The organism is Pseudosulfitobacter sp. DSM 107133 (assembly GCF_022788695.1).
Taxonomy (GTDB): domain Bacteria; phylum Pseudomonadota; class Alphaproteobacteria; order Rhodobacterales; family Rhodobacteraceae; genus Pseudosulfitobacter.
This window is the reverse complement of the sequence record NZ_CP085154.1, coordinates 968,149-1,192,623: the sequence shown is the minus strand read 5'-3', so window position 1 is coordinate 1,192,623 and position 224,475 is coordinate 968,149. Positions and strand designations below refer to the sequence as shown.

At 61.6% G+C, this 224,475-nt stretch carries 224 protein-coding genes, 1 tRNA gene, 1 other RNA gene and 3 pseudogenes (1 of these 229 only partly in view); 117 read left to right on the top strand and 112 right to left on the bottom strand.

The annotated features are described in order from the left end of the window. Both rpiA and DSM107133_RS05940 read right to left on the bottom strand, forming a co-directional pair. Positions 1–542: the 5' portion of a ribose-5-phosphate isomerase RpiA gene (gene rpiA, locus DSM107133_RS05945; RefSeq protein ID WP_114293826.1), read on the bottom strand. 247 nt of this gene lie to the left of the window's left edge; the window shows 542 of its 789 coding nt (coding positions 1–542); the start codon lies at positions 540–542; the stop codon falls past the left edge of the window. Between the two features lie 54 nt (positions 543–596). Next, on the bottom strand, positions 597–1,655 hold the full coding sequence (locus tag DSM107133_RS05940; protein ID WP_114293825.1) for a Hint domain-containing protein: 1,059 nt from the start codon (positions 1,653–1,655) through the stop codon (positions 597–599). A 324-nt stretch (positions 1,656–1,979) separates the two neighbouring features. Between DSM107133_RS05940 and DSM107133_RS05935 the strand changes: the two genes are divergently transcribed. The 3 genes from DSM107133_RS05935 to DSM107133_RS05925 are packed head-to-tail and all read left to right on the top strand — an operon-like array spanning position 1,980 to position 5,012. Continuing rightward, the gene (locus DSM107133_RS05935) at positions 1,980–2,669 is read left to right on the top strand and encodes a glutathione S-transferase family protein (RefSeq protein ID WP_114293900.1); all 690 of its coding nucleotides are present in this window, start codon (positions 1,980–1,982) and stop codon (positions 2,667–2,669) included. Continuing rightward, a complete protein-coding gene (locus DSM107133_RS05930) occupies positions 2,670–4,043 on the top strand; it encodes an L-serine ammonia-lyase (protein WP_114293824.1) in 1,374 nt (457 codons plus the stop codon). Between the two features lie 54 nt (positions 4,044–4,097). Next, positions 4,098–5,012 carry a DMT family transporter gene (locus tag DSM107133_RS05925; RefSeq protein WP_114293823.1) on the top strand — a complete coding sequence of 305 codons (915 nt, stop codon included), beginning with the start codon at positions 4,098–4,100 and terminating at the stop codon, positions 5,010–5,012. A 10-nt stretch (positions 5,013–5,022) separates the two neighbouring features. On the opposite strand, the gene DSM107133_RS05920 is transcribed toward DSM107133_RS05925, so the two are convergent. Continuing rightward, a complete protein-coding gene (locus DSM107133_RS05920; protein WP_114293822.1) occupies positions 5,023–5,679 on the bottom strand; it encodes a thiamine diphosphokinase in 657 nt (218 codons plus the stop codon). Positions 5,680–5,899: 220 nt separating this feature from the next. On the opposite strand from DSM107133_RS05920, the gene DSM107133_RS05915 reads away from it, so the two are divergent. Then, positions 5,900–8,077 (top strand): hypothetical protein, encoded by a 2,178-nt coding sequence (locus tag DSM107133_RS05915; RefSeq protein ID WP_240310546.1) that lies wholly within the window; start codon positions 5,900–5,902, stop codon positions 8,075–8,077. Between the two features lie 63 nt (positions 8,078–8,140). Here the strand turns inward: DSM107133_RS05915 and DSM107133_RS05910 are convergent, their stop codons facing one another. The 3 genes from DSM107133_RS05910 to DSM107133_RS05900 are packed head-to-tail and all read right to left on the bottom strand — an operon-like array spanning position 8,141 to position 10,038. Then, positions 8,141–8,512, bottom strand: coding sequence for a glyoxalase superfamily protein (locus DSM107133_RS05910; RefSeq protein ID WP_114293820.1), 372 nt, complete (start codon positions 8,510–8,512; stop codon positions 8,141–8,143). Continuing rightward, positions 8,512–8,733 carry a DUF2842 domain-containing protein gene (locus DSM107133_RS05905; protein WP_114293819.1) on the bottom strand — a complete coding sequence of 74 codons (222 nt, stop codon included), beginning with the start codon at positions 8,731–8,733 and terminating at the stop codon, positions 8,512–8,514. The genes DSM107133_RS05910 and DSM107133_RS05905 overlap by 1 nt, the downstream gene beginning before the upstream one ends. A 9-nt stretch (positions 8,734–8,742) precedes the next feature. After that, on the bottom strand, positions 8,743–10,038 hold the full coding sequence (locus DSM107133_RS05900) for an adenylosuccinate synthase (RefSeq protein WP_114293818.1): 1,296 nt from the start codon (positions 10,036–10,038) through the stop codon (positions 8,743–8,745). 186 nt (positions 10,039–10,224) lie between these two features. Here DSM107133_RS05900 and DSM107133_RS05895 point away from each other — a divergent pair, with 186 nt between their 5' ends. Continuing rightward, entirely contained in the window at positions 10,225–10,620 is a 396-nt protein-coding gene (locus DSM107133_RS05895) for a DUF6524 family protein (RefSeq protein ID WP_114293817.1), read from the top strand. 1 nt (position 10,621) lies between these two features. Here DSM107133_RS05895 and DSM107133_RS05890 read toward each other — a convergent pair whose 3' ends face one another. Genes DSM107133_RS05890 through nthA form a run of 3 tightly spaced genes read right to left on the bottom strand, consistent with a single transcriptional unit; the run spans position 10,622 to position 12,224 of the window. After that, complete coding sequence (locus DSM107133_RS05890; RefSeq protein ID WP_114293816.1) at positions 10,622–10,936, bottom strand: nitrile hydratase accessory protein; 315 nt, start codon at positions 10,934–10,936, stop codon at positions 10,622–10,624. Then, the gene (gene nthB, locus DSM107133_RS05885; protein WP_114293815.1) at positions 10,933–11,610 is read right to left on the bottom strand and encodes a nitrile hydratase subunit beta; all 678 of its coding nucleotides are present in this window, start codon (positions 11,608–11,610) and stop codon (positions 10,933–10,935) included. Before nthB ends, DSM107133_RS05890 begins: the two co-directional genes overlap by 4 nt. Beyond that, positions 11,607–12,224: a nitrile hydratase subunit alpha gene (gene nthA / locus DSM107133_RS05880; RefSeq protein WP_114293814.1), complete on the bottom strand. Its 618-nt coding sequence runs from the start codon at positions 12,222–12,224 to the stop codon at positions 11,607–11,609. Before nthA ends, nthB begins: the two co-directional genes overlap by 4 nt. A 128-nt stretch (positions 12,225–12,352) precedes the next feature. Here nthA and secG point away from each other — a divergent pair, with 128 nt between their 5' ends. Together secG and DSM107133_RS05870 are read left to right on the top strand one after the other, a co-directional pair. Further along, a complete protein-coding gene (gene secG, locus DSM107133_RS05875; RefSeq protein ID WP_114293813.1) occupies positions 12,353–12,715 on the top strand; it encodes a preprotein translocase subunit SecG in 363 nt (120 codons plus the stop codon). Between the two features lie 182 nt (positions 12,716–12,897). Beyond that, complete coding sequence (locus tag DSM107133_RS05870) at positions 12,898–14,544, top strand: CTP synthase (protein WP_114293812.1); 1,647 nt, start codon at positions 12,898–12,900, stop codon at positions 14,542–14,544. Positions 14,545–14,576: 32 nt separating this feature from the next. Here DSM107133_RS05870 and DSM107133_RS05865 read toward each other — a convergent pair whose 3' ends face one another. The 3 genes from DSM107133_RS05865 to DSM107133_RS05855 form a co-directional block, all read right to left on the bottom strand. Next, the gene (locus DSM107133_RS05865) at positions 14,577–15,533 is read right to left on the bottom strand and encodes a GGDEF domain-containing protein (RefSeq protein WP_162792046.1); all 957 of its coding nucleotides are present in this window, start codon (positions 15,531–15,533) and stop codon (positions 14,577–14,579) included. After that, the gene (locus tag DSM107133_RS05860) at positions 15,517–16,032 is read right to left on the bottom strand and encodes a methanogen output domain 1-containing protein (RefSeq protein ID WP_114293810.1); all 516 of its coding nucleotides are present in this window, start codon (positions 16,030–16,032) and stop codon (positions 15,517–15,519) included. Before DSM107133_RS05860 ends, DSM107133_RS05865 begins: the two co-directional genes overlap by 17 nt. A gap of 102 nt (positions 16,033–16,134) precedes the next feature. Next, a complete protein-coding gene (locus DSM107133_RS05855) occupies positions 16,135–16,650 on the bottom strand; it encodes a methanogen output domain 1-containing protein (protein ID WP_114293809.1) in 516 nt (171 codons plus the stop codon). 144 nt (positions 16,651–16,794) lie between these two features. Between DSM107133_RS05855 and rlmJ the strand changes: the two genes are divergently transcribed. The 15 genes from rlmJ to DSM107133_RS05780 all read left to right on the top strand — a co-directional run bounded on the left by rlmJ (position 16,795) and on the right by DSM107133_RS05780 (position 30,350). Continuing rightward, positions 16,795–17,574, top strand: a complete 780-nt coding sequence (gene rlmJ / locus DSM107133_RS05850) for a 23S rRNA (adenine(2030)-N(6))-methyltransferase RlmJ (protein WP_114293808.1) — start codon at positions 16,795–16,797, stop codon at positions 17,572–17,574. Positions 17,575–17,583: 9 nt separating this feature from the next. Beyond that, a complete protein-coding gene (locus DSM107133_RS05845) occupies positions 17,584–17,880 on the top strand; it encodes a DUF1330 domain-containing protein (RefSeq protein WP_114293807.1) in 297 nt (98 codons plus the stop codon). Further along, positions 17,870–18,547 carry a hypothetical protein gene (locus DSM107133_RS05840; RefSeq protein ID WP_114293806.1) on the top strand — a complete coding sequence of 226 codons (678 nt, stop codon included), beginning with the start codon at positions 17,870–17,872 and terminating at the stop codon, positions 18,545–18,547. The genes DSM107133_RS05845 and DSM107133_RS05840 overlap by 11 nt, the downstream gene beginning before the upstream one ends. Positions 18,548–18,556: 9 nt before the next feature. Further along, positions 18,557–19,003, top strand: a complete 447-nt coding sequence (locus DSM107133_RS05835; protein WP_114293805.1) for a TerB family tellurite resistance protein — start codon at positions 18,557–18,559, stop codon at positions 19,001–19,003. A gap of 145 nt (positions 19,004–19,148) precedes the next feature. Beyond that, positions 19,149–19,586, top strand: a complete 438-nt coding sequence (locus tag DSM107133_RS05830) for a TerB family tellurite resistance protein (protein ID WP_114293804.1) — start codon at positions 19,149–19,151, stop codon at positions 19,584–19,586. Next, positions 19,583–20,317 (top strand): PhnD/SsuA/transferrin family substrate-binding protein, encoded by a 735-nt coding sequence (locus DSM107133_RS05825; protein WP_114293899.1) that lies wholly within the window; start codon positions 19,583–19,585, stop codon positions 20,315–20,317. Before DSM107133_RS05830 ends, DSM107133_RS05825 begins: the two co-directional genes overlap by 4 nt. Before the next feature lie 528 nt (positions 20,318–20,845). Then, the gene (locus DSM107133_RS05820) at positions 20,846–21,622 is read left to right on the top strand and encodes an amino acid ABC transporter ATP-binding protein (protein ID WP_114293776.1); all 777 of its coding nucleotides are present in this window, start codon (positions 20,846–20,848) and stop codon (positions 21,620–21,622) included. Positions 21,623–21,649: 27 nt separating this feature from the next. Further along, a complete protein-coding gene (locus DSM107133_RS05815; protein ID WP_114293775.1) occupies positions 21,650–22,378 on the top strand; it encodes a transporter substrate-binding domain-containing protein in 729 nt (242 codons plus the stop codon). A 39-nt stretch (positions 22,379–22,417) separates the two neighbouring features. Continuing rightward, positions 22,418–23,299 (top strand): ABC transporter permease subunit, encoded by an 882-nt coding sequence (locus tag DSM107133_RS05810; RefSeq protein WP_114293774.1) that lies wholly within the window; start codon positions 22,418–22,420, stop codon positions 23,297–23,299. Beyond that, entirely contained in the window at positions 23,296–24,102 is an 807-nt protein-coding gene (locus tag DSM107133_RS05805; RefSeq protein WP_114293773.1) for an amino acid ABC transporter permease, read from the top strand. Before DSM107133_RS05810 ends, DSM107133_RS05805 begins: the two co-directional genes overlap by 4 nt. A 121-nt stretch (positions 24,103–24,223) precedes the next feature. Further along, positions 24,224–25,558 (top strand): glutamine synthetase family protein, encoded by a 1,335-nt coding sequence (locus tag DSM107133_RS05800; RefSeq protein ID WP_114293772.1) that lies wholly within the window; start codon positions 24,224–24,226, stop codon positions 25,556–25,558. A 64-nt stretch (positions 25,559–25,622) separates the two neighbouring features. Continuing rightward, positions 25,623–26,303 (top strand): type 1 glutamine amidotransferase, encoded by a 681-nt coding sequence (locus DSM107133_RS05795; protein WP_114293771.1) that lies wholly within the window; start codon positions 25,623–25,625, stop codon positions 26,301–26,303. Continuing rightward, positions 26,303–27,667, top strand: coding sequence for a glutamine synthetase family protein (locus DSM107133_RS05790; RefSeq protein WP_114293770.1), 1,365 nt, complete (start codon positions 26,303–26,305; stop codon positions 27,665–27,667). The genes DSM107133_RS05795 and DSM107133_RS05790 overlap by 1 nt, the downstream gene beginning before the upstream one ends. Before the next feature lie 62 nt (positions 27,668–27,729). Beyond that, on the top strand, positions 27,730–29,034 hold the full coding sequence (locus tag DSM107133_RS05785; protein WP_114293769.1) for an FAD-binding oxidoreductase: 1,305 nt from the start codon (positions 27,730–27,732) through the stop codon (positions 29,032–29,034). A 128-nt stretch (positions 29,035–29,162) separates the two neighbouring features. Then, complete coding sequence (locus tag DSM107133_RS05780) at positions 29,163–30,350, top strand: DegT/DnrJ/EryC1/StrS family aminotransferase (protein ID WP_114293768.1); 1,188 nt, start codon at positions 29,163–29,165, stop codon at positions 30,348–30,350. A gap of 40 nt (positions 30,351–30,390) precedes the next feature. Here DSM107133_RS05780 and DSM107133_RS05775 read toward each other — a convergent pair whose 3' ends face one another. From DSM107133_RS05775 to phaC, 5 genes are all read right to left on the bottom strand, one after another. Beyond that, the gene (locus tag DSM107133_RS05775) at positions 30,391–31,083 is read right to left on the bottom strand and encodes a DUF4336 domain-containing protein (RefSeq protein WP_114293767.1); all 693 of its coding nucleotides are present in this window, start codon (positions 31,081–31,083) and stop codon (positions 30,391–30,393) included. A 76-nt stretch (positions 31,084–31,159) separates the two neighbouring features. Then, positions 31,160–31,693 carry an NADPH-dependent FMN reductase gene (locus tag DSM107133_RS05770; RefSeq protein ID WP_114293766.1) on the bottom strand — a complete coding sequence of 178 codons (534 nt, stop codon included), beginning with the start codon at positions 31,691–31,693 and terminating at the stop codon, positions 31,160–31,162. 127 nt (positions 31,694–31,820) lie between these two features. Then, a complete protein-coding gene (phaR, locus tag DSM107133_RS05765; protein WP_114293765.1) occupies positions 31,821–32,396 on the bottom strand; it encodes a polyhydroxyalkanoate synthesis repressor PhaR in 576 nt (191 codons plus the stop codon). 217 nt (positions 32,397–32,613) lie between these two features. Then, positions 32,614–33,057 (bottom strand): phasin family protein, encoded by a 444-nt coding sequence (locus tag DSM107133_RS05760; RefSeq protein ID WP_114293764.1) that lies wholly within the window; start codon positions 33,055–33,057, stop codon positions 32,614–32,616. A 143-nt stretch (positions 33,058–33,200) separates the two neighbouring features. Then, complete coding sequence (gene phaC / locus DSM107133_RS05755) at positions 33,201–35,006, bottom strand: class I poly(R)-hydroxyalkanoic acid synthase (protein ID WP_114293763.1); 1,806 nt, start codon at positions 35,004–35,006, stop codon at positions 33,201–33,203. A gap of 128 nt (positions 35,007–35,134) precedes the next feature. Here phaC and phaZ point away from each other — a divergent pair, with 128 nt between their 5' ends. Next, entirely contained in the window at positions 35,135–36,457 is a 1,323-nt protein-coding gene (gene phaZ / locus DSM107133_RS05750; RefSeq protein WP_114293762.1) for a polyhydroxyalkanoate depolymerase, read from the top strand. 345 nt (positions 36,458–36,802) lie between these two features. Here the strand turns inward: phaZ and DSM107133_RS05745 are convergent, their stop codons facing one another. The 4 genes from DSM107133_RS05745 to DSM107133_RS05730 form a co-directional block, all read right to left on the bottom strand. Beyond that, positions 36,803–37,516 carry an alpha/beta fold hydrolase gene (locus DSM107133_RS05745; protein WP_114293761.1) on the bottom strand — a complete coding sequence of 238 codons (714 nt, stop codon included), beginning with the start codon at positions 37,514–37,516 and terminating at the stop codon, positions 36,803–36,805. Positions 37,517–37,613: 97 nt separating this feature from the next. Beyond that, a complete protein-coding gene (locus DSM107133_RS05740) occupies positions 37,614–38,228 on the bottom strand; it encodes a hypothetical protein (RefSeq protein ID WP_114293895.1) in 615 nt (204 codons plus the stop codon). Between the two features lie 17 nt (positions 38,229–38,245). Next, on the bottom strand, positions 38,246–38,674 hold the full coding sequence (locus DSM107133_RS05735; RefSeq protein ID WP_114293894.1) for a VOC family protein: 429 nt from the start codon (positions 38,672–38,674) through the stop codon (positions 38,246–38,248). Positions 38,675–38,763: 89 nt separating this feature from the next. Beyond that, positions 38,764–39,516: an alpha/beta hydrolase gene (locus DSM107133_RS05730; protein WP_114293760.1), complete on the bottom strand. Its 753-nt coding sequence runs from the start codon at positions 39,514–39,516 to the stop codon at positions 38,764–38,766. 209 nt (positions 39,517–39,725) lie between these two features. Between DSM107133_RS05730 and DSM107133_RS05725 the strand changes: the two genes are divergently transcribed. From DSM107133_RS05725 to DSM107133_RS05700, 6 genes are all read left to right on the top strand, one after another. Continuing rightward, positions 39,726–40,877, top strand: a complete 1,152-nt coding sequence (locus tag DSM107133_RS05725; protein WP_243253587.1) for an MFS transporter — start codon at positions 39,726–39,728, stop codon at positions 40,875–40,877. A gap of 89 nt (positions 40,878–40,966) precedes the next feature. Then, positions 40,967–42,949 carry a threonine--tRNA ligase gene (gene thrS, locus DSM107133_RS05720; protein WP_114293758.1) on the top strand — a complete coding sequence of 661 codons (1,983 nt, stop codon included), beginning with the start codon at positions 40,967–40,969 and terminating at the stop codon, positions 42,947–42,949. Between the two features lie 260 nt (positions 42,950–43,209). Further along, a complete protein-coding gene (locus DSM107133_RS05715; RefSeq protein WP_114293757.1) occupies positions 43,210–43,515 on the top strand; it encodes a DUF2282 domain-containing protein in 306 nt (101 codons plus the stop codon). Positions 43,516–43,582: 67 nt separating this feature from the next. Continuing rightward, positions 43,583–44,434 (top strand): DUF692 domain-containing protein, encoded by an 852-nt coding sequence (locus DSM107133_RS05710; RefSeq protein WP_114293756.1) that lies wholly within the window; start codon positions 43,583–43,585, stop codon positions 44,432–44,434. Beyond that, a complete protein-coding gene (locus DSM107133_RS05705) occupies positions 44,431–45,180 on the top strand; it encodes a DNA-binding domain-containing protein (RefSeq protein WP_114293755.1) in 750 nt (249 codons plus the stop codon). The genes DSM107133_RS05710 and DSM107133_RS05705 overlap by 4 nt, the downstream gene beginning before the upstream one ends. Next, positions 45,177–45,722 carry a DoxX family membrane protein gene (locus DSM107133_RS05700; RefSeq protein WP_114293754.1) on the top strand — a complete coding sequence of 182 codons (546 nt, stop codon included), beginning with the start codon at positions 45,177–45,179 and terminating at the stop codon, positions 45,720–45,722. Before DSM107133_RS05705 ends, DSM107133_RS05700 begins: the two co-directional genes overlap by 4 nt. Here DSM107133_RS05700 and DSM107133_RS05695 read toward each other — a convergent pair. Next, positions 45,711–46,079 carry a hypothetical protein gene (locus DSM107133_RS05695; protein WP_114293753.1) on the bottom strand — a complete coding sequence of 123 codons (369 nt, stop codon included), beginning with the start codon at positions 46,077–46,079 and terminating at the stop codon, positions 45,711–45,713. The two genes, DSM107133_RS05700 and DSM107133_RS05695, sit on opposite strands and share 12 nt — an antisense overlap. A gap of 3 nt (positions 46,080–46,082) precedes the next feature. Next, complete coding sequence (locus DSM107133_RS05690; protein WP_114293752.1) at positions 46,083–46,403, bottom strand: ArsC/Spx/MgsR family protein; 321 nt, start codon at positions 46,401–46,403, stop codon at positions 46,083–46,085. A gap of 189 nt (positions 46,404–46,592) precedes the next feature. Between DSM107133_RS05690 and DSM107133_RS05685 the strand changes: the two genes are divergently transcribed. After that, positions 46,593–46,799 (top strand): cold-shock protein, encoded by a 207-nt coding sequence (locus tag DSM107133_RS05685; protein WP_114293751.1) that lies wholly within the window; start codon positions 46,593–46,595, stop codon positions 46,797–46,799. Between the two features lie 62 nt (positions 46,800–46,861). Here the strand turns inward: DSM107133_RS05685 and DSM107133_RS05680 are convergent, their stop codons facing one another. The 3 genes from DSM107133_RS05680 to DSM107133_RS05670 form a co-directional block, all read right to left on the bottom strand. After that, positions 46,862–47,137, bottom strand: coding sequence for a hypothetical protein (locus DSM107133_RS05680; RefSeq protein ID WP_114293893.1), 276 nt, complete (start codon positions 47,135–47,137; stop codon positions 46,862–46,864). Positions 47,138–47,416: 279 nt separating this feature from the next. Then, the gene (locus DSM107133_RS05675; RefSeq protein WP_114293750.1) at positions 47,417–47,887 is read right to left on the bottom strand and encodes a DNA starvation/stationary phase protection protein; all 471 of its coding nucleotides are present in this window, start codon (positions 47,885–47,887) and stop codon (positions 47,417–47,419) included. A 35-nt stretch (positions 47,888–47,922) separates the two neighbouring features. Beyond that, positions 47,923–48,345 (bottom strand): hypothetical protein, encoded by a 423-nt coding sequence (locus DSM107133_RS05670; RefSeq protein WP_114293749.1) that lies wholly within the window; start codon positions 48,343–48,345, stop codon positions 47,923–47,925. Positions 48,346–48,462: 117 nt separating this feature from the next. Between DSM107133_RS05670 and DSM107133_RS05665 the strand changes: the two genes are divergently transcribed. From DSM107133_RS05665 to DSM107133_RS05650, 4 genes are all read left to right on the top strand, one after another. Beyond that, positions 48,463–49,956: a di-heme oxidoredictase family protein gene (locus DSM107133_RS05665; protein ID WP_240310550.1), complete on the top strand. Its 1,494-nt coding sequence runs from the start codon at positions 48,463–48,465 to the stop codon at positions 49,954–49,956. Then, positions 49,956–50,915, top strand: a complete 960-nt coding sequence (locus DSM107133_RS05660; protein WP_205387832.1) for an imelysin family protein — start codon at positions 49,956–49,958, stop codon at positions 50,913–50,915. Before DSM107133_RS05665 ends, DSM107133_RS05660 begins: the two co-directional genes overlap by 1 nt. 1 nt (position 50,916) lies before the next feature. Further along, the gene (locus tag DSM107133_RS05655) at positions 50,917–51,981 is read left to right on the top strand and encodes a DUF1513 domain-containing protein (protein ID WP_114293746.1); all 1,065 of its coding nucleotides are present in this window, start codon (positions 50,917–50,919) and stop codon (positions 51,979–51,981) included. A gap of 93 nt (positions 51,982–52,074) precedes the next feature. Then, positions 52,075–52,467, top strand: a complete 393-nt coding sequence (locus tag DSM107133_RS05650) for a hypothetical protein (protein WP_205387831.1) — start codon at positions 52,075–52,077, stop codon at positions 52,465–52,467. A 92-nt stretch (positions 52,468–52,559) separates the two neighbouring features. Here DSM107133_RS05650 and DSM107133_RS05645 read toward each other — a convergent pair whose 3' ends face one another. The 4 genes from DSM107133_RS05645 to DSM107133_RS05630 form a co-directional block, all read right to left on the bottom strand. Beyond that, entirely contained in the window at positions 52,560–53,537 is a 978-nt protein-coding gene (locus DSM107133_RS05645) for a putative zinc-binding metallopeptidase (protein ID WP_114293744.1), read from the bottom strand. A gap of 79 nt (positions 53,538–53,616) precedes the next feature. Next, the gene (locus DSM107133_RS05640; protein WP_114293743.1) at positions 53,617–54,495 is read right to left on the bottom strand and encodes a transglutaminase family protein; all 879 of its coding nucleotides are present in this window, start codon (positions 54,493–54,495) and stop codon (positions 53,617–53,619) included. A gap of 2 nt (positions 54,496–54,497) precedes the next feature. After that, a complete protein-coding gene (locus tag DSM107133_RS05635) occupies positions 54,498–56,903 on the bottom strand; it encodes a circularly permuted type 2 ATP-grasp protein (RefSeq protein WP_114293742.1) in 2,406 nt (801 codons plus the stop codon). A 10-nt stretch (positions 56,904–56,913) separates the two neighbouring features. Then, on the bottom strand, positions 56,914–60,237 hold the full coding sequence (locus tag DSM107133_RS05630; protein WP_114293741.1) for a transglutaminase family protein: 3,324 nt from the start codon (positions 60,235–60,237) through the stop codon (positions 56,914–56,916). Positions 60,238–60,541: 304 nt separating this feature from the next. Between DSM107133_RS05630 and DSM107133_RS05625 the strand changes: the two genes are divergently transcribed. Both DSM107133_RS05625 and DSM107133_RS05620 read left to right on the top strand, forming a co-directional pair. Then, positions 60,542–62,617: a methyl-accepting chemotaxis protein gene (locus DSM107133_RS05625; RefSeq protein ID WP_162792042.1), complete on the top strand. Its 2,076-nt coding sequence runs from the start codon at positions 60,542–60,544 to the stop codon at positions 62,615–62,617. Positions 62,618–62,739: 122 nt separating this feature from the next. Then, positions 62,740–64,374 carry an MFS transporter gene (locus tag DSM107133_RS05620; RefSeq protein ID WP_114293739.1) on the top strand — a complete coding sequence of 545 codons (1,635 nt, stop codon included), beginning with the start codon at positions 62,740–62,742 and terminating at the stop codon, positions 64,372–64,374. Positions 64,375–64,935: 561 nt separating this feature from the next. Here the strand turns inward: DSM107133_RS05620 and DSM107133_RS05615 are convergent. Further along, positions 64,936–65,802: a hypothetical protein gene (locus tag DSM107133_RS05615; protein WP_162792041.1), complete on the bottom strand. Its 867-nt coding sequence runs from the start codon at positions 65,800–65,802 to the stop codon at positions 64,936–64,938. Beyond that, a complete protein-coding gene (thyX, locus tag DSM107133_RS05610; RefSeq protein ID WP_114293738.1) occupies positions 65,799–66,704 on the bottom strand; it encodes an FAD-dependent thymidylate synthase in 906 nt (301 codons plus the stop codon). The genes DSM107133_RS05615 and thyX overlap by 4 nt, the downstream gene beginning before the upstream one ends. Before the next feature lie 204 nt (positions 66,705–66,908). Here thyX and DSM107133_RS05605 point away from each other — a divergent pair, with 204 nt between their 5' ends. From DSM107133_RS05605 to DSM107133_RS05585, 5 genes are all read left to right on the top strand, one after another. Beyond that, entirely contained in the window at positions 66,909–67,991 is a 1,083-nt protein-coding gene (locus DSM107133_RS05605; protein WP_114293737.1) for a hypothetical protein, read from the top strand. 2 nt (positions 67,992–67,993) lie between these two features. Further along, complete coding sequence (locus DSM107133_RS05600; protein ID WP_114293736.1) at positions 67,994–69,427, top strand: surface lipoprotein assembly modifier; 1,434 nt, start codon at positions 67,994–67,996, stop codon at positions 69,425–69,427. A 74-nt stretch (positions 69,428–69,501) separates the two neighbouring features. Continuing rightward, entirely contained in the window at positions 69,502–69,930 is a 429-nt protein-coding gene (locus DSM107133_RS05595) for a VOC family protein (RefSeq protein WP_114293735.1), read from the top strand. 40 nt (positions 69,931–69,970) lie between these two features. Further along, entirely contained in the window at positions 69,971–70,645 is a 675-nt protein-coding gene (locus tag DSM107133_RS05590; RefSeq protein ID WP_114293892.1) for a DUF1194 domain-containing protein, read from the top strand. Then, the gene (locus tag DSM107133_RS05585) at positions 70,642–71,376 is read left to right on the top strand and encodes a DUF1194 domain-containing protein (RefSeq protein WP_114293734.1); all 735 of its coding nucleotides are present in this window, start codon (positions 70,642–70,644) and stop codon (positions 71,374–71,376) included. Before DSM107133_RS05590 ends, DSM107133_RS05585 begins: the two co-directional genes overlap by 4 nt. Positions 71,377–71,407: 31 nt before the next feature. Here DSM107133_RS05585 and DSM107133_RS05580 read toward each other — a convergent pair whose 3' ends face one another. The 3 genes from DSM107133_RS05580 to DSM107133_RS05570 form a co-directional block, all read right to left on the bottom strand. After that, positions 71,408–71,920 carry a winged helix DNA-binding protein gene (locus DSM107133_RS05580; protein ID WP_114293733.1) on the bottom strand — a complete coding sequence of 171 codons (513 nt, stop codon included), beginning with the start codon at positions 71,918–71,920 and terminating at the stop codon, positions 71,408–71,410. A gap of 620 nt (positions 71,921–72,540) precedes the next feature. Then, positions 72,541–72,807 (bottom strand): succinate dehydrogenase assembly factor 2, encoded by a 267-nt coding sequence (locus tag DSM107133_RS05575; protein ID WP_114293732.1) that lies wholly within the window; start codon positions 72,805–72,807, stop codon positions 72,541–72,543. Further along, the gene (locus DSM107133_RS05570) at positions 72,791–73,201 is read right to left on the bottom strand and encodes a helix-turn-helix transcriptional regulator (protein WP_114293731.1); all 411 of its coding nucleotides are present in this window, start codon (positions 73,199–73,201) and stop codon (positions 72,791–72,793) included. The genes DSM107133_RS05575 and DSM107133_RS05570 overlap by 17 nt, the downstream gene beginning before the upstream one ends. Before the next feature lie 110 nt (positions 73,202–73,311). Between DSM107133_RS05570 and DSM107133_RS05565 the strand changes: the two genes are divergently transcribed. Together DSM107133_RS05565 and DSM107133_RS05560 are read left to right on the top strand one after the other, a co-directional pair. Beyond that, a complete protein-coding gene (locus tag DSM107133_RS05565) occupies positions 73,312–74,514 on the top strand; it encodes a pyridoxal phosphate-dependent aminotransferase (RefSeq protein ID WP_114293730.1) in 1,203 nt (400 codons plus the stop codon). A 147-nt stretch (positions 74,515–74,661) separates the two neighbouring features. Continuing rightward, positions 74,662–75,549, top strand: coding sequence for a cation diffusion facilitator family transporter (locus DSM107133_RS05560; RefSeq protein WP_114293729.1), 888 nt, complete (start codon positions 74,662–74,664; stop codon positions 75,547–75,549). Between the two features lie 57 nt (positions 75,550–75,606). Here DSM107133_RS05560 and DSM107133_RS05555 read toward each other — a convergent pair whose 3' ends face one another. Further along, on the bottom strand, positions 75,607–75,972 hold the full coding sequence (locus DSM107133_RS05555) for a hypothetical protein (RefSeq protein ID WP_162792040.1): 366 nt from the start codon (positions 75,970–75,972) through the stop codon (positions 75,607–75,609). A 254-nt stretch (positions 75,973–76,226) separates the two neighbouring features. On the opposite strand from DSM107133_RS05555, the gene DSM107133_RS05550 reads away from it, so the two are divergent. After that, positions 76,227–76,628 carry a hypothetical protein gene (locus DSM107133_RS05550; protein ID WP_114293891.1) on the top strand — a complete coding sequence of 134 codons (402 nt, stop codon included), beginning with the start codon at positions 76,227–76,229 and terminating at the stop codon, positions 76,626–76,628. Positions 76,629–77,059: 431 nt separating this feature from the next. Here the strand turns inward: DSM107133_RS05550 and DSM107133_RS05545 are convergent, their stop codons facing one another. Continuing rightward, a complete protein-coding gene (locus DSM107133_RS05545) occupies positions 77,060–78,439 on the bottom strand; it encodes an MATE family efflux transporter (protein ID WP_240310543.1) in 1,380 nt (459 codons plus the stop codon). Between the two features lie 612 nt (positions 78,440–79,051). On the opposite strand from DSM107133_RS05545, the gene DSM107133_RS05540 reads away from it, so the two are divergent. Next, positions 79,052–80,011, top strand: coding sequence for an IS110 family transposase (locus DSM107133_RS05540; RefSeq protein WP_243253540.1), 960 nt, complete (start codon positions 79,052–79,054; stop codon positions 80,009–80,011). Positions 80,012–80,023: 12 nt separating this feature from the next. On the opposite strand, the gene DSM107133_RS05535 is transcribed toward DSM107133_RS05540, so the two are convergent. Beyond that, positions 80,024–80,428, bottom strand: a complete 405-nt coding sequence (locus DSM107133_RS05535; RefSeq protein ID WP_243253586.1) for an STAS/SEC14 domain-containing protein — start codon at positions 80,426–80,428, stop codon at positions 80,024–80,026. A gap of 306 nt (positions 80,429–80,734) precedes the next feature. Between DSM107133_RS05535 and DSM107133_RS05530 the strand changes: the two genes are divergently transcribed. Continuing rightward, positions 80,735–81,187 carry a cell wall hydrolase gene (locus tag DSM107133_RS05530; protein WP_240310503.1) on the top strand — a complete coding sequence of 151 codons (453 nt, stop codon included), beginning with the start codon at positions 80,735–80,737 and terminating at the stop codon, positions 81,185–81,187. A gap of 264 nt (positions 81,188–81,451) precedes the next feature. Next, a complete protein-coding gene (locus tag DSM107133_RS05525; RefSeq protein WP_114293281.1) occupies positions 81,452–82,252 on the top strand; it encodes a GNAT family N-acetyltransferase in 801 nt (266 codons plus the stop codon). 26 nt (positions 82,253–82,278) lie between these two features. Here DSM107133_RS05525 and DSM107133_RS05520 read toward each other — a convergent pair whose 3' ends face one another. Further along, the gene (locus tag DSM107133_RS05520) at positions 82,279–82,830 is read right to left on the bottom strand and encodes a 2OG-Fe(II) oxygenase (RefSeq protein WP_114293282.1); all 552 of its coding nucleotides are present in this window, start codon (positions 82,828–82,830) and stop codon (positions 82,279–82,281) included. Positions 82,831–83,098: 268 nt separating this feature from the next. Between DSM107133_RS05520 and DSM107133_RS05515 the strand changes: the two genes are divergently transcribed. From DSM107133_RS05515 to DSM107133_RS05480, 8 genes are all read left to right on the top strand, one after another. After that, a complete protein-coding gene (locus DSM107133_RS05515; protein ID WP_114293283.1) occupies positions 83,099–84,043 on the top strand; it encodes a Hint domain-containing protein in 945 nt (314 codons plus the stop codon). Beyond that, positions 84,043–84,564, top strand: coding sequence for a toxin-activating lysine-acyltransferase (locus DSM107133_RS05510; RefSeq protein WP_114293284.1), 522 nt, complete (start codon positions 84,043–84,045; stop codon positions 84,562–84,564). The genes DSM107133_RS05515 and DSM107133_RS05510 overlap by 1 nt, the downstream gene beginning before the upstream one ends. A gap of 169 nt (positions 84,565–84,733) precedes the next feature. Continuing rightward, the gene (locus DSM107133_RS05505) at positions 84,734–86,689 is read left to right on the top strand and encodes a DNA topoisomerase IV subunit B (protein WP_114293285.1); all 1,956 of its coding nucleotides are present in this window, start codon (positions 84,734–84,736) and stop codon (positions 86,687–86,689) included. Positions 86,690–86,793: 104 nt separating this feature from the next. Next, entirely contained in the window at positions 86,794–87,402 is a 609-nt protein-coding gene (locus tag DSM107133_RS05500; RefSeq protein WP_114293286.1) for a hypothetical protein, read from the top strand. Positions 87,403–87,771: 369 nt separating this feature from the next. After that, positions 87,772–88,182 (top strand): PaaI family thioesterase, encoded by a 411-nt coding sequence (locus tag DSM107133_RS05495; protein ID WP_114293287.1) that lies wholly within the window; start codon positions 87,772–87,774, stop codon positions 88,180–88,182. A gap of 108 nt (positions 88,183–88,290) precedes the next feature. Then, positions 88,291–88,791: an alkylphosphonate utilization protein gene (locus DSM107133_RS05490; RefSeq protein WP_114293288.1), complete on the top strand. Its 501-nt coding sequence runs from the start codon at positions 88,291–88,293 to the stop codon at positions 88,789–88,791. Between the two features lie 57 nt (positions 88,792–88,848). Beyond that, positions 88,849–89,532 (top strand): hypothetical protein, encoded by a 684-nt coding sequence (locus tag DSM107133_RS05485; RefSeq protein WP_114293289.1) that lies wholly within the window; start codon positions 88,849–88,851, stop codon positions 89,530–89,532. Beyond that, positions 89,532–90,197 carry a DNA-3-methyladenine glycosylase I gene (locus DSM107133_RS05480; protein WP_114293290.1) on the top strand — a complete coding sequence of 222 codons (666 nt, stop codon included), beginning with the start codon at positions 89,532–89,534 and terminating at the stop codon, positions 90,195–90,197. Before DSM107133_RS05485 ends, DSM107133_RS05480 begins: the two co-directional genes overlap by 1 nt. 67 nt (positions 90,198–90,264) lie before the next feature. Here DSM107133_RS05480 and DSM107133_RS05475 read toward each other — a convergent pair whose 3' ends face one another. Together DSM107133_RS05475 and DSM107133_RS05470 are read right to left on the bottom strand one after the other, a co-directional pair. Beyond that, positions 90,265–91,062 (bottom strand): Ldh family oxidoreductase, encoded by a 798-nt coding sequence (locus tag DSM107133_RS05475; protein WP_114293291.1) that lies wholly within the window; start codon positions 91,060–91,062, stop codon positions 90,265–90,267. Positions 91,063–91,156: 94 nt separating this feature from the next. Then, complete coding sequence (locus DSM107133_RS05470; protein WP_162792010.1) at positions 91,157–91,858, bottom strand: hypothetical protein; 702 nt, start codon at positions 91,856–91,858, stop codon at positions 91,157–91,159. Positions 91,859–92,148: 290 nt separating this feature from the next. Between DSM107133_RS05470 and DSM107133_RS05465 the strand changes: the two genes are divergently transcribed. From DSM107133_RS05465 to DSM107133_RS05455, 3 genes are all read left to right on the top strand, one after another. Beyond that, positions 92,149–92,832 carry a pentapeptide repeat-containing protein gene (locus DSM107133_RS05465; protein WP_114293293.1) on the top strand — a complete coding sequence of 228 codons (684 nt, stop codon included), beginning with the start codon at positions 92,149–92,151 and terminating at the stop codon, positions 92,830–92,832. Between the two features lie 190 nt (positions 92,833–93,022). Beyond that, a complete protein-coding gene (locus tag DSM107133_RS05460) occupies positions 93,023–93,499 on the top strand; it encodes a Pycsar system effector family protein (RefSeq protein ID WP_114293294.1) in 477 nt (158 codons plus the stop codon). Positions 93,500–93,511: 12 nt separating this feature from the next. Continuing rightward, positions 93,512–94,234 (top strand): adenylate/guanylate cyclase domain-containing protein, encoded by a 723-nt coding sequence (locus tag DSM107133_RS05455; RefSeq protein ID WP_114293295.1) that lies wholly within the window; start codon positions 93,512–93,514, stop codon positions 94,232–94,234. Between the two features lie 249 nt (positions 94,235–94,483). Here DSM107133_RS05455 and DSM107133_RS25045 read toward each other — a convergent pair whose 3' ends face one another. From DSM107133_RS25045 to DSM107133_RS05445, 3 genes and pseudogenes are all read right to left on the bottom strand, one after another. Continuing rightward, positions 94,484–95,593: an NAD-binding protein gene (locus DSM107133_RS25045; protein WP_347568684.1), complete on the bottom strand. Its 1,110-nt coding sequence runs from the start codon at positions 95,591–95,593 to the stop codon at positions 94,484–94,486. A gap of 121 nt (positions 95,594–95,714) precedes the next feature. Next, positions 95,715–96,302: pseudogene (locus DSM107133_RS25040) on the bottom strand (cation:proton antiporter); the annotation flags it as partial. Between the two features lie 59 nt (positions 96,303–96,361). Then, positions 96,362–97,246: an AraC family transcriptional regulator gene (locus DSM107133_RS05445; RefSeq protein ID WP_114293296.1), complete on the bottom strand. Its 885-nt coding sequence runs from the start codon at positions 97,244–97,246 to the stop codon at positions 96,362–96,364. A gap of 160 nt (positions 97,247–97,406) precedes the next feature. On the opposite strand from DSM107133_RS05445, the gene DSM107133_RS05440 reads away from it, so the two are divergent. Both DSM107133_RS05440 and DSM107133_RS05435 read left to right on the top strand, forming a co-directional pair. After that, positions 97,407–98,315, top strand: coding sequence for an aldo/keto reductase (locus tag DSM107133_RS05440; RefSeq protein WP_114293297.1), 909 nt, complete (start codon positions 97,407–97,409; stop codon positions 98,313–98,315). A 37-nt stretch (positions 98,316–98,352) separates the two neighbouring features. Next, positions 98,353–98,654, top strand: a pseudogene (locus DSM107133_RS05435) (2Fe-2S iron-sulfur cluster-binding protein). Between the two features lie 515 nt (positions 98,655–99,169). Here the strand turns inward: DSM107133_RS05435 and DSM107133_RS05430 are convergent. From DSM107133_RS05430 to DSM107133_RS05410, 5 genes are all read right to left on the bottom strand, one after another. Then, positions 99,170–99,850 (bottom strand): ABC transporter ATP-binding protein, encoded by a 681-nt coding sequence (locus DSM107133_RS05430; protein ID WP_114293298.1) that lies wholly within the window; start codon positions 99,848–99,850, stop codon positions 99,170–99,172. Continuing rightward, positions 99,843–101,129 (bottom strand): lipoprotein-releasing ABC transporter permease subunit, encoded by a 1,287-nt coding sequence (locus DSM107133_RS05425; RefSeq protein ID WP_114293299.1) that lies wholly within the window; start codon positions 101,127–101,129, stop codon positions 99,843–99,845. The genes DSM107133_RS05430 and DSM107133_RS05425 overlap by 8 nt, the downstream gene beginning before the upstream one ends. Before the next feature lie 420 nt (positions 101,130–101,549). Further along, on the bottom strand, positions 101,550–102,038 hold the full coding sequence (locus DSM107133_RS05420) for a DUF2937 family protein (RefSeq protein ID WP_114293300.1): 489 nt from the start codon (positions 102,036–102,038) through the stop codon (positions 101,550–101,552). A 47-nt stretch (positions 102,039–102,085) separates the two neighbouring features. After that, entirely contained in the window at positions 102,086–103,423 is a 1,338-nt protein-coding gene (gene proS / locus DSM107133_RS05415; RefSeq protein WP_114293301.1) for a proline--tRNA ligase, read from the bottom strand. Positions 103,424–103,571: 148 nt separating this feature from the next. Next, a complete protein-coding gene (locus DSM107133_RS05410; RefSeq protein ID WP_114293302.1) occupies positions 103,572–104,006 on the bottom strand; it encodes an ACT domain-containing protein in 435 nt (144 codons plus the stop codon). 229 nt (positions 104,007–104,235) lie between these two features. On the opposite strand from DSM107133_RS05410, the gene DSM107133_RS05405 reads away from it, so the two are divergent. Together DSM107133_RS05405 and DSM107133_RS05400 are read left to right on the top strand one after the other, a co-directional pair. After that, the gene (locus DSM107133_RS05405; protein ID WP_243253585.1) at positions 104,236–104,436 is read left to right on the top strand and encodes a hypothetical protein; all 201 of its coding nucleotides are present in this window, start codon (positions 104,236–104,238) and stop codon (positions 104,434–104,436) included. 462 nt (positions 104,437–104,898) lie between these two features. Beyond that, positions 104,899–105,843 (top strand): IS110 family transposase, encoded by a 945-nt coding sequence (locus DSM107133_RS05400; RefSeq protein ID WP_114291353.1) that lies wholly within the window; start codon positions 104,899–104,901, stop codon positions 105,841–105,843. 179 nt (positions 105,844–106,022) lie between these two features. Here DSM107133_RS05400 and pepT read toward each other — a convergent pair whose 3' ends face one another. Next, on the bottom strand, positions 106,023–107,279 hold the full coding sequence (gene pepT, locus DSM107133_RS05395; RefSeq protein WP_114291991.1) for a peptidase T: 1,257 nt from the start codon (positions 107,277–107,279) through the stop codon (positions 106,023–106,025). A 601-nt stretch (positions 107,280–107,880) separates the two neighbouring features. Here pepT and DSM107133_RS05390 point away from each other — a divergent pair. From DSM107133_RS05390 to DSM107133_RS05365, 6 genes are all read left to right on the top strand, one after another. Further along, on the top strand, positions 107,881–109,173 hold the full coding sequence (locus DSM107133_RS05390) for a dienelactone hydrolase (RefSeq protein WP_114291990.1): 1,293 nt from the start codon (positions 107,881–107,883) through the stop codon (positions 109,171–109,173). Then, positions 109,170–110,051, top strand: coding sequence for an alpha/beta hydrolase (locus tag DSM107133_RS05385; RefSeq protein ID WP_114291989.1), 882 nt, complete (start codon positions 109,170–109,172; stop codon positions 110,049–110,051). The genes DSM107133_RS05390 and DSM107133_RS05385 overlap by 4 nt, the downstream gene beginning before the upstream one ends. A gap of 321 nt (positions 110,052–110,372) precedes the next feature. Beyond that, positions 110,373–111,479, top strand: coding sequence for an AI-2E family transporter (locus DSM107133_RS05380; protein ID WP_114291987.1), 1,107 nt, complete (start codon positions 110,373–110,375; stop codon positions 111,477–111,479). A gap of 3 nt (positions 111,480–111,482) precedes the next feature. Further along, positions 111,483–112,157 (top strand): chromosomal replication initiator DnaA, encoded by a 675-nt coding sequence (locus DSM107133_RS05375; RefSeq protein WP_114291986.1) that lies wholly within the window; start codon positions 111,483–111,485, stop codon positions 112,155–112,157. Positions 112,158–112,280: 123 nt separating this feature from the next. Then, positions 112,281–114,449: an RNA degradosome polyphosphate kinase gene (locus DSM107133_RS05370; protein ID WP_114291985.1), complete on the top strand. Its 2,169-nt coding sequence runs from the start codon at positions 112,281–112,283 to the stop codon at positions 114,447–114,449. A 64-nt stretch (positions 114,450–114,513) separates the two neighbouring features. Then, a complete protein-coding gene (locus DSM107133_RS05365; RefSeq protein ID WP_114291984.1) occupies positions 114,514–116,088 on the top strand; it encodes a Ppx/GppA family phosphatase in 1,575 nt (524 codons plus the stop codon). A 32-nt stretch (positions 116,089–116,120) separates the two neighbouring features. On the opposite strand, the gene DSM107133_RS05360 is transcribed toward DSM107133_RS05365, so the two are convergent. Genes DSM107133_RS05360 through DSM107133_RS05340 form a run of 5 tightly spaced genes read right to left on the bottom strand, consistent with a single transcriptional unit; the run spans position 116,121 to position 119,393 of the window. After that, the gene (locus DSM107133_RS05360; protein ID WP_114291983.1) at positions 116,121–116,480 is read right to left on the bottom strand and encodes a hypothetical protein; all 360 of its coding nucleotides are present in this window, start codon (positions 116,478–116,480) and stop codon (positions 116,121–116,123) included. 54 nt (positions 116,481–116,534) lie between these two features. Then, entirely contained in the window at positions 116,535–117,563 is a 1,029-nt protein-coding gene (locus DSM107133_RS05355; protein WP_114291982.1) for an endonuclease/exonuclease/phosphatase family protein, read from the bottom strand. Next, the gene (locus tag DSM107133_RS05350; protein ID WP_114291994.1) at positions 117,563–118,255 is read right to left on the bottom strand and encodes a molecular chaperone DjiA; all 693 of its coding nucleotides are present in this window, start codon (positions 118,253–118,255) and stop codon (positions 117,563–117,565) included. Before DSM107133_RS05350 ends, DSM107133_RS05355 begins: the two co-directional genes overlap by 1 nt. A 38-nt stretch (positions 118,256–118,293) precedes the next feature. Continuing rightward, the gene (locus DSM107133_RS05345; protein ID WP_114291981.1) at positions 118,294–118,773 is read right to left on the bottom strand and encodes a GNAT family N-acetyltransferase; all 480 of its coding nucleotides are present in this window, start codon (positions 118,771–118,773) and stop codon (positions 118,294–118,296) included. Next, complete coding sequence (locus DSM107133_RS05340) at positions 118,770–119,393, bottom strand: VOC family protein (RefSeq protein ID WP_114291980.1); 624 nt, start codon at positions 119,391–119,393, stop codon at positions 118,770–118,772. The genes DSM107133_RS05345 and DSM107133_RS05340 overlap by 4 nt, the downstream gene beginning before the upstream one ends. A 120-nt stretch (positions 119,394–119,513) precedes the next feature. Between DSM107133_RS05340 and nhaA the strand changes: the two genes are divergently transcribed. After that, a complete protein-coding gene (nhaA, locus tag DSM107133_RS05335; protein WP_114291979.1) occupies positions 119,514–120,701 on the top strand; it encodes a Na+/H+ antiporter NhaA in 1,188 nt (395 codons plus the stop codon). A gap of 63 nt (positions 120,702–120,764) precedes the next feature. Here nhaA and scpA read toward each other — a convergent pair whose 3' ends face one another. Together scpA and DSM107133_RS05325 are read right to left on the bottom strand one after the other, a co-directional pair. Continuing rightward, positions 120,765–122,894, bottom strand: coding sequence for a methylmalonyl-CoA mutase (gene scpA / locus DSM107133_RS05330; RefSeq protein WP_114291978.1), 2,130 nt, complete (start codon positions 122,892–122,894; stop codon positions 120,765–120,767). Next, on the bottom strand, positions 122,857–123,792 hold the full coding sequence (locus DSM107133_RS05325) for a hypothetical protein (RefSeq protein WP_114291977.1): 936 nt from the start codon (positions 123,790–123,792) through the stop codon (positions 122,857–122,859). The genes scpA and DSM107133_RS05325 overlap by 38 nt, the downstream gene beginning before the upstream one ends. 180 nt (positions 123,793–123,972) lie before the next feature. Between DSM107133_RS05325 and DSM107133_RS05320 the strand changes: the two genes are divergently transcribed. Further along, a complete protein-coding gene (locus tag DSM107133_RS05320; RefSeq protein WP_114291976.1) occupies positions 123,973–124,422 on the top strand; it encodes a DUF4174 domain-containing protein in 450 nt (149 codons plus the stop codon). A gap of 62 nt (positions 124,423–124,484) precedes the next feature. Here the strand turns inward: DSM107133_RS05320 and DSM107133_RS05315 are convergent, their stop codons facing one another. The 6 genes from DSM107133_RS05315 to DSM107133_RS05290 all read right to left on the bottom strand — a co-directional run bounded on the left by DSM107133_RS05315 (position 124,485) and on the right by DSM107133_RS05290 (position 129,982). Further along, complete coding sequence (locus DSM107133_RS05315; protein ID WP_114291975.1) at positions 124,485–126,533, bottom strand: acetyl/propionyl/methylcrotonyl-CoA carboxylase subunit alpha; 2,049 nt, start codon at positions 126,531–126,533, stop codon at positions 124,485–124,487. 141 nt (positions 126,534–126,674) lie between these two features. Beyond that, positions 126,675–126,881: a hypothetical protein gene (locus DSM107133_RS05310; protein ID WP_114291974.1), complete on the bottom strand. Its 207-nt coding sequence runs from the start codon at positions 126,879–126,881 to the stop codon at positions 126,675–126,677. 331 nt (positions 126,882–127,212) lie between these two features. Beyond that, on the bottom strand, positions 127,213–127,560 hold the full coding sequence (locus tag DSM107133_RS05305; protein WP_114291973.1) for a hypothetical protein: 348 nt from the start codon (positions 127,558–127,560) through the stop codon (positions 127,213–127,215). Between the two features lie 75 nt (positions 127,561–127,635). Next, on the bottom strand, positions 127,636–127,779 hold the full coding sequence (locus tag DSM107133_RS05300) for a hypothetical protein (RefSeq protein ID WP_205387750.1): 144 nt from the start codon (positions 127,777–127,779) through the stop codon (positions 127,636–127,638). Between the two features lie 214 nt (positions 127,780–127,993). Then, a complete protein-coding gene (locus tag DSM107133_RS05295; RefSeq protein ID WP_240310383.1) occupies positions 127,994–128,437 on the bottom strand; it encodes a DUF6497 family protein in 444 nt (147 codons plus the stop codon). A gap of 12 nt (positions 128,438–128,449) precedes the next feature. Beyond that, positions 128,450–129,982 carry an acyl-CoA carboxylase subunit beta gene (locus DSM107133_RS05290; protein ID WP_114291972.1) on the bottom strand — a complete coding sequence of 511 codons (1,533 nt, stop codon included), beginning with the start codon at positions 129,980–129,982 and terminating at the stop codon, positions 128,450–128,452. Positions 129,983–130,173: 191 nt separating this feature from the next. Between DSM107133_RS05290 and DSM107133_RS05285 the strand changes: the two genes are divergently transcribed. Together DSM107133_RS05285 and DSM107133_RS05280 are read left to right on the top strand one after the other, a co-directional pair. Further along, positions 130,174–131,403 (top strand): multidrug effflux MFS transporter, encoded by a 1,230-nt coding sequence (locus DSM107133_RS05285; protein ID WP_114291971.1) that lies wholly within the window; start codon positions 130,174–130,176, stop codon positions 131,401–131,403. Between the two features lie 49 nt (positions 131,404–131,452). Next, a complete protein-coding gene (locus tag DSM107133_RS05280; protein ID WP_114291970.1) occupies positions 131,453–132,853 on the top strand; it encodes a helix-turn-helix transcriptional regulator in 1,401 nt (466 codons plus the stop codon). Between the two features lie 4 nt (positions 132,854–132,857). Here the strand turns inward: DSM107133_RS05280 and DSM107133_RS05275 are convergent, their stop codons facing one another. The 9 genes from DSM107133_RS05275 to DSM107133_RS05235 form a co-directional block, all read right to left on the bottom strand. Further along, the gene (locus tag DSM107133_RS05275) at positions 132,858–133,466 is read right to left on the bottom strand and encodes a thermonuclease family protein (protein ID WP_345889581.1); all 609 of its coding nucleotides are present in this window, start codon (positions 133,464–133,466) and stop codon (positions 132,858–132,860) included. 99 nt (positions 133,467–133,565) lie between these two features. Next, on the bottom strand, positions 133,566–135,212 hold the full coding sequence (gene betA, locus DSM107133_RS05270) for a choline dehydrogenase (RefSeq protein WP_114291968.1): 1,647 nt from the start codon (positions 135,210–135,212) through the stop codon (positions 133,566–133,568). Continuing rightward, positions 135,212–136,666: a betaine-aldehyde dehydrogenase gene (gene betB, locus DSM107133_RS05265; protein WP_114291967.1), complete on the bottom strand. Its 1,455-nt coding sequence runs from the start codon at positions 136,664–136,666 to the stop codon at positions 135,212–135,214. Before betB ends, betA begins: the two co-directional genes overlap by 1 nt. Before the next feature lie 70 nt (positions 136,667–136,736). Then, positions 136,737–137,918 (bottom strand): BCCT family transporter, encoded by a 1,182-nt coding sequence (locus tag DSM107133_RS05260; protein WP_114291966.1) that lies wholly within the window; start codon positions 137,916–137,918, stop codon positions 136,737–136,739. An 88-nt stretch (positions 137,919–138,006) separates the two neighbouring features. Further along, positions 138,007–139,530, bottom strand: a complete 1,524-nt coding sequence (gene betC, locus DSM107133_RS05255) for a choline-sulfatase (protein WP_114291965.1) — start codon at positions 139,528–139,530, stop codon at positions 138,007–138,009. Beyond that, positions 139,527–140,084 (bottom strand): transcriptional regulator BetI, encoded by a 558-nt coding sequence (gene betI / locus DSM107133_RS05250; protein WP_205387749.1) that lies wholly within the window; start codon positions 140,082–140,084, stop codon positions 139,527–139,529. Before betI ends, betC begins: the two co-directional genes overlap by 4 nt. Before the next feature lie 85 nt (positions 140,085–140,169). Further along, positions 140,170–141,048, bottom strand: a complete 879-nt coding sequence (locus tag DSM107133_RS05245) for a DMT family transporter (RefSeq protein WP_347568682.1) — start codon at positions 141,046–141,048, stop codon at positions 140,170–140,172. 134 nt (positions 141,049–141,182) lie between these two features. Continuing rightward, entirely contained in the window at positions 141,183–141,740 is a 558-nt protein-coding gene (locus tag DSM107133_RS05240; RefSeq protein WP_114291963.1) for an AAA family ATPase, read from the bottom strand. Positions 141,741–141,810: 70 nt separating this feature from the next. Continuing rightward, positions 141,811–142,407, bottom strand: coding sequence for a LysE/ArgO family amino acid transporter (locus DSM107133_RS05235; protein WP_114291962.1), 597 nt, complete (start codon positions 142,405–142,407; stop codon positions 141,811–141,813). 182 nt (positions 142,408–142,589) lie between these two features. Between DSM107133_RS05235 and DSM107133_RS05230 the strand changes: the two genes are divergently transcribed. After that, on the top strand, positions 142,590–142,880 hold the full coding sequence (locus DSM107133_RS05230) for a hypothetical protein (protein WP_162791953.1): 291 nt from the start codon (positions 142,590–142,592) through the stop codon (positions 142,878–142,880). A gap of 10 nt (positions 142,881–142,890) precedes the next feature. Here DSM107133_RS05230 and DSM107133_RS05225 read toward each other — a convergent pair whose 3' ends face one another. Then, a complete protein-coding gene (locus DSM107133_RS05225) occupies positions 142,891–143,640 on the bottom strand; it encodes a YebC/PmpR family DNA-binding transcriptional regulator (RefSeq protein ID WP_114291960.1) in 750 nt (249 codons plus the stop codon). Between the two features lie 238 nt (positions 143,641–143,878). Here DSM107133_RS05225 and DSM107133_RS05220 point away from each other — a divergent pair, with 238 nt between their 5' ends. From DSM107133_RS05220 to DSM107133_RS05195, 6 genes and pseudogenes are all read left to right on the top strand, one after another. Next, complete coding sequence (locus DSM107133_RS05220; protein WP_114291959.1) at positions 143,879–145,651, top strand: SLC13 family permease; 1,773 nt, start codon at positions 143,879–143,881, stop codon at positions 145,649–145,651. Between the two features lie 68 nt (positions 145,652–145,719). After that, positions 145,720–147,375 carry an FAD-binding dehydrogenase gene (locus DSM107133_RS05215; RefSeq protein ID WP_114291958.1) on the top strand — a complete coding sequence of 552 codons (1,656 nt, stop codon included), beginning with the start codon at positions 145,720–145,722 and terminating at the stop codon, positions 147,373–147,375. Positions 147,376–147,585: 210 nt separating this feature from the next. Then, positions 147,586–148,545 carry an IS110 family transposase gene (locus DSM107133_RS05210; RefSeq protein ID WP_243253540.1) on the top strand — a complete coding sequence of 320 codons (960 nt, stop codon included), beginning with the start codon at positions 147,586–147,588 and terminating at the stop codon, positions 148,543–148,545. Between the two features lie 83 nt (positions 148,546–148,628). Further along, positions 148,629–149,404 (top strand): annotated as a pseudogene (locus DSM107133_RS05205) (IS5 family transposase). Positions 149,405–149,532: 128 nt separating this feature from the next. Next, complete coding sequence (locus tag DSM107133_RS05200; RefSeq protein ID WP_114293195.1) at positions 149,533–150,534, top strand: sterol desaturase family protein; 1,002 nt, start codon at positions 149,533–149,535, stop codon at positions 150,532–150,534. Further along, on the top strand, positions 150,531–151,634 hold the full coding sequence (locus DSM107133_RS05195; protein ID WP_114293196.1) for an acyltransferase: 1,104 nt from the start codon (positions 150,531–150,533) through the stop codon (positions 151,632–151,634). Before DSM107133_RS05200 ends, DSM107133_RS05195 begins: the two co-directional genes overlap by 4 nt. A 27-nt stretch (positions 151,635–151,661) precedes the next feature. Here DSM107133_RS05195 and DSM107133_RS05190 read toward each other — a convergent pair whose 3' ends face one another. The 5 genes from DSM107133_RS05190 to mgtE all read right to left on the bottom strand — a co-directional run bounded on the left by DSM107133_RS05190 (position 151,662) and on the right by mgtE (position 157,575). After that, positions 151,662–152,693 (bottom strand): AI-2E family transporter, encoded by a 1,032-nt coding sequence (locus DSM107133_RS05190; RefSeq protein WP_114293197.1) that lies wholly within the window; start codon positions 152,691–152,693, stop codon positions 151,662–151,664. A 63-nt stretch (positions 152,694–152,756) separates the two neighbouring features. Beyond that, on the bottom strand, positions 152,757–154,535 hold the full coding sequence (locus tag DSM107133_RS05185; RefSeq protein WP_114293198.1) for an SLC13 family permease: 1,779 nt from the start codon (positions 154,533–154,535) through the stop codon (positions 152,757–152,759). Positions 154,536–154,675: 140 nt separating this feature from the next. Next, the gene (locus DSM107133_RS05180) at positions 154,676–155,500 is read right to left on the bottom strand and encodes a TIGR00282 family metallophosphoesterase (protein ID WP_114293199.1); all 825 of its coding nucleotides are present in this window, start codon (positions 155,498–155,500) and stop codon (positions 154,676–154,678) included. A gap of 114 nt (positions 155,501–155,614) precedes the next feature. Further along, positions 155,615–156,166: a 5-formyltetrahydrofolate cyclo-ligase gene (locus DSM107133_RS05175; protein ID WP_114293200.1), complete on the bottom strand. Its 552-nt coding sequence runs from the start codon at positions 156,164–156,166 to the stop codon at positions 155,615–155,617. After that, positions 156,166–157,575 (bottom strand): magnesium transporter, encoded by a 1,410-nt coding sequence (gene mgtE, locus DSM107133_RS05170; protein WP_114293201.1) that lies wholly within the window; start codon positions 157,573–157,575, stop codon positions 156,166–156,168. The genes DSM107133_RS05175 and mgtE overlap by 1 nt, the downstream gene beginning before the upstream one ends. A gap of 115 nt (positions 157,576–157,690) precedes the next feature. On the opposite strand from mgtE, the gene guaD reads away from it, so the two are divergent. Then, entirely contained in the window at positions 157,691–158,977 is a 1,287-nt protein-coding gene (guaD, locus tag DSM107133_RS05165; protein WP_114293202.1) for a guanine deaminase, read from the top strand. Between the two features lie 12 nt (positions 158,978–158,989). Here the strand turns inward: guaD and DSM107133_RS05160 are convergent, their stop codons facing one another. The 5 genes from DSM107133_RS05160 to DSM107133_RS05140 all read right to left on the bottom strand — a co-directional run bounded on the left by DSM107133_RS05160 (position 158,990) and on the right by DSM107133_RS05140 (position 163,453). After that, the gene (locus DSM107133_RS05160; RefSeq protein WP_240310499.1) at positions 158,990–159,664 is read right to left on the bottom strand and encodes a hypothetical protein; all 675 of its coding nucleotides are present in this window, start codon (positions 159,662–159,664) and stop codon (positions 158,990–158,992) included. Beyond that, positions 159,618–160,958 carry an 8-oxoguanine deaminase gene (locus DSM107133_RS05155; protein ID WP_114293204.1) on the bottom strand — a complete coding sequence of 447 codons (1,341 nt, stop codon included), beginning with the start codon at positions 160,956–160,958 and terminating at the stop codon, positions 159,618–159,620. The genes DSM107133_RS05160 and DSM107133_RS05155 overlap by 47 nt, the downstream gene beginning before the upstream one ends. Next, on the bottom strand, positions 160,955–161,749 hold the full coding sequence (locus DSM107133_RS05150; RefSeq protein WP_114293205.1) for an inositol monophosphatase family protein: 795 nt from the start codon (positions 161,747–161,749) through the stop codon (positions 160,955–160,957). The genes DSM107133_RS05155 and DSM107133_RS05150 overlap by 4 nt, the downstream gene beginning before the upstream one ends. Before the next feature lie 54 nt (positions 161,750–161,803). Further along, positions 161,804–162,175: a helix-turn-helix transcriptional regulator gene (locus DSM107133_RS05145; RefSeq protein WP_114293206.1), complete on the bottom strand. Its 372-nt coding sequence runs from the start codon at positions 162,173–162,175 to the stop codon at positions 161,804–161,806. Positions 162,176–162,577: 402 nt separating this feature from the next. Then, on the bottom strand, positions 162,578–163,453 hold the full coding sequence (locus DSM107133_RS05140) for a LysR family transcriptional regulator (RefSeq protein ID WP_114293207.1): 876 nt from the start codon (positions 163,451–163,453) through the stop codon (positions 162,578–162,580). 126 nt (positions 163,454–163,579) lie between these two features. Here DSM107133_RS05140 and DSM107133_RS05135 point away from each other — a divergent pair, with 126 nt between their 5' ends. The 3 genes from DSM107133_RS05135 (at position 163,580) to DSM107133_RS05125 (ending at position 165,120) form a co-directional block, all read left to right on the top strand. Then, positions 163,580–163,795 (top strand): DUF1127 domain-containing protein, encoded by a 216-nt coding sequence (locus DSM107133_RS05135; protein ID WP_114293208.1) that lies wholly within the window; start codon positions 163,580–163,582, stop codon positions 163,793–163,795. A gap of 139 nt (positions 163,796–163,934) precedes the next feature. Further along, positions 163,935–164,672 (top strand): Bax inhibitor-1/YccA family protein, encoded by a 738-nt coding sequence (locus tag DSM107133_RS05130; protein WP_114293209.1) that lies wholly within the window; start codon positions 163,935–163,937, stop codon positions 164,670–164,672. Positions 164,673–164,811: 139 nt separating this feature from the next. Beyond that, a complete protein-coding gene (locus DSM107133_RS05125) occupies positions 164,812–165,120 on the top strand; it encodes a DUF1272 domain-containing protein (protein ID WP_114293210.1) in 309 nt (102 codons plus the stop codon). Here the strand turns inward: DSM107133_RS05125 and DSM107133_RS05120 are convergent. The 8 genes from DSM107133_RS05120 to gatC form a co-directional block, all read right to left on the bottom strand. Next, on the bottom strand, positions 165,117–165,599 hold the full coding sequence (locus DSM107133_RS05120; protein ID WP_114293211.1) for a GNAT family N-acetyltransferase: 483 nt from the start codon (positions 165,597–165,599) through the stop codon (positions 165,117–165,119). The two genes, DSM107133_RS05125 and DSM107133_RS05120, sit on opposite strands and share 4 nt — an antisense overlap. Before the next feature lie 134 nt (positions 165,600–165,733). After that, positions 165,734–165,901 carry a 50S ribosomal protein L33 gene (gene rpmG, locus DSM107133_RS05115; protein WP_028958297.1) on the bottom strand — a complete coding sequence of 56 codons (168 nt, stop codon included), beginning with the start codon at positions 165,899–165,901 and terminating at the stop codon, positions 165,734–165,736. A 238-nt stretch (positions 165,902–166,139) separates the two neighbouring features. Then, positions 166,140–167,402, bottom strand: coding sequence for a D-amino acid dehydrogenase (locus DSM107133_RS05110; RefSeq protein ID WP_114293212.1), 1,263 nt, complete (start codon positions 167,400–167,402; stop codon positions 166,140–166,142). A gap of 168 nt (positions 167,403–167,570) precedes the next feature. Further along, an RNA gene (rnpB, locus tag DSM107133_RS05105) (RNase P RNA component class A) lies at positions 167,571–167,978 on the bottom strand. An 83-nt stretch (positions 167,979–168,061) separates the two neighbouring features. Next, complete coding sequence (locus tag DSM107133_RS05100) at positions 168,062–168,718, bottom strand: N-acetylmuramoyl-L-alanine amidase (RefSeq protein ID WP_114293213.1); 657 nt, start codon at positions 168,716–168,718, stop codon at positions 168,062–168,064. A 10-nt stretch (positions 168,719–168,728) separates the two neighbouring features. Next, positions 168,729–169,451 carry a hypothetical protein gene (locus DSM107133_RS05095; protein ID WP_114293345.1) on the bottom strand — a complete coding sequence of 241 codons (723 nt, stop codon included), beginning with the start codon at positions 169,449–169,451 and terminating at the stop codon, positions 168,729–168,731. A gap of 49 nt (positions 169,452–169,500) precedes the next feature. Beyond that, positions 169,501–170,988 carry an Asp-tRNA(Asn)/Glu-tRNA(Gln) amidotransferase subunit GatA gene (gatA, locus tag DSM107133_RS05090; RefSeq protein WP_114293214.1) on the bottom strand — a complete coding sequence of 496 codons (1,488 nt, stop codon included), beginning with the start codon at positions 170,986–170,988 and terminating at the stop codon, positions 169,501–169,503. Then, a complete protein-coding gene (gene gatC, locus DSM107133_RS05085; RefSeq protein ID WP_028958302.1) occupies positions 170,988–171,275 on the bottom strand; it encodes an Asp-tRNA(Asn)/Glu-tRNA(Gln) amidotransferase subunit GatC in 288 nt (95 codons plus the stop codon). Before gatC ends, gatA begins: the two co-directional genes overlap by 1 nt. A gap of 207 nt (positions 171,276–171,482) precedes the next feature. On the opposite strand from gatC, the gene DSM107133_RS05080 reads away from it, so the two are divergent. Further along, positions 171,483–172,175 (top strand): metal-dependent hydrolase, encoded by a 693-nt coding sequence (locus DSM107133_RS05080; RefSeq protein ID WP_114293215.1) that lies wholly within the window; start codon positions 171,483–171,485, stop codon positions 172,173–172,175. Between the two features lie 308 nt (positions 172,176–172,483). Here the strand turns inward: DSM107133_RS05080 and DSM107133_RS05075 are convergent, their stop codons facing one another. After that, the gene (locus DSM107133_RS05075; protein ID WP_114293216.1) at positions 172,484–172,933 is read right to left on the bottom strand and encodes a nucleoside deaminase; all 450 of its coding nucleotides are present in this window, start codon (positions 172,931–172,933) and stop codon (positions 172,484–172,486) included. 63 nt (positions 172,934–172,996) lie between these two features. On the opposite strand from DSM107133_RS05075, the gene DSM107133_RS05070 reads away from it, so the two are divergent. The 18 genes from DSM107133_RS05070 to DSM107133_RS04985 all read left to right on the top strand — a co-directional run bounded on the left by DSM107133_RS05070 (position 172,997) and on the right by DSM107133_RS04985 (position 191,590). Further along, a complete protein-coding gene (locus tag DSM107133_RS05070) occupies positions 172,997–174,139 on the top strand; it encodes a pseudouridine synthase (protein ID WP_205387802.1) in 1,143 nt (380 codons plus the stop codon). A 171-nt stretch (positions 174,140–174,310) separates the two neighbouring features. Further along, positions 174,311–174,508, top strand: coding sequence for a hypothetical protein (locus DSM107133_RS05065; RefSeq protein WP_028958307.1), 198 nt, complete (start codon positions 174,311–174,313; stop codon positions 174,506–174,508). Beyond that, positions 174,508–175,413: a 5-bromo-4-chloroindolyl phosphate hydrolysis family protein gene (locus DSM107133_RS05060; protein WP_114293218.1), complete on the top strand. Its 906-nt coding sequence runs from the start codon at positions 174,508–174,510 to the stop codon at positions 175,411–175,413. Before DSM107133_RS05065 ends, DSM107133_RS05060 begins: the two co-directional genes overlap by 1 nt. 15 nt (positions 175,414–175,428) lie before the next feature. Continuing rightward, a complete protein-coding gene (locus DSM107133_RS05055) occupies positions 175,429–176,625 on the top strand; it encodes a toxic anion resistance protein (protein ID WP_114293219.1) in 1,197 nt (398 codons plus the stop codon). Positions 176,626–176,629: 4 nt separating this feature from the next. Continuing rightward, entirely contained in the window at positions 176,630–177,586 is a 957-nt protein-coding gene (locus tag DSM107133_RS05050; protein ID WP_114293220.1) for a DUF2927 domain-containing protein, read from the top strand. Next, complete coding sequence (locus tag DSM107133_RS05045) at positions 177,587–178,204, top strand: DUF6338 family protein (protein WP_114293221.1); 618 nt, start codon at positions 177,587–177,589, stop codon at positions 178,202–178,204. A 190-nt stretch (positions 178,205–178,394) separates the two neighbouring features. Continuing rightward, positions 178,395–179,525 (top strand): SPFH domain-containing protein, encoded by a 1,131-nt coding sequence (locus DSM107133_RS05040; protein WP_114293222.1) that lies wholly within the window; start codon positions 178,395–178,397, stop codon positions 179,523–179,525. Positions 179,526–179,528: 3 nt separating this feature from the next. Continuing rightward, the gene (locus DSM107133_RS05035; RefSeq protein WP_162792006.1) at positions 179,529–179,843 is read left to right on the top strand and encodes a MobA protein; all 315 of its coding nucleotides are present in this window, start codon (positions 179,529–179,531) and stop codon (positions 179,841–179,843) included. A 33-nt stretch (positions 179,844–179,876) separates the two neighbouring features. Next, a complete protein-coding gene (locus DSM107133_RS05030) occupies positions 179,877–180,449 on the top strand; it encodes a cytochrome b/b6 domain-containing protein (RefSeq protein WP_114293224.1) in 573 nt (190 codons plus the stop codon). 64 nt (positions 180,450–180,513) lie between these two features. After that, positions 180,514–181,632, top strand: coding sequence for a TFIIB-type zinc finger domain-containing protein (locus DSM107133_RS05025; protein WP_114293225.1), 1,119 nt, complete (start codon positions 180,514–180,516; stop codon positions 181,630–181,632). Between the two features lie 8 nt (positions 181,633–181,640). Further along, on the top strand, positions 181,641–182,312 hold the full coding sequence (locus tag DSM107133_RS05020) for a nitroreductase (RefSeq protein WP_114293226.1): 672 nt from the start codon (positions 181,641–181,643) through the stop codon (positions 182,310–182,312). Further along, complete coding sequence (gene dtd, locus DSM107133_RS05015) at positions 182,312–182,755, top strand: D-aminoacyl-tRNA deacylase (RefSeq protein ID WP_114293227.1); 444 nt, start codon at positions 182,312–182,314, stop codon at positions 182,753–182,755. The genes DSM107133_RS05020 and dtd overlap by 1 nt, the downstream gene beginning before the upstream one ends. Positions 182,756–183,217: 462 nt before the next feature. Continuing rightward, positions 183,218–184,309 (top strand): DUF4147 domain-containing protein, encoded by a 1,092-nt coding sequence (locus DSM107133_RS05010; RefSeq protein WP_114293228.1) that lies wholly within the window; start codon positions 183,218–183,220, stop codon positions 184,307–184,309. Between the two features lie 40 nt (positions 184,310–184,349). After that, positions 184,350–186,365, top strand: a complete 2,016-nt coding sequence (locus DSM107133_RS05005; RefSeq protein ID WP_114293229.1) for a CocE/NonD family hydrolase — start codon at positions 184,350–184,352, stop codon at positions 186,363–186,365. Positions 186,366–186,512: 147 nt separating this feature from the next. Next, positions 186,513–188,108, top strand: coding sequence for an ABC transporter substrate-binding protein (locus DSM107133_RS05000; protein WP_114293230.1), 1,596 nt, complete (start codon positions 186,513–186,515; stop codon positions 188,106–188,108). A gap of 14 nt (positions 188,109–188,122) precedes the next feature. Next, entirely contained in the window at positions 188,123–189,079 is a 957-nt protein-coding gene (locus DSM107133_RS04995) for an ABC transporter permease (RefSeq protein WP_114293231.1), read from the top strand. 61 nt (positions 189,080–189,140) lie between these two features. Further along, the gene (locus tag DSM107133_RS04990) at positions 189,141–189,956 is read left to right on the top strand and encodes an ABC transporter permease (RefSeq protein WP_114293232.1); all 816 of its coding nucleotides are present in this window, start codon (positions 189,141–189,143) and stop codon (positions 189,954–189,956) included. Continuing rightward, positions 189,953–191,590 carry an ABC transporter ATP-binding protein gene (locus DSM107133_RS04985; RefSeq protein WP_114293233.1) on the top strand — a complete coding sequence of 546 codons (1,638 nt, stop codon included), beginning with the start codon at positions 189,953–189,955 and terminating at the stop codon, positions 191,588–191,590. The genes DSM107133_RS04990 and DSM107133_RS04985 overlap by 4 nt, the downstream gene beginning before the upstream one ends. Positions 191,591–191,637: 47 nt before the next feature. Here the strand turns inward: DSM107133_RS04985 and DSM107133_RS04980 are convergent, their stop codons facing one another. Then, the gene (locus DSM107133_RS04980; RefSeq protein ID WP_114293234.1) at positions 191,638–191,997 is read right to left on the bottom strand and encodes a DUF1428 domain-containing protein; all 360 of its coding nucleotides are present in this window, start codon (positions 191,995–191,997) and stop codon (positions 191,638–191,640) included. A gap of 73 nt (positions 191,998–192,070) precedes the next feature. On the opposite strand from DSM107133_RS04980, the gene DSM107133_RS04975 reads away from it, so the two are divergent. From DSM107133_RS04975 to DSM107133_RS04960, 4 genes are all read left to right on the top strand, one after another. After that, positions 192,071–192,517, top strand: coding sequence for a MarR family transcriptional regulator (locus DSM107133_RS04975; RefSeq protein WP_240310501.1), 447 nt, complete (start codon positions 192,071–192,073; stop codon positions 192,515–192,517). An 83-nt stretch (positions 192,518–192,600) separates the two neighbouring features. Beyond that, entirely contained in the window at positions 192,601–193,677 is a 1,077-nt protein-coding gene (locus DSM107133_RS04970; protein ID WP_114293236.1) for a trifunctional transcriptional activator/DNA repair protein Ada/methylated-DNA--[protein]-cysteine S-methyltransferase, read from the top strand. Beyond that, on the top strand, positions 193,674–194,432 hold the full coding sequence (locus DSM107133_RS04965; protein WP_114293237.1) for an isocitrate lyase/phosphoenolpyruvate mutase family protein: 759 nt from the start codon (positions 193,674–193,676) through the stop codon (positions 194,430–194,432). The genes DSM107133_RS04970 and DSM107133_RS04965 overlap by 4 nt, the downstream gene beginning before the upstream one ends. 80 nt (positions 194,433–194,512) lie before the next feature. Further along, on the top strand, positions 194,513–195,349 hold the full coding sequence (locus tag DSM107133_RS04960) for an alkaline phosphatase family protein (protein WP_114293238.1): 837 nt from the start codon (positions 194,513–194,515) through the stop codon (positions 195,347–195,349). Between the two features lie 3 nt (positions 195,350–195,352). On the opposite strand, the gene DSM107133_RS04955 is transcribed toward DSM107133_RS04960, so the two are convergent. The 11 genes from DSM107133_RS04955 to urtA form a co-directional block, all read right to left on the bottom strand. Beyond that, positions 195,353–196,294: an alpha/beta hydrolase gene (locus DSM107133_RS04955; RefSeq protein ID WP_205387803.1), complete on the bottom strand. Its 942-nt coding sequence runs from the start codon at positions 196,292–196,294 to the stop codon at positions 195,353–195,355. Beyond that, positions 196,291–198,189 (bottom strand): acyl-CoA synthetase, encoded by a 1,899-nt coding sequence (locus tag DSM107133_RS04950; protein ID WP_114293239.1) that lies wholly within the window; start codon positions 198,187–198,189, stop codon positions 196,291–196,293. The genes DSM107133_RS04955 and DSM107133_RS04950 overlap by 4 nt, the downstream gene beginning before the upstream one ends. A gap of 206 nt (positions 198,190–198,395) precedes the next feature. Next, a complete protein-coding gene (locus DSM107133_RS04945) occupies positions 198,396–200,222 on the bottom strand; it encodes an ABC transporter transmembrane domain-containing protein (RefSeq protein ID WP_114293240.1) in 1,827 nt (608 codons plus the stop codon). A gap of 109 nt (positions 200,223–200,331) precedes the next feature. After that, positions 200,332–200,405: transfer RNA gene (locus DSM107133_RS04940), tRNA-Gly, on the bottom strand. A gap of 201 nt (positions 200,406–200,606) precedes the next feature. Then, positions 200,607–200,984, bottom strand: coding sequence for a hypothetical protein (locus DSM107133_RS04935; RefSeq protein ID WP_162792007.1), 378 nt, complete (start codon positions 200,982–200,984; stop codon positions 200,607–200,609). Positions 200,985–201,247: 263 nt separating this feature from the next. Then, positions 201,248–202,003, bottom strand: a complete 756-nt coding sequence (locus tag DSM107133_RS04930) for a siderophore-interacting protein (protein WP_114293241.1) — start codon at positions 202,001–202,003, stop codon at positions 201,248–201,250. A gap of 93 nt (positions 202,004–202,096) precedes the next feature. Beyond that, the gene (urtE, locus tag DSM107133_RS04925) at positions 202,097–202,792 is read right to left on the bottom strand and encodes an urea ABC transporter ATP-binding subunit UrtE (RefSeq protein ID WP_114293242.1); all 696 of its coding nucleotides are present in this window, start codon (positions 202,790–202,792) and stop codon (positions 202,097–202,099) included. Between the two features lie 2 nt (positions 202,793–202,794). Continuing rightward, positions 202,795–203,535, bottom strand: coding sequence for an urea ABC transporter ATP-binding protein UrtD (urtD, locus tag DSM107133_RS04920; RefSeq protein WP_114293243.1), 741 nt, complete (start codon positions 203,533–203,535; stop codon positions 202,795–202,797). Continuing rightward, positions 203,532–204,761 (bottom strand): urea ABC transporter permease subunit UrtC, encoded by a 1,230-nt coding sequence (gene urtC, locus DSM107133_RS04915; protein WP_114293244.1) that lies wholly within the window; start codon positions 204,759–204,761, stop codon positions 203,532–203,534. Before urtC ends, urtD begins: the two co-directional genes overlap by 4 nt. Before the next feature lie 4 nt (positions 204,762–204,765). Continuing rightward, a complete protein-coding gene (gene urtB / locus DSM107133_RS04910) occupies positions 204,766–206,724 on the bottom strand; it encodes an urea ABC transporter permease subunit UrtB (protein WP_114293347.1) in 1,959 nt (652 codons plus the stop codon). A 59-nt stretch (positions 206,725–206,783) separates the two neighbouring features. Beyond that, positions 206,784–208,067, bottom strand: coding sequence for an urea ABC transporter substrate-binding protein (urtA, locus tag DSM107133_RS04905; protein ID WP_114293348.1), 1,284 nt, complete (start codon positions 208,065–208,067; stop codon positions 206,784–206,786). A 468-nt stretch (positions 208,068–208,535) separates the two neighbouring features. Between urtA and DSM107133_RS04900 the strand changes: the two genes are divergently transcribed. Genes DSM107133_RS04900 through ureG form a run of 9 tightly spaced genes read left to right on the top strand, consistent with a single transcriptional unit; the run spans position 208,536 to position 213,909 of the window. Continuing rightward, positions 208,536–209,303, top strand: a complete 768-nt coding sequence (locus tag DSM107133_RS04900; RefSeq protein ID WP_345889590.1) for an urease accessory protein UreD — start codon at positions 208,536–208,538, stop codon at positions 209,301–209,303. Between the two features lies 1 nt (position 209,304). Further along, positions 209,305–209,607 (top strand): urease subunit gamma, encoded by a 303-nt coding sequence (locus DSM107133_RS04895; protein WP_028958337.1) that lies wholly within the window; start codon positions 209,305–209,307, stop codon positions 209,605–209,607. Positions 209,608–209,622: 15 nt separating this feature from the next. Then, positions 209,623–209,838: a hypothetical protein gene (locus tag DSM107133_RS04890; RefSeq protein ID WP_114293246.1), complete on the top strand. Its 216-nt coding sequence runs from the start codon at positions 209,623–209,625 to the stop codon at positions 209,836–209,838. Further along, entirely contained in the window at positions 209,835–210,140 is a 306-nt protein-coding gene (locus DSM107133_RS04885; RefSeq protein ID WP_114293247.1) for an urease subunit beta, read from the top strand. Before DSM107133_RS04890 ends, DSM107133_RS04885 begins: the two co-directional genes overlap by 4 nt. Continuing rightward, positions 210,140–210,481, top strand: a complete 342-nt coding sequence (locus DSM107133_RS04880) for an antifreeze protein (protein WP_240310500.1) — start codon at positions 210,140–210,142, stop codon at positions 210,479–210,481. Before DSM107133_RS04885 ends, DSM107133_RS04880 begins: the two co-directional genes overlap by 1 nt. A 22-nt stretch (positions 210,482–210,503) precedes the next feature. Continuing rightward, positions 210,504–212,213, top strand: coding sequence for an urease subunit alpha (gene ureC / locus DSM107133_RS04875; RefSeq protein ID WP_114293248.1), 1,710 nt, complete (start codon positions 210,504–210,506; stop codon positions 212,211–212,213). 10 nt (positions 212,214–212,223) lie between these two features. Continuing rightward, positions 212,224–212,670, top strand: coding sequence for an urease accessory protein UreE (locus DSM107133_RS04870; RefSeq protein ID WP_114293249.1), 447 nt, complete (start codon positions 212,224–212,226; stop codon positions 212,668–212,670). Then, complete coding sequence (locus DSM107133_RS04865) at positions 212,660–213,298, top strand: urease accessory UreF family protein (protein ID WP_114293250.1); 639 nt, start codon at positions 212,660–212,662, stop codon at positions 213,296–213,298. The genes DSM107133_RS04870 and DSM107133_RS04865 overlap by 11 nt, the downstream gene beginning before the upstream one ends. Beyond that, positions 213,295–213,909, top strand: coding sequence for an urease accessory protein UreG (gene ureG / locus DSM107133_RS04860; RefSeq protein ID WP_114293251.1), 615 nt, complete (start codon positions 213,295–213,297; stop codon positions 213,907–213,909). Before DSM107133_RS04865 ends, ureG begins: the two co-directional genes overlap by 4 nt. A 268-nt stretch (positions 213,910–214,177) precedes the next feature. On the opposite strand, the gene DSM107133_RS04855 is transcribed toward ureG, so the two are convergent. The 4 genes from DSM107133_RS04855 to DSM107133_RS04840 all read right to left on the bottom strand — a co-directional run bounded on the left by DSM107133_RS04855 (position 214,178) and on the right by DSM107133_RS04840 (position 218,717). Beyond that, positions 214,178–215,737: a class I adenylate-forming enzyme family protein gene (locus DSM107133_RS04855; protein WP_114293252.1), complete on the bottom strand. Its 1,560-nt coding sequence runs from the start codon at positions 215,735–215,737 to the stop codon at positions 214,178–214,180. Positions 215,738–215,832: 95 nt separating this feature from the next. Further along, positions 215,833–216,561 (bottom strand): Asp/Glu racemase, encoded by a 729-nt coding sequence (locus DSM107133_RS04850; RefSeq protein ID WP_114293253.1) that lies wholly within the window; start codon positions 216,559–216,561, stop codon positions 215,833–215,835. Continuing rightward, positions 216,558–217,688, bottom strand: coding sequence for a Xaa-Pro peptidase family protein (locus tag DSM107133_RS04845; protein ID WP_114293254.1), 1,131 nt, complete (start codon positions 217,686–217,688; stop codon positions 216,558–216,560). Before DSM107133_RS04845 ends, DSM107133_RS04850 begins: the two co-directional genes overlap by 4 nt. Positions 217,689–217,691: 3 nt before the next feature. Then, the gene (locus tag DSM107133_RS04840; RefSeq protein ID WP_114293350.1) at positions 217,692–218,717 is read right to left on the bottom strand and encodes a pyridoxal-phosphate dependent enzyme; all 1,026 of its coding nucleotides are present in this window, start codon (positions 218,715–218,717) and stop codon (positions 217,692–217,694) included. A 336-nt stretch (positions 218,718–219,053) separates the two neighbouring features. Here DSM107133_RS04840 and DSM107133_RS04835 point away from each other — a divergent pair, with 336 nt between their 5' ends. Next, positions 219,054–219,926 (top strand): delta-class carbonic anhydrase, encoded by an 873-nt coding sequence (locus DSM107133_RS04835; RefSeq protein WP_114293351.1) that lies wholly within the window; start codon positions 219,054–219,056, stop codon positions 219,924–219,926. Positions 219,927–219,975: 49 nt separating this feature from the next. Here DSM107133_RS04835 and DSM107133_RS04830 read toward each other — a convergent pair whose 3' ends face one another. After that, positions 219,976–220,797, bottom strand: coding sequence for a LysR family transcriptional regulator (locus DSM107133_RS04830; protein WP_114293255.1), 822 nt, complete (start codon positions 220,795–220,797; stop codon positions 219,976–219,978). A 94-nt stretch (positions 220,798–220,891) separates the two neighbouring features. Between DSM107133_RS04830 and DSM107133_RS04825 the strand changes: the two genes are divergently transcribed. Then, positions 220,892–221,299: a hypothetical protein gene (locus DSM107133_RS04825; protein WP_114293256.1), complete on the top strand. Its 408-nt coding sequence runs from the start codon at positions 220,892–220,894 to the stop codon at positions 221,297–221,299. Between the two features lie 25 nt (positions 221,300–221,324). On the opposite strand, the gene DSM107133_RS04820 is transcribed toward DSM107133_RS04825, so the two are convergent. The 3 genes from DSM107133_RS04820 to DSM107133_RS04810 form a co-directional block, all read right to left on the bottom strand. After that, positions 221,325–221,543: a DUF6500 family protein gene (locus DSM107133_RS04820; protein ID WP_114293257.1), complete on the bottom strand. Its 219-nt coding sequence runs from the start codon at positions 221,541–221,543 to the stop codon at positions 221,325–221,327. A gap of 107 nt (positions 221,544–221,650) precedes the next feature. After that, complete coding sequence (locus tag DSM107133_RS04815) at positions 221,651–223,894, bottom strand: molybdopterin cofactor-binding domain-containing protein (protein ID WP_114293258.1); 2,244 nt, start codon at positions 223,892–223,894, stop codon at positions 221,651–221,653. Positions 223,895–223,898: 4 nt separating this feature from the next. Continuing rightward, positions 223,899–224,360, bottom strand: coding sequence for a (2Fe-2S)-binding protein (locus DSM107133_RS04810; protein ID WP_114293259.1), 462 nt, complete (start codon positions 224,358–224,360; stop codon positions 223,899–223,901). Positions 224,361–224,475: the final 115 nt, after the last annotated feature.

Genomic DNA, 224,475 nt, shown 5'->3' with positions numbered 1-224,475 from the left:
GTGATGAAGGGGTGCGTGCCGTTCATGCGCAGCGACGAGGACCGCCCCAGCACGTCCATCGAAATCAGCGTTTCCTCGACCAGCGCCTGGGTGGTCTGCCAGCCAAAGGGGATCACTTCGATGGGCAGCGGGAAGGCGCCCAGCGTTTCCACCTCTTTGCCGATGTCCGCGATCACAATCATCTGGTCGCTGGCCGTGGCCACGATCTTTTCCTGCAACAACGCGCCGCCGCCGCCTTTGATCAGGTTCAGGTTACCGTCAAATTCATCGGCCCCGTCAATGGTCAGATCCAGCCATTTCGCCTCGTCCAGCGACATCACCTCGATGCCCACTTCGCGCGCCAGATGCGCCGTGCGGGACGAGGTCGGAACGCCCTTGATCCGCAGGCCGTCGTTGCGCACCATTTCACCGATGCAGCGCACCAGCCAAGCGGCCGTACTGCCGGTTCCCAATCCCACGCGCATACCGTCTTCGACGAAATCGGCGGCGCGCTTGGCAGCGACGAATTTCGCCTTGTCGATAGGGGAAAGTTCTCCGGACATGGGGCAGCTCCGTTGATGTGTCGTGCTGCTTATAGGAAAGATGCGCCTTGGGTGCTATGGGCAAATGTCGGAACAAAGCGCCGGCGGCACGGCCGCGGGGGCGTGATTTGGTGACGGCTGCCCGAAACTGTGTATCCGGTGCCACTGTCCGACCCGCAGACAGGGACGCACTGTCGGCATAGATACCGCTTGCCCCAGCAACGTGTTGATTTCCGTTCGCGCCACCGGCCCCAATGCGGCAAGCGCCTGCGCGCCGGGCAGCATGGTTTCCGAAATCGCCCCGTTGGCCCGCACCAGATGGTGCGCGGCGCACAGGATGTGATGATAGTGCACAACCCGTCGCGGCGCTGTGGTGATGCCCGGCAAGCCCACAAGTGCCTTCGCCGGAACCAGATGCGCCCGCCCCTGATCCAGCGGCGCAGCCCAGCCCGAGGCAACCAGAATACGGTGCTGGGGCGAAACGAACAGATCACGGTCATTGTCCAGCGTTCCCGCCGCAATGCGAATTGGAGCCAGCCTGCCCCGCCCGCTGACGGTTTGCTGCCCGCGCCAGACCACCCCTTGCGGGCCGGAATCGATGGCGCTGACCAGATCGCCGCATAGAATCTCCTCGACCGCGCGTTCGCCACCTGGAACCGCGATGCCTGTGCCGCGCAAATAGCAGACCGCCATATCGGCATAGGCGACCTCGGGATCGTTCGAGGCAATGGACAAAATCCGGTACTCAACCCCCGGAATCAGGCGGCTGTCCGAAGCGATGCCCTGCGCATCCGCATGAATTTCCAGAACATAGATCGTGATATTGTCTGCCGCGTCGACAGAACCCACGGGCCGGACGACATATGCATATTCGGTCTGGATGTTCTCGCCGGGGTCATAAGCCGTGCCGTTCAGCACCACACCCTGCACCAGATCCTGTCCGCCATCTGCGTCTTCAAAGATGCCTTCGTTGTCGGTCAGAACCATTTCACTTGCCACGGCGTCGGCATCAATCCGAATGGTAGAACCGGACGACACCGCGCTGGCATTTCCGGTGTTGTCAGACGCAAAAGGATCGGGCCCGGTGGTGGAAACCACGTCGAACCCGAAAGCGTGAAAAGAATAGGTTGGCATATGTCAGTCTTTCTTGACGCACTTTCGACCAGCCCTAGTGACAAAAGGTTTAAGCCACCTGAAACGGCACGCCATAGCGTCCCGAAACCGCCTAAAAACAATTGAAAATCTGGCGCATACAGGTCTTGTGATGCCACAAGCCGGGACCATGGCTTTCGCTGGTCTGCGCCCCTGACCCGCGATCCGGTGACCGGATGGGCCTGACTGCACTGCGGGCGGCGTGAAACGCTGTTTCTGGCTTGCTGTGTCGCCGCGTCAGCTTTCGCAGCAGATGCGTCGCAAACAGCGATCCTGCGCCGCGCGACGGGCGCTATGTGTGCGGGCATGACCTATGTGCTGCACTATGCCCCTGACAATGCCTCGCTGATCGTCCGGTTGGCGCTGGACCATGCCGGCCTGCCCTATCAGACGCGTCTGGTGGACCGTGCGACGCGTGCGCAGACGTCAGAGGCGTACCGCGCGCTGAACCCCAACGGGCTGATCCCAACGCTGGAAACACCCCAAGGGGTATTGTTCGAAACCGGCGCGATTGTGCTGTGGCTGGCCGATACCCACGGCGGGCTGGGCCCGGCACCGGAGCACGCGCAACGGGGCAACTGGCTGAAATGGCTGTTCTTTGTCGCCAACACCCTGCACCCAGCCCTGCGGATGACCTTTTATCCGGACAAATACATCGGCGATGACCCCCGCGATCAGGCCCGTCTGCGCCGCCAGCTTCAAGGCCAGCTGACCGGACACTTTCGCAATCTGGACGCCGCGACCCCCGACTGGCAGTGTCAGACCCCGACGGTTCTGGATTTCTACATTGCGGCTTGCCTGCGCTGGTGTGTTCTTTACCCTGAGGGCACGGACCGCAGCTGGTTCGATCTGTCCACCTATCCCGCGCTGCATGCCACATGCCTGCGCGTCGAATCCCTGCCCGCCTGTGCGATGTTGATGCAGGCCGAAGGTCTGGGCAACACGCCCTTCACCGCGCCCCGCGCACCCACCCCGCCCCAAGGAAGTGCCACCTAAATGTTCCTGTCAGTCTTCGAGATGTTCAAAGTGGGCATTGGCCCGTCGTCGTCCCACACCATGGGGCCAATGGTTGCTGCCGCGCGTTTTCTGGACATGATGCGCGCCTCGCCCTTCCATTTTGCGGGCGTGCGCGCGTCTTTGCACGGATCGCTGGCCTTCACCGGCGTCGGTCACGCCACCGACCGTGCCACTATTCTCGGCCTCGCCGGTTTTGTCCCCGACACCTATGACAACGAAAAGGCCGAAGCGGTGCTGGCCGAGCTGGAAACGTCGCACCTGTTGCACCCCGACGGCCTGCCTCCACTGACGTTTGATCCCAAACAGGATCTGGTGTTCGACTATGACACCCACCTGAAAGGCCATGCCAACGGTATGATTCTGATGGCGACCGATGCCCAGGGCGACGTCACATTGCGGCAGGTGTTTTATTCCATCGGCGGCGGTTTCGTGATGACCGAGGAAGAGCTGGCCGCCGGCAAGGACACCGACGAAGGCGATCCTATCCCCTTTCCGTTCAAATCCGCCAAGGAAATGCTGGAGATGGCCAAGGCTTCGGGCAAGACCATCGCGGGCATGAAACGCGCCAACGAAGAATCGCGCGGCGGGGCCGACAATCTGAAACGCGGCACCGCGCGGCTGTGGCAGGTGATGAACGACTGTATCAATCGCGGGCTGACCAATGACGGCATCCTGCCAGGCGGCTTGCAGGTCAAGCGCCGCGCCAAGGCGATTCACGATGCTTTGCAGGCCGAGCGCGGCCTGAACCAGCAGGCGCCGCACACCATCAACGACTGGATGAGCGTCTATGCGATGGCGGTGAACGAGGAAAACGCCGCGGGCGGGCAAGTCGTGACCGCCCCCACCAACGGCGCGGCGGGCGTACTGCCTGCGACCTTGCGCTATTATCTCGACCATGTTCCCGGCGCGTCCGAAAAACATGTGGAAGACTTCCTGCTGACCGCCGCCGCCATCGGCGGGCTGGTCAAATACAACGCCTCGATCTCGGGCGCCGAAGCAGGCTGTCAGGCCGAGGTCGGCAGCGCTGCCGCGATGTCTGCCGCCGCCCTGTGCGCGGTGATGGGCGGCACGCCCGAACAGGTGGAAAACGCCGCAGAAATCGCGCTGGAGCACCATTTGGGCATGACCTGCGACCCCGTCAAAGGACTGGTGCAGGTGCCCTGCATCGAACGCAACGGGCTGGGCGCGATCAAGGCGGTCAGTGCGGCATCGCTGGCCCTGCGCGGCGATGGCACCCATCTGGTGCCGCTGGATGCCTGTATCGAGACCATGCGCCAGACCGGTGCGGACATGTCCGAGAAGTACAAGGAAACCTCGCTGGGCGGGCTGGCGGTCAACGTCCCGAACTGCTGAGTTTTTGCGGCTGCGGGAATTGCCAATCCCCGCAGCCGCACCTAGCGTGCCCTGATGGATCAGGACCGCCCCCTTCTTGGCATCATGATGATGCTCGGCTTTTGCGTCGTCGCGCCGATGGGCGACTCGCTGGCCAAACTTATCGGCCAGTCGCTGTCGTTGGGGCAGCTGCTGTGGTGCCGCTTTATGGTGCAGATGCTGGTGCTGGTGCCGCTGGTCTGGCTGACGGGGCGACACTGGAAGATGCAGGGCCGCGTGCTGCGGCTGACCTTTCTGCGCACCCTGCTGCACATCGCAGGCATTGGCGGCATGTTCACCGCCCTGCGCTATCTGCCGCTGGCCGATGCGGTGGCGATCGCATTTGTCATGCCGTTCATCATGCTGCTCTTGGGCAAATTCGTACTGGGCGAAGAGGTCGGCAGCCGCCGCCTGATCGCCTGTGCTGTGGGCTTTGCCGGTACGCTGCTGGTTGTGCAGCCCAGCTTTGCCGATGTGGGCTGGCCCGCCTTGTGGCCGCTTTTTGTGGCCGTGACCTTTGCGCTGTTCATGCTGGTCACCCGCCAGATCGCCAAGCAGACCGATCCTGTCAGCTTGCAAGCCGTGTCGGGCGCTATGGCGGTTGCGCTTATGACACCGCTGCTTTTGCTGTTCTCCGAGGATGTGGGCGCACTGGCGCTGCGCCTGCCCGACGGGCGCGAGACATTGTTGCTGTTGGGTATCGGCCTGCTGGGAACTCTGGGGCATCTTCTGATGACATGGTCGCTGCGCTTTGCCCCTTCGGCCACGCTGGCGCCCATGCAGTACCTGGAAATCCCCTTTGCCACCGTGATCGGATTTGTCGTGTTCCGCGACCTGCCCAACGGGCTGGCAGCGGTGGGCATCCTGATCACAGTTGGCGCAGGACTGTATGTGGTGCTGCGCGAGCGCACCGTCGCGCGACGCCAGATGCGGGTGCCCCCGACGGCCTAGGCTCTGGACCCTAAAGCAGCGCTTGAACCAGTTCCGGCAAGATTCGCCGCGGCGCAATACACAGCATCCCCGGCCCGTCCATCCACAGCTTTACCGGTCCGGTCGCCCGGTTCGACGTGCCGATTAACTGCATGGGATCAAAGGCCAACCCGTCAATCGGCCAGTGCAATCCGGTCGAACGGCCCGACACTTTACGCATTGGAAACAATGATACGACATCCCCCTCAGCCATTGGCAAAGCCACCTGAGCGGGGCAATGAAAGATCACCTCACCGGCCCCCAGAACGATGCACGGTCGCGCCCGATACGCTGCAATAACGTGCAAGGCCGCCAGCTGGTGATCCACGCGCGCGCCGGTGAAACCGACGGCAATGACCAAAGGCGCGGATATGCTGCGCAAAGCCTTGGCAAAATCCGTGCTATCCTGTTCTTCTATATGATAAAGGTTTTCCGGCGGGATTTGTTGACGTATACTGGCTGAAAGACTGTCAAAATCGCCTATGACGGCATCGGGTATGACACCCGCCTTAAGGGCCAGCGCGGCTCCGCCATCGGCAGCGACGCAGACGGGGGCAAACTTGCGCGCCAGTGTCACGTCCGACACGTCGCCTGCACCACCGCCCACCAGCGTTACTGGGGCCACACTCTCGACAATCACCGTGCTCACGGGGGTATTAATCCTTTGTTTGGAAACAGATCACAATGTCGCCTTAAAATGATACCGTGTTCGGCACAGATTCGGGCCGCTTTGGCCGCGCCATTCAACAATACCAAAGCCTGCAGCACCGCAGAGGACGCCCACCATGATGAGTAACAATAAAATTTTAACGGTCTCCTACGGCACCTTCTCGTGCACGTTGGAAGGGTTTGACGATTCTTTCCATACAATGAAAGCCATTGCGGAATATTTTCGCGATCTGGCCAGCGACGACCGGTATTTTGGCGCAGAACCTCCGCAACCCGATGCCGAAATGCTGGCGCGCATCGCCGAGCGTGAGATTGCCCGAAGGGTCGAGGCACGCACCAATGACGGACGCATCTTCCTAAGCGCAACGGCCCCCGAAGGGGCCGCGCCTGAAGCCGCCGCACCGGCAACACCGTACCAGCAAGAGGCCGCTGCACCTCAAGCTGCCGCGGCTGCACCCGCGCCGGTCGCCCCTGTTGCCAAGGCTGCTGCGCCGGTTGCTGAAACCCCCGCGCCGGTTGCTGCCCCCCACGCGCCTGTGGCCGAGCAGAATACACCCGAACTGGCACCCGAATCCGATGCTGTCCAACTTCAGGACGTCGACAGCGGTACGGATGCGCAAGACTTTGAGACCGAAACGCCTGACGGCATTGACGACGCCTTTGATCATGCCAATGCCGGCGACATGCTTGCGCCTGTGGCGACCGGAGAAATGGATGCAACAGAGGCAACAGCCGAAGCCTTCTTTGCCGAAAGCCACACAGAAACGGCCGAAGACGCGATTGAAGAGGCGGCGGACAACATCGCCCCTGAAATCGCAATCGCTGAAGAGCTTGCAACACCTGCCCGCGACCGCGTGGTGCCCCATGCGGACAGCATTGCGGCCAAACTTGAACGCATCCGCGCCGTGGTTTCGCAAGCTGACGACGAAGATTTGGAAGAGGACTATTCCGAAGACGAGCACGCCGAAGGGCTGGTCGCCGATGCAGCACATGCCGAAGAGGCTTTCGAAGACGAAGCCGACGATGTGATCGCCGCGCAAGACGATGCGCTGATGAAGGCGATGATGGACCAGGCAGAGGACGAAGCCGACGACCCTGTCGGCACAGACTCCGCCGCAGATATCGCAGCCGAAGCTGCCGCCGACGTCTACGCCGCATTGGACGATGACGACTCCATGACGATGATCGAGGACGATGACGACGAAGAGGTCGCGACGATCCTCGCACGTCTGGACCGCGGCGCCTCGGATGAAGACGACGACGCCCTGGCCGAAAGCGATGTGACCGCAGAAGAGGAAACGCCGGACGCCCAAGCCGCAATCCCGCATGCCTTGGCCGACGACAGCGCCGATCTGCCGGACGACAGCGACGACATGAACCTGTTCGACGACGATGACGACGAAGAGATCATGATCGTCGAAGAAGAGGATGACGCGGACGCCACGGCAGCCGCCCCTGCCCCGCGCATCACCCGCATCGTCAAAGTCAAACGCTCCGAGCTTGAGGCGGCCATTGCCCAGGGCAATCTTGAAGAGATGGACGACGACGACGAGGAAGACAAAACCGTCAGATCGTCCCTGTCGGACGAAGACGAAGACGCATTGCTGCGCGAACTTGCTGATGTCGAGGCAGACCTGACCGCCGCTGAAAAGGACGATATCGAACAGGATGAGGACACGCGGGTCGCCGCGGCCATGCTTGACGCTGCCGACGATGGCGACATGGACCGTCTGATGGCCAAAGCCGATGCCGAAATGGGCGAGCCCGAAAGCGCGCGCCGCCGCGATGCCTTTGCCCATCTGCGCGCCGCCGTGGCGGCAAAGAATTCGGACGAGGGGATCGTTGGCGCCAAAATCGCCGAGACTGCGTTGGAAGTGCGCGCCTATCAGACCGATCTGGCTGATGTGGTCAAACCGCGCCGCCCCGAAGTCCGGGGCATCGACGCTGGCCGCCGCCCCGACGTGCAGCGCCCTGCACCGCTGAAGCTTGTGGCGGAACAGCGCGTTAATTCAGTGCCACCCGCCGCAGTGACCCCCGTGACCCCGCGCCGCGTGGCACAACCACCTGCCGCAGTAGAGACCACAAACGGCGCACACAGCTTTGCCGAATTTGCCGACGACATGGGCGCCCACGATCTGCCCGATCTTCTGGAAGCTGCCGCCGCGTTTCTGGCATTTGTGGAAGAGCGGGACCAGTTCTCGCGTCCCCAACTGATGACCAAAGTGCGTCAGGTCGTCGGCGCCGACTTTAGCCGCGAAGACAGCCTGCGTTCCTTTGGCCAACTGCTCCGGGCCGGGAAAATCGAAAAGATCAAGGGCGGGCGCTTTGCAGTCTCGGGCGACATCGGGTTCCGGCCCGACCAGCGCGCCGCGGGCTGACTGCCAGGCCTGAAAGAGACTGAAACGGCGGGCCTACGGGTCCGCCGTTTGGCATTTGAAGGATCAGCTTTCCGGCACCGGGGTGCAAAAGATCAGCCTGTTGCCAAAGGGATCGGCCACGCTCATATCGTCCATGCCATAGGGCTGGCGCTGGACGCCCGGACGGGCAAAACCGTATTCCTTGGCATTTAACTCAGCCGCATAGGCAGCCACATCGCGCACCCCGATACGCAGCGCCGCCCCCGGCGATGCATCGCCGTGATGTTCGGACAGGTGCAGTTCGCAATCGCCCATACGCAGGCCCAGATACAGCGGCAGGTCGGGCTCGAAACGATGCGCGAACACCACTTCGAAGCCCAGAAAGTCCACGTAGAATTCCCGTGCCTTGGCTTCGTCAAAGCTGCGCAGGATCGGGATCGGGGCAGATGCCTGCATCAGTCTTCCGCGTCGGGGTCCGGTTGCCCGACCCCCTTGAACACGGCCTTGAGCGGGAAGGCCCACAAGACGCCAAGCCCCAGATATACCAGCAGTTCGACCCAGATCGCAGGCCGGTCGAACAGCGCCACGAGATTCACCGCAAGGATGATATACAGCGGCAGCCCCACCACCAGAATGATCAGCGACCAACGCCGCCGTGCCTTGTAGCTTAGCGCCATGCGGCCCCCTTAATCAGCGAACGGATCGCGTACCAGAATGGTGTCTTCACGTTCGGGCGAAGTTGACAGCAACGCCACCGGGCATTCGATCAGCTCTTCGACGCGGCGCACATATTTGATCGCCTCGGCAGGCAGATCGGCCCAGCTGCGCGCGCCTTCGGTCGATTCCGACCAGCCCGGCATTTCTTCGTAGATCGGCGTGCAGCGCGCCTGTTGATCGGCGGCGGTGGGCAGGTAGTCCATCCGCTCGCCGTCGAGCTCGTAACCCACGCAGATCTTCAGCGTTTCAAAGCCGTCCAGAACGTCCAGCTTGGTCAGCGAAATGCCGTCGACACCGCTGGTGGCACAGGTCTGGCGCACCAGACAGGCATCGAACCAGCCACAGCGACGCTTGCGGCCTGTGACGGTGCCAAATTCGTGGCCCCGTTCGCCCAACCGCTGACCGTCGTCGTCGTGCAATTCGGTCGGGAACGGGCCTTCGCCCACGCGGGTGGTATAGGCTTTGACGATGCCCAGAACATAGTTGATCGCACCGGGGCCCATGCCAACACCCGTCGCGGCCTGACCTGCAATCACGTTGGACGAGGTCACAAAGGGATAGGTGCCAAAGTCGATGTCCAAAAGCGCACCCTGCGCCCCTTCGAACAGGATACGTTTGCCGGCCTTGCGCTTTTCGTTCAGCACCTTCCATACGGGGGCTGCGAAGGGCAGGATTTCCTTGGCGATGTCTTTCAGCTGCGCAATCAGCGCATCGCGGTCAATGGGGTCGATTCCCAGACCACGGCGCAGCGGATCATGGTGCTGCAACGCGCGATCAACACGCGCCACCAGCGTCGCCTCGTCGGCCAGATCGGCCACACGCACCGACCGGCGGCCCACTTTGTCCTCGTAGGCGGGGCCGATGCCGCGCCCGGTTGTCCCGATCTTGGTGCCTTTGCTGGAGGCTTCTTCGCGCGCGCGATCCAGCTCGCCGTGAATTGGCAGGATCAGCGGCGTGTTCTCGGCGATCATCAAAGTCTCGGGGGTGATCTCGACACCCTGCTCGCGGATCGATGCGATTTCCTTGATCAGGTGCCAGGGATCCAGCACCACACCGTTGCCGATCACGCTGAGCTTGCCGCCACGCACCACACCCGAAGGCAGCGCGTTCAGCTTGTAAACCTTGCCATCAATCACCAGCGTGTGACCCGCATTATGCCCACCCTGAAAGCGCGCAATGACGTCGGCGCGCTCGCTGAGCCAATCAACGATCTTGCCTTTTCCTTCGTCACCCCATTGGGCGCCGACAACGACGACATTGGCCATGATGCAGGTCCTTTATGTTTGCAAACCGGGTGTGGTATAGTCTGCCCGATGCAGGCGCGAAACCACAAACTGTGGACCGCGCCGCATAATTCCAAGAAATCTCGGGGAGCGTTTGTTGACCCTGCACCCTTTACACAAGGGGTGAATTTGGGCAATTCCGGTAAAGACCAGACACCGGAGGCCGCTATGGGCTTTATCACGCGTTGGCTGGCAGCCTTTTTGCTGCTGGCACTGACCTATAATCCGACCGAATTCAACTATGTGCGGTGGGTGCGAGATTATGGTGGCGACAACCTGTCAATAGCCGTTCTGGTGGGGCTGCTTCTGCTGATTGGCTATATCATCTATCTGCGGGCCACCCTGCGCTCTATTGGTGGTTTTGGCATGGCACTGGTGCTGGCCGTCGTGGGCGCGGGCCTGTGGGTGCTGTATGATCTGCACTTGCTCAGTCTTGACAATACCAGCATGAACACCTGGCTGGGGCTTCTGGCGCTCAGCGCGGTTCTGGGCATCGGCCTGTCATGGAGCCTGGTGCGCCGTCGGCTGTCCGGTCAGGCAGACGTGGACGACATCGACGAGTGATTCAGGCGTCCAGCGTCACCCGATCCCCATGTGGCGTGCGCAGGTATGCCGCCCTCCACGCATCCCGCATCTCAGCCACCGCCGCCGCTTCGGCCCAGCCTTTTTCAGCCAACAGGGTTTCAAGCGTTTCCAGCCAGGCTGCAAAATAATCATCACCACCGTTCAGCTCACGGGTCAGCCCGTGCCGCGCCAAAGTGGATGAAAACCGTGCAGCCCAATCAGGCCAGTCGAACCGTCCCGCCTCGTTCAGATAGACCGTCAGCGCGAAAAGCTGCGCGTGCCACGGCGCTTCAAATACGGGTTCAGGGCGGGTCATGTCGCAGGCTCCAGATAGCTTTGCCACAGATCCAGCACCACCTCGTCGCGCGGATGTTCCGGGCGCGCCCACAGTTCCGAAGCCGGAAACGCCACAGCATACAAGGGTTCGGGCCGGTCGCCCAAACCATGTGCGGCAGCGTCGGGCAAAACGTGGTGGCCGTGCAGGCGCACAATGCGCCCCACCGCCCCTGCTGCGTAATCAGGCAGCCGCGTGTGGCCACCGTCAACGAATGCATTGTGCGCGTGCCGCCGTGTGCGCACCGCATCGCCAGCGGCAAAAACTGCTTTGACCTGCGCGGGCCGCTCCGCCGGACCGCCGCGCGCCAAAACGCCGGCGACGGCATCAGCGGTCATTTTGCGGGTCGCCAGGGGCGATGGCCCTGCGGCATGGCCGCTTTCCAGTTCCCCGGGCGTCAGCACGCCCTTGTCCACCAGCATATCAGCCAGCCCTGCCATCCACTTTTCGTAATAGCTGAAGGCGGCGTAATCCTTGGGTGCAAGCCGTTCGCGGGCGTGGCGGCTGGTGTCGATGTTCCACAGGCCCAGCGATCCACAGGCCAGCGTTATCGCCAATGCACGCGGGTGCCAGTCGGCGTGAAAGACCTCGGTTTCGGGCTCGGGTATGACCGCGCCATCACCGAAACGTCCGCCCATGTCGTGGACACGGCTCATGGCTTCAGTGCCAGACCGGTGCCGATCATCGAATCGCGTGTCACCAGATCCATCAGCGCCGCCTCGTCCATGCCATCCGTTCCCGCCGGACGCTGCGGAATCACCAGATACCGCACCTCGGCCGTTGAATCCCAGACCCGCACGGCGGTGTCCTCGGGCAAGGTCACACCGAAATCGGCCAGCACCTTGCGCGGCTCGCGCACTGCGCGGGCGCGGTAGGCGTCGGATTTATACCAGCCCGGCGGAATCCCCAGCAACGGCCACGGATAGCAGCTGCACAGGGTGCAGACGACCATATTGTGCACGTCATCCGTGTTCTCAACCGCAACCATGTGTTCGCCCTGCCGCCCGTAATAGCCCAGCCCGGACACAACCGCGGTTGCATCCTCAAGCAAGGCCGCGCGAAACGCCGGATCAAACCAGGCCCGCGCCACCACATGCGCGCCGTTGCGCGGGCCAATGCGGTTTTCATAGGTATCGATGATTTCATCCAGCGCCGCGGGGTCGATCAACCCCTTTTCGGTCAGGATCGTCTCCAGTGCCTTGACCCGTAACGCAGGGTCAGGTGGCAGCAGCGCATGCGGGTGATCGTGCTCGTGATGGTCATGTGGCATGGCCGCACAATGACGCCGACTCGCAGCATTTGTCCAGTGTGCTCGGCATTACCGGCCACGCGCCCTTGCCCCGCCTGCGAAACTTGCATAGATACCCGCAAAACCGAACGTGAGCATCGTGAGCATCCATGGAAAACGTCGTCCTGATCATCCACCTTATTCTGGCCCTCGGGCTGATTGCAGTAGTGCTGCTTCAGCGCTCGGAAGGCGGTGGTCTGGGCATGGGCGGTGGCGGTGGCGGTGCCATGACCGGCCGCGCAGCTGCGACCGCATTGGGCAAGCTGACATGGATTCTGGCGGCTGGCTTTATCATCACGTCGATCACTCTGACAATTATCGCCGCAGAAAAAGCCGCGGGTTCTTCGGTTATCGACCGGCTGGGTGCCGCACCTGAAACGCAGGAAAGCACGCCGCTGGCACCGCCCGCCGGCGGTTTGACCCCGCCAACCCAAAGCGATGCCGAAGCGCCGCTGGTACCTGCGGGCGACTGACCTAACATAGCTATACCTTGAGGCAAGATGCCGCGCTGCAACATCATGTTGCGGCACGGCTTGCCTTGAACCGAAATCATCTGTTATACTGAGGCCCCGTGGTGCTGTGAAAATCGCAGCCGATTCTGGTGGTTTTGGTCCATCCAAAATTCGCACTTGCAACACGGGGAGCATCCGAACTCATGGCGCGTTATATCTTCATCACTGGCGGTGTGGTCTCTTCACTTGGCAAGGGGCTCGCGTCGGCAGCGCTGGGGGCCTTGTTGCAGGCACGCGGCTTTTCTGTACGGTTGCGCAAACTTGACCCCTATCTGAACGTCGATCCCGGCACGATGTCGCCCTTTGAACACGGCGAAGTTTTTGTCACCGATGACGGCGCCGAAACCGATCTGGATCTTGGCCATTACGAGCGCTTCACCGGCGTGCCCGCGCGCCAAACCGATTCCGTGTCTTCGGGGCGGATCTATTCCACAGTGCTGGAAAAAGAACGTCGCGGCGATTATCTGGGCAAAACCATTCAGGTTGTGCCCCACGTTACCAATGAAATCAAAGACTTCCTGCACATTGGCGCGGACGAGGTCGATTTCATGCTGTGCGAGATCGGCGGCACCGTCGGTGACATCGAAGGCCTGCCCTTCTTTGAGGCAATCCGCCAGTTCAGCCATGACCAACCGCGCGGCCAATGCATTTTCATGCACCTGACCCTTCTGCCCTATCTGGCGGCCTCGGGCGAGTTGAAGACCAAGCCGACGCAACACTCGGTCAAGGAACTGCAATCCATCGGCATCGCGCCCGACATTCTGGTGTGCCGGTCCGAACAACCGATCCCCGAGAAAGAACGCGAGAAAATCGCCCTGTTCTGCAATGTGCGCAAAGAGGCTGTTGTCGCGGCCTATGACCTGCCCACCATCTATGACGCGCCGCTGGCCTATCACGAACAAGGGTTGGATCAGGCGGTTCTGGACGCCTTTCAGATCAGCCCCGCGCCGCGCCCCGAACTGACCACATGGCAGGACGTTTCGGACCGGGTTCACAACCCCGAGGGCGAAGTGAAGGTTGCGATTGTCGGCAAATACACCCAGCTGGAAGACGCCTATAAATCCATCGCCGAGGCGCTGACCCATGGCGGCATGGCCAACCGGGTCAAAGTGCGTATTGAATGGGTCGATGCCGAAGTGTTCGACAAATCCACCGACGTGGCGGCGCTTCTGGCCGGTTTCCACGCCATTCTGGTGCCCGGCGGCTTTGGCGAGCGTGGCACCGAGGGCAAGATCAAGGCAGCCCAATATGCCCGCGAGCACAAGGTTCCCTATCTGGGCATCTGTCTGGGTATGCAGATGGCAGTGATCGAAGCTGCGCGGAATGTGGCCGGGATCGAGACCGCAGGCTCGGAAGAGTTCGACCATGAGGCGGGCAAGAAGCGGTTCGAGCCAGTGGTCTACCACCTGAAAGAATGGGTGCAAGGCAATGCCAAGGTCACCCGCAAGGTGGGCGACGACAAGGGCGGCACCATGCGCCTGGGCAGCTATGATGCGGTTCTAAAGGAAGGCTCGAAAGTGGCGCTGGCCTATGGCACCACCACGATCGACGAACGCCACCGCCACCGGTACGAGGTGGACGTGAAGTACCGCGAGCAGCTGGAAAAAGCGGGCCTGTGCTTTAGCGGCATGTCGCCCGATGGCCGGTTGCCCGAGATTGTGGAATGGCCGGATCATCCGTGGTTCATCGGGGTGCAGTTCCATCCCGAGCTGAAATCAAAACCCTTTGCACCACATCCGCTGTTCAAGGATTTCGTGCGCGCCGCCAAAGAGGTCAGCCGACTGGTATGATATCGGGGGCCTGAGGCCCCTGTTCCTGGCCCCTAGGGTTTGACGTTGTGCGGACGCAAGGCCTTGCGATCACGTTTGTTGGTGTACATCCGCGCATCTGCGACATTGGCCAAAGCGGTATAATCTCCGCCATCCTGGGGAAACTGGGCGATGCCAAACGACGCGCCAACCACCAGATCGGTCACCGCGCCGTCGGAGCCGCGCCATGACACTGGCCGCTCGATCTGACGACGCAGACGGATGGCAATCTTGGCTGCAATCGACGCATCCACGCCAGACACCCAAAACGCGAATTCATCGCCGCCGACGCGCGCCGAGACATCCTCGGGCCGCTTATGTTCCAGCAATCGGCTTCCGACCTGCGCCAGCAGCGCATCTCCGGCACTGTGACCGTAGGTGTCGTTGATCTCTTTAAAGCCGTCAAAATCGGCAAACAAAAGTGCGCCTGAATTGCTATCCGTCTGTACGGCCCTTTCAACCGCTCTGCGCAGTTCGGCAGCAGTGGCCAGCCCTGTCAACTGGTCGGTGGCCACCAGACGGCGCAGGTGTTTTGCCTCTTCCTTCAGTTGCTGCGCGATCCTTATGTCGCGCGCCCGGCTGCTTTCAATAGTGGCAAATTCGGTTTTCAAATTCAGGAAGCTGCTGCGCAGCCTGGCAGAGGAATCGCCAAATAGCATTACCTGCGCCGGGGTTTGCGCTGTTGTCGGCGCGGAAACACGCCATGCTTTGAACCACATGGTGTTGTCTTTGATCTCTATACGCAGTGGCATAGACACCGATGTACGCACGATGCGCGCCAGATGCGGCTTTACCGCGTCCAGAAACCCCGGACCTTCACCCTTGGGGTCGGCAAGCAGCAATTCCTTGGCCGGAACGTTGGCATAGGCGACCTCACCCGATGTTTCCAGAATCAGAACGGGTTCGGGCGCACGCCCGAACACCGCGTCAAGCTGCCCTGTGGTCGATGTCAAATCAGCTGAAAAATTCATGTCCGTCAGCACCATCAACCGGTTTCAAACCCAACGTAACACGGCAACGGTCATGCCCCGCAGCAATCGACTCGGTCACATGCACGCGCGCATATCCGGTTGCATTGGCGGCAACGCGTCCAAACACATTGGTCATCATCATGCACAAGGACGGGCGCCCTTTGACACGGTCACCAAACGGGCAATCACAATTGGTAAACGACATGCCCTCTTCGGAAAAAGTTTCCAGTCGAAAGCTGCCGCTGACCTGATTTTTCATATCCACACAAATGCGCGCAATGTCTTCTGCGGTTTCCAGAAAAAAACCCTCATCGGCATAGCGCTTTGCCATGTCATCGCCCAGACGGTTGCCAACCATAGCAATGAAACTTGATGCATCGACCAGACCGATAACATCTTCAAGAGCGCCAGCCAGTTCGCCGACCATATCGGCAAAATAGTCCTCACGCGACAGATCCAGTTTTGCGGGTGCTGATGGGATAGGTGTAACATCGTTCATAAGATCACCCAGATTCCTCATATTCCAGAACAGAACCGTGGCAGATAAGTCTGAACAAAAGATTAGGTCGTTCAGCAAAGGCGCCGGTTAATGTGAATAAATTCAGCGAAAAAACTCGTGTCCGCCGGCGTTTTCGTCCGGCTTCAAACCAACGGTGACCCGGCAGCGATCATGACCTGCGGCAATCGATTCCGACACATGGACCCTTGCATAACCTGTGGCATTGGCGGCAATGCGACCGAAAACATTGGTTGTCATCATGCACAGCGACGGGCGCCCGTTGACCCGATTTCCGAACGGACAGTCGCAATTGGTAAAGGTCACCTTTTCGTCAGTCGCCTCTTCCACTTCAAAGGTCCCGCTGATCTGGTTCTTGATGTCCACACACATGCGACCGATATCTTCGGCTGTTTCCTGTGGAAAACCGATTTCGCCATAGCGCCGCGACAGATCGTCGCCAATCCGGTTGCCAACCATCGCCACAAACCCTGCGGCATCTTCCAGTCCGATGACATCTTCAAGAGCGCCTGCCAATTCACCGATAATATCGGCAAAAAAGGCGTCACGCGGCAGTTCAAGCCCCTGACCTGCGGGCCGTGTGGGAGAGCTATCTTTCATGAAAGGGTCCAATCTGACTAACATTGCAGTGCAGAACATTGGCAGCTAGGTCTGAACAAAAGGTTATTATCCTCTTACGAAGCCTGGCACAGGCGTACCGCAACAGCGCCTTGCGTGCTGCCCCAGCATACCGCACAAGGACCCATGCTGAGCTATCAACACATTTATCACGCCGGAAATCTGGCAGATGTTCACAAACACGGCCTGCTGGCGTGGATGCTGGACTATCTCACCCGCAAGGACAAACCGCTGTCCTATATCGAAACCCACGCGGGGCGTGCCAGCTATGATCTGGACGCGAACGAGGCGCGTAAAACCGACGAGGCAACCCAGGGTATCGGACGTGCACAGGGTTGGTTCCCACCGGACCATCCCTTTACCCGCGTGCTGGAACAGGTCCGCGCCGAGGATGGCCCCCGAGCCTACCCCGGATCACCGATGATCGCCGCACGCCTGTTGCGCCCCACCGACACCATCCATCTGGCCGAACTGCATCCGCGCGAACACGGCGCGCTGGCCTATGCGATGTCGCCTTATCCGGTCACCTGCCACCAGCGCGACGGGTTCGACACCGCCCACAGCCTGTTGCCGCCCACGCCCCGGCGCGGGGTGCTGCTGATTGATCCGTCATACGAGATCAAGGACGACTACGCCGACATCCCTCAGCACATTGCCAAATACACCCGTGCCTGGAACGTGGGCATCATTGCACTGTGGTATCCGGTGCTGACCGCGGGCTTGCATGTTCCGATGTTGAAAACCCTGGCAAAAACCTATCCCGACGCCCTGCGCGCAGAGGTCCGCTTTCCCCCCGCGCGCCCGGGGCACGGCATGATCGGATCGGGTCTTTTTGTGATAAATCCGCCCTTCGGTCTGGACGCCGAGGCAAAACGTCTGAAAGATCGGTTTGACACGCTGAAATAAGGACACCCCATGGCCGCCAAAGGATACTGGATCGCGCATAACGTGGTGCATGATGCAGAAAGCTACAAAAAGTACCAGGCCGCCAACGCGGCCCCTCTCGCCGCATATGGTGCCCGCTTCGTGGTACGGGGCGGCCAACAGACCAACCCCGAAGGCACATGGAACAGCCGCACCGTGGTCATCGAGTTTCCCAGCTACGCGGACGCGGTCGCCTGCTATGAAAGCGACGCCTACAAGGCCGCATATGAGTTGCGCAAGGACATCTCGGATGGCAACCTCGTGATTGTCGAAGGCTATGATCCCTAAGCGGGCATCCCCGTGGTGCAGCGCCTGCGCTGCGCTGGTTCTTGCAGACGCCGCCGCGGCCTGCGACACGGCTGTCTGCGTTGTGAATCCGGACACGCTGGCGCTGACCCAAACCATCACCTTTGACGACCAGCAGTCAAGCTATGGCCCCGGCCGCCATCTGGACGAGGTGCTGAGCCTGAATGGCGCGCGCTTTGGCGAACGGTTCGCGGGCCAAAGCCTCTCACTTGCCGGAAATCACGACAGCGTCACCGGCGCGGCCCTTGGCCCGCCGCTGGCGCTGGTTGCCGGTGATGCGGGGCAAAATCTGGCGTTGGTACACATGGGCGGCACCGCGCGCACCGTTCTGGTCGGCTATGGCAGCGCTGGCTTTCCCAAACGCGACGCCCAGGGCGAAGGCGCCATTGCCGTGCAGTTCGACCGCGATCAACCCGCGCTGGCCTTTGATCTGCGCGGCGGCGAGGGCGGCAGCGCACAGGTGCAATTCCTGCGCCGCGACGGCTCTGCCATCGTTACCCTGCAACTGGGCCCGTTGGGCGAAGACAGATTCGGATTTTCCCGCAATGATGGCACATCCGACATCGCAGGCTTTGTGCTGACAAATTTCGACGATCAGGGCCTCGCTTTGGACAATTTGCGCTTTGGTCCGCCGCCCGACTTGGGCTAGGGTCCGGTCATGTTTGAACGCCTATTCCCCCGCCGTCCCCGTGACCAGAAACCGCTGCCTGAACCCGACGCGCAGCTGGCGCTGGGGGCCTTGCTGGTGCGCGTCGCACTGGCCGACCGCAGCTACACCGTGGAAGAGGTCAGCCAGATCGACCGCATCCTGCAAGCCACCTTCGGGCTGAAACCGCTTGAGGCCGCAAAACTGCGTGCCTCTTGCGAAGCTTTGGAGCGCCATGCGCCGGGCACCGACGAATTTGCGAAAATCCTGCGGCAGGAAGTCGGCTATGACGACCGTCGCATGCTGGCCGTGGCCATGTGGAAGGTTGTGATGGCCGACGGACGGCGCAAAGCCTCCGAAGAGCTGTCCCTGCACCAGATCGAAGCGGCCCTTGGCATCACCGACGCCGACAGCGCCACGATTCAGGCCGAAGCCACAGGCGCGGCACCCGGTCATTAAAGCGTCCGGCCTTTAACCTGAGGCATCGCACATCACTTTTCGCGCTGAGCCGCAGGCGAAGGCAAAGAACAAGTGTTTCATGTTTAAGGCCGGACACTCTAAACTGTGCATTGGCCTTGGCCTGGTCTGCCCCTATATCTGACGCATGTTTGCTGATTTCCTCAAACGGCTGACCCAGCCGGAGCCCGCCCAACTGCCCGACACCGACGCGCGCATTGCGCTGACCGCCCTGCTGGTGCGAATCGCCCGCTCGGACGGTATTTATGATGCCGGTGAAGCCGCCACCATCGACAGCGTTGTTGCCGCCCGCTACGGGCTGATGCCCGAAGCCGCCGCCGCCCTGCGCCGCGACGCCGAAGGATTGGAAGCCGAAGCGCCCGACACCGTCCGCTTCACCCGTGCCATCAAGGACGCCGTGCCATACGAACACCGTCTTGGCGTGATCGAAGCCATGTGGACCGTGGTTCTGGCCGACGGTGAACGCGCACAGGAAGAAGACGCGGTGTTGCGGCTGGTCGCCAACCTGCTGGGCGTCACCGACCGCGACAGTGCCATCGCCCGCCAGCAGGTCTCGGGCGCATGATTGCAGCCTTGGGCATGTACGACATGCCCCACGCCCGCGCCGCCAACGACAGGCTGTGGGCGGGCGTGCGCGCCGCCCTTGGCTATGGTCCCGCAACGCTGGCCCGTGACACTGACCCCTGGGAAATCTGGCGATCGGGCGCGCTGCTGCTGGCCCAGACCTGCGGCATGCCCTACCGCACCCGCCTGCATGATCGCGTGCAATTGGTCGCCACCCCCGACCACCACCTGCCCGACTGCCCGGTGGGCCACTATTTCAGCTACCTTATCAAACGCCACGACGACCCGCGCGACCTGAAAGCACTTTCCAAAGGCACGATGGCCTATAACGAAGCGCTGTCGCAATCCGGCTGGGCCGCGCCCATACATCACCTTTCCCAACACAAGCTCGCCCCGAGCAAAACATTGCAAACCGGCGCACATCTGGCCTCGATCTCTGCCGTCCTCGACGGCACAGCCGACTTCGCCGCAATCGACGCTGTTACATTGCTGATGTTTGGTGACAATGACCCTGATGCGGCAGCTTTCCTCAACGCCTTTGATCGTACCGCACCCACACCTGCACTGCCATATATCACCGCAAAAAATCGCGATCCGGCCCCGCTGGCAGCAGCCCTGGCCACGGCCATCGCCGCCCTGACACCGCTGGACCGCGCCACCTTGCGCCTGTATGACATCGCCCGCCTGCCAGCCTCCGCCTATCTGGCCATCCCCACACCTCCCGCGCCCTAGGCTCTGGACCCATTAATCTTACATACTCAGCGGCTATTTCACGAAATTGCAAGGGTTTGGGGCGCACAGCCAATAGTGGTTCTATTTGCAAGCGACCCAAACCCTTGAGATGAAGTGAAATAGCCGCCCGTCGCTCCGTAGGAGCGCTTAATAATATTGGCACGCCTTCGGCGTGACGGGTTTGACGGATTTTCCCGCAGCCTTCGTCACATCTGCTTGAAATAGAACCACTATTCTTGCGCAGATGCTCCTAGTCTGCGAAAAAATCTGTCAAACTGAGTATGTAAGATTAATGGGTCCAGAGCCTAACTTTCTTTTGGCCCTAAATATCCCGGGGGAGGCGCAAAGCGCCGGGGGCAGCGCCCCCTTGACTCCCCCTGACCTGCGCCCACTTTCGCAGCAAATACCGGCTGCCCTTGCGTCAACTATGGCGGCCGGATCAAATTGCGTGCGAAACCACATTGCAAAGTGCCCAAATTTTGTCCCTTATACCCGCTAACCCACAAACCGAGCCCAAAAGGCCTGCCCTTGTCTGACACATCACCTGTCATAGAAATCCACAACCTGCACAAAGCCTACGGTGCTCTTGAAGTGCTGAAAGGTGTCGACATCTCTGCGCCGCGCGGCAATGTGATCAGCCTGATCGGTTCGTCCGGGTCCGGCAAATCCACGCTCCTGCGCTGCTGCAACCTGCTGGAAGACAGCCAGCAAGGCGAGGTGCTGTTCAAGGGCGAACCTGTCATCTGGCGCGGCAGCGGCCATGGACGCCGTCCCGGTGATGCAGGGCAGGTTCTGCGCATTCGAACCAACCTGAGCATGGTCTTTCAGCAATTCAACCTTTGGGCCCATATGACGATCCTGCAAAACGTCATGGAAGCGCCGGTCACCGTGCTGAAACGCGACCCAAAAGAGGTCGAGGCCGCCGCGCGCGCCTATCTGGACAAAGTGGGCATCGGCGACAAATGCGACGTCTATCCGGCCCAGTTGTCGGGTGGCCAGCAGCAACGCGCCGCCATCGCACGCGCATTGTGCATGGAACCCGAAGCGCTGCTGTTTGACGAACCCACCAGCGCGCTCGACCCCGAGCTGGAACAGGAAGTTGTCAAGGTTATCAAGGATCTGGCTGCCGAAGGGCGGACAATGATGATCGTGACGCATGATATGAAACTGGCCGCTGATGTCTCGGACCATGTGGTGTTCCTGCATCAGGGCCTGATCGAAGAACAGGGGCCGCCAGACAGATTGTTCGGCGCCCCCGAATCCGAACGACTGCGCGGGTTCCTCTCTGCGACCCACGCCGCGTAAACGAAAAAAACCAAACGGGAGTACATCATGAAAAAGATCATTCTTGCATCCGCCGCATTGGCCGTTAGCGCAACCTTTGCCATTGCCCAGGACAAAACCATCCGCATGGGCACAGAAGGCGCCTACCCTCCGTATAACTTCATCAACGACGCCGGCGAAGTCGACGGCTTTGAACGCGAGCTGGGCGACGAGCTGTGCAAACGCGCCGAGCTGACCTGCGAATGGGTCAAGAACGACTGGGACAGCATCATCCCCAACCTGGTGTCGGGCAACTACGACACCATCATGGCGGGCATGAGCATCACCGACGAGCGTGACGAAGTCATCGACTTTACCCAGGACTACTTTCCGCCCACCGCTTCTGCCTATGTTGCCGCAGCCGAAGGTCTGGATGTGAAAACGGCCATCGTCGCAGCACAAACCGCCACCATTCAGGCGGGCTATATCGCTGAAAGCGGTGCCACACTGGTTGAGTTTGCAACCCCCGAAGAAACCGTCGCTGCCGTGCGCAATGGCGAAGCAGATGCCGTTTTTGCCGACCGCGACTATCTGGTGCCGTTGGTCGAAGCTTCGGGTGGCGAGCTGATGTTCGTTGCCGACGACGTGGCCCTGGGCGGTGGCATCGGCATGGGTCTGCGTGAAAGCGATACAGAACTGAAAGACAAGTTCGACGCGGCTATCACCGACATGAAAGCCGACGGAACGCTGAACACCATGCTGAAAAAGTGGTTCGGCGACGACACCACGACCTATTGATAAGGCATCGGGGCGGGGACACCCCCGCCCTGAACCCCCATGTTTTCATATTGCACTGATCCTTCGACACTGGGCGGACTGACCTGGCTCTCCTGTTTTCTGACAACAGGGGTGCATCTGTCGTTCTACATGTCTTTCCTCAAGGTGCTGGGCCTGCTGGCGGTCACCGCCCCTGTGGCGCTGGCCTTTGGCTTTCTCGGTGCCATGTCTGCGCGCGCCAGCTTTGCGCCTGTATCATGGCTGGGCAAAGGCTATATCGCGGTGGTGCGCGGCGTGCCCGACATCGCGTTTTTCCTGTTTTTCGTCATCGCGCTGGACCAGCTTTTCGAATACACCCGCCACCGCATCCTGTGCCCCGATTGGGACCAGCCGGTGCGTCAGGGCAATGATTTTATCGTGTGTCAGGCGGCCAAGCTGCCCCTGGGCAGCAGCCCCGAGTGGATGCACGAAACCTATGCTTTCGGCCTTGCGGTCATCACCTTTGCCATCGTCTTTGGCGCCTTTGCCGCCAACGTCCTGTTTGGCGCCATGCGCGCCGTGCCCCGCGCCCAGCTGGAAACCGGCGAGGCCTATGGCATGACCCAGCGCCAGACCTTCTGGCGTATTCTTGTGCCCCAGATGTGGGTCTTTGCGCTGCCAGGCCTGTCGAACCTGTGGATGGTGCTGATCAAGGCCACGCCGCTGCTGTTCCTGCTGGGCATCGAAGACATCGTCTATTGGGCGCGCGAACTGGGCGGCACCAAGACCGAGAAATTCACCAGCTACCCCCACGGCGACTGGCGCATGTGGTATTTTCTGGCACTGCTGATCTTCTATCTGCTGATGACCAAAGTGTCTGAAACCCTGCTGGGCCGCCTGATGGCACGGCTGACGCGCGGACAGGCAACCGCCGGCGGCGAAGCCCAAAGGAAAGCGGCATGAGCTGTATCGAGACGATCCAATCCTATGCCTTCCGGTCCTTGGGCTTTGGCGAACGGCTGTTGCCGCGTTCCGACTTTACCCTGTGCGAACAGGTCACGCTGATCGGATCGGGCATGATCTGGAACGTCTACTTTGGCGTCTGCGCCCTGCTGACCGGTTTCTTTCTGGCCACCGCACTGGCCGTGGCCAAGGCATCGCCGCGCAGGGCTCTGCGCAAGCCTGCGGAATGGTTCATCTTCCTGTTCCGCGGCTCGCCATTGTTCATCCAGTTCTTCTTTGCCTACTTCCTGTTCCTGTCGCTCAAAAGCGTCAATCCGTTCTTCACCGACTTCACCGCCGCATGGCTGGGCGCGCTGATCGTTCTGTTTCTGAACACGGCCGCCTATACGGCAGAGATTTTCTTTGGCGCATTGCAATCCATCCCCAAAGGCGACACCGAGGCCGCCGACGCCTATGGCATGTCCGGCTGGCCACGGTTCCGACGGATCATATGGCCCACGATGCTGCGGCTGGCGTGGCCCGCCTATACCAACGAGGCGATCTTTCTGTTTCACGCCACGACATTGGTGTTCTTCAGCGGCTTTCCCGCGTGGCAACAGCGCGGAGACGCGCTGTATTATGCCAGCTATTTTGCGGACAAAACGTTCAACCCCTTTATCCCCTACCCTATTCTGGCCTGTTACTTCATCCTGCTGACGCTGGTGATTGTCACCGTGTTTGGTGCTGTGAACAAACATCTGAACCGCCATCTGCCCGAAAACACGCGGCCACGTCTGAAGCTTCGGATGAATTTGATCAGATAATACTGCCTGAAATCCGATAGGATAATGGGGCTTTTACGGCCTACGGAATATTTTGATCAAATTTCGTAGACTTTGTATCCCTGTCGGGGATATTCAGAGTCTGAACAGAATGAGAGTCGACATGGACAACTGGCTGAAATCCAACCCCGACATCCGCGCGATCCGCGTTGCGGCGTCGGATCTGAACGGACAACCGCGCGGCAAACGTGTTCCCGTACGCTTCGCCGACAAGGTCATCGAAGACGGGACGCGCTTTCCGATGTCGGTGATGAACCTTGATATCTGGGGCGAAGACATTGATGACAGCCCGCTGGTGATGGAAAGCGGTGACCGCGACGGTGTTCTGAAACCGACCGAGCGCGGCTTTGTGCGGATGCCCTGGCTGGACACGCCCACGGGGTTGATGCCGATCTGGATGTTCCACGAAGATGGCCGACCGTTTGAGGGCGACCCGCGTCACGCGCTGGCCGCTGTGCAGCAACGCTATACCGCACTGGGGCTGACGCCCGTTGTTGCGGTCGAGCTTGAGTTTTTCCTGATCGACGATTCCGGTCGTGATCTGCGGGTGCCGGTGTCACCGCGCTCGGGCAAGCGCCGCGTCGCGGGCGAGATTCTGAGCCTGCGGGCGTTGGACCAGTTTGACCAGTTCTTTACCGAGCTCTACGACGCCTGCGATCTGATGGACATTCCCGCCGACACCGCCATTTCCGAGGCCGGTCTGGGGCAGTTCGAAATCAACATGATGCACCAGCCCGACGCGTTGAAAGCAGCGGATGATGCATGGCTGTTCAAGATGCTGGTCAGGGGCATGGCCCGCAAACACGGCTTTGCCGCATCGTTCATGGCCAAACCCTACGAGGATTACGCCGGATCGGGCCTGCACATGCATTTCTCGATTCTGGACAAGGACGGCAAGAACATCTTTGACGATGGCACCGAACGCGGGTCCGACAAACTGCGTCATGCCATCCAGGGCTGCCTTGCCGCGATGCCCGGATCGACACTGATCTTTGCACCGCATCACAACAGCTTTGACCGGCTGGTGCCCGGTGCCCATGCGCCCACCGGTGTGGCATGGGCCTATGAAAACCGCACTGCCGCCATCCGCGTGCCATCGGGCGCTGCGGCAGCACGGCGTATCGAACACCGTCTGGCGGGGGGGGACGTGAACCCCTATCTGTCTGTCGCCGCCGTGCTGGGTGCTGCATTGAACGGGTTGGAAGATCAAATAGATCCGCCCGCGCCGATCACCGGCAACGGCTATAGCCAGGACCTGCCACAAGTGCCCGGAACCTGGACCAAAGCCATTGACGCCTTTGAAGCCAGCACCGAAATTGCGCGGATCTTTGCCCCCGGCCTGATCCGCAATTTCACCATGACCAAACGTCAGGAAGCCAAGTACATGGAAGAGCTGACAGCTGAAGAGCGGGTCGAAGTCTATCTCGATACCGTATAGGATAGGAAACAGCAGGCGGAGCAACGGCCCGCCGTGCGCAAAAATTGAATACATCAGGTGACCCATGAAGATCGGCATTCTGCAAACCGGCCACGCCGCAGCGGAAGTTTCCAAAGACCACGGCGATTATGACGCAATGTTCCACCGACTGTTGGGGGGCCACGATCTGGAATTCGTCACCTACGACGTCGTGGATATGAAGTTCCCGGACAGCATCCGCGACGCCGACGGCTGGCTGATCACCGGATCAAAACACGGCGCTTATGAAGACCTGCCGTTCATCCCCCCGCTCGAAGACCTTATCCGCGAGGTTCGCGCAGCAGGCCAGCCGATGATCGGCGTGTGCTTTGGCCACCAGATCATCGCACAGGCCCTTGGCGGCAAGGTTGTCAAATTCGACGGCGGCTGGTCGGTCGGGCATACCGAATATGCGCTGCACGGTGCCCCGATAACCCTGAACGCCTGGCATCAGGATCAGGTGATCGAGGTGCCCCCCGGTGCGCGCATCGTGGGAGAGAGCGAGTTCTGCGCGATCGCGGCGCTGCTGTACGGCGATACCATCTGGACCGTGCAACCGCACCCTGAATTCGACAGTGGCGTGATCGACGGGCTGATCCGCTATCGCGGCCCCGGCGTGGTGCCCGACGCGCTGCTGCAAAATGCAGCCGAACACCTGAACGAGAGCGACAACAACCGTGACATCGGCACCTTCATGGCCGAATTTTTCAAGAAAGAGAGAGCATAATGGCCGAGAACAGCTGGGTGGAAAACCTTCCCGAAGCGGCACAGGCCTATCTTGAAGGGCGGCGTCTGGACGAGGTGGAATGTATCGTGTCTGACCTGCCCGGCATTGCCCGTGGCAAGGCGGTGCCTGCGTCAAAATTCATGCGCCAGGATTATTTCCACCTGCCCGACAGCATCTTTTTCCAGACCATCACCGGTGACTGGGGCGAAGCGGCAGGTGCCGACGGGTTCATCGAACGCGACATGATCCTGCGCCCCGACATGGACACCGCCACCGCCGCCCCCTGGACCGGCGACTGGACGTTGCAAGTGATCCACGACGCCTATAACCGCGACGGCGTGCCGGTGCCTTTCAGCCCCCGCAACGTGCTGAAACGGGTGGTGCAACTGTACCGTGACAAGGGATGGAAGCCGGTCGTGGCCCCCGAGATGGAATTCTATCTGGTGGCGCGCAACATCGACCCCGCCAAGGAAATCGAACCGATGATGGGCCGCTCGGGCCGTCCGGCCGCGGCGCGTCAGGCCTATTCGATGACTGCCGTGGACGAGTTCGGCCCCGTCATCGACGACATCTATGACTTTGCCGAGGCGCAGGGTTTTGAAATCGACGGCATCACCCAGGAAGGCGGTGCGGGTCAGTTGGAGATCAACCTGCGTCACGGCAACCCGATCAAACTGGCCGACGAAGTGTTCTATTTCAAACGCCTGATCCGCGAGGCCGCGCTGCGCCACGATTGTTTTGCCACCTTCATGGCCAAACCGATTGCGCAAGAGCCCGGTTCGGCCATGCACATCCATCATTCGGTGCTGGACATCGAAACCGGCGAGAACATCTTTTCCGACGCCGACGGTGCCGAGACACCACAATTTTATCACTTTATCGCGGGCCTGCAAAACCACATGCCCGACGCGCTGGCCGTGATGGCGCCCTATGTGAACAGCTACCGTCGCTACGTCAAAGATCACGCCGCACCGATCAATCTGGAATGGGGCCGCGACAACCGCACCACCGGCATCCGCGTGCCGCTGTCGTCCCCCGGTGCACGGCGGGTCGAGAACCGCATCGCCGGCATGGACTGCAACCCCTATCTGGGCATCGCCGCCTCGCTGGCCTGCGGCTATCTGGGCCTGATCGAGGCGACGCAGCCCAAGCCGGAATTCAAGGGCGATGCCTATGAAGGCGAAGGCGACATTCCCCGCGATATGGGTCAGGCGCTGGAAGGCTTCGACGCCGCCGACGCGCTGCAAGAGGTGCTGGGGCCCGACTTTGGCCGCGTCTATTCCATCGTGAAACGCGCGGAATACGACGAGTTCCTGCAAGTCATCAGCCCGTGGGAACGCGAACACCTTTTGCTGAACGCATAGCGTTTTTTTGCCCCCGGCCCTCCGGGGGGGATTTCTTGAACCAGAGAAGAGATGCAGCCCCAGTGAACCTGCTTTACGCCAATGATGCCTTGGGGTCCTACCCTGACAGCTGGTATGCCGCGACCGCGAACGCCCTGCCCGCCTTTGCGCCGCTGAAAGGCGAGACCAGGGCGGATGTCTGTGTGGTTGGTGGTGGCTATACCGGCCTGTCCGCAGCACTGCATCTGGCCGAAGCGGGGCGCGACGTGGTTCTGATCGACGCGCAGCGCGTTGGCTTTGGCGCGTCGGGGCGCAATGGCGGGCAATTGGGATCAGGCCAGCGGGTCGAGCAGCCCAAGCTGGAAAAGATGCTGGGGATCGCGGCCGCGCGCACGCTGTGGGATCTGGGCGAGGATGCAAAACATCTGGTCAAGGACCTGATCGCCAGGCACCGGATCGACTGTCACCTGAAACCCGGCGTGGCGTGGAGCGCCTCGGACAAGGGGGATGTGGCGGGGCTGCATGACTATGCCGAACATATGGACCGGGTTTACGGCTACCAGATCGACACCTTTGATGCGGACAGCTTTGCTGCAGACGTCTGCCCCTCGCCCGACTATTGCGGCGGGATTCTGGACCGCGACGCGGCGCATCTGCATCCGCTGAACCTGGCGCTGGGACTGGCGCGGGCCTGCAAGGCAGCGGGCGTGCGGATATTCGAAGGGTCTGCCGCCCAACACATCGACCACGGGGCCAAGGCAACCGTGCGCACCGACGGCGGTCGTGTCGTTGCCGATCACGTGGTGCTGGCCTGCAACGGTTATCTGGGCGGGCTGGAACGCAAGACAGCCGCACGGGTTATGCCGATCAACAATTTCATCGCCGCGACTGAACCCTTGGGTGCGGCGGCGCGCGAAGTCTTGCGTCAGGACGTGGCCGTGGCTGACAGCCGCTTTGTCGTCAATTACTTCCGTCTCAGCCATGATGGTCGCCTGCTGTTCGGCGGTGGTGAGAGCTATGGCTACAAGTTTCCCGCCGACATCGCCGCCAAAGTGCGCGCGCCGATGTCAGTGGTGTTTCCGCATCTGAAAGATGTGCGGATCGACTACGCCTGGGGCGGGACGCTGGGCATCACCATGAAACGCCTGCCCTATTTGGCACGGGTGGCGCCGAACATCCTGTCGGCCTCGGGTTACTCAGGGCACGGGCTGGGCACCGCCACGCATGCAGGGCAATTGATGGCACTGGCGATCAAGGGACAAAGCGACGGCTTCGACGCGATGGCTGCGATTCCCTCGACGCCTTTTCCCGGCGGACCGGCCATGCGCACGCCGCTGCTGGTACTGGCGATGACATGGTACGCTCTGCGCGACCGTCTGGGCATCTAACACCCTCCATTTTCCACCGTTAACAAACTGCACAACACCGCCGAATAACGGCGTCACGTCACAAAACCGTTTCCTTTTCTTCGTAACTGTTTTACGAAATTGAAAACCGCAGTTAAGGAAACGCAAATATGTCCCTGCCAAACATGCATCACGCCGAGCCGATCCCAGAGGCCGCCAAGGCCGAGATTGACCGGCTTCTGCAATCGGGCGACCTGTTCCGTTACACCGCTGCATCCGACTCGCCCGTCACATTGCTTGAGGCCGAGTTCGCACAGATGCTGGGCAGCAAATACGCGCTGGCCGTATCGTCCTGTTCGGCGGCGCTGTTTTTGTCGCTCAAGGCACTGGACCTGCCCCGCGATGCGCGGGTGCTGATCCCCGGATTTACCTTTGCTGCGGTTCCGTCGGCTGTAATCCATGCCGATTGCCTGCCGGTGCTGTGCGAGGTTGGCGACAACTACCGCATCGACATGGCAGATTTCGCCGCCAGGCTGCCATCCGTCAGCGCCGTAATCGTCAGCCACATGCGCGGGCACACCTCGGATATGGACGCGATCATGGGCCTGTGCGACGCCGCTGGCATTCCGGTGATCGAAGACGCCGCGCATTCGCTGGGCACGCTGTGGCATGGCCGCAAGATCGGCACATTGGGCCGCATCGGGTGTTTCTCGTTCCAGTCCTACAAGATGATCAATGCGGGCGAAGGTGGCATTCTGGTCACTGACGATGCCGACCTTGTGGCGCGCGCCGTCATCATGTCGGGCGCATACGAGCACAACTGGAAAAAACACCCGGTCCTGCAAGATGCCTTTGCCACCCATCAGAACACCTTGCCCCTGTACAACCTGCGCATGGGCAACCTGAGCGCCGCCGTAATCCGCCCGCAACTGCCCGAGCTGGCGCGCCGTGTCACCGACGGGCTGGCAGGACATGACCATGTCGCGGCCCTGCTGAACGGCAGCACATGGATCGACGTTCCCGCCCCGCTGGCCCCCGAAACCCGCGCACCGGATTCCATTCAGTTCAACGTGCAGGGCGTCAGCGACGCGCAGGTGTTGGATTTTGTCGCCACAGCCAAGGCGCAGGGCGTCACCGTACAGGTCTTTGGGTTGAGCGATGACAACGCGCGCGCTTTCTGGAACTGGAAGTTCATCAAGGATCTGCCAGAACTGCCGCAGACCCGCGCTATGCTGATGCGCGCCTGTGACGTGCGTCTGCCCGTTCATCTGACACGCGCCGAACAAGACAGCGTTGCCGACATTCTGCTGGGCGCGGCCGAAACCGCCTTTGGCGAGGCGCGCGCTTACGGCACCTGAAGGTCTGGCGCGCTCGAAGTGCGGCGTGCAACGGCACAAATTAGCGGATCAGCCACCCAAACGCGTTCTGCAACGCGGCATTGCCCCCTGTCCGCATTGGTGTGCCGTGCGCCATGACCAGGCAGTCTGTTGGCCATTCCAGGATGCGCCGCACACTGTTGCGCGCGGCCGTTTTGTCCCGTGTCGCCATGCGAAATTTGCGCGGCACTGACGGCACCGGGGCTGTCATCAGGTCAAGCCGGGCCACCAGGGCCCGCCAACCGCGATACCAGCCTTGCGGAATCTGCTGCACAAGGTCCGTGACCAAGACCGTGGCCGTCTCGCGGTGAAAGAACACCACCTCGGTCGTGATCCGGTTTCCCCGCACGATCACCTGATCAACCGTTCCTGCCCAAGCAGGGGCAGGTTCATCGCCAAGGGTCGCATGAATCACCGTCCCCGCAACTTGTGACGTTAGATCGGGGGCGGCGTGAACCCGTGCATCCGGATAGGCAGCGGCCCATTCACCCAAAAAGGTATAGTGCAGACTGTTTGGAGCGATCAGATGGCGCACCTGTCCAAGGGCATCAACTGCGGCGCGTATCTCTTGCGACAAAGCGACCGGCGACCAGACCCACAATCCGCCCCCATCCGGCAGCCGGATCACCGCCATGCGCGTGGGAAACCGGAAGCCTGCAGCGCCCGTAACTGCGGGTCCGTCAACAAGCCAAAGCCCCGGGCCAAACGGTGTCATGATTGAGCGCACCCTCTCCTGAACATCTGCATCTCAGCTGTACACTTGGGCGGGCGATTTGTCCAAATTAGCTGCCTTATGCGCGGTCGTCGCTTGCCTGTGCAAGACTGTGCAGAAAGCCTCGCACACTGGCCTGCTGAGCTGCCTGCATCATATGGTCTGCGATGTCTTCGGGCGAAAGCTTCATCAACGCGAACCGCACAAACACATCCTGTGCAAATCCCGTGCTGACCGTCGACAGCACAAGCCTGAGCTGTGCCAGCATGTCGTCGCCACGGTGCGAGGCGTGCATCAAAGCGACAGGTTTCGAGATAATCTCGTCGCGCGATACCAGCCAGTCGATCGCGTTTTTCAAACCACCGGGGATGGCGCGGACATATTCCGGGCTGGAAATGATCACGCAATCGCTGTTTGCAATGCTGTCCACAAAACATTGTACCGGTTCGGGCAAAGGACCGGCTTCAAGATCAGGGGAAAACACCGGCAGTCTGGCCACATCGGCAAAAACTGTAACGTCATGGTCCGGCTGCGCAATCACAGCCACAGCGCGCAGCAGCGCCGTGTTGGTCGAGCGTGCGCGCCCGCTGCCGGAGATTGCGAGGATTTTCATGCGTTCGCACTAAAGGATCAAAAGCGCGGGATCAAATGGCGTTGCCCAAAACCACCGCCCGGCAAAAAAGAACGCCTGCAAAATGCCACCCGCGCGGGTCGCATTTGCATGCCAACGATCAACAAGGTTACTTCAGCTTCGACAACTTCGCCTGAAGGTCGGCCAGCTGCTTCTTGATCGCGTCCAGATCCTCGCCGGATTCTTCTTCCGACGTCGTTTCAGGCTCTTCACTCTGCGGCGTTGTCGACCAGCTGGTGGGAATACCGCCAATACCGCCGGTCATGGCTTTGACAAAGGCAGCTTGCTGCGCCTGCATTGCTTCCAGCCCCGGCATTTTGGCAATCGGGTTCATCGCGCCCATATTTTCCAGCATACGGCTTTGACCGCTGCGCAACATCTCGAAAGAGGCTTCCAGGAATTGCGGCACAACGCTGGCGTTACCGCCCATATAGCTGCGCACGAGATCGTTCAGCACATCCACCGGCAAAACGCTTTCGCCCCGGCTTTCGTGTTCGGCAATGATCTGCAACAGATATTGCCGCGTCAGGTCGTCGCCGGATTTCAGATCAACGATCTGAACCTCGCGCCCGTCGCGGATGAAACCGGAAATATCTTCGAGCGTCACATAGTCCGACGTCTCTGTATTATAGAGCCTGCGGCTTGCGTACCGCTTGATCAGCAATGGCTTGTCTTTGGTCGTCACGGAAAATCCTCCCCAGACTAAGTGCTGCAATGCAGCTTAGGGATCGAAACCTGAAATGAAAAGGAAATCATCGCATTGGCGGCAATGCCTTTACGGCAAATACCGACGGTTCGCCGTTGTGCGCACCCCTGACAAAAAAAACGGCGGGTTCCAAAAGGAACCCACCGTGATGTACCGCGAATAACAGGGAGGAAATCGCGCGGTTATCTGTAACGACTTACTTCGCTGTCGCTTTTTTCACAGCCGCTTGCGCGTCTGTCGAAGCTTTCTTGATCGCAGTCTGAGCTTCTTCGCTCATGTCTTTGCCTGCGGCCATCATCAGTTCGACGGTTTCCATCTGAACTTTTTTGGCGATTTCAGCAAAGGCGGCCATGTTTTCGGCAGCAACTTCGGCAGTGGACGATGCGAAATCGGTCATTGCCTTGGCGTAATCTGCGGGCTCGGCTTTTGCTTTCGACATGTCTGCCAGCTTGGCCAGAGTTTCCTTGGTCCATTTGTTGGACACTTCGGTGGATTTCTCGGCAGCCGTCAGCGCAACACCGGACAGTTTTTCGTTCAGTGTGGTTGCGGATTTGAAAGCATCTTCCATCGAAGCTGTGTCGACGGGGAATGCGCCCATCATGTCTTTGAACATTGCGGTCAGATCTTGTGTCTTAGCCATTTTACTTGTCCTTTCAGGTTGCGGTGCGGGGTGTGCCCGCTGTCTATCTTCTGAAAGCAATATAGATGCTGCACCGCAGCATTGCAAGGAAAATGCTGCGGTGCAGCAAAGAAAAGTTCAACCTAAGGTAATTGACAAGAAAATCAGGACTTTGGCTTGTTCGACACATAGGTCCCGGGCGAGTCACACAGGACAGGATGCGTAGAATCACCCGGCTCGCGCGCGGGAATCATCTTGCCTGACCGCTTTTTCAGCCAAGCCCCCCAACGCGGCCACCACGAACCGTCATGGAACTGCGCGCCGTCCAGCCACTGGCTGTGATCGCCAGACATATCGGCATTGGTGTAATGCCCGTATTTCTTCTTGGACGGCGGATTGACGATGCCCGCGATATGGCCCGACTGGGTCATGACAAAGGTCTTTTGCTTTGACCCCATCTGCTGCACGCCGCGATAGCTGTCCTTCCACGGGGCAATGTGATCGGTCTCGCAGGCAATGGCGCAGATGGGCAGATCAAGATCGCCCAGCGACAGCTTGTAACCCAGCAATTCCATCTCGCCCCGCGCCAGCCGGTCCTCCTGACACAGGCCCCGCAGATATTGCATTGCCATCTTGGCCGGCAGGTTGGTGCCGTCGCCATTCCAGAACAGCAGATCGAACGCGGGGGGCGTTTCGCCCATCATGTAACTGCGGATCGCAGGTGCATAGACCAGATCGTTTGACCGCAGAAACGAAAAGGTGCGCGCCATGATCACCGAGGGCAATACGCCCTTGTCTTCGACCTCGGCGGCAATGCCGTCGACAAAATCATCGGTCAGGAATGGCGCAAATTCACCCTGATCGCTGAAATCGGTCAGCGCCGTAAAGAAGGTGGCAGATTTCACCGAGGTGTCTCCGCGCTGTTTCAGGATCGACAGCGTCATCGACAGGGTGGTGCCGGCGATGCAATAGCCGATCGCATTCACCTGCTTCTGACCGGTGATCTTTTTCACCTCGTCGATGGCAGCGACATAGCCCTCTTCAACGTATTCCTCCAAGCCGACATCGCGGTAAGACGCATCGGGGTTCACCCAGGACACGATGAACAGCGTATAGCCCTGATCGACGATCCACTTGACCAGAGAGTTCTGCGCCTTCAGGTCCAGAATATAGAACTTGTTGATCCAGGGCGGGAAAATGATCAGCGGAGTCGCGTGCACTTCATCCGTCGTCGGGGTGTACTGGATCAGTTCCATCATGCGGTTGCGAAACACCACCTTGCCCGGCGTCGAAGCGATGTTGTTGCCCAACTCAAAGGCCTGTTCATCGGCCAGCTTCACCACCAGTTCGCCGTTGTTGTTCTCAAGATCCTTAATCAGGTTCTCCAGCCCGTCGATCAGGCTTTGCCCGTCCGTGGCCACGGCCTTTTCCAGCGCATCGGGATTGGTGGCCAGAAAATTGGTCGGACTCATCAGGTCGACGATCTGGCGGGTGAAATAGCCAAGCCGCCGCTTTTCGCCGGGCTCCATATCCTCGACCGTCTCCACGGCTTCCATCAAGGCCTGCGCATTGATCTGGTACTGTTGTTTGACGTAGTTGAAATAGGGATGCGACTGCCACATCGGGTTGGCAAAACGGCGATCGGTGGGGCCTGCGTCTTCGGGCGCGGCCAAACCCTTTTGCGTCAGCGCCTGCTGCGCCTCGACAAAATGCGCCATTGTTTTCGACCAATAGCCCATTTGTTGTTCGATCAACTTGGCCGGATTGTGGATGGCCTCTTGCCAATAGGCCGTCGCTGCCTTGCCGAACAGCTCTTGATTCGGCCCATCTAACGCAGCGTTATGCGTGCTGCGGTGCGTCATGACCCGCGACAGGCGTTCACGCAATTCGTCAACTCTGGCAAGGTTTTCCGTCAATTTGTCGATGGTTTCGCCCGTAAGTTCACCAGATGCTGTGTCTTTTGTTGTCATAGTGGAACGAACCTCGTACTTTGCAGTTGCAGCATTATGTAGTATTGTAACCTTTACTTAACGTCGCCGACTTCGGGGAGGCATGCGACGAGTGCGCCGGGCACACCCGGCAGAAACAGGAGACCCGAATGCGGTACATGGCCACCTACGATCTGATGGAGACAATCAGAACAACGAATCAATGGCTTGGCGCCTCGGCCCTTGCCATGGGATCATACCCTGCCTTCTCCATGATCCCAAACCCTGCGTTTGAATGGATGCGCGCCTGGGGCGAAGTAACGGAACGTAGTTTCCAGCGCATGGTCGTCAAACCCGACTGGAACATCCCGCATTTCACCGCCAAGGATGGCAAGGACCATATCGTTTCTGTCACCCGCGTTGTGAAAAACGACTTTGGCGACCTGCTGCATTTCGAAGTGCCGGGACGCGATGTTGAAAAACCCACCGTGCTGCTGGTTGCCCCGATGTCGGGCCATTATGCCACGCTGCTGCGCAAAACCGTGATTTCGCTGCTGCCCGACTGTGATGTCTACATCACCGACTGGCACAACGCCCGCGACATTCCGGTCAGCGCCGGCAAGTTCGACATCGAGGATTACACGCTGTACCTCGTGGACTTTATGAAATTCCTCGGGCCCGATACCCATGTCATCGCGGTCTGCCAGCCTGCCCCGCTGACCCTGGCCGCCACCGCCTATCTGGCCGAAGAAGAGCCCGCAGCCCAACCGCGCAGCCTGACCCTGATCGGCGGGCCGATTGACCCGAGTGCGGCCGCGACCGAAGTCACCGACTTTGGCCACAGTGTCACCATGGGCCAGCTGGAAGAATCGATGATCCAGCGCGTCGGGTTCAAATTCGCCGGTGTGGGCCGTCAGGTCTATCCGGGTCTGTTGCAGCTGTCTTCGTTCATTTCGATGAACGCTGAAAAGCACGCCAAGGCGTTCAACAACCAGATCGCGCGCACCGCACGCGGCGAGGCGTCGGACCACGACAAGCACAATGAATTCTACGACGAATATCTGGCCGTGATGGACATGACCGCAGAATTCTACCTGTCGACGGTCGAGCGCATCTTCCAGAACCACGAGATTGCCAAGAACGAATTCGTGGTTGCCGGCCGCAAGGTCGACATTGGTAAGATCACAACCGTTGCTGTCAAAACCGTCGAAGGCGGCGAAGACGACATCACCGCTCCCGGTCAGTGCATCGCCGCGTTGAACCTGTGTACCGGCCTGCCCGAGTCGAAAAAGGCAAGCCATGTCGAGCCGCACGCGGGTCATTATGGCATTTTCGCAGGCAGCAGCTGGCGCAACAACATCCGCCCGATGGTGCTTGAGTTCATCTCAAAGAACAGCAGCACCGAGGCAGCGGCGGGTGCGGCAAACACACCGAAAAAGCCCAATGCGCCCGCAATCACGCGCAAGAACGGTTCGGCCGACGCCACGGCCTGACCTCGGGTCAGGACCCATTAATCCTGCACCGTCAGTTTGACAGATTTTTCCGCTGACAAGCAGCATCTGTGCAGGAATAGTGGTTCTATTTCAAACAGATGCGCCGCAGGCTGCGGGAAAATCCGTCAAACCCGCAGGGCGGCGATTTCACTTCATTTCAGCGGCTTGGGCCGCTTGCAAATAGAACCACTATTGGCTGCACGACCCAAACCACTGAAATTTCGCGAAATTGCCGCTGACGGTGCAGGATTAATGGGTCCTGACCCTAGCTCTGAAAAACCCCGGCGGCTGGCCCCTGAAGAACAATGCGCTCTCCCTTTGCGGGGGGCGCATTTTGCTTTGTGGTCAGCCGCGCAAGACCAACGGCTGTTTCATCCAGGCCTGCAAGGCCGCGTTGGTTTCTTCGGGCTGCTCCAGGGGTGGCAAATGCCCGGCCCCGTCAATCACGACAAGTTCGGCATAAGGGATCAGTTCGGCAATAAAGCTGTGATGCTTCACCGGCGTCAAACTATCCTGTGCACCGCACATCACCAGCGTCGGCACCTTGCATTTGCGCAGCGTGCTTTGCTGGTCACGGCGGCGCTGCATGGCGCGCGACTGGCGCACAAAGACATCCGGCCCCAGCGACTGCGCCATCGCGGCCACCGCAGACAGCACGCCCGCGCGTTCAGCACCAGCGGCCAGATGGTCGGGTTTCAGCTGCGTGCGCATCACTTCGTCCAGCCGCCCGGCCCGCGCGCCGACAATCAGCGGCTCGCGTGCGGCCGCGCTTTGCGGTGTTTCGGCCAGCGCATTGGTCGAGATCAGGGCAATCCGGCTGACGCGGTCGGGCGCGCGGCGCAAAATCTCCATTGCCACCATCGCCCCAAAGCCCAATCCGGCCAGCGCAAAGCGTTTGGGCAGCTGGTCAAGCAGGTTAGAGGCAATCTCCTCGACCCGCTCGCCCTGGGTCACGGGCGCAATGGTCACGCAGATGACATTGGAAAAGGCCGCCAACTGCGCAGCATACAGCCGCGCGTCACACATCATTCCGGGGAGAAGAACCAAAGGTTCGGCCATGCCTGTCTCGCGCTTTTTGCTGCTTCTTTTGCAGCGCAGCATGTCGCAAGCGCGGGTACGCTACAAGTGGTAACCCGTGCGAGGGGCAAGGCCTTGCCTATGGCAACTCCACCCCCTTGAACTTCGGGAAATCCGCATAGCGCGCGCGGCGCGCCTCTGCCCCTTCCGCCGGTGCGTCGCCTGCCCGCAAAAGCATCCCCTTTGGTGCGATATAGCTGGAAATCGTGCGCAGCGGCACGGGCCGCCAGTCCAGATTGAACGCGCACAGCTTGGGAAAGAACCAGATCGCGGAATAGGGCAGATGGTCGTGCAGCCACCATGCCAGATCGCGCCAGTCGCGCCCCTGCGCATAACGGTCGGAAAACCACGGGATCGCCAGCGAGGTGCCCGCAATGGCATCCTCTCCCGCAGCCCAATCCCAGATGTGGCACTCGATCGGATTGTCATTGCGTGCGCAATTCAGCGCGTTTTCGTTGCCAAAGCGGTTGAGGTCGGGCGAGCGATACCCCGAGCGGATCGCAATCCGCCCAAAGGTTTCGGTCAGCGGGTCCAGCAGTTCTGTGCACAGCATCCGCCCGTTGGCGACGGCAAGGTCGGGATCAGCCGGCACGTTGGGAATGCCGTACAGGCTGCCGATCTCGGAATAGAGAAAGTCGCGCATGTAGAAATGTTTCGACAGCCGCACGCGCCCCAGGTCTTCCAGCCCGCGCATACTGCGGGGCGGGCGCATCAGGCGACGCCGTTCCACTGGAATGCGCCATCCGGTCCCAGCGGCGCAAAGGGATTGTGCGCCACCTCCCAGATGTGCCCCTCGGGGTCCGCGAAATATCCGATATGCCCGCCCCAGAACACGTCATGCGCGGGCTTCAGGATGCGCGCGCCTGCCGCTTCGGCACGGGCCAGCAGCGGGGCGACCTCGTCCTTGTCGCGCACGTTATAGGACAGCGTCATCGCCCCGCGCCCCAGCGTGTCTTCGGGCAGGCCAAGGTCACGCGCCAGGTCTGCCAGCGGATACAGGCCCAGCGTCTGACCGATAAGATCAAAGGCCGTAACGCCGTCGGGGCTGTCCACCGCCTGCCAGCCAAGGGCGGTGTAAAACGCGGCCTGTGCTGCCATGTCGCGCACGCCGAGTGTGATCAGACTGATCCGTTGTTCCATCATTCTATCTCCCTCTTCCATCAGCTAATCCCCGAAGCGATCCGGTCGCTCTGCCTCCGCAATCACATGGATCGATTCGCGCAGGCCCATCAGGCCGCCGCAGGGGTCACGTCGCGCACCGCCTGCTCGATCAGCCCCAGGCAGGGACCGTCAGAAAAGCGGTGATCGGCATCCTTGACCAGCAACAGCCGCATATCGGGGCTGTCCGCGTGGTTCAGCAGGCGCACGGCGGTTTCCGTGCTGACGGCGGTGTCGGCGGTGCCTTGCAGGCTGCGCACGGCAAAGGGCAGCGGCAGCCGATCGCGCAGCACCAACTGCGCGCGGCCGTCGTCCACCATGCGCTTGGTGATGACATAGGGTTCCATATAGTCCGAGGGCATCGCGATTTGCCCGTCGCGTTCCAGCGCCGCCTTTTGCGCGTCGGTGAAGTTGGCCCAATATCCGTCTTCTGTGAAATCCGGCGCAGCGGCGATGGTAACAAGGCCCGCAACCCGTTCAGGATACGCGCGGCAGAAAAGCAGCGCCTGCCAGCCTCCCATGGATGACCCGACAGGGATCACTTTGCCCGTCGTCAGCGTGGTGATGGCGGCAGCGGTATCTTCGGCCCAGTCGCCTATGCAGCCTTCCTCGAACGTGCCACTGCTTTGCCCGTGGCCGGAATAGTCGAACCGCAGGAACGCACGCCCCTGAGCGGCGCACCATGCCTCCAGATGCACGGCCTTGGTCCCTTCCATGTCGGATTTCAGCCCGCCCAGAAACACCACACAAGGACCATCGCCCGGCGTCAGGTGATAGGCGATGCGCCGCCCTTGCGGGGTTTCAAGATATTTCGGGTCTGACATGACCGGCTCCCTGGCTTCGGATGTTGGCCGCAGTCTGCGCAGGGAAGCGCGCGCGTTCAACTCGATTGTTGCGCGATGCGCTTCTGCGTGCCGGGGGCTGTTGCCACGCATCCTGTGACGTGACCCAACGTCAAAACCGCGCTCACTTTGCGGGCCTTGCGCTTTGCGCGCGCGCGCACCAAAGCTTTGACATGCAAGCACCCCCGAGAATGCTGATCCCCGTTCTGACCCTGTGGAATTTTCTGATCGGCGTGGGTGCTTTCATCATCGTCGGAATGCTGGAACCCTTGGGTGCCGACCTGAAGATTACGCCTGCCCATGCCGGACAATTGCTGACCGTCTATGCGCTGTCCTATTCGGTACTGTCACCCGTGCTGGTGGCCGTGACCGGGCGGATCGGGCGACGGCGTGTGATGGCGCTGGGGCTGGTGATGTTCGCGCTGGCCGCGCTGATGTCGGCGCTGTCCCCGTCGATGCTGGTGCTGAATGCCGCCCGCGTGCTGGCCGCAGCCGGTGCGGGGTTGTTCACGCCCGTGGCCGCCGCCACCGCTGCGGCGCTGTTTCCGCCCGCGCAACGCGCGCGGGTGCTGGCGATGGTGTTCTTCGGGTTCAGCGTGGCACAGGTGCTGGGCGTGCCTGCGGGCAGCTACATCGCCTATACATTCGGGTGGCGCTGGGGGTTCTGGTGCGTTGTGGCACTGGCCCTGCCCTGTATCGTGATGATCTGGCGGCACGTGCCAGCGGGCCTGAAATTCCAGCCGATCACGCTGGGCGATCTGGGTGAAGTGCTGCGCAATCTGCGGATGATCTTTGCGGTTCTGTTCACCAGCACATTCCTTGGCGCGACCTATATCCTTTACACCTATATGGCACCGCTGCTGAGCGAGACGATGGGCTATGGCCGCGATGGTGTGACCCTGGTGCTGGCGGTGTCGGGCGTGGGGGCTGTGATCGGCAATCTGGCCAGCGGTCTGCTGACCGACCGGCTGGGCTGGAAGCGCACGCTGGTGGCGCTGTGCCTGTGTCAGATCGTGCTGTTGCCGGTCTATTCGCTGCTGCCACTGTCGGACATCATCCTGATGGGCCTGACGACCGTGTGGGCGATGAGCGGTTGGGCGTTCATGGCGGCACAGCAAACCCGGCTGATCGGGCTGGCCGGGTCGCAGGCCACGGTGGTTCTGGCGCTGAATGCGGCCGCGATCTATGTGGGAGCCGCTGTCGGTTCGGCCATCGGCGGCTGGGTGCTGCTGCACGCAGGCCTGTCGGCCCTGGGCTTTGCCGCCACCATCGGCATGACCGTCGCCCTTGCGCATCTGCTGCTGTCGGCACGAATGTCACCATCGGCTGCCCCAACCACTTGACGCAGCCGCGCAGCCCCGCCAAAAGGCTGGCACACATATAACCCGCAACCGGGCGTTCCGTGGGCGCCAAACTGACGAGGAGTGCCAAGATGGCCCAAGTCTCCCTTACTTTCCCCGATGGCAATGCACGCGACTATGATGCCGGCATCACTGCCGCCGAAGTCGCCGAAAGCATCTCGAAATCACTGGCCAAAAAGGCCATCAGCGCGACCGTCGACGGCCAGCACTGGGATTTGCAGTGGCCGATCAACGCCGACGCGCAGATCGCCATTCACACCATGCAGGACGAAGAGCAGGCCAACGAACTGGTCCGTCACGATCTGGCGCACATCATGGCCCGCGCCGTTCAGGAAATCTGGCCCGACACCAAGGTCACCATCGGTCCCGTCATCAAGGACGGCTGGTACTATGACTTTGACCGCGCCGAGCCATTCACCCCCGAAGATCTGGGCGAGATCGAAAAGAAGATGAAAGAGATCATCAACAAACGCGATCCCGTCCGCACCGAGGTCTGGGAGCGTGATGTTGCGATCAAATACTACGAAGACCGGGGCGAGCCCTACAAGGTCGAGCTGATCGAAAGCATTCCGGGCGACGAGCCGCTGCGCATGTACTGGCATGGCGACTGGCAGGACCTGTGCCGTGGTCCGCACCTGCAACACACCGGACAGGTGCCCGGCGACGCGTTCAAGCTGATGTCGATCGCCGGTGCCTACTGGCGCGGTGACAGCAGCCGCCAGATGCTGCAACGCATCTACGGCGTGGCCTTCACCGGCAAGGAAAAGCTGCGCGCGCACCTGAACATGCTGGAAGAAGCCGCCAAACGCGACCACCGCAAGCTGGGCCGCGAGATGGACCTGTTCCACATGCAGGAAGAGGCCCCCGGTCAGGTGTTCTGGCACCCCAACGGCTGGACCATCTACACCGAGTTGCAGGACTATGTGCGCCGCAAGCAGCGCGCGGGCGACTACCGCGAGATCAACACACCGCAGGTCGTGGACCGCAAGCTGTGGGAGGCCTCGGGCCACTGGGACAAGTACCAGCACCACATGTTCATCGTCGAAGTGGACGAAAGCCGCGATGGCGAAAACGACGACGCTGCGGTCAAGAACAAGGCCCAGACCCGCATCAACGCGCTGAAGCCGATGAACTGCCCCTGCCACGTGCAGGTGTTCAATCAGGGCCTGAAATCCTACCGCGACCTGCCGCTGCGGCTGGCCGAATTCGGATCCTGTGCACGGTTCGAACCCTCGGGTGCCCTGCACGGCATCATGCGGGTGCGCGGCTTTACGCAGGATGACGGGCATATCTTCTGCACCGAGGATCAGATCGAAACCGAATGCGCCCGGTTCATCGAATTCCTGGCCGACATCTACGCCGAGCTGGGCTTTCCCACCTTCGAGATCAAATTCGCCACCCGCCCCGAAAAGCGCGTGGGCACCGAGGAATCGTGGGATTACGTCGAAAACGCGCTGGAAGAAGCCATCCGCAAGACCGGCCGCACCTACACGCTGGAACCCGGCGACGGCGCGTTCTATGGCCCCAAGCTGGACTTTTACCTGACCGACGCCATCGGGCGGGTCTGGCAGTGTGGCACATTCCAGGTCGACCCCAACCTGCCCGAACGGCTGGATGCGACCTATATCGCGCAGGACGGTGCCAAGGTGCGCCCCTATATGCTGCACCGCGCGACCTTGGGCAGTTTTGAACGCTTCATCGGCATCCTGATCGAAGAGCACGCAGGCAAGCTGCCGTTCTGGCTGGCCCCGCGTCAGGTTGTCGTGGCCTCGATCATTTCCGATGCCGATGACTATGTGCGCGAGGTTGTCGCCGCACTTCAGGCCAAGGGCGTGCGCGCCGAGGCGGATCTGCGCAACGAAAAGATCAACTACAAGGTCCGCGAACATTCTGTTGGCAAGGTGCCTGTCATCCTGGCCGTGGGTGCGCGCGAGGTCGAGGAACGCACCCTGTCGGTGCGCCGTCTGGGCGAAAAGCAGACCAGCGTGCAATCGCTGGACGACGTGCTGCAAGCGCTGAGCGATGAAGCCACCCCGCCCGACATGCGCGGCTGACACATTTGGCACGGCACCGGACGAAACACCGGTGCCGTGCCGCTCAGCATGTTACAAAGCGGCCTTTCCGGGCCGTGGCGGCAGGGATGATCTGCAACAAACACCGTGAATCCTGAAAGATTTCGCGCTTTGTGCTGACATCCTCTAACGTAGATGTGATTCACAGGCTCGTGAGTGGCACGCTATAAGCGTAAACCGCTAGGCTGACGTCAGGGGCCGTGAATGCCCACAGCAAGCTATTCGTTTTAGGGAGACTGAAGATGTCCAATACACTCAAGACCGCCGCTCTGATGGGCGCTGTGGCCGCAGCGATGGCCGCGCAAACCAGTGGTGTCAGCGCTGCGTCCAAAGAAAAATGCTATGGCGTTTCGCTGGCCGGTGAAAACTCGTGCAAGGCGGGCGAAGGCACCACCTGTGCCGGCACGTCGACTGTCGATTACCAAGGCAACGCATGGACGCTGGTCAATTCAGGCACCTGCGTTGACATGGAACTGCCTGCGATGGCCGATGGCACCCCGCGCACCGGCTCGCTGGAAGCGCTGGACCGCGACCTGCCCTCTGCCTGAGGCAGGCAAGCTTTGGCATCATCGGGCCACCTGTGGCCCGATGAACCCTGCGTGAAAGGCCACCAACATGCTGGACGCACGCCACATCACCAACACCTTGCCCTGTGCCCCCGGCGTCGGCTTCAAGCCCGCGCATTTTCAGGGGCTGAGCGATGATCCCGGCCCGGTACGCTGGATCGAGGTCCATGCCGAGAACTACATGGGCGACGGTGGCCGCCAGATCGCGCAATTGCGTGCACTGTCCGAGCAATTCGCCACATCGGTGCACGGTGTGGGCCTGAGCATTGGCGGCGCGCAGGATCTGGACACCGCGCATCTGGCGCGGGTGAAACACCTGTGCGACTGGCTGCAACCCGCCAGTTTTTCGGAACATCTGGCATGGTCGACCCACGGGGCCGAATACCTGAACGATCTGCTGCCGCTGCCCTATACCGATGCAACGCTGGACCATGTGGCCGCCCACATCAATCAGGTGCAGGACACGTTGGGCCGTCAGATGTTGCTGGAAAACCCGTCCAGCTATCTGGCCTTTGAAGACAGCACATGGTCCGAGACTGCCTTTCTGGCCGAACTGGTGCGGCGTACCGGCTGCGGGCTGCTGCTGGATGTGAACAACGTGTTCATCTCGGCCACCAACCTTGGCACCAGCGCAGAAAACTACATCGACGCCTACCCGCTGGACGCCGTGGGCGAAATGCATGTGGGCGGCCACGCCGAAGACACTGACGAACACGGCGCAACGCTGTTGATCGACAGCCATGGCACCGCGGTTGTCGATCCGGTCTGGACTTTGCTGGACTATGTGCTGAAACGGACGGGGCCAAAGCCCGTGCTGGTGGAATGGGACAACGACGTGCCGGACTGGCCAACGTTGCGCAGCGAAGCCTGCCGCGCCGCAGATGCGCTGGCGACCGTATGAAACCGTTTGTCACCGCCTTGCTGGACCCGGCACAAACCGCCCCTGACGGGTTGCACGACGGGCACGGGGCGGAAGCGGGCAAACGCTTTGACGTTTACCGCAACAATGTCATGCAATCGCTGACCGATGTGATGCGCGCGGGTTTTCCGGTGGTGCGCAAACTGATCGGGCCGCAGAATTTCGACATTGTCGCCGGGGCCTTCATCCGCGCTCAGCCGCCGACCCTGCCGATCATGCAACGCTATGGCGCGGGCTTTGACGCCTTTCTGGCCGAGGTGCCACAGCTGGCGCATCTGGGCTATCTGGGCGATGTGGCCCGGCTGGAACAGGCGCTGCGTCTGTCCTATCACGCCGCCGACAGCACAGCGGTGGACGCCGCACGGCTGGGTGATCTGACGCCCGAACAGCTTGGCGCAACGCAGCTTGGCTTTGCGCCCACGGTGCATCTGATCCCTTCGGTCTGGCCGCTGCATGACATCTGGCGTTTCAACACCGAAGAGGCCGCCCCCAAGCCACAGCCCGTCGCCCAGCACGTTCTGGTCACCCGCGCCGAATATGATCCCTCACCCCACCCGCTGTCGCCTGCTCAGGGCGCCTGGGTCGCGGCCCTGATGGAGGGCGCCAGGCTGGACACCGCGCAGGATGCGGCCCTTGCGGCGGACCCTGACTGTGACATCGCCGCGCCGATGGCGCTGTTGTTTGCACAAAACGCCGTAAGCAGGCTGACCACGAAAGACACCCTATGATTCAGCAATACTCCCGTCTGACCGCACTGCTGGAACGCGCTGACTGGCTGCTGCCAACACTGGCCCGTGTGGTCTTTGCCGGTGTGTTGCTGTTCTACTTCTGGGTGTCGGCGATGACCAAGTTCGGCGACGGAATTGGCGGTCTGATCTGGCTGTCAGACACCGCCTATGTGCAGATATTCCCCAAGGCTGTCGAGGCTCTGGACTATGACGCCTCGCAACTGGGCGTGGGGCATAAACTGATTGCGGTAATGGGCACCTGGGCCGAGTTTCTGTTGCCGCTGCTGATCACGCTGGGCCTGCTGACCCGGCTAAGCGCGCTTGGCATGATCGGCTTTGTTCTGATCCAAAGCTTTGTGGATATTACTGGCCATGTGGTTGGCGCGAAAACCACTGGCATGTGGTTCGACCATATCTCGGATGCGGCCATTGTCGATCAGCGCGCCCTGTGGCTGCTGTTGCTGATGATACTGGTAGTCAAGGGCGCAGGGCCGGTGAGCGCTGATGCGGCTCTTTTGTCCCTGCGCCGTTCAAAAATGTGACACCGGACGGTCGGGCTTGCCTGCGGCCAGCGCCAGAACGCCGCCCAGCCCGGCCATGGTGATCGGGAACATGGTAAACACGCCCCAACCGAAACCCAGCATCATGCACAGCGCCGATGCCAGCATCAGCACCCCGCCCCACAGCGCGCGCGCCCGCGCCATCGCACCGCCGGCGAGGGCCAGAAGCGGTGCCAGAACCGCCATCGTGCGCACAAGTCCGATGTTGCGCACCTGCTCGGCCAGACCTTCAATCTCGCCATAGCGGGTCACGGCCTCGGTATAGCCATAGCTGAAAAACCCGACAAACAAACCGATGATACCCGCGATGATCCCAAGGGTTAAGGCTGCGTTGCGCATGATCTACCCCTCAATACCAAGTGCATCGCGCGTGGCCGCGTCCCAGCCCAGATACATGTGGGTGCCTGTCACGATCAGCGGGCGCTTCATCAGCGATGGATGCGCGGTCAGAACTTCAAGCTGCGGCAAAGCCCGCGCTGTTGCATCCAGTCCGCGCCATGTGGTGCTGCGGGTGTTGGTCAATGCATCTCCAAAGGTCGCCTGTGCCTGCGCCATCACATCCGCTGGCACGCCATCCTTGCGCACGTCAACAAACTCTGCCTGCGGCAACGCCTTGAGTGCCTTGCGACAGGTATCGCATGTTTTCAGACCGTAAATTTTCATCATCGTCCTCCTTAGATGCATCAAATAGGAAATCTGTTCCCGGATTGCATGGCTTTTCCTTGATTTTCTCCGCGATTGGTCAATCTTTATAGATGTAGCGGCGGCAACGGGTTCGGCCCCGTTGTGGTGTTACAGCAATGTCCCGTGGGGCCACGGGAGTGAATGTAAGGAAGAAGGAGGCACGGGATTATGCCAACTGGCACCGTGAAGTGGTTCAACACCACAAAAGGATATGGCTTTATCGCACCGGATGAAGGCGGAAACGACGTTTTTGTACATATTTCAGCTGTGGAACGGTCGGGGCTGACGGGTTTGGCTGACAACCAGAAGGTCAGCTACGAACTGTCAGAGGGGCGCGACGGGCGTCAAATGGCGGGCGATCTGGCGCTGCTCTGAATTTCCACAAGACATAGAAAAAGGCCCGGCGGCATGTCGGGCCCTTTGATCTGCGCACGGGCTTAATCGTAAGTGCAGCCCTTGGTGCCGATGGGGCAATCGTAGCTGGCCTTGCGTGCTTTGCGGCGTGTGACGGGATGCGTCATCACTTCGCTGTACGACATCGACTGGTTCGGAACGCCACAGCAAATAACACCACTGATTGTAATGGGTTGCAGGCCTGCGGGGCAGTAATTTGCGCTGCTCGGGTAGGCGTAGATTTTCGGGCTGTCAGAAGCCATTGCGGGCAAGGCGCCCAGCAGGGTCAGACCCAATGCGCCGGTCAAAATGGATTTCATATGCATGTCGGTCCTCGTTCGGATGCCAATTTCAATGTGCCACAGTTTGGCCACAGAGCCTGCACCTGTCCAGTTTTTTCTATAGTTTCACACAGTTGCGCCATGGCCGATGCCACAACGGCGGATGCGACAGGCCGCAACCCCGCATGGCACAGAGTTTCCGGCATCAAGGGCAGCCTGCAAATGAAAAACCAGCGCCCACCGAAAGTGCGACGCTGGCCTGTTAACACCCGATCCCCAGGGCCCCAGGGTCTGGACCCCAGGGTCTGTACCCATTCATCACGCCAGATGCGAGCGCAGCATCCAGGCGAATTTTTCGTGTACGCGACCCCGCTCGATGGCCAGATCCTCGGTCAGCGTATCACCGTTTTCAGACGAGACATGCTCAAGCCCCGACAGGGTCGCGGACAGCTGTTCCTGCGCGTCCAGCAGCAACTTGATCATTTCCTTATCCGATTGGTGACCGTCCTGCTCGGCAATTTTCGAGCGTTTCAACATGCCTGCCAGCTGCCCTTCGGCGTGGCAATCCAGCGCGCGGATGCGTTCGGCCAGATCGTCTTGCGCCACGAAATGATCTTCGTACATGGTCTGAAACAGCGCGTGCAGCGGACCGAAAGCCATGCCTTTGACATTCCAGTGAAAGTTCTGCGCCAGCATGGTGGCCACGGCGGTTTCGGCCACGGCCTGATTCAGCGCTTCGGCAATGGCTTCGCGGGCGCTTGTGCTGATTTCTGATACGGGTTGTCCCATCGGGGTGCTCCTTTGGTCATTCTGAAGTTTGGCGTTCAGCTGTCCGTTGCAAACGCATTGCAAGGAACAATGGTTGCAACGCGCCGCACCAAAAATGCGACCCACCGGCGCAAACAAGCTGGAACACGGCGCGCAATCAGGAAGTACAGGCTGTCATCGTCCGAGCGTCTTGCCGCATCAACCGCCGCGAGCACCCAACGTTCGTCAAAGCTCAGTTCGGCTTCGCCCGGCCGATAGAACCGCGTCGGGCGGCCAAAGGCCTCGGGCAACGCGCCCAGCAAGGTGTGCAGCGCCTTTTCGGGGGATGCGTCGATCAGCGCACAGGCTTGCTCGACCCCCAGACGTGCCGAGGCGCGGCAGCCACATGCGGCAATACGCAGCGCCGCCAATGTGGCCCGGTCGGGTTCCACTTGATCCGGTTCAAGGGCATACAAGGGCTGAATATGTGAGGCTTTCATGCTCAAATCCATGTGTTACCGTCATAAGAGACTGGACGACTCGAATTTCTGACAATATTGCTCAGGTTTATGAAAAAGACAAGCTCCCTCGTTCTCGCCGCCTGTGTCGGCGTCACCATGATCTCGCAGGTGGGCGCACATCCCGATCCATATGCAGCCATCACCGCCGATCCGCACCTTGATGCGATCCCGCGCACCGACGCCGAAGCCGCGCGCATCGCAAAAGTGCTTGCGCCGCCGCGTGATTTCAACGCTCCGCAAAAATTCGAAGACCTGCCAGGCGGCGCGGCCACCGTGCGCGTCAAACCCAACGCCGATGCGTTCTCTCAGCCCTCAGCAAACCTCGGCTTCGAGGAAGAGCTGGATTTCAAGGTTGGCAACGGGCTGTTCCGCAAGATCTGGGTGTCGGCACCATCGTCGACACTGGCATCCGACGGGCTGGGGCCGCTTTACAACGCGCGTTCGTGCCAGCGCTGCCATCTGAAAGACGGGCGTGGACACCCGCCGGGGCCGGATGCCGAAAACGCGGTGTCGATGTTCCTGCGCATCTCGATCCCGGACGATTCGGCAAAAATCGCGGACATTCAGGATTATCTGGGCACCGCCCCCGACCCGACCTATGGCACGCAGTTGCAGGACTTTGCCCTGCCCGGCATAGCTGCCGAATACCGTTTGCAGATCGCGTATGCCGACCTGCCGGTGACCTTTGCAGATGGCACCACCGTGATGCTGCGCGATCCGACCTATACCGCCGCCGATCTGGGCTATGGCCCGCTGCATCCGCAGGCGATGCTGTCGCCGCGCGTGGCACCGCAGATGATCGGTCTGGGCCTGCTTGAAGCGATCCCAGCGGCTGACATTCTTGCACATGCCGATCCTGACGACGCCGACGGTGACGGCATTTCGGGCCGTCCCAACATTGTGTGGTCCGCCGAATTCGACCGCCCGATGCTGGGCCGCTTTGGCCTGAAGGCCGGCGCGCCCACGATCATGCAGCAAAGCGCAGGGGCCTTTGCCGGTGACATCGGCATTTCCAACCCGCTGTTCACCGATCCCTTTGGCGAATGTTCCACCATTCAAGATGCCTGTCGCAAGGCCCCCCATGGCGACAAAGACGTGCGCGGCTACGAGATCGACCAGGAGGGGCTGGACCTTGTGGTGTTCTATTCGCGCAATCTGGGTGTGCCTGCGCGGCGCAATGTGGACGACCCGCAGGTGTTGCATGGCAAGCAGGTGTTTTACGACGCGGGCTGTGCCAGCTGTCACCAGCCGTCATTCGTCACCAGCCGTCTGAACGACCGCCCAGAGCAAAGCTTTCAACTGATCTGGCCCCATACCGATATGTTGCTGCACGACATGGGCCCCGGTCTGGCCGACAACCGCCCCGAAGCGGTGGCCAGCGGCACCGAATGGCGCACAGCGCCGCTGTGGGGGATCGGTTTGACGCAACAGGTGTCGGGGCATACGCAGTTCCTGCATGACGGGCGCGCACGCTCGCTGATGGAAGCGATCCTGTGGCACGGCGGCGAAGCCGGACCTGCGCGTGAACGCGTGCTGGCCATGCCCAAACCCGACCGCGATGCCCTTGTGTCCTATCTGGAGAGCCTGTGATGCGTCTTGCCATCCTCTTTGCCCTGCTGCCACTTTCGGCGATGGCCGATGCGCGGGTCGATGCCGCGCTTGACCACAGCATTCTGCCGGGGTTTGCGCGTCTCAGCGCGGCCACGGCGGCCCTTGCGGCTGCCGAAGATTGCGCCCCTGTCGAGGCCTGGGCGCAGGCTTCGGATGCCTGGCAGGCGGTGGCGCATCTGCGCTTTGGTCCGACCGAGGTGGACAATCGCGGTTTCGCGCTGGCCTATTGGCCCGACCCCCGCGGAGCCACGCCCAAGGCGCTGAACACATTGCTGTCAGACAAGGCCCCTGCTGTGGCGGATGCCTCTGTTGCGGGGCGCGGGTTTTATGCGATGGAATTCCTGCTGTTCGATCCCGCCTATCCGCCAAGCGATGCGCGCTGTGCGCTGGTGCATGCGCTGGCACAGGATGCGAACGCCACAGCCATCGCCATCACACAGGACTGGAACGACCGTTACGCCCCCCTGCTACGCGATCCCACCAACGCAACCTATCAATCCAACGCCGAAGCCTTGCAAGAGCTGTACAAAGCCCTGCAAACGGGGCTGGAATTCGATTCAGACACCCGCATCGGCCGCCCGCTTGGCACATATGATCGCCCCCGCGCCACCCGCGCCGAAATGCGCCGCTCGGGCCGGTCGCTGAACAATGTGGTGGTGTCGCTGACCAGCCTGCAACAGCTGGCCCGCGCGCTGTCATCGGAGGATGCCGCGCTGACAGCCGAGATTGACGCGGCCTTTGACGTGGCCTTTGCCCGTGCGGAAGAGATTGCGCAGATCGACGGGGGCGCTGATTTCAGCCTTGTGGAGCAGCCGCAAAGCCGTCTGAAACTGGAAGTGCTGCAACAAAACATCGACAGCATCCGCGACCTGCTGGCAATGAAGCTGGGGCCGCAGCTGGGCGTCAGCGCGGGTTTCAACTCGTTGGACGGAGACTGATATGGCCAACCGCCGCCAGTTCCTTGCAGGGCTTCTGGCCTCGGGCCTTGCCCCCGTGCCCACATGGGCCGACGCGGGCAGTCCGGCCTACCTGTCGGCGGCGCGTCTGCCCGATGACAGCTATGTGCTGACCGGTCTGGACCGAAAGGGTGCCGAACGCTTCCGCATTCCGCTGCCCGCCCGTGGCCATGCCGCTGCCGCGCACCCGTCCCGCCCCGTCGCCGTGGCCTTTGCCCGCAGACCGGGGCGTTTTGCGCTGGTGCTTGATTGCCGCGATGGTACGGTGCTGGCGCGACTGGACAGCCCCGAGGGGCGGCATTTCTATGGCCACGGCAGCTTTGACGCCAGCGGTCAGTATCTGTTCACCACCGAAAACGACTATGACGCAGGCGAAGGGCGCATTGGCGTCTGGGACGTGGCCGCGGGATATACCCGCATTGGCGAGTTTGCCTCGGGCGGGATCGGCCCGCATGACATGAAACTGCTGCCACAGGGCGGTTTTGTCGTGGCCAACGGCGGCATCGACACCCATCCCGACAGCGGACGGCTGAAGCTGAACCTGCCCACGATGCAGCCCAATCTGGCCTATCTGTCCGAAGACGGCGACCTGCTGGACATGGTTGAATCGCCCCACCACCACGCCTCGACCCGCCATCTGGCGGTGCGGGCGGACGGGCTGGTGGCCGTGGGGATGCAATGGCAGGGCGACGTGGCGCGGTCGCCTGCGCTGGTGGGCCTGCACCGGCGTGGCGAGGCTTTGCGCCTGCTGGGCGATGCCTCGGCGCTTGAGGGCTACGTTGGCAGCATCGCCTTTTCGGGCAATGGCGCGCAGGTGGCGATCACCTCGCCACGGGGCGGCACGCTTGAGGTTTTTGACGCAGGCAGCGGCGCAATGGTGCAGCGGCTGGCCGAACAGGACGTCTGTGGCGTGGTCGCGGCCAGGGACGGGTTGCTGGCAACGACCGGGCTGGGCCGTGTGATCCATGCCGACAGCACCACGCAACTGCTGCGAACGGCGCAGCTGGCCTATGACAACCACCTGATCGAGATTGCCCCGATAGGATAGAGTCCGGCCGTGTTAGCCCGAACGTCGGGCATTTCTGATCTGGGCCGGAGCGGACCTTGACCAAACAGATCATTCCCTCAACTGTTGCTAGCATTGGAACTTGGCAAGGACTGCTTTGAATTGAAAGATTTGCTGCCGGCAATCACCGCATTTGCAGTACACATATCGCCAGCGATAGCCGCATTGGCTTGGGCGCACTTCTCAACTGTTTCTCGTGTGAAGGTCGTCATGAAGCTCACTGCTAAACTTGTCACTTTGGTGGTAATCTCGTTGTTTATATATCTGTACTTAGCGGAAACGCTTTGTGACGGCAGCGCAGTGAAGGGCTTTGTCCGGTGCTCATTTTTTCCGGCCAGCATCGCAAATCTGTCGGTACCAATCTACCTGCTATCGGTGACGGCGCTTGGAGTGTGGTGTCTTGTCGTCACAGCCATATGCGGTTGGGCGGAGATTGCCGCATTGAGAGAACGAAGCGATAGGCAATAAGAGCTCAAACCGGACATTAACCGCGATCTAAACGAATGACTGCCCCGCTCAGCGATGCGACATAACGACCGCAGCCCCCTGACCTTTCGACGCTAAGCACCTGCCCCGCACAGCCAGCCATGCGCCTTGACCATCTTGTCCAGCACCACAGGGCTGTGGACAAAGGGATAGATGTCATGGTGCCCGATCGAGCGGTTCACATGGTTCAGCGCCAGACCATAGGCCGCCGCCGTTTTGATCAGGGCGCGGGCATCGGTTTCGGCATAGGCGTCGTATTTCAGATTGTTCAGCATTGGCAGCGTCAGCCCCGCCTCGACAGCGCTGTCCAGCATATCGGTCAGGTGCATCACATGCGCCGAGGTTTCCGCCCAATCCTCATGCGCGTGGGCCGAGGCATAAGGGCTGATAAAACGGCTGTTCCAGTCCGCTGGTGCCCCGTTGGCATAATGGCGTTTCAACGCGGCACCGTAATCGGCTTGCGGATCGCCAAAGACCTGCGTGAACTGCGAGAGAAAACCGGGGCGGCTGGCGGCCAGACGTTCAAACAGGAAATGGGCAATCTCGTGGCGGAAATGCCCTGTCATGGTGCGCAGCCGTTCGCTCAGCGCCTCGCGACGGCGAATTTCCTCGATCGGGTCGGCTTCGGCAAGGTTGATGGTGACCAGACCGTTCTGATGGCCCATCACCACATTGGCGCGCCCTTTGGCGGTGACTTCGGAAAGCAGGTGAAAGCGCGGGGGCGACCCTGTGTCGGCATCCGTAAACCAGCCCCAGCGGCCCAGCGTTGCCAGCACCCAGCGATTTGAAGCCTCGGCGCGCGTCCATAGGGTCAGATTGGCCCCCTGCTTGATGTCCGGCACCACTTCGGTCATGGCGCAGGACCGGCACAGGCCGGTGTCGGGACTTTCAACCCGCCAGTTGCAGCCAATCCGCGCACGGTTGGCGCAGCCTTGCGCGCCCGCGACAAAGCGGTCCTGCTCAGGATCATAGACCAGCGGGCTGCCGCAGGTACATTGGCGGTTCGCAAAATACGCCGTGGCGTTGCAGGTCGGGCAGGCATAAATCCGCATGGCATCCGTTCCGTTCAAAAGAGGTTTCGTGGGGCGATCCTGTCCTTCGAACGGACCAGGGAGCGCGAGACGAAGCGCCCTAGCCCGCCACTTTGACATCAACCGCCTGCGCGGTGGTCTGGTTCCCCGCCGAGCGCAGATGGCCGATATCCGGGCTGACGTCCGCATAATCGCGCCCGTAGCCCACAACGATATGATCGGTGCCCACAACGCAGCGGTTGGTGGGGTCGTATTCGACCCAGCCCGGCGCGGCACCGCACCACGCCTTGACCCAGGCGTGCATGGCGTCGGCCCCTTCCAGACGGGTGCCCCCCTTGGGTGGCAAGGTGCGCAGATAGCCGCTGACATAGCCTGCGGGAATGTTCAGCGCGCGCAGGGCCAGGATCATGATGTGGCTATAGTCCTGACAGACCCCGCGTTTGAGCTGGAACGCATCGACCGGATTGCTGTCCACGGTGGTGGCGGTGGCGTCAAAGGTCATGATCCCGTGCAGCGCCTCGCCCAGCCGCATGACCGTTGCGGCCACGCTGTCGCCGTCGCGCCGGATGCTGCGGGCGAACGCCGCGATTTCGGGATCGGACACCAGACGCGGAGACGGCCCCAGAAAATGCATCGGTGACAACGGCCCCAGATCGCGCAGATCTGCCAGTTCGCCAGCCAGTTGCGCCGCGTTTACAGCCGCGTCTGGTAAGGGCTCCGGTTGGCCAACCGCGACACGGCAGGCCATGGAAATCACCATTTTGCTGTGCGCATCCGCGTGGACAAAGGTGGTGGTCTGGTTGCCAAAGAAATCGACACTGTCGAATTGCTCGGACGGAGGCGGGTCGATGGTCAGCATCGACAGCTTCAACCGCTGGCGCTGGCCCAGCGCGCGCGGCACCACGCGCACCACATGCCGCCCGTTGCCCGCAGGCAGATGATAGCTGTGGGTCAATGTCAGGCGGATGTCATATTCCATCGTCACACCAGATAGGCTTCGGTCAGCGCGTCTGACAGCGCCCAAAGCGCGCGTTCCAGGTCATCAAAGACCTCGGGTGTCAGCCGGTCGGCGGTGATCGTCGCCAGTTGTGTTTCCATCAACAGAATACGTTGCGCCACATCGCCCAGTGCCGCGCCGCCGGTCTGTCCCGGAAGTTCCGTGATGTGCTGGTGGGCCCGGCTGACGTGAAAACGCACCGAGCGCGGGTTGTTGCCGTCCAGCGCCAGCATGTGAAACACCGAGGCCGCATCTGCCACAACCGAGAATCGCGCGCGGTGTGAAACGATGCTGTCGCCAAGTTCCAGCGCAAGGTTCAGCGCACCGTCCGGCGCATCCGCCAGCCCCAGATAGCGCAGCAGGCGCACCATGCCCGCAGCCCGCTCAAGCGAGGTGCCGATGCTGAGAAATCGCCAGCCGTGCGAGCGGTACATGTTTTCGTGTACCAGACCGGAAAAACCGGTGATCTTGCGCAGCAACAGGCTGCTTTCAGACAGGATGTCGTCGGGGTCGACCCTGGTGGCGCGCAGGCGGTCCACATCGTGTACGATGTCCTTCAACGCCCTCATGCCATCGGGCGAAAAACGGTCACCGATTTTGGTCGCCGCGTGCAGCGCCTGACACAGCGGTGTTTCATAGCGGTCTGCCATGGCCGCCACGTCCGGGGCGACGCCATGCATCAGATGTTTGCGAATATAGCGCAGGATCGGCGCATCAGGGGGCACGCCATCGCTGATGCGGGCGAAATAGGCCCGGAACAGGCGCACGCTGATCTCGGCGCGTTCGACATTCCGGCCCACCCAGAACAGGTTGTCCGCCGCCCGCGCGGGCAAGGCCGCTTCGGAAAAGCCCCGCGCCGGCGCGCTGGCGGAGTGTGTCAGCAGGCTGGTTTGTGCCACTGGCGCATCCGAAACGATCCAGACATCGGCCACCTGCCCGCCACGCTGCATGGCAAAGGCCTTGGGGTCGTCTCCGGCGCTGACGCGGGCATAGCCGCCCGGCATCATCTGCCAGCCGGTCGCAGTGCGCACCAGAAACACGCGCAGGCACATGGGGCGGGCAACCAACCGGCCTTCTTCGTAAACCGGTGTGGTCGACAGGGTCACGGTTTCCTGCCCCACCAGCGCACGCCCCGAGGATTGCAACAGGTCCATCACATGCGCAGGGAATGCCCCCTGTTTGTCCGCATCGAACACGAACGTGCCCGGATCGGCCATCAACGGCACGGTGGAAAAGGCCGACCCGACCATCATCTGTTCGCAATGTTTGATGACATGATCACGCTCGGCGGCATGGCCACACCACCATGTCGCAATATTGGGCATCATCAGCGGCTGGCCCAGATGTTTGCGCGCGATCTTGGGCAGGAACGCCATCAGCGCACGGGTTTCCAGCACCCCCGCCCCTTCGGCGTTCAGGGTGCGCAAAGTGCGCCGACGCAGCGCGTCCAGCAGCCCCGGCGTGCCGATCAGCGAGCTTGAGTCCAGCTCAAGCGGGTCGATCATTGCCGCAGGCACGCGGTTCCACAACAGGCTGAGCGGTTGCGGCCCCGAAACCGTGCGCACCATCGCCTGCCCGTTTGACACAATCAGGTCTTCGCCCTCGACCAGCAACAGGCCCAGATAGCGCGCCAGATAGGTGTGTTCGGCATAGTTCTGGTTCATCGGTCCGGGGCTGAGCATTGCGATCTGCCCTGCCCCGTCGCCCTTGAGGTCGAACAGGCGCTGCTGGATCGTCTGGAAGAAACCGGCAATGCGGTGCACGTTGGAATTGCTGAAAAAGTTCGGGAACACCCGCGACAGGGCCACGCGGTTTTCGATGGCAAAGCCGGTGGTGGTGGGCGATTCCACCATATCGCTGATGACCCACCATTTGCCATCGGGTCCGCGCCCGATTTCAAAGGACAGGAAATTCAGGAAAGGTTCGGATTCGGGCTGCACCCCCATCATCGGGCGCAGCCACGCCGGGTTTTGCCCCAGCAAGGTTGCCGGTATCTGCCCCGAGCGCACAAGCTCATTGGCGCCATAGAAATCCTGCACCACATATTCCAGCAGGTCGGCACGCTGCACCAGCCCCGCCCCGATCTCGGCCCATTCGCTTTCGCCCAGCACCAGCGGGATGTGGCTGAGCGGCCATTCGCGTTCTGAGGACACCGTGTCGTCATATTGGCGATAGAACACGCCTGCCTCGCGCAGATACTGGTCACCACGGGCAAAGCGGTGCGCCAGACCTTCGGGGGTCAGCCCGCCAAGGTGCTCCATCAGATCACGCCACGCCGGTTTCACCGCACCGTCCGCGCCGATCATTTCGTCGTGGACGCCCGGATGCGTGGTGTAATTGGCCAGCAGGTCGTTCAGAGCTGCTGGCTGATGGGTTTGTGCGCTGGCCATATGCCGATGACTACAACCCTGCGCGTCTCCGCAGGTCAAGCGTCAAAGGAAATTCGGGGTGCGGTATTTCCGATGGCGGTGTGAACGCCCCCGTGGTGTGGCCCAGCGGTTCGAACCGCGACAACCGCCGCGCTTCGGCCTCGTTTCCGTTCACGGGGAAGGTGTCAAAGTTGCGCCCGCCCGGATGTGCGACGTGATAACGGCAACCACCCAGCGACCGGCCCGTCCACGTGTCGTAGATGTCAAAAGTCAGCGGCGCGTCGACCTCAAGCACCGGATGCATCGACTGCGCGGGCTTCCATGCCTTGTAGCGTACAGCGGCGACACGCGATTGCGGCGCGCGGGTCTGGGCCAGCGGCACGACACGCTGGTTGGCCGTCACCTGATAGCGGTCGGGATTGGCCCCTGTCAGCTTGACCTGCAAGCGTTCAACCGAACTGTCGGTATAGCGCACTGTGCCGCCAATCGCGCCGGTTTCGCCCAGCACATGCCAGGGTTCCAGCGCCTGACGCAGCTCCAGCGTGATCCCTTCGTAGGTGACCTCGCCACAGAACGGAAAGCGGAACTCGGCCTGTGCTTCGAACCACAAGGGGTCCAGTGGCATATCATGCGCGCGCAGATCATCCAGTACCTCGACAAAATCGTCCCAGATGAATTCGGGCAACATGAACCGGTCGTGCAACTGCGTGCCCCAACGGGTCAGGTTGCCGCTGATCGGATCATCCCAACAACGCGCGATGATGGCGCGGATCAGCACCTGTTGCGCAAGGCTCATCCGCGGGTTGGGCGGCATTTCAAAGCCACGGAATTCCACCAGCCCCAGACGCCCTGTGGGTCCGTCGGGGGAATAGAGTTTGTCGATGCAAATCTCGGTCCGGTGTGTGTTGCCCGTCACATCGATCAGGCCGTTGCGCAACAGACGGTCGGTCAGCCACGGCGGCGGCACGTCGCCCTGCTCGGGCGGCCAAATCTGGTCGAGCGCGATTTCCAGTTCATACAATTGGTCATGGCGCGCCTCGTCGATGCGCGGAGCCTGAGAGGTGGGACCGACAAAGGTGCCCGAGAACAGATAGGACAGGCTGGGATGACGCTGCCAGAAATGGATCAGGCTTTTCAGCAGATCAGGACGGCGCAGGAACGGGCTGTCGGCGGGTTTGACCCCGCCCACAACCACATGGTTGCCGCCGCCGGTGCCGGTGTGGCGTCCGTCGATCATGAACTTGTCCGCCCCCAGACGACACTGGCGCGCCTGTTCATAGACGATCTCGGTGGTGTTGACGCATTCGGCCCAGTTGGCCGCGGGGTGAATGTTCACCTCAAGCACGCCGGGGTCGGGGGCCACGCGGATCACCTCGATACGCGGATCGCTGGGCGGGCTGTAGCCTTCGATCAGCACCTTGTGGCCGGTTGCACTGGCCGCAGCTTCGGTGGCTGCGATCAGTTCAAGGTAATCCTCCAGCGTTTCGACGGGGGGCAGGAACACGCACAAACGTCCGTCGCGCGGTTCAACAGAAATGGCGGTGCGCACGGCCCCGCTGAGGTCGCCGTCGCGGGCCATGGTCTGTTCAACAACTTCCTGCCCTGCGGTGGCGTCAACACGGTGGGCGACGGCCTGCGGGCGCGCCTCAAGGTCTTCGGGATCGGCCAGCGGCGCGCGGTCGTCCATCGGGTCCTGCGGGTTGATAAAGGGAAAGCTGGCCTCGGGGATATGCGGCAGCGTGCCCAGCGGCAGACGGTAGCCCACGGGGCTGTCGCCGGCGACGAGGAACACCTTGCCGCGCCGCATGTTCCACACTTCGGACATCCAGCGGCTTGCGGCGCGCGCCTGCCAGCGTTGCACTGGCAGCACATAGCCCGCAGGCGTGGTCAGCCCGCGTTCGAACACCCGCGCGATGCGGGCGCGTTCCTCGGGGTCTTTCAGTTTGTTGTTCTCAGGGGTGACGTTCTCCGGCAGGCTGGCTTCCTTTATGATCCAGTCGGCAGGGTCCTCGAAGGCCGGCAATACGTTTTCACGCGGCACCGCCAGATGTTGGGCAATGCTGTCCAACAGCGCCTTGGCATCCTCGGGGCCGACATCCTCTTGGGTGTCCTCGCGGGCCAGCAGATCGGCATTCTTCCAGATCGGTTTGCCGTCCTTGCGCCAGTACAGCGAGAACGTCCAGCGCGGCAGCGTCTCGCCAGGATACCACTTGCCCTGCCCATAGTGCAGCAGCCCGCCGTTCGAGAACTTGTCCTGCAAACGGCGGATCAGCTTGTCCGCCAGCACCCGTTTGGTGGGCCCGACGGCATCGGAATTCCACTCGGGGCTTTCAAAGTCGTCGATGGACACGAACGTCGGCTCGCCGCCCATCGTCAGCCTAACGTCACCTGCCTCAAGCCGTTTGTCGATCTTCTGACCCAGCGCGTTCAGCGCATCCCACGAATCGTCCGAGAACGGTTTGGTGATGCGCGGGTGTTCGGCAGTGCGCTTGACCTGCATGTCGAAGGAGAATTCGACCTCGGCAAAGCTGGCCACACCGGTGATCGGGGCCGCGTTGGCGTAATGCGGCGTCGCGGCCAGCGGAATGTGACTTTCGCCCGCCAGCAGGCCCGACGTGGGGTCCAGCCCGATCCAGCCCGCACCTGGCAGGTAGACCTCGACCCAGGCGTGCAGGTCGGTGAAGTCGTGATCGGTGCCCGCAGGCCCGTCCAGCGCGATCAGGTCGGGTTTCAACTGGATCAGATAGCCCGAGACAAAGCGCGCGGCGATGCCCAGGTTGCGCAGGATCTGCACCAGCAGCCAGCTGCTGTCACGGCACGAACCCGACGCGCGGTCCAGCGTGACCTCGGGCGTCTGCACGCCCGGTTCCATGCGGATCTCATAGTTGATTTCACTGGCCAGACGCATGTTCAGCCCGACCAGAAAGTCGATGGTGACCATCTTGTCGCGCGACACGGTTTTCAGAAACGCGTCCAGCTTGGGCGTCAGCGGTTCGGTTTTCAGGTAGATCGACAGGTCGTCTGCAATCTCCGGGCCATAGGCGAATGGAAAATCCTTGGCGCTGTCTTCGACGAAAAAGTCGAAAGGGTTATAGACGGACATATCCGCGACAAGATCGACCTCGATCTTGAACTCGCGCACAGGCTCGGGAAAGACCAGCCGCGCCATCCAGTTGCCATAGGGGTCTTGTTGATGGTTCACGAAATGATCCACCGGCGACACCGACAACGCGTGCGATATCACCCGTGTGCGCGAATGCGGCGCGGGGCGCAGGCGTATGATCTGCGGCCCCAGCGTGACGGGGCGGTCGTATTTATAGTGGGTCAGATGGTAAATGCTGGCAGTGATCGACATGGGCATCTCCTTTCGCACACCATCGCGCGGCGGCTGCGGCGCAGCAACGTCAAAGGTGCGGTTTGATGGCCAACCTAGCGGCACCCTGCCGGAATTGCGAACAATCGCTTGGAAACAAGGCAAAACGCCGACCCCGAAAACACAGGTACCGGCGGATTCACACGGCTTTGCACGTCCCGGACCGGCACACAGGCGGGTATTATTCAAATGCCCTTGTTCTTTCCGGCTGTTTTAACGGTTTTGAAGCCTTTGAACGCCAATGTGGCCCGTAGAATTTCATTCTTCTAACAGCACGGATGCACACATGGCATGGTTCAAGGACAAAAATCCCGAGTTGGATATTCTCAAACGGGAAATGCGCGCGTTTGAGGCGTCTCATGCCATTGCGCGCATATCGTCCGAGCGCAAAATACTGTCGGTCAACGACAATTTTTGCAAATATCTGGACCTGGACGAGGGTGACATCATCGGCAAGGACTACGAACAGATTGTCCGAAAAAAAGACCTGCAAAGCCCCGAATATGCAGAAATCTGGCAGCATATGGCGAAAGGGATGCCCTATAACCGGATCATGCCCCGGCTGAACAAGCAAGGAGATGAAATCTGGTTCGACGCGACCTATACCCCGATTGCCAAAGCCGACGGCACCCATGATTACACCATACTGGCCACACGCGAAATCACCGCAATGCACATGCGGCGGCGTGACAATCGCAGCCAGGTCGACGCGCTGAAACGGTCGATGGCAGTGATTGAATTCGATTTGTCCGGCAATATTCTGACTGCGAACAAGCTGTTTCGGGACACCATGGGCTATTCGGCAGATGAGCTTGTGGGCAAGCATCACCGCATTTTCATGCCACCTGACGAGGTTGGAACCAAAGCCTACGAAGCGTTTTGGAAACGGCTGGAAAAGGGCACCTCAGAGTCGGGACAGGTCAAACGGATTGGCAAAAACGGCAAGGTTTGCTGGCTACAGGCGACCTATGAAACGCTTCTGGATCCCGAAGGGCGGCCTTTTAAAGTGGTCAAATATGCCTTTGACATCACCGCGGCGCGCGACCTGGAGGCCGACGCAAACGCCAAGGTTGAGGCGATCCAGAAGGTGCAGGCGGTCATTGAATTCGACCCGACCGGCAAAATATTGAATGCAAACGATATTTTTTGCGACACCATGGGTTACGAGCGAAGCGAATTGATTGGCAGAATGCACAGCATATTCATGGAGTCCGACAGTGCAAACAGCCCCGATTATGCTGCGTTCTGGGAAAGCCTGCGCCGAGGCGAAGCCCAGGAAGGCGCCTTTGAACGGATCGGCAAGAATGGGCGGACCGTCTATATTCGCGCCAGCTATAACCCGATCAAAAACGCCGCCGGCGAGGTGGTCAAGATCATAAAATTCGCTGTAAACACAACACCTTACATTCGTACAGCCGATGCCATGCAGGCAGGGCTGAGCAGTCTGGCAGCTGGGGATTTGACGATCCGCCTGACCGAGGACCTTGGAGAATTCGACGATATTCGCGTGCAGTTCAACAACGCGGTTGAACGGCTCGACAGTGTATTGGCAGGTGTGCTGCGACAGGCGCTTGAAGTGACGCAGGAAGTGGCGTCGATTTCGACGGGCATGAACGACCTGTCCAACCGGTCGGAGCGACAGGCCGCCACGTTGGAAGAAAGTGCGGCGGCGCTGGAAGAACTGACCTTTTCCGTGAAAAGCGCAACAGACATGACCCATGACACCAGCAAACAGGTTCAAGAAGCCAAAGAACAGTCAGAGCGGTCAAGTGTGGTGGTCGGGGATGCCATCAGCGCCATGAATGTCATCGCCGAAAGCTCTCAGTCCATCTCGCGGATTACCAGTGTGATTGACGATATCGCCTTTCAAACCAACCTTTTGGCGCTGAATGCCGGCGTTGAAGCAGCCCGGGCGGGCGAGGCAGGACGCGGCTTTGCCGTCGTGGCATCCGAGGTGCGCGAACTTGCCCAACGCTCGTCAGAAGCCGCGCGTGAAATTGCGAAACTGATCGAAGATTCCAAGCGGCAGGTCGGACGCGGTGTTGATTTGGTTGGTCAGGCCGGCGAATCCCTGCGTTCGATCGACGCGACCGTCACAGACATTCGAGACAGCATTCTGCACATCGCGTCGGCTGCTGTAGAGCAAAGCAGCGGCCTGCATGAAATGAACAGCGCGGTCAGCGATCTGGACCGCGCAGTGCAACAGAACGCCGCAATGGCCGGTGAAAGTTCAAGCGCTGTACAGGTATTGCAGGCAGGGGTTGATTCGATGACCCGCGATGTCGGCTATTTCCGGTGCACCGACGCCACATCGAATATCAGTCCGTCGCACATCTCGCAGGACAAGCGCCTGGCAAGCTAGCAGACCTGTCTTGGCGCTTGCATTTCAGGCGCCAAAGTCGATCCACTTTGACCCGGGAAAGATTGGCTATATGTCCTTTGTTATTAATGCCAGAAACGGCATGTTCACAAAAGGCGCGACTCTTGCCAGATCAGGTTTCACCTCTATTGCTGTTTCGCAACCAGACCTTCCGGTCATTGTGGATTGCGGCATTGGCCTCCAACTTTGGCGGTCTGGTACAGGCTGTCGGCGCGGCATGGATGATGACGTCGCTGTCGGATTCGCAAAACATGGTTGCGCTCGTCCAGGGCTCTGTGGCGTTGCCGATCATGATTTTCTCGCTTCTGGCGGGCGTGTTCGCCGACAATTTTGACCGGCGACGCGTCATGTTGATGGCGCAAGCGTTCATGTTCGTGGTTTCGGTCATCCTGACCTTTATGGCCTTTGAGGGCTGGCTGTCCCCCTGGTTGTTGCTGGCTTTTACCTTTCTGATCGGATGCGGCACCGCGCTGCACAATCCATCCTGGCAGGCCACTATGGGTGATATCGTCTCGCGAGAAGAACTGCCATCAGCAGTGTCGCTGAACAGCATGGGATTCAACCTGATGCGCAGCGTTGGCCCTGCGGCGGGCGGAGCGATTGTGGCGATTGCGGGGGCTGCTGCGGCCTTTGCCGTAAACGCGTTGAGCTACGTGGCCATTATCCTGGCCTTGTTGCGGTGGCAGGCCCCGGCGCGCGACACCCACCTGCCGCGCGAACCGATGGGCAACGCCTTTGCTGCGGGGCTGCGCTATGTGGCGATGTCGCCAAACCTTTTACGGGTGATCCTGCGCGGATTCTGGTTCGGGCTGTCGGCAATTGCCCTGCTGGCCCTGTTGCCGGTGGTGGTACGCGAAACCCTGAATGCGACGGCGTTCGTTTACGGCGTGATGCTGGGATGTTTCGGGATGGGCGCGGTCGCAGGCGCACTGACCAACGCGCGCCTACGGGCCCGCTTTGCCAACGAGATCATCGCGCGCGGCGGCTTTACCGGCTTTGGTGTCAGCTGTGTTTTGCTGGCATTTAGCGGACAAACGGTTCTGTCCGGGGCTGCATTGATGCTGGCGGGGGCCTGTTGGGTGCTGGCCCTGTCCATGTTCAACGTGACGATCCAGCTGTCGACGCCGCGCTGGGTCGTGGGGCGGGTGATCGCGCTGTACCAGACAGGCACTTTTGGCGGCATGGCGGCAGGCAGTTTGATCTGGGGCGCGATTGCGGAACAGTCGGGGTCGGCAGAGATTGCGTTGCTGGGGGCTGCGGGGCTGCTTGGGATCGGCGCGTTGATCGGGGTGCCGTTGCCCTTGCCCGAATTCAGCGGCCTTGATCTGGACCCGCTGAACCGTTTCAAGGAACCGATAACGCGCTTTGATATGAACTATCGCAGTGGTCCGGTTCTGGTGATGGTCGACTATGAAATTGCGCAGGAAGACGTGCCCGAATTTCTGGCCGCGATGAGCCTGCGGCGGCGTGTGCGCATTCGCGACGGGGCGCAGCAATGGGCGCTTTTGCGGGATTTACACCAGCCTGACCACTGGAGCGAAAGCTATCATGTGCCGACCTGGGGCGAGTATGTGCGGCACAACGAACGGCGCACCAATGCGGATGCCGCGCTGTCGGATCGTTTGCAGAAATTGCATCGGGGGGACGGCGGGCCGACGGTGCACCGGATGATCGAGCGCCAGACCGTGCCGTTGCGCGATGACATGCTGCAACGGGACCGTGAGGGCGAGTCGGGTTGACGCGGAATTTACGGAACGGTCGGGAGATTAACGCCGGTTTTTCACGGGTTTGCGCGGTGTTCAAACGGGCGGTTTGGTACGGATAGCACGCAATCTTGTACAAGATTGCGGTGGGAATTTGGGTGCAAATTCCCGTGTTTTTCCGCTGTTGTACATATTCTGGCGGGATGTGTACGGGATTTGGAGCGGGTTAAGGATGGGTTAACGGAAATGGTTAATCTGGGCCAGAAATAGTGCCTTTAAAAATGTCGCGTGGCGCACCCTCCCCGTGTGGGGGGAGAGCGCCGTCCTGGAAAACGTCCAGTGGACGTTTTCAGGCGCGAACGGGCGGAGCCCCGGGTGGCGCGGTCCGGCGCAGCCGGATTGAACAGTCCGGGGGACTGTTCAAAGTGCCGAACGCACAATCCGCAAGGATTGGGCCGGGGATGCAGGCGAATTGGGTTGTGTGGTTTGGAGAGGGCCGCGCCCGGACCGAGGGGTGGGCGTGGAGCGCCCGCCCCGTGGGGGCGGTTCGGGCGCTGCCAAATCGGAGATTTGGCATGGAAGAGGCCTCACGAACACCTAAACAGAAACCATAGCTAACAACCAGCGAGCGTGAGAATACCCCTGAGATACGATTGCTAGAGTTGTTTCTTCGGACGGTTGACTCGGTTCAGGTCGACCAGCTTCATGCCGATAAAAATGTACTGAATCTACCCAATTGCAAAAACCGGAGAACATTTTTTCAGCGACTTGCGATTCCAATTTATCATCGCAATATTTATTGCCCACAATAGGCTTCAGATTATTAGCAAGCGATCGCGCATTTATATGTGTTTCCTTTTGGAAGGCTTGCTTATAGATATTCTCGACTACGTCGAATACACTCCTAATGGCTTGTCGGCCATCGGTCGGATTTCGCAATAGGGCTCGATCGACATCATCCAAGTAATTGCGTGCCGCAGCGTATTTGTCATCTTTTAATCCATCAATTAGAGACCGCCGCGCCCCCTCGAAAGCTTCATCAACTCGCGGGTGAACTATTCCTTCCTCGTCAAGAAAATAACCCACCATCTCCTCGTCAAGGATTTGCGAAAACTCCTTCCTAATCGCCTCTCTGCGACCCACAGCCTTAAAACGTGGCTCCGTTTTCTCATCCGGCATTTCTCGAAAAGCCAAAGTCAGCGTATCGAATATATCACGCAACTCTCCATCGCGAAAAAGCTTGTCCCAGTTTGCGTGAAAAGAGCTGCCTCCAAGTACAACAATATCAATTCCACATCTTCGCTCGATCAGTCTAGCTAAACTTATCGCCGGTTCCGTATATCCATGACAATAACTTTCCAGAGTTTTGAGAAGGCGTAGTCGCATCCTTGCACTATCGCGAACCAGGTTTTCCCCTTTTTCATACAATTGGGAGTATCGTTTTGGTTCTGACGGAAAACTCACCCAATCACTCCCTCAAACTCCCGCCACTCCCCTTTAGACATCCCGCTATTCTCCTGCGTCACCTCTTCCCCCTTCAACATACGCCGCACACACTCCAGCCCCTTGGCCGACAGTTGCGCGCCGCCCATGCGGTAGTCTTCGAACGCCCCGAACGCTGCGGGCACCCAGTCGGCCACCACTTTGGCAATCGCATCGGCATAGACGCGGATTTCGTATTGGGCGTGGGCGTCGGCGCGCAGGCGCAGGAAGTGGAAGAGGTTGTGCAGGTCCACCTTCCAGTACCATTGGGTGTAGATGTTGGCGGGCAGGTTCATGCGGGCCAGCTCTCGGGCGAGGCCGGATTGGCCGTCCTCGGAAATCATCTGTTCGTAGTGGTCATAGGCGCGGTTGCTGTCGGCCTTGAGGATGTCGAGGACGCGGGCGGCTTCTTCGCCTTCGAGCAGGGCGCCGCGGCCCTGGTTGTTGACCACGGATTGCGCGTTCAGGTGGTCGGGGGCGGGAATGTAGAATTCGCGGTCGAGGATCGAATAGCGGGCCGAGTATTCGTTGACGTTGGCGGTGCGGTGGCGGATCCACTGGCGGGCGACAAAGACGGGCAGTTTGACGTGCAGCTTGATCTCGCACATCTCGAAGGGGGTCGAGTGCCAGTGGCGCATCAGGTAGCGGATCAGCCCTTCGTCGTTTTGCACCGATTTGGTGCCCTTGCCATAGGACACGCGGGCGGCCTGACAGATGGCTGAATCATCGCCCATATAGTCGATGACGCGGATAAAGCCGTGGTCGAGCACGTCGTGCGCGCGGTAGAGGTGTTGTTCGATGCCGGGCACGGTGGCGCGCAGGGTGGACTGGGGTGCGTCACGCAGGGCGTCGACTTCGGCTTGTTGGTCGGGGGTGAGCGGCATCGCTATGTCCTTGTGACAGAAATTAGGTGGATTCGCATGTAACTATATCTGGCAGAAGCCCGGTTCGGAACTGCCATATACGGTATTGTTTTTTGGCCATGGTACACAGGTTTATTCGCCCCTGCCCTGCGTCAGCGTTGACAAGAGGCGGCAAAGGTCCCGATAAATTCCGTAATCATAAAAAAGCTTTTTGAGGGCAGAACAGTGAAAATCAACATTATCGGCCTCGCGCTGATCGCGAGCCTGTCTGCGTGCAGCGGCGGGAATCCTTTTGACGACAACGCAGGCAACAGCGGCGACGGCACAACCGGCGGCGGCACCACCGGTGACGGCACCGATGTAGGTGGCGGCACCACTGGCGGCATCAGCGGCACAGAGGTGCCGCCGGGCACCGCGTCGCCCACCCCCAGCGACAAGATCGTGCGTTACGAAGCGCTTGGCACCGGTGACGAAGAGGGCAACGGATATGCCCGCGATGTGCGCTATGACGGTGCCACCGACACGTTTGTGGTCGACAATCTGGCCTTTGATGCGGCCAACGTGTACCAGCGCGGCACCGCTGTCAGCAGCTTGGGGGCCGGGCAATATGCGGTCTATGAATCCACCACGCCGCTGTCCGACCCTGTTACCGGCGATCCGATCGACCAGTTGGGCTATCGTGCGATCTATGGCGTCAGCAAAAACGGCACACCGGCCACGCAATTCGCGATTGTGCGCACCGGCAGCTATATTCCCTATGGCTTTGGCGGCTTCCTGTACCAACGCAACGGCTCGGTCACGCTGCCTGACACCGGACAGGCGACATTTACCGGCAAGACCGCAGGCATTCGTGATTTCAACGGTGCGGGCGGGCTGGAATATACCACTGGCCAGTTGACGATCGACATCGACTTTGAAGACTTCAACAACACCACTGGAACGCGCGGTGACGGCATCAAGGGTGTCTTGTCCAACCGGCGCGTGTTTGACGCGGTCGGCAATGACATCACCAGCACCATCGCCCAGCGGATTGACCCCACATTGACTGAGATTCCGACGGCATTGTTCAAAATCGGCCCCGGCGTGTTGAAAGACAGTGGCGATGCCGCAGGCGAGGTGTTCAGCACATTCACGGACTCTACCGGCAAGTTGAAAGAGTTCGAAACCGGCAACTATTACGCCGTGGTTTCGGGCGACGACCCGAGTGAAATCGCCGGGGTAATCGTTGTCACCAACGATGAGGAATTCGACGACATCACCGTGCGCGAGACCGCAGGCTTTATCGTGTACCGGGGCGCCAACAACTGATCATGGCACGCTTTCCCCGCAAGGCATTGCTGTGCGCTGTGGGACTGGCGGTGTGCGCTGTTGCGCAAGCGCCGCTGGCCGAAACACGGATCAGCCCCGCCGAAATGGAAAAGGCGGCCAAGCTGAGCCTGGCCGCCGGCGCCGATGCGCAGGCCGTGACGCTGGCCGATGCGCTGCTGGCGCGTGACGGGGCGGATGCGACGGCGCATATGATCCGGTCGCGGGCGCTGCGCAATCTGGGGGATTTTGCCGCCGCCGAAACCGCGGCCCGTGCGGGGTGGCAACATGCAAGAACCGATGAAGAGAAGTTTTCGGCGGCACTGCTGACCGCACAGGCGCTGTCGTCGGCAGGCAAGCGGACGCGGGCGCAGCTGTGGTTGCGCCGTGCCCATCAGGTGGCCCCGACCCCGCAACATGCGGCGCGCGCCACGCAGGATTTCAAATATGTGCAGCGGCGCAATCCGTGGAGCACGCATTTGTCGTTCACGCTTGCGCCCAACAGCAACATCAACAACGGGTCGGCGCGCGACTCTTCCATGCTGTTTTACAAGGATCTTGCGCTGGTCTACGCAGCGGGTTTGATACCTGAGCTTGGCGCCGAACTAAAGGCGCTGTCGGGGCTTGAGCTGGGGGCGGATGTGCAATCGCGCTATCGGTTCAAACAGACCGAACGCACCGCGCATGATCTGCGTCTGGGCCTGTCCTATCGCAGCTATGTCCTGTCGAAAAACTCTCGGGACGATCTGGACGCCGAGAATGCCGCACGGGTGGCGGCAGGCAACGATCCGCTGGATATTTCCGGCAGCGATTATGCCTATGGCACGCTGCGTCTGGGCTATGGGTTCAAACAGTTGCGTGCAGACCGGCGCGGCGAATTTTCCCTGACGGCGGATCTGGGCCAGACCTTTCTGGCCGGTGCGCGTTACAACAGCTTTTTGCGCGGCAATGTCGGGCAAAGCTATTACGTCGACCAGACCACCAAGCTGCGTTTTGATCTGGGCGCGGACCTGCGGCAGGCGCAGCGCGGCGCGGACACAGAAACCTATAGCCTGTCGACCGGCATCAGCAAGCAACTGGGCGGTGGCAACGGGCTGTATCTGGGGGCGACGGTTGCCGCACAAAGCTCGGAAAGTGCGCGGCTGGAGTATCAGGAAGTGCAATTGCGCGGTGGCTATGTGATCGGCAAGCCGGTTCTGGGCACCGCCATCCAGATTGGCGTTGGCACCAGCTATCGTGATTACGACGTGTCGCCGCACGACCCGACGGGGCGCCGCGATTTCGAGATTTCGGCAGATGTGACAGCGACCTTTCGCCAGATCGACTATTACGGGTTCAACCCCACGATGCGGCTGAGTGCGTCGACCACCAACAGCAATATCGGCCTGTATGATGTGAACCGCGTCGGCCTGAGCATCGGCATTGCCTCGGCGTTTTGACGCGACACGTCTCGACACTGCGGCCCTGCGCACTAGGATGAGAGGCAATCGCATCTCAAGACTGGAGCACAGGCATGCCACTTAAATATTTGCACACGATGGTACGGGTAAAGGATCTGGAGACATCCATGGCCTTTTACGAAATGCTGGGGCTGAAACAGACCCGCCGCATGGACAGCGAACAGGGCCGGTTTTCGCTGATTTTCATGGCCGCCGAAGGGCAGGAAGACTGCCCGATCGAGCTGACCTATAACTGGGATGGCGATGATGCGCTGCCCGACGACAGCCGCCATTTTGGCCATCTGGCCTATGAGGTCGATGACATTTACGCAATGTGCCAGACATTGCAGGACAACGGTGTGACGATCAACCGCCCGCCGCGCGACGGGCATATGGCGTTCGTGCGCTCGCCCGACAACATCTCGATCGAGCTGTTGCAGGCCGGTGACCGGCTGGCCCCGCAAGAGCCCTGGGCCAGCATGGAAAACACCGGTCACTGGTGATGGGGTGAAACACGCCCTGATCGCCTTGTGGTGGGGCCTGATGGCCCTGCCCGCCAGCGCCGAACAGTGCCGGTTGGCATTGCTTCTGGCGCTGGACGTGTCTTCGTCGGTCGATGCGGCAGAGGACACGTTGCAGCGGCAGGGTCTGGTGGCGGCGCTGACCGCGCCCGAGGTTCGGGCGGCGTTTTTTGCCACCGACGACCCTGTGGCGCTGGCGGTTTATGAATGGTCGGGGCGTTACAATCAGGAAATCGTGCTGGACTGGCTGGTGGTGCGCGGCCCTGCCGAATTGTTGACGGCGGCCGAGATCGTGGCCGCGTCGCGCCGCTCGCACAATGATTTTCCCACCGCGATGGGCTATGCGCTGGGGTTCGGCGCGGGGCTGTTCGACCGTGCGCCCAGCTGTCTGCATCAAACGCTGGACATGGCGGGGGACGGGCAGAACAACGAAGGGTTTGGCCCGCAGGCGGCCTATCGCGAGTTCGGTTTTGACACGATCACGGTGAACGGGCTGGTGGTGAATGCCGCCGATTTCGAGGCCGAGGTCGGGCTGATCGCCTTTTATCAGCGGCAGGTGTTGCACGGGCCCGGTGCCTTTCTGGAGGTGGCGCAGGGGTTCGAGGATTACGAGCGCGCGATGCGGCGCAAGCTGGAGCGCGAGCTGGCGCCGCCGGTGCTGGGGGCGCTGCCTGTGGACGGGCGGGAACGCGGATGAGGCTGCTGGTGCTGCTTTTCTGCGTTGTGGTCGGCGCGGGGTCGGCGCAGGCGGCGTGCCGTCAGGCACTGGCGCTGGCGCTGGATGTGTCGGGGTCGGTGGATGCGCGCGAATACCGGCTGCAACTGGACGGGCTGGCGCAGGCGCTGGATGCGGGCAGCGTGCGCGGGGCGGTGTTGCAACAGCCGCAGACCCCGGTGCTGCTGGCGGTCTATGAGTGGAGCAACCCTGATGACCACACGTTGCTGATTCCGTGGACGCCGGTGACCTCGGAACAGGGGCTGGATGACATCATTGCGCGGCTGCGCAGTACCGGACGCGTGCCACGTTCGCCCGGCACCGGTCTGGGATCGGCGATGCAATTCGGTGTGGCCCTGCTGGAGCAGACCGATTGCGCGCGCCATACGCTGGACATTTCGGGGGATGGCAAATCCAACCTTGGCCCGCGTCCGCGCGATGTGAAACGGCAATTGGCGGGTCGCGATGTGACGATCAACGCGCTGGTGATCGGGGCCGACGCCCCCGCCACGGGCGACCGCAGACAGGCCGAGATTTCCGAGCTGAGTTCCTATTTCCGCGCCGAGGTGATTTTCGGCAGGGATGCTTTTGTCGAAACCGCACTGGGGTTCGAAGGATATGCAGAGGCGATGCAACGCAAGCTGGAGCGCGAATTGCAGGTTCTGATACTGGGACAACTGGCCGCGCCGTCGGGCGTGATCCCGCCAGAATAGAACGCCCCGAGGGGGCGGCTCCGCTGCCGGATCAATAGATATAGCGGATCTGGTCGGCCCAGTAGCGTTCGACCCGTTTGAGCGTGCCGGTGATGGTGTCGATGCCATCGACACTGAGCACATCGCCCGATTGCAGCCCGTCGGCGTGGCGCTCGAACAGATCGCTGACGGTGTCGCGGATCATGCGCCCGTTTTCGGTCAGACGTACCCGCACCGAGCGGCGGTCGATCTCGCAACGCTGGTGGTGCATATAGCCCATTTCGACCAGCTTTTTCAGGTTATAGCTGACGTTGCTGCCCTGATAATAGCCGCGGCTTTTCAATTCGCCGGCCGTCACCTCGTTGTCACCGATGTTGAACAGAAGCAGCGCCTGCACCGCGTTGATTTCCAGAATGCCGACGCGTTCGAATTCATCCTTGATCACGTCCAGCAGCAGGCGGTGCAGGCGTTCGACCAATGACAGGGCTTCGAGATAGCTGCCGATATACCCTTTGCCCGCGGCAGCGTCTGCGGGCACCTTCAGGCCAGATTCCTGAATGCTCATTTTTCAACTCCGACTCGTTCAATCTGGGGAGGAGAATGGGGAGAATTTGACAATAAACCGTTAAGTTGGGTTGTGGGGTGTTTGTTGGAGGGTGGGTGGATTCCGGGCTTTCGCTGTGCATGCGAAGGTTCCGTGCCAGAGTTGCAAAAGCGGCCATTCAAGCCCTAGCAACCCGAAGCCCCATGCTGCGCTGCACTCCAAGGTCGGCTGTGCGCAGGGAGGGGGCTTTGCAAAGTTTGGCCCATTTCCCGACCGGGGCCTTTCGTTTAGACTGCGGCGAACGGCGGTAGAGAGCCCTTGCCGTTTGTCACCTGCGCGGATTCAAGGCCGCAGGCCGCCGCGCATCGCCGGGCCGCCCCCCGGCACGGCGATTTGGCTTCTGTAGTGTCTGACAGATAGTTAGGATGTGTTTGGCTGCCATAAACTGCCAGTCACTGAGGTCGGATCGCCGCACCACGGCCCGACGATGCGCGGCTTTGCGAACCGCAGCAAAGTCCCGCACTGCCGACCTTTGGCAAACAAGAATGCTGCAAAATCTATCGAACGTCTGCTACGGGTAAGCTGCATCGCAGCGATTGGGCATCTGTGCCAATGGCACCTCCGGACCGGAAGCCCCGACCTTAGAGGTCAGGGCTTTGGAATTGCACGGAAATCCGTGCGATCAGGTCGGCGAAGCGCGGCGGCGCGGCCACCTGCCCCGTCACCCATTGGTACAGGTCCTGATCGTTCTCGTTCAGCATGTCGTCGTAGAGCGTCAGCGCCGCGTCGTCCATCTGGTGCAGGGTGTCGTCGGCATAGGCCGACAGGATGATGTCCATTTCCTTGATCCCGCGCCGCATGGAGCGCATTTTCAGGCGTTTGAGGCGGTGTTCATGCTGCTCCGGCATCGGCGTTCTCCTGCACGAGCTTGCGCAGGGCTTTTTCCATCCGCGCCACTTTTTCAGCCTTGGCCACCAGATCGGCGCGCAAGGAGCGCAGGTCGGCCAGCAGAATGCGCATGTCGCGCGGCAGCGGGTCTTCCTCGGGCGAGGCCAGACCTTCGCCTTCGCCGTTGATCAGCCACATCATCGACACGTTCATCAACCCGGCCATCATCGACAGGCGGTTGGCGCGCGGCTCGTTGCGGTCTTCTTCCCAACCGCGCACGGTGGACAGGCGCACGCCCAGGCGGCGGGCCAGATCTTTCTGGCTGAGTCCGGCGGCTTCGCGTGCGGCTGCCACCCGGTCGCCAAAGGTTGCGGCGTCCTGGCTGTACCAGTCGTTGCTGTCGTCGTCAGTCATTTATATGTCCTCTTTCAATCTTCGGTTAAGTGCGTGATCGCGCTTGTGCTTGATCGCGCGTCGGGCCCCGCCTATGAGTCGCATGGTAATGCTAGACCTGCGAGGCTCAGATGAAACTGCTTTCCACGACACTCGAACGTGTCAAACCGTCTCCGACCATTGCAGTAACAAACAAGGCGGCGGAATTGAAGGCTGCGGGCAAGGATATCATCGGATTGGGCGCCGGAGAGCCGGATTTCGACACCCCCCAGCACATCAAGGACGCCGCTGTGGTGGCGATTGCGCTGGGCAAGACGAAATACACGGCCGTGGATGGCATTGCAGAGCTGAAGCAGGCGATTTGTGCCAAGTTCAAGCGCGACAACGGGCTGGACTATGTGCCGGCGCAGGTCAGCGTATCGTCGGGTGGCAAGCAGGTGTTGTACAACGCGCTGATGGCGACGCTGAACGAAGGGGACGAGGTGGTGATTCCCGCGCCCTATTGGGTCAGCTACCCCGATATGGTGCTGCTGGCCGGTGGCACGCCGGTGATTGCCGAGGCGTCGTTGCAGACGGGGTTCAAGCTGACCGCCGACCAGCTGGAGGCGGCGATTACGCCCAACACCAAATGGTTTATCTTCAACTCGCCGTCGAACCCGACGGGGGCGGGGTACAGCCGCGACGAGCTGAAGGCGCTGACCGATGTGCTGATGCGCCATCCGCATGTCTGGGTGATGTCGGATGATATGTACGAGCATCTGGCCTATGACGATTTCGAGTTCTGCACCCCGGCACAGGTCGAGCCGCGTCTGTACGACCGCACGCTGACGGTGAATGGCGTGTCCAAGGCCTATGCGATGACCGGCTGGCGGATCGGCTATGCGGCGGGGCCGCAGGAATTGATCGGGGCGATGCGCAAGGTACAGTCGCAATCCACCTCGAACCCCTGCACGATCAGCCAGTGGGCCGCTGTCGAGGCGCTGAACGGGCCGCATGATTTCATCGCCGAGAACAACGCGGCATTCGTGCGGCGGCGCAATCTGGTGGTCGAGATGCTGAACGCGGCCGAGGGGATTTCCTGCCCGGTGCCGGAGGGGGCGTTTTACGTCTATCCGTCGATTGCCGGGTTGATCGGCAAGACCAGCCCTGCGGGGGTCGAGATTGTCGATGACGAGGCGTTCGCCACGGCGCTGCTGGAGGAAACCGGCGTTGCGGTGGTGTTTGGGGCGGCCTTCGGGTTGAGCCCGAATTTCCGGGTCAGCTATGCGACCTCGGACGCGGCGCTGAAAGAGGCGTGCACGCGGATACAGGGGTTTTGTGCAGGGCTGACGTGAGGGGGGCGGATGTGAAGGCATCCTGACGGCGCCACACAGGGCAGCGCCCCCACCTGCAAATGAACCTGATATTCATTCGCAAAAACAGCGGGTTGCGAAGCTGTTCCTGCCCGTCTATCTGACGGGCACGCCGCAAAGGACCGCCCGATGACCACGATCAAGCTTGCGATTGGCAGTATTCTTGTGGGCTTTGCGGTTCTGGGGCTGAAAACGCTGGCCTATTGGATGACCGGTTCGGTGGCGCTGTTGTCGGATGCGCTGGAAAGCACGGTCAATGTGGCCACGGCCTTTGCCGCGCTGATCGCCATTCGGGTCGCGGCCAAGCCTGCGGATGCCGACCACCCCTGGGGTCACCACAAGGCCGAATTTTTCAGCGCGGTGCTGGAGGGGGTGATGATTATCGTCGCCGCCCTGCTGATCCTGCACGAAGCCTTTGGCGGGGTCATGGCCCCTGCCCCGCTGGACGCGCCGCTGGAAGGGCTGCTGGTGAACATGGGGGCCACCGTCATCAACGGGGTCTGGGCCTGGGTGCTGATCACACGCGGGCGGGCGCGCAAATCGCCGGCACTTGTGGCCGATGGCAGGCATCTGGTCAGCGACGTGCTGACCTCGGTCGGGGTGGCGCTTGGGGTGTTGCTGGCGGTGGCGACGGGCTGGTGGATACTGGACCCGCTGCTGGCCGCGCTGGTGGCGGTCAACATCCTGTGGTCAGGCTGGAAGATCGTGAAGGAGTCGCTGAGCGGGTTGATGGACGAAGCGGTGTCGGACAGGACGCTGGCACGCATCCGCGAGATTATCGCGGTTCAGGCTGACGGGGCGATGGAGGCGCACGATCTGCGCACGCGCCATGCGGGGCCGGCAGTTTTCATTGATTTCCATCTGGTTGTGCCCGGCGAAACCACGGTCTTCGAGGCGCATGAAATCTGCGACCGGATCGAGAACGCGCTGAAAGAGGCGCTGGATGTGACCCATATCACCATTCATGTCGAGCCCGAGCACAAGTCGAAACAGACCGGTATTATCGTTCTGGATTGAACGCTGCGCGCGTTGATCCTGCGCATCTGCCTTGCAGGCGCGCAGGTTTTTCAGACGTCAGCCTGTAGCAGCTGTTCCGGCTGTGCCGGTTCCTCCACCGCCGCCCGGGACGCAATCTGCTTGGGTTGAACCGTCGGCACAGGTTGGCGGCGGACCGCAGGGCACGGTGGCTCCGGTGGTGTCGAAACAACCATCCGGGTATATGGGGTCACCGTATTTCCCGGAAAAAATGGGACCGACGGTGATGGGCACGGGCGGTTCCTTGGCGGCACAGGCCGCAAGCGACAAAGCAAGCAACGCGACGAGAAAACTCTTCTTGATAATCATGGCAGTAATTTCTCCCTGAAAATTCGGACCTTTCACCGAGAGAGCGAAACCAACCTGGTTCTCGGTCCCAACGGCAACGATTCCGAAAGCGGACATTCCAAAAGCGGGATGTCATGGTCGACAAATACCCTATCCTGCCGGAATTAAGCAAGATTTTTAACGTTTGCGTGATCCGTCGGGCCAATGTCGGGGCTTTCCGCCTGCCTGATCTGCGGTGGCCTGTCGGGAATGTCGTTGGGACTGTCACGCGGAATGGCGCGCGGAACGAGGCGGGATAAAAATCTTTGCCTGACAAGCTGGTGCTGGTAGACCCGAAGACAGGCAGGCAGTTTACGTTCAGGGATGACATGATGGCAGGCGAATTGCCCGACTATTACTTCAGGGTACGCGAAAACGGCGCAGCGGTGTTTCGCATCGACACCGAGAACCGGCAGCGCCGGATCGAGATGGACCAGATTGCCGTGGTCAACATCCGCAATGGCGAGGTCAAGCCGCAGGGCGACCGCACACTCAGCGCGGCGGACATGGCCGAGATCAAGGCATGGATGGCGGCGCGCCAGGCGCTGCTGGCGGCGCGCGATATGGATGATATTCACCGCGCCATCGACTATCTGAACCTGACAACCCAATGGGTTCAGTCCAAGGCCAGCGACGACCAGCTGGAAGATGTGACCGATGCGCTGCTGCTGGCGATGCACGATCTGCGCAGCGTGCTGGTGCGCAAGAAGGCCGACCGGCTGATGCAGGGCTAGTGCCGAATTTTTGGCTCGCGCCAGGGTGCCATGCCAAGCCATTTCGATCCAAATGCGAAGTCCTGCTGGCTCAAACCTGACCTTGGACGTCGCATGGAGCAAGGTCAGCTTCGCGGACTTTGCTGCCGTTCACCAAAGCCCGGAATCAAGGCACGAAGTGCCGCCGGGCAGCGCCCGACCGCCCCATGGGCGGGCGCTTTCTCACCGTGTTTCACTTCTTTTCCCGCACGCCAAAGACGATAAATAAAGTGGTATCCACTGGCCTTCCGATGCCCACCCGCGGTCAGGCACTGCCCTGTGTGGGTAGATCATTCAGGACTCAAACCGGACTCTCGCTGCATTTTTCACGAATGACCGCTTACCTCCTGCCCTGTCGTTCAGACGTGCCGCCGCGCTCTGGTTAAATGTCGCCTTTGCCTGGTATCTGACAGTCAGGCGCGCTCCACCTTGGGAAAGCTGACCCGCCAGAACCGCCAGGCCAGCGACAGGGCCGCAGCGCCCAGGCCGACCACAAGGCCGAACCACACGCCGACACCGCCAAGATCAAGGACAAAGCCCAGCAGATAGGCCGTGGGCAGGCCGACGACCCAGTAGCTGACCGCTGCCAGCACCATCGGCACCGAAGTGTCCTGCACCCCGCGCAACAGGCCCAGCGCGATCACCTGCACCCCGTCGACCAGCTGGAACAGCGCCGCCACGGCCAGCAGGCCGACGCCGATGGCCATGATCTGGTCGCGCGCGGGTTCGCCGCTTTGGACAAAGGCCGAGATCAACGCCTCGGGGAACAGCAGAAAGACCGTGCTGGTCAGCACCGACATGCCCAGCGACAGCGCAAAGGCGGTACGGGCGCCACGCGCCATATGCGCCGCGTCGCGCCGCCCCAGCGCATTGCCTGCGCGGATGGTGGCGACGTTGGACAGGCCCAGATGCACCATGAACGCCAGCCCCGCCAGTTGCACCGCGATGCCATGGGCGGCCAGCGGCACGGTGCCCAGCCAGCCCATCATCACGGCGGATGCCGAGAACAGGCCAACCTCGGACAGGCTGGTGATGCCGATGGGCAGCCCCATACGGAACACCCGCGCCAGCATGTGCCAGTCGGGCCGCCACAGGCGCACAAATATCTGGTGTTCGGGCAGCACGCGCAGCGCATAGAGGATCACGCCCGCAAGGCTGAACACCTGTGTCGCAACCGATGCAATCGCGGCCCCGCGCACGCCCAGTTCGGGCGCGCCCCAGTTGCCGAAGATCAGCGCATAGTTGGCCAGACCGTTCACCAGCGCCGCCCCCAGCGTGATCCACAGCACGATCTGGGTGCGCCCCAGCGCGGCAAGATAGGATTTCATCACCATGACAAGCAGCGCCGGTATCATGCCCCAGCCCGCAACCCCCAGATACAGCGCCCCGTCGCGCGCCACCTGTTCGGTTTGCCCCAGCATCCGCAGCACCGGTTCGGCCCAGATCATCACCGGCAGCACCAGAATGCCAAAGCCGGTCGACAGCCACAGCCCCATGCGCGTGACGCGGCGCAACGAGGTTTCGTCGCCCTCGGCATCAAAGGAGGCCACAAGCGGCATCACCGCCCAGGCAAAGCCGCTGCCCATCAGGAACAGCAGGAAGAAATAGGTCGACGCCAGCGTCACGGCGGCCAGCGCCTCGATGCCGTACCAGCCCAGCATCACGGTATCGGTGACGGCAATCGCCATCTGCGCGATATGGCCGCCGATCAGCGGCAGGCCCAGCGTCAGCATGGTTCGGGCGTGGCCCGGATAGGTCATCCGCGGCGTCGGGGTTTGCGTCATGGCTGTCATGCCCAAACCTGTAGCCGCAGAGCACTGCCAATAAAAGAGGCGTTTTCAAAACACGTTCAGGTGGGTGTCTTCAGGGTCAGACCCGTGGGTCACGCAGGGCGCTTTTGGGGGCCTTTTGGATGGGCCACGAGGGTCTGGGGTCTGGACCCTAGGCACTGGAACCATTAATCTTACATACTCAGCGGCTATTTCACGAAATTGCAAGGGTTTGGGGCGCACAGCCAATAGTGGTTCTATTTGCAAGCGACCCAAACCCTTGAGATGAAGTGAAATCGCCGCCCTTCGGGTTTGACGGATTTTCCCGCAGCCTTCGTCACATCTGCTTGAAATAGAACCACTATTCTTGCGCAGATGCTCCTAGTCTGCGAAAAAATCTGTCAAACTGAGTATGTAAGATTAATGGGTCCAGAGCCTTCTGTATCTCCGATCTGTTATTGTTCCCCCGTCAGCGACCTTGGCCGAGGTCACTGACGGGACGGTGTATGGCGTCAGAGCCTTGTGGCCCAAGTTGAACTGGGACCACGTTTGCTAGCGAGCCAGCACTGTCTCTCTTCATCCATCTCGAACAGTTGCTTGTGGCCAGCTTGGACCACGGATCAGAAGGAAGAGAACATGAACAGGATAACACGAGACGCAATCCTTGGCATAGATGTCAGCCGCGATTGGCTGGACATTCATTGCCTGCCAAGCAATCAGAGACTTCGATTGCCCAATTCCGAGGACGGGCATGCGCGCGTGGGCGCCCTGGCAAAGTCAGCCTGTGCGCTGGTTTGTTTTGAGGCCACAGGGGGGCAGGAATGGCGTCTGTGGTCGGCCCTCGACGTTGCAGGGGTCGCGACCAGGCAACTGCCGCCCGCGCAAATCAAAGCCTTTGCCGCCAGCCGGGGCACGCGGGCGAAAACGGATAGGATCGACGCGGAGCTTATCGCGCGGTTCATGGCCTTTCGGCCTGATGCAGGGCGGACCTTGCCGCATGAAAAGATACGTCTTCTCAGGGCTTTGGTGTCCAAGCGTGGTCAGCTCGTCGAAACACGCAAACGGCTTTTGGCGCAAATCAAGGCGCATGCGAAACTGGGTTCGGATGATCTGTTCGACGTCATGGATGGTGACCTGAAAGACCTACTGGATCGCCAGATTGCAGGACTTGAGGTCCGGATCGAACAGATCATCGCCTCAGAGGAAGGCCTTGCCACGACTGCTGCCATCTTGCGTTCAGTTCCCGGCATTGGCCCGGTCGCCAGCACGATGTTGATCGCTGAAATGCCGGAACTCGGCCAGATCACGGGCGAACAAGCCGCCGCGCTGACAGGCCTTGCGCCCATTGCCCATGACAGCGGCGCGATGCGGGGCAAGCGCGCTATCGGAGGCGGCCGGCGCCCGCTGCGACACGTTATGTTCCAGGCGGCGCTCGTCGCCAGTCACCACAATCCCGTCCTGAAGCCGTTCGCAGACCGCCTTCGCGAAGCCGGAAAACCACACAAAGTGATAATCACCGCCGTCGCAAGAAAGCTTGTGACAATCGTGAACGCCCTTTGCAAAAGTCGGCAGAAATGGACTACTCAACTCGCTTGAGAAATACAGTTGCTAGACAGGATAGTTTTCATCCTCTTTATCCCCGTTGCCGTCCCCCGCGAGCCAACGCTCGGCGGCATCGCCCTGCGCCAGTTCGAAGCTTTTTATGTCAAGTGAGGGGATCACCTTTCCCTCGATCTCGGCGGTGGTGCGCAGCCAGGCCACATCGGACAGCACGGCACATCTGTCGAACCGCAGGATCGCCGCCATCAGCCTGGGCAAGCGGATCAGCTCGGCGCCCCAGGCGCCCATCGTCGGCATTTCGAAGTTCTGGATCGCAAACAACATCTTCCCGTGGCTGACGCCTTGGGAGGCTGCAATCATCCGGTCCAGCGCGTCACCCATCATTTCGGAATCCAGCGGGCCGGACAGCACAACGTCAACACGGTTGGCCGAGGGTTTGGTCACAGTCATCATGGTGATCGTCCTTTTCTGTTTGAAGAAGGATAGCTCCTTTGTGAACCAGCCGTGTTGATTCAGGTCAAGTGGCAGGCTGCGCCGGCATCTGTTTGCCGGCAAGCGAACAGCTGCCGACCGGGGGCTGTCCTGCACGCTGCGCGCATTCGCGGGGCGAAAAAGCGGTGCGGTGCTCTTGCCTGTGTCGGGAAATTGCTGAAAGACTGCGGCGCAATCCATACCGGTGACACCAAGGTCCGAAGGCTTGTGAATTTGCAGCGTCTGAACACCAAACGACAGATCATTGCAGGGCTGGCCGGCCTGACCGTGCTGGCGGGATGCGGCGGGTCTGCCTCGCGCCATCCCCTTTCGGCGGCCGAGGTCGATTGCATGGCGCGGGCGATGTACTTTGAATCGCACCGTTCCAGCCGCGACGGGATGGTTGCCGTCGGCACGGTGGTGATGAACCGCGTTCACTCGGACGCCTTTCCCGACACCGTCTGCGGCGTCGTGGGCCAGAAGAACCAGTTCGCGCCCGGAGTCATGAGCAAGCCAATGAGCGGTGCATCCGCCACGCTTGCCAGAGAGACCGCGCAGGCGGTTATCGCCGGCGAAAGGCACCCGAAGATCGCGCGGGCAAAGTTCTTTCATGCGGCCTGGTATCAGGCGTCTTACAACAACATGCACTATGTGGTGACGACCGGTGGCAACGCTTTTTATGAAAAGCGCCGGCCCGAGCTGGTGACATCCCCCTACCCGCTGCCGGCGTTCAAGGGCTGAGCGGGCTTGCGCCTGCGCGCCAGTACAGGCGGATCGCGGCAGTGATATCCGTCACCGCGCGCTGCGGATAGCAATGTGATGCTGTTCCTGATAGTGACGAGCTGTCGCAGACGGTAACGGAGTGCACATGCGCGGGCCAACCGGCGCTGCCGGGCGGGTCAACCGGCGCTGCCGGGCGGGGCGACGGATTTGTCGGAAACGACGCAGGCCCGCATCTGTGCCAGAGCTGACTGCGCGCAGGCAATGAAAGGAAGGTGCTTCAGCATGACCGCTGGCTTTTCTCCCTATTTCGGCGCGCCGGACTTACAGGCGCTGCAAGCGGCCCGCGACGCGCAGGTGGCAGAGCTGACTGACATGCCCGGCGCCGTTGTCCATGCCCGCACGTTTTCAAGCGATGATCCGGCAAGGCTGGGCTGGGACCGGTTGCGAAAACATATGGCCGACGAAGGCGTTGCCACCCTGCGTGGCGTCGATGCCGCGACGGTCGAGGTCGCGCGTCAGGAACTGTGCCGCTATGATCCCAACTTGCACCTTTGGGATCTGTTCATGGCCGATGCACAGACCATCCACGACGTTTGCGGGGGGATCGTGTCCAATGGCCTGCCCGATGGTGTGACGCCTGTGCCGGATCAGGAGATCACACCGCAGAACGCGCAGGAGGTTCAGGCCTTTTTGACGGATCAGGGGGTGTCGCCGTTTTCAACAGATGCCTTGCTGGGCAAACTGTTCCCGGCGCGGCTTGTCGTCTTGCAGGATCGGGGCGGCAAAATCGTCGCCGCCGGGTTTGCCGCAATGACCCACAACCGTCACAGCCCGTTTTTCAAATCCGCATGGGTCGGTCTGATTGCCGTTGATCCGGCACAACGTGGTCTGGGGCTTGGCAAATTGGTGGACGCGATGTGCAACCTTGTGGCCGTGACCGAGCTTGGGGCGATTTCAACGATGGAATTCGTCGCGCAGGACAACGCGCCCTCGCGGGCGATGCTGGAAAGTTGCGGGCTGCGGCAGGTCAAGGGGAAGTCGGTGGTGATGTTCTCGACCTCTGCCGAGCGTATGACACGGTAGTTTCGGGGCCTGCCTGCCCTGCCGCCTTATCGAAACGCAGGCCCGTGCGCCCAGACAGTCAGCGAGTGACGCACGCCGCTGCGCACCGGTGTCACCTGGTGCAGGGTAAAGCTGGGGAAGATGCTGACGCTGCCCTGCGCGCGGCTGGCTTCCAGCACCTGCGCGCCCGGCATCACTTCGAGCGTGCCGCCCTCGTAATCCTCTGGCGGCGACAGTTGCAGCACCAGCGTCAGCTTGCGCTTGGCCGAGACCGGCCCGCCGCCGATGTCCGAATGCCAGACAAAATGCCCCGCAGCGGTGGCGCGGTAGATCGCCACCTGCGGGCTTTCCTCGAAAGCGGTCAGATCAAAACCGAAGTGGTCACGGTTGGCGCGGCGCACCAGATCAATCAGCCGGTCCATGACCCAGCCCAGACCGTCCACCTCGTCGGTCCAGACCAGATCGGCCCTGCGCATGTTGTGGTCGCGGTTGCGCCCGACCAGCAGGGCCGGATCGGTGGGGGCCTGGGCGATGGCGGCAATGATCGCATCGCATGCGCCCACGCTGAAGGCTTCGGGTATCGTATGCATAGACAGCATTGTTCGGGTCTTTCGGACAGGGGGTATCGTGGTTTCGGTGCCCGTAATGCGGGACCAGCAACCGGTCACACAGCATAGCGCCGCGCCGCCGTCTTGTCCTGCGATTTAGGGTCTGGACCCATTAATCTGTCCGATGGCGGGCAGCAGGCGGATTCCTGCGGGGGGTCGGGGGAAGAAACTGGACGGAAGTTGCAACCTATGAGATAGTATCTCTGCACTGCACAACCATAAGAAAACCCAATCAGGCAGGCACCGAGGCAGGTAGGTTATGTCCTATAATATCAGTGAAACATCCGGGAATTCTTCGGGTGGCGCGTCAGCCGGTTTTGATGTCTGGACGTTCAACGTGGCCTTTTCCGATGCCACCGTCCGCGGCGATTTCGACGAGGACACCAATCAGGACGGCATCGGCGAAAGGGAAGCCACGAGCTATCAGTTCTCGGCCCTGAGCACGACGCAATTCGGCACGCTCAGCGTCAACACCAGCACCGGCCGGTTCACCTTTACCATCAACCAGGCGGCGGTCATCGCCTCGGGGTCGAACCAGACTGTCGAATTCACCGTCACCGGCTCACGCGGCTTTAACTCGGACGCGGACCGGGTGGTGATCAATATCGCGGTCTGTGTGCTGCGCGGCACCCGCATCGACACCGCGCGTGGCCGTGTCGCGGTTGAAGCGCTGGAGGTGGGGGATCGGGTGCAGACGCTTGATTCGGGCTATCAGCCGGTCCGCTGGCTGGGGTCGCGGCGGTTGGGGCGGCGTGATCTGGAAAACGCGCCCGAATTGCGTCCGATCCGGCTGGCCAGGGGGGCCTTGGGCGCGCAATGCCCCGATCAGGCGCTGGTGGTGTCGCCGCAGCACCGCGTGCTGGTGTCGGGGTGGAAAGCCGAGCTGCACTTTGGCCAGTCCGAGGTTCTGGTGCCCGCCAAATGTCTGGTCAACGATCTGGACATCACGATTGCGCATGATCTGGAGGATGTGGAATATTTCCACATCCTGTTCGACCGCCACGAGATCATGGTGACCAATGGCGCGCTGACCGAAAGCTTTTTCCCCGGCGACTATGTGCTGGATGCGCTGGACCAGCCGGTGCGCGACGAGCTGGCCGCACTGTTCCCCGCGCTGCTGGCCGACCCCGACGGTTTTGGCCCTGCGGCGCGCGCGTCGGTCAAGGTGACCGAGGCGGCTGTCTTGCGCAGCGGGCTGCATTGATGGCCCCCCTGACCGACACCATGGGCGTGGTGATGCCCGAAAGCGAAGCGCCAACGGAGGCACGGTTGCGGGCCTATGGCGACTTCCTGTTTCTGGCCTTTCGCAGCGACTGGCACCAGCGCATGACCATGGCGAACCTGCGCTCGGCCTTTGAGGCGCCGATCGCGCTGGACCAGTACCGGATTTTCCGTTTTGACGGGGTGCCGCGCGGGTTGATCACATGGGCGCGGATGAGCGCCGAGGCCGAGCGCAAATATGTGGCGGGTGAGTTGCTGGACCCCGAGGACTGGCAGTCGGGCGACCGGCTGTGGCTGATCGACATGATCGCGCCCTACAAGGGGCTGGCGGCCAGCATCACCCGTTGGGTGATGGTGCCGGGGCAGTTCACCGATGCGACGTTCAGCTTCCGCCGCGTAAGCGCGGATCATGCGACGCGGCGGATCGTGACGATTGATCTGACCCGACCGGATGACAAGGCGCGGGTGTTGTCAGAGGCGGATTTTCTTGGGGGTGGCCGGTAGGCTCTGGCCCCAAAGGGCAGCGTCCGACCGGGGTTCGGCGCCTTGAGCCCCGGATGCGGTAAAATCTTGCGGGTCGCAAGAACCTGGAAAAGCCGCGCCTCTTCCCCCTTTCGTCATCTTCCCTGCTCTGCCATTATACCCGCCAAGTATAAAAAAGTGAGCAGCCCTTATGAGCGACCTTCTGTCCGGGTCCGAACCCGCTTCGGATTATGATGCCTCCTCGATCCAGGTGCTGGAGGACATGGAACACGTCCGCCTGCGCCCCGGCATGTATATCGGCGGCAAGGACGACCGCGCGCTGCATCATATGGTTGCCGAAATCATCGACAACTCGATGGACGAGGCGGTGGCGGGACATGCCACATGGATCGAAGTCGAGCTGCACGAGAACGGCCATGTGTCGGTGCGCGACAACGGGCGGGGGATTCCCACTGGCCCCCACCCCAAGGACCCGACGAAATCGGCGCTTGAGATCATCTTTTGCACGTTGAACGCGGGCGGCAAGTTTTCCGGCGACAGTTACGAGACCTCGGGCGGTCTGCACGGGGTTGGCTCGTCGGTGGTCAACGCGCTGTCGGATCATCTGCGGGTCGAGGTGGCGCGCAACAAGGAACTCTATGCGATGGAGTTCTCGCGCGGTGTGCCGCAGGGCAAGCTGGAGCGGATCGGCGCCGCCCCCAACCGGCGCGGCACTGCCGTCACATTCCACCCCGATGCGGATATTTTCGGGTCGCTGAAGCTGAAACCCGCGCGGCTGTTCAAGATGGCGCGGTCCAAGGCCTATTTGTTCTCGGGCGTTGAAATCCGCTGGAAAACCGCGATCAACGACGGCGAGACGCCGCAAGAGGCCAAGTTCCACTTTCCCGGCGGTCTGGCGGATTACCTGAAAGAAGCGATGGGCGGGGCCAGCACCTATTCCGAGTCTCCCTTTGCCGGATCGGTGTCGTTTGAAAAGTTCAAGGTGCCCGGCAAGGTCGAATGGGCGATCAACTGGACCCCTGCCCGCGACGGGTTCATCCAGTCCTATTGCAACACCGTGCCCACGCCCGAGGGCGGCACCCACGAGGCCGGTTTCTGGGCGGCGATCCTGAAGGGTATCAAGGCCTATGGGGAGTTGGTGAACAACCGCAAGGCCGCGACGATCACCCGCGAGGATCTGGTGGCCGGTGCCGGTGCGCTGGTGTCCTGTTTCATCCGCGAGCCGGAATTCGTCGGCCAGACCAAGGACCGGCTGGCCACGGTCGAGGCGCAGCGGATGGTGGAAAACGCCGTGCGCGACCATTTCGACAACTGGCTGGCGGCGGATACGAAATCGGCGGGGGCGATCCTGGATTTCCTGGTGCTGCGCGCCGAGGAACGGTTGCGGCGGCGGCAGGAGAAGGAAACCTCGCGCAAGACGGCGACGCAAAAGCTGCGCCTGCCCGGCAAGCTGACGGATTGTTCGTCGAAATCGCGCGAGGGGACCGAGCTGTTCATCGTCGAGGGCGACAGTGCGGGCGGGTCGGCCAAGATGGCGCGGGACCGGCGCACGCAGGCGCTGCTGCCCTTGCGGGGCAAGATCCTGAACGTGCTGGGCGCGGCGTCATCCAAGCTGGGATCGAACGCGGAGATTTCCGATCTGTCACAGGCACTTGGGGTGTCTTTGGGGGCGAAGTTCAACGTCGATGACCTGCGCTATGACAAGGTCATCATCATGACCGATGCGGACGTGGATGGCGCGCATATTGCGGCGCTGCTGATGACGTTCTTTTTCACCCAGATGCGCCCGATGATTGATGCGGGGCATCTGTATCTGGCCTGTCCGCCCTTGTACCGGCTGACGCAGGGGTCCAAGCGTGTGTACTGTCTGGACGAGGCCGAGCGGGACATCTGGCTGGAGAAGGGTCTGGGCGGGTCGGGCAAGATCGACGTGTCGCGGTTCAAGGGTCTGGGCGAGATGGACGCGAAGGACCTGAAGGACACCACGATGAACCCCGCCACGCGCAAGCTGATCCGGGTGACGATCGACGAGGACGAGCCGGGGCAGACCGGCGATCTGGTCGAGCGGTTGATGGGGAAAAAGCCGGAGTTGCGGTTCGAGTATATCCAGGACAATGCGCGGTTTGTTGAGGAGCTGGATGTTTGAGTGGGCGGGCAAAGTCTGACATCAATGCAATCGACACAATACTCGCTCGAATTGGTCACGAACACTATTTGGTAGAATGCCAAATAGGATGGTCAAGATCAATTATGCAGAATTGGGATGTTTTTACAGATAAGATTGATGGTTCCTATTCTGGCCGCGCACTATCAGTCGCAGATATTTCTATAACTCAAGGGCTAATATTCTTCATTACGCGCAGCTTGGAAGATAACTCATTTTCCCATGTAAGATTATTGAAGCTACTTCAGCAGAACAAATCGACGATCATCGAAAGATGGGCAGAACGTGAGGGCTTCCAATCCAACGAAGTTAATGAAGAGGGCATGCTTAGTTTACTCAGGGCATTGCAAGTTAGCCTGGACGACATAGAGCAAAGCCCCATTTGCCGCAGTTTATCAGCCATGAGAGACTCGTATTTGGGACATCGCTTAACCAAAGAGATATTTGATAGAAAAGTTCAAAAGAAAAATGGCTCTACCGAGAAATTTGGAACCGCAGAAGTTATTGAAACGGCAGAAAAAATCATCCAGATAGGGCATCAAGCCTCTATTATTTGGGACGGGGGCGTCTGGCATTCAAAAGGATCATCCGAAATTTGTTCTAGACAGTTTGCTGCGCTCTGGAACGCACTTCCACATCTAAAGGAATATGAAGAGAAGTTCTTTGATGGCGACATTCCGAAACTGAAACAATAGACTTCGACTGAAGTTCGTATTTACATTCGACTTGTGCCAACATTGAGCGCCAATACAAGCGCCTGACCGCGGGTCTGTAGCCGTCTTGCAAAAGGTCCTGTGGACCTTTTGAGGCGAAAGAAGGCGCAAGCCTCGGGGGCGTCGCAGACGCGCCCGCCCATGGGGGCGGTCGGGCGCGGCGAAAACGCGGGGCGTTTCCGCTGGTGCGATACACATAGGTTGCAATTCGCGGTCGACCTCTCGCACGATGCTGCGCATCATGCTGCCGGTTTACGCGCAGCCCAGCGGGCTGCGCTGAGGCGCTTGTGTGGTTCTCTTCGGGCAATCCTTGTGTAAGCTGCCCCGAAACCCCACCACAGGACACCGCCCATGACCCCCACCGCCGCCCAAGACATCCTTGATACCATGTTCGCCCCCTGGGTGCTGGCCTTGCAGCCGCGTGTGGCCTCGATTGATGCGGCGCATTGCACGCTGAACATCCCCATCACCGCTGACATTGCGCGGGCGGGCGGGATCGTCTCGGGGCAGGTCATGGCGACGCTGGCGGATACGGCGATGGTGCTGGCGTGCATGGGGCATGCGGGCCAGATGATACCGGTGTCGACCGTCACGCTGGACACGCAATTCCTGCGCCCCGGCAGCGGCGACAGCATCACCGCGCGGGCCGAGGTCACGCGGGCGGGCAAGGGCACCATATTCACCCGCTGCACGTTGACCGCGCATCCCTCGGGCAAGGACATTGCGCTGGCCACGGCCACTTTCGCGAAGCCTGCGGGCTGACAGGGACACCACAGATGCTTGATGGATCATCTTTTTGCGCCAGGGGCGGCTAATTCCCTGTCCTTGCGCGGCAAACCATGGCAGAGCAGGGACAAAGAGGAGACCGCCATGCCCTGCCCCCTGTGTGACACCGACGCCCCGCTGATCGACACCCCCGTATCCGGCGGCCCCAAGGGCAGCGTTGCCATCTGCGCCACCTGTGCCGAACAGCTGGACGCGCCGCAGGCCGATCATTTCCGCGCGCTGTCCTCGACCATGTGGTCGGAAGACCCCGCCGTGCAGGTGCTGGCCTATCGCATCCTGAAAAAGCTGGACACCGACTGGGCGCGCGACGCGCTGGACATGCTGTATCTGGACGAGGACACGCTGGCCTGGGCGCAGGATGTGCCTGCCGACACCGGCCACCGCGATGCCAACGGCGTGCCGCTGGCCGTGGGGGACAATGTGGTGCTGATCAAGGACCTGCCGGTGAAGGGCGCGAATTTCACCGCCAAGCGCGGCACGCCGGTGCGTGGCATTTCGCTGGTCATGGACAACCCCGAACATATCGAGGGCCGTGTCGAGGGGCAGCGAATCGTGATCCTGACCCAGTTCGTCAAGAAAAAGTAAGGCAGCGGGCGGTTTACCCCCTTGCCTGAGGCGGCGATTGCCGCCTTAGTTGGGTCTATGCTGATACGCCCGATGATCGCCCTTTTGTTGCTGCTGTGCGCCTGCGGGCGGCCAATGACACCGGCCGAGGTGGCGTTTTCGAACACCATTCACGGCACCGGTCTGGACACGTCCAAAGTGCGGCTGGTGGACGGCGCCCCGACGCGGTCGGTCACCTTCCAGCGCAAGGCGCGGCCCCGCACCACCTGTCGCGAGCGTATCCTGCCGCCGCCGACCACGGCGATGGTCACGGCCAAGCCTGCGGCTGTCACCCTGTTCAACCATGTGCTGTTCGACGAGGATTGGTATCTGGACGATTACCTGCCCGATTACCCCGACAAGATCGGGCTGATCGCCGCGATGCTGCTGAGCCACGAGCTGACCCATGTGTGGCAATGGCAGAACCGCAAGACCACGGGCTATTCGCCGCTAAAAGCCGCGTCGGAGCATGAGCGCGGGGCCGATCCCTATCTGTTCGATCTGGAGCGCAATCCGAAGTTTGGCGACTACGGCTATGAACAACAGGGGTCGATTGTCGAGGAATTCGTCTGTTGTCGCGCACTGGCCCCCACCGCGCCGCGCACGCAGCGGCTGCATGCGCTGATCGCGCAGGTGATGCCGGTGGCTCCGTTGCCCGAACGGCGGCAAAGTGATGTGCGGATGCCCTGGGACGGGGTCGAGCTGAAAGGGATTTGCGACTGATGCGGGATTTTCAGGAGATTTTCGACATTGCCGCCGAGCGCAAGGGCGGCGCTGCGGCGCTGGAGGAGTTGCTGGGCAGCGGGCCGTTGTCTGCGGACGCATTGGCCGCGATCCCCGAGGACCGCTGGCTGTCGCAGATGACGCGCTGTGTGTTTCAGGCCGGGTTCAACTGGAAGGTCATCGAGGCCAAGTGGGACGGCTTCGAGGCGGCCTTCAAGGGCTTTGACGTGGGCGCCTGTGCGATGATGGACGACGACTGGTTTGACCGGCTGATGGCGGACAAGGGTGTGGTGCGCAACGGGCCCAAGCTGGCCACGGTGCGCGAGAATGCGGTGTTCCTGCTGGAGTTGCGCGCCGAGGGCGGCGTGGGTGCGGTGCTGGGCGGCTGGCCGTCCAGCGATTACATCGGGTTGCTGGAGATGCTCAAGACGCGCGGGGCGCGGCTGGGGGGCATGACGGGGCAATATGCCATGCGCTTCATGGGGCGCGACAGCTTTGTTCTGTCGCGCGACGTGGTGGCGCGGCTGGTGGCCGAGGGGGTGGTGGACAAGGCCCCGACCTCGAAGGGGGCGATGCGGGCGGTGCAGGGGGCCTTTGATACCTGGATGGACCAGTCGGGGCGCGGGCTGACCCATATCAGCCGGGTGCTGGCGATGAGTGTGTGAGGGGGATCTTTGCCCCTGCGCGGGAACAGGGCCGAAGTCCGCCTTAGGGTCCCCTAGGGTCCAGACCCTAGGCCAGGGCTTTTGCGGCCAGATCCTGCACCTGTGCCCACAGCGTGTCGGGCAACTCCAGGCTGTCCTGGGTGGCGGGCAAGGACTGTGGCAGCGATTCGGTGGAGCTGAGGGCGGCAAGGCGGCTGGCGAAGCCGGCCGTGCCTGTGGGGTCGATGATGATGTAATACTGGCCGCGCGCCTGTGGCGAGGTATCGGGAGGCGACAGTTCGCCATTGGTATTTGCGGCCAGCAGGTCGGCCATCAGGCACAGTTGCCGACCCATGTCATTGTCCTGTGCTGTGCCCTGCCCCATAATCGCCGGATCGACATGCATGGCCAGACCGCCTCGTCCGTCGGGCACGGACAGGGCGGCGGCCCGGCTGCCGTCGGGCCAGTGGGTCGCGCCGATGGCGATAAAACCGGCCAGTGCGATCTGTTCGGTGAAATAGCCCAGCGTGATGCCGCCAAACACCTGCCCCACGGCCAGCGTTGCCACGCCGTGACGGCGCGCCGCGTCCAGCGCCGGCGCCAGCCCGTAGGCAAAGGCCGGCGGGGCAAAGCCCATCTGCGCATCGACATGCACCACAGCCGGGCGCAGGGTGCTGACAACAGGTGTGACATCGCCCAGCACGCGCCCTGCATCCAGTTCGTCACATAAAACCGGCAGTTGCGCCAGCCCGCCGACATGGTCGCCCGTGGCCTGGGCACGGCACAGGGCGCGGGCCATTTCGGCACCGGCAAAGGGCGCGGCACCGTGACGTATCAGGGCCGCCTGGGCGGTACGTTCAAGCTGGTCCAGGGAAACTGTGGCCATTTGCTGCGTCCTGTCCTGTCCATCCGTGAGTGGGATGGTTCAGACAGTCAGGCGAAATTTTGCGAAACGGTCAAGCGTCAAGATGCAACATAACCTATTCAGGCAAGGCTGTGCCTGTGGCGACAAAGACGATATCGGCCTGTTCAACGGGGGTATCCACCCCCGGCAATGTCAGGGTGACTCCGTTGGACAGGGTGATGCGCAGACCCTGTGCGGTGATCTTTTGCCTGCGCATGGACAGCGCTTCGGGCGTGTCGGAGACGATGGCGATGCAATCGGTGCCGGGGGTGAAGCCGTGCAAGGTCACGTTGCCGGTAACGGGGGCGCCGGCCGGTGGGTCGGCGGGGATATCCCGCGTGCCCATATAGCTGCGGGGCTGGCCGTCCCGCGTGGTGTAGCTGCCGTAATAAAGGACGCCGCTGGTGTCTGCCGCTGTTTCGGGCCTGGTCTCGGGGGCCGTATCGGGCGCGCTGGCCGTCGTGCTGTCAGGATCTGAGTCCGGCGTCTCCTCCTCTTCCTCCACAAAGGTCACCGCCGCTTCATCAACCGGCGTGTCCAGCCCTTCGAGCAATACGGATGCCCCCGTCGAGAACGTGACAACCAGCCCGGCGCGGGTGCGTTTCTGGCCGGTGATCGCCGCATCCTGCCCCGCAGGGACGGCGATCAGCAGCACGTCTTCGGCGGGATCGAACCCGCTGATGGTGGTGCGGTTGTTGGCATCGGGCGCGCTGCCGCTCCTGGCGAGTCTGGCCAGCACATCCGCGTCGAGGCTGTCGTGTGACAGATGATCTTTCATGCCGCCCTTTTCCATGTCTGCCCGTCGTGCTGTCGCGGGGCGCGCTGCACCCGTGCGACAAGGATAGCATAGCCCATGCCGCCGCGTGAAGCGCCAGCCGATCCACGGAAACAACGCGTTTCCATATTCAAGGGGATGGCTGAAGGTCGCGGGTGGACAGTGGAACGCTGGAAGGAGCCGCCTGAACCCATCCTTTTGGATTGGGGTGCCTGAAACGCGATACGGTTAGCTCTGGACCCAGCCCCGACACTTTTCTTGCTTATCCCGCAGGCTTTTGCGAGGTATCCGGGATGGATGACACCCGCACGCTTGCCGACCAGTCCCCCAGCCGTTCCGATCTGGAAAAGATCCTTGTGGCAGGCGACGGCGCGATTCTTGAAAACTGCGATCTAAGCGGGCAGGATCTGTCTGATCTTGACCTGTCGGGCTGGCATTTCACGGGCTGCAAGCTGGCGCGCACCTCGTTTCACAGCGCGCGGCTTGACGCGGCGCGGCTTGCCAATTGTCGCGCGGCGGGGGCCAGTTTTGTCGGGGCCAATCTGCAAGAGGCCACCATTGAAGGCGGCGACTTCAGCAACACCAGCTTTCGGGCGGCGACGCTGAATGAGACCAGAATTCTGAACTGCAAGATGACCGGGTCTGATTTCACCGATGCAAGAACGCTGGGCGTTTCCATCGAGGGCGTTCTGCTGGTTCTTGCGGTTCTTCCGCGCATGTCCTTTCGCAAGGCGACGCTGCGGGAGGTGGATTTTACCGATGCCGACCTGCGGTCCTGCGATTTCCGGGACGCTGTATTCGAGAATTGTTCGTTGCGGGATGCGCACCTGCCCGCGTGCCGGTTCGAGGGTGCGGATTTGCGGGGCGCGGATCTGGGCGGCGTAAGGCTGACCGATGCCCGGCTGTTCAAGGGCGCGATCATTTCCAAGCATCAGGCGGGCGAGCTGCTGGGGCATCTTGGTTTGAAGGTTTTTTAGGGTCTGGACCCGGACCGGACCTTGGCCACGGTCTGGGTGAATGTCGGCAGAGCGGGACGAAGCTGCCGTTGAAGGAGCTTATGCCACTGGCCGCAATCGAGTAACATTTCGACAACGTAGCTCTACGAACACCCTAGCTTGCACGGTAAGAATTGAGCTAATATCTTGAAAGAAACTTAGAGGTATTTCTTTGGATTATTTAACCATTTCTGAACTGGAAAAGCTTCTCGATAGGCAATTGGAGTGGGTGAGAGCGGCAGAAAGCCGTATACAGCTTATTGTGCCGCTCGGGTCAGCACTTTTTGCTTCTGTTGCGATAAAGTATTCTGAGCTAGAAAAGGCAACCAATGGCGTTCAAGTAGCGGCTTGGTTCTGCCTCGTTTTCCTCGCCGCATCGATAGCTTTTTGCACCTTTGCAATGTTCCCACGAACAAGCGGACCGGCCCGATCTTTGATCTTCTTCGGGCCGATCGCAACTTTCTCGGCCGACGAGTATCAGCAACAGTTGAAATCCTTATCTGAAGAAGATTATTTCGCTGACCTCGCTTCGCAAATTCACGTGAACGCGCGGATTGCGAACCAAAAATATACATGGATTGGCCGCTCAATGGCTTTTTTGATGATTGCATTTGCCCCTTGGGCTTTTGCCGTAATGAACATTTATTGAGTAACCGACACAATGGACATCAACGACTTAGTCGAAAATGACATCGAAACTATCAAAAACGCCACTTGGAACACTCGGAAAGGGACTGTGGTTCCCAGCACCGAGACAATCGCGCTTAATGGTGGTGCGGTTGAGTTGGACGCAGCTTATCTGTTTGCGGACATGGCAAATTCATCCAAGATGGCGCAAAATTTTGACCGTCGGGTCACCGCAAAAATTTTGAAGTCGTTTCTTGCCTCTAGCGTGAGGATAATCCGCTATCACAACGGCAAAGTAATGAGCTTTGACGGCGACAGAGTCATGGCGGCTTTTATGGGTGAATCTCCGGCAACAACTGCAACAAGGTGTGCTTTCTCAATATCTTGGATGGTCAACGAAGTTCTCCGCCCAAAGTTCGAGGCGAAGTACGAGTCTGTTCGCAATGCGCCGTTTAAAATAAGACACGCCACGGGTGTTGCATATGGGACTGTTTTTATTGTTCGCGCCGGAGCTCGGGGGGATAATGACCTAATTTCCATCGGTGCAGTGCCAAATCTCGCAGCAAAATTCAGTGACATTCGCGAAAACGGTTACGATACCTACATCTCTCGCACTGTTTACAATCGCCTATTAGAATCGGCGAAAATAAAGCTTGATGGCAACAACATATCTTGGGAAACGCGATCTTGGGAATTTGCTGGATCGACAGTCCTGTTGAATAGAACCAACTATTGGCGAAAACCAAAGCCCAAATGATCATACCAATGCCCCGGGCAATGTTCGCGATACCGTCAAAGGGGACAAATTTTCTCTGTCTGTCAGGCAAGATCAAACTTTGCAGAGTCTGCTTTCTTGCGCATCGCTGACATTCACGCAGACCGCAGCATCGGTGACTATGGGCTCCAAGCCGACATTCGTCGCATAGTGCATCGAAGTCCGGTGAGTGGACGTTGCTGCCCTTCGTATCCGCGGAACCAACTACCGCTAAACGAACATAACAGCCGTTTACCCAGCTCCACGCGCATCTCGCATTCTTTCCCGCAGTTCAGCCTCCCATTGCTCCAGATTCTCACGGATCAGTTGGGAATATGCACTCTCGTCGCTATGTGGATCTTCGCTTTGAATAAATGCCTCTGCCGTTTCCACCATCGTGTGGCGGTCGAACTCTTCAAATACCAGGGTCAAACGCTCTGCGATCTCGTGGTCGAGCCCGAGCGCCTCGAAAGCGGAGCGCGCAGCCCTGATTGAACTGTCATAGGTTTCCCGAATGATATCGCGGCATCCGGCGGCCCAAAGATCATAGACATGCCAGCGGTCAATCGCGCGGGCAACAACATGTACGTTCGGATGGTGTTCGCGCATGTAGCGCGCGAGTTCTGTTGCGGCGTCCTTGTTGTCTATGGCGATCACCAAAACCTTGGCCTCGTCGATGCCGGCGGCGTGCAACAGGTCGGGGCGTGTGGCATCACCGAAAAAGGCGCTAAGACCGAACCTGCGCAACATGGCCAGTTGTTCGTTGCTGTAGTCGATCACCGTGGTCTCATAGTCGGCTGCTTGCAACGCACGGTTCACGATACCACCAAAACGACCGTGTCCGGCGATAATGATATTGGCATCGGATTTAATCTCATCTGCATCCTGCGCCTGTTGACGAGAGTAACGCGGCGCGATGAGCTTGTCGTAGCAGATAAACAAAGCCGGTGTGAGCAGCATGGACAGTGCAACGACCAGCAAAAGAAGATCAGCAACCGGGGCGGGGACCACAGCGTTGGCTACAGTGAACGACACCAGTACAAAGCCGAACTCGCCTGCCTGGGCAAGGCCAAGCGCGAAAAGCCACTTGTCTCCGCCCCTGAGTTTGAAGACATGCCCAAGCGCAAACAGGACGCCTGCCTTTAACACGATCAGGCCAAGGGTTAGCCCGACAATCAACGCGAGGTTTTCGCCGAACAGGGCGAAATCAATGCTGGCCCCCACCGTAATAAAGAACACACCAAGGAAAATGCCCTTGAATGGCGCAATATCGCTTTCCAGTTCGTGCCGGTATTCGCTGTTGGCCATCACGACACCGGCCAGGAATGTCCCCAACGCGGGCGACAGCCCCACCATGGTCATCAACAGAGCGATGCCAACCACCATCATCAGCGCTGTGCTGACGAACAACTCGCGCAGCCGCAACATAGCGAAACACCGGCCCCGTCAGATAGCGGCCGGCGACAATGACCAACCCCACGGCTGCCAGCGTCACCAAAGCGGTTTGCCAGCCTGACAAGCCTTCAACAAGGCTCAGAGTCAGCCCCGCCTCACCATGTCCGCCACCGTGATCATCGCCGTGATGCAAGGCCCCGGTCAGTTCGGGCAGCGCCAAGAGCGGGATCAGAGCCAGCATGGGGATCACGGCAATATCCTGAAACAACAGGACTGAGAAACTGGCCTGTCCGCCGTCGCTGCGCATCAGGCCCTTTTCATTCAGCGTTTGCGTCACAATCGCGGTCAAGGACAGCGCAAAGATCAGACCAATGGCCAGCGACACCGTCCACGGCTGCCCAAGGAGCATCGCCACCGCCATCACACCAATTGTTGTCACACCGACCTGTAGCCAACCCATCACAAAGATTCGCGCCCGCATGGCCCACAGGACTTTAGGTTGCATCTCCAACCCGATCAGGAACAGCATCATCACGACACCAAATTCGGTGAAATGCTGCAACCCAATCACGTCGACGCCTGCCCAGTGCAACACTGGCCCGATCGCGATACCGGCGATCAGATACCCCAGCACCGACCCAAGCCCGAAGCGCGAGGCCAGCGGAACGGCGACCATCCCTGCCAGAAACAGGGTGAAGGTTATAAACAGAAACTCTGCGGTCATGTGATTATCCTTTACAGGGAGCGCGCATAAGCTTGCGTGAGGTGATGCTTTGGTGAGCAACCGAATTTGCGGGAGTAGTCGCGGCTGAAATGCGTGGGGCTTTCGTAGCCAACTTCAAAACCTGCGGCGGAAACGGAGCCCGCGCCGCCCTCCAAAAGGCGCCGCGCTTCTATCATCCGTAGATCTTTTTGGTATTGCAAAGGGGTGGTGCCGGTCACCGATTTGAAGTGTTCGTGAAAAGAGGACTGGCTCATACTAACCAGTTGGGCGAGGTCCGCCACGATCAGCGGATCACGAAAATCTGTCCTGATACGCCGGATGGCTTTGGCAATCCGGCTGGCGTGGCTGTCCACGGAAAGCAGGTTTCTGAGCATACCGCCTATGGGGGACATCAACAGTTGAAAGTGGATTTCCTTCAAGATCAACGGCCCAAGAACCTGCGCTTCCAGCGGATTGTTCACCAGCCTCAGATATCGCGCCAGGGGCTCAAGCCAAATCGGATCCGCGACACCGGCACAAAGAGACCGGGCATCCGTGACATCTTTCACCGCTTCACCCACCTGTTCATAAAGTCCGCGAATAATGCCAAGATCCAGCGAAAGGATAAGCGCGAGATAGGGCATATCCGGGCTCGCTTCGGTGATCGTCGATGTGACAGGTAAGTCGTGACTGACCAACAAAGCGTCTCCGCGCGCAAGAGTTACGGATTGCGAGCCTATGTGAATTTCTTTGCCTCCCTGTAGGATCAGACAAATCACAGGGTTGTAGACCATAACTTCGAAATTGCTCGTCTTTTCCCGGCGAAAAACATGAAGGGAAGGCAAGCTACCCTCTGATTTATCAACACCTTTGGTAAAAATGCGCTCTGCCAGGCTTTGTAGGTAGTCAAGTGACATGGAGATCTCCTTGGGTTCCGGCTTATCAAAGTCAATCCATGAAATCACGCAAAAAACTTTCCATTTGGAGGAATTGATACGTTTAATGGAAGAATAGGCAGGACGGCGATCGCCCAACACCCTAGCTTGATTTCAGCAAACCATTGATCAGAGAAGTCGCATGTCAGCAATCCAACCGTCCTTTCCCCTGAACGCCACCACAGCGATCCCCGCTGTCGGTTTCGGAACCTACCTCATCTCAAATGACGATGCTCCAGCGGCCGTCTGTGCCGCCATTGCCAACGGCTACCGGCACATTGATGCGGCCTCGGGCTACCAGAACGAAACCGCAGTCGGCGAAGGCATCCGTCTGGGCCTGGCCAAGGCTGGAATCCCAAGAGACGCGCTGTTTGTGACCACCAAGTTGTGGCCCGGCAATCCGGCATGGGGCGATGCACCCAAGACAGGCGCGCAAACCATAGCGGAATGCGCGGCAAGCCTCGAAAGGCTGGGTCTGGACTATGTCGATCTCTACCTGATCCATGCCCCATATGGCGGCGACATGCGGCTGGAACAGTGGCGGGCGTTACTTGAGTTGCAGAAAAGCGGAAGGGCGCGGTCGGTCGGGGTGAGCAACTTTAACATAGATCATCTGGAAGAGATCAGATCGACAGGTCTTCCCATGCCTGACGTCAATCAGATCGAGCTTCATCCCTGGTCTCAGAAGCCTGAACTTCTGGCCTATATGGCCGCGAACGGCATCGCACCGATTGCCTACAGCAGTCTTGTGCCACTTTCGACCTGGCGGACAGAGCCGGGACAGGACAGTGCGAAAACCGACGAGATGAAAGCCGACGGCAGTGTCTTTGCCGAAATGGCGAAGAAGTACGGCGTGACCGAAGCTCAGTTGCTGCTTCGGTGGGGGGTGCAGAACGGCTATGCGGTGCTGCCCAAGAGCCTGAACCCCGACCGGATGCGCCAGAATATCGATCTGTTTTCCTTTGCGATCGACGACCCGGATATGACGCAAATGGCAGCGATGGACAGGGGCGACGGGGTTGCGTGGGCATCGGGTGATCCAAGCAAATGAATTCGCGGCAACAGGATAGAAGATCGCAGGCCGCCCCATGGCAATATCACTGAACCTGAATGGTCAAACGCACAGCATTACCGCAGACCCGGAAACTCCGCTTTTGTGGTTATCCGCGATGAATTGAAGCTGACCGGCACAAAGTACGGCTGAGGCATCGCCCAATGCGGGTTTTGCCAATCCGGTCAGATCATGCAGGCGAATGACCTGTTGGCGCTCGACGCGTCCCCGACAGATGAACTTATTGGCACGGTCATGGGCGGCAATGCCTGTCGGTGCGCCACCTACACACGCATTCGGGCCGCGATCCAACGTGCCGCAACCATCCTGGAGGGTTAGGGTCTGGACCCTAAGAGGTGCTTTTGTCGAATGCCGTGCAAGTCCGGCTCGATGTGACGGATTTTCCGAAACTTCCCAGCGATCCGTACCAACCAAAACCGACCCCAATGCCAAGCAGGTCTGACCCGGACCGGACCCTGGGCACGGTCTGGGTGAATGTCGGAAGAGCGGGACTTTGCTGCCGCCCACCAAAGCCCGGAATCAAGGTGCGTAGCACCGCCGGGCAGCGCCCGACCGCCCCATGGGCGGGCGCTTTCTCACCGTATTGCGCTTCTTCTGCCGCACACCAAAGATTAGAAATAAAGTGGCGGCCACTGGCGTTCCGATGCCCACCCGCGGTCAGGCACTGCCCTATGTTGCACGGTAACTCTCGGGCTCCAAGCTGACCTTCACCGCATTTTTCGCGAATGGCCGCTTGGCCCTTTCCCCGTCCTTCGGACGTAGCGCCGCACTATGGGCCAGTGATGTGACACAAAAGTCGGTCTTGCTTGGCAACTGACAGCTTCAGGCTCCCCTCAGGCCGTCAGCTGTCCCGCATTCAGCCGCAGGACGCGGTCCATGCGGGCGGCCAGCTCCATGTTGTGTGTGGCGATCAGCGCCGACAGGCCGGTGCCGCGTACAAGGTCCATCAGCGCGCCGAACACCTGATCCGAGGTGGCCGGGTCAAGGTTTCCGGTGGGTTCGTCCGCCAGCAGCAGGCGCGGTTTGTTGGCCAGTGCGCGGCAGAAGGCGACGCGCTGTTGTTCGCCGCCCGACAGGGCTGCGGGGCGGTGGTTGGCGCGCGGGGCGATGCCGACGGTGTCCAGCAGCGCGCGGGCATGGGCTTCGGCGGCCTTGCGGGCGGTGCCTGCGGCCAGTTGCGGCAGCACGATGTTTTCCAGCGCCGAGAACTCGGGCAGCAGGTGGTGGAACTGGTAGATGAACCCGATGTCAGAGCGCCGCGCGGCGGTGCGTTTGCGATCTGACAGGCCGGTCATGTCCTGCCCTGCAAGGCTGACAGTGCCGCTGTCGGGCACGTCCAGCAGCCCCGCGATGTGCAGCATGGTGGATTTGCCCGCCCCCGAGGGGGCCACCAGTGCCACGACTTCGCCTGCGTTCAGCGTCAGGTCGATGCCGCGCAGCACCTGCACCTCGCCCGGCAGGCCCGCGTTATAGGTCTTTTGCAGCCCTTGCAGGTGCAGAACAGGATCACTCATAACGCAGCGCCTCGACAGGGTTCATCCGCGCCGCACGGCGGGCCGGAAAGATGGTGACGATAAAGGACAGGCCCAGCGACAGGCTGACCGCCTTGAGCACATCCGACAGGTTCAACTGGGCCGGCAACGCATAGATACCGCGAATGGACGGATCCCAGACGCCGCCGCCCATCACCACATTCACAAAGGAAAAGATCGGGTCGATATAAAGGGCGAACAGGCAGCCAAGAATGACGCCCAGCGCCGTGCCGATCAGGCCGGTGAAGGCACCGCAGATAAAGAACACACGCAGGATCGAGCCTTCGGACAGGCCGATGGTGCGCAGGATGCCGATGTCGCGACCCTTGTTCTTGACCAGCATGATCAGCCCCGACACGATGTTCATCGCGGCAATCAACACGAGGATCGACAGGATGATGAACATCACGTTGTCCTCGACCTCAAGCGCGCGCAGGAAGCTGCCCGAAGCATCGCGCCATGTCCATGTCTGGGCGCGTTCGCCTGCGGCCTGTTGCAGGGCCTGCGTCATCTGGTCGACGGTATCGGGGTTCTGCACCATCACCTCGATCTCGGTGGCGACGCCTTCGCGGTTGAAGAAACTTTGCGCTTCGGCCAGCGGCAGGTAGACCCGGGTGCGGTCGATGTCATAGCGGCCTGCGGAAAAGACATAGACGACCTCGTAGGCGTTCACGCGCGGGCTGGTGCCAAAGGCGGTTTTGACGCCATTGGGCGAGATCAGCTTGATCCTGTCGCCCACGGTCGCGCCCAGTTCGCGCGCCACGCCCGAGCCGATCGCAATGCCCTTGTCAAAGTTGTTGATGTCGCCAAGGCTGGTGGTGGGGTCAGCGATGCGCGGCAGGCCCTTGAGGTCGGCCAGTTCGATCCCGAACACCTCGACGCCCGCGTTGGCCTGACGCATGTTGGCCATGACCTGTCCGCGCACCAGCGGGGCCGCGCGGATGACACCCGGCACGGCGGCCAGACGTTGGGCCATTGCGGTATAGTCGGGGATGGTGCGGTCGATCTGGCCGGTGGCGGTGGTTTCGCCCAGATTATAGACGGTCACATGGGCGTTGGCCCCCAGGATCGTGTCCACAAATTCGGCGCGAAAGCCCGAGCGCACGGCCAGCGTGGCGATCAGGGCGAACACCGCGAGGGTGATGCCGATCAGGCTGATCCATGTCATGACACTGACGCCGCCCTCGGCGCGCCGCGCACGCAGGTAGCGCCAGGCGATCATCCATTCAAAGGGGGCAAAGGGGGCTGTGGAATTGGCCATTTACGGCTCCTGCTCGGGGTCGCGCGCACGTTGGTTTGTTTGTCGGGTGGGGTCAAGCCGTGGTGCGGTGGGAGGTGGGTTTGGTCACGCAGTTTTGCGTGTGGGGGGGGGCAGACAGTTGTGGGAATAAGTGACATCGCCACAGAGGGCAGCGCCAGACCGCGGGTGGGCAGCGGAACGTTGGTCTGTGCCACTTTATTTATCCGCTTTGGCGTGAGGGGGAAGAGGTGCAAGACGGTGAGAAAGCGCCCGCCCATGGGGCGGCCGGGCGCTGCCCGGCGGTGCTACGCACCTTGATTCCGGGCTTTGGTGGATTACAGCAATGTCCCGCATTACGGCCTTCACGGCCAGCGCTGCGGATGGAAAGTTTCAGGTCGCTAGAATGTCGCAGAGACAACTCCTGAGGCCACAACAGCAGACCTATACCGTGCTTCTCCGGCGTCTGGGCGACAGCAGCCGCAATATGCCGATCAGCAGCAGCATGGCGACAAAGCCCGCAGCGGCGAAAATACCCCCTGCGAAGGTCAGCGGCACGGCGGGCTGGAAGGCGGCCCAAGCGGCGCGGGCGACGTCACGGTCGGTCATGCGGGTGGCGTTATAGGCGCGCATGAAGGGGCCGGCGCTGTCGAGGGCGGCCAGATCGGCGCGCAGTTTGTCGTAACGGGCAAAGGTGCGGATCATGTCGGCGCGACGACGGTCGATAAAGGGGGTGCCTTGCATCTGCTGCAACGCTTGGGTGCGGGTCAGCCCCTCGGCCTGTGCGGAGGCGTCGAAATCCGCCGCGACCTCGGCCAGCGCATCGACTGCCCCGCCCAGACGTTGCGCATATTGCTGAGAGAATTCGGGAAATTGCGAGGTGGCGGCCCCTGCGGTCAGGGCCGCCACCAGTGTGAGGGTGCGCACGATCATGGTCCGGTGCCAATGCTATGGATGAGAAGCGTGCGCATGGTGCCCCTTTAAATGCCTGCGTAAATCTCCGCGATGCGGGCGACGGCGGCCTCGGCGGTCATCTCTTCGCTTTCCCCGCTGCGGCGCGATGTCAGTTCGACCACACCGTTTTTCAGCCCGCGGGGCCCGACGGTGATGCGCCATGGCAGGCCGATCAGGTCCATCGCTGCGAATTTGCCACCTGCCCGCTCGTCGCGGTCGTCATAGAGCGGATCCAAGCCCTTGGCCTTCAACGCTTTGTACAGGGCTTCGCAGGCCCCGTCAGTGGCTTCGTCGCCCTGACGCAGGTTGACGATGCCGACGTGGAAGGGGGTCACGCCCTCGGGCCAGATGATGCCGTTGTCGTCGTGGTTGGCCTCGATAATCGCGCCCAACAGGCGGCTGACGCCGATGCCGTGGCTGCCCATGTGTACCGGCACCTGTTTGCCATCCGGTCCCTGCACCACCGCGCCCAAAGGCTCGGAATATTTGGTGCCGAAATAGAAGATCTGGCCCACTTCGATGCCACGCGCCACGCGGCGGCGGTCCTCGGGGACCTGTTCGAACAGGGCCGGATCGTGGGTTTCGTCGGTGCGGGCGTATTTGGTGGTGAATTCTTCCATCACGGCGGCGCAATCGGCAACGCTGTCATAGTCGATCTCGCGGTCGCCAAAGCTGAGGTCTGTCACGGCGCTGTCATAGAACACCTCGCTCTCGCCGGTTTCCGCCAGCACGAGGAATTCGTGGGTGTCGTCGCCCCCGATGGGGCCACTGTCGGCGCGCATCGGGATCGCTTGCAGGCCCATGCGTTCATAGGTGCGCAGGTAGGAGACCAGGTGACGGTTGTAGGCGTGCAGCGCGTCCTCTTTGGTGAGGTCGAAGTTGTAGCCGTCCTTCATCAGGAATTCGCGGCCCCGCATCACGCCGAAACGCGGGCGGATCTCGTCGCGGAATTTCCACTGGATCTGGTACATGGTCAGCGGCAGGTCCTTGTAGCTGCTGACGTTGGCGCGGAAGATGTCGGTGATCAGCTCCTCGGCGGTGGGCGTGAACAGCATGTCGCGGTCGTGCCGGTCCTTGAAGCGCAGCATTTCCGCGCCGTAGGCGTCGTAACGCCCGCTTTCGCGCCACAGGTCGGCGGACTGGATGGTGGGCATCAGCATCGGCATGTGACCGGCGCGCGCCTGTTCCTCGTGCACGATGTTTTCGATCTTGCGCAGGACCTTGAAGCCCAGCGGCAGCCACGAATAGATGCCCGCGCTGGCTTGTTTGATCATACCCGCCCGCAGCATCAGGCGGTGGCTGACGATCTGTGCCTCGCTGGGGGTTTCCTTGAGAACGGGCAGAAAATAACGGCTCAGGCGCATCATGGCCTCCTTGGAACGGTGTTTGGGCCTGATTAGGGCATTGCTGGCGCTGTCGCAATTGGGAAAGCGGGGGGCGGGGGATGCTGTTGTTGTCAAATTGGACCCACAGGGACCGGTGGATCATGACCCTGGCGATCCAATACGCGCGTCAGTCGCCGGTGGCCTTCATGTTCTCAGCCGCAGTGTTCTGCAAAGCTGTCAAAATCCGCATCGCCCTGTCGCACATGTCTGCGGGCAAAAAAACGTGATCGTGATGGAAGCCGGCAACCATGTTGCAGGGGATGCCGTTTTCACCAAGCGCCGATGAAACGGCGGCGGTCAGTCCGACACCTTGCAGCGAAGAGAAGACGTTGAGCGTAATGCAGCGCATCGGATGGTCCACATTCAGCCCTGTTTCCTGCGCCGATTCCACAGGGATCAGCATCGACATGCCCTCTGCTTCCCTGACGGTCGAAACGGCGTGTGCGAACAGTGCGGCGACACGTGCAGGGTCTTGGGTTGTGATGAAGACAAACGTCCCGGGCTGTAACACCGGTGTCATTCCCGAGATCATTTCGGCCGCTGTGGTAGCGATTTCTGGCATGTTGCGGTTCCATCATTGCGGCATGTCAGAAGCTCGCAGCATTCAGGGGTAACTGCAATACAGACAGCCCACGACCTCTTGATCCGGCAAAGCCGGCAATTGAGGTGCGGACGTTCGCATAGGATGCAGCGAGGGTCCGGTTTGAGCCCAAAGTCCCCGATACTGCAATATGCGCGAAGGTCTGCTAAGCTAAAGAGATCAGACCTAACATCCTGCATAGGAAATCGTTTTGACTGCTAACCAAATAACCTTTCTGCTTGTGCCATTGGTTGCCTGCATGCTCGTTGTCTACACCGTTCTGCATGTTCGAAAGCTCAAGAAAAATCAGCCGCCAAAAGTCCACGGGCCACATACTCCGGGTGCCGGCTATGATGCCAAAGAAATCGCTCGCGGCAAAGGCAATGGCATGGCAGACGGCGGCGTCGGCTGAGCCAACCTGCAGACCTTCGCGCAACTACAGTGAAAGCTCACTTTGTCCCGCTCACCGGACTTCGATGCACTATGCGACGAATGTCGGCTTGGAGTCCAAAGTGACTTACCCACACAGGGCGGCGCCCGACCGCGGGTGGGCATCGCGACGTCAGTGGCCGCCACTTTATTTCTCGTCTTTGGCGTGGGGATGAAGAGGTGAAACACGGTGAGGAAGCGCCCGCCCATGGGGCGGTCGGGCGCTGCCCGGCGGCACTTCGTGCCTTGTCTCAGACTTTCCGTGGCTCTTCTGCGAAGGTGGAGCCGGTGCCAGCCACCTTTTGGATCGCAGGCACCGGCGACGGGTGGATCGTCTGCGGCCAGGTCTTCGAGGACCGTAATCAAGTGAGATCGCCCGTCGTCTTCGCATGAGGCCTGAACGGATACGCAGCAGCTCACAGGCTCTGCACGACAAGCAAAGGACATGACGAAGATGATCAACGATACCATCGGCATCGACATCTCGAAAGCGCATCTTGACGCGCACCGGCTCAGCACCGCAACCCACGCCCGGTTCGACAATACCGCGACAGGCCTGCGCGCCTTCGAGCGCTGGTTGGGGCAGACAACGCCGGAGCGCGTGGTCTTCGAGCCCACCGGCCCCTACCACCGACGCCTCGAGAGCCATTTCTCAGGCCGCCTGCCGCTCGTCAAGGTGAACCCGCTGCAGGCCCGCCGCTTCGCGCAGGCCCACGGCACACGCGCTAAGACCGACGCGGTCGATGCCCGCATGCTCGCGCTCATGGGGCGCGCGCTGGAGCTGGTTCCGGACCAGCCAACCGACCCCAAACAGCGTGAAATCAAGGAGTTGCATGTCGCCCGCACCGGGCTGGTGCGGGATCGTACCGCGCTGATGAACCGCCTTGGCACGCAACAGCTCGACGTGACCCGCCGCCTGACCCGGGCACGCCTGCGTCAGGTCAACCACCAGATCGACAGGCTTAACGCCGAAATCGAACGGCGAAACCGCGATTGCCCGGAACGCGCCAGGGCAATCGGCATTCTCACCTCGATCCCCGGGATCGGTGCCATCACCGCACGGGCGCTGCTCAGCGAATGCCCCGAGATCGGCACTCTGGGGTCAAAGCAGATCGCGGCGCTCGCAGGTCTCGCGCCGATCACGTGTCAGTCCGGTCAGTGGAGCGGAAAGGCCCACATCCAGGGCGGGCGCAGGCTCCTGCGCGAGAGCCTGTTCATGCCCGCCCTCGTCGCCATGAAGCGAAACCCCGATCTGAGCCAGAAATACGATGCCCTCAGAGCCGCCGGAAAACCCCACAAGGTCGCGCTCGCCGTCCTCATGCGAAAACTCCTGATCCTCGCAAACACTCTCATAAGCGAAAACAGAGAATGGACACCAAAACACCCTTGACCAAGACGGATACTTGATTCCGGGCTTTGGTGGACGGCAGCAAAGTCCCGCACACCAGACTTTGGACCATACAGCGCCCAAGGTCCGGTTTGGACCGACATTGTATCGCCCCCCCACTGACAGGAATCAGAAAACCTGCCCCATCGTGCCAGAGATGCGCGAAGGTTCCACACTGTCGCTTACGCAGGCGCGTCCAGCTCGGCCACACCCGTCGCGAGGTTCAGCGCCACCAGTGTCGCCTTGGCCATGTCCTGCACCGACACCCATTCCAGCGGGCCGTGGACGTTCTGCATGCCGCAAAAGATGTTGGGGCACGGGGTGCCGAACTCGGTCAGGCGTGACCCGTCGGTGCCGCCGCGGATCGCGCCCGACACCGGCTCCATCCCCGCCTTGCGCACGGCGGCGGTGGCCATATCCACCGGCGTCATGTCTTTTTCCAGCCAGTAGCGCATGTTGCGGTACTGGTGGCTGATCTCGCAGGAAATCTGCGCGCGGGGTTCTGTCGCGGCGACGGTTTCACAGACCTGACGCAAAAGCGCGCCCTTGGCCTCAAGCCCCTCCATTTCAAAGTCGCGCAGGATGAAATACATCTCGACCTCGGCGGCGCTGCCGGTCATCGACACCGCATGGATGAACCCGTCGCGGCCTTCGGTGGTTTCGGGGGTCATGGTGACATGGGGCAGCGTCATCAGCACCTTGGCGCCCAGATGCAGGGCGTTGACCAGCTCGTCCTTGGCCCAACCGGGGTGGATCGACACGCCGGTGATCTTCACCACGCCCGCGTCCGCCGAAAAGCTTTCGTATTCCACTTCGCCAGGCATAGAGCCGTCAAAAGTATAGGCGAAATCCGCCGCCAGATCGGCGGGCAGATTGGGCGTGACACCGCGCCCGATTTCCTCGTCGGGCACAAAGGCCAGACGGATTTTGCCATGCGCGATGTCGGGGTTTTCCAGCAGGTGGCGCGCGGCGGTCATGACCACGGCGACGCCGGCCTTGTCATCGGCCCCCAGCAGGGTGGTGCCGCTGGCGGTGATGATATCCTCGCCCACCTTTTCGGACAGAAAGGGGTAGTCTTCGGGCGACAGGCGCAGGTCGGGGGCATCGGCAAAGCTGATATCGCCACCGTTGTAGCCGCGATGCACCACGGGTTTCACACCGGATGCATTGAACTGGGGGGCGGTGTCGACGTGGGCGAGCCAGCCCATGACGGGGGCGTTTACGCCTTGGGTTGCGGGGATGGTGGCCAGCACGACGCTGTCCTGGCTGAGCGTCACATCCTGCGCGCCCATCGCTTTCAGCTCGTCCATCAGCAGGCGCGACATATCCAGCTGGATTTGCGTGCTGGGGACCGATGCGCTGTGTCCGTCGCTTTGGCTGTCGATCCTGGCATAGCGGACAAGACGGTCTTCCAGTTCGGTGTCGAAATCGGTGCGCATGGCGGCTCTCCTGCATCCGGGGGTTGGGCCGCATCTGGGAGCGTGGGTGCCGGAGTGTCAAGGGATTGACGACGCACAGCGCGGGCGCATTGTAACGGGTCGGGAACGGGAGCCTGTCCCGCGACCACGCTCCTTGAACCTGCCTGCGAAACGCCGGCGGTCCGTGACACCAAGGTCCTGGTGGCCGGCGCGTGCTACCAGTTGCGCAGCAGATCGAGCCATCCGGACGACAGCATCATCTTGCAATCCTTACGCCCCTGCCCTGCCCGACATGGATCGGCATCCGGTCGCGATCGTGTCGAAGACGCGCCGTCGGCGCGATCGTGTCGAAGACGCGCCGCTGGCGCGATGTCCCCGCTCACGCCATCAGCCAAGAGCGCCAATGCCACCAAAAAGCCCCCGCTGTTGCCGCGCTGTTACAAGGGCACATTATCCGAGCGACGACGCAAACTGTTCGCGCCCTTTACGCCGTAAGGTCACGGGTTGATCGCTTGGGAGGCTGTGTCACAGTGGCCCGGCGTTCACCACAGGCGGGCGCAACAGGCCTGCACGCAGCCAAACGATGCCGGCGGGCGCGGAACAGACAGAAAGGGAGACTGTCATGACCACCACACTGAAATCCGTTACACTCGGCCTTGCGGGCATCAGCGCCGCCGGAATGCTTTACGCCAACCCCATCGACCAGATCCGCCCCGACGCGCCCGAGCTTGCGCCTTATGGCGACCATGTCATCGGGGTGCAGACGCTGGAATTCAGCCATGCCGGCCAGATCGATATCGTCAACACCACCGCCGACAGCGCCCCCACCTATGACCGCCCCCTGACGGTCGAGGTCTGGTATCCCGCCGCGGCGGGCACCGAGCCGGGCGGCGAATACACCACCACACTGCGCGACGGGCACAGGCAGGCCCGGCTGACAGGCCGCGCCGCGCGCGATGCGGCCCCTGCCACCGACGCGCAATACCCGTTGATCGTGATCAGCCACGGCTATCCCGGCAACCGCTTCCTGATGAGCCATCTGGGCGAAAACCTCGCCTCCAAGGGCTATGTCACCGTGTCCATAGACCACACCGACAGCACCTATTCCGACAAGGGCGCCTTTGGCTCGACCCTGCTGAACCGCCCGATTGACCAGCGTTTTGTGATCGACCAGATGGCCGCGCTGGACGGCCCGCTGGGGGCCATCATCGACGGCGACACCGTGGGCGTGATCGGCTATTCGATGGGCGGCTACGGCGCGATGATCTTTGGCGGTGCGGGGGTGACGCAGGCGTCGACCGAATACAGCTGGGGCACGCCCAACGGGCTGCTGGCGGCGAACATGGCAGGCACCGAAACCCACGAGGCGCTGATTGACGACCGGGTCAAGGCGATCATCGCCATCGGCCCCTGGGGCAACAACGCAGGTTTCTGGGATGCCGAGGGGCTGGCGGGCTTTCGCAAGCCGCTGATGCTGATGGCGGGCAGCGTGGACGACACCTCGATCTATGACGCAATCCGTGGCATTTTCGACGGCACCACGGGCACCGACCGCCACCTGCTGACCTTTGACAATGCCGGCCACAATGCCGCCGCGCCGATGCCTGCGCCCCTCGAAAGCTGGGCCATGGACGAAGGGCTGGGCTATGCTCCGTTCGAGCATTACGCGGATGCGGTCTGGGACACCAACCGCATGAACAACATCGCCCAGCACTTTGCCACCGCCTTTATGGATGTGCACCTGAAGGACAAGGTCGAGGAAGCGCGCTTTTTCGACCTTGTCCCGGTCTCGGGCGATGGGGTCGTGGCGATGGATGATGCGGGCAAACCCACCGCCGATCACACCTATTGGAACGGCTTCAAGGCTGGCACCGCCGCCGGTCTGCGGTTCGAAACCAAAGCCAAAGGGGAATGACCATGCAGGCAGGGATGCGCAATCTGGACGGACAACAGTTCTATGTCCGCACCTGGGGCGATGCCTCCCTGCCGCGCCTGTTGCTGTTGCACGGGTTTCCAGAATTCGGCGGCGCATGGGACGACTTTGCGCCGCTGCTGGCCCACCGGTTCCACGTCATCGCCCCCGACCAGCGCGGCTATGGGCGCAGCTGGGCGCCTGCGGATGTGGGGGACTACACCGCGTCGAAACTGGTGTCGGACATGGTGGCGCTGATCGGGGACGAAGGGCCGGTGACGGTGCTGGGGCATGACTGGGGGGCCGGGGTGGCCTATGCGCTGGCCTTCATGCACCCCGAACTGGTGTCGCGGCTGATTATCGCCAACGGGGTGCATCCCGGTCCCTTCCAGCGCGAGATGGCCAGGGGCGGCCGCCAGTCCGAAGCCTCGCAATATATCAACTACCTGCGCGCCGAAGGGTCCGAGGACAGGCTGGCCGCCAACGATTTCGAAAAGCTGCTGGCGCTGTTTTCGGCCAAGATGGATATGTCATGGCTGCAAGGCGCGGTTCTGGCGCAGTATAAAGAGGCCTGGGGCCGTCCGGGGCGGCTGCGCGGCATGATCAACTGGTATCGCGCCTCGCCGCTGGTGGTGGCCGATCCGGGCAAGCCGGTGACGGATCTGCGCGAACTGCCCGTCGCGCGGCTGCAAGTGCGCTGTCCGCACCTGCTGATCTGGGCGGCGGGCGATGTTGCGTTGATGCCCGAGGCGACCGAGGGGCTGGAGGATTACGCCCCCGATCTGACGCGGGTGGAGATTGCAGATGCCGATCACTGGCTGTTCCACCAGAAACCGCAGGAAATTGCAGATGTGGTGCTGGACTGGCTGGAGCGGCATTAGGGTCTGGACCCTTCTGTATCTCTGTTTTGCTATTCTGATCCCGTCACCGCCCTCGGCCCGGGTCGGTGACGGGACGGTGTTTGGCGTTTGACCCTTGTGGTTTTGACGACCTTTGCGCGCGCGAGCACCGTCTCTCTTCATCATCCCGAACAGTGTGAGGCCGGTCCCGGAAACCGTCCGGTGGACGGTTTCAGCGCTGAACGGGCGGAGCACCGGAATGTCGCCAGCAAGGACCTCGAAGAGACCCATGCCCCCACCCTGCCCCTTGAAACCGAACGCCCCATGGGCGATGTGTAAAGCAGGATTTTGCAGGAGCATCACATGGGTTTGCCCGTCCGCGATCAGCTGAGATACTGGGGCTTGGCCGCAGTGGTGTTTTTTGTCCTGCTTTGGGCGCTGGGTGACGTGCTGGTGCCGTTTCTGCTGGGCGGGGCGATTGCCTATTTCCTGGATCCGGTGGCCGACAGGCTGGAGCGTATGGGCGCCAGCCGTGTGCTGGCCACGGCGATCATCACACTGGTGGCGCTGTTGCTGTTTGTGCTGATGGCGCTGCTGGTGGTGCCGACGCTGGTCAGCCAGTCGGTGCAGCTGTTCAACACCGCGCCCGATCTGGCCAGGAATTTCGGCACCTTCCTGACCGAACGCTTTCCGTCACTGCTGGATGCCGACAGCACCCTGCGCCAGTCGCTCGACAGCATTGCGGCCACGGTGCAGGAACGTGGCGGCGAACTGGTGACCACGGCGCTGAGCAGTGCCGCGTCTCTGATCAACATCGCCCTGCTGTTCGTGATCGTGCCGGTGGTGTCGGTCTATCTGTTGCTGGACTGGGACAATATGGTGGCGCGGGTGGACGAGCTGCTGCCGCGCGACCATGCGCCGACGATCCGCAAGCTGGCCGGACAGATCGACAAGACGCTGGCGTCGTTCATTCGCGGCATGGGCACGGTCTGTCTGATTTTGGGCACCTATTACGCGATTGCGCTGATGCTGGTAGGGCTGCAATTCGGGCTGGTCGTAGGGTTTGTCGCAGGGCTGATTACCTTCATTCCCTATCTGGGCGCGCTGATCGGCGGGGCGCTGGCGATCGGGCTGGGGCTGTTCCAGTTCTGGGGCGACTGGGTCTCGCTGGGTCTGGTGGCCGGTATCTTTGTCATCGGTCAGGTGATCGAGGGCAATTTCCTGACGCCCAAGCTGGTGGGCAATTCGGTGGGGCTGCACCCTGTGTGGCTGATTTTGGCGCTGTCGGTCTTTGGCACCTTGTTCGGCTTTGTCGGCATGTTGGTGGCCGTGCCGGTGGCGGCGGCGCTGGGCGTGGTGACGCGGTTTGCGGTGCAACAGTACCAGCACAGCCTGCTGTATCGCGGGCTGTCAGACCATCATATTACAGACGACGGCGATGTTGTCCCCGACCAGCGCGACGCGGACTGAGCCATGCCCAAGCAATTGCACTTTGACCTGCCGGTGCGCACCGCACTGGGGCGTGACGATTTCATGGTATCGCCCGGCAATGCGGTGGCGGTCAGCCTGATTGAGAGCTGGGCCAACTGGCCCGGCGGCAAGCTGGTGCTGACCGGCCCGCCGGGCGCGGGCAAGACGCATCTGACCCATGTCTGGGCAAAGCTGACCGGCGCGCGTATCGTATCGGCGGGCGATCTGGCGGGGGCGGATATTCCCGATCTGGCCAGCGCTGCGATTGCGGTCGAGGACGTGCCGCAAATTGCGGACGACACCGAGGCGATGACCGCGCTGTTTCATCTGCACAATCTGGCGCTGGCCAATGGCCATGCGCTGCTGATGACGGGGCGCGGCGCACCGACCCATTGGGGGCTTGGCCTGCCCGATCTGCAAAGCCGCGTGGGCGGCACCCCCGCGGCGATCCTGGAACTGCCCGACGACGCCTTGCTGGCGGCGGTTCTGGCCAAACTGTTTGCCGACCGACAGCTGAAACCGCGTATGGATGTGATCCCCTATCTGGCCCTGCATATGGAACGCTCGTTTGATGCGGCACGGCGCATGGTGGCGGCGCTGGACGCAGAATCGCTGAGCGCGCAAAAGCCGCTGACGCGGGTGATGGCAGCCAAGGTTCTGGGCCGCGCGGCAGAGTGATCCGACGCCTGCGCGCCGATCCGCCAACTTTTAGTGCTTTCAATGGCTTAAATCTGGACATTTCATGTAAAATCGCGCGAGGATTGTTATTATTCCGTTACAATCCGGGTTTAACAGCACGCCATGTCACAGGCAGATTTTCTCACACATCCCTTCCCCGAGCCTCAGGCGCTGGATGATCTCGATTTTTCGGGACCCGGCCGATTTGTAAACCGCGAGCTGAGCTGGCTTGCCTTTAACTGGCGCGTGCTGGAAGAGGCGGAAAACACCCGTGTTCCGCTGCTGGAGCGGCTGCGGTTCCTGTCGATCAGCGCCACCAATCTGGACGAGTTTTACACCGTGCGCGTCGCGGGCCTGCGCGAACTGGCGATTGCAGGCAACACCACGCCCGCCGCCGACGGGCTGACGCCTGCCGAGCAACTGGTGCTGATCAACGAAGACGCCCGCGCCCTGATGCTGTCGCAACAACGGGTGCTGTCAGACCTGCTGGCCGAGATGGAAGCCGAAGGCATCGACGTGCTGAAACGCGCCGAGCTGACGCCCGGCGACAAGACATTTCTGGCCGATTATTTCCTGAACCACGTTTTTGCGGTTCTGTCGCCGCTGGCGATTGATCCGGCACACCCCTTCCCGTTCATTCCCAACACCGGCTATGCGCTGGCGCTGCAACTGGAACGCAAATCGGACAAACGCCCGTTGCAGGCGCTGCTGCCGATCCCCGGCCAGATCGACCGCTTTGTCGCCCTGCCCGGTCAGGGCACGCGGTTCCTGCCGCTGGAGGAACTGCTGGTCGAACAGATCGGCACGCTGTTCCCCGGCTATCGGCTGACGGCGCATTTCGAATTTCAGGTGCTGCGCGACAGCGATCTTGAGGTCGAGGACGAGGCCGAAGATCTGGTGCGCGAATTCGAGGTGGCGCTGAAACGCCGTCGGCGGGGCGAAGTGGTGCGGATGCTGCATTCGGCCGGCGCGCCCGAGCGGTTGAAATCGGTGATCATGCGTGAGTTGAACGTCATGCACTCCGAAGTGATCGAGATTGACGGCATGATCGGTCTTGCCGATCTGGGCAAGCTGGTGCTGGACAGCCGCCCCGAACTTTTGTGGCCCACATTCACTCCGCGCGTGCCCGAACGTGTGTCGGATTTCGAAGGCGATATGTTTGCCGCGATCCGGCAAAAGGACATGTTGCTGCACCATCCCTATGAAACCTTTGAAATGGTGATCCGTTTCCTGCAACAGGCGGCGCGCGATCCCAATGTGGTGGCGATCAAGCAGACGCTGTATCGCACCTCGAAACGCTCGCCCATTGTCGAGGCGCTGTGCGAGGCGGCGGAAGACGGCAAATCGGTCACCGCACTGGTCGAGCTGAAGGCGCGCTTTGACGAGGCGGCGAATATCCACCAGTCGCGCCGTCTGGAACGTGCGGGCGCGCATGTGGTGTACGGGTTTATCGACCTGAAAACCCATGCCAAGATCAGCACCGTTGTGCGCCGCGAGGGTGATGAACTGGTGACCTATACCCATTACGGCACCGGCAACTATCACCCGATCACCGCCAAGATTTACACCGACCTGTCGCTGTTCACCTGTGACCCCAAGCTGGGCCGCGATGCCACCAAGGTCTTTAACTTCCTGTCCGGCTATGCCGAGCCGGAAGAACTGGACAATCTGGCGATTTCACCCACCACGCTAAAGCCGCGCCTGCTGGAAATGATCGCCAACGAGGCCGAACATGCCGCCGCCGGGCGGCCTGCCGAAATCTGGGCCAAGATGAACGCGCTGATCGATTCCGAAGTGATCGATGCGCTGTATGCGGCGTCGCAGGCCGGTGTGAAGATCAGCCTTGTGATCCGTGGCATCTGTGGCCTGCGCCCCGGTGTCGTGGGGCTGAGCGAGAACATCCGCGTCAAATCCATCATCGGGCGGTTTCTGGAACATTCGCGGATCGTCTGCTTTGGCAACGGCAAGGGGCTGCCCCACAAAAAGGCGCGGGTGTTTATTTCATCTGCCGACTGGATGGGCCGCAACCTGAATCGCCGTGTGGAAACACTGGTAGAGATCGAAAACCCGACGGTAAAATCGCAGATCACCAGCCAGGTGATGGCGGCAAACCTGGCGGATGTGGCGCAAAGCTGGGTGATGGCTCCGGACGGAAAATTCGTGCGCCCCGAAGTGCCCGAAGGCGATTTTGCCTTTAACTGCCACCGTTTCTTCATGGAAAACCCGTCCTTGTCGGGCCGTGGATCGGCGGGCGCGTCGGATGTGCCGCAGCTGACCCATACCGAGGACTGATTGACCGCGCGGCCCCCGTGGGCCATGTTCGGAAACGACACTGCGGCGGGCCATAGGGAAGCTGATGACCGAACAGAGCGAACAGGCAACCGACGCTGTGGGCAAACACGACTGGGGGCCTTTTGGGCGGCCTCTGTTTCAGGATCCCGGCGCACGGGCGCTGTCCCGTGTGGGGGTGGTCGACATCGGGTCGAACTCGGTCCGGTTGGTGGTTTTTGACGGCGCGGCACGCAGTCCTGCCTATTTCTACAATGAAAAGATCATGTGCGCACTGGGCGCGGGCCTGAGCGAAAGCGGCACGCTGAACCCTTCGGGACGCAAGCGCGCACTGGCGGCGTTGATCCGGTTCAAACATCTGGCCGACGGCATGGACCTGCCCGAACTGACGCTGGTGGCCACGGCGGCGGTGCGCGATGCATCCGATGGTGCCGATTTCTGCGCCGATGTGCTGCGCGAGACGGGGCTGCGCATCTGGGTGATCGACGGGCGCGAAGAGGCGCGGCTGTCGGCGCAGGGTGTGCTGCTGGGCTGGCCCGGCGCCTATGGTCTGGTTTGTGACATTGGCGGGTCATCCATGGAGCTGGCCGAGATTTCCGGCGGGCGCGTGGGCCGGCGCGAGACATCGCAACTGGGGCCGCTCAAGCTGGTGGATGTGAAGGGCGGCAAAAAGGGCCGTCGCGAACATATCGCCGCCGTGATGGAACAGTTGCAAGAGGCGATGGGCATCCAACGCGACCGGCTGTTTCTGGTGGGCGGATCGTGGCGGGCGATTGCGCGCATCGACATGTACCGGCGCAATTATCCGCTGCATGTGCTGCACGAATACCGCATGACGCCGACCGGCGTGGCCAAGACCGTGGCCTTTATCGCGGACAGCGACCCCGAAGAGCTGCGCAACCACTGTGGCATCTCGGCGCAACGCATGGGGCTGGTGCCACTGGCCGCCGAAGTGCTGTCTCGGCTGGTGCGCACCTTCAAACCCAAGGACATTGCGGTGTCGTCCTATGGTATCCGCGAGGGGCTGTTGTACGAACAGATGCCCCAGCGCCTGCGCGACCGTGATCCGCTGGTTGAATCCTGCCGCTTTGTCGAAGCCAAGGACGCCCGCCTGCCCGGCTTTGGCCGCACGCTGTATGATTTCATCATGCCGCTGTTCAAATCCGCACCGGTTCACCGCAAGCGGCTGATCAAGGCGGCATGTTTGCTGCATGACGTCAGCTGGCGCGCGCATCCCGATTACCGCGCCGAGGTCTGTTTCGACAATGCGACCCGTGCCAATCTGGGCGGGCTGAAACATTCGGAACGGATTTTTCTGGGGCTGGCGCTGTTGCACCGCTATTCGAACAAGCGCGAGGGCACGCCGTTCGAAAATCTCTATGACGTGCTGGACGAAAAGACCCAGCGCGACGCCGAAATTCTGGGCAAGGCGATGCGGTTCGGGGCGATGTTCTGGATGCAGAAGGATGCGGATCGGGGCGAATTCCGCTGGTATCCGAAGAAAAAGCAGCTGGAGCTGCATCTGTCGCCTGCGGTGATGCCGCTGTACGGCGAAGTGGCCGAAGCGCGGCTGGTGTCGCTGGCCAGCAGCATGGGTGCCGAACTGACGGTCAAGACACGGCGGCGCGCTCCGAAGGCTTAGGCTCTGGACCCATTAATCCTGAGAGCGAAGCATCAAATCTCGATTTCACCCTCTTTCGGCACATAGTCCGGCGCGTCGGGTTTGCGCCGTATGATGATGTCGCCGTTGGGCAGGATTTCGGGCGCGTCATAAGCGCTCCAGTCTTCGACCTGTTCCATCAGGTCACGCAGCGCGGGGCCCATCTGTTGCGCGAAGCTGCGCATGGCGGGCCCGAATTCTTCTGCAAGCGCGCCCAGGTCGTCGATGGCAGGCTCCATTTCTTTCAGGATACCTTCCATGAACATCCTGGCCCCGCGCTCCATCAGCGACAGGCTGTCGCCGTCGTCGTCCTGTGCAAAGGACGGTGTGGCCAGCGCGGCCACAAGCGTTACGGGGATAAACAGGCGTTTCATGTCCCCAATATGGGGGCAAAGCGTGACAATTCAAAGTGGGCTGTGAAGCGGCTGCTAAATCTCGATGTCCAGTGTCACCGGAAAATGGTCTGATGCGGTCACCAGTGCGTCGCGCAGTTCGGGCACATGCCAGCAATCAGGGTCGTCCAGCGGGTGCCAGATACGCCAGCTTGGCGCAGGGTCGCGCAGGTCTGGCGACACCATGATATAGTCAAGCAACGCTTGCAAATAGCGCTTTTCGGGGCGAATCCAGAATCGGGCGGTTGTCGGCATTGCCCCCAGACGCCGCCCCAGCGCAAGCCGTGCGTGGGGATCGTACATCTGGGGCTCGCCCTCAGCCCCCAACAGGATTTCCACCGAAGATCGGCCAAAAAGATGTTCGTATTCGTCCAGCCCCGGACCGTCGTTCATGTCGCCCATGACGATCAGCGGCGTGCCTTCGGCCAGATGGCCCGCGATGCGGGCGCGCAGCCAGATCGCCTGAGCCAGTTGCTTGCGCCGGTTGGCAATCGACTGGCGCATGACCTCGTCGCGGGTGATGGCACCGTGCGGGGCCTTGGATTTCAGATGCGCGCCGATCATGCGGAATTCAAAACCGGTGGCGCGGCTGCGCATCGCCAGTTCCAGCGGCGGCTTGGAGAATTGCACCAGATCCTGCGTGTCGTCCACATCCAGATCAATGCGGAATGTGCCGTCAAAACGCGGGGCGTCGGTGGCCCCTTTTTTGCCGGTCTCGTGGCCGACAGGATCGTGGGTGGCGCGAAGCACATCGGGATCATACAGCAGCGCGATTTCCTGCTGGGTGTCGTTCTCGAACCCGATGATCGCACGGCGCGCACGCAGATCGAACAGTTGCGCAAAGCTTTCCAGCGCGCGCACCGTGTCGCGATGGCGGTTCTGGTCCGGGGCTTCAATAATCATCACCGCGTCGGCGTTCAGCGCGGTGAAAACGATGCCAAGCGCCTCGAGCTGGTGGGCGCGGGTGATGTTGTAGCGTGCCGACCAGCCGTCATCGGCCAGAGGCCTGCCTGCATCATCAAACAACGCGTTGAACCATTCGACGTTGTAGGTGGCCAACCGCATCAGGCGGCGCCGGAGGTGGTGGTTTCCTGTATCTCTTCCCAGGCGCGGTTGATCTCGATCAGCCGTTTCTGCGCCATGCCGATGGCCTCTTCGGGCAGGCCGCGTGCCATCAGGACATCGGGGTGATTCTCGCGCACCAGTTTGCGCCAGGCCGCGCGCGTGGTGGCCAGATCGGCACCGCATTCAACGCCCAGCACGGTGTAGGGGTCGCATTTCTGGTTCGGCACCGCGCGGGCACGCAGGGCGGCAAAACGTGCGGGCGGCAGTTCGAAAATCTCTGCGACCTGCTCCAGAAACGCGGCCTCGGCCTCGTGGTAGTGGCCGTCGGCCATGGCGATGTGAAACAGCCCCTCTGTCAGATCCAGCAGTGTGTCGGGCTGGTCGCGAAACATCGAATGGATGCGCCGCGCATAGACGTCAAAGCCCGCGACGTCCTGCCGCGCAAGGTTGAACACCCGCGCCGCCCCTGCTTCGTCTTCGGGGGCGATGTGAAAGACCTCTCGAAAGGCCATGACTTCGTCGCGGGTCACCTGCCCGTCGGCCTTGGCCATCTTGGCCGACAGCGCGATCACGGCAATGGCAAAGCCCACAGACCGTTCGGGCGGGGTGCGCAGATGTTCAAACACCGATGACAGGCTTTCGCCTGCGGCAAGGGCGCTGAGCGCTTCGGTTATGCGGGTCCAGATCGACATGGGACGCACCATAGAGAGGTCAGAAGAAAGTGTCAGGATCAGATTAGCACTTTGTGCATCAAGATCAGGTCATACCATCGGTCAAATTTGTAACCCGCTTGCGGAATTGACCCAGATTGCGCAAATCCAAGGCGTTTGTGAAAGGCGACAGCGTCGGGATTGCCGCCGCTGATACCGGCCACCAGCACATGAATGTCGCGGGCTTTTGCCTCGGCTTCCAATGCCGCCATCAACGCCCGCCCAAGGCCGTTCGCCCGGGCATCAGGGGCCAGCATCACCGAATGTTCGGCCGTGTGGCGATACCCCGGACCGCTGCGAAACGCGCCAAAGGTGGCAAAGCCCGCGACCTGTCCCGCCACTTCGGCCACCCAGAATGCACCATCACGCGCGTCAATCATGGCTGCCACTTCGTCGGGGCTTTTGCGGTCGGTGGTAAAGGTGATGTGCGGCAGTGCGATCACCCCGTTCCAGATGGCCGCAATGGTGGCGGCATCGGCACAGGTGGCCGCGCGGATCATAGGCTGCGCGTGCCGTGAGGCGTGTCAAACCGGGCGTGCAGGGCCGCAGGGCCGGTGTCGAATACCACGCGAGAATCGTTCAGACAGGGGCCAAGGGCGCTGCGCAGATCATCGGCCCGCGGATGGCTGACGATCAGACGCGACAGGCTGACACCGCTGGGCGTCAGGCGGGCCGCGGGGTGCTGCGTGGTTTGCCACTGGATCAACGCAGGCCAGCAATTGTCATAGGGCAGCACGCCGCCCGCAGGCACCGCCATGCGCCAGCGCAGATCACCGCGCTGCAGATCAACCGGCTGCCCAGCGCCTTGGGGTGGCAGATCGGGCAATTGCGCCAGCAGCGCATCCATATCGTCGCAGCGGCAGATCCAGTTGGTCAGACGCGCGGGGCCGGTGAACCGGTCCAGATCGAACCAGCGCGCGCGGTCGGGCTGCGGCGCGTCGGGATTGATCGTAATCGCTTCGAGGTAGAGGCCGTCGGCAAGGCCCAACAGGGTGTTGTGGGTGTGAAATACCGCATGTTCGCCACCGGGCTGCAAAGACACCCCCAGGGCCGTTTCAACATGGGCAGTGGCCTCGGCCAAAGTGGCCCCTGCCACTGCGATGTGGTCGAACTGCATCATATCGGAAATCCTATGTCAAAAAATGCATTGCTGCGCCCGTTTAACGCAGCATGTTGCATTGATTTTAGCGCCAAAGAAGCCATCTGTAAGCCAATCAATTACAACTTAGAGGGATATCCTATGCTGCTTCGCGCGCTAGACAAATTTTTCAGCCACGAAGCTGCGGGGGGCATATTGCTGATGCTGTCCGCTGTCGCCGCCATGATGGTGGCAAACTCGGGCTTGCAGGATGCTTATCAGTCCTTTCTGACGGCCAAATTTTCGGTGACATTGAACGGCGAAGGCCTGTCCAAGCCCTTGATCCTGTGGATCAACGACGGGTTGATGGCGGTTTTCTTCTTTCTGATCGGGCTTGAGCTGAAGCGCGAGATGATGGAGGGCAAGCTGAAGAACCCCCGCGATGTGGTGCTGCCCGGTGTTGCGGCAATCCTTGGCATGGCGCTGCCTGCGGTGGTGTTTCTGGCGATCAACTGGCAGATTCCCGAAAACATCAACGGCTGGGCCATTCCGGCGGCAACTGACATCGCCTTTGCCCTGGGTATTCTGGCGCTGGTGGGCAGCCGCGCGCCCGTGTCGTTGAAAGTGTTCCTGCTGACGCTGGCCATTCTGGACGATTTGGGTGCGATCATCATCATCGCGCTGTTCTACACGGCGAACCTGAACCTGGATTACCTGTTTCTGGCGATGATCCCGCTTGCGGCGCTGATCTATCTGAACATCAAGGGCACCCATGTGGTCGGCCCCGCCCTGCTGCTGGGCACGATCATGTGGTATTTCGTACTGAAATCAGGCGTGCACGCGACGCTGGCCGGTGTGGTCACCGCCTTCTGTATTCCGCTGAAAGACCGCTGGGGCAAGTCGCCGCTGCATTCGCTGGAACATGCGCTGACGCCTTACGTCTTCTACCTTATCATCCCGATCTTTGCCTTTGCCAACGCCGGTGTGGTGCTGAAAGGCATGACGTTCGCCGACATGATCAGCCCGCTGCCCATGGGCATTGCGCTGGGTCTGATCGTGGGCAAACAGGTGGGGGTGTTCGGTGTGGTGATGCTGATGGTCAAGACCGGCCTTGCACGGATGCCGGCGGGGGCCACAATGCTGCACATCTATGGTGTGGCCTGTCTGGCCGGTGTCGGCTTTACCATGTCGCTGTTTATCGGCGGTCTGAGCTATGACAACCCGTTGCTGATGAACGAAGTGCGTCTGGGCGTGTTGTCGGGGTCGATCGTGTCGGGGCTGATGGGCTATTGCGCGCTGATGCTGGCGGCACAGCGCACGCCGGTCGATGCTGAGGCCGAGGCGGCCTGACGGCGCAGTAATTGTATTGGAACAGAAGCGGGCCGCCCCATCACAGGGCGGCCCGCTTTCGTTTCAGCCGCGGGTTTCGCGGATCAGGCGCAGGATATCCTGTGCGGCGGCGGGGATGTTGGTGCCGGGGCCAAAGATCGCCTTGACGCCCGCGTCATAGAGGAACTGGTAATCCTGCTGCGGGATCACGCCGCCGCAGATCACCAGAATATCCCCCGCACCTGCGTCTTTCAGCGCCTGCACCAATTGCGGGGCCAGTGTTTTGTGCCCTGCCGCCTGGCTGCTGATGCCGATGACGTGCACATCGTTGTCCACCGCATCCTGCGCGGCTTCGGCGGGGGTCTGGAACAGCGGGCCCACGTCCACGTCAAAGCCGATGTCGGCAAAGGCGGTGGCAATCACCTTGGCCCCACGGTCGTGGCCGTCCTGCCCCATCTTGACCACCAGCATACGCGGGCGGCGGCCTTCTTCCCCGGCAAAATCCTCGACCGATTTCTGGATCGCGGCAAAGCCTTCGTCGCCCTCGTAGGCGGCGCCGTAAACCCCTGCCAATGTCTTCACTTCGGCGCGGTGGCGGCCGAATACTTTTTCCATCGCCATGCTGATTTCTCCGACTGAGGCGCGGGCGCGGGCGGCTTCGACCGCTGCGTCCAACAGGTTGCCACCCTCGCGGGCGCGGCGGCTGAGTTCATCCAGCGCGGCGGTGCAGGCCGCATCGTCGCGGGTGGCGCGGATTTTTTCCAGACGCGCGATCTGGCTGAGGCGCACCGCCACGTTGTCGACGTCCAGAATGTCGATCGGCTCTTCCTTGTCGCGGCGGTACTTGTTGACGCCCACGATCACCTCGTCGCCACGGTCGATATTGGCCTGACGGGTCGCGGCCGCCTCTTCGATGCGCAGTTTGGGCATACCGGATGCAACCGCCTTGGTCATGCCGCCCAGTTCCTCGACCTCTTCGATCAGGGTCCATGCGGCCTCGGCCAGATCGTGTGTCAGCTTTTCAACATAGTAGGACCCGGCCAGCGGATCGACCACGTTCGTCACGCCGGTTTCCTCTTGCAGGATCAACTGCGTATTCCGCGCGATGCGGGCGGAATGTTCGGTGGGCAGGCCGATCGCCTCGTCCAGCGAGTTGGTGTGCAGCGACTGGGTGCCGCCCAGCACCGCGCTCATCGCCTCGTAGGCGGTGCGCACCACGTTGTTGTAAGGGTCCTGTTCCGCAAGGCTGACACCGGATGTCTGGCAGTGGGTGCGCAGCATCGAGGATTTCGCGTCCTTGGGGTCAAACTCTTCCATGATCCGCGACCACAGCAGACGCGCGGCGCGCAGTTTGGCGGCCTCCATGAAAAAGTTCATGCCGATGGCAAAGAAGAACGACAGGCGCGGGGCGAAACGGTCCACGTCCATGCCTGCGGCGATGGCGGTGCGCACGTATTCGCGCCCGTCGGCCAGCGTGAACGCCAGCTCTTGAACAAGGTTCGCACCCGCCTCTTGCATGTGATAGCCCGAGATCGAGATCGAGTTGAACTTCGGCATGAAATCCGAAGTGTATTCGATGATGTCCCCGATGATGCGCATCGACGGCTCGGGCGGGTAGATATAGGTGTTGCGCACCATGAACTCTTTGAGAATGTCGTTCTGGATGGTCCCCGCCAGCACCTTGCGGTCGTGGCCCTGCTCTTCGCCCGCGACGATAAAGCTGGCCAAAATCGGGATCACCGCGCCGTTCATCGTCATCGACACAGAGACCTTGTCCAGCGGGATGCCGTCGAAGAGGATTTTCATGTCCTCGACTGAATCAATGGCAACCCCGGCCTTGCCCACGTCACCGACAACACGCTCGTGATCGCTGTCATAGCCACGGTGGGTGGCCAGATCAAAGGCCACAGACACGCCCTGTTGACCGGCAGCCAGGTTGCGCCGGTAAAAGGCGTTGGATTCTTCGGCCGTTGAGAAACCGGCATACTGGCGGATGGTCCAGGGGCGGCCTGCATACATCGTCGCCTTGACCCCACGGGTATAGGGCGCGACGCCGGGGATGGTGCCCAGATGGCTGACGTCTTTCAGGTCGTCCTGGGTATAGAGCGGCTGGACGTCGATGCCTTCCAGCGTTTTCCACGTCAGGTCGTCCACGGGTCGGCCCCGCAATTCGCCCTCAGCCAGAGTGCGCCAGTCTGCCTTTTGGTCGGTCATGTCTATGTCCTTTTGGTTGTGGGGCGAACGGCAGGGTTTGTCCCGCTCTTGTGCGTCCCGGATCCTGTGTCAGTGTTGCAAGCCCGTCCGCGCCCGCCGCCAGCCATGCCAGATCATCGGCATAGGCGGCGCGCAGCTGCGTGGATTGTTCGGGGGTAAATGGGGTCCAGCGGCCATGGCCGGTGATCGTGTGCGTGGGTCCGCCGCGTTCACTCACAAGAGCGCGCAGGGCGGCGGCATCGGGGGCGCGGTTCAGCCAGTCGCCCTGTGTGGGCAAAGCGACATCGCAACCGACGCCTGCAGCAAGAATGGCGTTGGCACGCCCTGCGAAACGTTCAAACGGCAGAATGCGCAGGTCGGCGTCGGGGACGGCGCAGGCCAGATCGGAGATGACATCGCGCCAGTTGCGGCGTGATTGGGAAATCAGGTTGAGCGCCTGATAGTCGGGCACCGGCGCGCCGCGCCCGATGCCATAGGCGATGGCCGAGGACCACCACAGGTCCTGGGCGCGTAAGGACAGCACAATGCGCGTGACCCGACCGTCAAAAAGCTGCGCATAGCGGGCCATGCGCTGCCCGATGTCAGGGTACAGTCCGTGCGCGCGCATGTTGGCGCGCACCGAGCCGATCATGTTCTCGTCGCTGATCAACAGGGTTCTGACACCGCTGGCCGCCGTCTTGTTCAGATGCAGCTGCACCCGCCCCCGCGCACGACGGGCCGCGCGCACCGGATCGCTGCCCGGTTGCGGCAATGTCCCCGCAAACAGGCCGGACCGGGTGCGCCGTGGCCCCCAAAAGCCGATGCCGGCCCCTTTGAGGCTGTCGGCATTGCGCCGCAGCGCATCCTGAAAGCTGGTCGAACCGGTGCGGTGCGCACCCAAATGCAGGATAACGTCCATGGGGCTTGTGTCCTTTCGCAAGACATGCGCCCCGTGTGCAAGAGAATGGTATGACAGTCTGGATCGGAGCCTGCGGATCATGCGCCCGCGCCCGTTACAGAGGATTTAATCGCGCCTTGATGCCGTTTCAGTATCGAAATTGCAGCGCGACCCCTTATCTTAAGGGGGACAGGAGAGACAATGAAAAGACTATTCGCCCTTGTTTTCATGGCCATGACAGCACTTCCGGCCCTGGCTGACGACACGACCCCCACCGCTGCCGAACAGCTTTTTGCCACGGCAGATGTCACTGATTTGGCGCAATTTGTCTGGATAAAGCGGCCCATCATCGTATTTTCCGACAGCCCCGCCGACCCGCGATATGTCGAACAGGTTGCGCTGCTGCGCGCGCGCGCCGAAGATTTGCTCGAGCGCGACGTGGTGGTGATGCTGGACACCGATCCGGCCGGCGCGTCGCCCCTGCGCAAAAAGCTGCGCCCACGGGGGTACATGATGGCCATTATCGACAAAAACGGCGAAGTGCTGTTGCGCAAGCCGCTGCCCTGGCATGTGCGCGAAATCACCCGCAGCATCGACAAGACGCCATTGCGCCAGCAAGAGCTGCGCGGCGCGGTCAAACCCGAGGGCTGAACCAAAGCCCCGGTCATCGCCCGTGTGCGGGCGTTATGCGACGCAACACGGGCCATGACGGCTTATTCGAACTCCATGATGATATCATCCACCGCAAGGCTGTCGCCTGCGCTGGCGTTGACCTTGGACACGGTGCCTGCCTTTTCGGCGCGCAGGATGTTTTCCATCTTCATCGCTTCGATGGTGCACAGGGCCTGGCCCTCTTGCACCTGGTCGCCTTCGGCCACGTCCAGTTTCACCACCAGACCCGGCATCGGGCACAGCAGCAGTTTGGAGGTGTCCGCCGCGACTTTCTCGGGCATCAGGCGGGCCAGTTCGGCCTGACGCGGGGTACGCACATGCACCTTGAGGTCGGCGCCACGGGTGCGGATGCGGAAACCGCCGCTGATCTTGCCGACCTTCAGCACCAACGGCGCATCGCCCACGGTCATCTTGGCCAGCTGGTCACCGGGGGTCCAGTCGCCCTGCACCCGTAGGCTTTCACCGCTGTCGAATGTCACCGTGGCCCCCGTGCTGTCGGCGGCGCTGATGGTGACGTCAAAGGAGACCCCTTGCAGCGCCACGTTCCAGTCTGTGCCGACCTTGCGTTCATGATTGTCCATGCGGCCCGACACGCGGGCGCGGCGGATTTCTCCGATACGGTTCATCGCGGCGGTGGCGGCGGCGATACGTTTCAGGTCCGCCTCGGGCAGGTTCACACCCTCGAAGCCTTCGGGATATTCCTCGGCGATAAAGGCGGTTGTCATCTCGCCCTTGATAAAGATCGGGTGATCCATCACGGCAGAAAGGAACGGCAGGTTGTGCCCGATGCCTTCGACCTCGAAGCTGTCGAGTGCCACACGCATGGCCTCGATCGCCTCGGCGCGGGTGGGTGCCCATGTGCAAAGCTTGGCGATCATCGGGTCGTAATACATGCTGATCTCGCCGCCCTCGAACACGCCGGTGTCATTGCGCACGGCGACGGGGCCAGCGGCGGCATCGCCCTGCCATTTGTCGTTGTCCAGCAGCGGACCTGCGGCCACCTCGGCGGGGGGACGGTAGCGGGTCAGACGGCCAATCGACGGCAGGAAGCCGCGATAGGGATCTTCGGCATAAAGGCGGTTTTCGATGGCCCAGCCGTTCAGCTTTACGTCGTCTTGCGTGATGCTCAGCGCTTCGCCATTGGCGACGCGGATCATCTGTTCGACCAGATCGACACCGGTGATCAGCTCGGTTACAGGGTGTTCCACCTGCAAGCGGGTGTTCATTTCCAGAAAATAGAAATTCTTGTCGCCATCGACGATGAATTCCACGGTGCCCGCACTTGCGTAATTCACGGCTTGGGCCAATGCCACGGCCTGTTCGCCCATCGCGCGGCGGGTTTTCTCGTCAAGGAAGGGGCTGGGTGCCTCTTCGACAACCTTCTGGTTGCGGCGCTGGATCGAACATTCGCGTTCGCCCAGATAGATGCCGTTGCCGTGGCTGTCGCACAGAACCTGAATTTCGATGTGACGCGGCTGGGTCACGAATTTCTCGATGAAAATCCGGTCGTCGCCAAAGCTGTTGGCCGCCTCGTTCTTGGACGATTGGAACCCCTCGCGGGCCTCGTCGTCGTTCCACGCGATCCGCATCCCCTTGCCGCCGCCACCGGCGCTGGCCTTGATCATTACCGGATAGCCGACCTCGGCAGCGATCTTGACCGCATGTTCGGCATCATCAATCAGCCCCATGTAACCGGGCACGGTGCTGACGCCGGCCTCCTGGGCGATCTTCTTCGAGGTGATCTTGTCACCCATCTTTTCAATCGCACCCACGGGCGGGCCGACAAAGGCGACCCCGGCGGCATCCAGCGCCTCGGCGAATTTCGAGTTTTCCGACAGGAAACCATAGCCGGGGTGGACCGCTTCGGCGCCCGAAGACTTCACAGCCTCCATCACCTTGTCGATGACGATATAGGACTGGTTGGCAGGCGGCGGGCCGATGTGCACGGCTTCGTCAGCCATTTCGACGTGCAGTGCCTTGCGGTCGGCGTCGGAATAGATGGCAACCGTCTGGATACCCATTTTGCGCGCGGTCTTGATGACACGGCAGGCGATTTCACCACGGTTGGCGATCAGGATCTTTTTGAACATATCGGGTCCCTTGAGTTGAATGGTGCCGAACGCGAAAAGCCGCCCTGCGAAAGCAGGGCGGTTGCGGCATTGTTGCGAATTTCGGAAGAGATCGGCGGAAACGGCAAAGACGCGCTGTGGCCCCCTGCCCGCGTCCGGCGATCAGTTACATTTGTGCGGGTATGCCTGACAGTAGGCAACGTTGCCGGCAACACCGACGGCCGCACCCGTGAGGATGCTGCCCGATGCGACCGCTGCCGCGCCTGCGCCGACGGCGCCGCCGACCAGAGCCTGTTCGCCGATGGTGTCACCGCAGGCGGCCAGCCCTGCGCAAGCGATGGCTGCGATGATGAAGGATTTGAGGGGCATGATTTTTGTCCTTGTACTGCCTGATATGCCTGCTCAACGCATGACAGATCGAACGGTTCCGACAATGTAAAAAGACATAGCCCCTCAAGATGCGCCAAATTCCGCCAAATCGCAGCGCGCATCGGCGAAAAGACGGGCGGGACCTGAAGGGCTTCAGGCCACCGCCCGTAAGGGGAAGGGGTATGGAGATGGTGTTCGGGGGCTGCAATGATTGAGAGCACAGCACCCTGAAGTTGAAACTGGCACGACAGTTGCTGCCCTGCCAAGCCACGGAAACCCACGTCGGCCAATGCCCGCCTGAAACTGGAATCTGCAAGCAAATTCATGCCGATCACGCGTCAAATGCTTCGGGAAAGGACGCCCGTGCAACCTTGACGTCGATCACCAGAAGCGACTCGTAGGATTCCGGGTCGAATTCATCCATAGCGGGAATCACTTCTCGACCAAACAGCCAGGACAAACGCCCCGCGTCCAGATTGCCGCGTTCGAACGGTTCTTCTCCGAACTGCTCCCACAGGGCTTTCATAAAGCCCAGATCGGCGCGCCGGTCAGCCGGCTTGCGGTCGCGCTTGCGCTCGCGGCGGGTCAGCGGCGTTGCGCCCTTTGGGTTGGCGCGGCGCAGGGTAAATTGGAAATCGGTGCTGGCCAGACGACCGGGAAAACCACGGTGTTTCAGCATGGGACACCCCCACGCACGGAACTCAGGGCCAGTTTTGGGGCCAGAGCAGGCCCGAAGGCCTGCGCTGAAGTGGGATTATTTATATTTCCCGGTATATGTTGGCTCGACCGAGATGGGCTCGGGATCGACCACGAGAAATTCTTCCTGCTGCTCGCGCGCACAGGCGGCAACGACGGCTGTAAAACCGAACAATGCCAAAAGTATGATGTTCTTCGACATCTGTATCTCCTGTTTAGATGCACAAGGCGTTGCCCGCACGGCTGTGCGGACCCTGCCTCAATTGAGGTAAGGGACCCAACGGGTTTCCTTGGCGCAAACATAGCGGATTCCAAATGCGAAAGATATCTGCGCTGCGTCATCGCGCCGCGCTGTGACTCCAAAGACGCAATTTCCCGCTTACATGAGGGTCGCGCCGCAAGATGTTGTGCAGGCATCAAAAAGCCTCCCAAATACAGGTATCGTTTTCGATGCGAAAAGCATCAAAGAATTGGGTCGCGTCGGGGTCCGGCTGGCCAAATTCGACCGCGCGGTCGGCCAGAGAGATCACCACGACTTCGGGTGTCAGCGCATATTCAGCGATGTAGGGAACCACAGTATTTGCGCACAGAGATTCGATATCGGGGGCGCTGTCCACATAGGACATGGTGCCGCCGTCGCGGGCAATTTCGGGGGCCAGAAAGCGGAACCGCAGGATGCTCGTGCCGCTGGTGTCGTCGATCAACACCTCTTGCAGATCAATCACCTGCCCCGAAGGCACGTCAAAGGCCCACAGCGGGGCGGCCGTCGCCATCAGCGTGGTCAGGACCGCCGCGCGCAGCGGTACGCAGCGGTTGATCCTGTCCAGAGGCTTTTGGGATCTATGTGGTTTCGCGTTCATCACCAGAGCCGATCACAGCGGAATATTATCGTGTTTCTTCCACGGGTTCGTCAGCTTTTTCGTGCGCAGTGACGCGAACGCCTTGCTGATCCGGCGGCGGGTCGAATGGGGCATGATCACCTCGTCGATGAACCCGCGCTCGGCGGCGACAAAGGGATTGGCAAACCGCTCTTCGTAGTCGGCGGCGTGTTTGGCGATCTTGTCTGCATCGCCCAGATCGGCGCGGTGGATGATCTCGGTGGCCCCCTTGGCCCCCATCACCGCAATCTCGGCTGTGGGCCAGGCATAGTTGAAATCGCCGCGCAGGTGCTTGGAGGCCATCACGTCATAGGCCCCGCCGTAAGCCTTGCGGGTGATCACGGTGACCTTGGGCACGGTCGCCTCGCCGTAGGCGAACAGCAGTTTCGCGCCGTGTTTGATGACGCCACCGTATTCCTGACCGGTGCCGGGCAAAAAGCCGGGTACGTCGACCAGCGTCAGGATCGGAATTTCGAACGCATCGCAGAACCGCACAAAGCGCGCGGCCTTGCGGCTGCTGTCGATGTCCAGACAGCCCGCCAGCACCATCGGCTGGTTGGCGACAACACCCACGGACTGCCCTTCAAGACGGATAAAGCCGGTGATGATGTTCTTGGCAAAATCTTCCTGAATCTCAAAGAAATCCCCCTCGTCCGCGACTTTGTGGATCAGCTCTTTCATGTCGTAGGGGGTGTTGGCGTTTTCGGGGATCAGTGTATCAAGGCTGGCCTCGACGCGGCCCGGTTCGTCAAAGAACGGGCGCACGGGCGGCTTTTCGCGGTTGTTCAGCGGCAGGAAATCGACCAGGCGGCGCACTTCGGCCAGCGCCTCGACGTCGTTTTCAAAGGCGCCGTCGGCCACGCTGGATTTCTTGGTATGGGTCGAGGCACCGCCCAACTCTTCGGCGGTGACCTGTTCGTTGGTCACGGTTTTGACCACGTCGGGGCCGGTCACGAACATATAGGAGGTGTCGCGCACCATGAAGATAAAGTCGGTCATCGCGGGGGAATAGACAGCACCGCCTGCACAGGGGCCCATGATCAGGCTGATCTGCGGCACAACACCCGAGGCCATGATGTTGCGCTGGAACACTTCGGCATAGCCGGCCAGCGAGGCGACACCTTCCTGAATACGCGCACCGCCCGAGTCGTTGATACCGATGACGGGGGCGCCGTTCTGGATCGCCATATCCTGAATTTTACAGATCTTCTGGGCGTGGGTTTCGGACAGCGAGCCGCCAAACACGGTAAAGTCCTGACTGAACACATAGACCATACGACCGTTGATCGTGCCCCAGCCGGTGATCACACCGTCGCCTGCGGGCTTTTGCTGCTCCATGCCAAAGTCGGTGCAGCGGTGGGCCACGAACATGTCGAATTCTTCAAAGCTGCCTTCGTCCAGCAACAGCTCGATCCGTTCGCGCGCGGTCAGCTTGCCACGGCCGTGCTGTGCGTCGATGCGCTTTTGCCCGCCGCCCAGCCGCGCCTGTGCGCGACGGTCTTCCAGTTCGGTCAGAATGTCTTTCATGTCAGGCCCCTGTTTCGATTTGGCACAGGGTATCAGGCCAAAGACGCGCGCAAAAGCATCTTGTGGAATATTTGCAAATCCTTTGCGAGACATGTTTTGCTAATTGCAAAGTTGCAAAACATACGAAAGCGCATGGCTGCTATGCATCCAGCGCAATGGACACTGGCCAGACTGCAATCTACCTTCCACCAATGCAACATAAACCAACTGTGCGTTTTCTCGACAAATCCACCCCGCCCCACCTGATGACCCTGATTATGCTTGCGGGCATGTCGGCGATGGTGATGAACATGTTCCTGCCCTCGCTGCCGAACATGACCGAGTATTTCCACACCGAATACAGGCTGATGCAGCTTTCGGTAGCGCTGTTTCTGGGGGTCAGCGCCGTGTTGCAGATCCTGATCGGGCCGATCTCGGACAGCATCGGGCGCAGGCCCGTTTTGCTGGGCGGGCTAGCGCTGTTCCTGCTGGCCACACTGGGCTGCATCTTTGCGCCCTCGGCCGAGGTGTTCCTGTTCTTTCGCATGTGTCAGGCCGTGGTCGCCGTCGCCATGGTGCTGAGCCGCGCGGTGATCCGCGACCTGTATGACCAGAACCAAAGCGCGTCGATGATCGGCATCGTCACGATGTTCATGTCTGTCGTGCCAATGATCAGCCCCGCCATCGGCGGCCTGCTGGATGAATGGTTTGGCTGGAAAGCGAATTTCTGGGCGTTCTTCGTGATCGGCGCGATCACCCTGTGGGTGGTCTGGTCTGATCTGGGCGAAACCGCAACCAGCACCGGCAAATCGCTGGGGGCACAGTTCCGCGAATATCCCGAACTGCTGCGCAGCCCGCGGTTCTGGGGCTATTCGCTGGCGTCGGGGCTATGCTCGGGGTCGTTCTTTGCCTATCTGGGCGGCGCGCCCTTTGTCGGATCGGTGCTGTTTCATATGTCGCCCTCCATGTTGGGGCTGGTGTTCGGTGCGCCCGCCATCGGCTATATGGCCGGCAACGCGCTGACCGGTGTTTTTGCGACGCGGCTGGGGGTAAACCGGCTGGTGCTGGCGGGCTGTCTCTCCAATTTCTTTGGCGTATTCGGGTCATTGCTGTTGTTCCTGATGGGCTATGGCAGCCCTTGGTCGTTCTTTGGCATGATGACGTTTGTGGGCTTGGGCAATGGGCTGACCATTCCAAATGCCACCGCAGGTATGCTGTCGGTGCGCCCGCGCCTTGCAGGCACGGCATCGGGGCTGGGCGGTTCGATCCAGATTGGCGGAGGCGCGATTTTGTCGGGGCTGGTTGGCACGATGCTGACGCCGGAATCGGGGGCCTTTCCGCTGCTGTACATGATGACCATCACCGCAGTCCTGGCCCTTGCCTCTATCGGATCGGTCTATTGGCGCGAGCGCCAGATTGCACCAGCCGTCTTGCCCGACTGACTTTGCAAAGCTAACGTGCATCAATGCAAACTTGCAAAGGTGCACGCTGATGGCCCAACAAAAACTGTATGCCGGCGCAAAGCTGCGCGAGGTGCGCACCCGCATCGGCATGACCCAAAAGCATTTCGCGGCCAAGCTGGGCGTGTCCCTGCCCTATCTCAACCAGATGGAAAACAACAACCGGCCCGTCAGCACCACCGTGGTGCTGGCACTGGCGCAGGAATTCGGTCTGGACGTCACCGAGCTGAGCACCGGCGACAGTGAACGGCTGGTATCGGACATGCACGAAGCGCTGGCCGATCCGGTGTTTTCAGGGGATATGCCCCCGATGGCCGACCTGCGGCTGGCCGCGTCGAACGCACCGGCGCTGGCCCATGCCTTTATTGCCCTGCACCGCAGCTATCGGCAGACCCACGAGCGGCTGGCCTCGCTTGACGAGGCATTGGGCCGCGAAGACGCCCGCGCCCGCCCCAGCCCCTGGGAAGAGGTGCGCGATTTCTTTCACTATTGCGACAATTACATTGATGCGGTCGACCGCGCTGCCGAACATTTTGCCACCGCAAAGGGGCGATCCGGCAATATCCGGGTCTCGGTCGTGGCCGAGCTGGGGAATGCGGGCGTGACGGTGGAGTTCACCGACATGGACCTGATCCGGTCCTATGACGCCAAGGCAAAGACACTGCGCATTTCATCGCGGCTTTCACCGGAAACCCAGACCTTCCAGATGCTGCTGCAACTGGCGCTGGTGCGACAGGATGCGCTGCTGGAAGCAACTCTGGATCTGGCGCGTTTCCAGTCGCTTGAGGCGCGCGCCATCGCCAAGATCGGCTTGGCAAACTATTTTGCCGGGGCCACATTGCTGCCCTATGGCCCGTTCTTGCAGGCCGCGCAGGACTGTCGCCACGACATCGAAATTCTGGCCAGCCGGTTCGGGGCGTCGATCGAACAGGTGGTGCACCGTCTGTCGACCATGCAACGCCCCGGCGCCAAGGGGATTCCGTTCTTTTTCGTGCGCGTCGATCAGGCCGGCACGATCACCAAGCGCCATTCGGCCACGCGGCTGCAATTCGCGCGCTTTGGCGGGGCCTGTCCCTTGTGGAACGTGCACCGCGCGTTTGAACAGCCCGGACAGTTCCTGCGCCAGCTGGCCGAAACGCCGGACGGGGTACGTTACATCAATCTGGCGCGCGATGTGTCGAAACCTGCGGGCCGGTTCGGCGCGCCGGTGCGCCGCTTTGCCATCGCTTTGGGCTGCGAGGTCAGCCACGCCAGCGCACTGGTCTATGCCGACGGGCTGGACCTGACGCGCGCCGACACGTTTGAGCCTATCGGCATTTCCTGCCGGATCTGCGAGCGCAAACAGTGCCACCAACGGTCAATCCCGCCGCTGGAACGGCAGTTGCAGGTCGATCCCGATGTGCGTGACGTGCTGCCCTATCAGGTCGGATAACGGCCTATCTGCGCGCGGGCCGCCAGCCTGCGGCGCGGGCCTGTGCCGCCGAGCAGAACCAGCGTTCGCCGCGCGTGGTGTCGATGCCGGTGCCATCGTAGAACTCTTGCCCCGGCACATGAAAGATACGTCCGTTCTTCGAAATGTTACCCTTGATCACGCAGGCCGGATCGGGGGCGGTGCGCCCTTTGGTACGCAAGGCGCGGAATTGGGCGGGCGATTGCACACGCATCGCATGCAGACCGCGGTTGTTCACCGCCGCCCCTTTTTCATCCAGCACATAGGCGTCGGAATAACGGGTATAGGCAAAGGCCAGTCCAAGGCTGACGATTTCCTGCCCCATGTCCACATCACCGACAACGCAGCGCGCGACGGTGCGGTTGTAGCGGTCGATGTCCACCGCAACACAGCGCGCCAGACGGTTCTGGAACAGGTCACGCACCTGATCGGTGGCCCAACGCCCGCATTCATAGGCGACGCCCTGCGCGGTCAGACATTCCTGATCCATTTCGGGCGCGTCGATCCCGTGCAGGCGCACGCGGGTGGTGCCCACGTCGATGGTATCGGCGTCGATCACCCGCACGGGGCCGGAAAATTCCCCTGCCCCGGCCATGACAGGCAGGGACAGGAGAACAATAAGGGACCAAATTCTTAACATTCGGTTAATTAGTCGGGGCGCACGCCCCGCTTCAACCGAATTCGACCGTAAAAGTTAACGCTGCTGCGTTTCCCAATCGGGGTGTATCCAGGGTTCGTCATTCACCGCAGGCAGGCTGCGCCCCAGGATGTGATCGGCCATCTTTTCGCCGGTCATGATCGAGGGCCCATTCAGGTTGCCGTTGGTGATGCGCGGGAAAATGCTGCTGTCCACCACGCGCAGGGCATCGACCCCGATCACACGGCCTTGGGCATCGACCACGGCCATTGGATCGTCGGCACTGCCCATCTTGCAGGTGCCGCAGGGGTGATAGGCGCTTTCGACCTCGTCGCGGATGAAATCGTCCAGCTCGTCGTCGGTTTGCACGTCGGCGCCGGGCTGGATTTCGTGTTTGAAGTAGGGCTTGAACGCCTCTTGCGCGAAAATCTCGCGGGTCAGGCGGATACAGGTGCGGAAGTCCTCCCAATCCTGCGGGTCGGACATGTAGTTGAACAGGATGTTGGGTGCATCTGCCGGATTGGCCGAGGCCAGCGTGACCGCCCCGCGCGACGCCGAGCGCATGGGACCAACGTGGGCCTGATAGCCGTGGCCTTCGGCGGCAGCCTTGCCGTCATAGCGCACGGCCATGGGCAAAAAGTGGTATTGAATGTCAGGGTATGGCACACCCGCCGCGCTGCGGATGAAGGCGGCGCTCTCAAACTGGTTCGACGTGCCAAGACCGGTTTTTGAAAACAGCCATTGCGCCCCTATCCGGGCCTTGGAGAACAGGTTCCAATAGCGGTAAAGCGTGATCTTCTGGAGCGATGCGACTTGCAGATACAGTTCCAGATGGTCTTGCAGGTTCTGGCCCACGCCCGCGCGATCGGCGACCACGTCGATGCCATGTTCCGCCAGATGGGCGGCGGGGCCGATGCCCGACAGCATCAGGATCTTGGGCGAGTTGATGGACGACGCGGCGATGATCACCTCGCGGCCTGCGCGCACGATCTCGCCGCCTGCCAGTTGCACGCCGACGGCGCGGCCCTCTTCCATCACCACCTTTTCGACCAGCCCGCGCATCAGCGTGCAGTGCTCGTGTTTCAGCGCAGGCCGCAGATAGGCGTTGGCGGCGGACCAGCGGCGGCCCTTCCACACGGTCTGCTCCATCGGGCCAAAGCCCTCTTGTTTCTCGCCGTTATAGTCGTCGGTGACCTCGTATCCCGCTTGCTGTCCCGCATCGACAAAGGCCTGAAACAGCGGGTTCTTGCGGGGGCCGCGTGTGACATGCAGCGGACCGTCATTGCCCCGCCATTCGGGGTCGCCACCATGCCCGTTGGCATGCCAGTTTTCCATACGTTTGAAATAGGGCAACACATCGGCATAGCCCCAGCCCTCGGCCCCGCTGTCGCGCCAGTGGTCATAGTCCATCGCGTGACCACGCACATAGACCATGCCGTTGATGCTGGACGACCCGCCAATGACCTTGCCGCGCGGCGTCGCCAGACGGCGGCCGTTCAGGTGCGGTTCGGGCTGGGTTTGAAAGCCCCAGTCGTACATCGACATGTTCATCGGATAGCTGAGCGCCGCAGGCATCTGGATGAAGGGCCCCGCATCGGTGCCGCCGTGTTCGATCACCAGCACGGATTTGCCCGCCTCGGCCAGACGGTAGGCCACGGCGCAACCCGCGCTGCCGGCCCCCACGATAATGTAATCGGCAGTCATCAGAAGGGGGCCTCCATATCGTCCATGCGCACAAAGACGGATTTCACCTGGCTGTAGTGTTCGATTGCAGCCTTTGAGTTTTCGCGGCCCACACCCGACGCCTTGACCCCGCCAAAGGGCGCTTCGACCGGTGCGTCGTTGTAGGTGTTGATGAAACAGGTGCCCGCCTCGAACCCTGCGGCGACGCGGTGGGCGCGGGTCAGGTCGTTGGTGAACACACCGGCGGCCAGGCCGAATTCGGTGTCATTGGCGCGCGCCATCACCTCGGCCTCGTCGTCGAAATCCAGCACGGCCATGACGGGGCCAAAGATTTCCTCGCGGGCGATGGCCATGTCATCGGTGACGTCGGCAAAGACCGTGGGCTGGATCCAGAAACCGGGCTGGTCGATGCGGTCGCCGCCATAGGCCAGACGCGCGCCCTCGGCTTTGCCCTTGGCGATATAGCCGTCGACGATGTCGATCTGGCGCTGGCTGACCATCGGGCCAAAGCTGGTGGCGGGGTCCATCGGGTCACCAATGACCGCATTGTCCAGCCGTTCGGCCAGACGTTTCAGGAAGGCATCCTTGATGCCCTTCTGGACGAACACGCGGGTGCCGTTGGAACAGACCTGACCGGTGGAATAGAAGTTGGCCATGATCGCGCCGCTGACGGCGTTTTCAAGGTTGGCGTCGTCAAAGATAACCAAGGGCGACTTGCCGCCCAGTTCCATCGTGACGTGCTTCATGCCAGCGGCGGCGGCGGCATAGACCTTGCGGCCCGTGGGCACCGATCCGGTCAGCGACACCTTGTCGACGCGCGGGTCGACCACCAGTGCGGCACCCACATCGCCCAGGCCTTGAACGACGTTGTACAGGCCCGCAGGCAGGCCCGCCTCGTGCAGGATCTCGGCCACTTTCAGCGCCGACAGGGGGGTGGTTTCGGATGGTTTGAACACCATCGCATTGCCGCAGGCCAGCGCCGGTGCGCCCTTCCAGCAGGCGATTTGCGTCGGATAGTTCCACGCACCGATGCCCACGCAGACGCCCAGCGCCTCGCGGATGGTATAGACCCAGTTGCCCCCGCCCAATGCGATATGCTCGCCCGTCAGGCTGGCGGCCAGACCGCCGAAATACTCCAGCGCGTCAGCGCCGCTGGTGGCGTCGGCGACGGATGTTTCCTGATAGGGTTTGCCGGTGTCGTAGGTTTCCAGAATGCTCAGGTCGTGGTTGCGTTCGCGGATCATGTCGGCAGCGCGGCGCAGGATGCGGCCGCGTTCGGTGCCGGACATGGCGGCCCATGCGGGTTGCGCAGCGGCGGCGGCGTCCAGCGCCTGATTGATAATGTCGGGGGTCGCCGAATGCATTTTGGCGATCACCTCGCCGGTGGCCGGATAGATCACGTCAAAAGCTTCACCACCGGTGTCTTCGACATATTGACCGTTGATGAAATGGCTGGCGGCGGGTTGGGTTTGCATTCGAAGCCTCTTGGATAAAAAGGGGGGTCCGGTCCGCATCATGCGCACCGGACCACCGCAGGGGTTTGGGTTATTCGGCCGGAAGCGGCCGCGTTTCGGTCATGTCGGCAATCGCTTCACGCTTGCCGATCACATAGGCAATGCAGGCGATGTACAGACAGATCACCACGGTTCCGACCCACTGGATTTGCAGCCACTGGCTTTGGAACGCCAATGTCAGCACGAACAGCAGGGCCGCGTTGCCCAGCACATATTGCACTTTGCCATAGCGGTCTGTGGTCAGGTTCAGGTTGTCGGTATAAAGCCGGATCAGCGAGTCAAACGAGTTGATCACAAACAGGATGCCCACAACGGTCATCGACCAGTTGACCAGTCCGGTCATGTCGATGGCGTTCTGGTGGTAGTAATAGGCAACCGAGAACCAGATCGCGAGCGGGATCGAGGGGAACACCAGCAGGGACGCCAGCAGTTGCCATGTCTTCAGCCCGCCGACAAAGCGCGAGGTGAACTGTCCGATCATGATCGACCATGCGAACCACCAGAACAGGTAGAATTCGTGGTATTCTGTCAACGGGACCACGAATTTGTGGATGTTGCCAAAGTAGCCGCCGACAAGGCTGATGGTGTCGACAAACTCGCCGCCCGACATGCCTGCGTTGATCCACATGCCGACGATCAGCAAGAAGAAGACCAGCGTTGAGCCAACCGACAGGACCTTGACGTATTTGATGTCGGTGGACGAATAGGACGCCGCCAGGATCACCAGGAAACAGATCACATAGAACGCCGGGATCACCGTTTCGCCATCGCCCATTTCGGGGATGTAGTACGGCATGTAGATCAGGAACAGCGCGCCGGTGAAGGCACATGTGGTGATGATGACAAGGTTGTTGATCAGCTTGACGATGCCGTGGTCAAAGAATTTGACCCGTGGTTCGATGGCGCAGAAATAAAAGGCGGTCAGAAAGTAGAACGCCCAGATCAGAAAGCCCCAGAACCCGAACTCAAGCGCCAGCGGGTTGGTGAACCCGTAGGCCGGTTCGGTCGCCACGTCCGCATACAGCGGAAAGTCGAAGGCGATGGGGAACATGATCAGGCCCACGTCCAGACCGGATGTGAACAGGATCGCGATAAAGGTGAACAGGCCGACGGGATCAGGCCCCACCAGACGCAGGTTCCACCATTTGATGGTGCAGAAGATCACCAGCGCGAACGCCAGCAGAACTCCGAATGAGATGATTGTTGTTAACATTGGTCCCTCCGAGTTGGCCTGTTTGGCCTTGGTTTACGTGCCGCCAGTTTATTCTGTTTCAGCGTTTCACGTAACCCGCGCTGCGATCTCACTCGCCGCGCGGATATCTTGCGTTTTCTTCCACCACATTCAGGTCCATGTGGTTGCGCATGTAGCGTTCCGATGCCTTTTGCAGCGGTTGGTAATCCCACGGGTAATAGCCGCCCTTGCGCAACGCCTCGTAGACCACCCAGCGGCGGGCCTGGCTTATCCGTACATCGGCATCGTATCGGTCCAGATCCCAGCGGGAGTCGGCCATCGCGCGAAAGTCGTTCAGCGTGGCGGTATGCGCGGGATCGGCGGCCAGATTGTTCAGCTCTTGCGGGTCGGCGTCCAGATCGAACAGCTGGTCGGGGTCCAGTGCGCAACGGTTGTATTTCCATTTGCTCATCCGCAGCGACACCATCGGTGCATAGGACGCCTCGGCGGCATATTCCATCGCCACGGGTTCACTGCGTTTCACCCCCTGCCCTTGCGGCACAAGGCTGCTGCCGGTGGTCCATGGGGCGACTTCGGACATGCTGACACCCGCCAGATCGCATAAGGTCGGGCAGACGTCGATGTTGCTGACGGGATCGGTCACAAGGCCCGGTTCCATCTGCGGCGCGCTGATCATCAGCGGCACGCGCGACGATCCTTCGTAGAAGGACATCTTGAACCACAGGCCACGGTCGCCCAGCATATCGCCGTGATCGGACACGAACAGGATGATCGCCTCTTGGCGGGTGCCTTCCAGCGCCTCCATCACTTCGCCGATCTTGTCGTCCAGATAGCTGATGTTGGCAAAATAGGCGCGGCGCGAGCGGCGCACGTCGTCGTCCGAGATGTCAAAGCTGCGCCAGTCGTTCGCGTCAAAGATGCGCTTGGAATGGGGGTCTTGTTCGTCATAGGGGATCGGTGCGACCTCGGGCATCAGGTGGTCGCAATCCTCGTAGAGATCCCAGTATTTCTTGCGCGCGACGTAGGGGTCGTGCGGGTGTGTAAAGCTGACCGTCAGACACCACGGGCGCGCATCGTGGCGGCGCCCCAGATCATAGACCTTGCGGGTGGCGTGATAGGCGACCTCGTCGTCATATTCCATCTGGTTGGTGATCTCGGCCACGCCCGACCCCGTGACCGAGCCCATGTTGTGATACCACCATTCGATCCGCTCGCCCGGCTTGCGATAATCGGGGGTCCAGCCGAAATCGGGCGGGTAGACATCGGTGGTCAGACGCTCCTCGAAGCCGTGCAGCTGGTCGGGGCCGACAAAATGCATCTTGCCTGACAGGCAGGTGTGATAGCCTGCGCGGCGCAGGTGGTGGGCATAGGTGGGAATGGACGAGGCAAACTCGGCCGCGTTGTCATAGACGCCCGTGGCACTGGGCAACTGCCCCGACATGAACGCCGCCCGCCCCGGCGCGCACAGAGGCGAGGCGGTATAGGCGTTGCGGAACCGTGTGCTGCGGGCGGCCAGTTTCTTGATGTTGGGCGCGTGCAGCCAGTCGGCGGGGCCGTCAGGGAACAGCGTGCCGTTCAGCTGGTCGACCATGAAGATCAGGATGTTGGGCTGTTTGGCCGGAGCGTCAGTCATGATTGCCTCTCGATCAAAGTGTTCAGCGTGCGCAGTGCCGCATCGCAAGCGCCGTGATCGTCACGGCCCGACAGGGCTGCGCGCAGGTACAGACCGTCGATCAGGGCGGCCATGGTTTCGGCGTCGTTCACCGGATCGGCGCTGACTCCGCGCAGGGCATGGGTCAGGTTCGACCGCAACCGCCGCTGGTACAGGTGCAGCAATCGCAGGGTGTCAGGGCTCGACGCGGCACGGCCATAAAAGGTCATCCACGCGCTGATCGTTGCGGGGGCAAAGCATGATTGGGCAAAGCTGCCGCGCACAATGGCGGCGGCGCGGTCGGCGTGGCAGGAGGTATTGGCCAGTGCTGCGCGCACCTCGGTTGCATATTCGGTCAGGATGTGGCGCATCGCGGCCAGAAATATCTGGTCCTTGCCACCGAAATAGTGGTGCGCCAGCGCTGTCGACATGCCGGCACGGCGCGCGATTTGCCCCACCGTGACATCCAGCGATCCCGCAGCCCCGATTTCCGCGATGGTGGCCTGCACCAGTGCGGATCGTCTGATCGGTTCCATTCCCACTTTGGGCACGGCCTATCCCTCCATTGCTTGGCGCAAAGGATTGGGGATTTTTACTGACTAGTCAATCAATAAAAAATTGTCACATCTTGGTGGCATTGATCGGCGGGGTGATCGGACGGCGGTTCAGCTGCGCTTCGCGCCATGTGATAAAGGTGACCGCGCCCAGGATCAGCACGCCCCCCAGCACCACCCAAATGTCTATCGGTTCATTGAACACCAGCAGGCCCAAGAGCGTGGCCCAGACCAGTTGCAGAAAGGTAATCGGCTGCGTCACCGTCACAGGTGCCGAGGCAAAGGCCAGCGTCATGGTATAATGCCCCGCCTGCGCAAACAGCGCGACAAGTGCCAGAATACCGATCTGCCCCCATGTGGGCGTGACCCAGTCCAGCGCCGCCAGCGGCGCAAGGCCAAGCGACACAAAGATGGTTAGCATGAAGACCACGACGGTGGGCTTGACCTCGTCCGTCATGATCTTGGCCAGCAGGTACGACCCCGAAAACACCGCCGCCGCCGCCAGCATGGCGATATGGCCGTTGGACACTTCACGAAAACCCGGCCGCAGGATCACTGCCGTGCCGACCAGCGCCACGATCACCGCAACGATACGGCGGGCCGCCAGCCGTTCGCCCAGAAAAAGCGCCGCCCCGATCGACACAAAGACCGGCGCAAGGTAGTTGATCGCCGTCAGCTCAGCGATGGGAATGCGGGTCATGGCATAGAACCACAGCGACACGCCAATCGCATGGAACAGCCCGCGAAAGGTGAACAGTTTCCACTGGCGCGGTGTCAGGTTGGCACGGCGCACGTCGCCCAGCATCGGGATCAGAAACACCATCCCCAACACATAGCGCAAGAACGCCGACTGCGCGGGCGGCATCGTCGGCCCCATTGATTTGACCAGCGCGGTCACGGCTACAAAACACAGCCCCGTCACCAGCATCCACAAAATGCCCGTCATGGGGCGCGGTTCTTGTCCATTTATCATGGGCGTATCAATGGGCAAGCCCGCAACGAGGTGCAAGAGCCTGCGCGCAACGTTCTGCCTGACAGCAGCCTATGACATTGAACCAGCTTGTTTTCACGCAACGGGGTTCAGGCCCGAACGCCGGACAGCTCTCGGACGACCGCATCCAACAGCGCCGCCTGGTCCTGCGCCCCGTCCAGCCGCAGCACGGGCACGCTCAGGGAGTCCAGCCAACCCTCGTGCTGCGCCCGGTTGCGGCCGGAAAAAGCAGGATCATCATAATGAGAGGCCCAGTCGCGAAACGCCAGATGGGCCAGATGCATGTCTCCGCCCGGCAGGATACGCGCACCGTGGCGCTGCGCCTCTCTGGCGTCCAGCCGCTGCATCCGCACCTCGGTGGGGGTGTATACATAGATGATCATGTCGACATCCTCGACCAGCGCCTCGCCCCAGCCGATGAAAGAGCCGGACAAGATCCAGCCATCCGTCCGTGCCTGTTCGGCCTGGATCATGTGGACGCGATCTTCGGGCGGACGTTTGGTGGTAAAGGGCGGGTCGGTCGGCAACCAGTAAAAGTTGTCCACATCCAGCTGTGGCACCCGCAGGTGCGCCGACAGGCTCTGCCCCAGCGTTGACACGCCGGAACAGGACGCGCCGAGTATATACAGTCTTGAAGATCGGGTCATGGGATCACCGTGCGCTACGCTGCCCGGTTATCATGCAGCGCACCCCCGATCAACGGCGCGTGTCTTGGTGTCACATCCAGATCAGTTTGAGTGCAATCGCCCACATGACCAGCGCGATCAGCACGTCCAGCACCTGCCAGCTGCGCGAATTGGCAAACAGCGGCCGCAAGCGCCGCGCGCCATAACCCAGGGCAAAGAAGAACACGAAACTGGCCGTCACCGCCCCCGCGCCAAACGCCAGCTTGCCAGGGTATTGCGCCGACACCGATCCCAGCAGCACCAACGTGTCCAGATAGACATGCGGGTTCAACCAGGTCAGCGCCAGCGCCACCAGCACCGTGGCCCGCAACGATCCGCCCCGCGCCGCCGCCGCGTCCAGCGACTGTCCGCCGCGCCACGCGCTTGCTGCATGGCGCCAGCCGTACCACAGCAGGAACGCCGCGCCAAACCAGCGCATCACGTTTTCCAGCCAGGGCACCGCCGCGGCCAATGTGCCAAACCCTGCCACCCCCGCTGAGATCAACAGCGCATCGGACAGGGCACAGGCCAGACAGACCCAGAATACATGGGCCTGTATCAACCCCTGACGCAGCACAAAGGCATTCTGGGCGCCAATGGCCAGAATCAACGAAAGCCCCAGATAAAACCCTGGCAAGAATGATGTCATCCGTGATGTCCCTACAGCGCGTCGCACCTGTTTACGGCGGCACAGCAGTCTGCGCAAATCTGCACATGAATTCACTGCTGCGTGATACGCGTTACTTTTTTGTCATATTTCTCAAATCAGAGGTTGGCGTGGCGTCAATCCTGCACCATATGCACAAGACTGATCACTTAAGGAACGCCAAGATGTCCGCCCTGCCCCACAGCCTTGTTCTCTCCGCTACCGATTTCGACATGATCGAAAGCGCTTTGGAAACGCAGGAAAAGATTCTGGCTGTACAGGTCCGTGCCGGTGGCGAAACCGCCGAAGCCCGCCTGACCGCATTGCGTTCGGTGCTGCGCCGCTTGCGCCGCCAGCGCCCGCAGATCGAAGCCCCCCAGGGCTGGGGCAGCATTGCGCGCGGCCTGTTCTGCAACAAAAACGCCGCTCCGGTGACAGAGCAGCGTTCTGATCTTGTAAACGGTGGGCCGGCTTAGGCTCAGGCCCCTACTCTTCGCCCAGCTGATCCATCACCTCGTCCGAGGCTTCAAAGTTGGCGGTGACGCGCTGCACGTCGTCATCGTCTTCCAGCGCGTCAATCAGCTTCATCAGCTTTTGCATGCTTTCCAGATCCATCTCGGTGGTGACGGTGGGTTTCCACACCAGCCGCGTGGCGTCGCTTTCGCCCAGCGCGGCTTCCAGTGCGGTGGACACCTCGTTCAGGTCGGTGTCGGCGCACCAGATCACATGCCCGTCCTCGGTGCTTTCCACGTCTTCGGCGCCCGCTTCGATTGCGGCCATCATCACCGTATCGGCGTCACCGATGGCGGCGGGATAGACGACCTCGCCCTTGCGGTCGAACATGAAACCGACGCTGCCGGTCTCACCCAGGTTGCCGCCGTTCTTGGTGAACGTCGAGCGCACCACAGATGCGGTGCGGTTGCGGTTGTCGGTCATCGCCTCGACGATCACCGCGACACCGTTGGGGCCGTACCCCTCGTAACGGATTTCTTCGTAATCCTCGCTGTCGCCGCCTTGCGATTTCTTGATCGCGCGGTCGATCACGTCCTTGGGCACCGAAACCGACTTGGCCTCCTTGATCGCCAGACGCAAACGCGGGTTCTTGTCGGGATCCGGGTCGCCCATCTTGGCAGCCACGGTAATTTCCTTGGACATCTTGGAAAACACCTTGGCGCGCAACTTGTCCTGACGCCCCTTGCGGTGCTGGATGTTCGCCCATTTTGAGTGGCCTGCCATAACGCCTCCGATTTGCAACTGACATGCGCCGCCGCGCGGCTTTGTCGGCTGCTATAGTGCACCATGCGGGGGGGCCGCAAGCCCGTCCAGATATGCACGCCCGCGCCTCTTCTCTGGTTCAGAAAATCCTGGGGGAGGCGCGCAAGCGCCGGGGGCAAAGCCCCCATCCTGTTCCCGCGCGCCAAAAAGCATCAAATTGCACTGGCCGCTCCCGTGCCTGCGTTCTACGTTGCCGCGCATGACAACAGATCAAATCATCCTCTTCACCCTGTTCGGCGCCGTCTTTGGATTGCTGCTGTGGGGCCGCTTCCGTTACGATCTTGTGGCCTTTGCCGCGCTGATGACCGGCGTGGTGCTGGGCGTGGTGCCGGAAAAAGACGCTTTTTCCGGGTTCGGGCATCCTGCCACGCTGATCGTGGCGCTGGTGCTGGTGGTGTCGGCGGGGCTGGTGCGCTCGGGGGCTGTGTTGCTGATCACCCGCACGCTGATTGATGCCAGCCGCAGCCTGGGCGCGCATATCACCATCATGGGCGCGGTGGGCGGCGTTTTGTCGGCCTTCATGAACAACGTGGCCGCGCTGGCCCTTTTGATGCCCGTCGACATCCAGACCGCCCGCAAGGCGGGCCGCCAGCCGGGGCTGAGCCTGATGCCGCTGAGCTTTGCCACCATTCTGGGCGGCATGGCCACGCTGATCGGCACACCACCCAACATCATCATCGCCTCGATCCGGCAGGAAGCACTGGGTGAACCGTTCCGCATGTTCGACTTTGCTCCCGTCGGCGGCATTGCGGCGATTGCGGGTCTGGCCTTTGTCGCGCTGATCGGCTGGCGACTGATCCCCAGCCGCGAAGACGCCACGCTGAACCGCGAAGACATCTCGCAGTATATTGCCGAGCTGATCATTCCCGAAGACAGCAAACTGATCGGCCAGCGCATTGCCGAACTGCAAGAGATTGCGGACGGGGCAGACGTTGCCGTCCTTGGCCTGATCCGCGATGGCAAGCGGCGCTATGGCTCGGCCCGAAACGTGGCCTTGCTGGCGGGGGATGCGCTGGTGATCGAGGCAGCGCCCGACGCACTGGACGAATTCCGCTCGACCCTGAAGCTGAGCGTGGCGGACGCCGAGCGCGAAGAGCGGCTGAACGCCGACGGCGAAGGTGTCGAGATTATCGAGGTCGTGATCCCCGAAGGGTCGCGTCTGGACGGGCGGACGGCACAGACCGTGGGGCTGGCATGGCGTCAGCGCACGGTGCTGCTGGGCATTTCCCGGCAGGGGCGCAAGATCACCTCGCAGCTGCGCAAGACCCAGTTGCAGGCGGGCGACATCCTGTTGCTGCTGGTGCCCCGCGACACTGCCGCACACGTCACCGACTGGCTGGGCGTTCTGCCGTTGGCCGATCGCGGGCTGGCGGTCACCGAGAATTCCAAGGTCTGGCTGGCCATCGGCCTGTTCGCCGGTGCCGTTGCTGCCGCCAGTTTCGGCCTGATCTACCTGCCCATCGCGCTTGGCCTTGTGGTCATCGCCTATGTGCTGGCCCGCATCGTGCCCCTGTCCGAGCTTTACACACATATCGAATGGCCCGTGGTCGTCCTGCTGGGGTCGATGATCCCGCTGGGGGCTGCTTTGGAGACATCGGGCGGCACCGAACTGATCTCGGGTGCGCTGGTCAACCTGACCGACGGGATGCCGGCCTGGGTGGTGCTGAGCGTGCTGATGGTGGTCACCATGACCCTGTCGGACGTGTTGAACAACACCGCCACCACGATCGTCGCCGCCCCCGTGGGCATCCAGATGGCACAAAGCCTGAACGTCTCGCCCGATCCGTTCCTGATGGCGGTGGCGGTGGCGGCGTCCTCGGCGTTCCTGACGCCCATCGGCCACAAGAACAACACCCTTATCCTCGGCCCCGGTGGCTATCGCTTTGGCGATTACTGGCGGATGGGGCTGCCGTTGGAGATCATCGTGGTCTGCGTGTCGATCCCGGCCATCCTGTTTTTCTGGCCGTTGTAAGGCGCTCCAAAAAAAATCTAGCCCCCTGCCCCCCTGCGCGTTTACGCTTCCCGTTAGGGGAGAGCATCATGGAACAGGCAGACGCCATCATCGTGGGCGCGGGGCTGGCCGGACTGGCCGCCGCGGCCGAGTTGGGGGACCGGGGCAAGCGGGTGATTGTCGTCGATCAGGAGCCGCGCAGCGGGCTGGGGGGGCAGGCGTTCTGGTCCCTTGGCGGGCTGTTCATGATCGACACCCCCGAACAGCGGCGCATGGGCATTCGCGACAGCCGCGATCTGGCCCTGTCCGACTGGATGGGCAGCGCACAATTCGACCGTTCCGAGGACGCATGGCCGCGCAAATGGGCCGAGGCGTATATCGACTTTGCTGCGGGCGAGATGCGCCCGTGGCTGCACCAGATGGGCCTGCGCTGGTTTCCGGTGGTGGGCTGGGCCGAGCGGGGCGGCGGCTTTGCCGACGGGCATGGCAATTCGGTGCCGCGCTTTCACATCACCTGGGGCACCGGCCCCGGCACAATGGAACATTTTGCCCGCCGCTGTATCGAGCACGAGGGCGCGGGGTTGGTCTCGTTCCAGTTCCGCCACCGCGTTGACCGCATCGACATGACCAACGGGGCCGCCGCAGGCGTGTCCGGCACGGTACTGGCCGATGACACGGCACCGCGCGGGGCGTCGACCAACCGTGATGCGGTGGGGGATTTTGCGTTCAAGGCCGCCTCGGTCATTGTCACTTCAGGCGGCATCGGCGGCAATTTCGAAATGGTGCGCAAGGCGTGGCCAACCGCGCGGCTTGGCCCCGCACCGAAAGAGATGGTCGCGGGCGTGCCCGCCCATGTGGATGGCCGCATGATCGCCATTTCCGAACAGGCCGGCGGACATGTGATCAACGGCGACCGCATGTGGCACTATACCGAAGGCGTGAAGAACTGGGACCCGATCTGGCCCGCCCACGGCATCCGCATCCTGCCCGGCCCCTCGTCCATGTGGTTCGACGCCACCGGCAAACGCTTTGCCCCGCCCGTCCTGCCCGGTTTCGACAGCATGGGCACGCTGCGGGCGATTTTGGCCACGGGGTATGATTATAGCTGGTTCATCCTGACCCAGAAGATCATCAAAAAGGAGTTTGCCCTGTCGGGGTCGGAGCAGAACCCCGATTTCACCTCGGCCAGGTGGTCCGAGGTGATCCGCCAGCGCATCCTGTCGGGCAAGCGCGCCACGGGTCCGGTCGAAGCGTTCAAGGAACATGGCGCGGATTTTGTGGTGGCCGACGATCTGGACAGGCTGGTGGCGGGCATGAACCGGATCGGGGATGTGCCGCTGGACACCCAAGCCTTGCGCGCGCAGATCGTGGCGCGCGATTTGCAGGTGGACAACCCTTTCAGCAAGGACGCGCAGATGATGGCGATACATGCCGCCCGCCACTATCGTGGCGACAGGCTGATCCGCACCGCCAAGCCGCACAGGTTCCTTGATCCGGCGAACGGCCCGCTGATCGCGGTCAAGCTGCATATCCTCACGCGTAAAACGCTGGGCGGGCTGCAAACCAATCTGGACAGCCAGATGATCGGCGCAGATGGTGCCCCCGTTCCGGGGCTGTTCGCCGCCGGAGAGGTCGCAGGTTTTGGCGGTGGCGGCTATCACGGGTACAATGCGCTGGAAGGCACGTTTCTGGGCGGATGCATCTTTTCGGGGCGCAATGCGGGGCGGTCTCGGGCGATTGGCTAGGATCCAGACCCTTCTGTATCTCCGATCTGTTATTGTTCCCCCGTCAGCGACCTTGGCCGAGGTCACTGACGGGACGGTGTATGGCGTCAGAGCCTTGTGGCCCAAGTTGAATTGGGACCACGTTTGCTAGCGAGCCAGCACTGTCTCTCTTCATCCATCTCGAACAGTTGCTTGTGGCCAGCTTGGACCACGGATCAGAAGGAAGAGAACATGAACAGGATAACACGAGACGCAATCCTTGGCATAGATGTCAGCCGCGATTGGCTGGACATTCATTGCCTGCCAAGCAATCAGAGACTTCGATTGCCCAATTCCGAGGACGGGCATGCGCGCGTGGGCGCCCTGGCAAAGTCAGCCTGTGCGCTGGTTTGTTTTGAGGCCACAGGGGGGCAGGAATGGCGTCTGTGGTCGGCCCTCGACGTTGCAGGGGTCGCGACCAGGCAACTGCCGCCCGCGCAAATCAAAGCCTTTGCCGCCAGCCGGGGCACGCGGGCGAAAACGGATAGGATCGACGCGGAGCTTATCGCGCGGTTCATGGCCTTTCGGCCTGATGCAGGGCGGACCTTGCCGCATGAAAAGATACGTCTTCTCAGGGCTTTGGTGTCCAAGCGTGGTCAGCTCGTCGAAACACGCAAACGGCTTTTGGCGCAAATCAAGGCGCATGCGAAACTGGGTTCGGATGATCTGTTCGACGTCATGGATGGTGACCTGAAAGACCTACTGGATCGCCAGATTGCAGGACTTGAGGTCCGGATCGAACAGATCATCGCCTCAGAGGAAGGCCTTGCCACGACTGCTGCCATCTTGCGTTCAGTTCCCGGCATTGGCCCGGTCGCCAGCACGATGTTGATCGCTGAAATGCCGGAACTCGGCCAGATCACGGGCGAACAAGCCGCCGCGCTGACAGGCCTTGCGCCCATTGCCCATGACAGCGGCGCGATGCGGGGCAAGCGCGCTATCGGAGGCGGCCGGCGCCCGCTGCGACACGTTATGTTCCAGGCGGCGCTCGTCGCCAGTCACCACAATCCCGTCCTGAAGCCGTTCGCAGACCGCCTTCGCGAAGCCGGAAAACCACACAAAGTGATAATCACCGCCGTCGCAAGAAAGCTTGTGACAATCGTGAACGCCCTTTGCAAAAGTCGACAGAAATGGACTACTCAACTCGCTTGAGAAATACAGTTGCTAGGTCACATACCCATAAAAGGGATTCACAGACTTTAGAAAACGTGATTCACTTTCCGGCAAATGTGGAGGTGAGAATGGCACGTTTTGATTTGACAGATTTTGAATGGTCGGTGATCCAGCCGTTGCTGCCGACGAAGGTGCGCGGCAAGCCGCGTGTGGATGACCGGCGGGTTTTGAACGGCATCTTCTGGCGCTTGCGGACTGGTGCGCCCTGGGCAGACATTCCTGCCCGATACGGGCCGCATACGACCTGTGTGAACCGCTTCAACCGCTGGCGGCGTGCGGGCCACTGGGCGCGTATTCTTGAAGCAATATCAGAGGCATATGAGGGTGAGGTGCAAATGATTGACAGCTCCTCCATCCGGGTACACCAACAGGGCGCAAATGGCCCTAAAAAAGGGGGCGATCCGATTGCCTGGGTCGCTCAAGGGGCGGGCTGACAACGAAAATCCACGCTTTGGTGGACGCGCTTGGCCGCCCGATCCGGCTCATGCTGACGGCTGGGCAGGCCTATGATGGACACGCGGCAGAGCAGATGCTGGATCGACTGAAAGAAGGCTGCAGCGTGCTGGCGGATCGCGCCTATGACAGCAACGCGATCCGTGATTTGATCGCCAAACAGAAGGCGCAAGCCGTGATCCCTTCGATGCCGCAACGCAATCCTGTCATCGCGCATGATCGCGAGCGTTACAAAGCACGCAACGCAGTGGAGCGTTTCTTCAACAAACTCAAAAACTTCCGCGCGGTAGCAACAAGATATGACAAACGCGATGATAATTTCCTCGCATCCATACAACTCGCGTCAATCAGGATCTGGTTGCGAACTTATGAGTCGGTGACCTAAGCTCCAAGGCCCGTGCTGGCCCGGACAAAACGCGAAAAAGCTAAGCATTGTATGATTTTTGGCATCAATCAGCCATTTTAACGCCATATTCCGGCGCAAGATTGTACGCATAGCAATCCGGGGCCGTTATGGACTTTCTTTACATCTTCCTTTCGAGCGTGGTTTCGAAATTCACCGATATGGGGTCGCGGCTGGCGCTTCTGTATTTGTGCATCACTGTGCTGATCGTCTATGGTCTGTGGCTGTGGCGCGGACGGCCCAGCAGCTTTATTGCCTATTTGCTGCCAAAAGAGGTCTATCTGCACAAATCCAACATCGTCGATATCAAGATTTTCCTGTTCAACATTCTTTTGTCGGCCTCTGGTCTGTTTGCCGCAGTGACCATGACGCCGCTGGTCACCAATGGCGTGCTGAACAGTCTGCTGAGCTTTACCGGCAAATCCACAGCGCCACCTGATCTGTCCCTGTTCAAGATGGCGCTGGCAACGGCGATCATGATCCTGACGCTGGATTTCTGCAAATACTGGGCGCACCGGCTGCATCACGAAGCCACGATCCTGTGGCCGTTTCACGCCCTGCATCATTCCGCCGAGGTCATGACACCGCTGACCGCCAACCGGAACCACCCGGTGTTTCTGCTGTTGCGCACGCTGTTCACCTCGATGATTTTTGGTGCGGTACAGGCGCTGGTGCTGTTCCTGCTGATGGGCAAGATCGAGCTGTTGACCATCGGAACAGTCAACGCCGGATACTTTCTGTTCAACATGCTTGGGTCGAACCTGCGTCACAGCCATGTCTGGCTGAGCTATGGGCCGGTGATGGAACATGTGTTCATTTCGCCCGCCCAGCACCACATTCACCATTCGATTGATCTGAAACATTACAACAAGAATTACGGCGAGGTTTTTGCCATCTGGGATCTGATGTTCGGCACGCTTTATGTACTGCGCAGCCACGAACAGATTTCCTATGGCTTGTCAGACGCCACCGGCGCGCGCATCGAACAGCCCTATCCGGATCTGACAACGGCGCTGTTGCATCCCTTTGCCGACAGCTGGCGCGCCCTTTGGAAAGGCACGTCGCGCGATCCGCAGGCGACTGCGGCCTCAGAAGAGCGGCCCCAAACATGACCCGCGGCCTGTCCATCTGGCTGGATGCCCTGCGTGTGCTGGCCACGATTGTGGTTGTGCTGTCGCATGTCGCCTATCCCAGATTCACCCGTGGGGATTACATTGTTATCCGCGAACTGAACCTTGGCAGCGACAGCGTTATCCTGTTCTTCGTAATTTCGGGGCTGGTCATCGCCTATGCCGCGCAACGCGATGCGTCGCTACCGCGCTTTGCGTTCAACCGCATCACGCGTCTGTTGTCGGTGCTGGCCCCTGCGCTGCTGCTGACATTTGCGCTGGACCAGATCGGCCGGCACCTTGGCCCCGAGGCCTATACCAGCTTTTACAATCCCGCCTCGCTGGGCGAAATGCTGGGGCGCGGTTTGTCGATGTCGAATGAATGGGGCCCGTTCGAACGCATCCGGCTGGGGTCGAACGGGCCGCTGTGGTCGCTGAGCTATGAAGCGGGCTATTACGCGCTGTTCGCCGCCGCGTTTTTTCTGGGCGGCGCGCGCAGATTGGCTGTGCTGACCCTGTTGGTGCTGATCATCGGGCCGCGTGTGCTGTTGCTGATGCCGGCCTGGCTGATGGGGGTCTGGCTGTGGCATTGGGTGGCCGCAGGCAAGGCAGACCGCCTGTCGCCGGGATCTGCACGGGTGTTGGCCTGCGCGGGGCCGGTTCTGTATGTGCTGTGCCAATGGGCCGACGTGCCCGATACGCTGGCGGCGATGACGGCAGAGGCGGTCGCGCCGCTGAACTATCGCGCGCTTCTGGCCTTTTCCGACGAATTTATCTGGAACGCATTGCTGGGTGGCATGGCTGTCGTGCACATCATGGGCATGGCTCGCTTGCTGCAAGGCTACCAACGCGCCCACCCCCGCGTGCGCTGGTGGGCCGGTGCCAGCTTTTCAATCTATGTGACGCATTATCCGATGCTGCACCTGATCGACGCGGCCTTTCCTGCCGAGACACTGGCCCGCGACGGGTTGCTGGTTGTCGGATCAATCACGGTCGGGCTGGTCTTTGCGCAGGTCTTTGAACGCCATATCACGGATCAGCGCCGGTTGATCCTGTCGCTGGCTGCGCGACTGCCAAGGCGGCGGCCTGTGCGCGCGCTCTGACGTCTGGTCAAAGGACGCCCCGCGTTTTCAGACCTTGCCGTTGGCCGACAGCAAAACGGCAATGGGGCGCGCCGACTGGATTTCCGCCAGAACGATCACCAGACTTGCCGTCAGCGGCACCGCCAGCAAGGCGCCGGCCAGCCCCCACAGCGTGCTCCAGAACGCCAGCGCCAGCAGCACGACAAAGGGGCTGAGGTTGAACGCCCGCCCCATCATGCGCGGTTCAAGATAGGCCCCCACCACCAGCTGCGCCGTCGTCAATGCCACCAGGACCGCCCCCGCCATGCTGAGCGTGCCGAATTGCGCAAGGCTCAGCAGGACAGGAAAGATCACGCCGATCAGCGAGCCAATGTAGGGGATGTAGTTCAGGAACGCGATCAGCACCGCCCAGAACAGGGCAAATTCGATGCCCAGCAGCAGCATGATGACATAGCAGATGGCCCCCAGGATCACATTCAGCGTGGTCTTGACGAACAGATATTGCCCGATCCGGTCATTCACCCGTGACAACAGCGAAATCGCGCGGCTGCCCGCCTCTTCGCCGCCCATGGCCATCACCACCTTGCCCGCCATGGCACCGCGCTCCGCGATGAAAAAGCTGGCGTAAAGAACCACAAGGAACAGCGTCGTGCCAAAGCCGCGCAGGGACAACAGCGCAGGCGCGATCCACGAGCGGAAATCGACCTGATCCAGCGTGACACTGCGCACATTGGCCCAGGTCGGTTCGTCCTCGATGCCCAGCAGGCTGGCATTGCGGGTGATCAGGTTTTCAAGGTTGGTCTCGTAGCTGGGCAAGGCGGCGGCCACCTGCCCCAGATTGTTGAGGACCAGAATGAACAACAGGATCACGAACAGGGTAAAGGCGATCAGGATCACCGCACGCCGCGCCCAGTCCGGCAGACGGCCCACGACGGGCAGCTGTCGCATGCTTTGGGCTGCGGCCAGAAGGATATAGACCGAAATCAGCGCCGCCAGCACCGGCAGCAACACCGGCTTGCCGATCCACAGCAGCCAGCCGATCATCAGGGTCAGTGCAATTCCATAGGTCGCATTGCGCATAGTGTTCCTGTCTTCCCTGCGATGAATGTGCAGTGGCCCCCCAACACGCCGCTTAAAGGCCCCTTACAACGGCCACAAAAACGGAATGATCGCCGAGGCCAGCAAACCGACGCTCAGATTCAGCGGAATGCCCACACGCATGAAATCGGTGAATTTGTAGCCGCCGGGGCCATAGACCAGCATGTTGGTCTGATAGCCGATGGGCGTGGCAAAAGACGCGCTGGCCGCCACCATCACCGCCACCACCAACGCGCGCGGATCAATGCCCAGTGCGCTGCCCAGACCGATGGCAATCGGCGTCATCACCACCGCCACGGCATTGTTGCTGACCAGTTCGGTCAGCACACTGGTCAGCAGGTAGATCGCCCAGATGATAAAGAACGGTGGCAGGTCCGAAATCAGGGGCGCAATGCCATTGGCAATCAGCGCCACCGCCCCCGACGCTTCCAGTGCCGCCCCGATGGCCAGCATCGCAAAGATCAGCGCCAGCAGACTGCCGTCGATAAATTCAAACGCCTCGTCCGCGTCGATACAGCCGGTGATCAGCACCAGCGCCACCGCCAGCACACTCAGCAGCAGGATCGGGGCCACGCCAAAGGCAGCCAGCGCCACGATGCCAATCAGCGCGCCGACAGCAATCGGCGCATGCCCGCGCCGGAACGCGCGGCTTGAGGGGTGCGAGACGTCGACCATATCCATGTCGGCGGCCAGCCGCGCGATGTCTTCCTGCGCACCTTCCAGCAGCAACGTGTCGCCCACGCGCACCACCAGATCGTCCAGCTGCTGCCCGATGTTCTGATTCCGCCGGTGCACCGCCAGCGTATAGACCCCGTACCGCCGCCGCAGCCGCATTGACCCCAGCGAGCGGCCGATCATCTTGCAACCGGGCGTAATCAGCACCTCGACGGTCTGGGTTTCCACCGCAGACACCTGATCGACCCGTTTGAGTTCCTTGTTGCTTTGCAGGCTCAGCAGTTCGGTCATCTGGGTGCGCAGAACCACGCGGTCGCCCACCTGCAATTTGACCCCCGCCAGATTGCGCCGCAGCGACAGGTCGCCGCGCACCACGTCGATCAGCCGCACGCCTTCACGTTTGAACAGTTGCACGCCGGACACCTCGCGCCCGATCAGGTTGCTGTCGGGGGGGATCACCGCCTCGGTGAAAAACTTCATCTTGCGCTTGTCGCTCAACAGATTGGCCATGCTGTCACGTTCGGGCAGCAGCCACGGGGCGATAAAGCGCAGATAGATCATACCCCAGACCACCAGAATGGCCCCCAGCGGCGTCACCTCGAAAATCGAAAAAGCCGCCATGCCGTTGGCCCGCGCCGCACCATCCACCAGCAGGTTGGTCGAAGTTCCGATCAGCGTCAGCGTGCCGCCCAGGATCGCGGCATAACTAAGTGGAATCAGCAGCTTGGACGGGGCCAGACCCATCGTCTTGGAGATCTGCATGAACACGGGAATCATCACCACAACCACCGGCGTGTTGCTGACGATGGCACTGGACCCGACCACAAAGGCCATCAGCAAACCGATTGCCAGCGCCGGATTGGTGCGGGCATGGCGGCTGGCCAGCCCGGTGAACGCATCCAGCGCGCCGGTGCGCACAAGCGCCCCCATGATGATGAACATCGCCGCGATGGTCCAGGGCGCCGGGTTGGCCAGCACCAGCCGCGCCGCATCATAGGGCAGCACGCCGGTGGCCAGCATCACCGCCGCCCCCGCAATCGCCACAACCTCGGTCGGGAAGGTCTCGCGCAGGAACAGGATGAACATGATCCCGACGATGCCCAGTGTTAATACCGCACTGCCGGTCTGCGAAAGCTGGAGAAGGCCCATATGTGGCGGCTCTACCTTGTGAAAATGTCCGTTGGACACTTTTGCCGATCAGGCGCGGCGCTGCAAGCACCTGTGCGTCCGGTTACGCTTGTCAGATCAACAATTCGGCAGATCGCGCCTGTTTTCGGACCAACGCGCGCTCAGACCACCGGCGCCGGACCGGCTGGCGCCAGCCGCCCGCCATGGCGCACCATCTCGATACGCGTGGCCTTGCCGGTCTTGTCGTCGGTCTCGATGTAAACGCCCGACAGGGTCACCTCGCCCAGCGCGGGTGTGAACCGCTCTTTGGGCATGCCGGTGATGAACCGGCGCAACGGCTCGTCGCGCTGCATCCCGATCACGCTGTCATAGTCACCGCACATGCCCGCATCGCTCAGATAGGCGGTGCCCTTGCGCAAGATCATCGCATCTGCCGTCGGCACATGGGTGTGCGTGCCCACCACCAATGACGCGCGCCCGTCGCACCAATGACCCATGGCCATCTTCTCGCTGGTCGCCTCGCAGTGAAAATCGACAATCACCGCCGACGCCTGTCCGCCCAGTGGATGGGTGCGAAACACCTGTTCCGTGGCCGAGAACGGATCGTCAAAGGGGCGTTTCATGAACACCTGCCCCAGCGCCTGGCAGACCAGAACCTTGCGTCCGCCGCGCGCCTCGAACAGACGCGCGCCCTTGCCGGGGGCGGATTTCGAAAAATTCAGCGGCCGGATGATGCGCGGCTCGGCCTCGCAAAACTGCAACATGTCCTTCTGGTCAAAGGCATGATCCCCCAGCGTCACACAATCCGCGCCCGCCTCAAGAATGCCGCGCGCGTGCGCCGCCGACAGCCCCATACCCGAGGTCGCGTTCTCGCCGTTGACCACGACAAAATCCAGTTTCCACGCCGCACGCAGCTTGGGCAGTTCGGAAGTCACCGCCTGCCGGCCCGCGCGGCCCATCACATCACCTAAGAACAATATTTTCATACGGCCCTCTTATGCGCCCCGACAGGTCCCGAACAAGCCCCCCGACTTCTTTTGGCCCAAAATATCCTGGGGGAGCGCCGCAAGGCGCGGGGGCAAAGCCCCCAACCAGCGCGCTCAAAACGAGAACACATCCGTTTCAGTCACAATCATATCCAGCCGCTGGTCGGTTTCTTCCATCGGCAGCGCCTCGGCCTCTTGCGCGGCAAAGGCAAAGCCCACCGCCAGCACCGGCCCCCGTGCGCGCAACCCTTCCAGCGTGCGGTCATAAAATCCGCCGCCATAGCCCAGCCGCCCGCCGTGCCGGTCAAAGGCCACCAAGGGCACGATCAGGATTTCGGGCACCATCCATACATCATCCATCGGGACACGCGCCCCGAACGGACCTTCGCGCAGGGGCGCGTCCGGCTCCCACTGCGAAAACAGCAAAGGCAGCCCGGCGCCCTGAATCACCGGCACGCCCACAGGGCCATAGGCCGATGCCTCGGCCATCGCGGGCAGCGGATCAATCTCGGTGCGGATCGGAAGGAAACCGGCCAGCGGCACGCCGCGATGCCCCGCCAGCACTTCGGACAACAGGCCGCTGGCGGCGGGCCCTGCGATTTCATACGCCGCCTTGCGCCGGACAAAAGCAGCCTTGCGCGCCGCGGCCTTCTCTGCCGCCAGCATCACAGCAGCACCGCCGCCGCCAGGCCAAGAAAGGCAAAAAAGCCGACCACATCCGTGACCGTCGTCACAAAGGCGCCCGAGGCCAGCGCAGGATCGACACCCACGCGGTCAAGGATCACCGGAATAACCGTGCCGGCAAAGCCTGCCACCACCATGTTCACCACCATCGCGGCGGCAATCACATAGCCCAGTTCGGCTGAACCGAACCACGCCAGTCCAACCAGCCCCATGACCACCGCGAACAAAAGCCCGTTGACCAGCCCCACCAACACCTCGCGCCGGATCACCCGCCAGACGTTGCTGCCGGTCAAATCCTTGGTCGCAATCGCGCGCACCGCCACGGTCAGCGACTGGGTGCCCGCATTGCCGCCCATGGACGCCACAATCGGCATCAGCACTGCCAGCGCGACGATCTGCGCGATGGCCATTTCGAACTGTGCAATCACCAGCGACGCCGCAATCGAAGTCAGCAGGTTGACCGCAAGCCAGGGCATCCGCTGCTTGGTTGTTTCGATCACGCGGTCCGACAGCGAGCCTTCGCCAACACCGGCCAGACGCATGATATCCTCTTCGTGTTCTTCGTCCAGAACGGCCATCGCATCATCGATGGTGATCAGACCGATCAGGCGGCCTTCGTCATCGACCACGGGGGCCGAAATCAGGTGGTACTGGTTGAACGCATAGGCCACGTCGCTTTCGGCCTGCGTGGCCGGGATCACCTGAAAGGTGTCCTCGACAATATTCATCAGCGGCACATCGCGGCGCGAGCGCATCAGCTTGCCCAGTGTCACATTTCCCACCGGATGCAGGCGCGGATCGACCACGACGATGTGATAGAACTGGTCGGGCAAGTCCTCTTCGGGCGTGCTGCGCAGGTGGTCGATGGCGTCGCCCACGGTCCAGTGTTCGGGGGCCATCACCACTTCGCGCTGCATCAGACGGCCGGCCGAGAATTCGGGGTAGGACAACGCTTGCTGCACCGCCACGCGGTCGGCATCCTCAAGAGCATCCAGAATCGCCCCCTGCTGGGTGTCGTCCATGTCCTCGACCAGATCGACAACGTCATCACTGTCGAGGTCGCGCACCGCCTGTGTCAGCACTTGCGGCGTCAGCACCGCGATCACTTCGTCGCGAATACTTTCATCCAGTTCCGACAGGATATCGCCGTCGAATTCGCGATCATACAGGCGGATCAGCCGCGAGCGATCAAAGGAATTCACCTGTTCCAGAAGGTCGGCGATGTCAGCCGGGTGCAGCGGCTCCATCAGTTCGATCAGCTTGGCCTGATCTTCGATGTCTACCGCATAAAGGATTGCACTGACCGCTTTGCGGTCCAGCTCATAGGCTTCGTCACTGCGGTCTTCCTCAACCTTGGCCTCTTCTTCGATCGTTTTGTTGTCGTCTGACATGGCCCGGCCCCCGCATTGCGCCCGCGACCATAGGCGCGGGCCTTTCGCTACACAATGGTGCGACCCTAGCAAAGGTCAATTTACCTTTTGTGATCGCCCGCTTATCGTGCAGCACATGAGCAATCAAACCCTTTTAACTGGCCATGTGCTGACCACCACAGGTGATCCCTTCGCCGACCCCGAGGCTGTGCAGATCAATGCCGACCATGGCGTGCTGATCGAGGGCAGCACGATTGTCGCCACCGGCCCTGCCGGCCAACTGCGCGCGCAAGCGCCGCAGGCTGCCGTGCATGACCATGCGGACCGGCTGATCCTGCCCGGCTTTGTCGATGCGCACGTGCATTATCCGCAAACGGCAATCATCGCGAGCTGGGGCAAGCGGCTGATCGACTGGCTGAACACCTATACCTTTCCCGAAGAATCGCGCTTTGGCGATGCGGACTATGCAGCACAGGTGTCGAACAGCTATCTGGATCTGGCGCTGGCCCATGGCACCACGTCGATGTGTTCCTTTGCCACCATCCACCCCGCGTCGGTCGATGCGTTCTTTCAGGCGGCAGCGGACCGTGACATGCGTGTGGTGGCGGGCAAGACCTGCATGGACCGCAACGCCCCCGACACACTGCGCGACACCGCGCAAAGCGCCTATGACGACAGCAAGGCGCTGCTGACCCGCTGGCACGGCACGGGGCGCGCGCATTATGCCATCACGCCGCGTTTCTCGCCCACCTCGACCCCGGAACAGCTTGAGGCACTTGGCGCGCTTTGGGCCGAACATCCCGATTGCCTGATGCAGACCCATCTGTCGGAACAGGTCGACGAAATTGCATGGGTCCGTGATCTTTACCCGAACGCGCGCGACTATCTGGACACCTACGAGGCGCACGGGCTGCTGGGCGCGCGCGGGGTCTATGGCCATGCCATCCACATGGAGCCGCGCGAGGTGGATCGTTTGGCCGAAGTAGGCGCCGCAGTGGTGCATTGCCCCACGTCGAACACCTTTATCGGGTCGGGGTTGATGGATCTGGCAGGACTGGCCGCGCGCGGGATATCCGTGGGGCTGGCCACGGACACCGGTGGCGGCTCGTCCTTTTCGATGCTGCGCACCATGGCGGCCGCCTATGAAATCGGCCAGTTGCGCGGCACCCCGCTGCACGCGCGCCATTTGCTGTGGCTGGCCACTGCCGGATCGGCGCGCAGTCTGCATCTGCACGACCGGGTCGGAACGCTGGCGGCGGGTTATGAGGCAGACATCTGTGTACTTGACCTCGCCTCGACGCCCGCGATTGCACAGCGGGCGGCCAATGTGTCGGACATCTGGGAGGCAGTCTTTGCCACGATCATGATGGGTGATGACCGTGCCGTGGCGCAGGTCTGGGTGAACGGGCGGAAGGCGGGTTAGCCCCGCGCACCATCACGCAAGTTTCTTGAGCGTTTGAAGATCGCAAACCGTGGCATAGCCCATCGCTCTTTTGATACCTGGCAAAAGCGCCGCGCCGTTCATCGCGAAACTGAGTTCGATCAAACCGGCCTCGCCATATGCGTTCACGATTTCGGCCCGTGCGTCAGGATCATCCATCCGCGTGGACACAACCGCATCGGCAAGCCGTGCAACGGCGGCCAATTCGCCGGGCAAGGCCCCGTAATCGGATTGAAGTGTCGCTGAAATAATGTCGGGAGCGACATTTGCCGTTTTCGCCAAGTTTATTTCGGCTTCGACACAGGTTCCGCAATCGGCAGCAGCAGCCCCCCGCAGGCGCGCGACGTGATAGGCTGCGGCGGGTACTTTCTTGTTCGGGTCGAGAAAACCAAAAACCTTGCCATACCGCAGCATCAGCCCAAAATCTGTCGCGGCGATCTTGTGGGCATAGTCCAATTCGACGCCAATTCGTTTCTCGGCAGCTGAAATCAACCTGCCCGCCATTTTTTTCAACATACCAATACGCCGATTCTGATAAATACCTGCAAAATGGACAGTAATCGCGGCACGAAAAGGGTGTAAACAGGAGCGTGCAGCGGGCTTTTGCCGCAGCCAATTGTCCCTACAGCGCGTCCTGCAACCGCCGCGCAAGCACATTCTGCCGCGCAATCGTTGCCCCCATGTCCAGTGTGGTGACGTGTCCGTCACGCACGATCTGGCGGCCTTCGACAAACAGGTCACGCACCGCTGTAGGCCCCGCCAGCAACAGTGCCGCCGGATCCCAGCTGCCGGCGCTTGCGATACCGCTGACATCCCAGATTGCCAGATCGGCGCGTTTGCCCACCGCGATGCGGCCACAGTCGGGGCGGCCCAGAATGTCGGCACCACCACGGGTGGCAATCTCCAACGCCTCGCGCGCGCTCATGGCGTCGGCCCCGTTGGCAACCCGTTGCAACAGCATGGCCTGACGCGCCTCGGCCACCAGATTGCCCGCGTCATTGCTGGCTGATCCGTCGACGCCAAGGCCCACGGGCACGCCTGCATCCCGCATGGCACGCACCGGTGCGATGCCGCTGCCCAGACGGCAGTTCGAGCAGGGGCAATGGGCCACGCCGGTGCGGGTGCGGGCGAACAGGTCGATCTCGGCGGCGTCCAGCTTGACGCAATGGGCGTGCCAGACATCCGGTCCGACCCAGCCCAGATCCTGCACATATGCGCCGGGACGTTTGCCATAGGCCGCAAGGCTATAGGCGATGTCCTCTTCGTTTTCGGCCAGATGGGTGTGCATCATCACGCCCTTGTCGCGCGCCAGCAGCGCCGCATCGCGCATCAGTTCCGTGCTGACCGAGAACGGCGAACAGGGGGCGACGCCGACGCGGCACATCGCTCCGTCGGATGCATCGTGAAAGGCGTCGATCACGCGGATGCAATCGTCGAGGATCGCGGCCTCGTCCTCGACCAGCGTGTCGGGGGGCAGGCCGCCCTTGCTTTCGCCGATGCTCATCGCGCCGCGCGTGGGGTGAAAGCGCAGGCCCAGTTCGGCGGCGGCGTGGATCGTATCCTCGAGCCGTGCGCCGTTGGGGTAGAGGTACAGGTGATCCGACGACAGCGTGCAACCCGACAGCGCCAGTTCCGCCAGCCCGACCTGCGCCGAGGTAAACATATGGTCGGGTGTGAACCGCGCCCAGATCGGATAGAGCGTTTTCAGCCAGCCGAACAGCAGCGCATCCTGCCCACCGGGCACGGCGCGGGTCAGCGTCTGATACAGGTGGTGGTGCGTGTTCACGAGGCCGGGGGTCACGACGCAGCCCCGGGCCTGCACTGTTTCGCCCGTGGTGGTCAGCCCCTGCCCCACGGCGGCAATCTGGCCGTCGCGCAGCAGGATGTCGGCACCGGCCAGTTCGCGGCGGTCGTCGTCCATGGTCAGGATGTGGTCGGCACCCTGTATCAGCACCTCGGTCATGGGTGTTTTGCCAGAATGGCCAGCGCCTCGGCGTGGATCTGGGCATTGGCGGCGGCCAGCACGCGCCCGCCGTTGTGGGCAGGGCCACCCTGCCAGTCGGTGACAATGCCGCCCGCAGCCTGGATTACGGCGATGGGGCCCTGAACGTCATAGGCGTTCAATCCCGCTTCGATCACCAGATCGACCTGTCCGGCAGCCACCAGCGCATAGGCGTAACAATCCATGCCGTAACGGGTCAGGCGCGCACGCCCTGCCACATCCGCAAATGCGGCAGCTTCGGCGGGGGTGCCGACCTCGGGGAAAGTGGTAAAGACAGTGGCCTGCGACAGCGGGCGAAACGCGCGCGTCTTCAAGGGCACGCGACCACGCGGGCCGTCGACCCATGCGCCCTCGGGCGTGCCGATGAAACGCTCGCCGATATAGGGCTGGTCGATGATGCCAATTTCCGGCCCGGCGACCCCGCCAACGGCAATCAGCACGCCCCATGTGGGCGTACCAGAGACGAACCCGCGGGTGCCGTCGATCGGGTCCAGCACCCATGTCAGGCCGCTGGTGCCCTCGGTTGCGCCGAATTCTTCGCCCAGAATGGCATCATCGGGGCGAAGATCGGCCAGAATCTCGCGCATCGCCTGCTCAGAGGCACGGTCTGCGACCGTCACAGGGTCGTAACCGCCATCCAGCTTGTTGTCGGCAGTCAGCGCAGTGCTGCGGAAATGTGGAAGGATCGCGGTTCTGGCAGCATCGGCCAGTAACTGCGCAACGTCCAGCAGGGCATCATGTGTTTGTGTCATGCCATTCAAGTGCCAGTGTGGCGGACGCTGTTCAAGTGAAACCGTCAGCGCTTCCTAGGCAACGTCGCTTAGAACACGGGCCAGTTCGAACAGACGACGACGCTGGTTTTGAGGGATCGCATAATACGACCGCACCAGTTCCATGGCCTCTTTGTCTTCCAGAAGATCTCCGGGAACAATGGCACTGGAAGGTTGCGTGCCTTTTGCGGCATCAAGTCCCTCGAAAAAGAACCCGACACTTACCCCCATCGCTTCCCCGATATCCCAAAGCCGCGAGGCGCTGACGCGGTTTGCACCGGTTTCGTAATTCTGGATCTGCTGGAATTTGATACCAACCATCTCGGCCAGTTTTTGTTGGGTCATGCCAATCAGCCAACGCCGCTGGCGAATGCGTTTCCCGACATGCTCGTCAACTTTGTGAGCCACTTTAACACCTCGTTCGTTATTTCCATGCTGTAGAAGTTGAGGCGTATTGGTGCGTTCAATTTCAGGCTTGGACCAGAGTACACTAGAATGTTTAGGAACATAACTGTTTGGACGTCAAAAGCAACTGTCCTGTAACTCAACTTAAGGGATTGTCCATTTCTTCCACAGCATTGTTAAACATGACAAGTATCAACCTGCCCCTACAGGAGGAAAGCTTACGTTACGGCAAGCTTGCGCAACATTCGCAATTGTCGGGGCGCAAAGGAATGTTGGGTTCCCATAGGCTTGGGCGTCAGCACCGCGTGGTCAAATGCCTGACGCCGACATTTTTGGCATCTGCAAGATTGCGTGGTCGCAGAGAAATTGCGCGGGCCGCCAATTCTACCCAAGGTAGAAATCCAACTAGCCCGCGCGCAGGCGCGCATGGTCTTCGGCCCCGAATGAGCGCCGCAAAAGATCGGCCAAAGCGTCATGTACCGTGTTCTTTGATGTCGCTGCCCCATAGAGGTTTATCATCTGCGCCGGCAGGTCGGGCAAGTGGCCACCGTGGTCGATCCGTTCCAGATGTGGTGGCTCGGTGCCTTCCAGCATCGTGTGAACTGCCAGATCAGCGCTAACCGTTGCTTCGATGGTGCGGTCGCTGTCGGTTTCCACGATCACGTCCCACTCGATGCCCGCCTTATCCAGCCGCTCGATGACGCGCGGGCGAAACGTGCAGTGGCGGCCGAATGCCAGTTTCAGCGGGCGTTGTCGCCATGCCGATCCGTTTGGCGCACCCAGCCAGCAAAGCGGTTTCTGACAGAGGGTTTCACCACCTGCATCAACAAAGGTTTCGGTGGTCAGGATCAGATCGCATTCGCCTTTGCCAAAGTCCTCTTTCAGCGCTTTGGTGTAGCAAGAGATCAGCTGCACCTGCACCCGTGGAAATTCTGCATTGAACTGTTTCAGCACACGCGGGATCGCCGGATAGACGATGTCATGGGGCACGCCCAAGCGGATGGTGCCAACAAAGGCCTGGTCCGTCAGACGCACGATCACCTCGTCGTTCAGGGCCACCATACGTTTTGCATAGACCAGCAACTGTTCGCCCGCCGAGGTCAGCGCGATGGTGCGCCCCGAGCGGTCCAGCAAGTCAAGACCCAACGTTTCTTCCAGTCGTTTGAGCTGCATCGACACCGCAGATTGGGTCAAATGCAAAAACCCGGCTGCGCGGGTGACGCCGCCGGTTTCAGCCACCGCAGCAAATGACCTTAGCGTGGTGATGTCCAGATTTCTCATTCATCAATCTCCTTGATGCATTACCGCACAAACATTCGTTTTCAATATGTGACACGAATAGGCATATACATCAACAGAATTGATGCAAACCCGATGAACCATACGACTTCAAGAAGGAGAGACACCATGTCCATGACCGATATCATCGCCCGCTCGACCCTGTTCGCCCGTAGCAATCGCAACCGCCCCAGCCGCGGCAGCCTTTTGGGATTGTGGCGTTCACGCCGCGCACTTGCGCAGCTTGACCAGACCGCACTGGACGACATTGGCGTCAGTGCCGAAGAGGCCCACCGCGAAGCGACACGCCCGATCTGGGATGTGCCCGCGATATGGAAAGACTGAACTGCGATGTCGCCCGTGAAAAAGCTGGCGGCATTGCTCCTAAAACACTTGAAACCAAGCCCTTGCGCACCGATATTTAACGCATGTAACGCCGCAGGCTGAAATCTGCGGATCACCAGTGTTAATAACGGAGGCTTAAATGGCTGATATCAACACGATCCGGACAGCTGCTGGCACACGCGCTGCCGAGATTGACGCGGGCCTGCGCGCCCACATGAACAAAGTTTACGGCACAATGTCCGTGGGCATGTTGCTGACGTTCCTTGTGGCATGGGCTGTAGGGTCGAACCCCGACTTGCTGGGCATCTTCCGCAACCCTGAAACGCTGCAACCCAACATTCTGGGCTGGATCGTAATGTTTGCACCACTGGGCATGGTCTTTGCCTTTGGTGCCGCGATCAACCGCCTGTCTGCTGCGGGCGCACAGCTGTTCTTTTACACTTTCGCGTCGGTCATGGGCCTGTCGCTGAGCTGGATCTTTGTCGCCTATACCGGCATGTCCATCGCACAGGTGTTCCTGATCACCTCGATCGCCTTCGCGGGTCTGTCGCTGTGGGGCTATACCACCAAGAAAGACATCTCGGGTTGGGGTTCGTTCCTGATCATGGGTGTGATCGGTATCCTGGTGGCCTCGATCGTCAACATCTTCCTGCAATCACCGGCGATCATGTTCGCCGTGTCGATCCTGGGCGTGCTGATCTTTGCCGGTCTGACCGCCTATGACACGCAGAAGATCAAGAACGACTATATCCAGCACGCGGCCCAGATGGACAGCGAATGGCTGGGCAAGGCGGCGATCATGGGTGCGTTGAACCTGTATCTGGACTTTATCAACATGTTCATGTTCCTGCTGCAACTGTTCGGCAACCGCGAATAACGCGCTTTCCAACAGAACCTCTTTTGAAAGGGCTGGTCGCAGGACCGGCCCTTTTTCTTTGTCCGCGCCGATGGTCGCAGGCAAAACTTGACCCGGTTCCAATCATTGATGACGGTGCGGCATAGACAGGAGAACGACAATGCTGGAACTGCGCCCCAACTGCGAGATGTGTGATGTGGACCTGCCGCCCGAGGCGGAAAACGCGCGCATCTGTAGCTATGAATGCACTTTTTGCGCCGATTGCGTCGAGACGCATCTGCACAACGTCTGCCCCAACTGCGGCGGAGGCTTCGTGCCGCGTCCGATCCGGCCAAAGGGCGCGCTTCGCGCTGGCACGGGACTGGGCAACCATCCGGCAGGCACCAAGCGACGGACCATGAACCATCCGCCTGACGCAGTGACGTCCCTGTCGGCCAAGCTGCGCGATGTGCCGCCAGCCGAACGCTAGGCCTCCAGCGCCCGTTCCATGCGGATGGCGGGAAAGCTGACCTGATCGCCCATGCGCACATCCAGCGGCCCCAAAGTGCGGAAGCCCACAGCCTGATAAAACCGCTCGGCGGTGCGGGTCGACCAGCATTCCATGCGCCGCACCCCCGCAGCACGGGCGGCGTCAAAGCTGTGGTGCATCAGCCATGTGGCCACGCCTGCGCGCAACTCGCGCGGGTCGGTCACCAGATGGCGGATGTGGCCCAGCGTCGGGTCGGTGGCGTCGCGCGTCCAGCCCCCCGCCCCGATCACGGCATCGCAATGCTCGACGACATAATATGTGCCACAGGCCAGCAATTCGGGCCGTGCGCGGGTCATCATCGGCAAGGCCGGGGCAAGCTCGTCTGGCGCGTAGTCGCGGGCCAGCAGAAGCGGGTAGCTGCGCGCCAGAAGCGCACTTACAGCGTCGCTGTCTGCGGCTGTGGCGGGACGTATGAACATGGTCGGTCTCCTTTCGGGCGCGTGGGAACGCCTGCGGGGGGATGGGGACCGTGCCTGTGATGCAAGGGGGGGTAGAAACGCAAAAGGCCGCGTCCTTGCGGCGCGGCCCAGCGTATTGAAATCTGAAAGCGATCTTACTTGATCTTGCCTTCTTTGTATTCAACGTGCTTGCGCGCAACGGGGTCGTATTTACGGACCGACATTTTTTCGGTCATCGTGCGTGCGTTTTTCTTTGTCACGTAGAAGTGGCCTGTGCCCGCGGACGAGTTCAGACGGATCTTGATCGTGGTTGGCTTCGCCATGTCTCTTCTCCTGCTGCGCCGGTGGCCTCGGTAGGCGGGCGCGTAAATCCTGAACCCCGCCTTCTAAGCAGATCGCGGGGTGAGTCAACCGCAAAAGAGGCACGCAGGCCGGAATTGCAGCAAGTTCTGCGCGCGAGGCCGGTACCGTAGATTTGCAGGCCGCGTGCGCTCGCGTCATCTATCCTGTCACATCGGGCGACACAACGGGAATACGGTGCTGAGACCACAAGATTGCGACCTAGTTTCCGGCAAATCTGGCGGCTGTCAGACCGTCAAAGGAAATCTCGGGTGTCTTGCCCATGACCACGTCGGCCACCGCCCTGCCCGAGCCGCAGGCCATGGTCCAGCCCAGCGTGCCGTGACCGGTGTTCACGAAGAGGTTTTCGTATTTGGTCGGCCCCAGCACGGGCGTGCCGTCGGGGGTCATGGGGCGCAGGCCGGTCCAGCCCTCGGCGCGGGAAATATCGCCGCCCTTGGGGAAGAGATCCCCAATGACGTGTTTCACCGTATCCGTGGCATGTGGCCCCAAGCGGTTGGAATAGCCTGCAATTTCGGCAGTCCCTGCCACGCGGATGCGGTCGCCCAGACGGGTGATGGCGACCTTGTGCGTTTCGTCCATGATCGTCGACTGCGGGGCAAAGGCATCGTCGGTGACCGGCACGGTGACCGAATACCCCTTGACCGGATAGACGGGCAACCGCACCCCGATGGGGTTCAGGACGTTCACCGCATAGCTGCCCATGGCGCAGACGTAAGCATCAGCGGTGATACGGCCCGCGATCTCTGTGTCGACGCCTGCGATCTTGCCGTCCTCGACGGCGATGGATTTGATCGCCTGGCCGTATTGGAACTCGACCCCCATCTCCGCGCATTTTTCGGCCAGGGCGATGGTGAACATGCGGCAATCGCCCGTGCGGTCCGCGGTCAGGCGCAAGCCGCCCACGAATTTATTGCGCACCTCGGCCAGCGCCGGTTCGACGGCGATACAGGCGTCGCGGCCCAGAACCTCGTAGGGGGAATCATATTCGGCCAGAATCTCCTGATCGGCCTTTGATCCCTTCATCTGCTTGGCGGTGCGGAACAGCTGCAAGGTGCCCTGCTCGCGGCCATCGTAAGCGATGCCTGTCTCGGCAATCAGCTCGGGCATCACGTCGCGCGAATAGTTCGACACCCGCACCATGCGCCCCTTGTTGATGCGATAGCTTTCGTCGTTGCAATTGCGCACCATGTCGATGCACCATTTCCACATGGTCGGGCTGATCAGCGGCCAGATGAACAGCGGGCGGCGCTTCATGAACATCCATTTGACCGCTTTCATGGGGATGCCCGGAGCAGCCCAGGGCGAGGTCATGCCATAGCTCAGCTCGCCCGCGTTGGCATAGCTGGTTTCCAGCCCGGGCCCGATCTGGCGGTCGATGACCACCACCTCGGCGCCTTGCTTGGCCAGATAATACGCGGTGGTGACGCCAATGACGCCCGCACCCATTACGACAACTTTCATTTAGGCAGCCTTTCGTTTCCCCAGAGAAAACAGAGTGATTCAAGAGGATGCTAACACGGCTTTCGGCGCGTGGGCTTTTATTCGGGCAGCACGGCGCATGGCGATCGGGCGGGATGCTTATTTCAAGCGGCTTGCCGCATAAAGATGCAGATGCGTGGGAAGGGCCAATTGCGCGGAAGGCCTGTAAGCCGGATTTTGTCCAGGGGGTTGCCCCCCGTGGATGGCCATTCATCTTGGCACAGAGTTACCCCTGCGCCTCTAGCTGCCAACCCGGACCTGCTCGGGCCAAAGCAGCCCTGCGGCTTGCGCCACACGCGGTCCCTATTTGGCATTGCTCCCGGTGGGGCTTGCCGTGCCGGTCCGGTTGCCCGTCCCGCGGTGGTCTCTTACTCCACCGTTTCACCCTTACCCCTATGTGATGTCGGTTGCCCGATCCGCATAAAGGCGGTCTGTTCTCTGTGGCGCTTTCCCTGAGGTTGCCCCCGCCGGGCGTTACCCGGCACCGTGTCTTTGTGGAGTCCGGACTTTCCTCGGACGCAAGGTTGCCCCTGCCCCCGCGGCCATCCAGCCTTCCGCGCAGGTGCGGCTTAGACGGATGCGCAGGGGCGCGTCAATGGGGGCTTGGGCGATTGGCGGCAGATCGGCCCTCCGGGGGGAGTTTATTTGGCAAGATGAAGGGGGGCGTAGTCTTCCGCTGACAACGGGCCAGTGGCATGGGGGCGGTAGCGCAGGCGCACGGCGTTCAGCAGTGCGGCGTCGGTGACATCAGCGGTGTAACCTGCGGCGCGGGCGGCGGCACGAAAGCTGTCGGGGTGTGGTTCGTTTGGGCCTGTGCCAGTGCCGCGCGGGGCGGCAAGGCCTGCGGCCTCGAGCCGGGGCCAGTCGAAATGCGGGCCGGGGTCGAATTTGCGATCGGGGGCCATGTCAGAGTGGCCGATGACGCCCTTGGGCGGAATTGACCAGCGCGTGAGAATGCCACGCAACAGGATCTCAAGGCTTTGCATCTGCGCCTCGGCAAAGGGGCGCTGGCCGTCGTTGTCCAGTTCGATCCCGATCGAGCGCGAATTGACGTCGTCGCGCCCCGCCCAATGACCTGCCCCTGCATGCCATGCGCGCATTTCTTCGGGCACCAGTTGGATCACGCTGCCATCGTCAGCGATCAGGTAGTGGGCGGACACCTCGTATTGCGGATCGCACAGGCGTTCCAGCGCCGCATCGGCGCTGTGCATCGCGGTAAAGTGGATCACCACCAGCTCGGGCACCAGCCCGTCCCTGCGGGGACCGCAATTGGGGGACGGGCGGCTGCGGATCTGCATGCGTTACGCGTCAGCCCTGAACGGCGCGCCGGAAGGGGGTGGGATCCCAGTCGCAGGCATAGCCGTCACCATCGGGGTCAAGGCCCATGCGGTCACGATTCGGGCCGCCACGTTCCAGAAAGTCAGCCTGCGCTTCGTCGCTATTGGGGTATTTCGCACAATTGCGGGCCATTTTCGCCTGACCACCAAGGCCAAGGCGCGTGTACACCTTGAACCCGCGTTCGTGATTGGTTTGCAGGGCGTATTCGACCACGTTGGGGCCGCCCGAGCCATCACGCGCAGCCAGCGCCGTGGGTTGCACGACCTCGTATTGCGCGCGGTTCTGGGCGATGCGCGCCTTGTCGCTGGCAATGGTTTGGCGCGACGCAACGGCGTCAAAGTCGTTCTCGTCCGAGATACCGGGATTGCTGACCGGCGCGGGTGCGGGGTTTGACGGGCTGGCGTTCACCACCGGACGGCCCGAATTCGCAGCTGCCGCAGCTTCATCGGCGTCAAGCGAGGCGGCGAGCAGGTCAGGGTCAAAGCTGCCGGTTGCCGCGGCAGAAGTGGCGGCTGGCACAGATGTACCGTCTAATGACTGACTGGAGACGGCGGGCGCCGCCGGCACGGGCGTTGCATAGGTGTCAAACCCCACGCCCCGTCCGGGATTGCCCACGCCAGCGGCGCTATCGGGAACTGCCGGTTGGCACGCTGCCAAAGCACCGAGTGCTGCGGCCATCAGGAAATATTTCATGCGCTTCTCTGCCCAATTGCGTGGGTCTGCGCCCACTGTTTGAGGACTTTTACCACCATTTGCCCGGTTTTGCCACAAATCCGGCGGCCTGTTCGAGCACATAGGCGGAAGACAGCAAATCGGCCTCTTCCCACGGCCGCCCGATCAGTTGCAGACCCAGCGGCAAACCTTGCTTGTCCAGACCCGTGGGCACGGCAACACCCGGCAGGCCGGCCATGTTGACGGTGACGGTAAAGACGTCGTTCAGGTACATTTGCACCGGATCGGCATCCGACATCTCGCCCAGTCCGAAAGCTGCCGAGGGCGTGGCCGGTGTCAGGATCGCATCAACCCCTTGGGCGAACACGTCCTCAAAGTCCTTCTTGATCAGCGTGCGCACCCGACGGGCACGGTTGTAATAGGCGTCGTAGAATCCGGCGGACAGCACATAGGTGCCCACCATCACACGGCGCTGCACCTCGGCACCGAACCCTTCGGCGCGGGTCTTTTCGTACATTTCGGTGATGCCGTCGCCCGGGGCCATTTTGGCGCGGTGGCCAAAGCGCACGCCGTCATAGCGCGCCAGGTTCGACGAGGCCTCGGCGGGGGCGATCACATAATAGGCGGGCAGCGCGTATTTGGTGTGCGGCAGCGAGATGTCGACAATCTCGGCACCCGCATCGCGCAGCATGGCCGCGCCATCATCCCACAGCTTTTCGATATCCTCGGGCATGCCGTCCATGCGGTATTCGCGCGGGATGCCGATTTTCTTGCCGCGAATGTCGCCGGTCAGCGCCGCCTCGAAATCCGGCACGGGCAGCTTGGCGCTGGTGCTGTCCTTGGGGTCGTGGCCGCACATCGCGCCCAGCATGATGGCGCTGTCGCGCACGGTCTTGGTCATCGGTCCCGCCTGATCCAGCGAGGAGGCAAAGGCCACGACGCCCCAGCGCGAGCAACGCCCGTAGGTCGGCTTGATCCCCACGATGCCGGTAAAGGCCGCAGGCTGGCGGATCGACCCGCCGGTGTCGGTGCCGGTTGCGGCAAGGCACAGGTCCGCCGCCACGGCAGCCGCCGAGCCGCCGGACGAGCCACCCGGTGTCAGCTGCGCGTCGTCATTGCCGCGCCGCCACGGGTTCACCGCGTTGCCATAGGCGGATGTTTCATTGGACGAGCCCATGGCGAATTCGTCCATGTTCAGCTTGCCCAGCATCACCGCTCCGGCGGATTTCAATTGCGCGGTGATGGTGGATTCGTATTGCGGCAGGAACCCTTCGAGAATGCGGCTGGCGGCCTGCGAGGGCACGCCTTCGGTGCAGAACAGATCCTTGATGCCGATGGGCAACCCGCACATGTCAGGTGCGTCGCCTGCGGCGATGCGCTTGTCCGCTTCGGCGGCACGCTCCAGCGCGATCTCGGGCGTGTGGTGGACAAAGGCGTTCAGCGCCGCTGCCCCGTCGATGGCCTTCAGGCAGGCCTCGGTCAGTTCCTTGGACGTGGTGTCGCCGCGGCGCAGGGCATCGCGGGCATCGGCCAGCGTCAATGTGTTCAGATCGGTCATTATTCCACCACCTTCGGCACGGCAAAAAATCCTTCGCGGGCATCGGGGGCATTGGCCAGAACCTTGCCCTGCACGTCGCCATCGGTCACCACGTCCGCGCGGCGCGTCAGGCGCTGCGGGGTCACCGAGGTCATCGGCTCGACGCCGTCTACATCCACTTCGTTCAGCTGTTCGATGAAGCCGAGAATGGTGTTGAATTCTGCCGCCAGCGCGGGCAACGCGTCTTCTTCCACCTTGATCCGGGCCAGCTTGGCCACGCGGGCGGCCGTGCTTGTATCAATCGACATCGGAACTCTCCTTCATCTGCTTGGCAAGGGCTTTACCGCCCTGCCCGCCACGCTGCAAGGGCCACGCCGCAACGGGATGCGCCCAACGCACATGGTGGCTGCAAAAATACGCGGGCGCTCCCTTCTCTGGTTCAAAAAAATCCCCGCCGGAGGCTCCCCAATCCGGCCACATGCGCTACCATCGGCGGGAACAAAAGGAGACGTAACATGAATATTATCTGGATGGGCCACGGATCATTCCGCATCGAAATCGAGGATCAGGTGCTGCTGATCGACCCGTGGCTGACCGGCAACCCGATGCTGGACGCAGACAAGGCACGCGCCGCCTGCGAAGGGGCCACGCAGATTCTGGTAACCCACGGGCATTTCGACCACACGCAGGACGTGGCAACGTACAGCAAGGACAGTGGCGTGCCGATTTCGGGCATTGTCGAGCTGGTCGGCTATCTGGTGTCCAGAGGTGCCGTTGAAGGCAGTGCATTCAACCGCGGCGGCACGATCCAGTTGGGCAAGGTCTCGGTCACGCTGGTGCCTGCGTCACATTCCTCGTCGATCATGGACGGCGACGTGCCGCTATATATGGGGCAGGAATGCGGGTTCATGATCCGGGGCGAAGGCAAATGCGTCTATGTCTCGGGCGACACCGATATCATGGCCGACATGGAATGGATGGGCGATTATTACAAACCCGACGTGGGCATTCTGTCGGCGGGCGGGCACTTCACCATGGACATGAAGGCGGCGGCCTATGCGGCCAAGCGGTATTTCAACTTCTCGACCGTGATTCCCGCGCATTACCGCACCTTCCCGCTGCTGGCGCAGGACGCCAAGCCGCTGGTGGACGGGTTGCCAAACGCCAATGTGATCGAACCTCAGGTGCTGGAGCCGATCACGATCTAGGCGACTATTTGCTGCATGTCCAAGCGGGCTATCCCCGTCCGTATCGTTGCTCCACACAGGGCAGCGCACGCGAGCCTCAACCACCAAAGCCCGGATTCAAGGCACACAGTGCCGCCGGGCAGCGCCCGACCGCCCCATGGGCGGGCGCTTCTTCACCGGATTGCGATTCTGCATTCACACGCCAAAGCATAGACATTAAGTGGCACCCACTTTCGTCATGATGCCCACCCGCGGTCGGGCGCTGCCCTGTGTTTCGAAAACACCTCTGGCTTTGCCAAAGCCAGCTAACGTCGGCAGACATTCAAAACCTAGCGCCGCGCGGCAAAGAACGCCTTGAGCATCGCCTCGGCTTCGGTCGCGGCGATGCCGTCGTAAACTTCTGGGGCGTGGTGGCTTTGCGGATGGCTGAACACCCGCGCCCCTTGGGCCACCCCGCCCGACTTGGGGTCGGATGCGCCATAATACAGCCGCCCGATGCGCGCGGCGGCGATGGCGGCGGCGCACATGGCGCAGGGCTCCAGCGTGACATAGAGGTCATGGCCCACCAGCCGTTCCGAACCGGCCGCAGCGCAGGCTTCGCGGATCGCCAGAATTTCGGCGTGCCCCGTTGGGTCGCACATTTCGCGGGTGCGGTTGCCTGCCACGGCCACCACCTGCCCCGCGGGGTCCACGATCACAGCGCCCACAGGCACCTCGCCCCGCGCGGCGGCGGCGGTGGCGGCATCCAGGGCCTGATCCATGAAGCTGCGAAAACTCATGACCTCACATGGCCCGATAAGGGACGCTTTCGCAAGGTCGCGAATTGCTCTATGCCGCGTGACATGAGCACAGACACACCCCAGGGCGACCGCATCGCCAAAGTCCTCAGCCGCGCAGGCGTCGCCAGCCGCCGCGAGGCAGAACGCATGATCGAAGCCGGACGGGTCACCGTCAACGGCGTCAAGATCGACAGCCCCGCGCTGAACGTCACCCCCGGCGACATGATCGTGGTGGACGGCAAGCCGGTGGCCGAGCCGGAACACGAACGGCTGTGGCTGTATCACAAGCCCGTGGGGCTGGTGGCGACGGATGCCGACGAAAAGGGCCGCAAGACCATTTTCGAGGACCTGCCAGAGGATATGCCCCGCGTGATGAGTGTCGGGCGGCTGGACATCAACTCGGAAGGGTTGCTGTTGCTGACCAATGACGGCGGGATCAAGCGTAAGCTGGAATTGCCGTCGACCGGCTGGCTGCGGCGCTACCGCGTGCGGGTCAACGGTCGGCCCACCGAAGACACATTTGCCCCGCTGCGCGACGGCATCACCGCCGATGGCGAGCGATTCCAGCCGATGCAGGTGACACTGGACCGCCAGCAAGGCGCGAACGCCTGGCTGACCGTGGGTCTGCGCGAGGGCAAGAACCGCGAGATCAGGCGTGCGATGGAAGAAGTCGGGCTGAGCGTGAACCGTCTGATCCGCGTCAGCTATGGCCCCTTCCAGTTGGGCGATCTGAAACCGGGTGCGGTGGAAGAAGTGCGCCGCAAGATCCTGCGCGACCAGTTGGGGCTTGAGGCGCTGGAGGTGGCACCCACCGGCACCGCCGTGAAAAAACCCACCGTCAAACGCCCCAGCGGGCCGAAAACATCCGGCCAGCGCCCCGGTGCACCGGCAGGTGCGCGGTCGGGTGGTGGCAAATTCGCGGGCGGCAAGCCTGCGGGCAGAACCTTTAGCGCGGGCGGCAAGCCCGGCGCGGGCAAAGCCGGTGCCGACAGGTCGGAGCGGTCCGAGACCGGGCGCACGGGCGGGGCCAAACCTGCGGGCAGTGGCCGGAGCTTTGGCGCTGGCAAGCCTGCGGGCAGCGGCAAGACATTCAGCAGCGGCAAACCTGCGGCTGGCAAGCCGGGTGGTACGCGCCCCGCACGCGGTGGCCCCGCAGGTGCGCGCCCCGCGCGTGATCCGAAATCAGGCAAGCCGCCACGGCGCTAGGCAGTCCACTGCTGCTGCGGTGGCTGTGCGAAGTTTCCCCCTTGCACCGGGGTCCGATTGTCACAATCCTGCTGTAGCCCAAGGGCCAGACGACGAGACCACCACGCTGCCCACTGGAAATATCTGCTGGTGCGCGTATGTATAAAGCACTGTTGAACAAAGGCCCTGCGGATGTCTCGACTGATCCTGTTTGTGATATTGATCCTTGCCGTGGTGGTGGCGGCCAGTGCCGTGGCATCGGTATTTCGCCAGTCGCCCAAACCGGCAACGCCCACCGGCGCGCCCTCGGGTGCGATCCCCAAGGTGGCCTTTGGGCTGCTGATGGTGGTGATGCTGGGCGTAGGCTCCGGCTGGTTGGGGGCTGACTGATGGCGCAGCGGTATGGCGGCAAGTTCAGCACGCAGGGCGACACGTCCAAGGACACCGGCAAGAGCCGCGGTTTCGTGCAGGCACCGGCACAAGTAGATGCTGCGGGGTTGCGGTCGAACCTGATGTTCCTGCCGCCGCTGGCGCTGGCGCTGACGTCATTCGGGGGTGGTCCTGTCTATCTGGCCACGGGTCTGGTCGGGGCTGCTGTCTGGGCGCTGGCCGCCGTGCTGACCCGCGAAGGCCTGCGGGCCGAGGCGGCCTATCACGATCGCAAGGTTGCACGCCGCCCTGCCCTGCCGCGCAAGATGCTGGCCAGTGTGGCTGTCGCCGCCGGTGCGGTTCTGGCGGGGGTGACCCACCAGTCCGATGTGATTTCATCTGTCATATACGGGGTGATCGCAGGCGGCCTGCATGTGGCCGCATTCGGCATCGACCCGCTGCGGTCCAAGGGCATGGAAGGTGTCGACACGTTCCAACAGGACCGCGTGGCCCGCGTCGTCGACGAGGCTGAAAAATACCTGCGCGAGATGTCCGACGCCCTGCTGCGCGCGAATGATCGCAAGATGGAAACCCGTCTGGCCCAGTTTCAGGCCAAGGCCCGCACGCTGATCCGCACGGTCGAGGAAGACCCGCGCGACCTGACCGCCGCGCGCCGCTATCTGGGGGTTTACCTGATGGGCGCACGCGACGCGACGGTCAAATTCGCCGACATCTATGCCCGCACCCGCGACGCACAGGCGCGTGCTGATTACGCGGCCTTGCTGGACGATCTGGAACAGAACTTCGACGCGCGGACCCGGTCGCTACTGTTGGATGACCGCAGCGACCTGAACATTGAAATCGACGTATTGCGCGAACGCTTGCAGCGCGAAGGCGTGCATATCGACTCACAGAAACACGAGTAAGGTAAGGAACAATTCATGTCCGAGAATGTGCGCCAACAGGCGGAAAAATCACTGGCCGACGTTGAACAGATCAACGCCGTGATCCTGCCCGAACCCAAAGAGGCAACCGCGGTTGTGTCCCTGAAAGACGCCGACGCCCCCGTCAGCGCCGAGATCCGAAAGCGCATGGACGAGATTGACATGGCCGACACCCAGTCGATTGTCTCCTTCGGATCGGCGGCACAGGCCGAGTTGCAGACCATCTCGCAGGCGATGCTGACCGATGTGCGCAACAAGGATGTGGGGCCTGCGGGTGACAGTCTGCGCAGCATTGTCACAGCAATCCGTGGTTTCAGCGTGTCCGAACTGGACGTGCGCCGCGAACGCTCGTGGTGGGAAAAGCTGCTGGGCCGCGCCGCGCCCTTTGCCAAGTTCACCGCCAAATTCGAAACCGTGCAGGCGCAGATCGACAAGATCACCGACAACCTGCTGACCCACGAGCACACGCTGCTGAAAGACATCAAATCGCTGGATGTCCTGTACGAAAAGACCCTGGATTTCTATGATGAGCTGGCGCTGTACATCGCGGCGGGCGAGGCCAAGATCGAAGAGATGGACACCGACGTGATCCCCGCCAAGGAGGCCGAGGTGAACGCCGCGCCCGAGGACGAACAGGTGATGAAAGCGCAGGAACTGCGCGACCTGCGTGCCGCGCGTGACGATCTGGAACGGCGGGTGCACGATCTGAAACTGACGCGTCAGGTGACCATGCAGTCGCTGCCCTCGATCCGTCTGGTGCAGGAAAACGACAAGTCGCTGGTGACCAAGATCAACTCGACCCTCGTGAACACCGTGCCGCTGTGGGAAACCCAGCTGGCGCAGGCCGTGACCATGCAGCGCAGCGCCGAAGCCGCCGTTGCGGTGCGTGATGCCAACGACCTGACCAACGAATTGCTGACCGCCAACGCCAAGAACCTGCGCGAGAGCAACACGATGATCCGCACCGAGATGGAACGCGGCGTGTTCGACATCGAAGCGGTGAAACAGGCCAACGCGGACCTGATCGGCACCATTCAGGAAAGCCTGCAAATCGCCGACGAAGGCAAGGCCAAGCGCGCCGCCGCCGAAGAAGAGCTCAAGAAAATGGAAGCCGACCTGCGCGACACGCTGGCTTCGGCCAAGGCGCGCAAGGATGACACCGGCGACACGGCCGGCACCGCTGTGCCGGGCTAGGACAATGGCGGCGGTTACATCACGAGGGACAGGTCTGATTGCAGCGCTGGCGCTGTCCGTCTTGCTGCCCGCCTGTGATGTCTTTGCACCGGTCGAACCAACCCTGACACCGCGCGCGCGCCCCGCACGTCCGGCGGCGCCCGTACAGGTGGCCCAGCCGACCTCCGAAAAAAGTGCCGCCAAACGCAGCTATCTGGCGCAGGTGCAGTCGGCGCAGCTGACGCAAGGATTGCTGCGTCAGGACGGCGGCGGACCTGACACGCCGTTCAGTGCCGACATGCTGGCCCGCAACTTTAACCAGATCGTGTTTTTCAACGAATATGGCGCGGGCAATGCCGCATCCGGCGTGCCGGGCAGCCTGCGCCGCTGGGCCGGGCCTGTGCGCATGGGTGTATCCTTTGGCCCTTCGGTGCCCGCATCGCAGCAACGTCAGGATCGCAGCGACGTCACCCGCTATGCGGCCCGCCTCGGCCGCGCGACGGGGCATACAGTGACCATGAGCAGCGCGCCGAACTTCATGGTCTTTTTCGTCTCCGAAGACGACCGCAGCGCGGTGCTGACCCGCGAAGCCACCCGTATTCCCGGCATCACCAGGGCCTCGCTGGCACCGCTGGTGAACCTGGGCGATGACATCTATTGCGCCGTGGCCGCCTATGCCACCGGCCCCGATCCGCACACCTATACCGCCGCCGTTGCGGTGGTGCGCGCCGAAAACCCCGATCTGTTGCGTCTGTCGTGCATTCACGAAGAGCTGGCGCAGGGTTTGGGGCTGGCCAACGACAGCCCGCAGGCGCGCCCGTCAATCTTCAACGACGACGACGAATTCGCGCTTCTGACCGGCCACGATGAAATGCTGCTGGGCATGCTTTATGATCCGCGCCTGAAGATCGGCATGACCATGTCCGAAGCCGCCCCCATCGTGCGGATCATCGCGCGCGAGAAGCTTGGCGGGCCGGGTTAGATGTCCAACCTTCTCAACCCCGCAACCTTTGAGTTTTTCGCAACCTACTTGCTTGCCGGTTACGTCATAATAATCGTGCGTTCGCGGTTCGTGTCGACCCAGCGCCCCGCCACAAGCGATGTGCTGGTTGAAGCGGTCATATTTTCGCTCATCAATCAATTGCTCTTCAGGTTTCTCTTGTGGCTTGCGCCCGCCCGTTGGGAAGAGGTTTTAGGAACCCAAACCTTATTCTTTACGCAAGTTTTGCTTTTGCCCGGGATATTAGGCGCATTGTTCGGGTACAACTTGTCAAAAGGGTGGAACGAAGCTTTCTGGCGGCGCCTATCATTGCCAATAGCAAGACCAAGCCAACGTGCCTATGACTTTGCTTTCTCGGAGGATCGCGAGGTTGGTTTTGTCATAGTCACATTTGGGGATGGATCTCAGGTTTTCGGATTGTTCGGGGAACATTCCCTGGCCGCTTCTGATGCAGAACATGGCGACATTTACCTGGAACGCATATATGATGTTTCTGAAGACGGGCAGTGGCAAGAAACCACCCCTCCGAGAAGTGCCTTGATGTCTTTGAAAGACATGAAATCAATCGAGTTTCTGACCAATGAGGACAGCAATGACTAAAAGCTCAAGAAAAGTGTTGGTCGAAGGCTACAGCGCCAAGCCGGCACGCGAATCTGGGGAGTCGAGAGCGCGTGACGACGCGTCCGGTAAAGTCATGCATACAACGAGCATCAACAAAAAGCTGCCTAAAACCGGGTCAGCCATAGTCACTCAAATTCATTCACGACGCAGTAAATAAACAGGCATTCACATGGGCATTTTCGATTTCCTCTCCGGCGAATTCATCGACGTTATCCACTGGACCGACGACACCCGCGACACGATGGTCTGGCGGTTCGAGCGGCAGGGTCACGAGATCAAATACGGTGCCAAGCTAACGGTGCGCGAAGGTCAGGCGGCTGTGTTCGTGCACGAAGGCCAGCTGGCCGATGTGTTCACCCCCGGTCTCTATATGCTTGAGACCAACAACATGCCGATCATGACGACGCTTCAGCACTGGGACCACGGGTTTAAATCGCCATTCAAATCCGAGATCTATTTCGTCAACACCACCCGTTTCAACGATCTGAAATGGGGCACCAAGAACCCGATTATCGCCCGCGACCCCGAGTTCGGCCCCGTGCGTCTGCGCGCATTTGGCACCTATTCTGTCAAAGTCTCGGACCCGGCCAAGTTCCTGCTGGAAATCGTCGGCACCGACGGCGAATTCACCATGGACGAGATCAGCTTTCAGATCCGCAACATCATCGTTCAGGAATTTTCGCGCACATTGGCCAGCGCGGGCATACCGGTGCTGGACATGGCGGCCAATACCCGCGAGCTGGGCGCGCTGGTGTCCAAACAGATCGCACCGGTGATTGGCGAATACGGGCTGATGCTGCCCGAGCTTTACATCGAAAATATCTCGCTTCCTCCGGCGGTCGAGGCGGTGATGGACAAACGCTCGTCGATGGGAGTGATCGGCAACCTTAACGAATACATGCAGTTCCAGGCTGCCGAGGCCATGGGCCGCGACGGTGCCGGGGCTGCGGCCATGCAGACAGGATTGGGCGCCGGGCTGGGGATGCAGATTGGCCAGTCGGTTGCCGGCGGTGCCGGCCCCTGGGGCGCACGCCCGCAAGCGGCAGCCCCTGCGCGCGCCAGCGTCGCGCCGCCACCGCCACCGGTCGAACACGTCTGGCACATTGCCGAGGGTGGCAAGACAACCGGCCCCTTCTCCAAGGCGTCGCTGGGCCGCATGGCCGCCGATGGCGCGCTGACCCGCGACAGCTTTGTCTGGACGGCCGGGCAGGACGGGTGGATGCGCGCCGAGGATGTGGCCGAGCTGGCGCAGCTTTTCACCATCCTGCCCCCGCCCCCACCGCCGCCTCCGGCGGGCTGAACCATGACCGGGATGGAGGCGCTGTTTGCCCCGCCACCCGGACACTGGGGCCTGCGCGGCGATCCGCTGTTGTGGGACGCGTTGCGCAGGCTGTTTGACGGCATGGCAATGCCGGATGATCTGGTCACGCTGAACCACGCGCTGGACATCGGCTTTGCCGAACTGACCGGCGCGGCACTGGCCGGTGCGCCCGACCATTTGCGCGTGTCCTGGACCAGGCGCACCCAGGGCGGCATGTCCAACGGCCTCGTCTCGCCAGCGTTCTGGCGCGACACGGGCTTTCCGCTGATCCGCTCCCGTTGGGCGGCCCTGCAATGAAACTATTGCCGCCCGCCCCGCGTGTCATGTGACATGGTCACAGCCCCCCATATCGCCGCCCGCCTGCGCAGCCGACTGCCCGAACGTCGCGTAGCGCTGAAATGGCTGCACTGGATCATGGTGCCGCTTTTCATCTGGTTCCTGCTGGTCAAACCCAAGGATGTCGTCCCCTTTGGACCCCGCGCCTTTCAGGTCCATTCCACGCTGGCACTGGTCTTTGTGTCGCTGTCGCTGGCGTGGACCGCCGATCTGATGCGGCGCGGGCTGGCCAGCCGTCCGGGGCCGAAACTGCGCGGCTGGTTGCGCCCGGCGCATCGCTGGCTGCATCTGACCCTGATCTGGGGACTGTTCTTTGTCGCCTTCACCGGTTTCCTGTTGGGGCTGACCTCGACCGTGCTGCTGAAGGCGGGCGGCTTTCTGCCCATCGCACCGCCTTTGGGCCTGCGCACTGCCAACCAGATCGTCGGCACAGTACATATTGTGCAGTTTTACGCGCTGGGCGTGGTGGTCGGCGCCCATGCGCTGTTCCACATCTGGCGGCATTACCGGTTGCACGACAACGCCTTGCGGATCATGGTGCCGCGACGGTTTCACCGCTATTTGTAACGGCCCCCGCGACGGACAAACACACCAGATGACACCCCTGACAATCAATGGCATGGTCTGAAACATGAGCTTTGAAGACGATCAACCGCCCCCCACCCCCGCCGCCGAATTCCGCTTTCCCTGTGACGCCTGTGGGGCAGACATGCGGTTCGCCCCCGGTCAGGGACAGCTTAAGTGCGACCACTGCGGCCATGTTCAGGCGCTGGACCAGGGGGCCCCCAAACGTCAGGCCATCCGCGAACTGGACTTTCGCGCCGCGATGGATGCCCGCCTGCCCGAGGCCGAGATCGAAGAAACCCGCATTTCAAAATGCCCCAACTGCGCCGCCGAGGTCGCATTCGACCCCAAGGTACACGCGACCGAATGCCCGTTCTGCGCCACGCCCGTGGTCGCCGACACCGGCCTGAGCCGCCATATCAAACCGCGCGGTGTCCTGCCATTCGGTCTGACCGAAACCGCGGCGCGCGGGGCGATGACCGAATGGCTGGGCAGCCTGTGGTTTGCCCCGAACGGCTTGCAGGAATACGCCCGCAAGGGGCGCGCGATGCAGGGCATCTATGTGCCCTACTGGACCTTCGACGCGGATACCAAGACCTCCTATACCGGCGAGCGCGGCACGGTCTATTACGTCACCCGCACCGTCATGCGCGACGGCAAACCGACGATGGTGCAAGAGGCCAAGATACGCTGGAACCGCGCCGCGGGCCGTGTGGCACGGTTCTTCGATGATGTACTGGTGCTGGCCTCGACCAGCCTGCCCAAACGCTATACCGATGCGCTGGAGCCGTGGGACCTGGCAGCCCTTGAACCCTATACCCCCGAGTATCTGGCAGGCTTTCGCGCCGAGGCCTATTCGGTCGAACTGAAGGACGGCTATGCCGAGGCCCGCGCCCATATGGACCGCGTGATCGAACGCGATGTGCGGTTCGACATCGGTGGCGACCGCCAGCGCATTCACAACATGGACACCACGCTGGGCGCGGTGACGTTCAAGCACATCCTGCTGCCGGTCTGGCTGGCGGCGTATAAATATCGTGGCAAGACCTATCGTTTTGTCGTCAACGGCCGCACCGGCCGCGTGCAGGGCGAGCGCCCCTATTCCGCGATCAAGATCACCATCGCCGTGATCCTTGGCCTGATTGCCGCCGCGGCCATCGGCTTTGTCGTGGCACAAAACCAATGAAGGCTGACATGACCCAGATCGACACGCTGAACGCGATTATGGACGCGCGTTATTCCTGCCGCGCCTTTCGTCCCGATCCGGTGGACCGCGCGACGATTGAAACCATCGTGGCCACGGCGCAAAAGGTGCCCAGCTGGTGCAACGCGCAGCCCTGGCAGGTGACCATCACCAGCGGTGCGGCCACGGACAGCTTTCGCGAGGCGCTTTATGCACATGCGATGTCAGCCACCCCGGCCCCCGATCTGGACTGGCCCGAGAAATATCAGGGCGTCTATCTGGACCGCCGCCGCGCCTGCGGGTTTCAGTTGTACAACGCCGTGGGCATCGAAAAGGGCGACCGGCCTGCCGGTGCCAAGCAGATGATGGAAAACTATCGCCTGTTTGGCGCGCCGCACGTGGCATTGGTCACCGCCCCCAAAGAGCTGGGACCATATGGCGCGATGGATTCGGGCGGCTTTGTCGCGACCTTTACGCTGGCAGCGGCCGCTTTGGGCGTGGCCACGGTGCCGCAAGCGGCCATTGCCGCCTATGCGCCGATGGTGCGCGACCACTTCCGCCTGCCGGACGACCGCAATCTGCTGTGCGCTATCTCGTTTGGCTATGCCGACGATGACCATCCCGCCAACAGTTTCCGCACCGAACGGGCGACGCCCGCCGACGTCATCGACTGGAAAGACTGATGCGCGCGCTGTTGCAAAGGGTCACCGAGGCTTCGGTGAAGGTAGACGGGACGCAAGTCGGTGCTACCGGCCCCGGCCTGCTGATCCTGGTCTGTGCCATGCCAGAGGACACAACGGACACCGCCCGCGCGCTGGCGCTCAAGATCTCGAAGATGCGGCTGTTCAAGGATGAGGCCGGCAAGATGAACCTGTCGGTCCTGCAAACCGGCGGCTCGGCCCTCGTGGTCAGCCAGTTCACGCTGGCCGCCGACACGTCACGCGGCAACCGCCCCGGCTTTTCCGGTGCTGCCAAACCCGATCAGGCCGAAACCCTGTATCTTCAGTTCGCCCAGGCGCTGCGCGATCTGGGCATAGCGACGCAAACCGGCCAATTCGGTGCGGATATGGCGGTGAGCCTGACCAATGACGGCCCCGTCACCCTGTGGCTGGACACTGCGGACTGAGTGCGCGGGCCCTATTTCTCTGGTTCAAAAAATCCCCGCCGGAGGCACCCTCAGAAGCCACGGGCACAAACGCCAGAATGGATCACAAACGCGCCGCGGGGGCGGTTGGGCCCCATGCCCTCCACCCCTCGCGTGCCTGCCAATCTGATCTGCCGCGCGCCCCTTGGGACGCCACCGTCTATGCCTGTATCGGATTGAATAATATGATACTTTTCATCACACCTGCATGAATACAGGCGGCACAAAAGCACCAATTTACACCATCCGGGGCCCTTCACGCGCCCCGTCTTTTGCGGGTTGTGTCGTGATTTGCAGGACCTGAGGTGATTCTAACCGAATCATGATTCGGCGGATAGAGTCTTTTTGACTTTTTTTGCCTTTCGTTGGTGGCTTGCTGCGCGACGTCACGCTAGGCTTGCCACAGGCTCCTGCCTGCTCCCTGCCATCACTATCGAGGACACTATGACAGCGCTCGCAGATCTCTGGAACATTGGTGTTGATGCCGTGGGCGGCGAGGCCAGTGTGCGGCAATCTTTGCAGGCGCATCCCATTGCCAAGCCCGATCAGATCATCGCGGTGGGTAAGGCAGCCACAGCCATGGCCCGCGCCGCTGCCGCGCTGTTCCCGAACGCACCTGTGCTGATCGTCACCAAGGACGGCCACGGCGCCGGCGCCCCCGACCGCGCGCATGTAATCGAAGCCGCGCATCCGGTGCCCAATGCGGCCAGCCTGACCGCCGGCGCCGCGATGCTGGACGTGGTTGAAAAGTGCGGCGCATCCTCACATCTGTTGATGCTGGTTTCGGGCGGGGCGTCGGCGCTGGCCGAGGTTTTGGAGGGCGACCTGACGCTGGACGATCTGGCACAGCAGACGCAGGCCAAGCTGGCCTCGGGGGCCGATATTCACGAGATCAACACCATGCGGCGCGGTTTGTCGCGGATCAAAGGGGGCAAGCTGCTGGGGGCGTTTCCGGGCCGCCATGTAACGACGCTGGCGATTTCGGATGTGGAAGGCGACAGTCTGGGCGTCATTGGCTCGGGCATCGGCGATGCCCCTGAAAATCCGGCGTTTGCCCATGATGCACGCATTGTCGCCTCGAATGCCATCGCGCGCGCTGCCATCGCACAGACTGCACAGGCAGATGTGCGCAGCAACGCCGAAACGCTTTATGACGATGTCGCCGCCCTTGCGCCGCGCATCGCGGCGCATCTGAAAGCCGCCGGAAAAGGTCTGCATATCCTTGGGGGTGAACCCACGGTGATCCTGCCTGACAGGCCCGGCCTGGGCGGGCGCAACATGATGCTGGCCTTGCGTCTGGCCCGTGAAATTGCGGGGCGCGACGACCTGCGCATTCTGGTCGCAGGCACCGACGGCTCGGATGGCCCCACCGATGCGGCAGGGGCCCTGGTGGACGGACAGACCTGGGCGGCAAGCGGGCAGACCGCCATCGACACAGCCGCCCCATACGACTGGCTGGCAGCGCGGGGTGCCCTGCTAAGGTCAGGCCCCACCGGCACAAATGTGATGGACCTTTTGATCGCATACAAACGCTGATCGTCTTGACATCTGGCCCCAGACAGGAAAGTCAAAGCTCATGAGCGACGCAACCAACGCCCCCCGCGACATCACCGAAGATCCTGATTACGCCATCGTCATGTCTGACGGCACACGTTTGTCCGCCCGCCTGTGGCGCCCCTCAGACAACAGCGAACAAGTCCCCGCCATTCTGGAATTCCTGCCCTACCGCAAACGCGACGGCACCTGTGCGCGAGACGCGCTGACCCATCCCTATTTTGCCCGCCACGGCTATGCCTGTGCGCGCGTGGACATGCGCGGCAATGGTGACAGCGAAGGGATCATGGAAGACGAATACAGCCAGCAAGAGCTGGACGACGCCGTCGAGGTGATCCGCCATCTGGCCGCGCAACCGTGGTGCAACGGCAATGTCGGCATGATGGGTATCAGCTGGGGTGGCTTCAATTCGCTTCAGGTTGCGGCCATGACGCCGCCCGAGCTCAAGGCGATCATCACCCTATGTTCGACCGTCGACCGCTTTGCCGATGACATCCACTACAAGGGTGGCAACCTGCTGAACGAAAATCTGGGCTGGGGGGCGACGATGTGGTCCTATTCCAGCCGCGCGCCGGACCCTGCCCTGCGCGAGGACTGGCGCGAGATGTGGTTGCAGCGGCTTGAGGCCGAACCCTTCCTGCCCTCGCTGTGGCTGCGGCACCAGCGGCGTGACAGCTATTGGGAGCACGGCAGCGTCTGCGAAAGCTATGACACCATCAAGGCCAAGGTTCTGGCCGTCGGCGGCTGGGGGGACAGTTACAAGAACACCGTCCCGCAGATCGTGAAGAACATTCCCGGGTCCAAGGGCATTGTCGGTCCGTGGGTGCACAAATATCCGCACTTTGCCGTGCCCGAACCGCGAATCGGCTTTCTGCAAGAGGCCCTGCGCTGGTGGGGCCGCTGGTTGAAGGGCATCGACACCGGCGTCGAGGATGACCCCGATTACCGCGCCTATGTGATGGACGGCGTGCGCCCGGCCACATGGTACACCGACCGCCCTGGCCGCTGGGTCACGCAGGACGGTGCGGTCGCGGGCCGCGAGACGATGCATGAAGAGCCGGTGATGAACCGCAACTTCTGGCTGGGCGACGGCGTGCTGAGCACCGACATCGATGTGGCCGACACCACTGTGCAATCACCTGCGCACACCGGTGCGGATGCGGGGGAATACTGCGCCATCTGGCTGGGCCCGGAAATGCCCGGCGACCAGCGCCGCGACGACGGGCTGTCGGCCACCTGGACCTCTGCCCCACTGGACAGCGACATGGACATTCTGGGTGCGCCAGCCATCGAGATGATGCTGCGCAGTGACGCCCCGCAGGCGCAGATCGCCGTGCGGCTGTGCCATGTGCACCCGGACGGGGCGTCAACGCGGATCACCTATGGCGTGCTGAACCTCAGCCACCGCGACAGCGCGTCGGACCCAAGCGCAATGCCCGTGGGCGAAGACCAGTTCGTGACGCTGGCGCTGGATCATGTGGGCTATTGCGTGCCCAAGGGGCACCGGCTGCGGGTGTCGATCTCGACCGCATATTGGCCACTGATGTGGCCCACGCCCACCGCCGCCGCGGTGCACATCCACCGCGCGCAACTGGGCGTGCCGCTGCACGAGCCGCGCACCGAGGACAAGAGCGTCGTATTCCCGCCCTCTGCTGCCGCCGAGCCGTGGGAGACCGAGGAACTGCGCCCCGAAAACCACATCCGCCGTCAGGACACCGACATGGTGACCGGCACGACGACGCTGACCATCGAGGATGACTTCGGCAAGGTGCGCGACAGCGATCACGGACTGATCAACGGATCGGCTGCCCGCGAAACATGGTCGATCCATCCCGACGACCCGCTGAGTGCGCGGGGCACCTGCCACTGGACCGACGAGATCGAGCGCGGCGACATCCGCCTGCGCACCGAAACTTACAGCCAGATGTGGAGTGATGCGACGACCTTCTACCTGACCGCGAAAGTTGAGGCATACGAAAACGACATATTGATATTCGACAAAAGCGTAGAGGACAGCATCCCGCGCGATCACCTCTGATCACAGACCGGCACGGCGCGGGAATAATCCTTGCGACAACGCCACAAATGCGTAACGTTGACTCAGTAGTCAATAAAACGCGCGCGACAGTCGGGCGAACGACTTGGTTGCGTGAAAGCGTAAAAACAATCAACGGGAGACCTAAACATGAATGAACAACTGCAACAGATGAGCCGCGACGTGGCCAAGGGCCGCATGACGCGCCGCGAATTCGTTGGCCGCGCTGCGGCTTTGGGTGTGACGGCTGTTGCTGCAAACGCCATGCTGGCCAGCAGCGCCCGCGCAGCAGGTCCCGTCCGCGGCGGTACGCTCAAGCTTGGTTCGTCGGGCGGTGAATCCACCAACACCATGGACCCGGCCCTGACCGCGTCGGAAGTGCCGCTCAGCAACATCCGTCACTGGGGCGAGACGCTGACCGAGGTGAACCCCGACGGGACGCTGGAACACTGGCTGGCCGAAAGCGTCGAGCCATCGGCCGATGCGAAAACATGGGCGTTCAAGATCCGCAAGGGTGTGGAATTCTCGAACGGCAAGACAATGACCCCCGAAGACGTGCTGAAAACCATGCAGCGCCATTCGAACGATGAAAGCAAATCGGGTGCCCTGGGCATCATGAAGGGCATCGCCGACATGAAAGTCGACGGCGACAACTTTATCGTCGAGCTTGAAACGGCCAACGCCGACCTTCCCTATCTGATGGCCGACTATCACCTGATGATCCAGCCCGATGGCGGCATGGACAACCCCGCCGCCGGCATCGGCACAGGCGCCTATACGATCGAATTCGACGAACCCGGCGTGCGCCACGGTTTCAAACGCCGTGACAACTATTGGAACCCCGACAAACGCGGTTTTACCGAGTTTTCCGAAGTGCTGGTACTGAACGACGCGACCGCACGCACCGCGGCCCTGCAATCGGGTCAGGTTCATATGATCAACCGCGTTGAGCCGAAGGTTGCCAGCCTGCTGGACCGCGCGCCCAATCTGAGCGTGAAATCGGTTTCGGGTCGTGGCCACTATGTGTTCATCGCCCACATCGACACCGCGCCCTTTGACAACAACGACCTGCGTCTGGCGCTGAAATATGCGATCAACCGCGTTGAACTGGTTGACAAAATCCTGCGCGGCTATGGTTCGGTTGGCAACGACATGCCCATCAACAAATCCTACCCCCTGTTCGACAACACCATCGAACAGCGCACCTATGATGTTGCTAAAGCCAAAGAGCACTACGCAGCATCCGGTCACGATGGCAGCCCGATCATCCTGCGTGTGTCCGACGGTGCCTTCCCGGGTGCGGTTGATGCTGCATCGCTGTTCCAGCAGTCGGCACAGGCGGCAGGCATCCCGCTGGAAATCAAACGCGAGCCGAACGACGGTTACTGGTCGGAAGTCTGGAACGTGCAACCCTTCTGCGCCTCCTACTGGGGTGGCCGTCCGGTGCAGGACCAGATGTACACGACTGCCTATCTGTCGACCGCAGACTGGAACGACACACGCTGGAAACGTCCCGAATTCGACGAGATGCTGCTGGCGGCACGGGCCGAGCTGGACAACGCCAAGCGCAAGGAAATCTACTCGAAAATGGGCCAGATGCTGCGCAACGAAGGTGGTTTGATCCTGCCCATGTTCAATGACTTTATCAGTGGCGTCGCCAATAATGTCGGCGGCTGGGAAGACGATCCGAACGGTGAAGTGATGAACAACAAATCCAGCATCAAGTGCTGGGTCATGGACACCTAAGGGCGCTTGAGCACATGCACCCGATCCTGAAACTGTTAGCCCAGCGCCTAGCGCTGGGCATCGTTTTGCTGTTTGCCGCCTCGGTCCTGATCTTTGTTGGCACCACGATCCTGCCGGGCGACGTTGCACAGTCCATCCTTGGCCAGTCGGCAACGCCGCAGGCCCTGGCCAATCTTCGCACCGAACTGGGTCTGAACGATCCTCCTGTTGCCCGCTATTTCGCCTGGCTGGGCGGCGTGTTGCAGGGTGATCTGGGCACCGCGCTGACCAACGGGCGCGACATTTCCGAAAGTCTGGGCGGGCGGTTCAGGAACACCATGTTCCTTGCCTTTTGGGCCGCGCTTGTGTCGGTCCCGCTGGCGATCCTGCTGGGTCTGATTGCGGTGCGTTTCCGCGACCGCTGGCCGGACAAGCTGATTTCCGGCATCACCCTGACATCCATTTCCATCCCTGAATTCCTGATCGGCTATGTGCTGATGTTTTTTGTCGCGGTCAAACTGGGCTGGGCGCCTTCGGTCGCTATGATCAACGACTCGATGACGCTGGGCCAGAAGCTGAACGCCATATCGCTGCCTGTTGCAGTGCTGACGCTGGTGGTTCTGGCGCATATGATGCGCATGACCCGCGCCGCGATTCTGAACGTGATGCAATCGGCCTATATCGAAACCGCCGAGTTGAAGGGCCTGAGCACCTTCGAGGTGATCCGCAAGCACGCCTTCCCCAATGCAATCGCCCCGATCGTCAACGTGGTGATGCTGAACCTTGCCTATCTGGTGGTCGGCGTGGTGGTGATCGAAGTGGTCTTTGTCTATCCGGGCATGGGGCAGTATCTGGTTGACCATGTGTCCAAACGTGACGTGCCTGTTGTGCAGGCCTGCGGTCTAATCTTTGCCGCCGTCTATATTGTCCTGAATATGGTTGCTGACATCGTCTCGATTCTGGCCAACCCAAGACTGAGGCATCCGAAATGAACCATGCTGTTTTCACAACCGCACATGTCATCGGAACCGCTCTGGTCGCAGGAGGGCTGATCTGATGCGTATCCCACTCTCTGCCCTTATCGGGCTGTTCTTTACCGCGACCTATTTCCTGATGGCTGTCTTTGCCCCATGGATCGCCCCCTATGGCATGGCCGAAGTCGTGGGCGATGTCTGGGAACCGTCATCGGCCGAGCATCTGCTGGGCACCGACACCATCGGGCGCGACCTGCTGAGCCGGATGATTTACGGCGGACGCACAACAATCTTTATCGCCACCATGGCCACGGCATTGTCGTTTATCACCGGATCGGTGCTGGGCTTTGCCGCTGCGGTGCTGGGGGGCTGGGCCGATCAGGTGCTGTCGCGCTTTGTCGATCTGATCATGTCGATCCCGTCGCTGATCTTTGCGCTGGTGGTGCTGTCGGTCATGCCGGTCACCGTGCCGGTTCTGATCCTGGTCATGGGGCTGCTGGACAGCACCCGCGTGTACCGGCTGGCCCGTGCTGTGGCGGTGGACATCACAGTAATGGATTACGTCGAAGCGGCGCGCCTGCGCGGCGAAAAACTGGCGTGGATCATCTTTCGCGAGGTTCTGCCCAACGCGCTGTCCCCACTGGTGGCCGAGATGGGCTTGCGGTTCATCTTTGCGGTTCTTTTCGTATCGACCCTATCGTTCCTTGGTCTTGGCGTGCAACCGCCGCAGGCTGACTGGGGCGGCATCGTGAAAGAGAACAAGGAAGGCATCGTTTACGGGATCGGGGCCGCACTTTATCCGGCGGTGGCAATCGCCACGCTGGCGATCAGCGTCAACCTTGTGGCCGACTGGGTTCTGAACCGAACCACTTCACTGAAAGGGGGCCGGGGATGAGCGATCCACTGGTAAAAGTGCGCGGCTTGAAAATTGGCGCGACGGTCTATCCGCCCGGCGAAAAGCCGCATGACATCGAAATCGTCCACGGTGTCGATTTCGATTTGCAGGCAGGCGAGGTTCTGGGGCTGATCGGGGAATCCGGTGCGGGCAAGTCGACCATCGGCCTGGCCACCCTGGCCTATGGCCGGGGCGGCGTCGAGCTGACCGGCGGCGAGGTCTGGGTGAACGGGCGCGACCTGTTACAGGCCAAGCACCGCGACATCCGCCATTTGCGCGGAGCCGAGGTCACCTATGTCTCGCAATCGGCAGCGGCGTCCTTCAACCCGGCCAAGAAGATCATGGAACAGGTGACCGAGGCCGCGATCAGCCAGGGCAAATTCGGCAAGAAAGACGCCGAATCCCGCGCGGTGGAGCTGTTCAAGGCGCTGGGACTGCCCGACCCCGAAAATATCGGCAACCGCTATCCGCACCAGGTGTCGGGCGGCCAGCTGCAACGTTGCATGACCGCGCTTGCACTGTGCCCCGAACCTGATCTTGTGGTGTTTGACGAACCCACCACGGCGCTGGATGTGACCACGCAAATCGACGTGCTGAAGGCAATCAAGGATGCGATTGCCGTCACCGGCGTTGCGGCGCTGTATATCACGCACGATCTGGCCGTGGTGGCACAGGTCGCGGATCACATCATGGTGCTGCGTCAGGGCGATATGGTCGAATACGGCACCACGGACCAGATCATCAACAACCCTCAGGAAGAATACACTCAGGCGCTGGTGTCGGTCCGCTCGATCAAACACATCGAGAAAGAGCCAACCGACGAAGCCGTGCTGCGGGTCGAGAATATCACCGCCCGTTACAAGGGCACCAATTTCGACGTGCTCAAGGACATCAACGTAGAACTGCATCCCGGCCAGACGCTGGCCGTGGTGGGGGAAAGCGGTTCAGGCAAATCGACACTGGCACGGGTGATCACCGGTTTGCTGCCGCCTTCCAACGGCAACATCCACTTTGCCGGCCGCGACCTGTCCCCGGACCTGCCCTCACGCTCGCGCGAGGACCTGCGCGAATTGCAGATGATCTATCAGATGGCAGACACCGCGATGAACCCGCGCCAGACTGTTGGCACCATCATCGGGCGTCCGCTTGAGTTCTACTTCGGCCTGAAGGGGCGCGAAAAGCAGGCCCGCATTCAGGAACTGCTGGACGAGATCGAACTGGGCGAAGGCTTTCAGGACCGCTATCCGGCGGAACTGTCGGGGGGGCAGAAACAACGTGTCTGCATCGCGCGCGCACTGGCGGCAAAGCCCAAGCTGATCATCTGCGACGAGGTGACCTCGGCGCTGGACCCGCTGGTAGCGGACGGCATCCTGAAGCTGCTGCTGAAACTGCAAAAGGTCGAGGACGTGGCCTATTTGTTCATTACCCACGATCTGGCCACGGTGCGTGCCATCGCGGACAGCATTGCGGTGATGTATCAGGGTCAGGTCGTGCGTTACGGATCAAAATCCACGGTACTGTCGCCGCCCTTTGACGCCTATACAGACCTGCTGCTCAGCTCGGTCCCCGAGATGAAACTGGGTTGGCTGGAAGAGGTCATCGAACACCGCCGCATGGAAAGTGCAGGCAACTAGAACACAGGCGGGGCGCAGTGCTGCCCCGCCGCTTATCCATTGCCCGATCAGTCTGCGGTCAACGTGACCAGCGGCTCGAACCCGCCCCACATCATGCGCATCCCGTCAAAGGGCATCTCCATCATCTCTTGCATACGCGGGTCGCTCATCATCTTCTCGAACCCCTTGTCCGCGGTCGCCTTGTCGGGCCAGATCATCCACGAGAACACAACCACTTCGCCCTCTTCGCGTTTGACCGCCATCGGGAAGGACGTGACCTTGCCATCCGGCGTATCGACGCCCCAGTTTTCCTGAACCGACAAACAGCCGTATTCCTTGAAAAGCGGCCATGCCTTTTCGGCCATGTCCTTGTAGGCGGCCCTGTTCGCTTCGGGCACGGCCAGCAGAAATCCAGATACATATGACATTGTGTCACCTCCTATTCCTAGATTCGCCTTTCAGATTGACATTTATATACGTTGATATCAACATATATAAATGATGGACCCATTGCTGCCCCTTTCAGTCACTATCGAAGTACGCGACCGCTGCCTGTGTTTGCACGTTCAACGGGCCGCGCGGGTGCTGGCGCGTCGCTTTGATGATGCCTTGCGCCCATTTGGCGTGACCAACGGGCAGTTTTCCCTGCTGATGTCGCTGAACCGTCCCGACGGGCCACGGATCAGTGATCTGGTGGACCTTCTGGGCATGGACCGCACCACGCTGACAGCAGCGCTGAAGCCGCTGGAACGGCAGGGATTCGTCGCCTCGGCCCCCGATAAAAACGACCGCCGCGCACGGCGTCTGCGCCTGACGGATGCGGGGCGTGCGGTGCTGGCACAGGCGCTGCCCACCTGGCGGGCCACCCATGACGCCGTTGATGCAGCGCTGGCCCCGATTGACCCGCAAGATTTGCGCGACGGGCTGATGGCGGTGGCGCAGGCATAGGCGCAACACCCCGACGCTGTGAAAATCCAATAGACGCCCGAAAACAGGCGGCACGACGGATTGAACCTGCATAAGGTGTGTACATGCTGTTTGACCTGCCAGACCACGACACATTGTACCGCGCCCTGCTTGCACGCGATGACCGCTATGACGGGCATGCCTTTGTCTGCGTTTCCTCCACCGGGGTGTTTTGCCGCCTCACCTGCCCCGCCCGCAAACCCAAACGCGAGAATTGCACGTTTCACGACACGGTCGGCGCCTGTATCGAAGCGGGGTTTCGCCCCTGCAAGCGCTGCCATCCCTTGCAGCCGATGGCCTCGGGCGACCCTGCGATTGCCGCCTTGCTTGCGGCGCTGGATGAACGGCCCGCGTTTCGCTGGTCAGAGACAGATGTCGTACGGATGGGGTTTGATCCCTCGACAATCCGGCGCAGTTTCAAGCGTCAGTTCGGCATGACATTTCTGGAAATGGCCCGACAACGGCGGCTGCGCGACGGGTTTGAAACCATGTCATCAGGCGGCAAGGTGATCGAGGCGCAGATTGACGCGCAATTTGACTCGGCCAGCGCGTTCAGTGCCGCCTTTGCCAGATTGCTGGGGCGTGCCCCCGGACGGCTGGATCGCGCGCCATTGCTGTTTGCCGATTGGGTCAGCACCCCGCTGGGCGATATGATTTCTGTTACCAGCAGGACCGAACTGCACTTGCTGGAGTTCACCGACCGCAAGGCGTTGAAAACCGAGCTGGGCAAGCTGGACGCACAGTGCAAGGGCCGGCTTGGCATCGGGCAGACCGCACCGGGGCAACAGATCAAGGCCGAGCTTGCAGCCTTCTTTGCGGGAACCTCTGCCGTTTTCGCGACTCCGCTGGCCTATCACGGTGCGCCCTTTGCGCAGCTGGTGTGGGACGAACTGCGGCGCATCCCGCCCGGCGTAACCCGCAGCTATTCCCAAATTGCTGTGCAGATCGGGCGCCCCGAGGCCACCCGTGCCGTGGGACGCGCCAACGGAGCCAACCAGATTGCGCTGGTGGTGCCCTGCCACCGGGTGATCGGTGCCGAAGGGGCGCTGACCGGATACGGTGGTGGCCTGTGGCGCAAGCAGAAACTGCTTGAAATCGAACGTCAATATTTGCCCGCACCACAAGAAAGAGCCCAACCATGACCCAGTCGGAAAAAGCAGCCTTGTTCAAATCCCTTCACCAGAAGGGCAACCCGCTGGTGTTGTACAACATCTGGGATGCAGGCGGGGCGCAGGCCCTTGCCGATGCGGGTGCCAAGGCCGTGGCCACCGGCAGTTGGTCGGTTGCAGCGGCCCACGGGTTTGACGACGGCGAGGCAATGCCGCTGGATTTCGTCCTGCAAATTGTCGAACGCATTACCCAATCGGTCGCCCTGCCCGTTTCGGTAGACTTCGAGGGCGGATATGCCACCGCGCCCGCCGACATCACCACGAATGTCCGTCGCGTGATCCGCGCAGGTGCAATCGGGATCAATATTGAGGACAGAGTTGTGCAAGGCAGTGGCCTGTTTCCCGTCGACGCGCAGGTCGCGCGGCTGAAAGCTGTCAGAGCGGCCGCACGCCTTGAAGGCATCCCCCTGTTCATCAACGCGCGTACCGACCTGTTTCTGGGGTCAGACCCGGCCACCCACGGAGACCTGCTGGGCCAGGCGCTTGCGCGGGCAGATGCCTATGCAGGGGCCGGTGCCGACGGATTCTTTATTCCCGGTCTGACGGCGCACTGCCATATCACCCATATCGCAAACAACACCGACCTGCCCGTCAATGTCATGATGATGGGCAACCTGAACGCGCTGCATGATGCGGCGCACATGGGCGTATCGCGTGCAAGCTATGGGCCCGGCGCCTATCGGACCGCAACCACCGATCTGGCGCAAAGGTTTGCCGCTTTGGCGTGACGTCGGGAAAAATCACACAGCCCCCATTGCCCCCGCGCACCACCTGCGGTCAGATGCAGGCGCACAGACAGGGGGCGCATATGGACAAGAAACTGTTGCTGATCATTCTGGACGGCGTTCCATGGCGCAACTGGCGGCGGCTGTTCGGCAATCTGGAGGGCTGGGTGGATTCAGGTGACGCCCGCGTGTGGAAACTGCGCGCGGTGCTGCCGTCGATTTCGGCCTCGTGCTATGCGTCGATCCATACCGGCGTGGCCCCTGCCGAACACGGCTGCACCGGCAATGGCAACGTGTTCCGCCTGTCGCATCCCGACGTCTTCTCGGCCACCCGTGCGGCGGGTGGGGTCACGGGGGCGGTGGCGCACAGCTTTTGGTCCGAATTCTTCAACCGCCATCCCTTCGACTATGTGCGTGACATCGAATATGATGAACCGGACAGCGACACCATCAACCATGGCCGGTTCCACACCATGACCGGCTATGGGCACAACAACCAGATGACCCCCTCAGACGTGGACCTGTTTGGCACGCTGACCAATCTCTGCCTGCGCTTCGGGCTGAACTATGGCATGTTGCACACCTGCACCTTGGACAGCATGGGGCACCGTTTTTTCCACGAGGGTCAGGAAATGGACCATGCCTGTTTCGTCATGGACGAAATGCTGGCCCCCTTCATCCCGCGCTGGCGCGAAATGGGGTACGAGGTGATCGTGACCGCCGATCACGGGCAGGACGAGCGCGGCCACCATGGTGGACGCGGAGCCCTGCAACAAGAAGCGGCGTTGTATTACTTCGGGGATGCCGAGGGCCCGCACGCGGATACGGTGATCGACCAGCTGCAACTGGCCCCCACCATCCTGTCGCGGCTGGGTGCGCCAATTCCTGACACGATGAAGGCGAAGACGTTCCTGACCTGAAGATCAGTCCAGATCGGTGATCTGCCCCGCGCGCAACAGCGTCAGCGCCTGGATCATCCGCGCAAAGCTTGTGGCGGCACGTTGCGACATGTGCCGCGCCCGCAAATGGGCGTGCACCAGCCCCGCCTCCTCGATCCAGACAGCTCGGCCTCCTGCGGCCTGAATGGCATCACGATACGCCTCGCCATCGCTGGACAGCGGATCGCATTGTGCCGTCAGGATCACCGTGGGCGGGAGGTTGGAAAAATCGGTATCTTGCAGCGGCGCAAAGCGCGGATCGCCGGTGCGGTCCTGCCCGCCGGATCGCAGGGTCTGATAGAACGCCATGTCCCGCACGCTTAGTCCCGGCGCATCGGCATGGGTGACATAGCTGCCCCGCGTGCGATCGCCGCCAAGCCCGGGATAGATCAGCAGGCAGCCCATTATGCGCCCGTCAATCCTGCCGCGTGCATAATGGGCAATTGCCGCCACCAGATTGCCCCCCGCGCTGTCACCGCACAGCACGATGGACGCTTCTGTCTCGGCACAGACCGCTTCGAACGCGGCCCATGCATCTTCGAAATCTTGCGGAAAGGGATGCTCGGGCGACAGGCCATAATCAACCGCGACCACCTGCATGCCCGTGCTTGCGCAGAATTCGGCGCAAATGCTGTCGTGGCTCTCCAACCCGCCCACGACAAAACCACCGCCGTGGCAGAAGAACACCGTGCCCGCCACAGGCTCGGAACAACTGTAGACGCGGCACGAAACCCCGCCAAAGGCACGGTCCTGCGCGGTCACGCTGTCAGGATACCCAACGTCAAAGTCAGCACACATGGCGTTATACACCCGGCGCTGGTCCTCCACGCTCAGGTCCACTGCATCGGGCGGATAATGCAGTTCGGTCCGCGCCAGAAAGGCACGGACCTCGTCATCCAGCAACAGGTCGTAATCTGCCAAGATCACTCTGCCGCGACCGGCTGCGCGGCCAGTTCCCAGCCCTGAATGAACGGCCCCAGCACTTTGGCAATCTCGGCCTCGGAGTCACCATTGGCCACCACCTGCGCCGTCAGACCGCGTTTCTTGTCATCAATCACCGAGGTGACCTGCGCCCTGAGGCCCGCATCGGACAGGGCGGCGTTATAGACCCGCGTGATCGCGTCCTTGCGCAGATCGGGTTTGAACACCTTGCCCACGGCCGTCTTGGGCAGTTCGTCCATGATGGTCATATGCTTGGGATGCGCCGCGCGTTCGTGTACATGTTTCGTGCAATAGGCCATCAGCTCGTCTTCGGTGACAGTGGCCCCATCGACCAGTTCGACATAGGCGCAGGGCACCTCGCCCGAATGCGCGTCCGGCTGGCCGATGGCACCGGCAAAGGCGACGGCTTTGTGGCCCTGCAACGCGTCCTCGATTTCCGCAGGATCGATGTTATGGCCACCGCGAATGATCAGATCCTTGGCACGGCCGGTGATCCACAGATACCCATCGGCATCCATACGTCCCAGGTCGCCCGTCCGCAGGTGGGTGTCGCTGTAGAACAGATCCTTGTTCTTCGCCACTTCGGTGTAGGTGTGCCCGGTGTAGACACCGGGGTTCGAAACACAAATCTCGCCTATCTCGTCAACCGCACATTCCAGCGGCCCGTCGTTGGTCTGCTTGACAATCTTGACATCCGTATACGGGAAAGGAATGCCGATACTGCCGATTTTCTTCAGCCCGTCCACGGGGTTGCCCGACACAAGACAGGTCGCTTCGGTCATGCCATACCCTTCAACGATGGTGACGCCAGTGGCCTCCTCGAAGCGTTTGAACAGCTCTTTGGGCAGCGGAGCCGAGCCGGAGAAGGCGGTTTTCACCGTGCTGACATCGGCATCAATCGGGCGCTGCATCATCGCAGCCAGGGCCGTGGGCACCGAAACGATAAAGGTGATCTTCCACCGTTCCGTCAGCTTCCAGATGTTGTCGAACACGCCTTCGCCGCGATAGCCCTGCGGCGTCGGGAACACCACATGTGCGCCGCTGAACACGGCGCCCATCAGGATCACATGCACTGCCATGACATGGAACAGCGGCAGCGGACACAGCAGCACGTCGTTCTCGTTCAACAGCAGCTCGCCGCCGACCCAGCCGTTATAGACCAGACCGGAATACAGATGCTGCGCGACTTTCGGCATGCCAGTGGTGCCACCTGTATGGAAATAACAGGCGACACGATCTTCCTGCACATCCTCGAAATCGAGGCTCGTGTTCTGTTTTTTCAGCTCGGCGGCAAAACTCAGATAGTGCGCATGAGAGGCTTGCGCGGCCTTCGGACGGATCAAGGGAATGATCCAGGATTTCGGCGGCGTCACATAGCGCAGCAGGTCGACCTCAAGCACGGTCTTGACGTTCGGCGCGTGTTCCACGGCTTCGGCCACTTTTTGCGCCACATCGGTCTTGGGAAAGGCGCGCAGGGTGACCACAACCTTGGCCCCAGTCTCGCGCAGGATCGATGCGATCTGCTCGGGGTCCAGCAACGGGTTGATCGGGTTGACGATGCCCGCGGTCGCCCCGCCCAGCATGGTCAGGATGGCTTCGTTACAGTTGGGCAGGACATAGGCCACCACGTCCTTGGGACCGATCCCCAAACCACGCAGCATATTGGCCGCTTGCGCCGTCTTCGCCTTCAATTCACTCCAGGTCAGCGTCTCGGCCTTGTCTTTCGGTCCTGAAAAGATCTGATAGCTGACGGCGTTGTGGTTGGGAAATTTCGCGGTGGTGTCGCTCAGCATTCCAAACAACGTTACCGGCAGATCGCGGCTCGCCCAGGGGCCTTCGGCCTCGATGCGTTTGCGGTCTTCAAGCCCTGCATAGGTCATAGTCTCTATCTCCCTGTCACCACCGTGTTTCGGTGGGTGTCTCCCTTAGCGGAACAGGATGCTGTGCTTTGGCTAAATACGCAAGTATATCAGGGGCAAACACCCCCTATGCAGACGCAGCGTCAGCCACGTCTACAACTTCATCTTGCCCGGAAAACTCCGGGGGAGACGCGCCAGCGTCGGGGGCCGGCCCCCTGCCCGCCCTGCTATTGCGCGGCCACGTCTGCGGTAAACTGCAACCTGGCCAGCCGCGCATACAGCCCGCCTTGGGCGACCAGTTCGTCGTGGGTGCCGATGGCAGCAATACGACCCTGATCCATCACCACGATCCGGTCGGCTTTTTTCACAGTGGCCAGCCTGTGCGCCACGATCAGCGTGGTCCGCCCATGGCTCAGCGTTTCAAAGGCTGCCTGCACCGCCCGTTCGCTTTCGGCGTCCAGCGCGCTTGTGGCCTCGTCCAGCAGCAGCACCGGCGCGTCGCGCAGGATGGCGCGGGCAATGGCGATGCGCTGTTTCTGCCCGCCCGACAGCATCACTCCGCGTTCGCCCAGATAGGCGTCATACCCATCCGGCAGCGCCATGATGAATTCATGCGCAGCGGCAGCACGCGCGGCGGCCTCGATCTCGGCCTCGGTTGCGCCGGGGCGACCAAAGCCGATGTTGTCGCGGGCCGAAGCGGCGAAGATCACCGGATCTTGCGGCACCAGCGCGATATGGCGGCGGAACGTATCGCGGGCCAGCGTGCCCAGATCCACGCCATCAATCATCACCCGACCTGTGCGCGGCTCGTAGAACCGCAACAACATCTGGATGATTGTCGTCTTGCCCGCGCCCGACGGGCCGACAAAGGCCACGGTTTCGCCGGATGCAATCTCAAGGCTGACATGATCCAGCGCCGAGATGTCAGGCCGCGACGGATAGCTGAACGACACGTCATCAAAGGTGATGCGCCCCTGCACCGGCGTCGGCAATGCGACGGGAGAGGCGACATCCTGCACGCTGTCCTCGACCGTCAGCAGCTCGACCAGCCGTTCGGTGGCCCCGGCGGCGCGCTGCAGCTCTCCCCAGATCTCCGACAGCGCCGCGACCCCGCCGGCGACCATCACCGCATAGATCACGAACTGGATCAGTGCGCCCGACGACATCGCTCCGGCGCGCACATCATTGGCCCCGATCCACAGCACTCCCACGACCCCCGAGAAGACCAGGAAGATCACGATCATCGTCATCAGCGCCCGCGTACGAATACGCCGCCCCGCCGCATCAAAGCTGCGCTCGGTCACTTCGCTGAACTGGGCCCGCGTTGTTGCCTCCTGGGTAAAGGCCTGAACTGTTTGCACGGCCCCCAACGCTTCCGAGGCGCTGCCGGACGATGCCGCGATCCAGTCCTGGTTCTCGCGGCTGATGACCCGCAGGCGCCGCCCCAGCACCAGAATCGGAATGACCACGGCGGGCACGATCAACAGCACCAGCCCCGTCAGCTTGGCCGAGGTCAGAAGCATCAGCACCAGACCGCCCGCAAAGATCAGCATATTGCGCAGCGCAATCGACGCGCTCGACCCGATCACGGACAGGATCAGCGTGGTGTCGGTGGTGATCCGGCTGAGGACTTCGCCGGTCATGATCTTTTCGTAGAAAGCGGGGCTCATCCCGATCACGCGGTCGAACACCGCCTTGCGGATGTCCGCGACCACCCGCTCGCCCAGCCGTGTGACCAGCGCATAGCGCAGCGCGGTCCCCACGGCGAGCAAACCGGCAATGCCGATAGCGGCCATGAAATACTGGTTCAGCAGCGCGCCGTCCTGCGTGCGGAAATTGTCGACCACACGGCGCACCGCCAGCGGCAGGGTCAGCGACACCACAGCCGTCAACACCAACGCCGTGACCGCTGCAACCATCAGCATCCGATAGGGCATCACAAAGGGCCACAGCGCGCCAAGGGCACCAATACGCTTGGACGCCGCACGCTGGTCGTCACCCTTGCCGGGGACAACGGGTTGCGGGGGGATGATCTGTGGGGCTTGGTCGGCCATGACGGCTCCTGAATTCACTTCGCGCCGACTTGTGGCGGCTGCACGCCACGGGGTCAATGCGACAAAGGCCCCACATTCGGGGATCAGATCGGTCTGAATGGGGAAAGATTGGAGCGGGCGGCGGGAATCGAACCCGCGTCATTAGCTTGGAAGGCTAAGGTCTTACCACTACACAACGCCCGCGTAGCACCGGTTAGTTATGACATGGGCCAGCAGAGGTCAAGAACGCCTGCGCGGGGTGGGTGCACAAAATCCGGCTGATTTTGCGGAATCCTCTCAGTGGGTCGGGTCAGGCATTTCTGCCAAGAACCGGACCTTCGATACCATGTGTCCGAAGGTCCGCTGTGCGGGACTTTGCTGCCGTTCGCTGCGGTTGTGCGAAGGTCAGCTTTCGGGTGTTGAATCTACTTCGTTAGGTAGTTTTGGATCTACGAACCGAAGATATAGAAGCGATCCGCCAAAGAAAGTGCCCGCTAGACCTAACCCGAAAATGGTATTTGGCGGCACGCCTTGTTGATCCAACCAAACCATTCCCAACGACCAAACCAAAAATATTCCATACAACAACAACGCCCCCGAAAACCGCGCTCGTTTTCTTGTCAGCCATTTAGCTATGAAAAACGCTACCAAGAACGGAACCCATGTTTCGGCGACATGGTTTAAGTAATGCATTTCGATTGGAGCGCCGCCGGGAAAGCCAATACCCATGAACAATGCCAAAACCGGGTATTCCCACGGCAAGAAGGGGTTGATTGCTTTCACCAACGCGAGACCTATCCACACTGTGAAAGCGCCAACGAAGGCAGCAAAAAAAGTTGCTAGTTGCCGTATCATTTGAATGGCATCCTAAGCTAAATCCTACTGTTGAAGAAGCCGACGTTAATGGCACGCGCAGCATAGGAGACTTTGGGCTCAAACCTGCCGCTCGCTGCGGTCTTCACGAACGTCCGGTTCCCTATCTTGGGCCGGGCAAAGATGCAAAGGCCCTATTCACCTGACGTTCACCCCTTTCAATCTATCTGACTTCAGTCCTCGATGCCCTTGTCCGACGCATCGGCCTGCCCCGCCACCCAATAGCCCGAGGCTTTGATCCACTGTTTGTCGTGCCCCTTGTCCAGCAGATGTGTGCGGATGGCACGTGCCACCATGGCTTCGGCTGCAATCCAGACAAAGGTGCGCGGTGGCAGGGTCATGCCGCCGAGTGCCGCGAGATAGGGCGCGGGATCGGTGGCCTGATCCAGCGGGCGGTGCAGCCAGTGCGCCGTCCAATCGGCGGCGGTGTCCAGCGACTGTTCGTCCGCCGCATCAGGCACACCGACGATGCTGGTCACGCGCGTCGCGGCGGGCATCTCTTCGATCCAGCGGCCAATGGCGGGCAGTGCGGTTTCGTCACCGATCAACAGCCACTGGTCGATAGCGCCCTCGATCCGCTGGCTGCCACGCGGGCCGCCAATGGTGATGGCATCGCCCACGGCAGCGGCACGCGCCCAGTCGGCGGCAGGTCCGCCGGGGTGATCCACCACATCCACCACCAGTTCCGACGTGCTGAACCGACGGGGCGTATAGTCGCGCATTTGCGGGCTGTCGCTCTCTGCGTTCAGGATCAGCTTCATGTGATCGTCCGGCGCACCGCTGTTGAAATCATGCATGTCCGCGCCTTGCAGGGTCAGGCGGATCATATGCGGGCTCAGCCGTTCTGACGCGGCAACCCTCAGATTGCGGCGGCGCAATTCATGGCGCATGCGGATGATTTGCGGGGCGTCAGCGATTTGATCTGTCATGGCAAGGTCCTTGCGAGTGCGTCGCGGCTATACCTGCCTATTTTCGTCAAGTATTACAAGTGCGCCACCGCACAGACCACCCCGCGCAGATGCTCAGACGGAAACGCCGCGCAGCACCTCGGCCTTGGGCACGTCGGCCTTGGCCCCTTCCAGCACCACCGCCCCGCGTCGCAGCACGACAAAACGGTCGGCCAGATCATAGGCGAATTCGAAATACTGCTCGACCAGCACGATCGCCATGTCACCCTGATCGCGCAACAGGCGGATCACGTTGCCGATCTGCTGGATGATGTTGGGCTGGATGCCCTCGGTGGGTTCGTCCAGCAGCAAAAGCTTGGGCTTGGTGATCAGCGCCCGCGCAATAGCCAGTTGCTGTTGCTGCCCGCCCGACAGATCGCCGCCGCGCCGCGATGTCATGTCCTTGAGCACGGGAAACAGATCGTAAATATGATCCGGGATGAAATGTTCCTCCGGCGGCAGGCAGACAAAGCCGGTTTCAAGGTTCTCTTTCACCGTCATCAGCGGGAAAATCTCGCGCCCCTGCGGCACGTAAGCCACGCCCAGATGCGCCAGCTTGTGTGCAGGCAGCACCGGCAGGTCCTGCCCGTCCAGCGACAACGTGCCCGCCGTGCGCGGGTGGGTGCCGGATATCGCCTTGATCAGGCTGGTTTTGCCCACGCCATTGGTGCCCATCACGCAGGTGACTTCGCCCTGTGCCGCCTGCATCGAAATCCCGTTCAGGATCTGGCTGTGGCCATAGTGCAGCGTCAGGTCATTCAAACTCAGCATATTCAGCGCCCCAGATAGACGTCGATGACGTCCTGATTTGATGTGACATGGTCCAGCGATCCTTCGGCCAGAACCGACCCTTCGTGCAGCACGGTGACCTTGCAGTTCAGGCGGCGCACGAACTCCATATCGTGTTCCACAACGACCACGGCGCGGGTCTTGGCGGCCTCGACCAGAATGTCGGTGGTTTTCTCGCGTTCTTCCGGCGTCATACCGGCGGCCGGTTCGTCCACCAGCAGCAGGCGCGGCTCCTGTGCCAGCAGAATACCGATCTCCAGCCATTGCTTTTGCCCGTGGCTCAACTCGCCCGACTTGCGCAGCAGCGCGTCGCCCAAGCCGATGTCGCCTGCCAGCGTGGCGACTTTGGCCAGATCTTCGTCCGAGGGCCGATAGGACAACACCGGCAACCAGCCGCGCGGCTTTTTCAGCGCCATCAGCAGGTTCTCCTGCACGCTTTGATCCTCGAACACCGTGGGCTTTTGAAACTTGCGCCCCACGCCCGCCTGCGCGATCTTCGCTTCGGACATTTTCAGCAAGGACACCGATTTTTCACCCCACAGAACGCGGCCTTCGTCGGGCTTGGTCTTGCCGGTGACGATGTCCATGAACGTGGTCTTGCCCGCGCCGTTCGGCCCGATCACCGCGCGCATTTCGGCATCCGCGATGCGGAAGGACAGGTTGTTGATGGCGCGAAAGCCGTCAAAGCTGACCGAAACGCCGGAGACTTCCAAAAGCGTGCTCATTGCTGGGCCTCCTTCTCGCGCAGCGATCCCTGATCGGGACCAAGGTCGGCCCCGTGGCGATCCGGGCGCAGCCGGTCGCTGATCAGGTCGAACAGCCCGCCGATGCCTTGGGGGGCGAACAGGGTGACGCCGACAAAGGACAGCCCCAGCAGCACCAGCCACCAGTCGACCCATTTGATCGTGTAAAAGCCCAGCGGCACGTCCGGTGCCTGCCCGCCGGTGAACCATGTGGACAGCAGGCTGACCACCGCCGCACCAATCACGGCACCATACAGCCGCCCGCGCCCGCCGATGGCCACCCAGACCGCCAGATAGATCGACGCGATGGGAGCGATTTCAGCCGGGTTGATGATGCCCGCCTGCGGGTAATACAGCGCCCCGGCAATGGCGGCGATACAGGCGGTCAGCGTGAACATCGCCAGCTTGTACGCCTCGACCGAATAGCCCAGGAACCGCACGCGCGCCTCGTTGTCGCGGATGCCGCGGATGACCGAGCCGAACTTGCCCGACACCACCCATGCCGCCAGCAGATAGCCCAACCCCAGCGCCAGCGCCGAGCCCCAGAAGAACCACATCGACACCACGTCCTGCGATACGCTCACGCCCGGCAGGTTTTGCAGGCCCGACAGGCCGTTGTTGCCGCGCAGGCCGCTGTCGTTCTGGAACAGGTACAGCGCCAGCGCCAAGGTCATCGCCTGTGTCAGGATCGACAGGTACACGCCCGTCACACGGCTGCGGAAGGCCAGCCAGCCAAAGACCAGCGCCAGCAGGCCCGGCACCAGCACGACCATGGCCAGTTGCAGCGTCAGACTGTCGGCAAAGGACCAGATGACAGGGAAATCACTGCTGCCGACCACGCCGAAAATCTGGTTGCCGATGCCGTCCACGATCTCTTGGGGCGTCGGTGGTATCTGGCCTTGGGCCAGCGCATCGACCACGATCAGACGGGTGCGTTCATACATCAGCCACATGCCGATCATGTAGCCACCCAGCCCGAAAAACGCGAAATGTCCCAGGCTGAGGATACCGGCATAGCCCCAGATCAGGTCCATCGCGACGGCCACCAGACACAGGCACAGCGTCTTGCCCAAGGTCTTGACGAAGCTGGTGGACACCATGCCCACGCCAAAGCCTTCGGACAGGATGGTGACCCCCAGCGTGAACAGCGCCAGCAAGGCAAGGAAGATCAGGACCGACGGGTTTCGTGCAACGAATGAACGGTTCATGGCCTCAATCCCCCGCCGCGCGGCCTTTGAGGGCGATGATGCCCCTTGGCCGGAACTGGATGAAAATGATGATAAAAACGATCATGTAAGTCTGTGCCGCCAGCGTGTTGCTGGGGTTGCCCCATTCGATGCCCTTCTGCAGGAACCCGATCATCGCAGCCCCCGCCAGCGTGCCCCAGATGTTGCCGACGCCGCCGACAACCACGGTCATGAAGCTTTGCACGATGTAGTCTGATCCAAGTTCCGAGGTCACCTTGGCGAACAGGCCAATCGCCACGCCGGCAACACCCGCGATGCCGGACCCAAGGCCAAAGGTCAGCATGTTCACCCGCCCCGGATTGATCCCCATCGACGCCGCCATGCGCGGGTTCTGGGTCACCGCGCGGGTTTCCAGCCCCAGCCGCGTGCGCTTCATGATGAACAGGAACACCGCGAGGAAGAACAGCGCCAGAAAGAAGATCGCGATGCGGATATAGCTGATCGACACCACGTCGTTCAGCGTCAGCGCCCCGTCCAGCCACGCGGGCGAGGTCAGCGGGCGGGCTTGGGTGCCGAAGATGTTCTTGGCCAGCTGTTGCAGCGCAATCGAGATGCCGAACGTTGCCAGCAACGTCTCAAGCGGCCGGTTGTACAGCCAGCGGATCACCAGCCGCTCCATCGCCACGCCGGCGGCGAATGTCACGGCAAAGGCCAGCGGGATCGCCACGATGATCGACACCGTGTGGTTGGGAATGATCTGCTGGACCACATAGCCGGTATAGGCGCCCATCATGATGAACTCGCCATGCGCCATGTTGATCACACCCATCACGCCAAAGGTGATGGCAAGGCCGATAGCCGCCAGAAAATAGATCGACGCCAGCGACAGCGCGTCCAGCGTCAGGTCGGCGGCCTGGTTCATCCCCACCTTCAGCTTGATCGCGTTCAACGCATCATTGGCCGCGTCGGTCACCTGCGAAGAGGGATCGAAATAGGCGTCGTAGAAGGTAAAGCCGTCCAGCGTCTCCTGAACCTCGTCCTCGGAAATGAAGGGCGGCACGGTGCCTGCCTCGGCCAGCGTGATATAGGCCGCGCGGCGCGCCGCCTCGCTGTCCAGTTGCTGCACGGCCACGCCGCCCACACGCCCGTCCTCGATGTTGGCCTCGAGCGCGGCGCGGATGGCCGCATCTGTCACACGCGGCGGGGCCAGATCGGCGGCGACCAGCATGTCATAGGCCGCAACCTTGCTCAGCGCGTCCGAGCCGGGTGTCAGGATTGCCGCCACATTGGTGCCCTCGGGCACATCGCCCTGCACCACATCGCGGCGGGTGGCGACCAGCGGGTTCAGCGTGGCACGCACGTCGACGCCCAGATCGCCCGACATATCGGCCATCGCCTGTACCCGCGCGTCGGGGTCGGCGTCATAACCAATGGTCAACAGGCGCTCCAGCCGCAGCTTTTGCGCCTTCAGGGTCGCGTCGGTCTCCATCTCGATGGAATTGCGCAGCGGTTTCAGCAGCGCTTGGTCAGGATCGCGGGAAATCGAGGTCAGCGCGTCCTGACGGCGCTTGGGATCGGGGTCTTTCAGTTGGAACTGCACCAGCGCCGTGCCGATCAGGGCGCGGATGCCGCTGTTGGGCTTGATCTGGTCCAGCGCGTCCTTGTCGACCACGCCAACCACTTCGCCGCTGTCGAAATCGGTCAGCGCATAGCCGCCCTCGGCTTTCTCGGCGCGAAAAAACAGACCGTCGGCCTCGCGCAGCCACATATCCTTGTCCGACCATGCCTCGAGCACCGCCTGCGCCTGCGGCAGACCGCTGTCGGCCACTGCGTCAATCGCCGGACCAATGGTCGTGCGCGAGCTTTTGAGGATCGTGTCGCGGTGCGCTTGCAGCACCTGCTGGATCGGTCCGGGCGTGTCCTGCGCATAGGTGCTGACACAGGTCAGCAACAGGGCCAGCGCGGCGGCAATAAGTCTGGTCATGTGAATGAAGTCCGCAATGGGGCCAAGAGGGCGCAAAGGCGCGCCCTCTCAAGTGTGGTTCAGTAGTTCGACAGGGTCTGCACGCAGGTCTTGGTTTCGGTGTTGTACATACCGCAACCCAGATCCTTCCAATCCGATTCCAGCACGGCGGATTCGGGCAGGAAGTCGGTCCATGCGTCACCCGGCACCGGATCGGTTTCCGAGATGATGTCAAACTGGCCATCGGCCTGAATTTCACCGATCAGCACGGGTTTGGACAGGTGGTGGTTCACGCCCATCACGGCGGTGCCGCCGGTCAGGTTGGGGAATTCCTGCCCGTACATTTCGGCGCGCACAGCATCCACATCGGTGGTGCCTGCCGCCTCGACCGCTGCAACCCACATGTTGAAGCCGATATAGTGGGCCTCCATCGGGTCGTTGGTCACACGTTTGTCGTCACCGATAAAGGCGTGCCAAGTCTTGATGAATTCTGCGTTTTCCGGCGTATCGGCGGACATGAAATAGTTCCACGCGGCCAGGTGACCGACAAGGTTCGAGGTATCCAGACCCGACAGCTCTTCCTCACCGACCGAGAAGGCCACGACCGGAATGTCATCCGCCGAGATACCCGCCGCCGCCAGTTCCTTGTAGAAACCGATGTTCGCGTCGCCGTTGATGGTCGAGATCACGCCAACCTTCTTGCCGTCCGCGCCCAATGCCACAACATCGGCCACGATCTTGGACCAGTCCGAGTGACCGAAGGGCGTGTAGTTCACAAAAATATCCGCGTCGGCAATGCCTTTGCCCTTGAGATAGCTTTCAAGGATGTTGTTGGTTGTGCGCGGATAGACATAGTCGGTGCCCAGCAGCGCGAATTTCTCGATGCCCAGTTCGTCCAGAAAGTAATCTGTGGCAGGGATCGCCTGTTGGTTCGGTGCCGCGCCAGTGTAGAACACGTTCCTGGAAGATTCTTCGCCTTCATATTGCACCGGATAGAACAGCAGACCGTTCAGCTCTTCGATCACCGGCAGCACCGACTTGCGGCTTACGGACGTCCAGTTGCCATAGATCACATCAACATTGTGTACGGTCAGCAGCTCGCGTGCTTTTTCCGCGAACAGCGGCCAGTCGGATGCCGGATCGACCACCACCGCTTCAAGTTGCTTGCCCAGCAGACCGCCCTTGGCATTTTGCTGTTCAATCAGCATCAGCATGGTGTCTTTCAGCGTGGTTTCCGAGATTGCCATCGTGCCGGACAGCGAATGCAGCACGCCGACCTTGATGGTATCATCAGCCGCCAGTGCCGCCGAGCCAAGCGACGCGGCCACAAGTGTGCCCGTAAGCGCGGATTTCAGAAAAGTCATATAAATCTCCAAAGCGGGCCCGCCTGACAACTACGGCTTGCACCGCACACACAGTCGCCTAAGCTGGTCCCGCAACTATGTGTTGCAATTTCGTGTGGCGGCCCCTCGAGATCCAATTCGCAAGGTCGCCACACACCCCCCCGTTGGCACTTGTTTCGCCCAATCAGGTGGTCACAGCGTCAGTTCAAGTCATTGTGAATGGCAAATGCAGATGCGGGCGCAGCAGGGCGCCCCACTGGATTCTGCCTAAATATTAAGCTCAATACCGGACATGTGATGTAATATTCAGCAGTAAGAGGCAAAAAATCGGCCTCAGCATGGGCAACGGCCCTCTGCAATGTTCTAGTGCTCGCAGACACGGTGCCCTGACTCGCCGCTGTTTTCTGCGCAAAGGACTGCACAATAACCCACCTTTCGGTCATACCCGCGACGCCCGCCCAACAGCCCCGCGCACGCGGGCGCATTGCTGTGTCCGCGAAACCGGCACGGGGCCGCTCGGTATTGGGCGGATTGCATCAGGCGGGATCGTCCAAGTGCCTGTTTCCGCGCAGCAGCAGTGACGCGCTGGACGCGGTGGTGCTGAACACCGCAGGGGGGATCACCGGCGGCGACCGTTACGCCGTGACGGCCGAGGCCCAGACAGGCACCACCCTGTGCCTGACCACGCAGGCCTGCGAGCGCGTCTACCGCGCCCAGACCGGCGAAGTGGGCCAGGTGCGCAACACGCTGACACTCGGGCCGGACGCGCGTATTGACTGGCTGCCACAGGAAACCATCCTTTATGACGGGGCCGCGCTGGACCGCCGTTTGCAGATCGACATGGCGACGGATGCACAGTTGCTGTTGGTCGAACCGCTGGTGTTTGGCCGCGCCGCGATGGGCGAACGTCTGGGCACGCTGGACCTGCGCGACCGCATCATGATCAACCGCGCGGGCGTTCCCCTGTACCACGACGCGATTGCCCTGACGGGCGATGCCAGCGCGCATCTGGCCAAACCATTCGTTGCAAATGCTGCCGGCGCCATGGCCGCAATGGTCTATATTGCCCCCGACGCCGCCGGACAGCTTGCCCCCGTGCGCGCCATGCTGCCCGACACCGCCGGGGCCAGCCTGATCGGTGACGACATGCTGGTGGCAAGATTCCTCGCCGCCGACAGTTTCGAGTTGCGGCGCAGCCTGCTGCCCGTTCTTATCCGCCTCAAGGGTGGACCCCTGCCAAGAACCTGGATGATCTGATATGAACCTCACCCCCCGCGAAAAAGACAAACTGCTGATTGCGATGGCCGCCGTGGTCGCCCGCAAACGGCTGGAGCGTGGCGTAAAGCTGAACCATCCCGAAGCGATAGCGCTGATCACCGACGCGGTGGTCGAAGGCGCGCGCGACGGGCGCAGCGTGGCCGACCTGATGGAGGCCGGTGCGCAGATCATCACCCGCGATCAATGTATGGAAGGGATCGCCGAGATGATCCACGACGTGCAGGTCGAGGCCACTTTTCCCGACGGCACCAAACTGGTGACCGTCCACAATCCCATTCGCTGACAGGAGCCTGACTTGATGAAATCCGTAACGACTGCCCTTGGACTTGCTCTTTTTGCGGCCCCCGTTGCCGCGCACACCGATGCAGGCCTGCACCTGCACCCCCACGTTTCGGACGGCGCATCGGCGTGGCTGCCGGTTCTACTGGGCATGGCCGCAATCGTGGTGGCCGTGGCCCTGACCGCCACCCGCGCGACAATCCGCGCACGCAGCACGCGGAAAACCCGCAAATGATCCCCGGCGCGTTGATACCGGGCGCCGGCGACATCATCTTGAACGACGGAGCCACGGCCATCACGCTGATGGTTGCCAATACCGGCGACCGCCCTGTTCAGGTCGGCTCGCACTATCATTTTGCTGAAACAAACGCTGCGTTGGACTTTGACCGCGATGCCGCACGGGGGATGCGCCTGGACATTGCGTCCGGCACTGCCGTGCGCTTTGAACCCGGCCAACGGCGCGAAGTCTCGTTGATCCCCTATGGCGGGGCGCGGCGGGTGTTCGGGTTCAACCAGCAGATCATGGGAGACCTTTGATGGTCACGAAACTGCCGCGCCTTGCCACCCCTGCCGATCTGATGGGCGCGTGGATGAATATGTCGATGCTGGTGATGGAGACCGCCAGCGTCATGACGATGCGGATGATGGGGATGGCGGGCCTGTGGTCTGTCACCAAATCCGAAAACGACCGCATGGTTTCGGAAAAACCCACTGCCTTTCTGGACAGCGCCACTGCCGCGTCGATGGCCACCATCAGCGGCAAGCGCCCTGACGAGGTGATGAATGCGGCCTTGCGCCCGCTGCGCCGCAAGACCCGCGCCAACGCACGCCGTCTGGGCAAACGCGGCCCCGCCCTGCCCGGCTCCAAGAAACGCTGACGCTTACCAAAGGACATTCCCCATGCCCAAACCCATTGCCCGCGCCGACTACGCCGCAATGTTCGGCCCCACCACCGGCGACCGGATGCGTCTGGCCGACACCGACCTGATCATCGAGGTTGAACGCGACCTGACCACCTATGGCGAAGAGGTCAAGTTCGGCGGTGGCAAGGTGATCCGCGACGGCATGGGACAGTCACAGGTGACACGCGCCGAAGGGGCGGTTGATACGGTCATCACCAACGCGCTGATCGTGGACCATACCGGCATCTACAAGGCCGACGTGGGCCTGCGCGACGGGCGCATCCACAAGATCGGCAAGGCGGGCAACCCCGACACCCAGCCGGGCGTCGACATCATCATCGGCCCCGGCACCGAGATTATCGCAGGCGAGGGCCGCATCCTGACGGCGGGGGGCTTTGACAGCCACATCCACTTTATCTGCCCGCAACAGATGGAGGACGCGCTGCATTCGGGCGTGACCACCTGTCTGGGCGGTGGCACGGGGCCTGCCCACGGCACGCTGGCCACCACCTGCACGCCGGGGCCCTGGCACATCGGGCGGATGTTGCAGGCCTTTGACAGCATCCCGATGAACATCGGCCTGTCGGGCAAGGGCAACGCCAGCCAGCCCGCGGCATTGGTCGAGATGATCAACGCGGGCGCCTGCGCGATGAAACTGCACGAGGACTGGGGCACCACCCCCGCCGCCATCGACTGCTGCCTGTCGGTGGCCGACGACATGGACGTGCAGGTGATGATCCACACCGACACGCTGAACGAATCCGGCTTTGTCGAAAACACCGTGGCGGCCATGAAGGGCCGCACCATCCACGCCTTTCACACCGAAGGTGCGGGCGGCGGACACGCGCCGGACATCATCAAGATCTGCGGCGAGGAACACGTCCTGCCCTCCTCCACCAACCCCACGCGCCCCTTTACGGTGAACACGTTGGAAGAGCACCTCGACATGCTTATGGTCTGTCACCACCTCGACAAATCCATCCCCGAAGACGTCGCCTTTGCCGAAAGCCGCATCCGCCGCGAGACCATCGCCGCCGAGGACATCCTGCACGACATGGGCGCATTCTCGATCATCGCCAGCGACAGTCAGGCGATGGGCCGCATCGGCGAGGTGCTGATCCGCACATGGCAGACCGCCGACAAGATGAAGAAACAGCGCGGGCGTCTGGCCGAGGAGACCGGCGACAACGACAATTTCCGCGTGCGCCGCTATATCGCGAAATACACCATCAACCCCGCCATCGCCCACGGCATCAGCCGCGAGATCGGCAGCATCGAAGAGGGCAAGCGCGCCGATCTGGTGCTGTGGAACCCAGCGTTCTTTGGCGTGAAACCGGAAATGGTGCTGATGTCGGGCACCATCGTCATGGCGCAGATGGGTGACCCGAACGCGTCGATCCCGACACCGCAGCCGGTCTATTCGCGGCCCATGTTCGGGGCCTTTGGCCGGTCGGTGGAACATTCGTCCATCACCTTTGTCAGTGCCGCCGCACAGGACGCCGACATTCGCGGCACTCTGGGGCTGGCCAAACAAACCGTGGCGGTCAGCAACACCCGCAACATCGGCAAATCCGACCTGAAGCTTAATACCGCCCTGCCCCGGATCGAAGTGAACCCCGAAACCTACGAAGTGCGCGCCGACGGCGAACTGCTGACCTGCGAACCCGCCGAGGTTCTGCCGATGGCGCAACGCTATTTCATGTTCTAAAGGCCCGACCATGCACACCCTGACCGCCCGCACCTATCACGACCACAGCCACACGACGCCCTTCGCGCAGATCACGCTGGATTACGACACCCGCTTTTTGCGCCGCAAGATGCTGGAAACCGACGACGGCCAGCCGATCCTGATCGACCTGCCGCAGACCACATCGCTGGACCACGGCGGCGTGCTGGTGCTGGCCGACGGGCGCGAGGTGCTGGTGCAGGCCGCCGCCCAGGACCTGCTTGAGATCAGGGCGGACGACCTGACGCGCATCGCGTGGCACATCGGCAACCGCCACACCCCCTGCCAGATCGAGGACCGCCGCCTGCTGATCCAGCCCGACCATGTGATCCGCGACATGCTGGCTAAGATCGGCGCGGTGGTGCGCGAAGTGAACGAACCCTTCATCCCCGAAGGCGGGGCTTACGGACACGGACGCACCCACAGCCATGCCCATTGACGCGGCGGTTCTGACGCTGGCGCAATGGTTCTCGCCGTCCTTTCCGGTGGGGGCATTCGCCTATTCGCACGGGCTGGAATGGGCCGTGCAGGCGGGCGATGTGACGGATGCAGCACAGACCCAGGACTGGATCGACACGGTGCTGCGGCATGGTGCGGGCTGGAACGATTGCCTGTTTATCGCCGCCGCCTATCGCGCCGATGATGCGGGTGCGGTGGACGCGACAGCGCGGGCCTTTGCCGCCTCGGCGGAACGGCTGCGCGAGACCGACCTGCAAGGGGCAGCCTTTGCCGCCGCCGTGGCCAACCTGAACGGCACCACCGCCACGCCGCGCACCTATCCCGTCGCCGTGGGCGAAGCGGCGCGGAACGCGGGCCTGCCACTGGAACTGACGGCCAAGATGTACCTGCACGGTCTGACCAGCAGTCTGGCGGGTGCGGCCATGCGGCTTGTGCCCTTGGGTCAAAGCGACGGACAGGCCATCATCCGCGCCCTGACACCCGCCGCACAGGAGATCGCCACCCGCGCCTGTGCCGCCAGCCTGGACGATCTGACCGCCACGGCCTTTGCCACCGACATCGCGTCGATGAAACACGAAACACAATATTCAAGGATTTTCCGCACATGACCCAGATGAACGGCCCTTTGCGCGTTGGCATCGGCGGCCCCGTGGGCGCTGGCAAGACCACGCTGACCGCCGCCCTCTGCGAGGCCCTGCGCGACAGCCATTCGGTCGGCGTGATCACCAATGACATTTACACGCAGGAAGACGCCGAGGCGCTGATGCGGATGCAGGTGCTGCCGCAGGACCGGATCATCGGGGTCGAGACCGGCGGCTGCCCGCACACCGCGATCCGCGAGGACGCGTCGATCAACCTGGCCGCAGTTGACCAGATGGTGAAACGCCACCCCGAGATCGAAGTGCTGCTGATCGAAAGCGGCGGCGACAACCTGTCGGCGACCTTCAGCCCCGAACTTGCGGATGTGACGCTCTATGTGATCGACGTCGCAGCGGGCGAGGAAATCCCGCGCAAGGGCGGGCCTGCGATCACCAAATCCGACATCCTGATCATCAACAAGACCGACCTTGCGCCCTATGTGGGGGCCTCGCTGGACGTGATGGAACGCGACGCTGCGCGGATGCGGGCGGGCCGGCCGTTCCTGTTCACCGCGCTGCGCCAGCGCGAAGGGGTGGATGCTGTGGTGGCAGAGTTGAAGAAGGTGGGCGGGTTGGCGTAACGCCTGCTCTGCGCACCAAAGCCCGGAATCAAGGTGCGTAGCACCGCCGGCCTCTCACACATTGCTTTGCAATGTGTGAGAGGCAGCGCCCGACCGCCCGTCACGCCGGAGGCGTGCCTAAAACAATCGGCGCACCTTTGGTGCGACGGGCGGGCGCTTTCTCACCGTCTTGCGATTCATTAGCCTCACGCCAAAGCATAGAAATTAAGTGGCATCCACCAATGTTGTGATGCCCACCCGCGGTCAGGCGCTGCCCTTTGTGGCAAGCTTACGGCCAATACGCCGCCCGCAAATCCTTTTTCAAAATCTTCCCTATCGAACTGCGCGGCAGCACGTCGCGCACTTCGACCGCGCTCAGCCGGTGGCTCTTGCCCAGCTTCTCGTTCGCCCGCGCGCGGATGTCGTCACCCGTGGCCTCGGCCCCCTCGCGCAGCACCACCAGACCCAGCGGCGTCTCGCCCCATTGCTCGGAGGGCACGCCGATCACGGCGGCGTCGGTCACCTCTGGATCGGCCAGCAGGATCAGTTCCAGATCGTTGGCATAGATGTTCAGACCGCCCGAGATGATCATGTCCTTCTTGCGATCCGACAGCACCAGAAAGCCGTCATCGTCAAAGGACCCCATGTCGCCCGAGCGAAAGTAGACCTCGCCATCTGCATTGCGCCACAGGGTCTCTTCGGTCAGATCATCGCGACCGTAATACCCCGCCATCATCGTCGGCGAGCGTCCGCAAATCTCGCCCACTTCGCCAGGGGCCACTTCCCCACCGTCCGGCCCGATCAGGCGGATGTCACAGCCCGGCGCAGGCATGCCCACGGTGTGCAGCTTGGTCGGGTTCTCGTCCGCGATCAGCACGGTCACCCCGCCGCCTTCGGTCAGCCCGTAATATTCCACCAGCTTGCCCGGCATCTGCGCCAGAACCTTCTGTTTCACATCCGCGCGCAGCGGCGCCGAGGTGGACAGCTTTAGCCGCAGCGCGCTGAGGTTATAGTCGGCGAAGACAGGCAGTTCGACGATGCGTTTGTATTGCACCGGCACCAGCATCGTATGCGTGGCGGCCTCGGCATCGGCATCGGCCAGCGCCAGCCAGCCCTGCGCGTCGAATTTCGACATCAGGATCACGGTCGATCCGCCCACAAGCGTCGGCAGAAAGGCCACGATGGTGGTGTTGGAATAGAGCGGCGTGGAAATCAGCGTGCGTGCGGCATCGTCATAGCCATTGGCGGTCACGCGGTCCATCTGGGCGGCCCGCAGGAAATGGGTGTGAAGGATCCCCTTGGGCGTGCCCGTGGTGCCCGAGGAATAGATCAGGTTGAAGCCGTCCTCCATGGCAACCGGCACCATCGGGTCGGTGGTATCAGCCGCCTCCATCGCCGCCGGATAGCTTTCGAACCCCTCGGCATCAAAATCCAGCGCGATGCGTGTGATCTCCATCGCATCAACAAAGGGCACCAGTTCGCGGTAGGTCTGAGCCAGACAGATCACCCGCGCACCACAGTCCTGCACCATCTTTTCCAGCGCTTCGGTTGAGGCCATTGTCGACAGCGGCACCACACATCCGCCGGCCCGCAGGATGCCCATGAACAGCACCGCATAGGCCGCCGAGTTCGGAGACAGCACCGCCACGCGGTCGCCGCGAGTCACACCGCGCGCGATCAGCATGTTGGCCGCTTGGTTGATGGACCTGTCGAAAGCGGCCCAGCTTAGCCGCGTGCCGTCGCAGACCACTGCATCGCGGTCGGGATGAACCTGCGCCACGCGGCGCACCGCTGCAACAACGGTTTCCTGCGGCGGGTTCTCGGGCATGGATGGGGTGATTTTCAGCATGGGGCCTCCTCCGCTCCGTGTTGGCGCGATCCTTGCGCGTGACGCGGCCAAGTTCCAGCCCCCAAGCGGCCAACACGCGGTGCTGTGACGCAGGGTCAGACCGTGGCCAGCAAACGCCCTGGTCCCGCCACCGGCATCCCGGCCAATTGCGCCATATGCCAGCCCAGCACCAGATTTGACGACAGCACCGGCAGGCCAAGCTGGCCCTCTAACCTGTCGATCACCGGCAAGGTGCGCAGATTGGTACAGGACAGGAACAGCCCGTCTACATCCGCCGTCCTACACAGATCCACCGCCGCCTCGATGATCGCATCGGGCGCGATGCGCACAACCCTGGCCTCTTCCGCCTCGGCGAAGGTGCCGAAAACGGGTGTTTCAATGCCCTGCGCGTCCAGAACACTGCGCAGGTGGTCCGACACCGTCTCGACATAGGGCGACAACAAAGCCAGCCGCCGCAGTCCCAGATGCCCGCAGGCCGCAACCAGCGCCGACACCGGATCCGTCACCGCCGCCACCTGTCTGCCCTGCCTGACCAGCCGCGCGACCTGCTCGGGGCCGATCTGGGCGGCCCCCGACGTACATCCATAAGCCACCGCCGCCAGTTCAGCCGCAGGGGGCAGCAATGACGCAGCCCTGCCCAGATGTGCGGCCATCTCGGCCAATGTCTCGCGTGTGACCCGCGCATCGCTGGGCACGCGGCTGACATAGAGTTGCGCATCGCCCAACAGGCGGCGCATGTCGCCCTCGATGGTCTCGTCCACCTGCAACACCACCAGCCCCAGCGACGGCCCCACGTCGACGCTGTCATAGGGGTATGTGGTCACAGCTGAACCATATGTTCGTCGCTGGGAATGCTCAGCCATTGCGGGCCGTCCGCGGTGATCACGATGTTTTCCTCGTGCACCAGTATCCGCCCCGGCGCCAGCGCGATCCCCGGCTCCAGCGTCAGCACCATGCCCGGCTCCAACACCGTGTGATCGGCGGCAATCAGCGACGGCCATTCGGTCAACTGCATCCCCAGACCATGTCCCAGCCGCCCCGCGTCCGAGCCACCTGCTCCGCCCGTCACCACGCGGTCCATCGCGTGAAACAGATCCGCCGCAGTGGCCCCGGCCTGTGCGGCCTCGAACCCTGCTTCGGTCGCCTCGATCAGCCGTGCGTTGGCGTCACGGGCGGCCTGATCCACGTTCCCCACCGCAAAGTTGCGGTCAAAGTCACAGAAATACCCGGCCCTGACCGCGCCTGTGTCCAACATCAGCACATCGCCATCCATCAACGGCGCATCCGTCGCGGGCGAGATCACGTCACCATAGCCGCCCTGCCCCGCTGCCCCAGCCAGATAGGGCACCCAATCGGCCCCCTCGGTCAGCAGCAGGATCTGGAAGCGGCGGAACACCTCGGACAGCGGCAGGCCGGCGCCGATCACTTCGGGCACGCGGTCGAATGCGGCGTTGGCGATCTGGCAGATGGTGGCGATGCGGTCGATTTCGGCGTCGGATTTAATCAGGCGCAGGCGGCGCATGATGCCGGCATCGTCGCGGAAACGAACAGCGGATTGCAGCGCCGCCCATGTGTCCAGAGGCATCCGCAAATGCGTCTCGGGCCCGCTGGGCACACCGATGGGGCCGCCAACCTCGGCCAGGGCATCACGCAGCAGACTGATGCCATCATCGCCAGGCTGCGGGCTGCGCCATGTGCGGATGTCGCTGATCCAGCTTTGCCCCATCAGATGCGCCCCGATGGACGGAATCACCGCCACCGGATCACCGCTGGCCGGAACAATCAGAAACCACGGGCGCGCGGGGCTTTCCCAAAAGCGGGTGAGAAAGCCGGTAAAATACCGCACCTCGGGTTCGGTGGTCAGCAGCAGCGCCGCCAGCCCTTCGCGTGCCATCATGGCCTGGGCACGGTGCAGGCGTGCGCGGTATTCTTCGGGGGCGAAATCCGCCATCGCTCAGCCTTGTCCTTCGCTGAGGATACACAGCACGCGGGCGTCGCCGCCCACCCCAAGCGCCTGTGCGCAGGCCAGCAAACCGGCAACGCCCGCCGCGCCTGACGGTGTCGAAGGCAGACCAATGGTGTCGCAGGCTGCCGCGCCAGCCGCGCCTTCCTCTTCCGAGATCAGCGCGAATATATCCGCATCCCGCGCCAGTCCTTTCAGTGCAATCAACGACGGCGCTTTACAATCCAGCCGCCCCATCGCGGACACCGGCCCTGTGCTGGTCACGGCCCTGCCTGCGGCAACCGAGCCGTAAAGCGCAGGCGCGGCATCAGGTTCGACCACGATGATCTGCACCGCATTCCCCCAAGCCTTGCGCGCCAGCGCCGCACAGGCGCCGGCCAATCCGCCCACACCTGCCTGCAAGAACAGATGGGTCGGCGGCTGGGGCATCTGGCGGATCGCCTCGTCCATCAGCACAAGATAGCCTTCCATCAGCCGGTGCGGGCGGTCGTAGTATCCCTGCCACGAACTGTCGGACAACAGGGCAAACCCCTCCGTCTCGGCGGCGGCCATCGCGGCGGCCATGCTGTCCTCGTAAATCGCGCCTTCGCGGCGCACCTCGGCCCCGATGTCACGCAACCGCGCGGCAAAGGCTTCGGGCACGGTTTCAGCTATATAGACCACCGCCCGCGCCCCAAAGGCGGCAGCACCGGCGGCCACGCTCATCCCGTGGTTGCCCGCGCTGGCGGTCACATATGTGCACCCCTTGGCCACCCCGTCGCTTGCATCGCAAGCAATGACATAAGCCGCCCCCAGCGCCTTGAAGCTTCCCAGACCCATGCGGTTCCGCTCGTCCTTGATATGCAGCTGGCCAACGCCTGCCTGTGCGGCAAGCACCGGTGCGTCCACAAGCGGAGTCGTGGCAGCCACCGGACATTGCGCCACCAAAAGTGCTGCGCGGGCCGCATCAATCGAAGGCGCGGGCACCTCTGGCAATATTTCAACGTTGCGGCGCGGGGAATTGTGTAACAGATCCATCCGCCCATAGGGGCGCGCCCACAGACGGGCGTCAAGCGGCAATGCACAAAGCCGGAGGCAGTGCCGGCCCGAGCCCCCTTCGGGTTTCCTCGTAACGCAATCGGTACGAGTCGTGTTCACGAAATTATCACGTAATATTATTACCCATCCTCGAAATTTCCTAAGTTATCAATTTCTTTCAATGGCATAAGTGGAATTGCCCCGCACACACCACCGTGATTTTACATTTCCCAAAACAAGGCGCTGTTTTGTGCCAGATGCATTGGTTTCGGGGCCATACCTCCAGAAAACCTAACGTTATCAATGCATCAGCATACCAAGTTTGGGAAAGACACAATGACGAAAAAATCTATCTCGGTGTTGGCCGTTGCATCTGCATCGCTGCTGGCTTTGAACAGTATTGCCATGGCTGCGACCATGCAGCACGAACCGGTTTCTGGCGCGGTGATCGCCAAACAGCGCGCGGCACTGGCAGAGAGCACAAAGGACGCAGGATTTGGCCCGCAGTCGCCACGCGACATTGACGATCCCAACGGCAACAACCACCGCGCCTTTTCCACGGCGCCGGCCTACACCCAGATGAACCTGTGCGACATTCACTTTCACGAAAACGCCGAGCACCGCGGTGGCGAGTTCACCAAATACGCGGGCAATGGTGATGGCCACGGATACGACACCGGCTTTCAATACGACGGCAAGCTGACCGACGCCGAATTGAAACCCGTCGACCACCCCATCGGCAAGACCGAGCACGGCGACCTGAAACCCGGCGACACCATCGAAGCGCACTTTGTTTATTCCACCGCACAGGCCAAGCCCGGACCGACCCTTGGCACCTGCCTGTCTGATGCAATCAACAACCCGCAACTGCGTGTCGAGGCACAGGTTTTTGTTCTGGTGAACGACCCGAATGCGCTGGATTTCACCAAACTGGCCGACGTCGAGGTTGTGAACGGTCTTTATCAGGCACCGAACATCCCCACTGACACCGGCACGCCGGTCGTCTATGACGGATCGACAACCGGCCCCGGCTATAACGAAAAAGGCTCGCCTTTCGAGGTTACCTGGAGCGTCCACCCCAAGGTTGCCCGCGTCGACATCAACACTGTCGACAAGTGGCTGCAACACAACGAGTTTGAAGAAGACCACGCCCACGGTGTTCGCAACCTGGTGGTGAACCCCGACCTGCTGTCGCAGATCGACAAGTAACCGCAATATCGCAGTCACCACCCCGAAGCGTTGGGGTGGTGACGCTTTGCTATCGCGTCACCGTACCAGCGAGCTGTGCCGCCAGATCGGCCGCAAACACGGTCTTGCGATGCGATATTCCGATGGTCCGCTGCCCGATCTCCTGCCCCTGCACCTGTCGCACCACGACGCCGGAATGGGCCGTGCCATGGGACATCGGAACAAAGGCAATCCCGAGCCCTGCCGCCACCAGATCCAGCACCTGCTGGTCATGCACCGCCTGCGCGCTCGGCAGCGGGTGGTCGGGAGCAAACAGGTCAAACCGGTCTGCATTCGGGCAATAGGGGCGGTGGATGACGGGATGATCCATCAGATCCTCAATCCCAAGAACGTCCCGCGCCGCCAGCGGATGCGACCGCCCCATCGCCACACCATAGGTTTCCGTCAGGATCGGGACAAAGCCGTGCCCCTTGGGCACACAGGTTTGCGCGGTATAAGAAAGATCACTGTCGTCGGGGCTCGCAGTAAACGCAAACTCCAGATCGGCTGACTTGCGGGCGACACTTTGCATGATCGGCGCAAATGACCCCAGCAGCACATCGGGAAAGCAATACACCCGTACACTGTGCCGCGGGCGTTGCCGGATACGGCCCTCTAGCGCAGATAACTGCGCAACGCTGGCCGCCGCATCGCGATACAGCTGATCGCCCAGGGGTGTGGGGGTCAGACCGGCCTTGGCGCGCTGGAACAGAGGCGCTCCAAAATGGGTTTCCAGCTTTTGAATGGCCGCGGACACGGTGGGCTGGCTGACATCATTGACCCGCGCGGCCTGACTGAACGTGCCGGTTTCATAGGCGCTGAGGAAATATCGCAAGGGGGTCAGCTCTAGCATAGCTTTTTCCTATGTATGGAATAGATTGTATCGCAATTGCTGATAGATATCCCCTGTGCCATCTCTCGTCCACCGCAAACAAAAGGATGTAGATATGACCGCTTTGCTTACCCCTGCGACCGACACCGCCATTGGACAGCTTTTGCACAAGTTCACCCAAGGGGATGCGTCGATGCTGGGCCATGTGGCCGACGACATTGATTTTCGCATTGACCACTTCAGGGACGAAGCCGACACCAGCTGGCAGGTTGCCGGCTCCCTGGACGGATTGATCCAGGTGCTTGGACGCTTGGGTCAAGAGGTGTTTCCCAAGGGCACCACCGCGCTTGGCCTCGACACCTTTGCCCTTGGCGAGGGCTGGCACCTGACGCGGTTTCACCAGCGTTTCTATTACGGGGTGCGCCAGTGTGATGTGACAAGCGTGACCCAGATCATCTCGCACGAGGCGCATGGCAAGGTGGATTATTTCCGCGAAACGGTCACGGATATCGTCAGCGTCTAGGTTCAGCCCCCTGCGCGCGGGGCAGTTAGCGTCCTGCGTGCAGCATCTCGCGTATTTTGACCGCCTTTTCAAAATGATCCAGCTGGTGCATCTCGATCCACCATGTGGCGGCCTCCATCAGCAGCTCTGGATCGTCGTTCTTGTTGGCAAAGAACGCATAGAACGACAGGCCGACGCCTGCGCCCTTTTGGGCGATCTTGCGGTCGCAAATCTCGATGGCCTTGCGGCGCAGGTCTTGTCTCATTCACATCTTTCTTTGGGCACCATTAGCCGCCAAGGGCTGAAACCAAGGTGCGCATAGTACAATCAGAACATTTTGGGGTGACGGGCGGGCGCTGCCCTGTGTCGCGACTACACGAAATCAATATGTCGGTTCATCGGCATTTCCCGAATGCGCTGCCCCGTGGCGGCAAAGATGGCATTCGACAGCGCGGCGGCGGCCGGTGGGACCATCGGTTCACCCATGCCGCGCACATGAATGTCGTTCTCCAGCCCGCGCACCTCGATCACCGGCGCCTGACGCATCCGCAGCCCTTCAAAGGCATAGAAATTGTCCTGCTCGGCCATGCCATCGGCATAGGTGATTTCGCAGTTGATCGCGTGGCCCAGCGCAAAGATCACGCCGCCCTGAACAAGGTTTTCAAAGTTTACCGGATCAATCACCCGTCCCACTTCGGCGGCGACCCAGACGTTGTCGATGCGGATGCCCTCGGGCGTTGCGGTCACGTCGATCACCTCGGCCACCGGCACACCGAAAGAGGTGCAAAACGCCACCCCGCGCCCACGCCCCGCGCCGGGTTTGGTGGCCCAATCCGACATCTCGGCCACGGCCTCCAGCACCTGACGCGACGGTTTGTGCCACATCAGGCGCAGCCGTTCCTCCATCGGGTCGGCGCCTGCGGCGTGGATCAGCTCGTCCAGAAACACATCGTGGAAAAACCCGTTGGTCGACGCCCCCACCGACCGCCAAGAGCTGATCGGTGCCAGTTCCGGCGCGCGGTAGCCCGATACGCGGTAGTTGGGTATGCTCAGCGGTTGCTCCCACGCCCCCGCCACGATTTGCAGGTCCGGTCCCGGCACGGTCCAGCCCTGACGGCCCATCTGGCTGGACATCACCGAGGGCATGGCAATGCCCAGATCAAAGCCGTGCACCTTGCCGTCCCTGACCACACCGCGCCCGCGCGCCATGGCGATCTGGCGGGGGTGGTCGTGGGTCATGTCCTCTTCGCGCCGGTATGTCAGCTTGACCGGCGTGCCCTTCATCTGCATGGCGATCTCGGTCGCCTGACGCTCCACGTCATCCTCCAGCCGTTGACCAAAGCTGCCGCCCATCATCTGCACATGCACATGGATATTGTCGACGTTGATGCCGGTCAGCCTGGCGATATTGGCCTGAACAAAACGCGGCACCTGCGTGCCTGACCACACATCGACACGGTCGTCGCCCACCAGAACGGTGGCGTTGCTGGGCTCCAGCGGAGCGTGCGCCAGATAGGGCGCGCGATATTCCGCCTCGACCACCTCGGTCGTGCCCTCAAACGCCGCGTCCACGTCACCATCGTCGCGCTTGCGGCTGTCCAGTTGGTCGTCGTTGAAACTGTCCGCCAGCGCCTGCCAGTGGCCGTCCATCTCGGCGGGATAGGGGGCCGCGCCCCAGTCGATGTCGATGGCCTCGGCCGCCGCAAAGGCGCGCCATGTGTTATCCGCCACCACGGCCACGCCGCCAGTGATCGGCAGCACCTGCTTTACGCCGCGCATCGCCTTGGCGTTGGTCGCGTCATAGCCGTTCATCACCCCGCCCTTATGCGGATTGGTGCGCACGGTGGCATGCACCACGCCCTCGGGTTCAAAGTCGATGCTATAGCGCAGCGTGCCGGTGGATTTCGCCACGATGTCCAGACGCTGCTGGGGCGTTCCCATGATGCGCCATTTCGAATGGTGCCGCAGCGCCAGATGGTCCGCCGGTTCGATCTGTGCCGCCTCGACCGCCAGATCGGTATAGGCGATGCGGGTGCCGTCGGGCAGGATCACATGCGCGCGCTCGGTCGTCATCTGCTTGGGGTCCTGACCGGTGCGTTTGCCTGCGGCCAGTTTCAGCGTCTCACGCGCAACGGCCCCCGCCATGCGCAGCTTTTCATAGCCGTCGGGCACGGTGGTCGACCCGCCGGTCATCTGCATCCCCATGAACTTCATCACGGCATCCATGACGCCACGCGTGGTGTTGGCCATGGTCGAGCGGTCTGTGGGCCGGAACGGTGCGCTTTCGGCGGCCAGTGCCGTGTTGTAATAGGCCGGACTGGGCACGCCGGGGCTGACACTGACCTGATCCATGCCCACATCCAGTTCCTCGGCGATCATCATCGCCTGCACCGAATAGGCCCCCTGCCCGCTGTCGGCGCGCGGGGTGATCAGGGTGATGCCATCCGCGTTGATCAGCACATAGGGCGTCAGCGCCGCCGCGCCCTCTTTCAGGTCGTCCAGCAGCGGGTTCGCGGCTGGTTTGCGATACATGTAATAGCCGAAGGCCACACCGCTCATCACGGCGACCGATCCCACCATGAACGTCCGGCGGGCGATTGTTCCTGCGCGTCCCATGGCCTTAAACCTCGCTCAGCTTGGCGGCGGCGGTTTTCACCGCGGCACGGATGCGGGGATAGGTGCCGCAGCGGCACAGGTTGCCCGACATGGCCGTGTCAATCTGGTCATCCGTCGGCGCGGGTGTTTCGGCCAGCAAGGACGCGGCCTGCATCATCTGGCCCGACTGGCAATAGCCGCATTGCGCGACCTGATGGGCGATCCATGCCTCCTGCACCGCGTGCAGGGCGTCGGGCGTGCCCAGACCTTCGATGGTGGTGATCTCGGCCCCCTCGGCGTCACCGGCCCAAGTCTGACAAGACCGCACCGCGACCCCGTCCAGATGCACCGTGCAGGCCCCGCATTGTGCGACTCCGCAGCCGTATTTCACGCCTTTATAGCCCAGCTCGTCGCGCAGCACCCACAGCAGGGGCATGTCCTCTTCGACATCGACCGAGTGGGGGGTTCCGTCAACTGTCAGTTTCATGTCCTGGTTTCCCTGATCCTGCCACAGTCCGCGCAGAACTGTACTGTTCGGTTTAGATTAGCAGAATACTTAAGGCTGCCAAATCAAAATTGCCAGATGCGGCCTTGCGATCGAT

Coding starts and splice junctions, on each gene's coding strand:
- DSM107133_RS05940 (WP_114293825.1), bottom strand. CDS start 1,655: ATGCCAACCTATTCTTTTCACGCTTTCGGGTTCGACGTGGTTTCCACC.
- DSM107133_RS05935 (WP_114293900.1), top strand. CDS start 1,980: ATGACCTATGTGCTGCACTATGCCCCTGACAATGCCTCGCTGATCGTC.
- DSM107133_RS05930 (WP_114293824.1), top strand. CDS start 2,670: ATGTTCCTGTCAGTCTTCGAGATGTTCAAAGTGGGCATTGGCCCGTCG.
- DSM107133_RS05925 (WP_114293823.1), top strand. CDS start 4,098: ATGGATCAGGACCGCCCCCTTCTTGGCATCATGATGATGCTCGGCTTT.
- DSM107133_RS05915 (WP_240310546.1), top strand. CDS start 5,900: ATGAAAGCCATTGCGGAATATTTTCGCGATCTGGCCAGCGACGACCGG.
- DSM107133_RS05910 (WP_114293820.1), bottom strand. CDS start 8,512: ATGCAGGCATCTGCCCCGATCCCGATCCTGCGCAGCTTTGACGAAGCC.
- DSM107133_RS05905 (WP_114293819.1), bottom strand. CDS start 8,733: ATGGCGCTAAGCTACAAGGCACGGCGGCGTTGGTCGCTGATCATTCTG.
- DSM107133_RS05900 (WP_114293818.1), bottom strand. CDS start 10,038: ATGGCCAATGTCGTCGTTGTCGGCGCCCAATGGGGTGACGAAGGAAAA.
- DSM107133_RS05895 (WP_114293817.1), top strand. CDS start 10,225: ATGGGCTTTATCACGCGTTGGCTGGCAGCCTTTTTGCTGCTGGCACTG.
- DSM107133_RS05890 (WP_114293816.1), bottom strand. CDS start 10,936: ATGACCCGCCCTGAACCCGTATTTGAAGCGCCGTGGCACGCGCAGCTT.
- nthB (WP_114293815.1), bottom strand. CDS start 11,610: ATGAGCCGTGTCCACGACATGGGCGGACGTTTCGGTGATGGCGCGGTC.
- nthA (WP_114293814.1), bottom strand. CDS start 12,224: ATGCCACATGACCATCACGAGCACGATCACCCGCATGCGCTGCTGCCA.
- secG (WP_114293813.1), top strand. CDS start 12,353: ATGGAAAACGTCGTCCTGATCATCCACCTTATTCTGGCCCTCGGGCTG.
- DSM107133_RS05870 (WP_114293812.1), top strand. CDS start 12,898: ATGGCGCGTTATATCTTCATCACTGGCGGTGTGGTCTCTTCACTTGGC.
- DSM107133_RS05865 (WP_162792046.1), bottom strand. CDS start 15,533: ATGAATTTTTCAGCTGATTTGACATCGACCACAGGGCAGCTTGACGCG.
- DSM107133_RS05860 (WP_114293810.1), bottom strand. CDS start 16,032: ATGAACGATGTTACACCTATCCCATCAGCACCCGCAAAACTGGATCTG.
- DSM107133_RS05855 (WP_114293809.1), bottom strand. CDS start 16,650: ATGAAAGATAGCTCTCCCACACGGCCCGCAGGTCAGGGGCTTGAACTG.
- rlmJ (WP_114293808.1), top strand. CDS start 16,795: ATGCTGAGCTATCAACACATTTATCACGCCGGAAATCTGGCAGATGTT.
- DSM107133_RS05845 (WP_114293807.1), top strand. CDS start 17,584: ATGGCCGCCAAAGGATACTGGATCGCGCATAACGTGGTGCATGATGCA.
- DSM107133_RS05840 (WP_114293806.1), top strand. CDS start 17,870: ATGATCCCTAAGCGGGCATCCCCGTGGTGCAGCGCCTGCGCTGCGCTG.
- DSM107133_RS05835 (WP_114293805.1), top strand. CDS start 18,557: ATGTTTGAACGCCTATTCCCCCGCCGTCCCCGTGACCAGAAACCGCTG.
- DSM107133_RS05830 (WP_114293804.1), top strand. CDS start 19,149: ATGTTTGCTGATTTCCTCAAACGGCTGACCCAGCCGGAGCCCGCCCAA.
- DSM107133_RS05825 (WP_114293899.1), top strand. CDS start 19,583: ATGATTGCAGCCTTGGGCATGTACGACATGCCCCACGCCCGCGCCGCC.
- DSM107133_RS05815 (WP_114293775.1), top strand. CDS start 21,650: ATGAAAAAGATCATTCTTGCATCCGCCGCATTGGCCGTTAGCGCAACC.
- DSM107133_RS05810 (WP_114293774.1), top strand. CDS start 22,418: ATGTTTTCATATTGCACTGATCCTTCGACACTGGGCGGACTGACCTGG.
- DSM107133_RS05805 (WP_114293773.1), top strand. CDS start 23,296: ATGAGCTGTATCGAGACGATCCAATCCTATGCCTTCCGGTCCTTGGGC.
- DSM107133_RS05800 (WP_114293772.1), top strand. CDS start 24,224: ATGGACAACTGGCTGAAATCCAACCCCGACATCCGCGCGATCCGCGTT.
- DSM107133_RS05795 (WP_114293771.1), top strand. CDS start 25,623: ATGAAGATCGGCATTCTGCAAACCGGCCACGCCGCAGCGGAAGTTTCC.
- DSM107133_RS05790 (WP_114293770.1), top strand. CDS start 26,303: ATGGCCGAGAACAGCTGGGTGGAAAACCTTCCCGAAGCGGCACAGGCC.
- DSM107133_RS05780 (WP_114293768.1), top strand. CDS start 29,163: ATGTCCCTGCCAAACATGCATCACGCCGAGCCGATCCCAGAGGCCGCC.
- DSM107133_RS05775 (WP_114293767.1), bottom strand. CDS start 31,083: ATGACACCGTTTGGCCCGGGGCTTTGGCTTGTTGACGGACCCGCAGTT.
- DSM107133_RS05770 (WP_114293766.1), bottom strand. CDS start 31,693: ATGAAAATCCTCGCAATCTCCGGCAGCGGGCGCGCACGCTCGACCAAC.
- DSM107133_RS05760 (WP_114293764.1), bottom strand. CDS start 33,057: ATGGCTAAGACACAAGATCTGACCGCAATGTTCAAAGACATGATGGGC.
- phaC (WP_114293763.1), bottom strand. CDS start 35,006: ATGACAACAAAAGACACAGCATCTGGTGAACTTACGGGCGAAACCATC.
- phaZ (WP_114293762.1), top strand. CDS start 35,135: ATGCGGTACATGGCCACCTACGATCTGATGGAGACAATCAGAACAACG.
- DSM107133_RS05745 (WP_114293761.1), bottom strand. CDS start 37,516: ATGGCCGAACCTTTGGTTCTTCTCCCCGGAATGATGTGTGACGCGCGG.
- DSM107133_RS05740 (WP_114293895.1), bottom strand. CDS start 38,228: ATGCGCGGGCTGGAAGACCTGGGGCGCGTGCGGCTGTCGAAACATTTC.
- DSM107133_RS05735 (WP_114293894.1), bottom strand. CDS start 38,674: ATGGAACAACGGATCAGTCTGATCACACTCGGCGTGCGCGACATGGCA.
- DSM107133_RS05730 (WP_114293760.1), bottom strand. CDS start 39,516: ATGTCAGACCCGAAATATCTTGAAACCCCGCAAGGGCGGCGCATCGCC.
- DSM107133_RS05725 (WP_243253587.1), top strand. CDS start 39,726: ATGCTGATCCCCGTTCTGACCCTGTGGAATTTTCTGATCGGCGTGGGT.
- thrS (WP_114293758.1), top strand. CDS start 40,967: ATGGCCCAAGTCTCCCTTACTTTCCCCGATGGCAATGCACGCGACTAT.
- DSM107133_RS05715 (WP_114293757.1), top strand. CDS start 43,210: ATGTCCAATACACTCAAGACCGCCGCTCTGATGGGCGCTGTGGCCGCA.
- DSM107133_RS05710 (WP_114293756.1), top strand. CDS start 43,583: ATGCTGGACGCACGCCACATCACCAACACCTTGCCCTGTGCCCCCGGC.
- DSM107133_RS05705 (WP_114293755.1), top strand. CDS start 44,431: ATGAAACCGTTTGTCACCGCCTTGCTGGACCCGGCACAAACCGCCCCT.
- DSM107133_RS05700 (WP_114293754.1), top strand. CDS start 45,177: ATGATTCAGCAATACTCCCGTCTGACCGCACTGCTGGAACGCGCTGAC.
- DSM107133_RS05695 (WP_114293753.1), bottom strand. CDS start 46,079: ATGCGCAACGCAGCCTTAACCCTTGGGATCATCGCGGGTATCATCGGT.
- DSM107133_RS05690 (WP_114293752.1), bottom strand. CDS start 46,403: ATGAAAATTTACGGTCTGAAAACATGCGATACCTGTCGCAAGGCACTC.
- DSM107133_RS05685 (WP_114293751.1), top strand. CDS start 46,593: ATGCCAACTGGCACCGTGAAGTGGTTCAACACCACAAAAGGATATGGC.
- DSM107133_RS05680 (WP_114293893.1), bottom strand. CDS start 47,137: ATGAAATCCATTTTGACCGGCGCATTGGGTCTGACCCTGCTGGGCGCC.
- DSM107133_RS05675 (WP_114293750.1), bottom strand. CDS start 47,887: ATGGGACAACCCGTATCAGAAATCAGCACAAGCGCCCGCGAAGCCATT.
- DSM107133_RS05670 (WP_114293749.1), bottom strand. CDS start 48,345: ATGAAAGCCTCACATATTCAGCCCTTGTATGCCCTTGAACCGGATCAA.
- DSM107133_RS05665 (WP_240310550.1), top strand. CDS start 48,463: ATGATCTCGCAGGTGGGCGCACATCCCGATCCATATGCAGCCATCACC.
- DSM107133_RS05660 (WP_205387832.1), top strand. CDS start 49,956: ATGCGTCTTGCCATCCTCTTTGCCCTGCTGCCACTTTCGGCGATGGCC.
- DSM107133_RS05655 (WP_114293746.1), top strand. CDS start 50,917: ATGGCCAACCGCCGCCAGTTCCTTGCAGGGCTTCTGGCCTCGGGCCTT.
- DSM107133_RS05645 (WP_114293744.1), bottom strand. CDS start 53,537: ATGCGGATTTATGCCTGCCCGACCTGCAACGCCACGGCGTATTTTGCG.
- DSM107133_RS05640 (WP_114293743.1), bottom strand. CDS start 54,495: ATGGAATATGACATCCGCCTGACATTGACCCACAGCTATCATCTGCCT.
- DSM107133_RS05635 (WP_114293742.1), bottom strand. CDS start 56,903: ATGGCCAGCGCACAAACCCATCAGCCAGCAGCTCTGAACGACCTGCTG.
- DSM107133_RS05630 (WP_114293741.1), bottom strand. CDS start 60,237: ATGTCGATCACTGCCAGCATTTACCATCTGACCCACTATAAATACGAC.
- DSM107133_RS05625 (WP_162792042.1), top strand. CDS start 60,542: ATGGCATGGTTCAAGGACAAAAATCCCGAGTTGGATATTCTCAAACGG.
- thyX (WP_114293738.1), bottom strand. CDS start 66,704: ATGCCGCTCACCCCCGACCAACAAGCCGAAGTCGACGCCCTGCGTGAC.
- DSM107133_RS05600 (WP_114293736.1), top strand. CDS start 67,994: ATGGCACGCTTTCCCCGCAAGGCATTGCTGTGCGCTGTGGGACTGGCG.
- DSM107133_RS05595 (WP_114293735.1), top strand. CDS start 69,502: ATGCCACTTAAATATTTGCACACGATGGTACGGGTAAAGGATCTGGAG.
- DSM107133_RS05590 (WP_114293892.1), top strand. CDS start 69,971: ATGGCCCTGCCCGCCAGCGCCGAACAGTGCCGGTTGGCATTGCTTCTG.
- DSM107133_RS05585 (WP_114293734.1), top strand. CDS start 70,642: ATGAGGCTGCTGGTGCTGCTTTTCTGCGTTGTGGTCGGCGCGGGGTCG.
- DSM107133_RS05580 (WP_114293733.1), bottom strand. CDS start 71,920: ATGAGCATTCAGGAATCTGGCCTGAAGGTGCCCGCAGACGCTGCCGCG.
- DSM107133_RS05575 (WP_114293732.1), bottom strand. CDS start 72,807: ATGCCGGAGCAGCATGAACACCGCCTCAAACGCCTGAAAATGCGCTCC.
- DSM107133_RS05570 (WP_114293731.1), bottom strand. CDS start 73,201: ATGACTGACGACGACAGCAACGACTGGTACAGCCAGGACGCCGCAACC.
- DSM107133_RS05565 (WP_114293730.1), top strand. CDS start 73,312: ATGAAACTGCTTTCCACGACACTCGAACGTGTCAAACCGTCTCCGACC.
- DSM107133_RS05560 (WP_114293729.1), top strand. CDS start 74,662: ATGACCACGATCAAGCTTGCGATTGGCAGTATTCTTGTGGGCTTTGCG.
- DSM107133_RS05555 (WP_162792040.1), bottom strand. CDS start 75,972: ATGTCCGCTTTCGGAATCGTTGCCGTTGGGACCGAGAACCAGGTTGGT.
- DSM107133_RS05550 (WP_114293891.1), top strand. CDS start 76,227: ATGGCAGGCGAATTGCCCGACTATTACTTCAGGGTACGCGAAAACGGC.
- DSM107133_RS05545 (WP_240310543.1), bottom strand. CDS start 78,439: ATGACAGCCATGACGCAAACCCCGACGCCGCGGATGACCTATCCGGGC.
- DSM107133_RS05540 (WP_243253540.1), top strand. CDS start 79,052: ATGAACAGGATAACACGAGACGCAATCCTTGGCATAGATGTCAGCCGC.
- DSM107133_RS05535 (WP_243253586.1), bottom strand. CDS start 80,428: ATGATGACTGTGACCAAACCCTCGGCCAACCGTGTTGACGTTGTGCTG.
- DSM107133_RS05525 (WP_114293281.1), top strand. CDS start 81,452: ATGACCGCTGGCTTTTCTCCCTATTTCGGCGCGCCGGACTTACAGGCG.
- DSM107133_RS05520 (WP_114293282.1), bottom strand. CDS start 82,830: ATGCTGTCTATGCATACGATACCCGAAGCCTTCAGCGTGGGCGCATGC.
- DSM107133_RS05515 (WP_114293283.1), top strand. CDS start 83,099: ATGTCCTATAATATCAGTGAAACATCCGGGAATTCTTCGGGTGGCGCG.
- DSM107133_RS05510 (WP_114293284.1), top strand. CDS start 84,043: ATGGCCCCCCTGACCGACACCATGGGCGTGGTGATGCCCGAAAGCGAA.
- DSM107133_RS05505 (WP_114293285.1), top strand. CDS start 84,734: ATGAGCGACCTTCTGTCCGGGTCCGAACCCGCTTCGGATTATGATGCC.
- DSM107133_RS05500 (WP_114293286.1), top strand. CDS start 86,794: ATGCAGAATTGGGATGTTTTTACAGATAAGATTGATGGTTCCTATTCT.
- DSM107133_RS05495 (WP_114293287.1), top strand. CDS start 87,772: ATGACCCCCACCGCCGCCCAAGACATCCTTGATACCATGTTCGCCCCC.
- DSM107133_RS05490 (WP_114293288.1), top strand. CDS start 88,291: ATGCCCTGCCCCCTGTGTGACACCGACGCCCCGCTGATCGACACCCCC.
- DSM107133_RS05485 (WP_114293289.1), top strand. CDS start 88,849: ATGCTGATACGCCCGATGATCGCCCTTTTGTTGCTGCTGTGCGCCTGC.
- DSM107133_RS05480 (WP_114293290.1), top strand. CDS start 89,532: ATGCGGGATTTTCAGGAGATTTTCGACATTGCCGCCGAGCGCAAGGGC.
- DSM107133_RS05475 (WP_114293291.1), bottom strand. CDS start 91,062: ATGGCCACAGTTTCCCTGGACCAGCTTGAACGTACCGCCCAGGCGGCC.
- DSM107133_RS05470 (WP_162792010.1), bottom strand. CDS start 91,858: ATGAAAGATCATCTGTCACACGACAGCCTCGACGCGGATGTGCTGGCC.
- DSM107133_RS05465 (WP_114293293.1), top strand. CDS start 92,149: ATGGATGACACCCGCACGCTTGCCGACCAGTCCCCCAGCCGTTCCGAT.
- DSM107133_RS05455 (WP_114293295.1), top strand. CDS start 93,512: ATGGACATCAACGACTTAGTCGAAAATGACATCGAAACTATCAAAAAC.
- DSM107133_RS25045 (WP_347568684.1), bottom strand. CDS start 95,593: ATGACCATGGTGGGGCTGTCGCCCGCGTTGGGGACATTCCTGGCCGGT.
- DSM107133_RS05445 (WP_114293296.1), bottom strand. CDS start 97,246: ATGTCACTTGACTACCTACAAAGCCTGGCAGAGCGCATTTTTACCAAA.
- DSM107133_RS05440 (WP_114293297.1), top strand. CDS start 97,407: ATGTCAGCAATCCAACCGTCCTTTCCCCTGAACGCCACCACAGCGATC.
- DSM107133_RS05430 (WP_114293298.1), bottom strand. CDS start 99,850: ATGAGTGATCCTGTTCTGCACCTGCAAGGGCTGCAAAAGACCTATAAC.
- DSM107133_RS05425 (WP_114293299.1), bottom strand. CDS start 101,129: ATGGCCAATTCCACAGCCCCCTTTGCCCCCTTTGAATGGATGATCGCC.
- DSM107133_RS05420 (WP_114293300.1), bottom strand. CDS start 102,038: ATGATCGTGCGCACCCTCACACTGGTGGCGGCCCTGACCGCAGGGGCC.
- proS (WP_114293301.1), bottom strand. CDS start 103,423: ATGCGCCTGAGCCGTTATTTTCTGCCCGTTCTCAAGGAAACCCCCAGC.
- DSM107133_RS05410 (WP_114293302.1), bottom strand. CDS start 104,006: ATGCCAGAAATCGCTACCACAGCGGCCGAAATGATCTCGGGAATGACA.
- DSM107133_RS05400 (WP_114291353.1), top strand. CDS start 104,899: ATGACGAAGATGATCAACGATACCATCGGCATCGACATCTCGAAAGCG.
- pepT (WP_114291991.1), bottom strand. CDS start 107,279: ATGCGCACCGATTTCGACACCGAACTGGAAGACCGTCTTGTCCGCTAT.
- DSM107133_RS05390 (WP_114291990.1), top strand. CDS start 107,881: ATGACCACCACACTGAAATCCGTTACACTCGGCCTTGCGGGCATCAGC.
- DSM107133_RS05385 (WP_114291989.1), top strand. CDS start 109,170: ATGACCATGCAGGCAGGGATGCGCAATCTGGACGGACAACAGTTCTAT.
- DSM107133_RS05380 (WP_114291987.1), top strand. CDS start 110,373: ATGGGTTTGCCCGTCCGCGATCAGCTGAGATACTGGGGCTTGGCCGCA.
- DSM107133_RS05375 (WP_114291986.1), top strand. CDS start 111,483: ATGCCCAAGCAATTGCACTTTGACCTGCCGGTGCGCACCGCACTGGGG.
- DSM107133_RS05370 (WP_114291985.1), top strand. CDS start 112,281: ATGTCACAGGCAGATTTTCTCACACATCCCTTCCCCGAGCCTCAGGCG.
- DSM107133_RS05365 (WP_114291984.1), top strand. CDS start 114,514: ATGACCGAACAGAGCGAACAGGCAACCGACGCTGTGGGCAAACACGAC.
- DSM107133_RS05360 (WP_114291983.1), bottom strand. CDS start 116,480: ATGAAACGCCTGTTTATCCCCGTAACGCTTGTGGCCGCGCTGGCCACA.
- DSM107133_RS05355 (WP_114291982.1), bottom strand. CDS start 117,563: ATGCGGTTGGCCACCTACAACGTCGAATGGTTCAACGCGTTGTTTGAT.
- DSM107133_RS05350 (WP_114291994.1), bottom strand. CDS start 118,255: ATGTCGATCTGGACCCGCATAACCGAAGCGCTCAGCGCCCTTGCCGCA.
- DSM107133_RS05345 (WP_114291981.1), bottom strand. CDS start 118,773: ATGATCCGCGCGGCCACCTGTGCCGATGCCGCCACCATTGCGGCCATC.
- DSM107133_RS05340 (WP_114291980.1), bottom strand. CDS start 119,393: ATGATGCAGTTCGACCACATCGCAGTGGCAGGGGCCACTTTGGCCGAG.
- nhaA (WP_114291979.1), top strand. CDS start 119,514: ATGCTGCTTCGCGCGCTAGACAAATTTTTCAGCCACGAAGCTGCGGGG.
- scpA (WP_114291978.1), bottom strand. CDS start 122,894: ATGACCGACCAAAAGGCAGACTGGCGCACTCTGGCTGAGGGCGAATTG.
- DSM107133_RS05325 (WP_114291977.1), bottom strand. CDS start 123,792: ATGGACGTTATCCTGCATTTGGGTGCGCACCGCACCGGTTCGACCAGC.
- DSM107133_RS05320 (WP_114291976.1), top strand. CDS start 123,973: ATGAAAAGACTATTCGCCCTTGTTTTCATGGCCATGACAGCACTTCCG.
- DSM107133_RS05315 (WP_114291975.1), bottom strand. CDS start 126,533: ATGTTCAAAAAGATCCTGATCGCCAACCGTGGTGAAATCGCCTGCCGT.
- DSM107133_RS05310 (WP_114291974.1), bottom strand. CDS start 126,881: ATGCCCCTCAAATCCTTCATCATCGCAGCCATCGCTTGCGCAGGGCTG.
- DSM107133_RS05305 (WP_114291973.1), bottom strand. CDS start 127,560: ATGCTGAAACACCGTGGTTTTCCCGGTCGTCTGGCCAGCACCGATTTC.
- DSM107133_RS05300 (WP_205387750.1), bottom strand. CDS start 127,779: ATGTCGAAGAACATCATACTTTTGGCATTGTTCGGTTTTACAGCCGTC.
- DSM107133_RS05295 (WP_240310383.1), bottom strand. CDS start 128,437: ATGAACGCGAAACCACATAGATCCCAAAAGCCTCTGGACAGGATCAAC.
- DSM107133_RS05290 (WP_114291972.1), bottom strand. CDS start 129,982: ATGAAAGACATTCTGACCGAACTGGAAGACCGTCGCGCACAGGCGCGG.
- DSM107133_RS05285 (WP_114291971.1), top strand. CDS start 130,174: ATGCAACATAAACCAACTGTGCGTTTTCTCGACAAATCCACCCCGCCC.
- DSM107133_RS05280 (WP_114291970.1), top strand. CDS start 131,453: ATGGCCCAACAAAAACTGTATGCCGGCGCAAAGCTGCGCGAGGTGCGC.
- DSM107133_RS05275 (WP_345889581.1), bottom strand. CDS start 133,466: ATGGCCGGGGCAGGGGAATTTTCCGGCCCCGTGCGGGTGATCGACGCC.
- betA (WP_114291968.1), bottom strand. CDS start 135,212: ATGACTGCCGATTACATTATCGTGGGGGCCGGCAGCGCGGGTTGCGCC.
- betB (WP_114291967.1), bottom strand. CDS start 136,666: ATGCAAACCCAACCCGCCGCCAGCCATTTCATCAACGGTCAATATGTC.
- DSM107133_RS05260 (WP_114291966.1), bottom strand. CDS start 137,918: ATGTTAACAACAATCATCTCATTCGGAGTTCTGCTGGCGTTCGCGCTG.
- betC (WP_114291965.1), bottom strand. CDS start 139,530: ATGACTGACGCTCCGGCCAAACAGCCCAACATCCTGATCTTCATGGTC.
- betI (WP_205387749.1), bottom strand. CDS start 140,084: ATGGAACCGATCAGACGATCCGCACTGGTGCAGGCCACCATCGCGGAA.
- DSM107133_RS05245 (WP_347568682.1), bottom strand. CDS start 141,048: ATGACGGGCATTTTGTGGATGCTGGTGACGGGGCTGTGTTTTGTAGCC.
- DSM107133_RS05240 (WP_114291963.1), bottom strand. CDS start 141,740: ATGACCCGATCTTCAAGACTGTATATACTCGGCGCGTCCTGTTCCGGC.
- DSM107133_RS05235 (WP_114291962.1), bottom strand. CDS start 142,407: ATGACATCATTCTTGCCAGGGTTTTATCTGGGGCTTTCGTTGATTCTG.
- DSM107133_RS05230 (WP_162791953.1), top strand. CDS start 142,590: ATGTCCGCCCTGCCCCACAGCCTTGTTCTCTCCGCTACCGATTTCGAC.
- DSM107133_RS05225 (WP_114291960.1), bottom strand. CDS start 143,640: ATGGCAGGCCACTCAAAATGGGCGAACATCCAGCACCGCAAGGGGCGT.
- DSM107133_RS05220 (WP_114291959.1), top strand. CDS start 143,879: ATGACAACAGATCAAATCATCCTCTTCACCCTGTTCGGCGCCGTCTTT.
- DSM107133_RS05215 (WP_114291958.1), top strand. CDS start 145,720: ATGGAACAGGCAGACGCCATCATCGTGGGCGCGGGGCTGGCCGGACTG.
- DSM107133_RS05210 (WP_243253540.1), top strand. CDS start 147,586: ATGAACAGGATAACACGAGACGCAATCCTTGGCATAGATGTCAGCCGC.
- DSM107133_RS05200 (WP_114293195.1), top strand. CDS start 149,533: ATGGACTTTCTTTACATCTTCCTTTCGAGCGTGGTTTCGAAATTCACC.
- DSM107133_RS05195 (WP_114293196.1), top strand. CDS start 150,531: ATGACCCGCGGCCTGTCCATCTGGCTGGATGCCCTGCGTGTGCTGGCC.
- DSM107133_RS05190 (WP_114293197.1), bottom strand. CDS start 152,693: ATGCGCAATGCGACCTATGGAATTGCACTGACCCTGATGATCGGCTGG.
- DSM107133_RS05185 (WP_114293198.1), bottom strand. CDS start 154,535: ATGGGCCTTCTCCAGCTTTCGCAGACCGGCAGTGCGGTATTAACACTG.
- DSM107133_RS05180 (WP_114293199.1), bottom strand. CDS start 155,500: ATGAAAATATTGTTCTTAGGTGATGTGATGGGCCGCGCGGGCCGGCAG.
- DSM107133_RS05175 (WP_114293200.1), bottom strand. CDS start 156,166: ATGCTGGCGGCAGAGAAGGCCGCGGCGCGCAAGGCTGCTTTTGTCCGG.
- mgtE (WP_114293201.1), bottom strand. CDS start 157,575: ATGTCAGACGACAACAAAACGATCGAAGAAGAGGCCAAGGTTGAGGAA.
- guaD (WP_114293202.1), top strand. CDS start 157,691: ATGAGCAATCAAACCCTTTTAACTGGCCATGTGCTGACCACCACAGGT.
- DSM107133_RS05155 (WP_114293204.1), bottom strand. CDS start 160,958: ATGACCGAGGTGCTGATACAGGGTGCCGACCACATCCTGACCATGGAC.
- DSM107133_RS05150 (WP_114293205.1), bottom strand. CDS start 161,749: ATGACACAAACACATGATGCCCTGCTGGACGTTGCGCAGTTACTGGCC.
- DSM107133_RS05140 (WP_114293207.1), bottom strand. CDS start 163,453: ATGAGAAATCTGGACATCACCACGCTAAGGTCATTTGCTGCGGTGGCT.
- DSM107133_RS05135 (WP_114293208.1), top strand. CDS start 163,580: ATGTCCATGACCGATATCATCGCCCGCTCGACCCTGTTCGCCCGTAGC.
- DSM107133_RS05130 (WP_114293209.1), top strand. CDS start 163,935: ATGGCTGATATCAACACGATCCGGACAGCTGCTGGCACACGCGCTGCC.
- DSM107133_RS05125 (WP_114293210.1), top strand. CDS start 164,812: ATGCTGGAACTGCGCCCCAACTGCGAGATGTGTGATGTGGACCTGCCG.
- DSM107133_RS05120 (WP_114293211.1), bottom strand. CDS start 165,599: ATGTTCATACGTCCCGCCACAGCCGCAGACAGCGACGCTGTAAGTGCG.
- rpmG (WP_028958297.1), bottom strand. CDS start 165,901: ATGGCGAAGCCAACCACGATCAAGATCCGTCTGAACTCGTCCGCGGGC.
- DSM107133_RS05110 (WP_114293212.1), bottom strand. CDS start 167,402: ATGAAAGTTGTCGTAATGGGTGCGGGCGTCATTGGCGTCACCACCGCG.
- DSM107133_RS05100 (WP_114293213.1), bottom strand. CDS start 168,718: ATGCAGATCCGCAGCCGCCCGTCCCCCAATTGCGGTCCCCGCAGGGAC.
- DSM107133_RS05095 (WP_114293345.1), bottom strand. CDS start 169,451: ATGAAATATTTCCTGATGGCCGCAGCACTCGGTGCTTTGGCAGCGTGC.
- gatA (WP_114293214.1), bottom strand. CDS start 170,988: ATGACCGATCTGAACACATTGACGCTGGCCGATGCCCGCGATGCCCTG.
- gatC (WP_028958302.1), bottom strand. CDS start 171,275: ATGTCGATTGATACAAGCACGGCCGCCCGCGTGGCCAAGCTGGCCCGG.
- DSM107133_RS05080 (WP_114293215.1), top strand. CDS start 171,483: ATGAATATTATCTGGATGGGCCACGGATCATTCCGCATCGAAATCGAG.
- DSM107133_RS05075 (WP_114293216.1), bottom strand. CDS start 172,933: ATGAGTTTTCGCAGCTTCATGGATCAGGCCCTGGATGCCGCCACCGCC.
- DSM107133_RS05070 (WP_205387802.1), top strand. CDS start 172,997: ATGAGCACAGACACACCCCAGGGCGACCGCATCGCCAAAGTCCTCAGC.
- DSM107133_RS05065 (WP_028958307.1), top strand. CDS start 174,311: ATGTCTCGACTGATCCTGTTTGTGATATTGATCCTTGCCGTGGTGGTG.
- DSM107133_RS05060 (WP_114293218.1), top strand. CDS start 174,508: ATGGCGCAGCGGTATGGCGGCAAGTTCAGCACGCAGGGCGACACGTCC.
- DSM107133_RS05055 (WP_114293219.1), top strand. CDS start 175,429: ATGTCCGAGAATGTGCGCCAACAGGCGGAAAAATCACTGGCCGACGTT.
- DSM107133_RS05050 (WP_114293220.1), top strand. CDS start 176,630: ATGGCGGCGGTTACATCACGAGGGACAGGTCTGATTGCAGCGCTGGCG.
- DSM107133_RS05045 (WP_114293221.1), top strand. CDS start 177,587: ATGTCCAACCTTCTCAACCCCGCAACCTTTGAGTTTTTCGCAACCTAC.
- DSM107133_RS05040 (WP_114293222.1), top strand. CDS start 178,395: ATGGGCATTTTCGATTTCCTCTCCGGCGAATTCATCGACGTTATCCAC.
- DSM107133_RS05035 (WP_162792006.1), top strand. CDS start 179,529: ATGACCGGGATGGAGGCGCTGTTTGCCCCGCCACCCGGACACTGGGGC.
- DSM107133_RS05030 (WP_114293224.1), top strand. CDS start 179,877: ATGGTCACAGCCCCCCATATCGCCGCCCGCCTGCGCAGCCGACTGCCC.
- DSM107133_RS05025 (WP_114293225.1), top strand. CDS start 180,514: ATGAGCTTTGAAGACGATCAACCGCCCCCCACCCCCGCCGCCGAATTC.
- DSM107133_RS05020 (WP_114293226.1), top strand. CDS start 181,641: ATGACCCAGATCGACACGCTGAACGCGATTATGGACGCGCGTTATTCC.
- dtd (WP_114293227.1), top strand. CDS start 182,312: ATGCGCGCGCTGTTGCAAAGGGTCACCGAGGCTTCGGTGAAGGTAGAC.
- DSM107133_RS05010 (WP_114293228.1), top strand. CDS start 183,218: ATGACAGCGCTCGCAGATCTCTGGAACATTGGTGTTGATGCCGTGGGC.
- DSM107133_RS05005 (WP_114293229.1), top strand. CDS start 184,350: ATGAGCGACGCAACCAACGCCCCCCGCGACATCACCGAAGATCCTGAT.
- DSM107133_RS05000 (WP_114293230.1), top strand. CDS start 186,513: ATGAATGAACAACTGCAACAGATGAGCCGCGACGTGGCCAAGGGCCGC.
- DSM107133_RS04995 (WP_114293231.1), top strand. CDS start 188,123: ATGCACCCGATCCTGAAACTGTTAGCCCAGCGCCTAGCGCTGGGCATC.
- DSM107133_RS04985 (WP_114293233.1), top strand. CDS start 189,953: ATGAGCGATCCACTGGTAAAAGTGCGCGGCTTGAAAATTGGCGCGACG.
- DSM107133_RS04980 (WP_114293234.1), bottom strand. CDS start 191,997: ATGTCATATGTATCTGGATTTCTGCTGGCCGTGCCCGAAGCGAACAGG.
- DSM107133_RS04975 (WP_240310501.1), top strand. CDS start 192,071: ATGGACCCATTGCTGCCCCTTTCAGTCACTATCGAAGTACGCGACCGC.
- DSM107133_RS04970 (WP_114293236.1), top strand. CDS start 192,601: ATGCTGTTTGACCTGCCAGACCACGACACATTGTACCGCGCCCTGCTT.
- DSM107133_RS04965 (WP_114293237.1), top strand. CDS start 193,674: ATGACCCAGTCGGAAAAAGCAGCCTTGTTCAAATCCCTTCACCAGAAG.
- DSM107133_RS04960 (WP_114293238.1), top strand. CDS start 194,513: ATGGACAAGAAACTGTTGCTGATCATTCTGGACGGCGTTCCATGGCGC.
- DSM107133_RS04950 (WP_114293239.1), bottom strand. CDS start 198,189: ATGACCTATGCAGGGCTTGAAGACCGCAAACGCATCGAGGCCGAAGGC.
- DSM107133_RS04945 (WP_114293240.1), bottom strand. CDS start 200,222: ATGGCCGACCAAGCCCCACAGATCATCCCCCCGCAACCCGTTGTCCCC.
- DSM107133_RS04930 (WP_114293241.1), bottom strand. CDS start 202,003: ATGACAGATCAAATCGCTGACGCCCCGCAAATCATCCGCATGCGCCAT.
- urtE (WP_114293242.1), bottom strand. CDS start 202,792: ATGCTGAGTTTGAATGACCTGACGCTGCACTATGGCCACAGCCAGATC.
- urtD (WP_114293243.1), bottom strand. CDS start 203,535: ATGAGCACGCTTTTGGAAGTCTCCGGCGTTTCGGTCAGCTTTGACGGC.
- urtC (WP_114293244.1), bottom strand. CDS start 204,761: ATGAACCGTTCATTCGTTGCACGAAACCCGTCGGTCCTGATCTTCCTT.
- urtB (WP_114293347.1), bottom strand. CDS start 206,724: ATGACCAGACTTATTGCCGCCGCGCTGGCCCTGTTGCTGACCTGTGTC.
- urtA (WP_114293348.1), bottom strand. CDS start 208,067: ATGACTTTTCTGAAATCCGCGCTTACGGGCACACTTGTGGCCGCGTCG.
- DSM107133_RS04895 (WP_028958337.1), top strand. CDS start 209,305: ATGAACCTCACCCCCCGCGAAAAAGACAAACTGCTGATTGCGATGGCC.
- DSM107133_RS04890 (WP_114293246.1), top strand. CDS start 209,623: ATGAAATCCGTAACGACTGCCCTTGGACTTGCTCTTTTTGCGGCCCCC.
- DSM107133_RS04885 (WP_114293247.1), top strand. CDS start 209,835: ATGATCCCCGGCGCGTTGATACCGGGCGCCGGCGACATCATCTTGAAC.
- DSM107133_RS04880 (WP_240310500.1), top strand. CDS start 210,140: ATGGTCACGAAACTGCCGCGCCTTGCCACCCCTGCCGATCTGATGGGC.
- ureC (WP_114293248.1), top strand. CDS start 210,504: ATGCCCAAACCCATTGCCCGCGCCGACTACGCCGCAATGTTCGGCCCC.
- DSM107133_RS04870 (WP_114293249.1), top strand. CDS start 212,224: ATGCACACCCTGACCGCCCGCACCTATCACGACCACAGCCACACGACG.
- DSM107133_RS04865 (WP_114293250.1), top strand. CDS start 212,660: ATGCCCATTGACGCGGCGGTTCTGACGCTGGCGCAATGGTTCTCGCCG.
- ureG (WP_114293251.1), top strand. CDS start 213,295: ATGACCCAGATGAACGGCCCTTTGCGCGTTGGCATCGGCGGCCCCGTG.
- DSM107133_RS04855 (WP_114293252.1), bottom strand. CDS start 215,737: ATGCTGAAAATCACCCCATCCATGCCCGAGAACCCGCCGCAGGAAACC.
- DSM107133_RS04845 (WP_114293254.1), bottom strand. CDS start 217,688: ATGGCGGATTTCGCCCCCGAAGAATACCGCGCACGCCTGCACCGTGCC.
- DSM107133_RS04840 (WP_114293350.1), bottom strand. CDS start 218,717: ATGGATCTGTTACACAATTCCCCGCGCCGCAACGTTGAAATATTGCCA.
- DSM107133_RS04835 (WP_114293351.1), top strand. CDS start 219,054: ATGACGAAAAAATCTATCTCGGTGTTGGCCGTTGCATCTGCATCGCTG.
- DSM107133_RS04830 (WP_114293255.1), bottom strand. CDS start 220,797: ATGCTAGAGCTGACCCCCTTGCGATATTTCCTCAGCGCCTATGAAACC.
- DSM107133_RS04825 (WP_114293256.1), top strand. CDS start 220,892: ATGACCGCTTTGCTTACCCCTGCGACCGACACCGCCATTGGACAGCTT.
- DSM107133_RS04820 (WP_114293257.1), bottom strand. CDS start 221,543: ATGAGACAAGACCTGCGCCGCAAGGCCATCGAGATTTGCGACCGCAAG.
- DSM107133_RS04815 (WP_114293258.1), bottom strand. CDS start 223,894: ATGGGACGCGCAGGAACAATCGCCCGCCGGACGTTCATGGTGGGATCG.
- DSM107133_RS04810 (WP_114293259.1), bottom strand. CDS start 224,360: ATGAAACTGACAGTTGACGGAACCCCCCACTCGGTCGATGTCGAAGAG.